Here is a 228,626-nt window from a genome sequence, read left to right on the forward strand (position 1 = left end):
TGCCGGGCCGCGACACATCGCGCCCGGCACGCATCGGACCTCAACACCACGGAGACACAGATGATGCAAAGACGCTCCCTCATTCAAGCCGCAGGCGCCGCGGCCGCCACGCTGGGCGTTCCCCGGCTCTTCGCGCAGGAGTGGCCTTCGGGGCCGGTGCGCATCGTGGTGGGCTTTCCGCCGGGCGGCGGCACCGATGCGCTCGCGCGCGTGGTCGCGCAGAAGCTCACGATCATGTGGGGCCAGCAGGTCATCGTCGACAACAAGGGCGGCGTGGCCGGGGTGCTCGCAGCCGACTACGTGGCGCAGCAGCCCAGCGACGGCAGCGTGCTGCTGATGGCCCACATCAACAGCCACGCGCTCGCGCCCAGCCTGCAGCCCAAGCTGCGCTACAACGTGGAGCGCGACTTCGTGCCGATCGTGCTGGTGGGCGTCACGCCCAACCTGCTGATCGCCAACCCCGGCCAGAAAGCGCTCAGCGTGAAGGACATCGTGGCCGCCTGCAAGGCCGCGCCGGGCACGGTGAGCTTCGGCTCGGCGGGCGCCGGCTCGGCGCAGCACCTGGCGCTGGAGATGTTCAAGCTGCAGGGCGGCGTCGACGCGCTGCATGTGCCGTACAAGGGCAGCGGCCCGTTGCTGGCCGACCTGATGGGCGGGCAGATCCAGTACAGCTTCGAGACCATGACGGCCGCCACGCCGCATGTGAAGAACGGCCGCGTGATCGCCGTCGCCCAGACCCGCACCAAGCGCGCCAAGGGGCACCCCAACGTGCCGACGATGCAGGAGCAAGGCTTTCAGGGCTTCGAGGCGACCACGTGGTACGGGCTTGCCGGGCCGGGCAAACTGCCGGCGTCCATTGCGCAGAAGGTGAACCGCGACGTGAACACGGTGCTCGCCATGCCCGATGTGCAGGAGCGGATGGACACCTACGGCGCGGAAGACGGTGGCGGCTCGCAGGACAAGTTCAAGCAGTTCATCAGCACCGAGATCGCCAAATGGGCGAAGGTCGTGAAAGACGGCAACGTTCACGTCGAAAGCTGAGAAGATCCTGCGGATGAACCCTTCCCAGACCGCCCTCACAGACGCCCTCGTCGCCGCGCGCCGCGGCAACCGAACCCTCGATGCCTCGCCCTGGACCGACGCGCTCGCCACCGCCGAGCAAGCGTACGAAGTGCAGGACGCCGTGGCCGCCGCGCTCGGCTGGTTCGACGCACAGCCCGTGCCCGGCACCTGGAAATCCGGCGGCGGCTCGCGCAGCGCGACCCTCACGCATGCCCCGCTGCCGCCCGCCGGCGTGCGGCCCGACTCGGCCAACTTCAGCGACCTCGTGCTCCACTCGCCGGGCATCGAAGCCGAGATTGCCCTGCGCCTGGGCCAGGACGTCACGCCCGCGCAGGCCGCAACGCTCGACCACCAGAACGCCGCATCGCTGATCGACGCCATGGCCGTGTCGGTCGAAATCGTCGATGCGCGCTGGCAAGACCTGGCCGCCACGCCCGCCCTGCTTCGCCTGGCCGATTCGCAGGTGCATGGCGCGCTGGTGCTCGGCGAATGGATTCCCTGTGCCGCCGTCGACTGGGCCGCGCAGCGCTGCGAAACCAAGGTCGGCAATGCCGAGACCGTGGTGCGCGAAGGCACGCATCCGCTGGCCGACCCCGCCTGGCTGCTGCCGATCTGGCTGCGCCACATCACGCGCCACGGCCAGACCGCGCCCAAGGGCACCGTCGTCACCACCGGCTCCTGGGTAGGTGTGCTGCCGTGCCGCCGCGGCGATCAGGTGAGCGCGGCATTCCCCGGCATCGGCAGCGTTCGCTTGAGCGTGTAGCGCCCGCCGCCCACGCCCGAGCAGGCCACCAGAAAGTCCAGCACCGCCCGCACCCGCGCGGGCAGCGTGCCGGCCTTGCCGATGTACACCGCGTGAATGGGTTCCACGTCGCACGGGTTGAACTCCTCGAGCAACGGCACCAGCCGGCCCGCATCGATGTCGTGCTGGATGTGGTACAGCGACAGCCGCGCCACGCCCGCCCCTGCAATCGCCAGCTGGCGCAGCGTTTCGCCGTCGCCCGCGCGCACCGGGCCGGCCACCGGCAACCACACCATGCGCCCGTCCACACGCAGCGGCCAGTCGGGCGAACTGCGCCGGTACGTCCAGCCCAGCCGGTTGTGCGCCTCCAGTTCCTGCGGCGTGCGCGGCGTGCCGTACTTGCCCAGGTATGAAGGCGCGGCCACGATCGCCTGGCTGGTCTCGCCGAGGCGGCGCGCCACCAGGTCGGACGACGGCAGCTCGCCCCAGCGGATCGCGATGTCGGCGCGCTCGTCCATCAGGTCGACGATGCGGTCGGTCAGCGCAATGTCCAGCGTGATCTGCGGATGCTGCTCGAGCAGGCGCGGCACCAGCGGCACCAGCTTGTGGTGGCCGAAGGACACGCTGGCGTTGATGCTCACGCGCCCACGCGGCGCGGCACCGGCTGCGGCACAGCGCTCGGCCTCGTCCAGGTCGGCCAGCACGCGCGTGCTGCGCTCGTAGAACGCGGTGCCTTCGGGCGTGAGCTGCAGCTTGCGCGTGGAGCGGTGCACCAGCTGCACGCCCAGGCGCAGCTCCAGCCGCGCCACCAGCTTGCTCACCGCCGACGGGGTCATGCCCAGCAGGCGCGCCGCCGAAGAGAAGCCGCCGGCCTCGATCACCTGCACGAAGGCTTCCATTTCGCCGGAGCGGTTGACGTCGAGGCGCGGCATGGCTTTCTCTCCTGCTTTCTGGCTTGTGATTTCAATTCACAAGTCCCTGTACCGGCGGCATTCTAGTCATCGATGGCCGATGTCTTCACAGTACAGGGCATCATGCCAATCGCTCTACTTGCCCTCACCGCCGGCGCCTTCGGAATAGGCACCACCGAGTTCGTCATCATGGGCCTGCTGATGCAGGTCTCGACGGATCTTCAAGTCTCCATCACGGCCGCCGGCCTGCTGATCTCGGGCTATGCGCTCGGGGTCGCGGTCGGCGCGCCCGTGCTCACCATCGCCACACGCAAGCTGCCGCGCAAGACCGTGCTGCTCGCGCTGATGGCGATCTTCACGCTTGGCAACCTGGCCTGTGCGCTGGCGCCCAACTACGAGATGCTGATGGCCGCGCGCGTCGTCACCTCGCTGGCGCACGGCACCTTCTTCGGCGTCGGCTCGGTGGTGGCCACCGGCCTGGTGGCGCCGGAGCGGCGTGCCTCGGCCATCGCCATCATGTTCACCGGGCTCACGGCCGCCACCCTGCTGGGCGTGCCGTTCGGCGCTTGGCTGGGCCTGCATTTCGGCTGGCGCTCGGCCTTCTGGGCGGTGACGCTCATCGGCCTGCTGGCGCTCGCGGTGCTGGCTGCATTCGTGCCCCGCGTGAAAGGCGAGGCCGCGCCCGCCCCTTTGCGCGAGGAACTGGCCGTGCTGGCGCGCCCGCAGGTGCTGCTGGGCCTGGCGATGACGGTGCTGGGCTTTGCCGGCGTGTTCGTGGTGTTCACCTACATCCAGCCGCTGCTCACGCAGCTCACGGGCCTGTCGGAGTCGGCCGTGTCGCCCATCCTGCTGGTGTTCGGTGGCGGCCTGGCGGTGGGCAACATCCTCGGCGGCAAGCTGGCCGACCGCGCGCCGATGGCCGCCGTCCTGGGCACGCTGGTGGTGCTGGCGGTGGTGCTGGGTGCGATGCAGTTCGCCATCGGCACACCGTTCACCGCGGTGGTGTTCGTGGGCCTGCTCGGCGTGGCCTCTTTCGCCACCGTGGCGCCGATGCAGTTGCGGGTGCTCGAGAAGGCCTCGGGCGCGGGCCAGAACCTGGCGTCGAGCCTGAACATCGCGGCCTTCAACCTGGGCAACGCGCTCGGCGCATGGGTCGGCGGCGTGGTGATCGACCATGGCCCCGGGTTGCGCGCACTGGGCTGGGTGGCGGCTTTGCTCACGCTGGTGGGGCTGGCGATTGCGCTCTGGAGCCGATCGCTGGACCGGCGCGCGCCGCGCGGCCCGCTGGGGGAGTGCGCCTCGGCACAGGCCTGATTTCATCCAGGCATTTCAGGCATCACGGCGGCCTCCGGCCGGGTCAGCCCCGCCCGGAGTTCGTCCTCGGCGAAGACCGTCAAGAAAACAACGTGCTCGGCCGCCCCTGAGTGGAACGGCGGACAATCGGTGCTCTTCCGGACAGGACCGCCCCCGGCGCCTTCGATGTCTTCCAAAAGCCCAGACCGCCCCTCTCATCCCGACGCCCCCGAGACACCCTCTTCCGCCCGCTCCAGAGGCTGGATGCGCAACCTGCTGCGCAGTTTCCGCACCCAGGTCGCGCTGGGCTTCGGCGGCCTGGCGGCGGTGCTGGTGGTCACGCTGTCGCTGGCGCTGGGCTCGATGTTCGCGCAGAAGAGCGAGGCCGACGAATCCGCCGCGTTGCGCACCATCGCGCAGAACGCCGCCAAGGCGCTGTCCGGCGGCCTCACCTCGCGCACCCGCGAAATCGAACTGCTCGCCGCCACGCCCTGGGTCTGGCAGGAAGGGCTGGACGGCGAACGCGTGGCGCAGAGCATTGCGCGCACCCAGGCTCTGACGCCGTACAGCGCATGGATCGGCGTGGTCTCGCCCGAAGGCGTGGTGCAGACGTCCACCGGCAAGCTGCTGATCGGCGCCAACGTGGCCGAGCGCCCCTGGTTCCAGGAAGGCCTGCGCGGCACGCACGTGGGCGACGTGCACCCCGCCAAGCTGCTGGCCTCGCTGCTGCCCAAGGGCAGCGACGGCGGGCCGCAGCGCTTCGTCGATTTCGCCTCGCCCATCCGGCGCGACGGCCAGCTGGTGGGCGTGCTGGGCATGCACGGCAGCTGGGAATGGACGCGCAGCGTCGTCGAGTCGCTGTTCCCCGACGACGCCGTGTCGCGCCGCCTGGAGGTGCTGGTGCTGGACGCGAACGACCGCGTGATCTATGCGTCGGACGCCAACCTCGACCAGGCGGCCACCCTGAGCATGTCGGGGGTGAACCCGAACGGGGCGGTGAAGTTCGCGCGCGAGGCTTCGGGCGGAGAGTTCCTGGTGGCCACCGCATCGGTGGGCCCCACGCAGGCCGCGGACCGCGCGATCGACCTGGGCTGGACGGTGGTGGCCCGCGAGCCCGCCGAGGTGGCGCGCGCCGCCGCGCGCGAAGGCGTGCGCAAGGCGCTGACGCTGGGCATGCTCGCCGCGGCCCTCGCCTTCTTTCTGGGCTGGGTGCTGGCGGAGCGACTCACGCGGCCGCTTCGCCAGATTGCATCGGTGGCCAAGGCCATCGGCACCGGGCGGCTCGACAGCGGCATTCCGATCACCGCGGGCAGCTCCGAGGTGAAGCAGCTGTCGCTCGCGCTCGCGGGCATGACGGCCCGGCTGGTCGGTGCCAACGCCGAGCTCGAGGAACGCGTGAAGGAACGCACCTTGGCGCTGGAAACCGCGAACGCCGAACTCGACCGGCAGGCGCACGTCGACGCGCTCACCGGCCTGCTGAACCGTCACGGCATGGAAGAACGCCTGCTGCAGACGCTGCCCGTGACGCACCCCGACGCCATGCCGCTGGGCATCGTGATGATCGACATCGACCACTTCAAGAAAATCAACGACCGCTTCGGCCACGCCACGGGCGACAGCGCCTTGCGTGCGGTGGCCGGGGTGCTGAAGTCGCACCTGCGCAAGTCGGACATCGCGGCACGCCTGGGCGGGGAAGAATTCGTGCTCATGCTGCCCGGGGCCAGCGCCATCGAGGCGCTGCGCATGGCCACGGCGCTGGTCGAGCTGGTGGCGCACACCGCGTTCGACACCGTCGGGCAGATCACCGTGAGCTGCGGCGTGGCGCAGATGACGCGCGCCGACGACACAGTGGACACCGCCTTGCGCCGCGCCGACAAGGCGCTGTACGAGGCCAAGGCCCAAGGGCGCAACCGCGCTCAGCTTGCGGCGGCCGACTGACGGCCCGCAGGGGCTACGCCAGGTCTTCGGGCGCCCGATCGGGCACCGCGCCGCCCAGCTTCAGCGGGTCTCTGGGCACGCCCGCCGACAGGAAGAACTCGAACCGGTTGCGCCCCGCCGCCTTGGCGTTGTAGAGCGCGGCATCGGCGCGTGCCAGCAGTTCCTCGGCCGTGGCCGAGGAGTCGGCGGCCCAGTGGAATGCGATGCCGATGCTGGTGGTGACCGAGATGGTCTGGCCTTCCACCACGAAGGGCTGCTGGCCGATGCGCTGCACGATCTTCTCGGCCACGGTGGCCGCGGCCTGCGGCCCGCTCAGGTTCTCGATCACCAGCACGAACTCGTCCCCTGCCAGCCGGGCCACCTTGTCGGTGCCCCGCACGCTGGCCAGCAGCCGGCGCGCGTACTCCACCAGCACCGCGTCGCCCACCGCGTGGCCGAAGGTGTCGTTGATGGTCTTGAAGTGGTCGATGTCCAGGAACATCAGCGCCATGGCGTTGCCCGTGAGCCGCACGCGCAGCACCGCGTCGGGCAGGTGCTCGTTGAAGGCCAGCCGGTTGGGCACGCCGGTGAGCGTGTCCAGCCGCGCCAGCTCGATGAGCTGGTGCTCCACCAGCTTCAGCGCGGTGATGTCCAGCGCCAGCGAGAAGATGCCGTGCGTGAGCCCGTCGTCACGGATGTCGGGCACGTAGATGACCTGCGTGATGCGCTCGAACCCCGTGCGCTGGGTGCGCGCCTCGAACTCGACCCGCTCGCCGGCCAGCGCGCGCGACAGCATGGGCCGGCGCGACAGGTACACCTCTCGGCCGGCCACGTCCTGCAGGTGGCGCCCCACCACCTGCATCGGGTCGAGCCCGAGCCATTGGCGGCTGGTGGCGTTGGCGAAGGTGATCTTCTCGTCGCGGTCGATGTAGGTGATGAGCACCGGCAGGTTGTCGGTGATGGTGCGCAGGCGCAGTTCGCTCTCGGCCTGGCGCAGCTCGGCCTCTTTCAGCGCCGTGATGTTGAAGCTCATCAGGTAGAAGCCGACCACCTCGCCACGCGCGTTGGTGTCGGGGATCAGGTTGACCTGGAAGTAGCCCTGCTTGCCGTGCAGCGGCGCGCGAACCGGAAAGCGCACCTTCTTGCCCGAGAGCATCACCGGCAGGTAAGGCTTGTGCTGCTCGTAGATGGCGTCGCCGAGCACGGTCTGCAGCGTGGCGCCCTCGATCGGCTTGTCGCCCAGGCCCGCCATCTGCCGCGCCCGGATGTTGCCGAACAGGCAGACCTGGTTGCGGTCGAAGTAACCGACCAGCGCCGGAATGCTGTCGGTCACGTCGCGCAGCCGCTTCTCCTGCTCGGCCACGGCTTTGCGGATATTGACTTCGTCCGTGATATCGAAGGTCATCGCGAACACGCCGCGCACCGCCCCGTCGGCGTCGAGGTCGGGGATGTAGTGGGCCTGGAAGGTGCGGTGGCCGATGCCCAGCGCCGGGTCGCCGGGCTTCTCGAGAATGACGGTCTCGCCCGCGAGTGCGCGCAGGAAATAGGGCTCCACGACGGCGAAGTCGGCGCCCCGCACTTCGGGCATCAGGCGCCCGACCAGCGGCGCATGGTTGTGCAGCGCGCGGATGCGCTCGTTGACGAAGGTGTAGCGCAGCGAGGCGTCCACGTGCGAGACCATCGCCGGAATGTTGTCGGCAATGGTGCGCACCGTCGCCTCGCTGCGCGCCAGGCTGAGCTCGCTGGCACGCCGCTGGGCCATCAGGTCGTCGAAGGTGCGCGACAGGTCGCCGATCTCGTCGCGGGTGTAGCTGCTCGCCGGGCGCCGGGCCTGTGCCTCGGCGGGCGTTTCGCGCGTCGACTGCAGCATGTGGCTGTGCAGCGCGTCCAGCGGCTTCAGGCGCCGGCGCACCACCACCAGGGCCAGCACGCCCGCGGACAGCGAGAGCGCCAGCGCGCCCAGCCATGCGTTGTGCTCGATGGCGTCGATGCGGGCAAAGGCCTCGGCGCGCGGGTACATGGCCCCGACGATCCAGGGGGTCTGTTCGGTGCGGTCGAAGGCGTAGAGGCTGGGCACGCCGGCTTCGTCGACCCCCTCGCCCGTGCCCTCGAAGCCGGCCATGGCGCGCAGGATGTCCACATTGCCGCCGTTCGGCTGGACCACGCTCAGGATGCGTGCGGTGTCAGGGGAATCGACCATCACGCCGTCCGGCGTGACGATGAACAGATAGCCGTTCTTGCCGAACTTGACGTCGCCCAGGGCGCCCAGGATGTTGCGGTCCTTCAGGTTGATGGCGCCTGAAATCACGTACCTGACCTGCCCCGCGCTGTCGAGCACCGGCTGCGTGATGGCCACCTGCGGCAACCCGTTCAGCCGGTTGCGGTACGGCTGCGACACCAGGCCGGTCTTGGTGGCCACTGTCTTCTGGAAGTAGTCGCGGTCGCGGATGTTCACGCTGCCGTTTTTCTGCGCGCCGTTCAGGTTGGCCACCAGGGTGCCGTCGGTGCCCATGAACGCGACGTTGTCGAAAGCCTCGCGCAGCGACGCGTGCTTTTCCAGGAAGGCCTGCAGCGGTTCGGCGCTGTCGAAGGCCTGCGACTCCACGCTCTGGGCAAAGGTCTTCAGCAGGATGCGGCGGCTGCCGAGTTTCTGGTCGATGGCGTCGGAGATGCCGCTCACGCGGGCCATCTGCTCGGCCGCGATCGACGCCTGCATGCTGCTCTTGACCAGGTGGAGTGCGTAGGTGGCAATGGCGAAGGTTGCCGCCAGAACCAGTGCGGCCACGCCCAGGCTGAGGCGCGTGTGCATGCCGAAGCGGAATTTCGAGGAGCCGGTTGCGTTCATTGATCTGGGTGAGACCGGTACGTTGCCGGCGAAAGTTGCCGGCTGAGTATCGGTGTGTTCTACGCAGTGGGAAAGTGCCTGGATGCGCGCGCTCGCCCGGCGTCGATTGCGTAACCGCTGTTGTCGGCAATGAGAGCGCCACCACCCGGCCCCTACATCCTGTTGCCAATGTAAGCATAAATTGTTAACTTTTGGCATGTCTATTGCTGCGTTGCAGCAATAGCAGATGGCGCGCCCCAATGACGTGCCGCGACAGCGGAGACGACGGTTTCTTACATAGGTCACCACGTCATCGATTGCGAGGCGCACATGAACGCAAGCACTGTCCGGGAATCCGCCGAGATCGCGGATGCCGAAGCCGCCGGCTGGTTCCGCCGCCTCAGGCGCAAGGGCAGCGGCGGGCCGCCATCGAGTTCGGAATCGATCGTGCCGCGGCTTGCGGGCTACGCCCTGCTGGCGTTCGTGCTGTGGCTCGTCGTGACCACGCTGATCCAGCCGCTGGTCTCGCGCCAGGCCACGCGCACGGTGCTGCAGGCGCCGGTGCTGCTGGTCACCTCGCCCATCAGCGGCGTGGTCACGCAGATGACGGTTCGCGCGCTCGACAAGGTCGACGCGGGCACGGTGGTGGCCACGGTGCAGAACCCGACCATCAACCGCGACATCCTCACCACGCTCACCACCCAACGCCTGGCGCTGCAAAGCCAGGTGGCGCAGCTGGCCAACCAGCTCAACGCGTCGAGCGAGGAGCTGCAGTTCGTCGAGCAACAGGGCAAGCTGTACCGCTCGGCCTCGATGGCGCAGACGCGCGATGCCTGGCAGATCGCGCAGCGCCAGCGCGAGGTGGCCCTGAGCAACGTGGCCGAGCAGGAACTGAAGGTGCGCCATACCTCCGCCATGCTGGACGAAGGCGCCGTGAGCCAGCAGGCGATGGACGCCGCGCAGGCGCAGCTGAGCATCTCGCGCGCCAGCGCGGCGGTGGCCGAGCAGGCCTCTGCCGGCCTGGGCCAGAGCGTGGCCAGCGCGAGCCGGGGCGTGTTCGTGGGCGGCAGCGGCGCCACCGTCTACCAGACCATGGCGAACCGGCGCGAAACGCTCGCCGGCGACATCGAGCGCGCGCGGCACGACAGCGAAGCCCTGCAGCAGCAACTGCGCGAGGTGAGCGCGCTGGAAACCGACGAGCGCCGCCGCATCGAGAAGATGGCGGCATTCGAGATCCGTGCGCTGCAGGCCGGACAGGTGCACACGGTGCTCATGCCGCAAGGCAGCTACGTGCCGCAGGGCGCCACGCTGGTGCGCATGATCGACTGCAGCCGCGTCGAGGTGGTGGCGGTGTTTCCGCCGCGTGTGGCCAAGCGGCTCAACATGGGCTCGACCATCGCGGTGAAAACGGACGACGTGCGCCCCGAAGTCTCGGCGCGCGTCACGCAGATACTGCCCGTGGCGCCCGAAGACTTCCAGAGCCGCTACGCCGTGCCCTTCCCTTTCGCGGAACAGGGCTCGGTGTACGCGGTTGCACATGTGGAATCGAGCTCTCCGGAATGGCTGGCGCAGCGCGGGCTGTGCGCGCCCGGCAAGGTGGTATCGGCGCGGCTGGCGTCATAGCGTGGCCTGCTCTCCACCAAGCCGATTGAGGCCCACGATGGATCACGCCTCGCTCCTCTTTCGCAGGTGCGCATTGCTGGCGGCTGCCGTGCTCGGTCTCGTCACGCAGGCCGCGATGGCTGCCGGCGACGTCCGGCCGGCGCTGGCACGGCAAAGCTGCGACGGCCTGCGCCGCGCGGTTGTCACCGATGCGCGCGGCGATGCGGCGTCGCCGCTGCTCCTGTCGAGCTACCGCACCGACCAGCCCATTGCCGGTGTGCCCGAGCTCGCGCCCAGCCTGGCGAACGTGGCCTTCGTGTACGACAACGCGCTGGCGGGCATCGCGCTGCTCGCGTGCGGCGACACGGCCTCCGCCAGGCGCATCGCCGACGCCGTGGTGCTCGCGATGGAGCGCGATGCGCTGTACCCCGACGGCCGCGTGCGCAACGCCTACCGCGCCGGCCCGCTGGCCGACGGCAAGCCGGTGCTGTCCGGCTACTGGGACGCGGGCAGGAACCAGTGGATCGCCGATGCGTACCAGGTCAGCACCGCGACGGGCAACGTGGCGTGGGCCGCATTGCTGCTGCTGAACGTCGACCGCGTGGCGCCTTCGCCGCGCTACACCGACGCCGCGGCAAGGCTGCTCGCATGGGCCGAGCAACGCACGCGCGCCACCACGGACCCAGACGGCTACCAGGGCGGGTGGTACGGATGGGACAGCGCCCAGAAGGCCCAGACCTGGAAATCGACGGAGCACAACATCGACATCGCGATGACGGCCGCCTGGGCCGCGCGCGGCAGTGCCCGCCCCGAACAGGCGCGCCAGGCGGGCGTTGCCCTGGCCTTCGTCTCGCGCATGTGGAGCGCCACCGAGCAGCGCTTCTACATCGGCACGAAGGAAGACGGCGCCACCATCGCCACCACCGGCTCGGGCCTGGACGCGCAGCTGTGGCCGCTGCTCGCGGCGCCGCCCGGCCAGTGCGCCTGGCGGGCCGGCCTGGCCTGGGTCGAGCGCAACCACCGCTTCGGCGACGGCTACGGTTTTTCGCAGCAGCCCGACGGCATCTGGACCGAAGGGAGCGCGCAGGCCGCGGCCACGCTGGTGGCAGTCAAGGGCTCCGCGCCCGAAGCACTGTGGCAGCTGCTGGCCTCGCAACGCGCCGCCAACGGCCTTTACTACGCCACGCCGAGCCCGCGCATTTCCACCGGCCTGGCCATCGGCCCCGACTCGGTGGGCGCCGACTTCTTCTACTACCGCTGGCCCCACCTGGGCGCCACCGCCTGGATCGCGCTCGCGGCCACGGGCTGGAACCCCTTCACCGGCAACCTCGTCACTGCTTTCCCAGGAGAAAAGCCATGTCCGAACTGATCGATACGCCCGAGTTCAGGGTCAATCTGATGGTCGCGGCGCTTGCCCTGATCATGATCTTCCACGCCCGCGCGGACCGCGGCTCGCACCGCGTGCTGTTCGGCTTTCTCACCGCGCTGGTGCTGGTGCGCTACGTGGCGTGGCGGCTGGCCGAGACGCTGCCGCCGGCCGACCTGGGCTTCGGCACGCTGGTGTCGTGGGTGTTCCTGGTGTTCGAGATGATCGCCATCGTCTACACGCTGCTGTCGATCCAGATGCTCACGCGCCGGCGCGACAACCACGCGCAGGCCGACATCGGCGAAGCCGGGCTGCGCGCGCGCGGCGGCAACGTGCCGGCGGTCGATGTCTTCATCTGCACCTACAACGAAGAGCTGGGCGTGCTCGAGAAAACCATCTTGGCCGCGCAGGCCATCGACTATCCGCATGTGAACGTGTGGGTGCTCGACGACACGCGGCGCGACTGGCTGCGCGACTATTGCGAACGCAAGGGCGTGCACTACGCGCGGCGGCCCGACAACGCGCACGCCAAGGCCGGCAACCTGAACAACGGCCTGCGCCAGTCGGCCGCGGCCACCAACGCGCCGTACATCCTGGTGCTGGACGCCGACTTCACGCCGCACCGCAACATCGTCTACCGCACGCTGGGCCTGTTCGACGAACCGAAAGTGGGCTTGGTGCAGACGCCGCAGTTCTATTACAACGCCGACCCCATCCAGCACAACCTGCGCGCCACCGACAGCTGGGTGGACGAGCAGCGCGTGTTCTTCGACGTGCTGCAGCCCGCCAAGGACGCGGCCGACGTGGCCTTCTGCGTGGGCACCTCGTTCGTGATCCGGCGCGACGCCATCACCGAGGCGGGCGGCTTCCCCACCGGCAGCGTGTGCGAGGACATCTACACCACCTACACGCTGATGCGCTTCGGCTGGGTCACGCGCTGGCTGAACGAGCGGCTGTCGAACGGGCTCTCGGCGGACAGCATCGTCGACTACATCAACCAGCGCAGCCGCTGGTGCCTGGGCACCATCCAGGTGGCGCTGCTGCGGGACGGCCCGCTGCGCGGCCGCGGCTACAGCTTTGCGGCGCGCGTGCACTACGTCCACGGCCTGCTGCACTGGCTGACCAAGCCCTTCATCCTGATGATGCTGGCGGCCCCTGCGCTGTACTGGTACACGGGCGTGTCGGCCTTCCACGCCACGCCGCGCGCCTTCGCCCTGTACGGCCTGCCGCCGCTGGTCATGTTCTGGGGCTACACCTACTGGATCAGCCAGCGCCGCTGCCTGCCGGTGTTCACCGAGGTCACGCAGATCGTGGCCGCCATGGCCGTCACGCGCACCATCGTCACTTCGCTGGTGCGGCCGTTCGGGCGCCCCTTCAAGGTCACGGCCAAGGGGCAGGACCGCTCGAAGACGGTGGTGCACTGGAACCTGGTGCTGGTCTTCGGCGGGCTCATCGCGGCCATGGAGGCGGCGGCCATCGGCGCCATCGGCAATGCCATGACCACCGGCGACATGCTCAACGTGCTGTGGACCATCGTCACCACGCTCTACTGCCTGGCCGCGCTCATCGCCTGCATCGACCGCCCGCGGCCCGAGCACGACGAACGCTTTCCGTATCTGGCCGACACCACGCTGCGCAGCGCCGCCGGCGTGGGCGCGACGCGTTTCGTGGAGATCGCGGTCGACGGCGCCGTGCTGCGCGAAAGCGCCCTGCTGCGGCGTATGCCGGTCGGCGAACCGCTGGACGTGCACGTCGACCACGTGGGCTGGGTGTCGGCGGTGGTGACGGGGCGCTCGGCCGCGGGCGTGGCGCTGTCCTTCGTGCACGACGAGGTGCTCCACGACCACCTGATCCGCCATGTGTTCAGCCTGCCGCCCAGCCATGTCGCGGTGCAGGTGAACCCGGGGCGCGCGGCGCTCGCGTTCATGGGCAGCGCCGGCTGGCACTGGCCGCGCTTTCCGGCGGCCTTTGCGCGCGCCATGGCCGCACCGCTGCCGATGGTCATGGTGCTGGTGCTCGGCGTGCTGGTGCTGTCGGGCTGCAACCTCACGCCCCCGCTCAAGGAAGCCGACGTCGTGGTGCCCGCCCAGTGGGCCGAGGGCACGGGCAACGCCGCCGCCGCGCCGATGGCCTGGCACGCGTTCGTGCGCGACGACGAGCTGCGCGGCCTCATCGCCACCGCCCTGTTGCAGAACCGCGACCTGCGCGTGTATGCCGCCAAGGCCCGCGAGGCGCGCGCCGTGTACGGCGGCACGCGCGCCGGCCTCTTCCCCGAAATCGGCCTGGCCGGCTCGGTCGGGCGCGGCAACGTGACCACCTCGCTCGGCCCCGACGGCATCGTCACCAACAACCAGGCGGTGGGCCGGGTGGCCACCACCTACGCCGTGCAGGCCGGCGTCACGGCGTACGAGCTCGACTTCTTCGGCCATGTCGACGCCGGCGTGAAGCAGGCCGGCTCTCAGGCCCTGGCCAGCGAGCGCGACCTGGCGGCCGCGCGCATGAACCTGGTGGGCGAAGTGTCGAACGCCTACCTCACGCTGCGCGCCGACCGCGCCCTGCTGGCGCTCGCCGAGGGTGACCTCGGCAGCCAGAGCGACAGCACCCGCGTGATGCAGCGCGCCCGCACCGTGGGCGGCACGTCGGACCTGAACGTGCTGCGCTCGCAGTCGCTGGTGGAGCGCGCCAACGTGCAGCGCGAGGAGTTCCGCATGCGCGTGGGGCAGGACCTGCAGTGGCTGGCGGTGCTGGTCGGCCAGCCGGTGCCGCCGACCATCGGCATGCAGCGCCCGTGGCCCGAGCGTTCGGTGGCCGACGTGCCCGTGGGCCTGCCCGCCAGCCTGCTGCAGCGCCGACCCGACCTGCTGGCCGCCTATGCCCGCGTCGAGGCTGCGAACTCGGGCGTGGGCGCGGCCAAGGCGGCGTTCTATCCGAGCTTTTCATTGACGGCCGTGGCGGGTGGGCTGAGCACCGAGTTCTCCAGCCTGCTGGGCGCGGGCAACCGCAGCTGGGCCACCGTGCTCGGCGTGTCGCTGCCCATCTTCGACTGGGGCCGCCGCTCGGCCAACCTGAGCGCCAACGAAGAGCGGCTGGCCGCCGCCATGGCCAGCTACGAGTACGCGGTGCAGCAGGCGCTGCGCGAAACGGCCAACGCGCTCATTGCCGACAGCCACCTGCGACCGCAGATCGCGGCGCAGCAGGCGCGCGTGCAGGCGCTGGACAAGGTGGCGTCCATTTCGCGCACGCGCTTTCGCAACGGGCTGGAGGACTACTTCGCCGGCGCCGATTCGCAGCGCGAGCTGTACATCGAGCAGCGCCAGGCCATCGAACTGCAGCTCAAGCAGGCGGTGAACACCGTGAACCTCTACAAGGCGCTCGGCGGCGGATGGGACGATGCGCCGGCGGGGGCGGTGGCGTCGAACACGCCGCGTTGACGCGGGCCGCCTGATCCGCTTGGGTGCGCATCCGCTGGCGGCGCACTGCCCGTGGCGGCCTGGCTGCGCGTGATCGAGCGCAGCAGGAAGTCGGCCAGATCGTCCACGCGCGACTCGGTGCGCCGCAGCGACTGCGCCAACTGCTCGCCGCCGAACTCGTCGAACTCCACCGCCGCCTCGAACACCTCGGTGATGCCGATGTAGCCCAGCGCCGCGCGCACGCTGCTCTCGGTGTGGTTGAGGTGGGCCACGCGTCCGCCCCCACCCTCGCCGTCGCCGTAGCCGTGGTCCCCGCGCGCGCCCAGCAGCACCACGCGCTTGCCCGCATCCGCCAGCAGCGGCCAGTAAGGCACCGCGCCGCGCGCGCGGTCGAAGCCGAAGGTGCGGCCCACGCGCACGATGTTGTCGATCCAGGCCTTGAACTGCGCGGGCACGCTGAAGTTGTACATGGGCAGGCCGATGACGACGAGGTCTGCGGCGATGAGCTGGTCGACCAGGCGGTCGCTCTCCGCCAGCGTCTCGGACATCCAGGGTTCGCGTGCGGCCGGTGGCGTGAAAGCCGCGTGGATCCATCGGCCGTCGACGTGCGCGGGCGGGTGCTGGCCCACGTCGAGGTGGTCGATGCGGTCGCCGGGCCGCGCCTGGCGCCATCGCTCGACGAAGCGCGCGGACAGGCGGCGCGTGTGCGAGCCGTGCGGGTCGATGCCGGAGCGGCCCGCGCGGGCGCTGGCGTCGATGTGAAGAAGTTTCACGGTCTGGGTCTGGGTCTTCATGGGTGAGCTGGGTTGGTCTGCCTTGCGCTGCCACAATGGCTTTGCAGGCCTCGAATCTAGGCATGCAGGCCCGTCCCCACAAACGATCATTTCTCTGCCTATGGACGAGATTGGCTCATCTGTTCGCCCTCCCCGCCGGCTGCCGCCGCTGCTGTCCCTGCGCGCCTTCGAGGCCGCCGCTGCCCACCTGAGCTTTCAGCGCGCGGCGCTCGAACTCTCGGTGACGCCGTCGGCCATCAGCCACCAGGTGCGCGCGCTCGAAGACACGCTGGGCCAGCCGTTGTTTCGCAGGCTCACGCGGCAGCTCGCGCTGACGCCTGCGGGCCGCCGGCTCTTCGAAGACCTGCGCACGGGCTTCGACGTGCTGCAAGCCGGTGTCGACAAGCTGCGCCGGCCCGCCGCATCGCAGGCCGTGACGCTGACGACCAACACCGCCTTCGCCGCGCGCTGGGTGCTGCCGCGCATGGAGGCGTTCCGCAAGTCATGCCCCCACGTCGAACTGCGCTTGCACACGAGCGACACGCTGGTCGACCTTGCACGCGGCGACGCCGACATCGCGGTGCGCTCCGGCAGCGGCAACTGGCCGGAGCTGGTGTCGCGCGAACTCATGCCCGAGCGCTATGCGCCGCTGTGCAGCCCGATGCTGGGGTTGAAGCGCGTGGCCGACCTGCCGAAGCACCAGCTCATTCATTGCGACTGGCAGCCGCAGGCCCTTGCGCCGGCCGTGTGGCCGCGCTGGTTTCGTGAAGCCGGCATCGCGCCACCGAGGGGGCGTGGGATCAAAGCCGCGGGCCTGTCGTTTTCCGACGAGACGCACGCCACGCTGGCGGCGCTCGCGGGGCATGGCGTGGCGCTGCTGAGCCTCACGCTGTCCGCGGAAGAACTCCGCAGCGGGGCGCTGGTGCAGCCCTTCGGGCCCGCGCTGGCTACCGGCAGCTACTTTCTTGCGGCGGCCCACGGGCGGCAGAACGAACCGGCGATTCGCGCGGTGTGGGACTGGGTCGCGGCGCAGGCCGTTGCCGGTTGACGATGCTGCACGCGCGCGCAAGCGCGTGCAGCCCGGTGAAGCCGTTCAGCCTGGGCTCAAGCCAAGCCGTTCAGGTGCTCGTAAAGAATGAAGAACCCGATCCCGATCAGCACCACGCCGCCCAGGATCTCTGCGCGCTTGCCGATCACCGCGCCCAGCACGCGCCCCACCATCACGCCGAGGGTCACCATCGTCATCGTCGCCAGCCCGATGGCCAGCGCGGTCCACGCGATGTTGACGTTGATGAAGGCCAGCCCCACACCCACCGCCATGGCGTCGATGCTCGTGGCGAAGCCGGTGATCGCGAGCGTCCAGAAGGAGTTGCGGCTCGGCTTGTCATCGACGGCGTCGGGTGCGCCGAAGCCCGCCCAGATCATGCGCAGGCCCAGCACGCTGAGCAGCGTGACCGCGATCCAGTGGTCCCATTTCGCGACGTAGCTCGCGGCGGCCAGGCCCGCCGCCCAGCCGATGACCGGCGTGATCGCCTCGATGACGCCGAAGATGAGTCCGGTTCGCAGGGCCTCGCGCCAGGAAGGTTTGCGCAGGGCTGCGCCTTTGCCGACAGCAGCGGCGAAAGCATCCGTCGACATGGCGAATGCGAGGAGGATCGTGGAGGCAAGGTTCATTTTGGGAGTAGCAGGCAAGGCCGGTTCAAGACGCCGCGGCACACGAACCCGCCGGCCAAGGCCGCGTTCGTGCACCGCTGGTCTCGCCAACCTTTCGGCTGCTCACGCCACGGTCGCAGGGTGCGAACCGAGTATGTTGACGTGAGCGCTTCCGAAGTCCGGAAGCCGGCTACTCCCCAAGGGAGCGGCGATTCTAGTGGGCCGGTTGCACGGCCCGTGTGACAGCGGCTGCTTTGGCGGCAGGGTCTTGCCCGTGCCCGCAAAAAAGCCTCCCGAAGGAGGCTCTCGAAGCGAAGGAACCGGGCCCGTCAGTCCTTCTTTGTCAGCAGCGTCTTCACGACGTACCCGTCGCGGTACACACCTTCGATGGTTCCGCCGTCCACACGGTCGGTGGCATGCGCTGCCACGAACTTTTCCTCGCCCATGCGGTAGACCACGATGGTGCATGACGAGCGCTTGCTGAGGGTGCGGGCAACGCCTGTGGCCTGGCGCAGGGTCGGGTATGTCTCCATGAGGATCCTTGTCTGTTTTATGCCTTGAATAGTAGTCTTTAGGTAGTTAAAACTCTTACAAAATTGTTTCAAGGCACCAACGGCTTCAAACACCAATCCTTCATTTTTGTGACTTTGTTGTTGGCTTGGGCTGAATGGTTGGGCTTGTTGCCCTGGCGCAACTTGACAGCCGTCTTCGCAAAAAAAGGCGCCGTCCTCCCTTCTCCATGTCAGATCGGACTCGGCTGCTGTCCGTTAGCGCCATCCTCCACTTGCCAGCCCAGCGCCCTCAACGCATCACGAAGACGATCGGCCTGCACCCAGTCTTTGTCGGCACGCGCCACCTGGCGTTCGGCAAGCAACGCGGCAACCTCCGCGGGCATACGGTGCGGCGGGGGCGTCCACTGACCCACGCGCAACCCGAGCACGGTATCGAAATGGTCGACCGTGGCGCGTCGGACCTCCGGCGGCAAATTGCCCCTGACCAGCTCCCACAGGACGGCCAACGCGCGCGGCAGGTTCAAGTCCTGGTTCACCTCGGCGTCGAAACGGGCCACGAAGTCACCATCGGCCGCTCCGCCCCGAGGCCAGCTCGCGTAGGCCCTGCGCAGCCTGTCCAGTGCCGACTGCGCCGCGTTCATCGCCTCTTCCGTGAAACGCAAGGTGCTTCGGTAGTGCGCGGTCAGGCACAGGTAGCGATAGGCCATCGGGTCGATGCCCTGGTCGATCAATGTCTGAAGGCGCAGGAAGCCGCCGTCCGCCTTGGCCATCTTCCTGTCGTCCAGCGTGAGAAAGTGCCCGTGCATCCAGAAATTGGCAAGCCGGGTGCCGTGGCAGGCCTGCGTCTGCGCAATCTCATTGCTGTGGTGCACCGCGACGTGGTCTTCGCCACCGCAATGAATGTCGAACCACGGCCCCAGCAGCGCGGCCGACATGGCCGAGCATTCGATGTGCCAGCCGGGAAAGCCGCGCCCCCAGGGGCTGTCCCATTCCATTTGCCGATGGGCGCCCGCCGGACTGAACTTCCAGAGCGCGAAGTCCGAGATGCTGCGCTTCTCACCCATCGCAACGCGTGTTCCGGCCCGCAGGCCTTCGCGGTCCAGCCGGGCCAGGTGGCCATAGTCGTCCTGTCGCGTGGTGTCGAAGTAGAGGCCGTCGGCGGTCTGGTAGGTGTAGCCCTTGCGCTCCAGCTCGCCGATGAACGCCATCTGCTCGGGAATGTAGTCCGTGGCACGCGGCCAGGCCGTGGGCTCCAGCAGATTCAGCGCCCGCCAGTCGGCCTGGAAGGCAGCGGTATAGCGCTGCGCGATGGCCCATGCGGACTCTCCGGCGCGCCGGCTTCCCTTCTCCATCTTGTCTTCGCCCTCGTCGGCGTCGGACACGAGGTGGCCCACGTCCGTGATGTTCACCACATGCCGCACGGCGTACCCGTTCAGCTCGAGCACACGGCGCAACACGTCCTCGAACACGTAGGTTCGCAGGTTGCCGATGTGCGCGTGGTCGTACACCGTCGGTCCGCAGCAATACAGCCCCACGTGGCTGGGCTGCAAGGGAGCGAATGGCCGCACGGCGCGCGACCAGGTGTCGTACAGGGCAAGGGACATGCGAGCTTTCGTGATGCCGGAAGAAACGCAGGCAACAAAAAGGCCACCGGTCTTGCAACGGGTGGCCATCGAGGATGCGGACGTGAACAGATTCGCTAGCCGCAAGCGCTCCATGGCACGCTGAAACAGCATGCGCGCACGAGGCGAGAGGACAAGGATGCGGGGGTGAACACGGAGGCGATGCTAGCGCTCGATGGTGGGCTGGTCAAACGCTGCGCTCCCATATTCCACTGAAATCGCCAGGCCCTGGAAGCGAGCGTGCAGCGCGTCGGTCAGGATTCGGTTTTTCCGGAATGGGACTTCGCTCATGGAGACTTGTTGCCCTTATTGAAATTGGACGCACCCCGAGCATCCCGGACTGAAGCGATCGCATCCAGCGGCGCCAGCCCCTTCACCCACTCGAACACCGCCGCCACGGCGGGCTCCGAACGCCGCGCCTGCGGACACACGAGGAAGAATGGCAGCCCCGGCAACTGCGGCCCGAACGGCTGCACGAGGTTGCCCGCGCGCAGTTCATCGGCGATCAGCGCAAGGCTCATCAGCGCCACGCCCTGCCCCTGCAGCGCGGCCGACACGGTGTGCGTCTCGTCGGAGAACACCGGCCCCGCGGACACGTCGAGGCCCGGCACCTGCGCCTCCTGCTGCCACTCGCGCCAGGTGCCGGGCTGGTTCCTGCTGCGGGGCAGCGAAAAGTGCAGCAGCGCATGCCGCGCCAGGTCGCCGCGCCGGCGCAGCTTCAGCGCGGGGCTGCAGGCCGGTGCAAAGACGTTGTCGAACAGCTTCTCCGCGACCATGCCGGGCCATTGCCCCTTGCCATATCGGATGGCGATGTCGGCGGTGACGCCGTCGAGCGCAACCGCCTCGTGCGACGCATGGATGCGCAGGTCCAGCCGTGGATGCTTTTCGCGCAGGCTGCTCACGCGCGGCAACAGCCAACGCGCAGCCACGGCCGGTGTGGCCGACAGCGTGATCGCCTGGCGGCGGGGCGGTGCGCGCAACCGCACCACCGCATTCGCCATGGCATCGAACGATTCGCCCAGCACCGCCTGCAGTTCGCGGCCCTGCGGCGTAAGCACCAGTTGCCTCGGCTGGCGGATGAAGAGCGCCACGCCGAGCGATTCTTCGAGCTGCCGCACCTGGTGGCTGATGGCCGTGGGTGTCACCGAAAGCTCGCTCGCCGCGAGCTTGGCGCTGCAGTGCCGCGCGGCGGCCTCGAAAGCGCGCAGCGACGCCAGCGGCGGGAGTTGACGGGGGTTGTCCATGAATGAATTCAATTTTCAGCAGCGCAAAAAAATCGTCGTTTGTCACGCTCTAGATGCTTGGATAGATTGAGAACCATGTCAAGCAGACAGCTGAATCCACTTCATCCATCGACTCCGTCAACGAGGACCGCACCATGACCACCCTGCTCCACATCGACGCCAGCGCCCGCCCCGGCCGTTCGGGCACGCACGTGCACGGCTCGCATTCGCGCCGGCTGAGCCACCATTTCGTGTCGACCTGGCGCGCCGCGCGGCCCGACGATGAAGTGATCTACCGCGACATAGGCGCCACGCCGCCGGGCCACATCACCGGTGAATGGATCGCAGCGGGCTACACGCCGGCCGCCGGGCGCGAACCGTGGATGCATGCGGTGCTTGAAGAAAGCGATGCGCTGATCGCGGAACTCCGCCGTGCGGACGTGTTGGTGATCGGGGTGCCGATGTACAACTTCGGCATGCCGGCGCCGCTGAAGGCATGGATCGACAACATCGTGCGCATCGGCGCGACCTTCGACTTCGACCGCAGCCGCGAGAACCCCTATGTGCCGCTGCTGGCCGAACGCCATCGCCTCACGGTGCTGCTCGCGTCATGCGGCAGCAGCGGCTACGGGCCGGGCGGCCTCCAGGCCAGCATGGACCTGCTGACGCCCGGCATCGCGAGCCCGCTGGCGCTGCTCGGGCTCACGGAAATGCACAGCGTGACTGTCGAGCATGCCGAGGACCCCGGCGACCTGTTCCAACAGTCGATGGCCGCCGCGCTCACCCGCGTCCAGACGCTGGTGGACGGGTTGTAGGGCTCCTGAAAAAGCAGCGGTTCAGGCCGAGCGCAATTGCTCGCGCAGCTTCTGCCCGATCTCGGGCCGCTCCATGAACGGGTCGGCCGGGTTGCTGCCCGACACGATGTTCTCCATGCGGCTGCGCACGTTGCCCAGCGCCTTCGGGTGGCTGTACACGTAGAACTGGTTGGCGGTGATGGCGTCGAACACCTTGGCCGCCACTTCGGCCGCCGTGATCTTGCCGCTGCTCACCGCCTTGTTGCTCATGGCCTGGCCGATGAGCTGGCTCTTGGTGAGCTCGCTGTCCTTGGGCGCATTGGGCCGGTTGCGCTCGCTGCTGGTGATGCCGGTGGGCACGAAGTACGGGCACAGCAGGCTCGCGCCGATCTGGTCGGTGACGAGGTTCAGGTCCTGGTACATCGTCTCGGTGAGGCTCACCACGGCCGCCTTGGCCGCGTTGTAGATGCCCATGTTCGGCGGCGTGAGCAGCCCGGCCATGCTGGCGGTGTTGGTGATGTGGCCGCGGTAGGCCGGGTCTTTCGCGGCGGCCTCGAGCATCATCGGCGTGAACAGGCGCACGCCGTGGATCACGCCCCACAGGTCCACGCCCAGCACCCACTCCCAGTCGGCCACGGTGTTTTCCCACACCAGGCCGCCGGCGCCCACGCCCGCGTTGTTGAACACGAAGTGCGGCGCGCCGAAGCGTTCCTTCACGGCGGCGGCCAGTGCTTCCATCTGCGCGGCGTCGGACACGTCGACCTTGCGCGCCAGCACCTGCGCACCGGCGGCTTCCATCTCGGCCTGGGCCTTGTCGAGTGCGTCCTGCTGCACATCGACCAGCACGAGGTTCATGCCGCGTGCCGCGCCGATGCGTGCGCATTCGAGGCCGAAGCCCGAGCCCGCGCCGGTGAGTACGGCCGTCTTGCCCTTGAAGTCCTGAATCATTTGCCGGTGTCCTTCTGTTGAATGTCTCTGACGTTGGAGCTGCCATTGAAATACGGAACGCGCGCGAGCGCAGTCACGAAGGTGCCCCGGCCGGGCGATCGCGATGTCAGGCGTCCGCTTTCTTCAGCACGTAGCCGATGCGCGGGAAGTGCACGTGCACCGTGCCCACGCGCTCGTCGCTGCGCTCCAGCGTGTAGTGGGTGCGCGTGGCCGCGACCAGCGTGCCTGGCGTTTCCTCGAGGCCGAAGCTTTCGGCGCGAACGGTGACGGCCGTACCGAGCGGAATGCCGTGGTCGTCCTGGAAGGTGCTGTCGGTCAGCAGCGAGTGCGGCGTGGCGGCCTTGGCCACGGCGATGGCCTCGTCGCTGGTGAACTTCTCGGGCACGCCGTGGCCGATGGCGGCCATGCGGTCCATCCAGTCGACCACCGCGGGCGTGAGGTCGAGGATGGTGCGCACCGACTCGATGCGGCGCGTGTACCAGAGCGGGTGGTAGGCCGAGAAGTCGGCGATGCTGGGCACCTCGCCCAGCAGGAAGGGCTTGTCGTCGAGCATGTCCGACAGGCGGCGCAGGTACGACTTGTAGGCGCTGGTGGCATCGGCCGGGCGCAGCCGGGTCATGTTGCCCGCGCTCATCTTGCCGCGGTCTTCGCCGAAGGCCTTCAGCGCCTCGGGCGGGGCCTTGGCGAACACTTCGGCCGCCCCCTTGGGCTGCAGGTTCCAGGCCATGGCGGCCCAGAACAGCGTGGTGTCGGCCCACTGCGCGAGGATGCGCGACATGCCCTTCTCGGGCTCCGGGTAGAGCGTGGGTTCGGGCGCCAGGTGCTCCAGCACGTCGGCGATGAGCGCGCTGTCGCAGTACATGTCGGCGCCGATCTGCAGGAACGGCGTCTTGCGGTAGCCGCCGGTGAGCACTTCCACGTCGGGCTTGGGCATGATCGGCGGGATGAAGACCGACTTCCACGGCAGCTTCTTGGCACCGAGGATGAGCCGCACCTTCTCCGAGAACGGCGATGTCAGGTAGTGGTGAAGGATGAGGTCTGCCATGGTCGTTCCGGTGAGGTGGTTTTGAAAGAATCGGCTCAGATCAGCTTGACCAGTTGCTTGCCGAAGTTCTTGCCCTTCAGCAGCCCCAGGAAGGCCTCGGGTGCCGCCTCGATGCCCTGCGCAACCGACTCGCGCGGCTTGAGCTTGCCGCTGCCCACCAGCGCACCGAGCTCGGCCAGCGCCTCCGGCCACACCTCCATGTGCTCGCTGACGATGAAGCCTTCGATCTTCAGGCGGTTGATGAGGATCAGCGCCGGGTTCGCGAGCGGCAGCGGCGCGCCGTCGTAGCCGGCGATCATTCCGCACAGCGCCACGCGAGCGAACGCATTGCAGCGCAGCAGCACGGCGTCGAAGATGTAGCCGCCCACGTTCTCGAAGTAGCCGTCGATGCCGTTCGGGCAGGCTTCCTTCAAGGCGGCGCTCATGCTCTTGACGTCGGGGTGCTGCTTGTAGTCGATGCATGCGTCGAAGCCGAGTTCGTCGGTCACGTACTTGCACTTGTCGGGGCCGCCCGCGATGCCGACCACACGCAGGCCGCGTGCCTTGGCCAGCGCGCCGAAGGCGCTGCCGACCGCGCCGCTGGCCGCCGTGATGACCACGGTCTCGCCGGCCTTGGGCGCAATGATCTTCACCAGGCCGTACCAGGCGGTGACGCCGGGCATGCCGACCGCGCCGAGGTAGTGCGACAGCGGCACGTGCGTGGTGTCGACCTTCTTCAGCGCGCCGGGCTGCGAGGCATCGACCACGCTGTATTCCTGCCAGCCGCCGAAGCCGACCACCTTGTCGCCCACGGCGTACTTGGGGTGCTTGCTCTCGACCACTTCGCCGACGGTGCCGCCCTGGAAGACCTGGCCCACGGGCTGGTTGGCCGTGTAGCTCTTCGAGTCGTTCATGCGCCCGCGCATGTACGGGTCGAGGCTCATGTAGTGGTGGCGCACCAGCACCTGGTTGTCATTGAGCGCGGGCGTCTCGCTCGTGACGAGCTTGAAGTTGGAGGCCGTGGCCTCGCCTTCGGGGCGGTTGTCGAGATGGATCTGCTTGTTGGTGGGCATGAATGGCTCCTGCTGGGAAATGCAATTAATCGGTGGAAGGCGGGCGCATCTCGTTGACGCTCGTCGGGCTCGTGGGGAGGCGCCGCTTCACGTACTTGAAGGTGCCGGTGGCATGGGCGCACACGCGCTCGTGCGCGTCGTAGATCTTGGCTTCGGTGAAGGCCAGCGTGGCGGTGCGGTGAATGAGCGTGCCGCGCGCGTGCAGCGGGCCGACGGAGGGCTGCATGAAGCTGGTCTTCATCTCGATGGTGACCACGCCGGACTCGGGCGACACGCTGCGCGCGGCGGCGGCCATGGTGATGTCCAGCAGCGTCATGCAGGCACCGCCGTGTGTCACGTCGAAGGTGTTCAGGTGTTCGGGCTTGGCGGTGTACAGGATCTCGGACTCGCCGCCCTCGAACTTCGTCAACTCGAAGCCGAGATGGCGGGCGAACGGAATCTGGCTCGTGTAGGAGCGGATGTTGATGTCGCTGGAATCGGAAGCAGACATCTCAGGCCCCGAGCACCACGCTGACGCCGCCATCCACCGCCATCCACTGGCCGGTGATGTGCTTGCCGGCATCGCTCGCGTACAGCAGCGTGATGCCCTTCAGGTCTTCCTCGTCGCCGAGGCGCCCGAGCGGTGCGGCGGCAGCCATGTTGTCCTCGCCGAGCGACTTGATCAGCCCCGCGGCCATCTTCGTCATGAAGAAGCCCGGGCAGATGGCGTTCACGTTGATGCCGTACCGGCCCCACTCGGCGGCCAGCGTCTTGGTGAAACCGATGACCGCTGTCTTCGAGGTGTTGTAGGCCAGCGTCTGCATGCCCGGGCCGTTGCCGTTGAGGCCGGCGATCGAGGCGATGTTGATGATGCGCCCCGTCTTCTTCGGAATCATGTAGCCGTTGGCGATCTGCTGCGACAGGATGAAGTAGCCGCGCACGTTGAGGTTCATCACCTTGTCCCAGGCCTCGACCGGGTGGCTTTCGGCCGGCGCGCCCCAGCTGGCGCCGGCGTTGTTGATGAGGATGTCGACGGCGCCCATGCGCTCCAGCGTCTCGTCGGCCAGGCGGCGGGTGTCTTCTTCCTTCGAGCAGTCGGCGGCGATCCAGCGCGCGTCGATGCCGGCGGCCTGCAGCTCGGCGGCGGCTTGTTCCAGGTCGTCGGCCTTGCGCGAACTCAGCATGATCCTGGCGCCGGCTTCGCCCAGCGCGTGGGCCATCTGCAGGCCCAGGCCGCGCGAGCCGCCGGTGATGAGTGCGGTCTTGCCGGTGAGGTCGAACAGCTGTTTGATGTTGCGGGGCGTCATGGGGTGTCTCCGTTGCTTGTGGAAGGGTCGGGTTCAGGTCTCGTAGTCCATGCACTGGCGGGCTTCGCGAACCGCGCCGATGAAAGGCTTGAGCGCCACGTGCTGCGGATGGTCCGCATAGGCCGCGAGCGCGGCGGCGTCGGTGAATTCGGCGTACAGCACCAGGTCGTAAGTGGCTTCCAGCCCGGGCTGGGCAATGGCCACCTCGAAGCAATGCGTGCCGGGCGACAGCTTGGCGCAGGCGTCGAGCAACGCCTTGGCTTTCAGAAGGTTGGTCGCCTTGTCGGCGCCCTCGGCGTGTTCCTTGAACTTCCACATCACGATGTGCTTGAGCATGGCGGGGCCTCGTCGTTCTCTTCTTACTTTTTGGTGCCGGGGGTCACGTTGTCGGGCAGGCGCGAACGCACGTAGATCAGCACGAAGCCGACGGCGGCCACGATGGCACCGGGCACGGCGATGGTCCAGCCCAGCGCCGCATCGGTGCGGCCGGTGGCAATGCCGAGGATCATGACGAACAGGCCGCCGTAGATCAGGATCCAGATCCACTTTTCGAGCCGCGCATGCGGCTTCGGCGGCTTGGCGGCGGGGGGCGAGGTGTTCGGGGTGGGGTTGGCGTTCGGCGAATTGTTGATGGCCATCAAAAGGCGTCCTCGGGCAAAGCGGTACAGGTCGGGTCGCGGGTTTCGACCACCTGGAGCCAGGCACCGATTTTGGGCAGCTCGTAGTGGAAGAAATAGTCCGTGGCGCCAATCTTGCCAGCTGTTACCGCCCTCGCCTTTTCACCGTCGATGTCCAGGGCCCTTTGCGCCACGTCGAGCCAGATCCAGGCCAGCACCGTGTGGCCGAAGGCCTGCATGTAGGGCACCGCATTGGCCAGTGCATCCGCCGGGTCGCCGGTGGACCAGGCGGCCTCGGTCGCGCTGCCGATGCGCTGCAGCGCGGCGCCCAGCGCCTTGGCGTGGGCCGCCAGCGACGGCACCTTGGCCGCGCGGCCGATGGTGCCGGTCATGCGCCCGGCCAGCAGTTGCAGGCCACGGCCCTTTTCCATCAGCACCTTGCGGCCCAGCAGGTCGGCCGCCTGGATGCCGTGCGTGCCCTCGTGGATCATGTTCAGCCGGTTGTCGCGCCAGTACTGCTCCACCGGAAAATCGCGCGTGTAGCCGTAGCCGCCGTGCACCTGGATGGCCAGCGAATTCGCCTCCAGGCACCACTCGCTGGGCCAGCTCTTGGCAATGGGCGTGAGCACCTCCAGCAGCAGGCGGGCGTCGTCGGCGGCTTGCGCGTCGCCGGTCTTCTGCTCGTCGACCAGGCGTGCGCAGTACAGCTCCAGCGCCAGCGCGCCCTCGCAATACGACTTCTGCGCCAGCAGCATGCGCCGCACGTCGGCGTGCTCGATGATGCGCACCTGCGGCGCGGCCGAGTCCTTGGCGACGGCGGTGCCGGCGGTCTCGGGCTTCTTCACCAGCCGTCCCTGCGGACGGCTCTTCGCGTATTCGAGCGAGGCGTGGTACCCCGCCATGCCCAGCATGGTGGCGGCCGTGCCGACGCCGATGCGCGCCTCGTTCATCATGTGGAACATGCAGTGCAGGCCCTTGCCTGGCTCGCCGACCAGGTAGCCCACCGCCCCCGCCTTGCCGTCGACCGGGTACTTGCCTTCGCCGAAGTTCAGCAGCGTGTTGGTGGTGCCGCGCCAGCCCAGCTTGTGGTTCAGGCCCGCCAGCGCCACGTCGTTGCGCTCGCCGGTCAGCGCGCCCTGCGTGTCGACCATGCGCTTGGGCACGATGAACAGCGAAATGCCGCGCGTGCCCGGCACCAGCTTGCCGTTCTCGTCGGGAATCTTGGCCAGCACGATGTGCACGATGTTCTCCGTCAGCTCGTGGTCGCCCGACGAGATCCACATCTTGTTGCCTGTGAGGCGATAGCGCGGGCCCAGCGGGTCGGCCTGGAAGTCGGCGCCGTCGGGGACCGCGCGCGTGGCCACGTCGCTCAGCGACGAGCCGGCCTGCGGCTCCGACAGGCACATGGTGCCGGCCCAGCGGCCCGAGAACTCGTTCTTGGCGAACACCTCTTTCTGCATCTCGGTGCCGTGCACCATCAGCAGGTTGGCGTTGCCGCTGGTGAGCATGTTGGAGCCGATGCTCACCGAGGCCATCGCGAAGAAGCTGTTGGCCGCGGCCGACAGCGTGTAGGGCAGCTGCATGCCGCCGATGTCGTAGTCCTGCGCGGCGCTCATCATTCCCGACTCGACGAAGGCCTTGTGCGCGTCGTGCGTGGCCTTCGGAAGAACGACCTTCTCGCCGTCGAAGTGCGGCTCCTGCGTGTCCACGGTGCGGTTGAACGGCGCGTATTTCTCGCGCGCGATGCGCTCGCAGGTGTCGAGCACCGCGTCGAAGGTTTCGCGCGAGTGATCGGCAAAGCGTTCGCGCTGGTTGAGCGACTCGGCGTCGAGCCAGTCGTAGAGCAGGAAGTCGAGGGTGGAACGCAGGCTCATGGTGTGTCTCTTCGGTCGTCTTGCTTCTTCGGGGAATCGGGCAACTTCGCGATGGTGCCCTGCGCCAGCGCGCAGAGCTTCTCCACGCCGTCGGCCAGCACAAAGATCTCGCAGGTGCAGACCGCCTGCGAACTGCCGGTGTGCACGGCCCTGGCACGCGCGACCAGCCGCTCGCCGAGGGCGGGCCGCACGTAGTTGATCTTGAATTCGGAGGTCACCACCGGCACGCGCAGCGCCGTGCCGCCGGCAAAGGTCAGCGCGTTGTCGGCCATGTAGCTCACGATGCCGCCGTGGGCGAAGCCGTTCTGCTGCTTGAGCTGCGCGCCGAGCGGCAGCTGGATTTCGGCATGGCCGGGCGCGAGCGCGTGCAGCTGCGCGCCGATCAGCACGCTGAACGGCTGCGATGCGAGCACGCCGCGCCCGTAGGCCAGAACGGCTTCGGGCGAGACCTGCTGGTCGTGGCCCAAGCCGGACATGCTTACAGGACCTCGAACACGCCCGCGGCGCCCATGCCGCCGCCGATGCACATCGTGACCACGACCTTCTTCGCGCCGCGGCGCTTGCCCTCGATGAGCGCGTGGCCCGTCAGGCGCTGGCCGCTCACGCCGTAGGGGTGGCCTACCGCGATGGCGCCGCCGTCCACGTTCAGGCGGTCGGCCGGAATGCCCAGCTTGTCGCGGCAGTAGATGACCTGCACGGCGAAGGCTTCGTTCAGCTCCCACAGGTCGATGTCGTTGACCGTGAGGCCCAGGCGCTTGAGCACCTTCGGAATGGCGAAGACCGGGCCGATGCCCATTTCGTCGGGCTCGCAGCCGGCCACGGCGAAGCCGAGGAAGCGGCCCAGGGGCTTCAGGCCCTTCTGCTCGGCGTACTTTTCGTCGACCACCACGCAGGCGCCGCCGCCATCGGAGAACTGGCTGGCATTGCCGGCCGAGATCAGGCCGCCGGGCATGGCCGGGCGGATGCCGCTGATGCCTTCCTTGGTGGTGCCCGCGCGAATGCCTTCGTCGTTCTCGACGGTGACTTCCTTGGTGCGCAGGCCCAGCACGGGGTCGGCCACGCCGGCCAGCACGGTGATGGGGGCGATTTCTTCCTTGAAGCGGCCGGCTTCCAGCGCGGCCGTGGCCTTCTGCTGGCTGGCGGCGCCGTACTCGTCCATGGCGTCGCGGCCGATGTTGTAGCGCTTGGCGACCTGCTCGGCCGTCTGCAGCATGTTCCAGTAGATCTCGGGCTTGTGCTTCACGAGCCAGGGGTCGGCCAGCATGTGCTTGTTGGCTTCGTTCTGCACGCACGAGATGCTCTCGACGCCGCCGGCCACGTACACCTCGCCTTCGCCCGCAATGATGCGTTGCGCGGCGGTGGCGATGGTCTGCAGGCCCGAGGAGCAGAAGCGGTTGATGGTCATGCCCGAGGTGGTGATGGGCAGGCCGGCCCGCAGCGCGATCTGGCGCGCGATGTTGGAGCCGGTCGCGCCTTCGGGTGTGGCGCAGCCCATGATCACGTCGTCCACCGAGGCGGGGTCGATGCCGGCGCGCTGCACCGCATGCTGTACCGCATGGCCGCCGAGCGTAGCGCCGTGCGTCATGTTGAAGGCACCCTTCCAGCTCTTCGCGAGCGGCGTGCGGGCGGTGGAAACGATGACGGCGCTGGTCATGGTGAGGTCCTTTGAAGATGGAAGGGAAAAGAGGGGGTCGTCATGGCGCCGGAGCAGCGAGGGTGTTGCTCAGGAGCTGGTGATAGAAGCCGATCATCTCGCCGTAGTTCGAGATGGCCAGGCGTTCGTTGTTGCCGTGAAAGCGTGCCAGGTCCTCGCCCTTCACCCGGAACGGCGAGAAGCGGAAGACGGCGTCGCTCACGAGGCTGAAGTGGCGCGAGTCGGTCGCGGCGGTCATGAGGCCGGGGGCCACCACCGCGTCGGGAAAGCTCTGGCGCACCGCCTGCTGGATCGCGCGGTAGCCGGTGCTGTCGGTCGACGACACGGGCGACGGCTCGGCGTTGCCGGGATACTGCTTGATCTTGATGTCGTCGTTGGCCAGGGTCTTGCGCAGGTGCGCCTCGACGCTGGCCAGCGAGTCGCCCGGCAGGATGCGGAAATTGACGGCGGCCTCGGCGCGCCCGGGCAGCACGTTGTCCTTGTTGCCGGCGCGCACGATGGTCAGCGCGGTGGTCGTGCGCAGCATGGCGTTGCTGCTCGGGCTTTTCTCGAGCTGGCCACGCACCAGCGGCTCGGTGAGCCACAGGTTGGACAGCATCACGCGGTTGACGCCGCTCATCTCGGGGGCCAGCGCGCCGAACATCTGGCCGGCCACGCCCTGGATGTTGCCGGGCATCGGGTGGGCTTCGAGCCGTGCGAGCGCCGCGCTCATGCTGCCGATGGCGCTGTGCTGCGGCGGCATCGACGAATGGCCGGGGGCCGTATCGAGCGACAGGAAGAAGGTGCCGTAGCCCTTTTCCGCCAGGCCGATGAGTGCCGCGGGCTTGCTCAGGCCCGGCAGCACGCCGTCGAGCACCAGCAGGCCTTCGTCGAGCACCCAGTCCAGGCGCACGTTGCGCGACTTGAGCAGCTCGGCAATGGGCAGCGCGCCGCGCAGGCCGCTGACCTCTTCGTCGTCACCCATCACGAGGTAGACGGTTTGCTTCGGCTTGAAGCCTGCGCCGATGAGCAGCTCGATGGCTTCCATCTGCGCGAAAAGATTGCTCTTGTTGTCGAGCGTGCCGCGGCCCCAGATGAAGCCGTCCTTGATCTCGCCCGCGAAGGGGTCGACCGTCCAGGCCTTCTCGGTGCCCGGAGCGATGGGCACCATGTCCTGGTGCGCCATCAGCGCGATGGGCTTGGCTTGCGGATCGGTGCCGGTCCATGTGTAGAGCAGCGCCTTGTTGCCCACGACTTCCTTCTTCAGGGTGGCGTGGACCTTGGGGAATTGCTGCTCGAGGTAGGCGTGCAGCTTGTCGAACTCGGCCAGGTTGGCGGCCGAGTCGTCAAGGCTGGAAACGGTGCGGAACGTGATCGCTGTAGACAGCCGCTTGGCGGCCGCCTGCAGGTCGATGTTCAGCTTGGCTGCCGGCGCCACCGCCAGCTGCTGCGTCGGCGTGGTCCAGGTCTTCACCGCCACGGCGGCCACCAGCAACACGATGGCCAGCAGCAGCCCGAGAAAGATGCGTTTCAACATTGGCGGTTTGGCCCTGGGCGCGGTTCAGTCTCAGCCGAAGGACTTGCCTTCGGCCACCAGCTTCTGGATCAGCGGCGCGGGCTGCCAGAACTCGGCGTCGTCGAGCGGGTTCTTCGCAAAGCGCTTCATCGTCTCGGCCACGTTGTACAGGCCGACCTGCGATGCGTAGTGCATCGGGCCGCCGCGCCAGATCGGAAAGCCGTAGCCCGTGAGGTACACCATGTCGATGTCGCCGGACTTCGAGGCGATGCCGTCTTCGAGGATGTGCGCGCCTTCGTTGACCAGCGCGTACACCAGGCGCTGCACGATTTCTTCATCGGAAATCTTGCGCGGCGTGATGCCCAGTTCCTTGCGGTGGTCCTCGATCATCTTGTTGACGAGCTCCGAAGGAATCGCGTCGCGCTTGCCGGCCTGGTAGTCGTACCACCCTGCGCCGGTCTTCTGGCCGAAGCGGCCCAGCTCGCAGAGCTTGTCGGCCGTACGGCTGTACTTCATGTCGGCGCGCTCGGTGGCGCGGCGCTTGCGAATGGCCCAGCCGATGTCGTTGCCGGCCAGGTCGCCCATGCGGAACGGGCCCATGGCAAAGCCGAACTTCTCGATGGCCTTGTCGACCTGCTGCGGCAGCGCGCCTTCGTCCAGCAGGAAACCGGCCTGGCGCGAGTACTGCTCGATCATGCGGTTGCCGATGAAGCCGTCGCACACGCCGGAGACCACCGCGGTCTTCTTGATCTTCTTGCCAATGGCCATGACCGTGGCCAGCACGTCCTTGCCCGTGGCCTTGCCGCGCACCACTTCGAGCAGCTTCATCACGTTGGCGGGGCTGAAGAAGTGCATGCCGACCACGTCCTGCGGACGGTCGGTGAAGGCGGCGATCTTGTCGACGTCGAGCGTGGAGGTGTTCGAGGCCAGGATCGCGCCCTTCTTGGCGACGCGGTCGAGTTCCTTGAACACCTTTTCCTTGACGCCCAACTCTTCGAACACGGCCTCGATGATCAGGTCGGCGTCCTTCAGGTCGTCGTAGCTCAGCGTGGTGCTCAGGAGCGCCATGCGCTGCTCGTACTTGTCCTGCTTGAGCTTGCCCTTCTTGACCTGGGCTTCGTAGTTCTTCTTGATGGTGGCGACGCCACGGTCGAGCGCCTCTTGCTTCATTTCGAGGATCTTGACGGGGATGCCCGCGTTCAGGAAGTTCATCGAGATGCCGCCACCCATGGTGCCGGCGCCGATGACGCCCACGGCCTTGATGTCGCGCTTGGGCGTGTCTTCGGCCACGTCGGGAATCTTGCTCGCGGCGCGCTCGGCCATGAACAGGTGGCGCAGTGCCAGCGATTCGGGCGTGAACATCAGCGAGGTGAAGATGCGGCGCTCTTCCGCCATGCCGGCGTCGAACTTCAGCTTGGTGGCGGCCTGCACGGCGTCCACGCATTGCAGCGGCGCGGGGTAGTTCTTCGACATGCCGCCGACCATGTTCTTGGCGAACTGGAAGTAGGCGTCGCCTTGCGGATGCTTGCACGGCAGGTTGCGCACCAGCGGATGCGCTTCACCGGTCTTGCCGCCCACGCTCTTGGCGAAGGCCACGGCCTCTTCGAACACCGATTCGGTCGATGCAGCCAGCCGGTCGAACAGCTTCTGCCCAGGCAGGCTCGCGAGCAGTTCGCTCTTCACGGGCTCGCCGCTGACGATCATGTTCAACGCGGTCTCGACACCGATCACGCGCGGCAGGCGCTGCGTGCCGCCGGCGCCGGGAATGAGGCCCAGCTTGACTTCGGGCAGTGCGACGCTGGTGCCGGGCGCGGCCACGCGGTAGTGGCAACCCAGCGCCAGCTCGAGGCCGCCGCCCATGCACACCGAGTGGATGGCCGCGACGATGGGCTTGGGAGACGCTTCGAGCGCGAGGATCACGCTCAGCAGGTTGGGCTCTTGCAGCGCCTTGGGCGTGCCGAATTCCTTGATGTCCGCACCGCCCGAGAACGCCTTGCCGGCGCCGGTGATGACGATGGCCTTGACGGCGTCGTCGGCATTGGCCTTGGCGAGGCCGTCGGTGATGCCGATGCGCGTCGAGAAGCCGAGACCGTTGACCGGCGGGTTGGTCATGGTGATCACGGCGACGTCGCCGAGCACTTTGTATTCAGCCGTCATGCTGCGTTCCTTGGTGTGTGAAGAAAAAGAAGAAAAAGCACGAGTGTTCTTTTTCGGGGGATTCTAGGCTTTTGTCGCGACGCAACAATGGCATGCAGTCGCTGCCGGGACAAGGGGAATCCGGGGCGTGGCCCGGATTCCGGGGGTGTCAAACCTCCAGCCATTCCTTGCGCGTGGTGGCATCCGCGCGCAGGCTGTCGGGCGTGCCGTCGAACACGATGCTGCCGTGGCCCATGACGAGCGCGCGGTCCGAGATCTGCATGGCAATGGTGAGCTTCTGCTCGATCAGCAGCACCGAGATGCCCTTGTCCTTCAGCGTGCGCAGATACTGCCCCACCAGCTCGACGATCTTGGGCGCAAGGCCTTCGGTCGGCTCGTCGATGATGATCAGGTCGGGGTCGCCCATGAGCGTGCGGCACAGCGTGAGCATCTGCTGCTCGCCGCCCGACAGCACGCCGGCTTCGGTGTGCTGGCGCTCCTTCAGGCGCGGGAACATGCCGTACATGTCGTCGAACTGCCAGCGGCTGCCCTTGCCGGTGCCCTTCTGTCCCAGCAGCAGGTTCTGGTGCACCGTGAGCTTGGGAAAGATGTCGCGGTTCTCGGGCACGTAGCCGATGCCGAAATGTGCAATTTCGTAGGCCTTGCGGCGCAGGATGTCCTGCCCCTTCCAGTGCAGTCCGCCCTCGGCATGCACCAGGCCCATGATGGCCTTGGCGGTGGTCGAGCGGCCCGAGCCGTTGCGGCCCAGCAGTGCGACGATCTCGCCGGGGTTCACGTCGAAGGAAACGCCATGCAGCACATGGCTCTTGCCGTAGTAGGCGTGGATGTCTTGAAGCTTCAGCATGTTGTCAGTGTCCCGCCCCTTGCGCATCGGCAACCGACGAGCCCAGGTATGCCTCCTGCACGCGCGCATTGGCACGCACGGCAGCCGGCGAATCGAAGGCGATGATCTCGCCATACACCACCACCGCGATCTTGTCGGCCAGCCCGAACACCACACCCATGTCGTGCTCCACCGTCAGCAGCGTCTTGCCGACCGTGACGTGCTTGATCAGCGAGATGAAGTGCGAGGTTTCCGTCTTGCTCATGCCCGCCGTGGGCTCGTCCAGCAGGATGACGTTCGCACCGCCCGCGATGGTCACGCCGATTTCCAGCGCGCGCTGCTCGGCGTACGTGAGGTTCACCGCGTGCACGTCGCGCTTCTTCTCCAGCCCGATCTGCTTGATGAGTTCCTCGGTGCGCTCGTTGGCGTCGTCCAGGTTCGACAGAAAGCGCAGAAAGGTGTACTTGTAGCCCAGGCTCCACAGCACACCGCAGCGCAGGTTCTCGAACACGCTCAGCTTCGGAAAGATGTTGGTGATCTGGAAACTGCGCGACAGCCCCATGCGGTTGATTTCGTAGGGCTGCTTGCCGTCGATGCGCTGGCCGTTCAGCAGCACCTCGCCGCTGGTGGGCGCCAGGCGCCCGCTGATCAGGTTGAACAGCGTGGACTTGCCCGCGCCGTTCGGCCCGATGATCGCGATGCGCTCGCCCGCGTTCACCGCCAGGTCGACCCCGCGGATGATGTCGGTCTTGCCGAAGCTCTTGCGCAGGCCCTTGAGTTCGAGTGAGTAAGTCATGCCTGTGCAACCTCCCGGCGCTTGATCTCGGCTTCGATTTCTTCCTGCGCCTGGCCCCATGCCTTCGCGAAGCGCCTGCGCACCACCTCGAAGATGCCCAGGCCCACTGCCAGCAAGGCCGCAGCGACGACCCAACTGGTGGCCGACGACGTGTCGAGCTGCAGACCCGCGAACGGCACCATGGGCCCGAGCGCTGCGTTGAGCTGCATGTGATAGATCATCTCGACGATGGCCGCGGCACCCGCCAGCATGATGGCCGCGCCGATGAACAGGCCCACGTACAGCAGGTAGAAGCGCTTGATCTTGCCGAACAGCGCCACGCGCATGTTCATCATGATCAGGCTGGCCACGCCGCCGGGCGCGAACATCACCATCAGCAGGAACACCAGGCCCACGTACAGCAGCCAGGCCTTGCTCAGCTCCGACAGCAGCACCAGCGCGAACACCAGCAGCGCCGCGCCGATGATCGGCCCGAAGAAGAAGGTCGCACCGCCCAGGAAGGTGAACAGCAGGTAGCTGCCCGAGCGCAGCCCGTTCAGGCTGTCGGCCGCGTTCACGATCTCGAAGTTGATGGCCGCCAGCCCGCCGCCGATGCCCGCGAAGAAGCCCGCGATGATGAAGGCGAAGTAGCGCACGCGCTGCGTGTTGTAGCCGATGAACTCCACGCGCTCCGGGTTGTCGCGCACCGCGTTCAGCATGCGTCCGAGCGGCGTGCCGGTGAAGGCGAACATCAGCGCGGTGCAGATGAAGCAGTACACCGCGATCAGGTAGTACACCTGGTTCTGCGGCCCGAAGGTGATGCCGAAGAACGACGTGCCGTACACGCGGTTGGTGGTGATGCCGCCTTCGCCGCCGAAGAAGCTGGGGAACATCAGCGCCATGGCCGCCACCAGCTCGCCGAGGCCGAGCGTGATCATCGCGAAGGTGGTGCCCGACTTCTTGGTCGACACATAGCCGAACACCATGGCGAAGAACATGCCGCCCAGCCCACCCACGAGCGGAATGAGCACCAGCGGAATCGGCAGCTTGCCGGCGCTGGCCAGGTTCATGGTGTGGATGGCGATGAACGAGCCCAGGCCCACGTACACCGCATGCCCGAAGCTGAGCATGCCGCCCTGCCCCAGCAGGATGTTGTAGCTCAGGCAGATGATGATCAGGTAGCCGATCTGCGACAGCATGGTGAGCGCCAGGCTGCTCTTGAAGAGCATCGGCGCCACGATCAGCAGCAGCGCGAACAGCGACCAGATCAGGATGCGGCCGATGTTCAGCGGCTTGAAGCGGTAGTACTTCTTCGGCGGGGTGCCGGTGCCGGTGGTCGCGGGGGTGGTTGTGGTTGCGGTGATCATGGCGTCAGTCCTCCCGGGTGCCAAGGAGGCCCTTGGGGCGGAAGATGAGGATCAGCACCAGGAACAGGTACGGCAGGATGGGCGCGACCTGCGAGATCGTGAGCTTGAGCAGCTCGTAGCCGAAGGTCTGGTCGGTCACGGCCATGCCGAACCACTGCAGCGCGCCCGCGAGCGACTGGTCCATGGCCACGGCGAAGGTCTGCACCACGCCGATGATCAGCGAGGCCAGGAAGGCGCCGGCCAGCGACCCCATGCCGCCGACCACCACCACCACGAAGATGATGGAGCCGACCGAGCCCGCCATGGCCGGCTCGGTGACGTAGGTGTTGCCGCCGACCACCCCGGCCAGCCCCGCCAGTGCGGCGCCGCCGCCGAACACCATCATGAACACGCGCGGCACGTTGTGGCCCAGCGCCTCGACCATGTCGGGGTGCTTGAGCGCCGCCTGGATCACCAGGCCGATGCGCGTGCGCGTGAGCAACAGCCACACCGAGACCAGCATCAGCACGGCCACCAGCATGATGAACGAGCGCGACTTGGGGAACTGCGTGCCGTAGAGCGTGAACAGTGGGCCCTGCAGCGCCTGCGGCAGCCCGTAGGGCACCGTGGAACGGCCCCACACCAGCTGCACCAGTTCGAGAATGAGGTACGAAAGGCCAAAGGTCACCAGCAGCTCGGGCACGTGGCCGAACTTGTGAACGCGGCGCAGGCAGTAGCGCTCGAAGGCCGCGCCCAGCGCGAACACCAGCAGCGGTGCGATGAACAGCGCCGGCCAGAAGCCCAGCACGCCCGAGATCGTGTAGGCGAAGTAGGCGCCCAGCATGTAGAAGCTGGCGTGTGCGAAGTTGAGCACACCCATCATGCTGAAGATCAGCGTGAGGCCGGAGCTCAGCATGAACAACAGCAAGCCGTAGCTCACGCCGTTGAGCAGCGAGATGACGAAGAATTCGACGTTCATCGGTCTTTCGTGTCAGGTGAAAAAAGAAAAAGGCCCGAGTGTTGAAGTCGGGCCTCGACCGCGTTGGCGTTTTCCGGAGCTCAGTGAGCCAGGACTCGGGAGGTCAGGAAGGACGCTTCATCTGGCACGACGTGGGCGTGCTCGCCACGTAGGCGTCGTAGTACTTCACCGGTGCCAGCGTGTAGCCGGTGTTCTCCGGGCTGTACGGGTACTTGGTGCTGGCCTTCTCCCACTTGGTGATGTACAGGCCTTGCTGCAGCTGGTGGTCGGTCTTGCGCAGCTCGACGTCGCCGTTGAAGCTCTTGAACTTCAGCCCTTCCATGGCGGCGGCCACCTTGACGGGGTCGGTCGACTTGGTCTTCACGAAGGCTTCGGTCAGTGCCTGGAACACGGTGAACACGTCGGTGGTGTAGAGGTCGTCGTTGAACTTCTTCTTGAAGTCGTCGGCGTACTTCTGCATGTCGCCGCCCATGTTGTAGTGCGCGTAGCCGACCTGGTACACCTTGCCGTCGGACGCCGCGCCCATGGCGGTGGGCGTGCCGGTGGTCACGGCGTAGTAGGTCAGGAACTTGACGTTCAGGCCCGAGTCGTTGGCCGCCTTGATGAGCAGTGCCAGGTCGGAGCCCCAGTTGCCGGTGATGACGGTGTCGGCGCCCGAAGCCTTGATCTTGGCGATGTAGGGCGAGAAGTCGCGCACCTGCGCGAGCGGGTGCAGGTCGTCGCCCACGATCTGGATGTCGGGGCGCTTGACCTTCAGGTCTTCCTTGGCGAACTTGGAGACCTGCTGGCCGTGCGAGTAGTTCTGGCCGATGACGTAGACCTTCTTGATCTCCGGCTGGTCCTTCATCCAGGTGGTCAGCGCTTCCATCTTCATCGACGTGTCGGCGTCGAAGCGGAACTGCCAGTAGCTGCACTTGGCATTGGTCAGCTCGGGGTCGACCGCGGCGTAGTTCAGGTACAGCGCTTCCTTGCCGGGGTTGCGCGCGTTGTTCTTCTCGAGCGCATCGATGATGGCCAGCGCGGGGCCGGAGCCGTTGCCCTGCACGATGTAGCGCGCGCCCTGGTCGAGCGCCGAGCGCAGCGCGCTGGTGGTCTCCTGCGGGCTGAGCTTGTTGTCGATGCCGATGATCTCGAACTTCACGCCCGCCGCGTTCTTCTTGTTGAACTCTTCGGCGAAGAACTGGAAGGTCTTGAGCTGGTTCGTGCCCACCGCGGCCATCAGGCCGGACAGGGGGTCGAGCCATGCGATCTTGACGGTTTCACCCTTCTGGGCGAGGGCACCGGTGGCGGTGGCCGCAATGACGGCAGCGGCAGCGATTTTCAGAGCGAACTTCAATCTATATCTCCTGGTCAAACCGAATCAGAACCGAATCAAAACGCAACACGAGCGTACAAGCGTTCCCAGCCCCTCCCCTCAGGGAATGCCCGTAAGAGGGTGGCCTTGAAGGCCCGTTTCTATCGCGCAGGCGACACCGCGTTCACCCAATTTGCTACCCGTTGGTAGCTCCTTGCTACCAGCGGGTAGGAATTGCCGACGAGCGTGGACAACGGCGCTCAGGGGCGCTTCATCTGGCACGTGGTGGGCGTGCTGGCCACGTACGACTCGTAGTACTTCACCGGCACATTGGTGTAGCCGGTGTTCTCCGCGTCGTACGGGTACTTGGCGCTGGCCTTTTCCCAACGCGAGATGTACAGGCCCTGCTGCAGCTGGTGGTCGGTCTTGCGCATCTCGACCTCGCCGTTGAAGCTCTTGATCTTCATGCCTTCGAGCGCCGCGGCCACCTTCACGGGGTCGGTCGACTTGGTCTTGGCAAAGGCGGCGTCGAGCAGCGCGAACACGTGGTAGATCGAGGCCTGCGTCAGGTCGTCGTTCATGCGCTTCTTGTAGCCGGCGAGCAGCTGCTGGATCTCGCCGCCCATGTTGTAGTGGGCGTAGGCCACGGTGTAGACCTTGCCGTCGGACGTGGCGCCCATGGCCGTGGGCGTGCCCGCGCCCGGCGCGTAGTAGGTCAGGAACTTGACGTTCAGGCCCGAGTCGTTGGCGGCCTTGATGAGCAGCGACAGGTCGGAGCCCCAGTTGCCGGTGATGACCGTGTCGGCACCCGAGGCCTTGATCTTGGCGATGTAGGGCGAGAAGTCGCGCACCTGCGCAAGCGGGTGCAGGTCTTCGCCCACGATCTGGATGTCGGGGCGCTTGACCTTCAGGTCTTCCTTGGCGTACTTGGCCACCTGCACGCCGTGGGCATAGTTCTGCCCGAGCAGGTAGACCTTCTTGATGTCGGGCTGGTCCTTCATCCAGGCGGTGAGCGCCTCCATCTTCATGGAGGTGTCGGCGTCCACGCGAAAGTGCCAGTAGCTGCACTTGCTGTTGGTCAGGTCGGGGTCGACCGCCGCGTAGTTCATGAACAGCAACTCCTTGCCGGGGTTGCGCGAGTTGTTCTTCTCGATGGCGTCGATGATGGCCAGCGCCGGACCGGAGCCGTTGCCCTGCATGATGTAGCGCGCGCCCTGGTCCTGCGCGGAGCGCAGCGCCGCGGTGGTCTCCTGCGGGCTGAGCTTGTTGTCGATGCCGATGACCTCGAACTTCACGCCCGACTGGTTCTTCTTGTTGAACTCTTCAGCAAGGAATTGCGTGGTCTTGAGCTGGTTGGTGCCCACCGCGGCCATGAGGCCCGAGAGCGGGTCGAGCCAGGCGATCTTGACGGTCTCGCCCTTTTGAGCGAATGTGGCGGTAACGCACACCAGCATTGCGCAGGCAGCTACTGACTTGATAGCAAATTGCATGAAGAGTCTCCAGTTTTGTTAGGCGGATGCCAGCGTACAAGCGCCCTTTTTTTCACCGCACAGGGATTGCCCGGAAGAAAAGCCGCGGGGGCGGCTTTCCTATCGCGTGCGCGACAGTGCGGCAGGGCTTGGCCTGCGGGTTCAGAGGGTCGGAAGCTTGTAGTCCTTCAGCAGCTCGCGCAGCCGCGTCTTCAGAATCTTCCCGGTAGCGCCGATCGGAATGGCTTCGACGAACACCACGTCGTCGGGAATCTGCCACTTGGCGGTCTTGCCTTCGTAGAACTTCAGCAGTTCGTCGCGGGTGACCTCGGCGCCTGGCTTCTTCGCCACGGCGATGACCGGCCGCTCGTCCCACTTGGGGTGGAACACGCCGATGCACGCAGCCATGGCCACGGCCGGGTGCGCCACGGCGATGTTCTCGATGTCGATGGAGCTGATCCACTCGCCGCCGGACTTGATCACGTCCTTGCTGCGGTCGGTGATCTGCAGGTAGCCCTCGGCGTCGATGGTGGCCACGTCGCCGGTGGGGAACCAGCCGCGGCCCTGCGCATCGGGCACGAGCGGGTCGCCGCCCTCGCCCTTGAAGTATTCCTTCACGATCCACGGGCCCTTGACCAGCAGGTCGCCGGGCGTCTTGCCGTCCCACGGCAGCTCGGCGCCATCGCTGTCGACGATCTTCATGTCCACGCCGAAGATGGCACGCCCCTGCTTCATGCGGATCTGCAGCTGCGCGTCGGGCGGCAGCGACAGGTGCTTGTTCTTCAGCGTGCACAGCGTGCCCAGCGGGCTCATCTCGGTCATGCCCCAGGCGTGCAGCACCTCGACGTTGAAGAGCTCCTGGAACGCCGTGATCATGGCCGGCGGGCAGGCCGAGCCGCCGATGACGGTGCGGTTGAGCTTGCTGAACTTCAGGCCGTGCGCCTGCATGTGGCCCAGCAGCATCTGCCACACGGTGGGCACGCCGGCGGCGAAGGTCACGCCTTCGGCCTCGATCAGCTCGTACACCGACTTGCCGTCCAGCGCCGGGCCGGGGAACACGAGCTTGCAGCCGACCAGCGCGGCCGAGTACGGAATGCCCCACGCGTTGACATGGAACATGGGCACCACCGGCAGCACCGAGTCCTGTGCCGACAGGCGCATGACGTCGGGCAGCGCGGCCGCGTACGCATGCAGCATCGTGGAGCGGTGGCTGTAGAGCGCGGCCTTGGGGTTGCCCGTGGTGCCGCTCGTGTAGCACATGCTCGAGGCCGAGTTCTCGTCGAAGGTGGGCCATTCGTAGTCGGTGGGCTGCGCGCCCATCCAGCTTTCGTAGCTCACGAGGTTGGGCACGCCGCTGTCTGTCGGCAGCTTGTCGGCGTCGCACAGCGCCACCCATTTGCGGATGGCCGGGCACTTGGCGTGCACGGCCTGCACCAGCGGCAGGAAGCTCAGGTCGAAGCACAGGATCTGGTCTTCGGCGTGGTTGGCGATCCACGCGATCTGGTCGGGGTGCAGGCGCGGGTTGATGGTGTGCAGCACGCGGCCGCTGCCGCTCACGCCGTAGTACAGCTCCAGGTGGCGGTAGCCGTTCCAGGCCAGCGTGGCGATGCGGTCGCTGAACAGCAGCTGCTCGCCGTCCAGCGCGTTGGCCACCTGCCTGGCACGCGATGCGATGTCGCTCCATGTGCAGCGGTGAATGTCGCCCTCGACACGGCGCGAGACGATCTCGCCGTCGCCGTTGTGGCGCTCGACGAACTCGATCAGCGACGAGATCAAAAGCGGTTGGTCTTGCATCAAACCCAGCATCTACGGACTCCTGAAAGAAATGACTTCATGAAAACTTGGCGATCAATGGATTCACGCAAGCTTCGGCCACTTCCACAATGACACAAACCCGCACTGCACGATTGAACGAAGCGGCTCACTCCACGCCGTTCTGCAGCGCGGTGGGCGTGGCGTCGAACAGCAGCTTCGACGGCCAGGGCGCCCAGGTTGCACCAAGTTCGGGCGTATTCGGGTCGCCCTTGCGCATGAAGGCGCCGATGCTGGCCATCACGGCGCCCGACAGCGCCAGGCGCCCCTTCTCGTTGGCCTTGCCGCCGATGGTGTTCGAGAGCACCGACAGCCCGAAATTGCCGAACACGAACGGCAGGTCGAACGCATGCGCCGCGCCGTACACCTCGTTCCAGGGGTAGGCCTCCTGCGCCCAGTCGAGCCGGTAGCTCCACAGGTTGGACTGGCGCGTCTTCATGGTGTCGAGCAGGTTGTCGCGGTTGGCCTCGAACAGCAGGCTGGTGACGAGCCGAGTCTTCGCGTTGTAGCCCGTCACGGCGGTACCTACCGGCAGGTAGGACGCATCGATGATGTCGCCCGAGGTGAGCGTCTGCGCGGCCGCATCGGGGTTGAAGTTCATCATCAGCGTGAGGCGCGCGGCGTCGTCGATCTTCCAGCCCGGGTTGCCGCCGAACAGCGGCAGCAAGGATGCGAACAGCTTGCCTTCCTCGCGCGTGTTGCCCGCGATGGTCGGCACCTTCACGTACTGGTCGGCGGCAATGGCGTCGATCGGGTTCAGGGGTATCACCGTGCCGTCGGGAATGGGCGCCACTGCGCTCAACCCGGCGTTCAGCACCGTGGTCAGCAGCGCCCCGCCCTCCTTCGCGCGCAGGTAGGCGGCAATCTGGGCCGGTGTGCGCGAGGCGATGTAGGTGGCGGCGGCCCCGGCATTGGCCGCGGTGCCATCGGCCACGAGCAGGCTCTTCAGAATGCCGTCGCCCTGCGCGAGCGACACCGAAGCCGGGTTCAGCGCCGGCGACGCGCCGGGCTTGCCCACGAGGTTGCTCGCCATGGAAATGCCGCCGCTCATTTCGATGACCTTGTGGAACAGGCCCTTGGCCATCGGCGAGGTCATGATGGCCAGCAGGTTGGTGGCGCCTGCCGATTCGCCCGACAGCGTGACGTTGCCCGGGTCGCCGCCGAAGGCGGCCACGTTGTTCTGGATGAAGCGCAGCGCGGCCATGTTGTCGAGCAACGCGAAGTTGCCCGAGTCGTCGCCCGCGGTGCCGCCGGGGCGCAGCTGCGGCACGTTCAAAAAGCCCAGCACGCCGAGCCGGTAGCTGGCGGTGATGACCACCGCGTTGGCGGCCTTGGCCAGCTTCGCGCCGTCGTACAGCGGGTCGGCCGTGTAGCCAGAGATATTGCTGCCGCCGTGCACGAACAGCAGCACCGGCAGCTTCTTGTCGGTAGTGGCCGGGCGCCACACGTTGACGAACAGGCAGTCTTCGCTGCCGAGCGGCTTGCCCAGCGTGGAAACGATGGTGGCGTCGTAGGTGTTGTTGGCGCCGGGGCCGAAGATGCGGCCGATCTGCAGGCAGGCCGCGCCGAAGGTCTTCGCCGCGCGAATGCCGCTCCAGGCTTCGGGCTCGACCGGGGCGCGCCAGCGCAGCTCGCCGGACGGCGCCTTGGCGAAGGGCACGCCCTTCCAGAACCAGGTGCCCGAAGCGGCGCTGTCGTCCACGCCTTCGATCTTGCCGGCCGTGATCTGGCGGACCATGGGGCCGTCGGCCACGGGCTCGGGTGGGGGCGCAGGGGCCGGCGCGGGCGCACTCGGCAGGAAGGCGAAGCCGGGCGAGCCCGACGATCCGCCGCCGCAGGCCGCGAGGGCCGCCGTTGCCGCCACGATGGCGATGGCCCTGGCCACCGCCGCCTTTCCTGCCGCGCCCTGGTCCTGTGCTGCTGCCGCTGTCTTCATGTTTTGTCTCCACACCGGGTTAATCGGAATTCCTGGCTCGGTGCGCGGCGGCCATACTGGAATTCGACCGGGCCGCCGCGCACCAAAAAATTCTAGAAACGGGCGCCGTTTTCACCGCTATCGCAAGCGAGCCAAATCAATGACTTCAGAAGCCTCCACGTCGCGCCCCGTGCGCCGGCCGTCGCGCCGCCCCGGCTGCACGCAGCCGGAGCTGCGCACCAGCTCGGCGGCGTGGCTCGAAGGCGTGCTGTCGATGTTCGAGGCCGAGGGGCTGGACGTGCCCCAGCTGCTGCGCGACGCCGGCTTCGACCCCGATTCGCTGCACCGGCAGAACGCCCGCATCCCGGTCGACGAGATCACCGTGCTGTGGCAACTCGCCGTGGCGCGCGCCGGCAAGGCCACGCTGGGGCTGCACCGCGACTTCGCCTCCACGCACAGCAAGCTGGGCACGGTCGGCCATGCCATGGCCTGCAGCCCCGACCTGGGCGCGGCGCTCGCGCGGCTGGCCCGCTACATGGCCGTGATCTCGGACGCGACGGCGTTCTCGCTCCAGGCCGACGCGCGCGGCTGCTGGCTGGTCATGGAACACACCGGCGGCAGCCTGCCCATTCCGCGGCAGCGCGTGGAGTTCGCCTTGCTCACCACGCTCGTGCAGTGCCGCTGGCTGACGCGGCGCGACGTGCAGCCGCTGGCCATGGAGTTCGTCTACCCCGCGCCCGCCAGCGACCGGCTGCACCGCGAGGCCTTCGGCTGCGACGTGCGCTTCAACGCCGCGGCCAACCGCCTGCTGGTTTCCGCCGCCGACATGGCCATGCCGCTGCCCACCGCGCATCCGGTGCTCGGCGAGATGCAGGAGCACCTGCTCGACGACCAGCTCACCCTGCTGGGCCAGACCACCACCAGCAGCCTGGTGTGCGCCGAGATCGCGCGCCGGCTGCAGCACGGCGAGCCGCGCCGCCAGGACGTGGCCTCGGGCCTGGGACTGGCTGAGCGCACCCTGCAGCGCCGATTGCAGGAAGAGTCGGAGTCGTTCCAGTCGCTGCTCGACCGCACCCGCCGCGAACTGGCGCAGCAGTACCTGGCGGAAGACCGTCACACGCTGACCGACGTGGCCGACATGCTGGGCTTCGTGGACAGCAGCAACTTCTTTCGCGCCTGCAAGCGCTGGTTCGGCGTGCCGCCGGCGCAGTACCGGGCGCGCATCTGGCACGGCCCGGCGGCGCTGGCCGCCTGAGCGATCGAACCGGGCGCGGGCCCCGATGGCCCGTTCGGCCAGGGGTTTCGTGCTCTGCCGGACAATCCGGGCATGAGCTTGCTTGCTGAAGACACCGAGGTCGCGGACCTGGGACTGCGCTGGAAACCCGGCTTTTCGACCCTGGGCCCCGCGTTTTTCACCGAACTGCGGCCCACGCCCCTGCCCGATCCGTACTGGGTGTGCCGCAGCGACGCCGTGGCGCGCGATCTGGGTCTGCCGGCCGACTGGCACTCATCGGCCAGCACCCTGTCGGCCCTGACCGGCAGCCTGCCCATCGCCGGCACCCGCCCTTTCTCCACCGTCTACAGCGGCCACCAGTTCGGCGTGTGGGCCGGCCAGCTGGGCGACGGCCGCGCCATCATGATCGGCGAGACCGAAGCCGGCCTCGAACTGCAGCTCAAGGGCGCGGGCCGCACGCCCTACTCGCGCGGCGGCGACGGCCGCGCCGTGCTGCGCTCCAGCATCCGCGAATTCCTCTGCAGCGAGGCCATGCACGGCCTCGGCATTCCGACCACGCGCGCGCTGTGCGTGACCGGGTCGGACGCGCGCGTGCGGCGCGAAGAGCTCGAAAGCGCGGCGGTCGTCGCGCGCGTGGCGCCCAGCTTCATCCGCTTCGGCCACTTCGAGCACTTTGCGGCCAACCAGCGGGAAGACGAGTTGCGCGCGCTGGCCGACTATGTCATCGACCGCTACTACCCCGCCTGCCGCACCACCGAACGCTTCGGCGGCAACGCCTACGCCGCGTTCCTGGAAGCCGTGAGCGAACGCACCGCCGCACTGCTCGCGCAATGGCAGGCCGTGGGCTTCTGCCACGGGGTGATGAACACCGACAACATGAGCATCCTCGGGCTCACCATCGACTACGGCCCGTTCCAGTTCCTCGACGGCTTCGACCCGCGCCACATCTGCAACCACAGCGACACCAGCGGGCGCTACGCCTTCAACCAGCAGCCCAACGTGGCGTACTGGAACCTGTTCTGCTTGGCGCAGGCGCTGCTGCCGCTGATCGGCGAGCAGGAAGTGGCCGTGGCCGCGCTGGAGTCGTACAAGACGGTGTTTCCCACCGAGTTCGAAGGCCGCATGCGCGCCAAGCTGGGCCTGGCCGATGCGGCCGAAGGCGACCGCGCGCTCATCGAGGGCGTGCTCAAGCTGCTGGCCGCGGGCAAGGTCGACTACACGATCTTCTGGCGCCGGCTGTCCGACCACATGGCCGGCGGCAACGTCGAGCCGGTGCGCGACCTGTTCCTGGACCGCGAGGGCTTCGACGCCTGGCTGCTATCGTTTTCAGAGCGACACACGACCACTGGGCGCGCGCAGGCGGCCGATTTGATGCGCAGGTCGAACCCCAAGTTCGTGCTGCGGAACCACCTGGGTCAGCAAGCCATCGAAGCAAGTCAGCAAAAGGACCACTCGGGTGTGGCAACCTTGCTGGCCCTGCTGGAAACCCCCTTTGAAGAACATGCCGGCGCCGACGCCTATGCCGGCTTCCCGCCCGACTGGGCCTCCACGATTGAAATCAGCTGCTCCTCATGACCGCTCCCGTTGAAAAGACCGATGCCGAATGGAAAGCCCTGCTCGCTGAAAAAGGGGCCGAGCCGGCCGCCTTCGAGGTGACGCGCCACGCCGCAACCGAGCGCCCCTTCACTGGCAAATACGAAGCGCACTGGGACGACGGCACCTACCACTGCGTGTGCTGCGGTGCCAAGCTGTTCGAGTCGGGCACCAAGTTCGACGCGGGCTGCGGCTGGCCCAGCTTCTCCGAAGAAGCCGTGCCCGGCGCCATCCGGAACATCGTCGACCGCTCGCACGGCATGGTGCGCACCGAGAACGTCTGCGCCAACTGCGGCGCCCACCTGGGCCACGTGTTCCCCGACGGACCCACGGAAACCGGCCTGCGCTACTGCATGAACTCGGCTTCGCTCGAGTTCCAGAAAAAATGAAACTGCTCCTCGACTTCTTCCCGATCCTGCTGTTCTTCGTCGCCTACAAGCTGGGCGACATCTACACCGCCACCGGCGTGCTGATGGCCGCCACCGTGGTGCAGATGGCCATCATCTATGCCATGGAGCGCAAGCTGCAGGCCATGCAGAAGGCCACGCTGGTGCTGATCCTGCTGTTCGGCACGCTCACGCTGGTGCTGCACGACGACCGCTTCATCAAGTGGAAGCCGACGGTGCTGTACGGCGCGATGGCCGTTGCGCTGGCGGTGGCGCTCTGGGCGCTGAAGAAGAACTTCCTGAAGATGCTGCTGGGCCAGCAGCTGGAGCTGCCCGAGCGCGTCTGGGGCCGGCTCAACGTGGCGTGGATCGGCTACTGCCTGTTCATGGCGCTCATCAACGGCTACGTGGCGGCGTACTTCACGACCGAGGCCTGGGTCAACTTCAAGCTCTGGGGCTATGCGTTTCCCATCGTCTTCCTGGTGGCGCAGGGCCTGTACATCGCGCCCCACCTGAAAGAAGACAAGCCCACCGCATGACGACCAGCATGACCATCCCCCTGCCGACGGTGGCAGCCCTCGAAGCCGCGCTGCGCGACGCACTGGCGCCGACGCAGCTCGAGGTGATCGACGAAAGCGCCGCGCACGCGGGCCATTCGGGTGCCAATGCGGAGGGCTTCGGCACGCATTTCCGGGTGCGCATCGCCTCCCCGGCGTTCGACGGAAAGCCCCGCGTGGCGCGGCATCGGCTTGTGTATGATGCCCTCCAGGTTTTTATCGCACAGGGTCTGCACGCCATCGCCATCGAGGTGCTCTGAGTCTTTCCACGGAAACGCACGCCGAATGTGCCGTGATTCCGGGCTCCCCTTCTTTGCCGCTCTTCCGTCCCTCTCCGCTTTCTTTCACGCGCGTTTTCCTACACGCGCATTTCCTTCCCAGCTCGATATTCATTCCATGAAAAAACAAATCTTGCAGGCCGTCGCGGCCGCAGTGCTGCTCGGTGCCACGTCCATGTCGGCTCTGGCGCAGAACGCAGCCATCGTGAACGGCAAGCCGGTGCCCAAGGCCCGCATGGACGTTCTGGCGCAGCAACTGGCAGCCGCAGGCCGCCCGGTGACGCCTGAAATGCAGAGCCAGCTGCGCGAGGAAATCGTGGCGCGCGAAGTGTTCATGCAGGAAGCGCAGAAGCAGGGCCTTGACGCCAACGAGGACTACAAGAACCAGCTCGAACTTGCACGCCAGGCCATCCTGATCCGCGCGCTGTTCGAGAACTACCGCAAGACCAACCCCGTGTCGGACGCAGACGTGAAAGCCGAGTACGACAAGTTCGTGGCGGCCAACGGCGGCAAGGAATACAAGGCGCGCCACATCCTGGTGGAAACCGAGGACCAGGCCAAGAAGATCATGGCCGACCTGAAGAAGGGCGCCAAGTTCGAAGACATCGCCAAGAAGCAGAGCAAGGACCCGGGTTCGGGCGCCAACGGCGGCGACCTCGACTGGGCCAACCCCGCCAGCTTCGTGCCCGAGTTCTCGGAAGCCATGATCAAGCTCAAGAAGGGCGAGACCACCCCGGCGCCCATCAAGACCCAGTTCGGCTATCACATCATCCGCGTGGACGACATCCGCCAGGCACAACTGCCGAAGCTGGAAGAAGTGAAGCCGCAGATCACGCAGCAGCTGCAACAGCAGCGCCTGCAGAAGTACCAGGAAGACCTGCGCGCGAAGGCGAAGGTCGAATAAGCCTCGGCTTTCTTCTTTCCCATGAAAAAACGGCCCGCGGGCCGTTTTTTCATGGGGGCTGCCGCAGCAGCCTTCGGATGGTCAGCCCACCCACTTGCGCGCATTGCGCCAGATCTGCATCCACGGGCTCAGCTCGCTGCGGTCGCCCGGCGTCCAGCTCATCTGGATGTTGCGGAACACGCGCTCCGGGTGCGGCATCACGGCGGTGAAACGGCCGTCCGGCGTGGTCACCGAGGTGAGGCCACCCGCGCTACCGTTCGGGTTGAACGGGTACTGCTCGGTCGGCTGGCCATGGTTGTCGACGAAGCGCATCGCCGCGATGGCCTGGGCCGCATCGCCGCGGTGCTTGAAGTTGGCGTAGCCCTCGCCGTGCGCCACCGCGATCGGCAGGCGGCTGCCGGCCATGCCTGCGAAGAAGATGCTGGGCGACTCGAGCACCTCGACCATCGACAGGCGGGCCTCGAAGCGCTCGCTCTGGTTGGTGGTGAAGCGCGGCCAGGCTTGCGCGCCCGGAATGATGTCGGCCAGCTCGGCGAACATCTGGCAGCCGTTGCACACGCCCAGGCCGAAGGTGTCTTCGCGGCCGAAGAAGGTCTTGAACTGCTCGGCCAGCTTGGGGTTGAAGGTGATGCTGCGGGCCCAGCCGATGCCGGCGCCCAGCGTGTCGCCGTAGCTGAAGCCGCCGCAGGCGACCACGCCCTTGAAGTCGGCCAGGTCCGCCCTGCCCGTCTGCAGGTCGGTCATGTGGACGTCGAAAGCCTCGAAGCCGGCCTCGGTGAAGGCGTAGGCCATCTCGACGTGCGAGTTGACACCCTGCTCGCGCAGGATGGCGACCTTGGGGCGCGACAGGAGGATGGCGGGGGCAGCAGGTGGCACCGGCGCGTTCGGCAGGAAGACGTGCATGCCCGGGTCGTTCGGCACGCCGGCAGCGGCGTGCTCGGCGTCGGCGCAAGCCGGGTTGTCGCGCTCGCGGGCGATCTTCCAGCTGACCGAGTCCCACACCTGGTGCAGGTCGTGCAGGCTGGCGCTGAACACCGACTTGGCGTCGCGCCAGACTTCGAGCTTGCCCTTGCCGGCGTCCATGGTGGAGCTGACCGGGCGGGTCTTGCCGACGAAGTGGCTGTGGGCGCTGAGCCCGTGGGCGCGCAGCAGCTGCATCACGTCGTTGCGCTCGGCGGTGCGCACCTGCAGCACCATGCCCAGCTCTTCGTTGAACAGCGCCTTGAGCGTGAGCTCCTCGCGCCGCGCGCTGACCTGCTGCGCCCAGTTCTTGGCGTCGCCGGTTTCCATGCGGCTGTCGGAAATGCCGTCGCCTTCGGTGACCAGCATGTCGACGTTCAGCGCCACGCCGACGTGGCCGGCAAAGGCCATTTCGCAAGCGGTGGCGAACAGGCCGCCGTCGCTGCGGTCGTGCATGGCGAGGATCTTGCCGTCGGCGCGAAGCGCGTTCACGGCATTCACCAGCGCGACGAGCTTCGCCGGCTCGTCCAGGTCGGGCACGGTGTCGCCGCTCTGGTTGAGCGTTTGCGCCAGGATGCTGCCCGCCATGCGGTGCTTGCCCTGGCCGAGGTCGATCAGCACGAGCGTGGTGTCGGCCTCTTCGGCGTCGAGCTGCGGCGTGAGCGTGCCACGCACGTCGGCCAGCGCGGCGAAGGCGGTGACGATCAGGCTCACGGGGGACGTGACCTTCCTGGCTTCGTCGCCCTCTTTCCACTGCGTGCGCATCGACAGCGAATCCTTGCCGACCGGAATCGACACGCCCAGCGCCGGGCACAGTTCCAGGCCCACGGCCTTGACGGTTTCGTACAGCGCGGCGTCTTCGCCGGGCTCGCCGCAGGCCGCCATCCAGTTGGCCGATAGCTTGACGCGCGAGAGTTCGATGGGCGCGGCCAGCAGGTTGGTGATGGCCTCGGCCACGGCCATGCGGCCCGAGGCCGGCGCGTCGAGCGCGGCCAGCGGCGTGCGCTCGCCCATGCTCATGGCTTCGCCGGCAAAACCCTTGTAGTCGGCCAGCGTCACGGCGCAGTCGGCCACGGGCACCTGCCATGGGCCGACCATCTGGTCGCGGTGGCTCATGCCGCCCACGGTGCGGTCGCCGATGGTGATGAGGAAGCGCTTGGAGGCGACGGTCGGGTGCGCGAGCACGTCGATGGCGGCCTTCTGCAGGTCGACGCCGGTGAGGTCCAGCGGCTTGAAGCTGCGGGTCACGGCCTTGACGTCGCGGTGCATCTTGGGCGGCTTGCCGAGCAGCACGTCCATGGGCATGTCGACAGGCTGCACATTGGCGCCTTCGTCGGCTACCAGCAGCTGGCGCTCTTCGGTTGCCACGCCGACCACCGAGAACGGGCAGCGCTCGCGCTCGCAGAAGGCCTTGAACTGTTCGAGCGATTCCGGCGCGATGGCCAGCACATAGCGCTCCTGGCTCTCGTTGCACCAGATTTCCTTCGGTGCCATGCCCGACTCCTCGAGCGGCACGGCACGAAGGTCGAAGCGCGCGCCGCGGCCGGCGTCGTTGGTCAGCTCGGGGAAGGCATTGCTCAGGCCGCCCGCGCCCACGTCGTGGATCGCCAGGATGGGGTTGGCGGCGCCCTGCTGCCAGCAGTGGTTGATGACTTCCTGCGCGCGGCGTTCGATCTCGGGGTTGCCGCGCTGCACCGAGTCGAAGTCGAGCTCGGCCGCGTTGGCGCCGGTGGCCATCGAGCTGGCGGCGCTGCCGCCCATGCCGATGCGCATGCCGGGGCCGCCGAGCTGGATCAGCAGAGAGCCGGCCGGGAACAGGATCTTCTTGGTCTGGGTGGCGTCGATGCTGCCGAGGCCGCCCGCGATCATGATGGGCTTGTGATAGCCGCGCTGCACGGTGTCGAGGTCGCTCGCCACCGTCTGCTCGTATTCGCGGAAGTAGCCCAGCAGGTTGGGACGGCCGAACTCGTTGTTGAACGCGGCGCCGCCCAGCGGGCCCTCGGTCATGATCTGCAGCGGGCTGGCGATGTGCTCGGGCTTGCCGTAGTGGCCATCTTCGGGCCAGAGCTTGGACACGGTGAAGCCGGTCAGCCCCGCCTTGGGCCTGGAGCCGCGGCCGGTGGCGCCTTCGTCGCGAATTTCGCCGCCCGCGCCGGTCGAGGCGCCGGGAAACGGGGAAATGGCGGTCGGGTGGTTGTGCGTCTCGACCTTCATGAGCACATGGGTCAGCGCGCTTTCCTTGCCGTAGCTCTGCGATCCCGAGGCCGGAACGAAGCGCTCGATGGTGCCGCCTTCCATCACCGAGGCGTTGTCGGCGTAGGCAATGACCGTGTGCTGCGGGTTCTGCTTCTCGGTGTGGCGGATCATCGAGAACAGGCTTTGCGGCTGCGCCTTGCCATCGATGGTGAACTGGGCGTTGAAGATCTTGTGGCGGCAGTGCTCGCTGTTGGCCTGTGCGAACATCATGAGCTCGACGTCGCTGGGGTTGCGGCCCAGGCGGGTGAAGGCGTCGACCAGGTAGTCGATTTCGTCGTCCGCCAGCGCCAGGCCGAAGCCGGTGTTGGCCGCGACCAGCGCCGTGCGCCCGCCGGCGAGCACGTCGACCTGCGCCATCGGCTGGGCCGGCAACTCGCTGAACAGGCTGGCCGCCTGCTCCACGGTGGCCAGCACCGATTCGGTCATGCGGTCGTGCAGCGGAACGGAGGCGGCCGCCAGGGCGTCGCCTTCGAGCACGGGGGCCTTGCCGATCAACGGCGACTTGAGCTTCAGGTGGTATTGGGTGACGCGCTCGACCCGGCGCAGCGCCAGGCCGCAGTTGTGGGCGATGTCGGTGGCCTTCGAAGCCCAGGGCGACACGGTGCCCAGGCGGGGCGTGACCACCACCGAAGTGCCCGCCTTGGCCGGCGTCTCGAAGGGTTCGCCATAGGTCAGCAGCGCGGCGAAGCGCTCGCGGCCGGCCGCATCCAGCGCGGCGTCGGTGACCACCAGGTGCACGAAACGGGCCGAAATGCCCTCGATGCGCGGCTCGATGGCCTGGAGCTTCGGCAGCAGTTGCCGCGCGCGGAAGTCGCTGAGCGCGCTGCCGCCCTCGAACATGGTTACGACAGGAAGGGCTTGAGGTGCGGGCTGCGTCACGGTCGATGGGGCCTCGGGGGCCGCGTTGGGAATCAAGGAATCGAGGCGGGTGGCCGCTGACTGGGGCCATCCGCGTTAACCCGGGATTTTAGGCCATCGCCGGCCGTCCCAAGGGGGCCGCGCCCCCCGGGGGGCAACGGGGACACGAAGTGCCCCGCGTCGGGGGCAGGTTCATCGGTCGATGGGATAATTCGGGGATGAGCATTAACTACAAAGACGCTGCGGGCATCGAAGCCATGCGGGTCGCATGCCGCCTGGCCTCCGAGGTACTGGACTACCTCACACCCCTGATCAAGCCCGGCATCACGACCAACGATGTCGACCGGCTGGCCGCCGAATACATGGTCAAGCAGGGCACCACCTCGGCCACGGTGGGCTACATGGGCGCCAGCAGCGTGCCCTTTCCGAAGTCGCTCTGCACCTCGGTCAACCACGTGGTCTGCCACGGCATTCCCAATGACAAGCCCCTGAAAAAGGGCGACATCATGAACGTCGACGTGACCGTCATCAAGGACGGCTGGTTCGGCGACAACAGCCGCATGTACGTGATCGGCGACGCCTCGATCGCGGCCAAGCGCCTGTGTTCCGTCACTTTCGAGGCCATGTGGCACGGCATCCTGCAGGTGCGCCCCGGCGCGCACCTGGGCGACGTGGGCCACGCGATCCAGAAGTTCGCCGAAGGCCAGGGCTTCTCGATCGTGCGCGAGTTCTGCGGCCACGGCGTGGGCCAGCGCTTCCACGAAGAACCCCAGGTGCTGCACTACGGCCGCCCGGGCACCATGGAAGAGCTCAAGCCCGGCATGATCTTCACCATCGAGCCGATGATCAACGCCGGCAAGCGCGACGTGAAGGAAGACTTCAAGGGCGGCCAGTACGACGGCTGGACCATCGTCACGCGCGACCATTCGCTGTCGGCCCAGTGGGAGCACACGGTGCTGGTCACCGAGACCGGCTACGAGGTGCTCACGCTGTCGGCAGGGAGCCCGCCGCTGCCCTCCTTCGTCACCTCGACCAAGACCTGACGCGCAAGCGCACGGCCCGCTCGTGATCGAAGCAGCCAAGATCGACGTGGCGACGCTGCGCGAAGCCTATCGCGCGAAGAAGCTCGCCCTCTTCGACACCCTGCGCTTTGCGCGCGCGCCCACGCGCAGCGTGCACACGGTGCTGCGCCAGCTCTCGGCGCTGGCCGACCAGACGCTGTGCTCCCTGTGGCGGGACGCCGATTTCGGTGAATCGCTGACGCTGGTTGCCGTGGGCGGCTTCGGACGCGGCGAGCTGTTCCCGTACTCCGATGTCGACGTGCTGCTGCTGCTGCCGCCCGAAGGCCATGTCAGCGAGATCGACCCCGCCCGCATCGAGGCCTTCATCGGCCACTGCTGGGACGCCGGGCTCGAGATCGGCTCCAGCGTGCGCACCGTCGAAGAGTGCCTGTCGGAGGCCGAGAAGGACGTCACCGTCCAGACCTCGCTGCTCGAGGCCCGCCTGATCGCAGGCGACAAGAAGCTGTTCACTGCGTTCCGCCGCCGCTTCACCCGCGCCATCGATCCGCAGGCCTTCTTCGTGGCCAAGTCGCAGGAAATGCGGCACCGCCACCAGAAGTTCGACAACACGCCCTACGCGCTGGAGCCCAACTGCAAGGAATCGCCGGGCGGCCTGCGCGACCTGCAGACCATTCTCTGGATGACCAAGGCCGCCGGCTTCGGCAGCCGCTGGGACGACCTGGCCAAGAATGGCCTGGCCACCTCGTTCGAGGCGCAGCAGATCAAGCGCAACGAGGCCCTGCTCTCGCTCATTCGCGCGCGCCTTCACGTGATTGCCAACCGCCGCGAAGACCGCCTGGTGTTCGACCTGCAGACCGCCGTGGCGGCCAGCTTCGGCTACGAAGGCGAGTCGCAGCGCAAGTCGAGCGAGGCGCTGATGCGCCGCTACTACTGGGCGGCCAAGGCGGTGTCGCAGCTCAACCAGATCCTGCTGCTCAACATTTCCGAGCGCCTGCAGCCCAGCGCCGAGCAGCACACGCCGATCAACGAGCGGTTCTACGAGCGCGCCGGCCTGATCGAGATTGCCAGCGACGACCTCTACGAGCGCGAGCCGCACGCGGTGCTCGAGACCTTCCTGCTCTACCAGAAGACCATCGGCGTGCAGGGCCTGTCGGCGCGCACGCTGCGCGCGCTGTACAACGCGCGCCACGTCATGGACAGCAAGTTCCGCAACGACCCGGTCAACCACGCGACCTTCATGCGGATCCTGACGCAGCCCTACGGCATCACGCATGCGTTCCGGCTGATGAACCAGACCTCGGTGCTGGGGCGCTACCTGCGGGTGTTCCGCAGCATCGTGGGGCAGATGCAGCACGACCTGTTCCACGTGTACACGGTGGACCAGCACATCCTGATGGTGCTGCGCAACGTGCGCCGCTTCTTCATTGCCGAGCATGCGCACGAGTACCCGTTCTGCTCGCAGCTGGCGGCCGGTTGGGACAAGCCCTGGATCCTGTACGTGGCCGCCCTCTTCCACGACATCGCCAAGGGCCGCGGCGGCGACCATTCCACCCTGGGCGCGCGCGACGTGCAGCGCTTCTGCAAGCAGCACGGCATCGCCCGCGAGGACGCCAGGCTCATCGAGTTCCTGGTGGCCGAGCACCTGGTGATGAGCCAGGTCGCGCAGAAACAGGACCTGAGCGACCCCGAGGTCATCGGCACCTTCGCCAGGCGCGTGGGCAACGAGCGCTACCTGACCGCGCTGTACCTGCTGACCATCGCAGACATCCGGGGCACCTCGCCGCGCGTGTGGAATGCCTGGAAAGGCAAGCTGCTCGAAGACCTGTACCGCTACACGCTGCGCGCGCTGGGCGGGCGCATGCCCGATCCGGACGCCGAGGTCGAGTCGCGCAAGCGCGAGGCGCTGGTGCTGCTCGCCCTGCACGCCCAGCGCTTCGAGGCGCACAAGGCGCTGTGGGACACGCTGGACGTGGGCTACTTCATGCGCCACGACGCCACCGAGATCGCGTGGCACGCCAAGCAGCTCTCGCGCTTCGTGCCGCCGCGCAACGTGCCGATCGACCCGAAGGCGCCGCCCATCGTGCGCGCGCACCTGTCGCCGGTGGGCGAAGGCCTGCAGGTGGTGGTCTACACGCCCGACCAGCCCGACCTGTTCGCGCGCATCTGCGGCTACTTCGACCAGTCGTCCTTCAGCATCCTGGACGCCAAGGTGCACACCACCAGCAACGGCTACGCGCTCGACACCTTCCAGGTGGTCACCACCTTCCTGCCCGACCACTACCGCGACCTGATCAGCATGGTCGAGTCGGGCCTGGGGCACACGCTCACCGAAGCCGGCGCCCTGCCTGCGCCCAGCATGGGGCGCGTGTCGCGCCGGGTGCGCAGCTTTCCGATCAAGCCGCGCATCAGCCTGTTGCCGGACGACAAGGCGCAGCGCTGGCTGCTCAACATCTCGGCCAGCGACCGGGCCGGCCTGCTGTACTCGGTGGCCCGGGTGCTGGCGCGCCACCACCTGAACCTGCAGCTGGCCAAGGTCACGACCCTGGGCGAGCGGGTGGAAGACACCTTCCTCATCAGCGGCCCGGAGCTCCAGGGCCAGAAAACGCAGCTCGCGATCGAGACCGAATTGATGGAAGCGTTGGCGTCCTGAGCCCCCCCGAATCCGGTCGGCGCAACGGTCGCCGGGGTTTTAGTGCAATCAAAGGTTAACCATTGCGCTATCACCGTCAAAATACAGGGCATGGAATCTCTGATTGAACGGCTTTCCGACTCGGTCTCTTCGGCCAAGACGCTCGAAGACCTGGCGCGCCCGATGCTCGAAATGCTCGAAGCGGTCACGGGCCTGGAGTCGACCTACCTCACGACCATCGACCTGGACAAGGGCCTGCAGCGCGTTCTCTTCGCCCGCAATGCCGGGGCCATGACGATCCCCGAGGGCCTGTCCGTGCCCTGGTCCGACACGCTGTGCCGGCGCGCCCTGGAAGAAGGCCGCCCCTACACCGACGACGTCGCCACCCGCTGGGGCGACTCCGATGCGGCACGCGAACTGGGCATCCGGACCTATGTGAGCACCCCGGTCCGGACCGACGGCAGCGACCTTTACGGCACCCTGTGCGCCGCCAGCGGGGCAACGCGGGCGCTGGCGCCCCATGCGGAGGCCGTGCTCCGGCTTTTTGCCAAGCTGATCGCCCAGCAGGTCGAGCGCGAAATGCTCGTCCTCGAGCTCAGGCAGGCCAACGCCGAGCTGGCCGCCCACGCCTCGACCGACGCGCTCACGGGGCTGCCCAACCGCCGCAGCCTGCTCGACACGCTGCGCCGCCTGCTCGCCCACGGCGAGCGCGAGGGCCGCAGCGTGCTGGTCGGCTTCATCGACATGGACGACTTCAAGAAGATCAACGACACGCACGGCCACGACATCGGGGACGAATTCCTGTCCGCCATGGCCGGGCGGCTGTCGGCCTCGCTGCGGGCGAGCGACGTGCTCGCGCGCTTCGGCGGCGACGAGTTCGTGGTGGTCGGCACCGGCCCTGCCCACGACGAATCGCCGCGCACCGCCGCGCGGGCGCTCGCCGACCGCCTGGGCGAAGGCTCGATCGGCGAGCTGCGGCTGAACCAGACCATGCTCGACTACGGAGGTGCCAGCGTGGGCGTGGTGGCCGTCGACCCGCGCACCACGTCCGCCGAAGAGGCCTTGCGGCTGGCCGACGACGCCATGTACGCCGTCAAGCGCAGCCGCCGTGCCGCGACCGGCGCAAGGGAAGCGTCGTCCGCCTGAATGAACACCCGCCTGGTACGTCTCGAAAACGCCCTGGGTTCGCTCAAGGCGCGCATCACGATGGGCGGGATCATGGCCCTGGTGCTGGGCATCGGCGTGATCACCACCGTGCTGGTGCAGCGTACCGAGCACGACCTGCTGGAGGCGCAGCGCCAGCGCGAGATCGGCGAGGCGGTGCGCACTGCGGCGCTGCTGGGCCACAAGGTGATCCAGCTGCAGCGCGGGCTGCAGTCGGTGGGGCAGGTGCTCGACGAGACCCTGCTCGACGACCCGGCTGCGCTGAACGCCTTCATGCGCGACAAGCCGATGCTGCAGAACTTCTTCGCCACCATCTACGTTGCCGGCGAGGACGGCCAGGTGCGCGTGATGGTCGACGAAAAGGGGGTCTACCGGCCCGAGCTGAACGTGCGCGACGGCGTCAACTTCCGCCGCGCGATGGCCGAAGGACGCCCGGTCGTCGGCGAGCCGATGGTGGGCCCGATCACCGGTGAGCCGATCGTCGTGTTCACCCAGCCGTTGCGCAACCGCAAGGGTGTCTTCGGCGTGCTCGCCGGCACGCTGCGGCTTTCCAGCCGCGACCTGCTCGCCGGCGTGACCGAGGCACAGGAAAGCGACAGCGGCGCGCTGATGGTCGTCACCGATGCGCAAGGCAAGATGCTGACGCACCCCGACTGGCGGCGGCTGATGCGGCCGATCACCGACGAACCCCGGCTCGCGCAGGCTTTCAAGGAATGGCAGGCCATGGGCAGCCCGGTCGAGTCGCAAGGGCTCTTGCTGGCCCAGCCGCAACAGATCGCCAGCGTGGCCGGTGTGCCCGGCCCCGACTGGATGGTGTGGCGCGCGCGCGCCGAAACCGAGGTGCTCGCCCCGGTCAAGGCGGCCCGCCAGCAGGCCATGGCATGGGCGGCCAGCCTGGTCGCCCTGGTGTCCGCCGGCATGTTCCTGACCCTGTGGTGGCTGCTGCAGCCGCTGATGCTGCTGGAGCGGCGCGCACAGCACATGTTCGACGGCGCCATGCGCCCGGAAGACGGCTGGCCCAAGGCCGACGGCGAGATCGGCCATCTCGGCAAGGTGCTGCGCGACGTCGGCGTGCAGCGCGCCGAGCTGGAGCGCCTGAACGGCGAAATGATCAGCAAGCTGCGCTCGGTGATGCGCTCGGCGCCCATCGGCATCGCGTTCATCCGCGACCGGCGCTTCGAGCTGGTGAGCGACGAGTTGTGCCGCCTGCTCGCCTACGACGACCAGGACCTGCTGGGCCAGCCGGTCGACCTGATCGTGGTGCCGCCGGAAGACGACCAGCCCGCGCTGGCGGCGCTCGAGAAAGAGGCGTTTGCCAGCAGCAATTCGTACGTGGGCGAATGCCGCATGCAGCGCGGCGACGGCACCCGGTTCTGGGCCCGGCTGCGCAGCCGGCCGGTGGATTCGGAGCACACCGACTTCGGCTCGATCTGGACCGTGCTCAACGTCGACGAGCAGCGCAGCGCCCGCAAGGCGCTCGAATGGTCGGCCGCCCATGACGGGCTGACCGGGCTGGCCAACCGCCAGCGCTTCGACCAGCATGCCCAGCGCCTGATCGATGCGCGGCCGCTGTCGCTGCCGGCCGCCATGGTGTTCATCGACCTGGACCACTTCAAGCAGGTGAACGACACCGGCGGCCACCTCTCGGGCGACGCCATGCTGCGCGCGGCGGCCGCGGCCATCATGTCGCGGGTGCGCTCCAACGACCTGGCCGCACGCATCGGCGGCGACGAGTTCGCGCTGCTGCTGGAGCAATGCACGCACGAGGCGGCGGTGCGCGTGGCCGAGGACATCGTGGCCTCGATCTCCGCCATTGCACTGCCGTGGATGTCAGGCAGCCTGCACGTCGGCGCCAGCATCGGGGTGGCCAGTCTGGCGGCCGAGATCGATTCGGTGGAAGACTGGATCTCGGCGGCCGATGCCGCCTGCTATGCCGCCAAGGCGGCGGGCCGCGGCGTGGTGCGCGCAGGCCTGGCGCCGCGCCCACACGTCGCAGCGAAGCGCGTCGAGGACGGCGCCGAAAAGACCGCCGAAAAAAGCGCCCAAAAGAGCACCGACGACTGAATGCGAATCCGCAAGGGGTGTCACGCCGTATGGGAGGCGTAGGATTTGTGCATTCGTTGGCAAAAAGCGGGGACAGCATTCCCAGCCGTCCCGCAATTCATACAGTCCGCCGCTCAAAATGCGACGAAAAGTTCGCATTTGTTGCCAACCGTTATTCGATCTCAGAGAATGCACCGACATGGACACTGGCGCGACGTTTATTCAGTATTACGAGAGGAACTCCTGCAGTGCGCAATGGCTGGAATTCAACCGCGGTCTGGCTGCAGAGCTGAGCGCCGGTTTGCCGCCCGAGGACCTGAAGCAACTCTTCTTCCGTATCGGCCAGCGTCTGGCGCATGCCCTGCCGGTGCCTCATTGCGCCACGCTCGATGAGCTGCAGGACCACTTCAATGCGCGCTGGGACGGCATCGACTGGGGCTTCACCGTGCTGAGCGAAGACGCGGACGGCGTGGCCATCACCCACGCCTGCAGCCCCATCGCCGTGGCGTTCGGGCCCGACGCCACCGACTGGAGCACCGGCTTCTTCGAAGGCGTGTACCAGGCATGGTTCGATTCGCAGCACATGCCTCCCGAGCTGAGGGTGCAGGCGCTGCCCCCCGATGTGCAAGCCGGCCCCCGCATCGACCTGCGACTGTCCAAGGCGGTCGCATGAGCAACGCCGACGAACCGACCCCCGAAGACATTGCCGGGCTGTTCCGCAAGTTCGGCGGCGACGCCCATGGCTACAGGGAATTCGCGCCGCCCGAGGCCGAGGGTGAAGCGCCCCGCGCCTGGGCCTTGCTATCGGGCGAGAAGATCTCGCACCCCCCGGTGCAAGCTGCCTTGCCGGCGGCGCCTGTGCCTGCCCCCGCGCCTGCTCCCGTGGCACCCGCACCTGTCGCGCCCCCGGCCTGGGCGCCAGCGCCTCTGCCGGCACCGGTCGCGGCGCCGGCGCCCCTGTTCGCCGCGCCGCCGGCCCGCATCGAACCCGTGCTGGCGCCGTTGCACGCACCGCAACCGCTGAGCGCGCCGCCGGCCCGACCCGCCGCCGCACCCACCGCTGCATTGGCCGCCGCGCCCGGCGCCGCAAGCACTCCGCTCCAACAGCTGTTCGAGCGCCTGGTCTCCCCGCAGCCCCCAGCCGCGCCGCCCGGCCCCATGTCCCGCTGGCGAAGGCCGACGTGACATGGTCGTCATCCCTGTCATTTCATCCAAGGGCGGCGTAGGCAAGACCACGGTCACGGCCAACCTGTGCACCGAGCTCGCGCAGCGCGGCCGCCAGGTGCTCGCGATCGACCTCGATCCGCAGAACGCCCTGCGCTTTCACATTGCCAGCGAGCCGCAGGCCTGCGACACCGGACTGGTCGAGGCCGCCACCGGCCTGATGCCCTGGGCCCGCGCCATCCGCCCGGCGCATGGCGGCGTCATGCTGCTGCCCTTCGGCGACGTCGACGACGAGCGGCAGATCGCGTTCGAACAGCAACTGGCCCGCAGCCCCGGCTGGCTGGCCGAGACGCTGGCACGTTTCGGCCTGCCCCCCGACATGCTGGTGGTGCTCGACACCCCGCCCGGCCCGTCGGTCTACCTGCAGCAGGCCCTGCGCGCGGCCCATTTCAGCGTGGTGGCGGTGCTGGCCGATGCCGGTTCGTTCGCCACCCTGCCGATCATCGAACGCATGCTCGACAAGTACGCCCGCCCGCGCGCCGACTACTTCGGCACCGGCTACGTGGTGAACCAGGTCGACCCCGGCAAGCGCCTGAACCACGACGTCTTCGAAATGCTGCGCCAGAAACTGCGCCCCGACCTGCTCGGCGTGCTGCACCTGGACCAGGCCGTGCCGGAGGCGCTGGCCTCGGCGGTGCCGGTGCAGCGCTACGCGCCCATGAGCCAGGCCACGCAGGACATTGCCTCGTGCACCGAGCGGCTGCTCGAGCGCGTCGATGCCGGGCGGCACCGGCAACGGCTGGCGCACGAACAAGAACAAGCCCAAAACCCGTTTTCTCCGCGGAACATGGAACAGACCCGATGAAAAGCGCCTCGCCCGGCCCGCAGGAGCAACCCGCCCCGCGCCCTGCCCCCGCCTTGCTGCGCCTGCTGCCGGTGCGCATCGCCGGCTGGCTCGTGGCGCTCGTGCTGCTGCCCGCGCTGATCATCGCGCCCATGACCTTCGAGCAGCAGATCGTGCTGTCGGTGGGCATCTTCGCGGCGGCGCTCATCACCAACCGGATTCGCGGTCGTTTCGCCGGCCTGGTGCTGATCTTCCTGTCGGTGGTCGTGTCCTCGCGCTACACCTACTGGCGCGTGACCGAGACCATGTTCATGGACAACCCGGTCGACCTGATGCTCGGCCTGGGCCTGCTGATGGCCGAGGTGTACGCGTTCGTGGTGCTGCTGCTGGGGTACATCCAGACCGCCTGGCCGCTGGAGCGCAAGCCGGTGCCGCTGCCGGAAGACCCGGCCGAGTGGCCCACTATCGACCTGTTCATTCCCACCTACAACGAGGCGCTGTCGGTGGTGCGCTCGACCGTGCTGGCGGCGCAGTCGATCGACTGGCCGCGCGACAAGATCAAGATCTTCGTGCTGGACGACGGCCGGCGCGACGAGTTCCGCGTGTTTTGCGAAGACGTGGGCGTGACCCATGTCACGCGCGACAACAACCGCCACGCCAAGGCCGGCAACATCAATGCCGCGCTGAAGAACACCACGGGCGAGTTCGTCGCGATCTTCGACTGCGACCACATCCCCACGCGCTCGTTCATGCAGATCGCCATGGGCTGGTTCGGGCGCGACCCCAAGCTGGGCATGGTCCAGCTGCCCCACTATTTCTTCTCGGCCGACCCATTCGAGCGCAACCTCGACACCTTCGGCACGGTCCCCAACGAAGGCGAGCTGTTCTACGGCCTGATCCAGGACGGCAACGACCTGTGGAACGCCACCTTCTTCTGCGGCTCCTGCGCGGTGCTGCGCCGGACCATCGTGGAAGAAGTGGGCGGCATCGCGGTGGAAACCGTGACCGAGGACGCCCACACCGCGCTGAAGATGCACCGCCGCGGCTACAGCACGGCCTACCTGGCGCTGCCGCAGGCCGCCGGCCTGGCCACCGAAAGCCTGTCGGGCCACGTGGGCCAGCGGATTCGCTGGGCGCGCGGCATGGCGCAGATCTTCCGCATCGACAACCCGCTGTTCGGGCGCGGCCTGCACTGGGCGCAGCGCCTGTGCTACGTGAACGCGATGCTTCACTTCCTGTACGGCCTGCCGCGGCTCATCTACCTGACCGCGCCTCTGGCCTACCTGTACTTCGGCGCGAGCGTGATCCATGCCTCGGCGTCGATGATCTTCGCCTTCGCGCTGCCGCACATCCTGCACGCCAACCTGACCAACAGCCGCATCCAGGGGCGCTTCAGATACCTGCTGTGGAACGAGGTGTACGAGGCGGTGCTGGCCTGGTACATCTTCCGCCCCACGCTGGTGGCGCTGATCAACCCCAAGCTCGGCAGCTTCAACGTGACGGCCAAGGGCGGCCTGATCCAGAAAGAGTATTTCGACAGCACCATCGCCAAGGCGAGCCTGGTGCTGCTGGCGCTGAACTTCGTGGGCGTGTGCCTGGGCGTGTGGCGCCTGACCTGGGTCGACCCGCAGAACATCGCCACCGTGTGGCTGAACCTGGCCTGGACGATCTACAACCTGATGATCCTGGGCGCCTGCGTGGCCGCGGCCAACGAGTCGCGCCAGCTGCGCGGCGCGCACCGCGTGGACCTGGTGCTGCCGGCCACGCTGTACTTCGCCGACGGCCGCTCGCTGCGCTGCAACACCTTCGACTTCTCCAGCGGCGGCCTGGGCGTGGAGCTGCCCGAAGACCTGAAGCTCGACCTGGAAACCCCGGTGCAGGTGGCGCTGTACCGCAACGACCAGGAGTCGCGCTTCGCCTCCACCGTGCGTTTCAGCGCCGGCAAGCGCCTGGGCCTGCGCTTCGCACCGATGAGCTTCGCGCAGGAGCGCGCGCTGGTGCAGTGCACCACCGCGCGCGCCGACATCTGGGCGGCCCGCTGGGGCAACCATCCGCGCGTGCCCATCCACCGGGTGCTCGGTCACATCATCAGCATCAGCGGCACAGGTTTTCGCGACATGTTCAGCCATTACTACCGTGCGGCCGCCTCGCGGCTGCGTCCCGTCAAAGCCAAGGAATCCACGTGACGACCACCCAGCGCGCGCACCGTCGCGCCGTGACCCCTGCTCGCGTGGCTTCCCGCTCGCTTTCGCAATCGCCCGCCGGCGCCACGCTGCTGACGGTGGCTCTTCTGGGTGCTTTCGCTGCTTTCGCGGGCAGTGCCCGCGCCCAGCCGCGCCCGCTGGCGCCGCCGCCCTCGACCAGTGCGCAGGCCCCGGCCGTTGCGGCGGCCGCGCCGGCAGCGCAGACCGCGCCGACCGCGGCCGCATCGCGCGCATCGGCTGTGCCGCCGGCTCCCGCCACCGTGGCCGCCGGTGCGCCTGCCGCCAGCCCGGCCGCCGGCGCTGTGCGCGAATTCAACCTCACGCAGCTGGGCATCGACTACGCGGTGCAGCTGCGCGGCATCAGCGGCACGGTGGGCATTCCGTTCAACGTGCGCGCCGACGAGTTGGTCACGGCCGCCTCGTTCAAGCTGAACTACGCCTACTCGCCCTCGCTGATTCCCGAGCTGTCGCACCTGAAGGTCACGGTGAACGACGTGCTGGTGGCCACGCTGGCCGTGAACCGCGCCGACGCGGGCAAGCCGCAGACGGCCGACATTCCGATCGACCGGCGCCTGATCACCGAGTTCAACCGCATCAACGTCGAGTTGATCGGCCACTACACGCGCGAGTGCGAGGACCCGGCCCACACCAGCCTGTGGGCACGCATCGACGCCACCAGCACGCTGAAGCTGACCGTGGCGCCGCTGAAGCTCACGAACGACCTGGCCACGCTGCCGCAGCCCTTCTTCGACCGCCGCGACGTGCGGCGCGCGCGCATTCCCTTCGTCTTCGGCGCGCCCGCGGCGGGCCCGGTGCTCGAAGCGGCCGGCGTGCTGTCGTCGTGGTTCGGCTCGCTGGCCGACTACCGCGGCGCGACCTTTCCGGTGTCCAGCGGCGAACTGCCGAACGGCCATGCCGTGGTGTTCGTCACGCCCGAGTCGAACATTCCCGGCCTCACGCTGCCTGCCATCCAGGGCCCGGCGCTGGCCGTGGTCGACAACCCGCAGGACGTCTCGGGCAAGCTGCTGCTGGTGATGGGGCGCAACCCGGCCGAACTGCGCACGGCCGCCGCCGCGCTGGCGCTCAACAGCAAGGCCTTTGCCGGCGCGCAGGCCGCGGTCACCGCGTTCCAGGAGCCGCCGGCGCGCAAGCCCTATGACGCGCCGCGCTGGATCCCGAGTGACCGCGCGTTGCAGCTCGGCGAGCTGACCACCGCCGCCGACCTGTCGGTGACCGGCTACAACCCCGACGTGGTGCGCGTCAACCTGCAGTTGCCGCCCGACCTGTTCACCTGGCGCAGCCGCGGCATTCCGCTCGACCTGCAATACCGCTACACGCCGCGCGTGCGGCCCGACCAGTCGACGCTGAACGTCAACGTCAACGACAACTTCATCGGCGGACTGCCGCTGCGCTCGGCCAACCCGGCCGGCGACCGCTGGTGGAACCCGCTGGCCGTGAAGCTGATGCCCGACGGCACGCTGGCAGAGAACAAGGAAATCATCCTGCCGCCGCTGGCCATGGGCGCGCGCAGCCAGCTGCGCCTGCACTACTACTTCGAACCGGTGGGCGGGCGCTGCGTGCCGCAGCTTGACAACGTGCGCGGCTCGATCGACCCGACTTCGAAGATCGACGTGTCGGGCTTCCCGCACTTCATCGCAATGCCCGAGCTGGCGGCCTATGCCAACGGCGGCTTCCCGTTCTCGCGCATGGCCGACCTGTCGGACACCGCCGTGATCCTGCCGGACCAGCCCGACAGCAACGACACCGAGACCTACCTGGGCCTGCTCGGCCAGATCGGCCGCTCCACGGGCTACCCCGCGCTGCGCGTGAAGGTGGGCCGCTCGGGCGAGGCGGCGCAATGGGCCGACAAGGACCTGCTGGTCATCGGCAACCTGCAGAGCCAGCCGCTGTTCACGCAGTGGGCGGACAAGATGCCGCTCAAGCGCAACGGCAATGCGCCGGAGCTCAAGCTCAACAGCTGGATCGACAACGCCGTCGACTTCGTGATCGGCGCGCGCACCCGCGAGGACTTGCCCGGCGCGATGCAGATCGCGGTGAGCGACGACGGCCGCGACGCGGTGCTGGCCGGCTTCGAGTCGCCGCTGCGCAGCGGGCGCAGCGTGATCGCCGCCATCACCACCGCGGGCTCGAAGGAAGCGCTGCTCAACGCGCTCATGACGCCCGACCTGCTCAAGAGCGTGCAGGGCAGCATGACCATCGTGCGCGATACGCAGGTCAACAGCGTGCTGGGCGGCGACACCTACTACGTCGGCCGCCTGCCTCCCATCGCCTGGGTGCAATGGAACCTGTCGCGCAGCCCGCTGCTGCTGGGCGCGCTGGTGATCGTGCTGGCCCTGCTGGGCGCGGCCGTGTCCTATGCGGGCCTGCAACTGCGGGCGCGCCGTCGCCTGTCGGTCAACAAGGCCAAATAATCTCTTCATGCGACGTTTGCAGATCATCACGCCCTCCCCCCCACCGCTCGCGGGCCGACGCGCCCTGCTGGCGGCGGCCGGCCTTGCGCTGACGCTTCCCAAGCTGGCGGCCGCCGCGCCGGGCACCGCGCCTGCTGCCGCCCCTGCGGCGGCGCCAGCTTCCGCAGCCGCACGGGCCAACGCGCCCTCGCCTTCTTCGTCCGCGGCTGCGCCGGCTCCCGCTCCGGTCGCCGCGGCCTGCCATCCGGCCACCGACTGGGCCGCCTTCTCGGGGCGCCACATCCAGCCCGACGGCCGGGTGATCGACTTCAGCACGGCGCAGCAGCAGTCGACCTCCGAAGGCCAGTCGTACGGCCTGTTCTTCGCGCTGGTCCACAACGACCGCGCCACCTTCGCGCGCGTGCTGTCCTGGACCGAGGCCAACCTCGCGGGCGGCAGCCTGGCCAAGCAGTTGCCGGCCTGGCAGTGGGGCCGCAAGCCCGAAGGCGGCTGGGGCGTGCTCGATGCCAACTCGGCATCCGACTCGGACCTGTGGATCGCCTACGCGCTGATGGAAGGCGGCCGGCTCTGGAACGAGGCCAACTACCGCACCCTCGGGCGCGCCGTACTGGCCATGGTGGTGCGCGACGAAGTGATCTCGCTGCCCGGGCTCGGCCGCATGCTGCTGCCCTGGCCCAAGTCGGTGGCCAGCGGGCCGCTGTGGCGCCTCAACCCGAGCTACATGCCGCTGCAGTTGCTGCGCTACTTCCAGCAGGCCGACCCGGCAGGCCCGTGGAGCGAGGTCACGGACAACACGCTGCGCATGTTCGGCGGCGTCACGCCCAAGGGTTTCGCGCCCGACTGGTGCGCCTGGTCGCAGAGCGATCGCGCCTTCGTGCCCGACCCGCTGAAGGGTGCCACCGGCAGCTACGACGCCATTCGCACGTACCTCTGGGCGGGCATGCTGTCCGACAAGGACCCGGCCCGCAAGATGCTGCTGCTGAGCCTGCGCGGCCCGCACCAGGAGCTGGCCAATGGCCATCCGGTGCCCGAATACGTCGACACCGTGACGGGTGCCGTGCGCGGCATGGCGCCGCTGGGTTTCTCGGGCGCGATGCTGCCCTACCTGAAGGCGCTGAACGACAACGACGCCCTGGCCGTGCAGGTCGCGCGCGTGCCGGGCGGCCGCGTGCCCCCTCGTGCGCCGAACGACACCACCCCGCCGGTGGCGCCTTTGCCTTACTACGAACAGTGCCTGTTGCTTTTCGGGCAGGCCTGGCTCGACGGCCGCTATGAATTCGGCCGAAACGGCCAGCTGCAAACCTCATGGAGAACGCTATGCCGTCCCAATCGACCGGCTTGAAGCCGCAGCGTCCCTCTCGCGTCGCCCCACTTGCGTCGCCGCGCACGCCGGGGCGCCTGTCGTCCCAGTCGCAGCAATGGATGGCCTGCCTCGGCATGCTCGCGGCGCTGTGCACCGCCAACCCTGCCCACGCGCAGGCCGACGCCGCCGCGGCGCTCGTCGAGCAAGGCAACTACTGGCAGGCCCAGGGCCGTGCCGACCTGGCCGAGGAGAGCTGGAAGAAGCTGCTGACCGTCAACCCGCGCTCGGCCGACGCGATGTACGGCATGGCGCAGGTCGAGCTGTCGCGCAACAACGCGGAGCCCGCACGCAGCTGGATCGCCCGGCTGCGCGCCGCCGCCCCGAACGACCCGCGCCTTGCACGCCTGCAGCAGCAGGCCCAGCAGCCCGGCCAGGCCGGCAGCACGCTGCAGCGCGCCCGCGCCGCCGCGCGCAGCGGCCGCGCCGCCGAGGCCGTGGAGCTGTACCGCAGCCAGTTCGACAACAAGGCGCCGCCCGAGGCGCTGGCGCTGGAGTACTACCAGGTGCTCGCCAGCACGCCGCAAGGTGCCGACGAGGGCCGCAAGGGCCTCGAGCAGCTGGTGAAGGACCACCCCGACAACGCCAACTACCGGCTCGCGCTGGCGCAGCAGAAGACCTACAGCGAACCGACGCGCCGCGCCGGCATCCGCGAACTGGTCGAGCTGAGCAAGCAGCCCGCCGTGGCCGGCGCCGCGCGCGCGGCCTGGCGCCAGGCGCTGATCTGGCTCGACGCGCGCCAGCCCGACGTGCCGCTTTACCAGGACTACCTGAGCAGCAACCAGACCGATGCGGCCGTGGCTGCCCGGCTGGAAACGCTCACCACCGCCAAGGCCGCCGCGGCCAGCACGCCCGACGTGCCCGTGGGCGAAGGCTTCAAGGCGCTGGACCGCGGCGACGCGGCCACCGCCGAGCAGCGCTTCCAGCTGGCGCTGCGCGCCAAGGCCGACGACACCGAGGCCCTGGGCGGCCTGGGCCTGGTGCGGCTGCGCCAGGAGCGCTTCAGCGAAGCGCAGGAACTGCTGGAGCGCGCTGTGCGCGGCGGCGGCAGCAAATGGAATTCGGCGCTGCAAAGCGCCACCTACTGGACGCTGGTCGGGCAGGCCCGCGCCGCGCAAGGCAAGAACGACCTGCGCGGTGCGCAGTCGCTGTATGAACGCGCCGTGCGCATCGACGCGCGCGAACCCGTGGGCCAGAACGCGCTGGCCGACCTGCGCGCCGCCGCCGGCGACTTCGCGCAGGCCGAACAGGGCTACAAGCGCGTGCTCGAAAGCAAGCCGCAGAACACGCAGGCGCTGCGCGGGCTGATCTCGGTGTACGGCCAGACCGGCCGCCCCGACGAGGCCCTGGCGCTCGCGCGCCGCCTCACGCCCGAGCAGGCCACGCAGCTCGGCGGCCTGCGCGACATCCAGGTCGAGCAGGCACGCACCCGTGCCCGCCAGCAGGCCGATGCCGGCGACGCGGCCGGCGCGCAGCGCACGCTCGAAGACGCGATGCTCGCGGCGCCCGACAGCCCGTGGGTGCGCCTGGACCTGGCGAACATCTACCGCAAGCAAGGCATGGTGTCCGAGGCGCGCGGCGTGATGGAAGGGCTGCTGATGTCGCAGCCCGACATGCCCGACGCGCTGTACGCCAGCGCCCTGCTCGCCTCCGAAACGGGCGACTCGGCCGCCGGCATCCAGTACCTCGAACGCATTCCCGCCGCATCGCGCACGCGCGACATGGCCGGGCTGCAGCGCCGCCTGTGGGCGCAGTCGCAGGCCGCGCGCGCACTCGCATTGGCACGCCAGGGCCAGGTCGACGCGGCCCGCGGCGTGCTCGCCCAGGCCGAGTCGGCGCTGAGCACCGACATGCCGGCCGAACTGTGGGGCCAGCTGGCAGGCGCCTACGCGGAGATCGGCGACGCGCCGCGCGCACTCGCCATGAGCCGCCAGCTGCTCGCGCGCTCGCCCACCCCGAGCACCGGCGACCGCCTGCTGTATGCGTCGGTGCTGCTCAAGACCAAGCAGGACATCGAGCTGTCCGCCGTGCTGCGCCAGCTTGCCGGCGTGAACATGACGGCCGGCCAGCGCAACGACTTCGACAGCCTGCGCGTGGCCTTCGCGCTGCGACAGGCCGACGCGCTGCGCGAAGCCGGCAACCTGGAAGCCGCGTACAACGCGATGGCGCCGGTGCTTGCCGAGCGCCCGAACGACCCGCAGGCCATGGGCGCGCTGGCGCGCATGTACTCGGCGGCCCGCGACGAGAGCCAGGCCCTGGCCCTGTACCAGCGCATTCTTCAGCGCAACCCGACCGACCTGGACACCCTGCTGGCCGCCGCCGCCAGCGCCAGTGCGCAACGCGAACACGGCGAGGCCGAGAACTACGTCATGGCCGCGCTGAAGCAGGCGCCCGACCAGTCGCGCGTGCTGGCTGCCGCCGGCCGCGTGTACCGCAATGCGGGCGAAAGCCGCAAGGCCGAGCAGTACCTGCGCGCGGCGGTGGACGCCGAACGGCAGGTCGCCTCGGGCGGTGCGCCGGGCGGCGTGCCGTCGCAGATGGGAGGCGGCAACCCGTTCGCCGGCATGACCGGCAGCGGCGCGCCGGGCGCGGCCGTGCCCACGGGCTATCCGCCGGCCAACGGCAACCCGTTCGCGCAGCAGGCGCGCATGCAGCCGGTGTCCTATCCGGGTGCGGCGGCCGCGGCACCGGTCTACGCGCAGGCCTACCCTGCGGCGGGTTACCCCGTGAACCCGCAGCAGCAGGCCTACCCTGCCTACCCGGGCGGGGCAACGCCGAACGCCTACCCACCGGGTGCCCTGCCCTGGGGTACCGCCGCACCGGCGTCCACGGCCAAGGGCCGCGCGTCCACGGCCAAGGGCGCGACGCGCACCGCGCGCAACAACGCGAACAACGGCAACGTGCCGCAAGCCTCGGCCTATGTGGCACCGTCGATGCAGCCGATGCAGCAGTACCCGGTGCCCGGCACGCAGCAGGTGGCGCCGGTCTACATTCCGCAGGCGCAACCGGGCGGCTATCCGGTGTATCCGCAAGCCAATGCGGCCTATGCGCAGGCCAACGCCCCGCGCAGCGAACCCAGCTGGAATGCGCCGCTGCGCCCCGCGCCGGCGACCACGCTGACCTCCGAGTTGCAGGACCTCGAGGCGCAGCGTGCCGTCAGCCTCACCGCCGGCACCGTCTTTCGCAACCGTGCGGGCGAAGCGGGCCTGAGCCGGCTGTCGGACTTCCAGCTGCCGGTGCAGGCACGCTTTCCGGTCGGCGAAGGCAAGATCGTCGTGGGCGTGACGCCCACGGTGCTCGACGCCGGCACGCCCGCCAGCGACTACCCCACCGGCAGCCGCTTCGGCGGCGGCCCGGCGGCGGCGCTCAATGCGCTGCGCAGCGGCACGACGACCAACCAGCAGAACGCCAGCGGCGTCGGCCTGAACGTGGGCTACGAAGGCAAGAACCTCGAGGCCGGCATCGGCACCACGCCATTGGGTTTCCCGACCACGAACGTGGTGGGCAACGTCACCTTCAAGGGTGGCTTCGGCGACTCGTGGACCTACAAGGCCGACCTCTCGCGCCGCGCGGTGACGGACAGCGTGCTGTCGTTCGCCGGCGCGAAGGACGAGCGCACCAACGAGCGCTGGGGCGGCGTGGTCGCCACCGGCGCGCGCGGCGACATCGGCTACGACGACGGCACCTACGGTGTGTACGGCTACCTCGCGGCGCACGGCATCACGGGCAAGAACGTGGCCAGCAACTCGCGCTTCGAAACGGGCGGCGGCGCCTACCTGCACCTGCTGAACAGCGCCAGCTCCAAGCTCACGCTGGGCATGAACATCGGGCTGATGGGCTACGACAAGAACCTCAGCTACTACACCTTCGGGCAAGGCGGCTACTTCAGCCCGCAGAGCTTCGTGAGCGTGGCGTTCCCGGTCGACTGGACCGGCCGCGCCGACCGGCTCTCATGGCGTGTGAACGCCTCGCTGGGCGTGCAGTCGTTCACCCAGAAGTCGTCGCCCTACTTCCCGACGGACCCGACGCGCAACGCCGGCGCATCGAGCGCGGCCAGCGAAGCGCTGGCGCTGGGCCTGAGCAGTGCGGTCTACAACAACACGTACGCCAGCACGTCGAAGACCGGCCTGGCCTACAACCTGGCCGCGGTGCTCGAGTACCAGCTGGCGCCGAAGATGTTCCTGGGGGGTGCGCTCGGCTTCAACAACGCGCAGAACTACCGCCAGTTCACCGGCAGCGTGTACCTGCGCTACATGTTCGGCGGCTCGAGCACGCTGGGTGCGCCGGGCTACGGCAGCGGGAGCGGCACCACGCTGAACCCGATGACCTCGCCCTACACGCCGCTGCTCTGACGCGCAAGCCGGGGCGCCGGGCCCCGGTTCGGCGCCCTGTCAGCTGGGGGCCACAGCGGGCAGCACGATCGTGCCGGTCGGCGCGTCGGTGCCCCACAGGGGCGCCTGCTCGTACTGCGCCACCCATTGCACGATGTCCTTGGCGGCCATTGGCCTGGCAATGCCGTAGCCCTGGGCCAGCGTGCAGCCCATGGCGAGCAGCACTTCGCCCAGCTTCGCGGTTTCCACGCCCTCGGCCACCGCCGTGAGGCCGAGCGCATTCAGCAGCGCCAGGATGCCCTGCACGATGGCGCGGTCCTGTTCGTTCTCGGCCATGCCGCGCACGAAGGACTGGTCGATCTTCACGGCAGACACCGGCAACTGGCGCAGGTAGGTCAGCGACGAATAGCCGGTGCCGAAGTCGTCGATGGTGACGCCCACGCCCAGCGCCTTGCAGGCCTCCACGAACAGGGCGACGTTCGCGAACTGGCTGATGGCCGTGGTCTCGAGGATTTCCAGCTCGAGCATGCCGGCGCCCAGCTTCGGAAACTGCGCCAGGTGGCGCGCCAGCCGGTCGACGAAGTCCCAGCGCATCATGTGGCGCGGCGCGACGTTCACGCTCACCGAAATCTGCAGGCCCGCCAGGCGCCACTGGTGCGCCTGCCAGAGCGCGGTGGCAATGGCCCAGTCGCCCACCTGCTCGACCAGCGCATCGTCCTCGATGAGCGGCACGAACTGCACGGGTGGCAGCAGGCCGCGCTCGGGGTGCTGCCAGCGGATCAGTGCCTCCACGCCGACCACCACGCCGCGCTGCATGTCGACCTTGGGCTGGTAGACCAGGAAGAACTCGCCCTGCAGCAGCCCTTCCTGGATGCGCTGGCGTTCGCGCACGATCTGCTCGTCGGCGCGCGCCTGCGGGGCGTCGAAATAGTGCACCTTGCCGTCGGCCGCGCGCTTGGCGAAGAAGGCCGCGTGCTGCGCCTGGCGCAGGGCGGTTTCGGGCGGCGGGCCGTTGCTGTCGAGCATCATGGCGCCGATGCTGGCGTCGATGCTGGCGGGCTGGTCGCGCCAGACCCAGGGCTCGGCCAGCGCGGTCTGGATGCGTTCGAGCACCTGCGCGCATTGCGAGGTGCCCAGGCCGGCGAACACGGCCGCGAACTCGTCGCCGCCCACCCGGGCCATCACGCTCTCGCGGGGCAACTGCGCCTGCACGCGGCGGGCCACCTCTTCGAGCGCGGCATTGCCCGCGACCATGCCCAGGCGGTCGTTCAGCTCGGCAAAGCGGTCGACGTCGATGTAGCAGACAGCCGCCAGGCGCTTGCCTGCCCGGGCCCAATCGGCCATCAGCGGGCGCAGCACCTCATCCGGCGGAAGGCGTGCCGAACCGTCGTAGTACGAAGGCAATGAGACGGGAGGTTGGGTGTTCGACAAAAGACTGTGGCTCCGGAAAGTCGCGGACTATTGTTCTCCCAATTCGGGGCATTCTGCGGTCAGGCACCCAGAAATGTTACACGCGCAGTGTGCGCACAACACTCGTGCATGCATCCCGCGGCCGCCGCCAGCCGGGCTAGCCACAGAACGCACCCACCACCCGGCCGGTGGACTCGATCTGCACGCTGAGCCGCGTGATGTCCGGCGCCGGATAGTCGGTGTCCGCGGCCAGCACGACGCGCGCCAGCGTGGCGCCCGCGCGCTGGCGCATTTCTTCCAGCAGCTGCGGGGTCGCACGCAGGCCCAGCCCGAAACGCGCGGCAGCGGCCCGGCAGGCCTCGGGCGGCGCGGCGAAGCTCGGCGGCTCGGGCACCTCGGAGGTAAGCGGCCGGTCCTTCGGGGGTGCCTGGCAGCCTGCGAGCAGCAAGCCCGTACCCATCGCCAGGGCCACGGCCCTCAGTGCAAACCGGACCCGGCCTGGACCATTCATCGTCATGCGCATGTGTTCTTGCTCCTTGAAACTGGGCGAGAGCTTAGGGGACCCGGCGACGGCCCCGCGGCACAGGTTACGCCCGCGCCCGGGCAAAGCATCAACTAATTCACGCTGCCGCAGGCCGGTCTCGCGTTCGAGGCGTATGCTGAAACCGACGCCCGCACCCAGGCCCACCGGCCGCCCCTTCCATGACACAGCAGCAGCCTGCCCCCACTGTTTTCCTGATCGACGTCGACAACACCCTGCTCGACAACGACCGGGTCATTGCCGACCTTCGCAAGCACCTCGAGGACGCCTTCGGCGCCGACAGCGCCAACCGCTACTGGACAGCGTTCGAGCAGTTGCGCGGCGAACTGGGCTACGTCGACTACCTGGGCGCCCTGCAGCGCTACCGCGCCGAGGAAAGCCGCCACGGCATGAGCGACTCCCGGCTGCTGCTGATGTCGAGCTTTCTCATCGACTACCCCTTCGCCGAGCGGCTCTACCCCGGCGCGCTGGAGGCCCTGAAGCACCTGCGCCGCCATGGGCCCACGGTGATCCTGTCCGACGGCGACGTGGTGTTCCAGCCGCGCAAGGTGCAGCGCTCGGGCCTGTGGGACGCCACCGAGGGCCGCGTGCTGATCTACGTGCACAAGGAGCAGATGCTCGACGCCATCGAGCAGTGCCACCCGGCGAAGCACTACGTCATGATCGACGACAAGCTGCGCATCCTGTCGGCCATGAAGGCCATCTGGGGGCCGCGTCTGACGACGGTCTTCGTGCGGCAAGGGCACTATGCGCTGGACACGCAGGCCATTGCCGCCTACGCCCCCGCCGACATCACCATCGAACGCATCGGCGACCTGATCAACTTCGACTTTCCATCGACATGAGCCAAGCCACCAACCCACTCGCGGGCCAGCCCGCCCCGCTCGACCTGCTGGTCAACGTGCCGCGACTGATCTCGGCCTACTACACCGGGCGGCCCGACCCGTCCGTGGCCAGCCAGCGCGTGGCCTTCGGCACCTCGGGGCACCGCGGCTCTTCGTTCGACGACGCCTTCAACGAATGGCACGTGCTGGCCATCAGCCAGGCCATCTGCGACTACCGCAAGCACAAAGGCATCGACGGCCCGCTGTTCCTGGGCATCGACACGCATGCGCTGTCCACGCCGGCCTTCAACAGCGCGGTGGAGGTGCTCGCGGCCAACGGGGTCGAGCTGATGATCTCGAAGGACGACGAATACACGCCCACGCCGGCCGTGTCGCACGCGATCCTGGTCTACAACCGAGGCCGAACCACAGGCCTGGCCGACGGCATCGTCATCACGCCTTCGCACAACCCCCCCGAGAGCGGCGGCTTCAAGTACAACCCGCCCAACGGCGGCCCGGCGGGCACCGACATCACCTCGGCCGTCGAAGCGGCGGCCAACAGGATGCTGGCCAACAACCTCGAGGGCGTGAAGCGCATGCCGCTCGCGCAGGCCCTGCGCGCCTCGACCACGCACCGGCACGACTACCTCAACACCTACGTCGAGGACCTGGCGCAGGTGCTGGACATGGACGCGATCCGCGGCGTGGACATCGACCTGGGCGTCGACCCGCTGGGCGGTGCCGGCGTGCACTACTGGCCGGCGATCGCGGCGCGCTACAAGCTGTCGCGGCTCAGCGTGCTGAGCCAGGAGGTCGACCCGACCTTCCGCTTCATGTCGCTCGACTGGGACGGCCGCATCCGCATGGACCCCTCGTCGCCCGACGCCATGCACAAGCTGATTGCCCTGAAAGACCGCTTCGGCATCGCCTTCGCCTGCGACACCGACCACGACCGCCACGGCATCGTGGCGGGCAGCACGGGGCTGATGCAGCCCAACAGCTACCTCGCCGTGATGATCGACTACCTCTACACGCACCGCCCGCAATGGCCCGCGCAGGCGGCGGTCGGCAAGACGGTGGTGAGCAGCCAGATGATCGACCGCGTCACCGCGCGGCTGGCGCGCAGGCTGTACGAGGTGCCGGTGGGCTTCAAGTGGTTCGTCGACGGGCTGGTCGATGCCTCGCTGGCCTTCGGTGGCGAAGAGAGCGCAGGCGCGACCTTCCTGCGCCACGACGGCACGGTGTGGACCACCGACAAGGACGGCATGGTGCCCGCCCTGCTCTCGGCCGAGATCGCCGCGCGCACCGGGCGCGACCCGGGCGAGCGCTACGCGGAGCTGACGCAGGCGCTGGGCCAGCCGGTGTCCGACCGCGTGGACGCGGCGGCCACCGTCGAGCAGAAGAAGCGGCTGTCGAGCCTGTCGCCGGAACAGATCCGCTCCACCGAACTGGCGGGCGACAAGATCGTGAACGTGCTGAGCCATGCGCCGGGCAACGGCGCGCCCATCGGCGGCGTGAAGGTGGTCACCGAGAACGGCTGGTTCGCGGCGCGGCCTTCGGGCACGGAGAACATCTACAAGATCTACGGCGAGAGCTTCAAGGGCACGGAGCACCTGGCACGCATCCTCGAAGAGGCGCAGCAGGTGGTGGACGGGGCGCTCTCGGGGTCTTGATGCCATGCACACGCTGGTGCTGCGGCTGAACCCGGGTGACGACCTGCGGACGTCGCTCGATGCGGCCTTGAAGCAAGCCGGTGCACAGGCCGCGTTCGTCGTCTCGGGCATCGGCAGCCTGCGCGGGGCCAGCGTGCGCTTCGCGGGTGCCGAGACGCCGGCACGCATCGAGGGCGACCTGGAAATCCTCACGCTGGCGGGCAGCCTGTCGCCCGACGGTTCGCACATTCACATGAGCGTGTCGGACAGCGAGGGCCGGGTCTTCGGCGGGCATGCGGCGCCCGGGTGCGTGGTACGCACCACAGCCGAAATCCTTGTCGCCGTGCTGCCCGACTGGCAGTTCGCGCGCACGCACGACCCGCTTACCGGCTACGCCGAATTCAGTGCGGCTTGTCGTTCAGGTCGTACTTCATGATGCGGCCATGGCGGCCTTCGAGGTCGCGCTCGACGGCGTAGACATCGCCACTCGGCGCGCTGCGCTGCGAGAGCACCGCATCGAGCGACGCGAGATCGGCCGCATCCAGCTGAAGGTCGAGCACCTTCAGGTGATCCGCCAAGTGGTCGCCGCGCCGCACACCGACGATCACGGCCGCCACGGCCTCTTGCTGCAGCACCCAGCGCATCGCCACCGTCGAGATCGACACGCCATGCCGCAGCGCGATCTGCTTCAGTTGCCCCAGCAACTGCTGGAACAGGTCCCAGCCGCCGAAGTCGTCGATGATGAGCTTGTACTTGACCAACGAGCGGTTCTCGAACGACTGGCCCGGATCGCCGACGCCCAGCCAGCGCTCCGACAGGAAGCCGCCGGCCACGCTGCCGTAGCACAGCAGCTTCATTCCTGACTGCATTCCGTACGGCGCCATCAGCGGCGCGGGCCGCTGGTCGAGCAGCGAATACTGCACCTGCATGCTGAACAGCGGCACGCCCGCATCGGCCATCTCGCGCGCGTGCGCGGTGTCGAAGTTGGTGCCCCCCAGGCGGTCGATCTTGCCGGCGCGCTGCAGTTCCACCAGCCAGTGCGCCACCTCGAGATAGCGCGGCACGGCGTAGTTCCACCAGTGGAACTGCACGAGGTCGAGCCGCTCCATCCGCAGGCGCTTCAGCGAGCGGTCGATGATCTGCTCGACCTGGCGCTTGTCGATGCTCGGCAGGAGGGCCAGGTCGGGCACGAACTTGGTATGCACGCGCAGCTGCGAGAGGCTGTCACGGCCATGGCGCTGGACGTGGTCGGCGCGAAACTCGCCGATCATTTCTTCCACGCCGGTGTAGATGTCGGCGCAATCGAAGGTGGTGATGCCGGCGTCGTAGTACGCCGCCATGTCGGCGATGGCACGCGTGCGGTCCACGTCGCCGTGGCCGCCGGCCAACTGCCAGCCGCCCTTCAGCAGGCGTGAAATTTCATAGCCGGGCGCAAGTTCGATGCGGTGTTGCGAATTCTTCGAAGGCTGCGAGGGGTTCATGGGGACTCGTTCGATGGATGGACAACCGCCGTGGTGTCGGCGTGGCGAAAGGTGCGCAGCCCGATGCGCGTGATGAGAAAACGCGAGGGACAGTTCGGGTCGGGACAGGCCACCTCGGCGTCGGTGCTCATCCAGTCGTTCGCGTCGGTGGGCCGCTGCTTGGCGGCCAGCAGCGGCAGCAAGGCGCCCAGCGAATAGATCGAGAAGCCCTGCCCCTCGGGCAGGTGCAGCATCTCACCGCGCAATTCGAAATGGTCGCCGACCTTGGCGCCGCAGTAGATGCGGGCGCCTTCCGGCGCGACGACTTCGACGCGCAGGTCGTGGAGCGTGAAACTGGGGTCGGGGGTCATCGTGGGCCTCGCATGTTCAGGTGTGCAGGTGATCAGGTGTTCAAGGGTTGGGCGGCGTCACCGACAGAATGATTTCGGTCGGCGCCTTCGACTGGTTCAGGTAGCGGTGCGGCAGGCGCGAGTCGAACGAGATGCTCTCGCCCGCCAGCACCGGGTAGTCGACGCCCGCGATCTGCGCCACCAGCGCGCCCGCGACCACGTACACGCACTCGGTCGATGCGTGGCCGCGCGGTTCGTCGGCCGATACCTGGCCGGGTTGCAGCACCGCGCGCAACACTTCGAGCTGGCCATTGCCGGCCGTGAGGCGCTCGTAGCCGACCTGCCCCTTGGGCGCGGTGAGCAGCGAGCGTTCGCCGGGGCGGCTGATCCACACCGACGCCGGGGCGGTTTCGGAGAACAGCGAGGAGACCGACTCGCCGAACACGCCGGCCAGGCGCCGCATGGTCTCGAGGCTGGGGTCGGTGATGGCGCGCTCGATCTGGCTGAGCAGCGTGGCCGACACACCGGCCTGGGTCGCGAGCTCGCGCAAGGACAGGCCGCGTGCGGTCCGAAGCTCCTTCAGTCGCTCACCGATCATTCGGGCGCTCCATGAGTTGTGCAGTGTGGCTTCATTGATTGGCGATGGTATGTGCTGTGCGACTGCACGTCAACGGTGCATTCGATCAAAGGTGGTGCATAGCTATTACCTGGAAATAGCTGAAACCCTGCTTGCGTTTTTTGACAACCTGATTGCACACTCCAGCCAGTTTTGTGCAGTATCACTTTACAGGAGCAGAGAGATGGTCGACACCCCTCCCGCGCGCAGCAGCCAGCCACCCCGCCTGGGCCACCGATGGCTGCTGGTCTTCCCCTTTGTCTGGCAGGCCTGCCTCGCACCGGCGGTGAACGACATCGCAGTCCGGCCCTTCGGCATGCCCTTTCCGATGTTCTGGCAGATGGCGGGCATCGTGCTCACGAGCGTGGTGATTGCGCTCGTCTTCCGGCTCGACGCGCGGGCAGGCGTCGAAGCCGAAGAGGCCGACTTTCTGGAAAAGAGCCTGAAGGCCGAAGATGCTGGCAAGGACGGTGCGCCATGAAGCTCGTGATCGTCCTTGCCATCCTGCTGGCCACCGTGGCGGGCGCCGTGGCCTACGGCCGCCGCACGGGTCACGGCAAGAGCTTCGCCGACTGGGCCGTCGGGGGCCGCAGCCTCGGCACGCTGGTGTTCTGGTTCATGAACGCCGGCGAGGTCTACACCACCTTCGCGGTACTCGGCATCTCGGGGTATGCATGGGCGCTGGGCGCGCCAGCCTACCTGGCGTTCTGCTCGGTCTCGATGAGCTATGCGGTCGGCTACTGGCTGATGCCGAAGATCTGGCGCGCAGGACGGCTGCGCGGGTTGCTCACGCAGTCGGACTTCTTTGCCGCGCGCTACGACGCGCCCTGGCTCGGCGTGCTGACGGGCATGGTCGGCATCGCGTCGCTGGTGGTGTACGTGCAGATCCAGCTGGTGAGCCTCGGGCTGATCGTGCAGCTCACGCTGGGCAACAGCATCTCCAGCGAAGCCGCGACCATCGGCGCCGGCGTGCTGATGATCGCCTTCGTGTTCACGGCCGGTGTGCGCTCCGCCGCCTTCGCGGCCGGCGTGAAGGACATCCTGATGGTGGTCGTCGTGGTGCTGCTGAGCGTGACGGTGGCCAGCAAGGTCGGCGCGGCCTCGCTGATGGACCTGTTCTCGATGGCGGAAAGCAAGCACCCGGGCATCGGCAAGTTTCCGGGGCTGGACGCCACCTCGCCCACCACGGCGATCTGGCTCATGACCTCGGCCATCAACATCGCGCTGGGCAACTGGGTCTTTCCACACCTGTTCCAGATGTCGTACACGGCGCACAGCGCTACCGCCATCCGTCGCAACGCGATCTGGCAGCCGCTGTATTCGCTGGCCTATTTCTTCATCATCCTGCTGGGTTTCGCGGCACTGCTGGCCAACACCCAGCCGCCGGGCGGCAACCTGAACGCTGCCCTGCTGCAGTTCGTGTCGGACCGTTACCCGGCCTGGACGGTCGGGCTGCTTGCGGGCACGGGCTTTCTGCTGGCGCTGGCGCCAGGCTCGCTGCTGCTGCTGACGGCGGGCTCGATCTTCACGCGCAACGTGGTGCAGCCGTTCCGGCCCGGACTGGGCGAGCGCGGGTCACTGGCGCTTTCGCGCGGCTCGCTGGTTGTGTTCGCGGCAATCGCGGTGTGGCTGTCGATCAGCCAGAAGGGTTCGCTGGTGAAGATCCTGCTCGACGCCTATTCGGCCATCGGCATGCTGGCGCCCGGCGTGTTCCTCGGATTCCTGTGGAAACGCACCAGCGCCATCGGCGTGCTCGCCGGGTTGGTGGCGGGCTTCGTCGCCTTGCTGGCGCCGTTCGCGGCGAAGTTCTGGGCGACGGCGGCGCCGCAGTGGGAGGCCGGCCTGATCGCGATGGCGATCAACGCCGCCGTGGTCGTGGTGGTGAGCCTGGCCACCCGTGCGCCGCAGCGCGATGCGGTCGCGCTGGGGCTGCAGCCTCGGGCGGCCTGAAGCGGGCTCAGCCTTCCAGCGCCTCCACGCGCAGCGTCACCACCGGGCCGGCCACTTCGGTCCGTGCCTGCAGCGCATGCACCGCCAGGTCGAGCGTGCCCTGCGCCACGGGGCCGGTCAGCACCAGCACCTGCGGGCCCACGCCCGGTTTCTCGGCGGCCACTGCGACCTGCCGCACCGGCACGCGCTGTTCCGCGAGGCAGGCCGTCACCGCCTGGATCTGGCCGACAGCCGTGACCGGCACGCGCAGGTAGTGCGCGGTGTGCACAGCGGCGCGGGGAAGCACCGCCAGCGCGTTCGTCGCGTGGGCATGCACGCCGAGGTGCGGCACGTGCTGCGTGGCGTGAACGCCGTCGAGCCGCGCCACGTCGACCAGGTCGGCGATCACGGCGGACGCGGTCTGCTCCGAGCCTGCGCCCGCGCCGTAGTACATCGTGAGGCCTGCCGCATCGCTCTTGACCATGACGGCGTTCATCGAGCCGTTCACATGCGCCATCAGGTGCTCGGCCGGCACCAGTGCAGGCTGCACGCGCAGCTCCACGCCATTCGCCTGCCGGCGCGCCACGCCCAGCAGCTTGATGCGGTAGCCGAGTTGCTCGGCGCAAGCCACGTCCGCGCCCTGCAGGGACGTGATGCCTTCCACCTGTGCGTCATCGAAGCGCAGCGGCATGCCGAAGGCATTGGCGGCGAGCAGGGTCAGCTTGTGGGCGGCGTCGATGCCTTCGATGTCGAAGCTGGGGTCGGCTTCGGCGTAGCCCAGCGCCTGTGCCTGGGAGAGCGCGGCGGCGAAGTCCAGGCCTTCGTCGCGCATCTTGCTGAGAATGAAGTTGGTGGTGCCGTTGATGATGCCGGCCACCCACTCGATGCGGTTGGCGGCCAAGCCTTCGCGCAGCGCCTTGATGATGGGGATGCTCACCGCCACGGCGCCTTCGTAGGCCACGACCACGCCGTGCACCCGCGCCGCCGCGAATATTTCCGTGCCGTGGACAGCCAGCAGCGCCTTGTTGGCCGTGACCACGTGCTTGCCTTGCGCAATGGCGGCCAGCACCCAGTCGCGTGCGGCACCGGTGCCGCCGGCCACTTCCACGACGACGTCGACATCGGGGTGCGTGGCGACCTGCATAGGGTCGGCCGTCAGCGCCACGCGGTCGCCCACGATGCCCGTTGCCCGCGCCAGGTCGCGCGCCGCGACGATCACCAGCTCGATCGGCCGGCCGGCGCGGGCCGCGATGTCGGCCCGGTTGCGCGCCAGCACGCGAAACGTGCCCGAGCCCACGGTGCCGATGCCGATCATCCCCACGCGCAGGGCACGGATGGCCGCCCGATCGGTTTTCAGGCTGCCGGGCAGAGGCTCGAGGGATTCAACAGGATCGCGGTACATGGACATCTCCAGACGAAAAAACAAAACCCAGCTGCCAGAGCTGGGTTCATTCGTTCGGGGGGAGAGCGATACACCAGGTGGCTGCCGGAACGGCCACCTGCGCGTGTCAGGTGACCGCGGAGGTAATGGTGGTAATCATTCGAGCAACAACCATCGCCTGCACGGAGGCAGGCGGCATCATGCGAGCCATGGAGGCTGCGGCGGATGCGGGGTTGGAGTTGTGGCTCGTCATGAAGGCCCGGAGTGTACAACAGGCTTTTTGGGCCGCCCGGCTCAGGGCGCGGCCGACAGCCGCCTTTCGAGCCACACGCTGTAGCGCGAGAGGCCGAAGCACAGCACCCAGTACACCGCCGCGACGAAGAGGTAGCCCTCGAGGTAGAACGGCCGCCATGTGGGGTCGCCGCCCAGCGCCAGGCCCAGCGCGCCGGTCAGCTCGAACAAGCCGACCACGGTCACGAGCGAGGTGTCCTTCAGCGTGCCGACCACGCTGTTGGTCAGTGCGGGTACCACGAGGCGCAGCGCCTGCGGCAGCACGATGTCGCGCTGCACCGGCCAGCGCCCGAAGCCCAGCGCCATCGCCACGTCGGTCTGCCCGCGCGGCACGGCCTGCAGCCCGCCACGGATGATCTCGGCGAGGTAGGCTGCCACGAACAGCGTGAGTCCGGCCAGCACGCGCACCAGCACATCGGGCTGCCAGCCGGCGGGCCACAGCAGCGGGAGCAGGAACGACGCCATGAACAGCACCGAGATCAGCGGCACGCCGCGCACCAGCTCGATGTAGCTCGCGCTCAAGGTGCGCACCACCGGCCAGCCCGAACGGCGCCCCAGCGCCAGCAGCAAAGCCAGCGGAAAGGCCAGCGCCAGCCCGACCACCGCCAGCCCGATGGTCAGCGGCAGGCCGCCCCAGCGACTGGTGGGCACAGGGGCCAGGCCGAGCACGCCGCCACGCATCAGCCCCACGAACAGCAGCAGCGCGACGACCCACAGCGGCAGCAGCCACCAGCGCCAGCTGCGGGGCCAGGCGCTCAGCACCGTCACGGCCGACAGCACGACCACCGCGATGGCCGGACGCCATTGCTCTTCGTAGGGAAAGCGTCCGAACAGCATCGGGCGCCATTTCTCCGCCACCACGCCCCAGCAGGCCCCGTGCTTCACCGCGCGGCAGGCTTCGGCGTCGGGCCGGAACACGGCGTGCACCACACCCCATTCAACGACATGAAAGCCGACCCACGCCAGCACCGCCAGAAGCAGCACCGTGGCCAGCGCACGCAGCGGCGAACCCCACAGTTCGCTGCGCCACGCGATGGGCCCCTGCGCGACGTTCCTCATTGCCAGCCTCGCAAGGCGACGCGCGCGTTGTATCGGTTCATGCCGAAGGAAATCAGCAGCGACAGCATCAGGTAGACCGCCATGATGATGGCGATGCACTCGAAGGCACGGCCGTTGGAGCCGATGGTGGTGTTGGCCACCGACACCAGCTCCGGATAGCCCACGGCCACCGCCAGCGACGAATTCTTGGTCAGGCTGAGCAACTGGTTGGTGAGCGACGGCACGATCACCCGCAGCGCCTGCGGCAGCACGACGATGCGCAACTGCTGCCCCGACGACAGCCCAAGCGCCTGCCCCGCCAGCACCTGCCCCTGCGACACCGACAGGATGCCCGCGCGCACGATCTCCGCCACGAACGCGGCCGAATAGAAGCTCAGGCCGGCAACGATGGTCACGTACTCCGGGCTCAGCGCCGCGCCGCCGCTCACGCCGAAGTCGCCGCGCTCGGGCCATTCGAAATGCGTGGGCCACCAGCCGCCCTCGCCCGCCACCGGCCAGGGCACGGCGAGGCCGCCCTTGCTGAGCCACACGCCCGGCAACAGCCGAACGGGCTCGGTCGGGTCGGGCAGCAGGTTGGCCATGGCGAAGGCCAGCATCAGCAGCTGCACCAGCAGCGGCACGTTGCGCAGCAGCTCGACATACGCGGTGCAGATGCCGCGCAGGAGCACATGAGGCGCCAGCCGGCCGATGCCGATCAGCGTGCCGAGCACCACCGAGAAAATGGCTGCGGGCACCGCCGCGCGCACGGTGTTGATCAGGCCCGCCAGGAAGGCGCGCCAGGACGGCTGGCCCGCATCGAAGTCGAGCCAGCCCTCGCTGATGGAAAAGCCCGCGGGCTCGGTCAGAAAGTCGAAGCCGGAGCGAACGCCACGCGCGCGAAGCACCTCGAGCGCATGGTGGACCACCCAGACCGCGCCGGCCACGACGGCCAGCACCAGCAGCGCCTGGACGACCCAGGCCAGCCAGGCGCCGCGGCGCGAGGCCTCAGGACTCATCGAACCGGGGGTGCGTAGATGAGGCCGCCCTTGCTCCACAGGTTGTTGGAGCCGCGCGGCAGCTTCAGCACCGACTTCGGTCCGACGTTGCGCTCGAACATTTCGCCGTAGTTGCCCACGGCCTTGATGGCGCGGAACGACCAGTCCTTGTCCAGGCCCAGCAGCTTGCCCAGGTCTTCACCGGTGCCGACCAAGCGCTGCTGCGCGGGGTCCTTGCTGTTGGCCTTGAGCTCGTCGGCGTTGGCCTGCGTGACGCCGAATTCCTCGGCTTCGATCAATGCGTTGGGCACCCACTTGGCAATGGCGAACCACTCGTCGTCGCCGCGGCGCACCAGCGGTGCGAGCGGCTCCTTGGAGATCAGCTCGGGCAGGATGAGGTAGTCGTCGGGGTTGGGCGCTTCCTTGTTGCGCAGGCCGGCCAGCGCCGAGGCGTCGGTCGTGAAGGCCTGGCAGCGGCCCGAGAAGAAGGCCTTGAACGAGGCCTCGAAGCTCTCGAACACGACGGTCTTGACCGGGATGTTCAGGCCGCGAAAGTAGTCGGAAACGTTCTTCTCGTTGGTGGTGCCCGATTGCGTGCAGATGGTCGCGTTCTTCAGCTGCTTGGCACTCGTCACCTTGAGCTTCTTCGGCACCAGGAAGCCCTGGCCGTCGTAGTAGGTGATGGTGGTGAAGTTGAAGCCCAGCGACGCGTCGCGCGTGAGCGTCCAGGTGGTGTTGCGCGCGAGGATGTCGATTTCGCCGGCCTGCAGGGCTGAGAAGCGCTGCTGCGAATTGAGCGGCACGAAGTCGACCTTCTTCGCATCGCCGAGCACGGCCGCCGCGATGGCGCGGCAGGTGTCGACGTCGAGGCCCGACCAGTTGCCCTGCGTGTCCGGTGCGGAGAAGCCCGCCACGCCGTTGGTCACGCCGCACTTGACGGTGCCGCGCTGCTTGACGGCGTCGAGCGTCTTGCCTGCGAAGGCCGGTGCGGCAGCGGCCAGCGCGAGGACGCAGGCGGCGGCGAGCAATGCCGGGCGGAATCGATTGTTCATTGGTGTGTTCTCCTCATCAGTAAGCGAAAGGCAGTGTACGGGCCGGCACCGGACTCTGCCAAAGAACTCGGGGTTGGATGCATATGCACGGCAAGAGGCTGACTGGAAGTGCCGGATGTTCACTACCATACGGCCCTCTCAACACTCTCACTGGAACCTACTCAAATGGTCAAATCCGACGACACCGGCAAGTTCATCCTGCGTGTTTCGCTAGGCGTGCTGATCCTGCTGCATGGCATCGCCAAGCTGCAGGGCGGCGTCGGCTTCATCTCCGGCATGCTGGCACAGCATGGGCTGCCGGGCGCGCTGGCCTACCTGGTCTACATCGGCGAGATCGTGGCGCCCGTGCTGCTGATCATCGGTCTCTACACGCGGCCGGCCGCCTGGATCGTGGCCATCAACATGCTGGTGGCGTTCGCGCTGGTCCACATGAAGGACCTGACCGCACTCGGCAAGCAAGGCGGCTGGGCGCTGGAACTGCAAGGCATGTTCCTGTTCGCGGCGCTGGCCCTGGCGTTCATGGGCGGCGGCCGCTTCGCCCTCAGCAGCAAGTACAACTGAGCAGCGTCAATCGTCGTCGGCCGCATCGAGGCCTGGAAACAGGACCTCGGTGTAGCCGAAGCGCGAGAAATCGCGCACCCGCATCGGGTACAGCTTGCCCAGCAGGTGGTCGACTTCATGCTGCACCACGCGCGCATGGAAGCCCGTGGCAATGCGCTCGATCGGGTCGCCGTACGGATCGAGCCCGGTGTAGCGGATGTTGGCGAAGCGCGGCACCACGCCGCGCAGGCCCGGCACCGAAAGACACCCTTCCCAGCCCTCTTCCTCCGTGTCGTCCAGCGCGGTGATGACGGGGTTCAGCAGCACGGTGCGGGGCACCGGCGGCGCATCGGGATAGCGGGGGTTGACGATGTCGGTGCCGAAGATCACGAGTTGCAGGTCGACGCCGATCTGCGGCGCCGCAAGGCCGGCGCCGTTGACCGCATGCATGGTCTCGAACATGTCGCGCACCAGCAGATGCAGTTCGTCGGTATCGAAGGCGGTGACCGGCTGTGCAATGCGCAGCAACCGGGGATCGCCCATTTTCAGGATGTCGTGAATGGCCATGGCGGAATTATCGCCACCGGCCCTCACCCAATGACGACTCAGGGTTTGTCGGCGAGCGACGGGCCCTCACGGGCCGGCACGCCCGGTGGCGGGCGCATCACGCTGCCTGCGAGCGGCGCCTGGCGCTGCTGCGGGAATGCCACGGCGGGGGGCCGACCTCCGCCGCCAGCACCGGGTTGCGGGTAGTTGCCAGGCCGCGCGCCCTGGTAGTTCGGACGTCCGCCTTGCGGATAGCCGGGTCGCGCTGCCGGATAGCCGGGCCGGCCGTAGTACTGGCGCCCACCGTCGTAATAAGGACGGCGATCACGCTCGTAGTAGCCGCCTCCATTGATGTAGACCGGCGCGGGTGCAACCACCACGGGCGCAGGCTCGCTGTAGTAGGGACCCGACGAGTAACCGCCGCCATAGCCCGCGTTGTAGCCGCCACCGTAGTACGGATCGCCGGGAACCCCCACGCAACCGCTCAGCAGCGCAACGCCGCCAAGTGCAACGCTGGCACCAAGAACTCGGATTTTTTTCATGAGGAACTCTCCTTGTGGCCTTCAGTTATCTTTCAACGTCAGGTTGTAGACCCTGTTGACTGCGCTGCGATGAAGCGGCGTAACGGCCGGTAAAGAGGGCCTGCCGCCGCCTCATCCTTCGGGCGCTGCCGCTGGCAATCCGTTGGCAAGAATCTCCAGCATACGCGCCTCGTCGATGACCTCGACCCCGTTGTCCCGGGCCTTGTCCAGCTTGCTCCCGGCGTCTTCGCCGGCCACGAGGTAATGGGTTTTCTTGCTGACGGAGCCGGACACCTTTGCACCGGCCGCTTCCAACTTATCCTTCGCCTCGTCGCGGCTCAGCGTAGGAAGGGTACCGGTGATGACGAAGGTCAGGCCCGCCAAGGGCTTGGGCGCGCGGACCGCAGGCTCGCCCTCTTCCCAGGTCAGGCCGCAGGCGCGCAACTGCTCGACCACCTCGCGGTTGTGCGGCTGGTCGAAGAAGGTGCGCAGGCTCTGCGCCACCACCGGCCCCACGTCGTTCACTTCGAGCAACTGCGCTTCGGTGGCGTCCATGATCGCGTCCAGCTTGCCGAAGTGCTTGGCCAGATCCTTCGCGGTCGTCTCGCCCACGTGGCGGATGCCCAAGCCGAACAGAAAGCGCGGCAACGTGGTCTTCTTCGACGCTTCGAGGGCGTCGACCAGGTTCTTCGCCGACTTGTCCGCCATGCGCTCCAGCCCGGCCAGCGTGGTGAAGCCCAGCTTGTACAGGTCGGGCAAGGTGCGGATCAGGTTGGCATCGACCAGCTGCTCGACGAGCTTGTCGCCGAGCCCGTCGACATCGACCGCGCGCCGCGCCGCGAAATGCAGGATCGCTTCCTTGCGCTGCGCCGCGCAGAACAGTCCACCTGTGCAGCGGTAGTCGACCTCGCCCTCCTCGCGCACGGCCTCCGAATCGCATACGGGGCACCGGTGCGGCATGGTGAACTGCGCGCCGCGCTCGCCGTCGGGTTTGGCCAGGCTCTCGGGCACGACGCCGACCACTTCGGGAATCACGTCGCCGGCCCGCCGCACGATGACGGTGTCGCCCACGCGCACGTCCTTGCGGCGTGCCTCGTCCTCGTTGTGCAGCGTGGCATTGGTCACGGTCACGCCGCCGACGAACACCGGCGCGAGCTTGGCCACCGGCGTGAGCTTGCCGGTGCGCCCGACCTGGATCTCGATGCCCAGCACCTCGGTCAGCTGCTCTTGCGCGGGGTACTTGTGGGCCACGGCCCAACGCGGCTCGCGCGAAACAAAGCCCAGTTGCCGCTGCAGCTCGATGCTGTCGACCTTGTAGACCACGCCGTCGATGTCGTAGGGCAAGGCATCGCGCTGGCGCCCGATGTTTTCGTGGAATGCTATCAATTCAATAGCTCCAGTCGCACGTGCGGTCTGCGTGGCGACGGGAAAGCCCCATGCACCGAACTGCTTGAGCCAGTCGAACTGCGTCGGATGGTCGGGCCCGCCCTCGGCCGCGGGGGTGACCTCGCCGAGGCCGTAGGCGAAGAAGCTCAAGGGCCTTTCCGCGGCGATGGCCGGGTCGAGCTGGCGAACAGCGCCCGCCGCCGCATTGCGCGGATTGACGAACACCTTCTCGTTCTTCTGCCCGGCCGCGATCTTCTCGCGCTGGCGTTCGTTGAGCGCGTCGAAATCGGCGCGCTTCATGTAGACCTCGCCGCGCACCTCGACCACGGGCGGCGCCTTGCCGTTCAGGCGCAGCGGGATCTCGCGCACGGTGCGGATGTTCTGCGTGACCTCTTCGCCCACTTCGCCGTCACCGCGCGTGGCGGCCTGCACCAGCACGCCGTTCTCGTAGCGCAGGTTCATGGCCAGCCCGTCGAACTTCAGCTCGCACACGTACGACACCTGCGGCCCGTCCTCGGCCAGGCCCAGCTCCTTGCGCACACGCGCATCGAAGGCGCTCGCGCCGCCGGGCGTGATGTCGGTCTCCGTGCGGATCGACAGCATCGGCACCCGGTGGCGCACCTTGGTGAAGCCGTCGAGCACCTTGCCGCCCACGCGCTGCGTCGGCGAATCGGGCGTGCGCAGGTCGGGGAATTCGGTTTCGAGGGCCTGCAGCCGCTGGAACAGCTTGTCGTACGCGGCGTCCGGCAGCTCGGGCGCGTCCAGCACGTAGTAGAGATGGCCGTGCCGGTGAAGCTGTTCGCTCAGTGCGGCGGCTTCGCGTGCCGCTTCGTCGCGCGTCGTCATGGGGTGTCTCCCGAAAGTCGGAGTTAGCTGAAGAGTCGGCGCGCCAGCGGCGAGCCCGCCGCCAGGTCGCGCGCGTCGAGCGTGTCGTAGAGCTGCTCGAGGTCGTTGCCGATCACGTCCATGGTCTCGTCCCGCAGCAGCTGGCCGTCGCTGTCGGTCACGACGCCGTCCATCTCGCGCGCGAGCGTGGCGGCGGCTTCGCGCATGCGGCGAAACGGCTCCTCGCCGCGGTCGACCTGCGGCACGTCCAGGCTCAGGCTGAGTTCGCGGATGGCCGACTGGGCCGGGTCGTCGGCCAGCGCGGCCTGCGTGTCGAACGCCAGGCCGAGCACGGGCGGCAGCCCGGCCTCGCCGGTCGGCAGCACCATGCGCCCCGGAATGATGCCGGCCACAAAGCCCAGGCGCGCCGCGTTCTGCTGCACATAGCCGGGGCTCCAGGCCGCATGCAGCGCACGCAGCACGAAACCCAGCTGCGCGTCGTGCGCGCTGGCGAACTGGTCGAGCTCGCGGGCCCGCGCCACTTCGTCGAGCATCTCGGGAAATTCGGGCGCGCCGTTGACGGCGTCGGCAAAGGCCTGCGCCTTGACCACGAACTCTGAGTACTCGATCTCGTTGAGCCCGCCGGTGCGGTTGGCCAGTTGCACGCCGACCTGGAAGGCGCTGTAGCGCTGCCCGGCCACGGGCGGCTCCCACTGGCCGTTGTGTTCGTTCAGGCCTTCGATGGCCACCGGCTTGCTGCCCGCGCGGCGGGTCGGCGGCATGGCGGCGATGGCGGCGTCGCCCGAGGCCAGGCCTTCGAGCGACACCGGCGCGATCACGTCGATCAGCGGGTCCAGCCCGCCGCGGCGCTCGCCGGTGGGCACGGGCACGCCGCTGGGCGCGGGCAGGTCGGGGTCGAACAAGGGCTCGTGGCGGTCGCTCCCCGCCACCTGGCTGGGGTCGGCGTGCAGCATCGGCTCGATGCCGCCGGCCGAGGCAGACGCGGCCCGCTCGGCCTCGTCCAGCGCGATGTCGACCGCATCGGGCTGGCGCGGCGCGTTGCGGCGCGACATCAGGGTGTTGTAGGCCACGACGGCCGCGAGAACGAGACCGCCGAGGATGGCCAGGGCGAGAGTGAGATTGCTCATGGTTGCCGCTCTGCTCAGGCGGCGTCGACCATCGAGACCGCCGACTCCATGTCGACCGCCACGATGCGTGACACGCCCTGCTCCTGCATCGTGACCCCGATCAGTTGTTCGGCCATTTCCATGGCGATCTTGTTGTGGCTGATGAAGAGGAACTGGGTTTCGCGGCTCATGGCTGTCACGAGTTTGGCATAGCGCTCGGTGTTCGCGTCGTCCAGCGGCGCGTCCACTTCGTCGAGCAGGCAGAAAGGCGCCGGGTTGAGCTGGAAGATCGCGAACACCAGCGCAATGGCCGTGAGCGCCTTCTCGCCGCCCGAGAGCAGGTGGATGGTCTGGTTCTTCTTGCCGGGCGGCTGCGCGAGCACCTGCACGCCGGCATCGAGGATTTCGTCGCCCGTCATCACGAGGCGCGCATTGCCGCCGCCGAACAGCTCGGGGAACATCCGGCTGAAGTGCTCGTTGACGATCTTGAAGGTGCCGCCGAGCAGGTCGCGCGTTTCGGCGTCGATCTTGCGGATGGCGTCTTCGAGCGTGCCGATGGCTTCGTTCAGGTCGGCCGACTGCGCGTCCAGGAAAGTCTTGCGCTCGCTGGCAATGGCCAGTTCGTCGAGCGCGGCCAGGTTCACCGCGCCGAGCGCGACCACTTCGCGGTTGAGGCGGTCGATTTCGCCTTGCAGGCCGGTCAGGCGGACCTTGTCGGTTTCGATGGAAAGCGCGACGGCCTCGAGGTCGGCGCCGGCATCGTCCAGCAGTTGCTGGTACTGCTCGACACCCAGGCGCGCGGCCTGTTCCTTGAGCTGGAACTCGGTGATGCGCTGGCGCAGCGGGTCGAGTTCGCGTTCGAGCTGCAGGCGGCGCTCGTCGCTGGCGCGCAGCTTGAGCGTGAGGTCGTCGTATTGGCTGCGCGCGGCACCCAGCGCGGCTTCTCGCTCGAGCTTGAGCGACAGCGCGTCCTGCAGCCCGGCTTGCGCGGCGGCGTCGGACAGTCGGCCCAGCTCGGCGCGGGCGCGCTCGTCTTCGTCGGTGAGCGACACCACCTGCTGCGCCGCGGTTTCGATGGAGCGGTTGAGCTCCCCGCGGCGGGCTTCGAGCGTGCGCTGCGAGAAAGTTGCTTCCTGCGCCTGGCGTTCCAGGCTGCGGTGCTGCTCGCGGCTGGCGTTCAGCGCGCGGCCGGCCTCGATGACGCGCTCGTCCAGCTCGGCATGGCGCTCCTGGCTGTCGGCCAGCTGCATGTCGAGTTCTTCGAAACGGCCTTCGGCGGCGATGCGCCGTTCCTGCAGTTCCTCGAGCTGCGCGTCGACCTCGCCGAGGTCGTTGGCCAGCTGTGCGCTGCGCGCGCGGGTCTGCTCGGCAAGCTGCGTCATGCGCAGCGTCTCGACCTGCAGCTCGTGCGCGCGCGACTGGGTTTCGGCGGCTTCGCGCCGCGCGGTCACCAGGCGCGAGGCGGCGTCGCCGTAGGCGGCCTCGGCGCGGACCAGCGCAGTGCGCGCCTCTTCGTTGATGAGCGTCTGGGCGCGCAGCTGGCGCTCCAGGTTTTCCATTTCCTGCTGGCGGGCCAGCAGGCCGGCCTGCTCCGAATCGGGCGCGTAGAAGTTGACGCTGTGCGCGGACACGGCATGGCCGCTCTGCACATAGATGACTTCGCCGGGCTGCAGCGTGGCGCGCTGGGCCAGCGCTTCCTCGAAGCTCGCGGCCGTGAAGCAGCCGTGCAGCCAGTCGGTCAGCAGCGCCTGCTGGCCCGCGTCGTTCAGCCGCAGCAGGCTCGACAGCCGCGGCAGCGTGGCCGGGCCCTGCGGTGCACCGGCAGCCGGCGGGCTGTAGAACGCGAGCTTGGCGGGCGGCGCATCGTTGCCGAAGGCGCGCACCATCTCCAGGCGGCTGACTTCGAGCGCGCCCAGGCGCTCGCGCAGCGCGGATTCAAGCGCGTTCTCCCAGCCCTGCTCGATGTGGATGCGGCTCCACAGGCCCTGCAGGCCTTCGAGGCCGTGCTTGGCGAGCCAGGGCGCCAGCTTGCCGTCGGTCTTGACCTTTTCCTGCAGTGCGCGCAGCGCTTCCAGGCGGGCCGAGAACTCGGCATGGCGGGCGCCTTCGGTGTTGACGGCCTGCTGCTTCGTGCGGCGGTCGTCGTCGAGCTGCGGTACGGTTTCCTGCAGCTCCTGCAGGCGTCCGTCGGCTTCGCTGGCGGCCTCCTGCGCGGCGGCGTGCTGCTCCTGCATGTCGAGCAGGCGGGCCTCGTCGGGCGCGGCCAGTGCGTTCTGGTCGGCGCGCAGGCGTTCGCTGCGCTGCGTGAGCTGGCGGCTTTGTTCCTCGATGTTGCGCTGGTCGGCGGCCAGCACCTGGATCTGCTGCTGCACCTGCGACACGGTCGTGCGCTGGGCGTTGGCCTGGTCCTGGGCACGCTGCACGGCCTCTTCGAGCTCGGGCAGGCGGGCGTCGTGCTCTTCGAGCTGTGCGGCCAGCAGGATGGCCTGCTCTTCGGCGTCCACGCCGGCACCGGCGAGTGTCTCGATCTCGGCTTCGGCCTCGTCGCGGCGGCGGCCCCATTGGCCCATCTGCTCGCGCAGTTGCACCAGGCGCTGCTCGACGCGCTGGCGGCCTTCGACCACGAAGCGGATCTCGCCCTCGAGCCGGCCGACTTCGGCGCTGGCCTCGTAGAGCCTGCCCTGCGCCTGGTTGACGCTGTCGCCCGCGCCGTAGTGGGCCTGGCGCACGGTTTCGAGTTCGGCCTCGATGCGGCGCAGATCGGCCGTGCGCGACTCGAGGTCGTTGATGGCCTTCTCTGAATCGGTCTTGATCTTGGCCTGGTCGGCGTCGCTTTCGCTGCGCTTCAGGAACCACAGCTGGTGCTGCTTCTTCGTGGCATCGCCCTGCAGCGTGTTGTAGCGCGCGGCCACCTCGGCCTGCTTCTCGAGCTTCTCGAGGTTCGCGTTCAGTTCGCGAAGAATGTCTTCGACCCGCACGAGGTTCTCGCGCGTGTCGCCCAGGCGGTTCTCGGTTTCGCGGCGGCGCTCCTTGTACTTGGAGACGCCCGCGGCTTCCTCCAGGAACAGGCGCAACTCTTCGGGCTTGGACTCGATGATCCGGCTGATCGTGCCCTGGCCGATGATGGCGTAGGCACGCGGCCCGAGGCCGGTGCCCAGGAACACGTCCTGCACGTCGCGCCGGCGCACCGGCTGGTTGTTGATGTAGTAGCTGCTCGTGCCGTCGCGCGTGAGCACGCGGCGCACCGCGATTTCGCTGAACTGGTTCCACTGGCCGCCGGCGCGGTGGTCGGCGTTGTCGAACACCAGCTCCACGCTCGAACGGCTGGCCTGCTTGCGGGTGGTCGTGCCGTTGAAGATCACGTCCTGCATCGACTCGCCGCGCAGTTCCGACGCGCGCGACTCGCCGAGCACCCAGCGCACCGCATCCATGATGTTCGACTTGCCGCAACCGTTGGGCCCGACCACGCCGACCAGTTGGCCCGGTAGCAGGAAGTTGGTGGGTTCGGCGAACGACTTGAAGCCCGAGAGCTTGATGGAATTAAGACGCACGACTTGTCGGCCTGGCTTGGCTGTAGCGCCAAGGTATTGATTTGTAAGGAAAATTGCACGGGCCTGCAGCTTGCAGCAGGCCGCCGCCCCAGCCGTGGATGATAACGTCAGGGCATGAGCGATTCCCTTGTTTCCCCCCTGCCCGCAAGACGAAGCTGCCGTCCCGCAATCCTCGCAGGCATGGTGGCCGGCGCGGCCGCCCTGCTCGGTCTTGCAGGCTGTTCGTCGATGCGCGACACCCAGCGTGCCGAGCCCTACGCCAACCAGGAATGGTTGCAATCCGGCGCCAACCGCATTGCCAACCTGTCGTTGCGCGACAACCTGCAGTCAGTGCGGCGCGTGCAGGGCACGCTGTACAAGCGCAACCCCCGCGAATGGCGCAAGTCTGCGCCCAGCATGGAAGAAGCCGCCCAGCGCGCGTGGGACGCCGTGCTCAAGGGCCCGCCCCTGCCCGAACTGAAGGGCGCCAGCGGCATCGACGCGATCCGCCTGGCCTTCGAAACCGGACCACAGGGCTACCAGGGCGACCGGGTCGCAGCGCTGGTGTACGGGTGGGCCAGCATGCTCAAGCAGGCCAACGGCGACACCTGGGACCAGACCATGATTGACGGTGTGAACGCCGAGAACAGCTTCCGGGCCGCGCGCAATTTCGAGATTTCCCTGTGGCTCATTTCCTCCAAGACCGGCCCCGACGGCCAGCCGCTGCTGCTGGCGACCGAAATCAGCGAGCGCGGCCGCAACCTCGTGGCCGACCGCGAGCTGTCGAAGGTGGTGGCGCGGCTCGACCTGCTGGCTGCGCAGGCCGACGAGAAGTACCGCCGCGCCGCGCTCGACTTCGGGCAGAACTGGGTGATGGGCGTGGTCATGCCCTTCTTCACGCTGCTGCCGAAGTGAGCCGGATGCGCCTCTGAAACGAAGCAGCCCTCCACACCTGCATCCATGCGGGTTTCAGGCCGACCTGGGGTCGCCCATCCAGCGCCAGGCTGGGCACGCCGAACTCCTGGCCGAGGTGAACGTTGATGCCCCATTCGAAAGCGTTGGCCGACGCGCATGGCCGAATTCTAGAGGCCGGAATACAACGTTGGTTCACGACAAGGCGCCGTCGGCCAGATGCCTCACACATAATCGCCCCCATGCCCGCCCTGCGCCACGCCCGCCATCTCGTCCGCTTCGTGCTGGCGTGGTTCGTGTTGTCGCTGGGGGTGGCAATTGCATCGCCGGTGGTCCAACCGCAGTCGATGCAGCTCGTGTGTTCGGCGGCCGGCGCCATCAAGGTGGTCGTGCAGACCGACGACGGCGCACGCGAACTCGGCGCCAGTCATCTGGACTGCCCGATGTGCATGTTGACCGGTGCACCGCCGCCGGCGGCGCAACCCGTCGATCTCCCGAACGTCCTGCCGCTCGGCCATGCCGTCCAGCCGATTCCGGCCGCGCGCATCGCTGCGGCCACCGCCGCGCCATTGCCTGCGCGCGGACCTCCCTCGCTCTCCTGACTCGTTTTCGGTTTCGTCGCAGCTGACGTCGCTCATGGCAATGGGCATCCGTCGCACGCTGCCGCGCACTTCCCTGCAATGAGTCGGCGCCGCTGTGGGCGCCGAAGAGAGCTTTCACATGAACAAGACCCTCCTGTCGCTCGCGCTCGGCGCGGCATTCCCCTGGCTGGCCGTGCCCGCCTTCGCGCAGGGCACCGTGCCCGCAGCCAACGCACCGGCCGACGCGGCCTCCAGTGCAACGCCCGAGAGCGCCCCCGAGCGGACCAAGTCGCTCGGCGTCGTCACCGTCACCGGCGGCCAGCCGACCTCGCTGCCCACGCAGATTCCGACCACCATCGAGGGCGTGACGCGCGAGGAAATCGAGACGCGCATCAACGCCACCGACAGCGAAGACGCGCTCAAGTACCTGCCCAGCCTGCTGGTGCGCAAGCGCTACATCGGCGACTACAACCACGCCATCCTGTCGACCCGTGCCTCGGGCACCGGCAACAGCGCGCGCTCGGCGGTGTACGCCGACGGCATCCTGCTGTCGAACTACCTGGGCAACGGCATTGCCAACGGCACCAACTTCGCACCACGCTGGGGCCTGGTCACGCCCGAGGAGATCGAGCGCGTCGACGTGATGTACGGGCCCTTCTCTGCCGCCTACCCCGGCAACTCCGCCGGCGCGGTGGTCGACTACGTCACGCGCATGCCGACGCAACTGGAGGCGCATGTGAAGGTCGGCTACTCGTCGCAGCCCAACGACCTCTACAGCACCCGCCAGACCTTCAACAGCTGGCAGACCAGCGCATCGCTGGGCAGCAAGAGCGGCGACTGGTCGTGGTGGATCGACATCAACCGCACGGACAGCGAAGGCCAGCCGCTGACCTTCACCACCGCCACCCTGGCCTCGGGCGTGGCCGGCCGCGCGGGCACGCCGGTGTATGGCGCGCTGGGCGGGCTCAACACCACGAACACGCCCTGGTACATCCTGGGCACGGGCACGCAGTACCACACGCTGCAGGACCATGCCAAGCTCAAGCTCGCCTACGACATCTCGCCGACGGTGCGCGCGACCTACACGCTGGGCTGGTGGCAGAACACCTCAAGCGGCCAGTCCGCCAGCTATCTCACCAATGCGCAGGGGCAGCCGGTGTACAGCGGCCTCGTCAACATCGCCGGGCGCAGCTTCAACCTGTCGCCCACCGCCTTCCCGCTCACCGAGGACAGGGCCACGCACTACATGCACGGCCTCTCGGTGAAGAGCAACACGCAGGGCGTGTTCGACTGGGAGCTGGCGGCCAGCCTGTACGACTATTCGAAGGACACGCAGCGCGCGCCCACCATCGCGCTGCCGCTGGCGGCCTACGGTGGCGCGGGCACGCTGCAGGACCAGGGCGGCACCGGCTGGAACACGCTCGCGGCCAAGGGCACGTGGCGCCCGCAGGGCGTGGGCGGCGCGCACATCGTCGACTTCGGCGTGGGGCGCGATGCCTACAAGCTCGGCATCGCGAAGACCAACGTGCTGGGCAACTGGCAGGACGGCGCCTCGTTCACCCCGGTGAGCAACGTCGGCGGGCGCACCGAGACCTACAGCGCGTGGGTGCAGGACGCCTGGTCGTTCGCGCCGAAATGGAAGGCCGTGCTCGGGCTTCGCTACGAGCACTGGCAGGCCAACGACGGTTTCACGGCCACAGCCGCCAGCTCGCAGGGGTACGCCTCGCGCAGCGAATCCGACCTGTCGCCCAAGGCCGCGCTGGCCTACCAGCTCACGAGCGACACCGTGCTGAAGGCATCCGTCGGCCGGGCCGTGCGCTACCCCACGGTCGGCGAGCTGTACGGCGCGACTTCGGGAGGCGCGCTCTCTTTCATCAACGACCCCACGCTGAAGCCCGAGAAGTCGTGGACCGGCGAACTCTCGGCCGAGAAGGACCTGGGCAACGGGCTGCTGCGCGCCACGCTGTTCCACGAGACCACCAGGAACGCGCTGTACAACCAGCTCATTCCCAACGCCACCGTCTCGCGCGTGCAGAACATCGACAAGGTGCGCACCACCGGCCTGGAGGTCGCCTACACCGGGCAGAACGTGTTCATCAAGGGCCTCGACCTGGGCGGCAGCCTGACCTATGCCGACTCGAAGACCGTCGCCGACGCCGCCTTTCCCGCCGCCGTGGGCAAGTGGCAGCCGCGCGTGCCGCGTTGGCGTTCGACCGTCTACGCAACGTACAAGCCCGACGCTCGCTGGGCCTTCACGGTCGCCGCGCGCTACAGCGGCAAGCAGTACTCGAACCTGGACAACAGCGACGTCAACGCTTTCGCCTACTTCGGCGCCAGCAAGTACTTCACGGTCGACTTCCGCGTGCGCTACCAGATCGACAAACAGTGGTCGGCCGCCTTCGGCATCGACAACGCCAACAACTACCAGTACTGGAACTTCCACCCGTACCCGCAGCGCACCTACACGGCCGAGCTGCGGTTCGATCTGTGAGGTCCGCCGATGTATGCCAGCCAGCCGAGCAGCTCGGCGTTCGCCACGGTCCGACGCGCTGCGGTGCGTAACCGGGTGGGCAGCGGCATGCGACGAAACCGCCAAAGATACAATCGATCCCGGTTATCGATGTCGCAGCAAAAAGCAAAACTTTCCGCTCTTTTCCACACTTTTACGGACAACCCATGAGTTCCATCAACTTTATCGGCGGCGAAAAAGGCGGAGTCGGCAAGTCGGTCACGGCGCGCGTGCTGGCGCAGTACTTCATCGACCACAGCCGGCCGTTCGTGGGCTTCGATACCGACCGCTCGCACAGCTCGTTCACCCGCTTCTACGAAGGCTTCGCCTCCCCCGTGGTGGTCGACAGCTTCGAAGGACTCGACACCGTGGTGAACGGCTTCGAGAGCAATCCGCAGCAGAGCGTGATCGTCGACCTGGCCGCGCAAACGCTGGCGCCGCTGTCGCGCTGGATCAAGGAGTCGGACCTGTTCGACGTGTTCGCCGACATCGGCGTCACGGTCAACTTCTGGCATGTGCTGGACGACGGCAAGGACTCCACCGACCTGCTCGGCTCGCTGATCGACACCTTCGGCAACCGGCCCAACTACATCGTGGTGCAGAACTACGGACGCGGCAGCGACTTCGGGATGCTGCTGGCGTCGCAATCGCTTTCCAAGGCGACAGCGAACGGCGCGCGGGTGATTGCGCTGCCCCGGCTGCACGACGCGAGCATGCGCAAGATCGATGCGCAGAACACGAGCTTCTGGAAGGCTGTGAACGACCGCGAAGGCGTGCATGCGCTGGGCCTGCTGGAGCGTCAGCGCGTGAAGTCCTGGCTGGCGACGGCCTACGCGGCCTTCGATACCTTGCCGCTGTAGGTTCTCGAGGCCGACGCATCGCCGTCGGCCCTCACCCCAACCCTCTCCCCAAGGGGAGAGGGAGCAACTCAGATCATTCCGCCGTTGATGGAAATGACTTGCCCCGTGATGTAGGCCGCCTCGTCACTGGCCAGGAAAGCAGCCAGCGCCGCCACTTCCTGCGGTGTGCCTGCCCGCTTCACCGGCACCATCTGGTTGATGACCGCCGGATCGAACACGGCATCGGCCATCGGCGACGCGATGATCCCGGGCGCAATCGCATTCACCGTCACACCGCGCGAGGCCACTTCGAGCGACAGCGCCTTGGTCGCGCTGTTCAACGCCCCCTTGGCGGCCGCATAGTTCACCTGCCCCCGGTTGCCTGCAATCGCGGCCACCGAAGATATGTTCAAAATGCGCCCCCACCGCGTGCGCATCATCGGCAGCAGCAAGGGTTGCGTGACACGGAAGAAGCCGTTGAGCGACACGTCGATCACCTTGTGCCATTGCTCGGCGCGCATGCCCGGCAGCACCGCGTCGTCGTGCACGCCCGCGTTGTTGACGAGCACCTGCACCGGCCCGCCTTCGAGGATGCGCGCACACGCGGCCGCGCAGGCCTCGTCGCTGCGCAGGTCGAACACATGGCATTCCGCCTTGCCGCCCGCCGCGATGATCGACGCGGCGAGTTGCTCGACCGACTCCGGCCGCGAATTGGCGTGCAGCAGCACCGTGGCGCCGTCGCGCGCCAGGCGTTCGGCCATGGCGGCACCGAGCGCACCGCTCGCGCCGGTGATCAGCGCGCGTTTTCCTTCGAGACTCATGGCGTGGGGGTGCTTTCTGTGGCCAGCGGCGTGTTGAGAACGACCACGGTGCGGCCTTCGGCCAGCATGCGGCCGTCGTCAGCCGTCACCGTGAACGCATAAAGAATCTGGCGGTCGTCGCCCGACAGGCGCTGCGCGCGCACCTGCATCGCGCCAGGCACATCGTCGAGCCGCGCCACCGCGAGCCTGACGTTGCGCGCGCTCGCCAGGAAGCCGGCCGACGGCGCGCTGCCCTCGGCAGCCAGCAGCCCGCCGTGCAGCGCCATGGCCTGCGCCGCGTACTCGATGGCGTTGGGCGCGAGCAAGCCGCTCTCGGTGCGCAACGGGTTGCCGGCCTGCGCATGCGTCGTGGTGCTGCAGTGGATCGCCTCGGCGTCCCAGCTTTCGAGCCGCTCCAGCAGGCACATGCTGCCGCTGTGCGGAATGCGCTGCGCGATGCCCGCGCGGTCGAGCGTCTGCGGTGCGGTCATGCGGCAGGCGCCAGATCGGCCACCAGCAGAACATTGGCAAACGGCGTGCCTGCGCTCATCGGGATGCTCTGCACATGAAAGCCCAGGCGCTGCAGCAGCGTGGTCCATTGGGCCAGCGGACGGCCCCACGTCGGCGAGACCTTGTGCCCGCGGATGCGCGTGACCGTGCGATCGACCCACTGGCTGACGGTGAAGCCGCGCCGGCTCGACGCATCGCCCACGCGCAGCAGCAAGCGAGCCTGCGCGTTGCCGCCGCGCTGCAGCGCATCGCGCACGCGCAGAAGCACGCCTTCCTGAGCCTCGAGGTCGACGTAGTGCAGCACATCGAGAATGACGACCAGGTCGCACGCCGGCAACGCAGCGGAGCACATGTCGGCGCAGAGCAGCTGCGGCGGAGGCTGCAGATGGCCGATGGACGCTTCGGCGCGCGCCACGTCCTTGGGCATCAGCTCGATGCCCGTGTAGTCGGCGGCAGCGGGCGTCCTGGGCCAGGACGACGGCCAGCGGCCCTGCTTCTGCATCGCGCTCATCGAGGCCAGCAGGCTGGCGAACAGGCCCTGGCCGCAGCCGATGTCGACCACGCGCCGGTGCTGCGCACCGATCAGCCCGCGTTCGAGCAGGCCGCGAAACACCGGGTCACGCCCCAGCTTGCCGCGCGCGAAGTGCCAGGCGAAGCTGCCACCCTTCTTGTAGGGAATGGTCGCGGCTTCATGCAGCTCACGCCAGGCGCTGTCGGTGGACGACGGCATCACGGCACTCATGACTTCATTCCCTCTGTCAGGGTCACGGCGCGCAGTCCATCGGCGCGCAGGCGTTCGAGCAACAAGGGCAGTACCTCCAGCAAAACGGGTTGTCCTTCGGCCGTGCGGGCGGCATTGCCGTCGTGCAGCAACAGGATGTCGCGGGCCTGCAGATTGCGGGCGAGGCGCGCCATCACCTTGTCGGCGTCGCCTTCGCGCGTGTCGAAACCACGGCGCGTCCAGCTCACGAGCGACAGGCCCAGGCGGTGCAGCACCGGCTCGAGAAACGGATTGCGCAGGCCGGCCGGCGCGCGGAAACAGGTCGGGCGCTGGCCGGTGACGTCGCTCAGGATGTCCTGTGCGCGCGCGATCTCGGCGGCGAAACCGCGCGGCCCGAGAAACGAAAAGTTGTGCCGGTGCCGCGCCGTGTGGTTCTGGATGCTGTGGCCGCGCGCCACGATCTCGCGCGCCAGTCCGGGCTGCGCCAGCACACGCTCGGCAATGCAGAAGAAGGTGGCCCGCTGGCCGTGCGCGTCCAGCAGGTCGAGCACGCGCGGCGTGACCTCGGGCTCCGGGCCGTCGTCGATGGTGATCGCCACCTCGCGCCGCGCCCCGGCCGCTTCGGGCAACCGAGTGACGTTGGGGCCCAGCAGGCTGCTGCGCGGCGTCAGGCCGGCGCCGGTGATCAGCGCATGGTTCAGCACGATGGCGCCGACCGCCCACGGCAACGCGCCCGGCACCAGCACGCCCGCACCGATGGCCGCCACGTGCCACGCCGCGCTGGCACGGATGGCGGGCGGCCATGGCCAGGAATCGGTGGTCGGGGCGGAGGCGGGATGCATGGGCACGGATTTTCCCATCAGCCACGCACGTCGGGCGACTTCGCAGACGGCGCGACGCTGCGCGCGAACGCGGCCGACAGCAGCAGCGCCAGCAGCGCCCCCGGCGCCACCACGCGGCCGATGGACGAGAGCGCCGGAATGTCGGAAATGGCGATCAGCCCGAACGACACCACGGTCGTCAGGTTGGCCAGCATCAGCGACGCCAGCGTGTCCTCGTCGGCCCGCCCGGTGGTGCGCAGCTGGTCGAAGAACAGCGCGTAGTTGGAGCCGACCGCCACGATCAGCAGCAGCCCCACCAGGTGCAGGATGCCGAGCGCCGCCTGCAGCACGGCCATGCCGCCGAGCACCAGCACCACCGCGAACAGCAGCGGCTGGCACACGGCCAGCAGGCGGCGCCACGAACGCAGGTAGATGCCCAGCAGCACCACCACGGCCAGCGCGCCCAGCAGCACCTGCACGAAAGCCTCGTGCAGATAGCGCTGGTACAGCCCCGCCAGTTCGCGGCCGACGTCGACCACCTGCACCTCGGGCAGCCCGGTCAGCGCAGCCTCCAGCCGGCCCTGGTCGAAGGTCTTGCCGGGGTGCAGCACCACCAGCGTGCCCCAGCCGCCACCCGGGCGCTCGTACATCAGCGTGTTCACGACCGAAGCCAGCGGCCCGCTGGACAGGTCGGCGCGCTGCACCGGCAGCAGCTTGCGCGCCGCCTCGATGTCGTCCACGAACGGCCCGAGGCGCGATGCCAGCAGCGGCATGCCTTTCGTCGCTTCGGCCAGGTTGGCGCGCAGGATCTCGCTGCTCGGCAGGCTCGCGATGCGCGCCGTTTGTGTTTCCACGCTCGGCAGCACGCGCGTGACGGTTTCGTAGCCGATGAGTTCGCCCTTGTCGACCAGCGCATCGAGCCGCGCGGCGGCCGCTTCGGTGTGGCGCAGCGCGGACTGCTCGTCGTCGCCGTAGGCCACCACCAGCACGCCGCCGTCGCTCGCGCCGATGTCGTTGCGCAGCGTTTCGTCGAGCTGCTGGGCGGCCTTGGGCACCGGGCTCATGGCGCCCAGGTCGGCGCGCCACAAATGACCGCCCTGCCACAGCACCAGCCCCATCGCGGCCACGCCCAGCGCGGCCAGCGGCCAGCGCAGGCGCGGCAGGCCGCGCACCAGCGCGCCGGCCATCTGCGCCATGTACTTGCGCATGCCCATGCCGGTGGCACCGTCGGGCGCCAGCACCGGCAGCACATAGCGGGTGGCCAGCGCGGCGGACACCAGGCCGGCAATGGAGAACACCCCCAGCTGCGCCAGCCCCGGAAAGCCCGAGAACACCAGCGCCGCGAAGCCGCACACCGAGGTCAGCAGGCCGAGCCGCACGGTCGGCCAGTTCAGGTCGCGCCAGCGCTGCCAGCCGGTGCCGGCCACTGCGCCCGCCCCGACCTGACGGGCCTGGATGAGGTAGTAGATGGCGTAGTCCACCGTTTCGCCGATCAGCGTGCTGCCGAAGCCCAGCGTGAGCCCGTGCACCGAACCGAACACCAGGCTCACGCTGGCAGTGCCGATCACCACGCCCGTGGCCACCGGCAGGAAGGCGATGACCAATGCGCGCGGCGAGGCGAACGCCAGCAGCAGCAGCCCGCCCATCACGATGCCGCCCACCACCGCGAGGTGGATGGCTTCGGTCTTGATCTTGTCGCGGCTCATCACCGAGAACACGGGTGGCCCGCTCAGCAGTAGCTTGGGCGCCGATGCGCCCATCTCGCGCGTGGCGGCCTGGTACGCCGACTGCACGCGCGCGATGGCCACGGCCTGGGCGTCGAGGTCGCTGCCGGCCGCGCGGGTGGTGGAAATCATGAGCGCGCGTGGCGCGGTGCGCGACATCCACACCCCGTCTTCGCTGCGCGGCGCGCTGGCGGGCACCAGTTCCATGGCAATGCGCTGGGTCTCGCCGGTCGGATCGCGGTCGAGCAAGGGCTTGATCGCGTTGCCGGCCGGCGTTCCGAGCATCGACAGGGTCTCGTTGATCGCGTCGCGCAGCCCTTCGGCGGTGAACTGGCCGGGCGTGACGCCGGGCGACAACTGGTAGCGGTGCTGCAGGACCCAGGCGCCCGCCTCGCTCCAGTCGCTCACGTCGCCGTTCTGCACCAGGTCGAACAGCTTGCTCTCGCGCATGTCCTTGCCCACCGCGCGCGACACGGCGGCGCGCTGCTCGGCGGTGCCGCCTTCGATGCCCAGCATCAGCGTGCGCGAGGCCACGCCGCTTTGCAGCTGCTCGATGAGCACGCGCTGGCGCACGTCGGGGCTCTTGGGCAGGAAGGCCGACAGGTCGGCACCGATGTGCGTGCGGGAGATGACCACCGCGCCGCACAGCAGCACCAGCAGCCATGCCAGCAGCACGACAGCCCGGCGCGACCAGCTCGGCGGGCCGTCGGTGCGCAGCGGTGTCACGGCGTGGTGCGTCCGGGCGCGCCGGACGGGGCTGCGGCGGCCGGTGCAGCGCCCGGCGTGATGTTCATCGACGAGCGGTCGCCGCCGACGAATTCCATGTCCAGCCCGAGCACGTCGCTGGCGCGGCCGCTGATGCGGATGCTGCGCACCTGCGCGGCCAGCCGGCTGTCCATCGGCACGAGGTCGAGCGTCCACTTGGCAGGCGACCCCGTCACCGTGTTCTTGAAGTAGCGCTGCAGCGTGGCGCCGTCACCGGTGAGCGTGCCGCGCATGGCTTCGACCAGGCCGAGCAGCTCGGGCATGCTGTCGAGCGCCAGCGTGCGGTTGCGCCCGCCGCGCGACAGCGTCAGCGTGTTGCCCTCGACGGCCATGGTCTCGATGCGCGGGGACAGCGTGCGGCGCACCAGCTTGTCGGGCGCGTCGAAGCTCAGCGTGCCGCTGGCGTCCAGCGGGCCTTCCAGGCCGTGCACGAAGCGTTGCTCGGTGAAGCGGGCCTCCCCGCTCTTCTGCTTGGCCAGCAGGCCCATCAGTTCGGGCAGGTCGAAGGCCGCCCAGGCCGGCGCGGCGCACAGCGCCAAGGCCAGCCCCAGCACGCATGCCTTGCAAAGCCGCTCAAGCCGCATCTTCAAGCCAGAAATCATGAAAGTTGAACCAGTTGTAGGGATAGGCGCGGCAGATAGCTTCCAGGCGCGCGACATAGGCTTCGACAGCGGCACGGATGCGGCGTTCCCGCTCCGCGGCGTCCGGCACCCGCTCCGTGAAGTCGGCCAGCAGGTCGAACCGAATATCGTAGCGCGCGCCACCCCGGTAGAGGCCGGCCATGAAGAACACCTTGCGGCGCAGCAGGGCCGCGAGCCGGAACGGCCCGTCGTTGAAGCTGGCGGGCTGCCCGAGGAACGGCAGCACGATGCTGTTGCCGCGCTGCGAGGCGGGCTGGTCTTCGCTGCCCGGCAGCGTGCGGTCGGCCAGCATGCCGCCCAGGCCACCGCCGTCGAGCCAGTCGCGCAGCGCGAGCATCGAGTGCGGCCGGCCCAGCGCGATGACGTGCGGGCGCAGCTCCGGCAGCGCAATCGCGTTGAGGATGGCGGTGATGCGCTGCGCGTTGTCCGGAAACATCAGCATCGCCAAGCGCAGGTGGTGCTGCTGTGTCTGCTGCTTGCACGCCCCGAGCACCTCGAAGCTGCCCACGTGCGCACCGAGCATGAAGGCGCCCCGCCCCGCCACGGCTTCGGCCTCGAGCGGCACGTTGCCTTCGACCGTCAGGTCGAACAGGTCCATGCGTCCGCGCAGGAAGTACACGCGGTCGAGCACGGTCGAGGCGAAGGCATGGAGCAGGCGGAAGCCGTCCATCCAGCCGGCGTGCGGGCCGATGGCCCGGAACAGATAGCGCTTGATGTGCCGGCGCTGCGTGGGTGCGAACAGCAGGAAATAGAGCGAAATCGGGGGCAGCAGCAGGCGCGTGACGCGGCGCCCGCACACCAGCGCCATGAACACGATGAAGCGCAGCGCGAGCATGTTGCTGCGTTCGGGCGCGTGTGCCCAGTCGCCGGTGTCCGGCTTGTCGTTCTTGTGTGCGCCCTGCCCCGTGCGGGCCGCCTCGTCCACAGCGCGCGACTCCACGTCGGTGTGCTTCATCACGCAGAGCCTTGCACAGCCGTCCATCGGCCGGTGACAGCCACCACGCCGTCGCAACGCACGTCGAAGCGCACCCCGCGACTGGCCCCGGCTTCCGGATGCAGCTCGATGGACAGCGTGCTGCCGGGTCGCACCGGCGCAAGGAACTTGGCCGCGGCCAGCGTGGGGCTGGTGCCCAGTCGCGCCGTCAGGGCCGGTACGCGCCGCACGGCTTCCATCACCTCGGCCAGGATCAGCGCGCCCGGCAGCAGCGGCTGCCCCGGGAAATGCCCGGCGAAGACGGGGTGGTCGGCCGGCACCGCGAGGGCCATCTGCACGGGCGTGTCGTCTTCTGCGAGCTGGGCCAGCGCGAACTCGCGCAGTGCCCGCACCGTGAGCTTGCCCGTGCCTTCGCGCGGGAACGACTTGACCTGCACCACCCGGCGGGGCACGAACACGGCCTCCAGGCGCTGGCGCAGCGCGGCGATGATTTCACCGGCCGACAGCGTCGGCGCGACCACGAAAGCCACCGGCCGCACCACGCCGTCGGCCACCTCGTCGGGCAGCCAGAAGGCACCGTCGTCCACCCCGGGAATGCTGTTGAGGTGAAAGTTCAGGTGCGCCAGCGAGCTGCGCCGGCCGGCCACATGGATCAGATCGTTGGCCCGTCCGAAGAGCCGGAAGCGGCGGTCGTCCAGCAGTTCGAGCACGTCCGCCATCGGCGTGGGCTCGGGCATGAAATCGCCGGAGAAGACGAAGCGCTCGGGCCCGCCGTCCGCGGAGGGCTCCGCATGCACCTTGATCTCGCCGAAGGTTTCCCAGATTTCGCTGTCGGTCGTGCGACGCGTGGCCACCTGGCCCGACTCGGTGCTGCCGTAGATTTCGAGCAGCACGCCGCCCATGGCCTGCTCGGCCTGCAGCGCGAGCTGCGGCGACAGCGGCGCGGTGGCCGACAGGATCAGGTCGACCGGCGGCAGCTCGATGCCCGACAGCAGCAGCGTCTTCAGGTGGAACGGCGTGGTCACCAGCGCGCGCGGGCGCGGCACCGAAGCCAATGTCTGCGCCACGTCGGCGGGAAAGAACGGCCGGGCGCTTTCGAAGGCGGCGCCGCCGAGCAGGGCCAACAGCGCGGACGATTCCAGCCCGTAGCTGTGTTGCACCGGCACCGTGGCCACCAGCGTCACGCCTTCCAGCGTGGGCCGCTCGAGCACGCGGCACAGGCGCCGGACGGCCACGGCGACGTCGCCCACCAGCGTGCGCCAGGTCTTGGCATGCGGCTGCGGCACGCCGGTGGAGCCGGAGGTGAGCAGGCTGACCGCATGCATCGCGCCGTCGATGGACGGAACTGCATCACCTGCACCACCTTCGGGGCTGGAGCGGTCTTCGATCAGCACGCGGTGCATGCCGGGTGTTTGCAGCGTCGCGTCGTCGGCCAGCGCAAAGAGCCGAGGGCCGCCTGATTCGCGCAGCCGCGCCAGCGTGTCGGGCCGTGCGTCGGGCGGCAGCAGGCTGGCATGGCCGCGCACGAGCGCGGCGCACAGGCTCACGGCGAAAGCGTAGCGGTCGCCGCACACATTGACGGCCGGCCCCTCGTCGGGGAGGGTGGGAGCGAAACGGGCCACGTCGGCCAGGAACTGCCGCCCGCTCACGGGCACGCCGGCGCGCCAGGCCAGGGGGGCGTCGAGGTCGCGGGGCGCGAGCAGCGGCAGGAAGCCGGGTTCGGCGGTATCTGGGTTGTCGGGGTTGTCGGTCGTCACGCGGGCCACGCCTGTGTCATTGGCCGCCGGCGCTGGAGTCCACCGACGATCTGCCGTAGAACGCGCGCACGGCATCGACCAGGCGCGTGCGTTCGAATTCGGGATGAAGCCGGTAGCGCACCAGATGCTCGCCCACGAACAGCAGGCCCACCATCAAGGGGCACAACACGTTCGAGAACAGCGACCAGTCGGAAAACGGCCGGGTGAGATAAAGCACGACGGACACAGCCACCACCAGCGCGAAGAAGGCGGTCCAGATGCGCGTGAGCTGCGTCGTGTAGGCCAGCATGTGCCCCTTGAGCGGGTGCACGCGCTGTGCGAACTGGGTGATCAGGGGCAGGCCCCGGCCTCGCAACGTGGAGCCGAACCAGCCGCACAGCACGCTGTTGATGGCCACGTGCTGCAGCACGTACAGGCGGTTGGGGTCACCGGCCTCACCCAGGAAAACGAGCGTGAAGCCGCCCACGCCCAGCGCGGCCGCGGCGACGAAGCCCCAGCGGCCGAACCAGCTGGCGGCGAACCCCATGGCGGCCAGCCAGAGCGGGCCGAGCAACACCACCACCGCCCACGGTGCCGTGGGGTGGAACAGCGTCATCCAGTGAGAGAGGCCGGCATAAGCCACCCCTGCGACCAGCAGGAGCGCTATTCGCCATCGCGACATGGGGTTCAGGAGGCGACGCGGTGCTCGGCGACGTGGGTCGCGAGCGTGCGCAGCGACTGAAAGATCTGCTGGTTGCGTTCGTCGTCCGAACGCAGCTGGAAGCCGTAGCGGCGAGAGACTTCGAGCGCCACTTCGAGGATGTCGATCGAGTCGAGTCCCAGCCCTTCGCCGTACAGCGGGTCGGTCGGCACGATGGCCTCGGGCGCAACCTCGAGGTTCAGCGCGTTCACGAGCAACACGGCCAGCTCTTTTTCAATGGGCGACTGTTCGGAGGCGTCGCCGGTGGCGGGAATGGGGGGCTGTGCAGTCGATGACAAAAAAACCTCCTGAAAACTTTTTCCTGAACTACCGTGCGGCGTGGATTATAGGAGTGCGGCTTGATTAGACTGCCCGTTTCGATACGACCCGGAGCGCCCCATGGCCGACCCTCTTCTGATCGCACGGCACGACAGCATCGAGTGTGCACTTCTTCCCGCGCTGGCCAACCGCCACGGCCTCATCACGGGCGCCACCGGCACGGGCAAGACCGTCACCCTGCAGACCATGGCCGAAAAGCTCTCCGGCATCGGCGTTCCGGTGTTCATGGCCGACGTCAAGGGCGACCTCACCGGCATCAGCCAGAAGGGGGCCATCGGCGCCAAGCTGGCCGCCACGCTGAAGGAACGCGGCATCGAACTGCCCGAGCCTTCGGCCTGCCCCGTCACGCTGTGGGACGTGTTCGGCGAGCAGGGCCATCCGGTGCGGGCCACGGTTTCCGACATGGGCCCGCTGCTGCTGGGCCGCATGCTGGACGTGAACGAAACGCAGGCCGGCGTGCTGAACCTGGTGTTCAAGATCGCCGACGACAACGGCCTGCTGCTGCTGGACCTGAAAGACCTGCGCGCCATGCTGCAGTACGTGGGCGAAAACGCGAGCCAGTTCACCACGCAGTACGGCAACATCAGCGCGGCCAGCGTGGGCGCCATCCAGCGCGGCCTGCTGCAGATCGAAACCCAGGGCGGCGACAAGTTCTTCGGCGAGCCGATGCTCAACATCGCCGACTTCATGCAGACCGTGGGCGGCAAGGGGGTCATCAACATCCTCGCGGCCGACAAGCTCATGAACTCGCCGCGCCTGTATGCCACCTTCCTGCTGTGGATGCTGTCGGAGCTGTTCGAGCAGCTGCCTGAAATCGGCGACCCCGAGCAGCCCAAGCTGGCGTTCTTTTTCGATGAGGCGCACCTGCTGTTCAACGAGGCGCCCAAGGCGCTGGTGGAACGCATCGAGCTCGTGGTGCGGCTGGTGCGCTCCAAGGGCGTGGGCGTCTATTTCGTCACGCAGAACCCGCTGGACATTCCCGACTCGGTGCTGGCCCAGCTGGGCAACCGCGTGCAGCACGCGCTGCGCGCCTTCACCCCGCGCGACCAGAAGGCCGTGAAGGCGGCGGCCAGCACCATGCGGCAGAAGCCGGGCCTGGACATCGAGACGGCCATCACCGAACTCGCGGTGGGCGAGGCGCTGGTGAGCTTCCTGGACGACAAGGGCCGCCCGAGCGTGACCGAACGGGTGTTCGTGGTGCCGCCAGCGAGCCAGCTCGGCCCCATCACGCCCGACCAGCGCAACGCGCTGGTGGCCGGTTCGCTGGTCGCGGGCGTTTACGAAAAGACGGTCGACCGCGAATCGGCCTACGAAAAGCTCAAGGGCCGCGCCGACAGCGCGCCCGACGCACCGCCAGCCGCCCTCCCCGGCGGCAAGCCCGCGGCGGAACCGTCGGGCTCCGGCATGGGCGGCATGCTCAACGACATGCTGTTCGGCACCACCGGGCCGCGCGGCGCCAAGCACGACGGCCTGGTGCAGACCATGGCCAAGTCGGCGGTGCGCACCATGGGCACATCGGTGGGCAAAGAAATCCTGCGCGGCGTGCTGGGCGGGATCTTCGGCAGCAAGAAGCGCTGAAGGAAGAACCGGCGGACCGCTACCAGCGCAACAACCGCGGTCCCAGCAAGGCCCCCGCCAGCACCGGCACGGCAATCCCGCTCACGTACCAGACCGCGAGGAACGGCGCGGTGAGCTCCATGCAGTGCAGCGCGTACACGGAGGCCCCCATGCCACCGGCCAACGCCCCCGCCGCGGCCCCCGCCAGCGCGGGCCGCGTGGGCGCCAGCCCCTTGAGCGCCACCATCGTGGCGGCGAACACCGGCAGCGCCATCAGTCCGATGCTCAGCGCGCAGATGCGCCATGACTGCCCCATCAGCGAGGGCACACGCTCTTCCATCGGCACGGTGAACCACGCGATCACCGCCAGTGCCCACACACCCAGCACCGGCAGCGCGGCCCCCAGCCATGCCCGGCGGGCCTCGACGCCCGGCCGCGCGAGCCGCTGCACCGCCACGAAGCCGGCGGCGGCAATGCACAGCGGGAACAGCACCTTGACCCAGAACATCGGCCAGAACATGGCCTGGACGATGTCCCGCCGCATTCCGTATTCGGCAAACAGGATGAACAAAGAGACCGGCAACCCCGCCAGCACGGCCCAGCCGATGCGCCAGCTTGCGCTGCGGCGCGGCACCGCCACTTCGCCGGTGGCGAGCATCGCCACGAGGTCGTCGGTCTTCATGTGGCGCTTCCCCAGCTGTGGCCAAAGCGCGCGGCCAAGGCCTTCAGGCCCCGGTGGATGCCCACCTTCACCGCCGACTCGGACATGCCCGTCAGGCTCGCGGTCTCGGCCACCGACAGCCCCTGGATCTTCACGTGCACGATCGGCAGGCGCTGGCGCTCGGGCAGGGTGTCGAGCAGTCCGCTCAGGTCGCGCTTCGCGTCGCTGGCGTCCTCGGCCGACGCGGCGAACACCGCGAGATCGTCGTCCAGCGGGTCATGCAGGTCGTCGCGAACAGACTTGGCGCGCAGCAGGTCGATCATCTTGTAGCGCGCAATCGCGTGCACCCAGGCCGTCAGCGGCTGGTCGCTCTGGTAGGTGTGGCGCTGGTTGTGCATGGCGAGCAAACATTCCTGGACGAGGTCTTCCACTTCATCGGGCCAGCCAAAGAGGCGCTTGCCCAGAAAGGCGCGCAGGTGCGCGGCGAGTTGCTGCAGGAAGTCGCGGTAGGCCTTGGCGTCGCCGTCGAGGCCGCGAAGGAACAGGCTGCGCAGCGCCGCTTCCACGTCGCTCAAGTTCGTCCTGCTGCCTACGGTGTTTCGTGCCATCCGGTCGGCCGGTTACAGCCTCGTCGAAAAAAGATTTCGGGCCATTGTGCCGAAGCCGTCCGCTTGCAAGCACCACACACCATCGGTACATTGTGTTTTTTGAGGGCCCCCAATGTCTGCAGACAGCACAACGATCCCTTCGGCGACGCCGTCGGTGCCGCTCACGCCACCGGCCGGTGCCACCTCCCTCCCCTCGGCCCCTCCCCTGCATGCCTCGTCCTCGACCGGGCACATCCGGCTGACCTCGCACGCCGGCGGCTTCGGCGCGCTGCCCATCCGCTGGGGCGCGGCCACGCCCACCGAGCGCGGACCGGTGGTCGGCACCACCACCAAGCGGGCGCACCGCAACGTGATCGGCACGCACAGCGGCTCCTACAGCGTGTACCGCGCGCTGGCCGTGGCGGCCGGGGCGCTCAAGCGCGAGCACAAGGCCGACCTCACCAACACCGCGCCCACCGACGTGATCGGCCCGTACCCGCAATGGAGCGAGCCCGGACGCATCGTGTCGCTCGACCCCTGGGGCGCGCTGGTGGCCGACGTGTTCTCCACCGAGCTGGCGGCCGGCTACGACATCCGCCCGACCATCGCGATCACCAAGGCCCACGTGATCCTGCCCGAGGTGATCGAGGCGCTGCAGAGCGGGCGCCTGAAGTCCGACGGCCACTTCCTCACCGCCGGCGGCGCCGCGATGGTGACCAAGGCCGCCATCGAACCCGTGTGGTACCTGCCCGAGGTGGCGCGCCGCTTCGGCTGCTCCGAGAACGACCTGCGCCGCACGCTGTTCGAGGAAACCGGCGGCATGTACCCCGAACTGGTCACGCGCTCCGACCTGGAGGTGTTCCTGCCCCCCATCGGCGGGCAGACGCTCTACATCTTCGGCAACCCGCGCGACCTGGCCAACCCGCAGGTGGAGCTCACCGCGCGCATTCACGACGAATGCAACGGCTCCGACGTGTTCGGCTCCGACATCTGCACCTGCCGGCCCTACCTCACGCATGCCATCGAGGAGTGCATCCAGGGCGCGCAGCGCGGCGGCGTGGGCCTCATTGCCTACTCGCGCAAGGAAGGCCGGGCGCTGGGCGAAGTGACCAAGTTCCTGGTCTACAACGCACGCAAGCGGCAGGTCGGCGGCGACACGGCCGACCAGTATTTCGCGCGCACTGAGTGCGTGGCCGGCGTGCAGGACATGCGCTTCCAGGAGCTGATGCCCGACGTCTTCCACTGGCTGGGCATCAAGAAGATCCATCGGCTCGTGTCGATGAGCAACATGAAGTTCGACGCAATCACCGGCTCGGGCATCGAGATCGGCGAGCGCGTGAACATTCCCGACGCGCTGATTCCGGCGGACGCCCGCGTCGAGATGGACGCCAAGATGGCCGCCGGCTATTTCACCCCCGGCCCGGTGCCGGACGCAGAAGAACTGAAAAAGGCCAAGGGCCGCGGACTCACTGAATGACCACCAGCCACAACACCGCCCCCCACATGCCCGTCGACGGTTCCGGCAGCCTGCCGCCCGGCGGCGCGGGCAAGGTCGACCCCGCCACCGAATTCACCGCCGACACCAGCCACCCGGCCGGTGCGGCGAGCCTGCTGCGCACCACGGCGGCCATCCGCCAGCGTGCGGGCGCCCTGCTGGCACGCGCGCGCAACGGCGAATCGCAGTGGTTTCGCATCGGCGGCAGCGACACGCTCGAAGACACGGCGCGCACCGTCGCCGAGGTCACGCGCGAGCGCTATCCGTGGGACACCATCCCGTACCACAGCCGCTGGCGCCACTTCGAGGCCGGCAGCATCAACCGCATCGAAGAACTCGACACGCTGATGGGCGAATCCGATGCGCGCACGCGCGCTCGCGCCCACATCGACCTCGTGCTGGTCAGCGTGCTGCTCGACGCCGGCGCCGGTCCCGACTGGCACTACACCGAATCGGCCACGGGCGAACGCTTCACCCGTTCCGAAGGCCTGGGCGTGGCCAGCTACCACGCGTTCATGAGCGGCCTGTTCTCCTCGAACCCCGAGCGTCCCTACCAGGTGGACGCAGCCGGCCTGCGCGGCCTCGTGGCCGACCGGCTGGGCGACGCCTTCCAGGTCAGCGAGGCCAATCCGCTGGTCGGTCTGGCGGGCCGCGCCATGCTGTTGCGCCGGCTGGGCGAAGCCATGCGGGAGCAGCCCGAAACCTTTGGCGACGACGGCCGCCCCGGCAAGCTGTTCGACGCGCTGGTGGGCCCCTACGGCCCGGCCGCGCCGCCCACGGCCGAGGTCACGGCGCACCAGATCCTGTCGCTGCTGCTGGAAACCCTCTCGCGCATCTGGCCCTCGGCCAATGCGGTGGACAGCATCGCGGCCGACGGCAGCGACAGCGCGGCGGGCATCGGCTCGGGCGACCCCGCGCTGGCGCTGGGCGACTGCTGGCGCCACAGCGCGGTGCGCGGCCCCGGCCTGACCAACGGCTGGATGCCGTTCCACAAGCTGTCGCAATGGCTCACGTATTCGCTGCTCGAACCCTTCGAATGGGCGGGCGTGAAGGTGCGCCACCTCGATGCGCTCACCGCCCTGCCCGAATACCGCAACGGCGGCCTGCTGATCGACAGCGGCGTGATCGTGCCGAAGGACCCGGCCTTCCTCACCCGCACCTGGAGGGCCAGCGACGAATTCATCGTCGAATGGCGCGCGCTGACGGTGGCGCTGCTCGACGAGGTGGCGCCGCGCGTGCGCAAGGTGCTCGACCGCACGGAAGAAGAGCTGCCGCTGGCCTGCGTGCTCGAAGGCGGCACCTGGGCCGCGGGCCGCGCACTGGCACAACGTTTGCGTGATGGTGCTCCGCCTCTGCTGATCGAGAGCGACGGCACCGTCTTTTAGACTCTCTGGTTCTCTCATCAGCAACGCCACACACAATTCCAATGAGCAACGTCCACCTCGTCAACCATCCCCTCGTCCAGCACAAGCTCACGCTGATGCGCCGCAAGGACGCGTCGACCAACAGTTTTCGCCGGCTCCTGAACGAAATCAGCATGTTGATGGCCTACGAGGTCACGCGCGACATGCCGATGCAGGACATCGAGGTCGAGACCCCGCTCGAAACGATGCAGGCCAAGGTCATCGACGGCAAGAAGCTGGTGCTGGTGTCCATTCTTCGCGCCGGCACGGGCATCCTGGACGGCATGCTCACCGTGGTGCCCGGTGCGCGCGTCGGCCACATCGGCCTGTACCGCGACCCCAAGACGCTGACGGCCGTGGAGTACTACTTCAAGATGCCCGGCGAAATGGACAGCCGCGACGTGATCGTGGTCGACCCGATGCTGGCCACCGGCAACTCGGCCGTCGCCGCGGTCGAGCGCCTGAAGGAGCTCAACCCCAAGTCGATCAAGTTCGTCTGCCTGCTGACCTGCCCCGAGGGCGTGGCGACGATGCAGAAGGCGCACCCCGACGTGCCGATCTACACCGCCGCGATCGACCGCGAGCTGGACAGCCACGGCTACATCCTGCCGGGCCTGGGCGACGCCGGCGACCGGATCTTCGGCACGAAGTAAGGCTCGCCCCCAGGCTGCGCGGCACTTCGTGTCCGCTTCTCCTTCCCCCTGCCGGGGGCGACACCTGAGGCCCGGCGAAGCCGGTTCCTCGGTGTCTCTGGAAGGGGGCCGGGCGCGCAGCGCCCGAGCCCGGGGAGTCGGAGCCACGGGAATTTCAGGCGGGCATGGGGATTGCTGCGCTGGATGTTTTTAAACCGAGGAGAAGAACAGTGAACGCACGTCGTCAATTGATCATTCGTTCCGTCGCCGTTGCCGCAGCACTCGCGGCCGGCGCGCCCGGGCTGGCGCTTGCGCAGGCCAAATTGAAGGTGGCGGCGGTGTACACCGTGCCCTTCGAGCAGCAATGGGTGGGCCGCATCCACAAGGCGCTGAAGGCGGCCGAGGCGCGCGGCGAGATCGAATACAAGGCCACGGAGAACGTCAGCAACGCCGACTACGAGCGCGTGATGCGCGAGTACGCCACCGGCGGCAACCAGTTGATCCTGGGCGAGGTGTTCGGTGTGGAAGCGGCGGCGCGCAAGGTCGCAAAAGACTTTCCCAAGGTCGCCTTCCTGATGGGCTCGTCGCTCAAGCCGCAGGCACCCAACTTCAGCGTGTTCGACAACTACATCCAGGAGCCGGCCTACCTGAGCGGCATGGTGGCGGGCGGCATGACCAAGAGCAACCGCATCGGCATGGTCGGCGGCTTCCCGATTCCCGAGGTCAACCGCCTGATGAACGCGTTCATGGCCGGCGCCAAGGAAACCAACCCGAAGGTCGAGTTCAGCGTGAGCTTCATCAACAGCTGGTTCGACCCGCCCAAGGCCAAGGAAGCAGCCTTCGCCATGATCGACAAGGGCGCCGACGTGATGTACGCCGAGCGTTTCGGTGTGTCCGACGCCGCCAAGGAAAAGGGCAAGCTCGCCATCGGCAACGTGATCGACACGCAGGCCCAGTACCCCGACACGGTGGTCGCCTCGGCCCTGTGGAACTTCGAGCCGGCGGCCGACCGCGCGATCAAGCTCGTGAAGGAAGGCAAGTTCGCGGCCGAAGACTACGGCGTGTATGCGCAGATGAAGAACAAGGGCTCCGAGCTGGCGCCGCTGGGCACCTTCGAGAAGAAGGTGCCGGCCGACATCGTTGCCAAGGTGAAGGCCAAACAGGCCGACATCCTCGCCGGCAAGTTCACCGTGAAGGTGGACGATAGCCAACCCAAGTCCACCGCCAGGTAAGCATCGCCGTGCCCATGAAACGTTCGCGATGGCAGATCGCAGGCCATGCCGTGGCTGTCGCGGCGTTGACGATCGGGCTGGCCGCGTGTGAGCGCGAGCCGGCGGGCACGGCCGCCCCGGTGGCGGCTGCCGCACCGCCTGCGCCGGCAGCTTCGGCCCCTGCACCCGCTGCACCGGCTGCGGCAGCTGCACCGGTCGGCATTCCGGCCGCCCTGCAGGAGCGCGCCGACGCCTTGCTGGCCGCGCACCGCCAGATGGTCGTACTGATGACCGGCGAGCGTGCGCTCGGCGCGGCCGACAAGCGCGCGGTGAGCGCGGTCGGGCAGATGCTGTTCCACGACATGCAGGAGCGCCAGCGCGCACTGATCGCCCAGGCCGGCGAAATGACCGACCCCGCCACGGTGCCGGCACTGAATGCGTTGCTGGACCGCATCGAGAGCGAGCCGAGCTGGTTCGACGCGGACCGCCTGGCGTTCAAGGAGTTTCTGGGCGAGCTGAGCACGCGCTACGGCCAGGCGCAATCGCTGCCCGGCCTCAAGCTCGGCCGCCGCGCCAGCGAAGACCTGGCCGTGCTCGCCGAGATCGAGCAGGCCTACGACCGCGAACTCAAGGACGTGTTCGGCCGCTTCGCGCAACGCGGCATCGAGCCCCAGCGCGAAAAATGGGCCGACTACGTGGCCAAGCTGCAGGGCCTGTATTCGCGCGACCAGATCCTCAAGGACTTCGGCACCATCGTGCCCTACACACTGCCCACAGGCGGCGCCAAGGAAAGGGAAGGCGGCGACACCCGCGAGATCTTCGGCACCTCGCTGCCGCCCAAGACCGTGGTGCTGACCTTCGACGACGGCCCGCATGCGAAGCACACCGACGAGATCCTCGAGATCCTGAAGCGCTACGACGCGCCGGCCATCTTCTTCGAGCTGGGCCAGAACCTCGGCAAGCTCGACGCGCAAGGCAAGGCGCAGCTGGGCGCCAACGGCGCGGTCGCCAGGCGCGTGCTGGCCGCGGGCCACACGCTGGCCAACCACAGCTTCAGCCACGGCATGATGGCCAAGATGAGCGATGACGCGGTGCGCACCGAGGCCACGGAAACCGAGGCGCTGCTCGACGCCACCGGCCGGCCGCAGTCCACGCTGTTCCGCTTTCCCTACGGCGCGCGCAACGAAGACAAGCTCAGCACGGTCGAGGCGCTCAAGCTGCGCTCGATGCTCTGGACCGTCGACTCGATGGACTGGGCAGACCCGGTGCCCAAGTCGATCGCCGACCGCGTGCTCGCCGAGGTCGACAAGGCCAAGCGCGGCGTGATCCTGTTCCACGACATCCAGGGCCGCACCGTGCAGGCGCTGCCCACGGTGCTCGACCAGCTGGTGGCCGACGGCTACCGCTTCGCCACCTGGCGCGACGGCAAGTTCGTCGTCAACGCGCCCAAGCGCCCGGCGCCCGACGACGGCGTGGCCGCCGCGGGCGACACGCTCTACCGCGAGAGCCATGCGCTGGTGATCGGCATCGACAAGTACGCCAAGTGGCCCGGCCTGCACCATGCGGTGCCCGACGCCAAGTCGATGGAGCAGCTGCTGGTCACGCGCTTCGGCTTTAAGCCCGAGAACGTCACGGCGCTGTACGACGGCGACGCCACGCGCGCCAATATCCTGCGCGCGCTGAACGACAAGCTCACCGACGGCAAGCGCGTGAAGCGCGACGACCGCGTGCTGGTGTTCTTTGCCGGCCACGGCAGCACCCGCAAGCTCGCCAGCGGGCGCGACGTGGGCTACATCGTGCCGGTCGACGCGCAGCTGGACGACCTTGCCTCCGACGCCATCTCGATGCCGCAACTGCAGGAAGTGGCCGAGGCGCTGTCGGCCAAGCACGTGCTGTTCCTGGTGGACGCCTGCTACTCGGGGCTGGGCCTCACACGCGGGGGGGCGCCTCAGGGCAGCAAGAACTTCCTGAGCGACAACGCGCGGCGCATCGGCCGCCAGATGCTCACCGCGGGCGGCGCCGACCAGCAGGTGGCCGACGATGGCCCCGGCGGGCATTCGGTCTTCACCTGGACCATGCTGCAGGCGCTGTCGGGCAAGGCCGATCTGAACGGCGACGGCGTCATCACCGGCACCGAGCTCGCGGCCTACGTGGCGCCGGCGGTGTCCGCCATCGCCCGGCAGACGCCGGCCTTCGGCAGCCTGCCGGGCTCCGAGGGCGGCGAGTTCGTGTTCGAGCTGCCTGCGGAGCGCGAAGGCCTGAGCGGCGACAGCCTGCAGCTCGACGCTGCCGCCAGCAAGGTCAACAAGCGCATCGATGAAGCCAACGAGCAGGCCGTGCATGCCGTGCAGGCCGCCAAGGCGCCGAAGCCTGGTGCAGCCGGTACAGCCGCCCCGGCCGCCATCGAGGTGGTGGTGAAGAACCTGGAAGGCGCCGACGCCAAGCTCACCATGCCCGCCGCCGCGCCGGTGTCGCCCCGCGTGGCCGCCCAGCGCGCCAACGACCGCGGCCTTCAGCTGTACCGCGAGCGCCGCTACGACGAGGCCGAAGCCGCGTTCACCGAGGCGCTGAAGCTGCAGCCGAAGTTCGCGTTGGCCGCCAACAACCTCGGCTTCGTGTACTTCAAGCGCGGCAAGCCGGTGGAAGCCGCGCGCTGGTTCGAGCAGGCCATCGACATGGACGGCAGCCGCGCGCTGGCCTACCTGAACCTGGGCGACGCCTACCTGCAGGCCGGCAACGACGCCAAGGCGCTGGCCGCGTACACCACCTTCGTCGGCCTGGCGCCCAAGCATCCGCGCATCGCGGCGCTGCAGGCCTGGATAGCCACGCCCGATGCCGCGCATCGCCCTCAACTTCCGCCCACGAACTCATGACGAACACTTCCTTGCTCCAGCGCCTTCGCGGTCCGTTGTCCGCCGCGTTCATCGCCGCCATGCTCACGGGCTGCGCCGGCGTCTACCGGTCCGACGTCGTCAGCATCAACAGCAGCACGCGGCTCGACGACACGCCGCGCATCGCGGTGCTCTCGGCTTTCGAGCCCGAACTCAAGCTGCTGCTCACGCGCCTGCAGGGCCCGGTGAAGCACAGCGTGAACGGCGTGGCGTTCACCACCGGCACGCTCGAAGGCAAGCCGGTGGTGCTGTTCCTCTCGGGCATCAGCATGACGAACGCGACCATGAACACGCAGCTGGTGCTCAACCGCTTTCGCGTGACGAACATCGTGTTCAGCGGCATCGCCGGCGGCGTGAACCCGCAGCTGCATGTGGGCGACGTCACGGTGCCGGCCCAATGGGGCCAGTACCTCGAGGTGCTGATGGCGCGCGAGACCGCGCCGGGCAAGTTCAGCGCCCCGCCCTTCATCACCGACGCCACGCTGCCCAATTTCGGAATGATGTTCCCGCGCCCGGTCGAAGTGCGCTCGGCGGCCAAGCCGGAGATCGTTCGCAAGTTCTGGTTCGAAGCCGACCCGAAGATGCTCGAGGTGGCGCGCAGCATCCGCAGCGTCGAGCTGGCCAACTGCGGCGCAGGCAAGTGCCTGCCGCGCAAGCCCCAGCTGGTGGTGGGCGGCAACGGCGTGTCGGGCCAGGCCTTCATGGACAACAAGGCCTACCGCGAATACACCTACAAGACCTTCCAGGCCAACGTGCTCGACATGGAAACCGCGGCGGTGGGCATGGTCGCCTACAGCAACGGCGTGCCCTACATCGCCTTCCGCTCGCTCAGCGACCTTGCGGGCGGCGGCGACGGCGAAAACGAGATGGGCACCTTCATGAGCATCGCGGCGGACAACTCCGCCAAGGTCATGCTGGCCTTCCTCGCCGCCTGGAAGTGACGGCGGCGCCCCCTCGCGCCATGCGACCCGTTCGACTCGTCCTGCTTCCGGGCATGGACGGCACGGGCGATCTGTTCGAGCCGCTGAAGGCGGCCATGGGGCCGGACGCGCACATCGACGTGCTGCGCTATTCGGGCACCCAGCCGCAGGGCTATGCCGAACTGGAACCGCTCGTGCGCGCGCAGTTGCCCGAAGGGCAGCCCTTCGTGCTGCTCGGCGAATCGTTCTCGGGCCCGCTGGCCATCTCGATCGCGGCCGCGCCGCCGCCGGGCCTGCGCGGCCTCGTCCTGTGCTGCAGCTTCGCCCGCAGCCCCTCGCCCGGGCTGGCGCTGCTGCGCGGCGGCCTGCTCGAACTGACGATGAAGCTGCTGCACCTGAGCGCCATGCGCGCACCCATGCGCCACCTGCTGCTGGGCCGCTTCGCCGACCCGCATCTCGCCGGGCTGCTGCAAGGCTCGCTGCAGAAGGTGTCGGGCGCCGTCATGGCGCACCGCATGAAGGAGGTGCAGCGGGTGAACGTGGTCGCCAAGCTGGCGAGGGTGCGCGTACCCTCGATGTACCTGCAGGCCATGCAGGACCGCATCGTTCCCGCCCAGGCGGCCCGCGTGATCCAGCGTGCACTGCCGGGTCTGCGCCTCGAGCGCTTCGAAGGTCCGCACGGCCTGCTGCAAGCCGCGCCGCTCGCCACGGCGCGGGCCATCGACAACTTTTGCCGCGAGCTCGGAGATCCCGTGCCCTCCCCTCCATGAACACCACCCTGCTCCGGCTCGCAGGCATCACCAAGCGCTTCGGCAGCCTGGTCGCCAACGACGCCATTTCCCTCGACCTGCAGGCCGGCGAGGTGCTTGCGCTGCTCGGCGAGAACGGCGCGGGCAAGTCGACGCTGATGTCGATCCTGTTCGGCCACTACGTCGCCGATGAAGGCGGCATCGAGGTCTTCGGCGCGCCCCTGCCCCCGGGCAATCCCAAGGCCGCGCTCGCCGCCGGCGTGGGCATGGTGCACCAGCACTTCACGCTGGCCGACAACCTGAGCGTGCTCGACAACGTGATGATGGGCACCGAGCCGCTGTGGCGCCCGGTGTCGCGCCGCGCGGCCGCGCGAGAGCGGCTGCTCGACGTGGCGCGGCGCTTCGGCCTGCCGGTGCAGCCAGACGCGAAGATCGGCAGCCTCTCGGTGGGCGAGCGCCAGCGGGTGGAAATACTGAAGGCGCTGTACCGCGGCGCGCGCATCCTGATCCTGGACGAACCGACCGCCGTCCTCACGCCGCAGGAGAGCGAGGCGCTGTTCGCCACGCTCGCGCAGATGGTGGCGCAGGGCCTGTCGGTCATCTTCATCAGCCACAAGCTCGGCGAGGTGCTGCGCGTGTCGCACCGCGTGGCCGTGCTGCGCGGCGGCAAGCTGGTCGCCGAGGCGCGCACGGCAGACACCACGCAGGCACAGCTGGCGCTGTGGATGGTCGGGCATGCGGTCGAGGCGCCGCAGCGGCGGCCGGCCCAGCGCGTGGGCGATGCGGTCTGCGTGCTCGACCACGTGAGCACCGCGTCGGCCAAGGATGGCGGACAAGACCGGCTTCGCGAGGTGTCGCTGACGCTGCGCGCCGGCGAAATCACCGCCATCGCGGGCGTCTCCGGCAACGGGCAGGTGGCGCTGGCCGAGCTGCTGTGCGGCACGCGCCGCGCCGTGTCGGGCACCGCGCAACTGATGGGCCGTGCCCTGCCGCCCTCGCCAGCCCGGCTGGTGCAGCGCGGCGTGGCGCGCATTCCCGAAGACCGCCATGCGGTCGGCGTGGTCGGCGACTTGCCGGTGTGGGAGAACGCGGTGTCCGAGCGACTGCGCAGCCCGGTGTTCTCGCGCTGGTCGTGGATCGTGAAGCGCGCCGTCGCCCGCCTGCATGCCCGGCGCATCGAAAAGGCGTTCGACGTGCGCGGTGCCGGCCTGATGGCGCCGGCCCGTTCGCTCTCCGGCGGGAACATGCAGAAGCTGATTCTGGGGCGCGCCCTGCTGGCGCCCGAGCAGCCCGAAGCAGCCAACGGCGGCGACAACAAGAAGTACCCCAACCGCGCCCCGCGCCTGATCGTTGCGCACCAGCCGACCTGGGGCCTGGACATCGGCGCGGTCGCCTACGTGCAGCAGCAGCTGATTGCCGCGCGCGACGCCGGCGCGGCGGTGCTGGTGATTTCCGACGACCTCGACGAAGTGCTCGCGCTCGGCGACCGCGTGGCGGTGATGCACGGCGGGCACCTGGGCGATGCACGGCCGGCCGCGGCCTGGACGCGCGAAGCCATCGGCCTGGCGATGGCCGGCGCAACGGCAACTCAAGCCAAGGGAGCCGCACCATGATGCGGCTCGAACGACGCCACGAAACCTCACGCGCCGCGCTGCTGCTGGCACCCATCGGCGCGGTCGTCTTCACCATGGCGGTCAGCGCGCTGCTGGTGCTGTGGGCCGGTGCGCCGGTCGGCCGCACCTATGCGCTGCTGCTGCAGGGCGGCTTCGGCTCGGTGTTCGCGTGGAGCGAGACGCTGACACGCGCGATTCCGCTGATCCTCACGGGGCTGGCGGCCACGGTCGCCTTCAAGGCGCGGCTCTTCAACATCGGTGCCGAAGGCCAGCTCTACGCGGGCGCGCTGGCCGCGGTCGCCGTGGGCGGAATGCACGGCGGCACGGGCTTCGAGCTGTCGCCATGGCTGCTGTTCCCGCTCATGATGCTGGCGGCAGCCGTGGCGGGCGCGCTCATGCTGCTGGGCCCGGCGCTGATGAAGAACAAGCTGGGCGTCGACGAGGTGGTGACCACGCTGCTGATCAACTTCATCGTGCTGCTGGGCGTGTCGGCGCTGCTCGACGGGCCGATGAAGGACCCGAGCGCCATGGGCTGGCCACAGAGCGTGTCGCTGCAGCCAGACCTGGAACTGGGCAAGCTCATTGCGCAGACGCGCGTGCACACCGGGCTGCTGTGGGCCGTGTCGCTCGCGGTGATGGTGTGGGCCGTCTTCAAGTACACGGTGCTGGGTTTCGACATTCGCGCCGTGGGCGCCAACGCACGCGCCGCGGCGTTCGCGGGCGTGCCGGTGACGCGCACCGTGGTGATGGTGGCGCTGCTCTCGGGCGCGCTGGCCGGGCTGGCGGGCGCCATCGAGGTGGCCGGCCGCACGAGCTACGTCACGCTCGACATGTCGCCGGGCTACGGCTACACCGGCATCGTCATCGCGATGCTGGCGGGCCTGCATCCGCTGGGCGTGATCGCGGCCGGCGTGTTCGTGGCGGGCGTGCTGGTCGGCGCCGACACCATGAGCCGCGCGGTCGGCGTGCCGACGTACATCGCGGACGTGATCGTGGCGGCCTCGCTGATCGCGGTGCTGGTGGCGACGCTGCTCACGCAGTACCGGGTGAGGATGAAGCAATGAGCGCAGCCTTCGCATCTTCGGCCTTGCCCCTTCCCCTTCCGGGGGAAGGCTGGGATGGGGGCATCGGCCTCCACCACGAGCGCCGAGTGCCCCCACCCCAACCCTCCCCCAGAGGGGGAGGGAGAAGCACCATGACCGAAATGCCCAGAGCCTTCGCATCGTCTGTCTTGCCCCTTCCCCTCCCGGGGGAAGTTTGGGATGGGGGCATCGGCCTCCACCACGAGCGCCGCTTGCCCCTACCCCAACCCTCTCCCAAAGGGGGAGGGAGAAACGCGCCATGACCGACCTTCTCGACATCCTCTCCAACCCCGCCTTCTGGGTCGCGGTGCTGCGCATCGCCACGCCGCTCGTCCTCGGCACGCTGGGCGTCTTGCTGTGCGAACGCGCGGGCGTGCTCAACCTCGGCATCGAAGGGATCATGGTCGCGGGGGCCTTCACCGGCTGGCTCGCCGTGTACGCGGGCGCGCCCCTGTGGATGGGCGTGGGCGTGGCAGCGCTCACGGGCATGGTGTTCGGCCTGCTGCACGCCTTTCTCACGGTCGGGCTCGCGCTGTCGCAGCACGTGTCGGGCCTGGGCATCACGCTGCTGGCGACCTCGCTGAGCTACTTCGGCTACCGCGTGAGCTTTCCGAAGGTGAACACGCCGCCCACCATCACGCCCTTTGCGCCGATGGACTGGCTGCCGATTCCGATCCTCAACGCGCAGACCGCGCTCACGCTCTTCGCGCTGCTGCTGGTGCCGGTCGTCGGCTGGGTGCTGTACCGCACGCCGCTCGGCCTGGCGCTTCGAATGGCCGGCGAGAACCCGCAGGCGGCCGAGAGCCAGGGCGTGTCGGTGGCAGCCACGCGCACCGGCGCCATCGTGGCGGGCTCTGCGCTGATGGGCATGGCCGGCTCGTTCCTCACGCTGTCGGCCTTCAACGCCTTCTTCTTCAACATGGTGAACGGCCGCGGGTGGATCTGCGTCGCGCTGGTGGTGTTCGCCTCGTGGCGGCCTGGCAAGGCCCTGCTGGGCGCGCTGCTGTTCGCCTTCTTCGATGCGCTGCAACTGCGGCTGCAACAATCGGGCGACGCCGTGCTGCCCTACCAGCTCTACCTGATGCTGCCGTACCTGCTGTCGATCCTGGCGCTGGTGCTGGTGGCGCGCAAGGCCAGCTATCCGCAGGCGCTGATGAAGCCTTACCGCAAGGGGGAACGTTGATGATGAAGACAACCGCCACCACGCTGCTCGCCGCGCTGCTGACGCTGTGCGGCACCGGCGCCCATGCGCTGGGCAGCGACTACGGCTACGACACCTTCAAGACGCCCGACTCGGTCAGCTGGGTGCAGCTGTGCGGCACCTGGGGAAAGGACCGCCAGGGCACCTTCCGCGTGGTGCATGCCGACCAGTACGCGCAGTCGTTCATGTACGTGCAATGGATGACTCGCGACGCCAACGGCGGCCTGCATGCCGAGCACACCGTCGCCATCGCCGAGCTCGACAACGACCATGCGGAAGTCGCGCTGTCGGGGCTGACCTGCCGCGCCACGCCGCGCGGCATCGTCGTGACCGCCAAGGCCGACTCGGGGCACGACGACAAGCTGCGGCGCGTGACGATCGAAGTCGGGCCGGCGCCGGGGCAGTACCGGTACCGGGCGCAGAAGACGCGTTGACGCGCGCTGCGCGCATGAACTGCCCGTAAGCCAAGCGCCGATCGCGGCGGAAAATACCGATCACCCCGTCCTCCAGAGACCCCCACGATGCTCGACCTCCTCATCACCAACGCTACCCTCCCCGACGGCCGCACCGGCATGTCGATTGCCGTGCAGGACGGGCGCATCGCCGAAGTGACCGAGGGCCTGGCCGCCCCGGCGCACGAGACCATCGACGCGCAGGGCCTGCTGGTCTCGCCGCATTTTGTCGACCCGCATTTCCACATGGACGCCACGCTCAGCTACGGCCTGCCGCGCGTGAACCAGAGCGGCACGCTGCTCGAAGGCATCGCGCTGTGGGGCGAGCTGAAGCCGCTGCTGACGCCCGACGCGCTCATCGAGCGTGCCCTGGCGTACTGCGACTGGGCGGTGGCCAAGGGCCTGCTGGCCGTGCGAACGCACGTGGACACCAGCGACCCGAGCCTGCTGGCGGTCGATGCGCTGCTGGAGGTCAAGCGCCAGGTGGCGCCCTACCTCGACCTGCAGCTGGTCGCGTTCCCGCAGGACGGCGTGCTGCGTTCTGCCGGTGGCGTCGAGAACATCGAGCGCGCGCTCGACCGGGGCGTGGACGTGGTCGGCGGCATTCCGCACTTCGAACGCACCATGGCCGACGGCGCCGCCAGCGTGAAGCTGCTGTGCGAAATGGCGGCCGCGCGCGGCAAGCTGGTCGACATGCACTGCGACGAATCGGACGACCCGCTCTCGCGCCACATCGAGACGCTGGCCTTCGAGGCGCAGCGCCTGGGCCTGCAGGGCCGCGTGACGGGCTCGCACTGCACCTCGATGCACTCGATGGACAACTACTACGTGAGCAAGCTGCTGCCGCTCATCGCACAAAGCGGCGTCGCGGTCATTGCCAACCCGCTCATCAACATCACGCTGCAGGGCCGCCACGACACCTACCCCAAGCGCCGCGGCATGACGCGCGTGCCCGAACTGATGGCCGCCGGCGTGAACGTCGCCTTCGGCCACGACTGCGTGATGGACCCCTGGTACGGCATGGGCTCGGGCGACATGCTCGAGGTGGCGCACATGGGCCTGCACGTGGCGCAGATGACGAGCCAGGCCGGCATTCGCCAGTGCTTCGAGGCCGTGACCACGAACGCGGCGCGCGTGATGCACCTGGAGGGCTACGGCATCGCGGCGGGCTGCGAGGCCAGCTTCGTGCTGCTGCAGGCGCGCGATCCGGTCGAGGCGATTCGCCTGCGCGCCACGCGGCTCAAGGTGTTCCGCAAGGGGCGGCTGCTGGCCGAAACGCCCGCGGCCACGGCGAGCCTGCACCTGGCGGGGCGCGGCGGCGCGACGAGCTGGATGACGCCGCAGCGCCAGAGCTGAGAGCCAGGGCTGAAGGTCCGGGCAGACGGTCCGGGCTGAAAGTCAGGCCTCGTCGGCGGCCACCGAAGCGGCCGTGCCGAGCAGCGCCGATTCGATCTTTCGCACCTCGCGGCGCAGTTCGCGGGCCATGTCCTCGCGCCGGTCCGCCTCGAGACGCCCCGAGATGGCCGCGATGCTGATCGCGCCCACGGGGTTCTCCGCAGGAAACGCGATGCCGATCGCACCGGTGCCCGGCGTCACCGCGCTGTCGAGAAACGCATAGCCCTGTGCCCTGCCCTGCGCCACCGCCTCGCGCAGAAAGTCGGCCGTGAAGGAGGCGAACTTCTCGTAGCGGTGCCCGTTGGCCCGGATGATGGCTTCGGCCTCCGCCTCGGGCATGGCGCACAGCATCGACAACCCACCCGCGCCCACGCCCAGCGGGCGGCGGATGCCGATGTCCAGCGGCATCGCCTTGATCGGGAAGTCGCCCAGCGCCCGGTTGGTGCACACCGCCTCCATGCCGCTGCGCTCGCTGAGGTAGAGCGTGTCCTGCGTCAGGTCGGCCAGGCGGTGCAGCGCACCGTCGCACAGGTCGCTGAGCCGGTAGCGCGGGCGCGCGAGCAGCCCGAGTTCATGCAGCAGCGGCCCCAGGAAGTACTTGCGCGTGGCGACGTCGCGTGCAACCAGGCCTTCGATTTCCAGCCGCGCCAGCATGCGCGCGCAGGTCGACTGCGGCAGCCCGCTGGTGGCCGCTATTTCGCCAATCCGCATGCCCCGCCGCCCGCGCGACGCCACCACGCGGAGCATGCCGACCACGCGCTCGATGCTTTGCGTGCCGGTGCGTGCGTTCTCACCTTGTGGCGATTCTTTGTCTGCCATGTATGCCCTCCTTCTTTTGTCACTTGGGTGTCGCTTTATATTGCATCCACATTGTGGATATTTAAGGGTCAACCCTATCCGGAGCCCAGGGCTTGCCCGTCTGTAATTCATGGGAGACGACAACACATGTCGCCACATTGTGGATACCCAAGGAGTGCAGATGCCCCAGACGATGACCGAGAAGATCCTGGCCCGCGTGGCCGGACGTTCCAGCGTTCGCCCCGGCGACGAAGTGCTGGCCCGCCCCGATTTCGTGATTGCCTACGACTTCCCCGGCTACACCGACGTGTTCTTCAAGGAAGCCCGTGAGGAGTTCGGCGTGGACAAGGTGCCCAGCCCCGAGCGCTTCGTGCTCTTCATCGACCACATGGTGCCGGCCACCGCGCCCAAGGAAGAAGAGCTGCACAAGGTCACGCGCGCCTGGGGCAAGGAACAGGGCGTGCCGGTGCACGAGCGCGAAGGCATCGGCCACCAGGTGTCGGCCGAGCTGGGCTACGCCACGCCGGGCGCCTTTGCGGTGCACTTCGACGGCCACGTGAGCCAGCTCGGCGCCTTCGGCACGCTGGCGATGGGCGCGCGCAAGAGCGTGCTGGAAACCTTCGTGAGCGAGACCATGGCCCTCACCGTGCCAGGCACGGTGAAGATCGAGCTCACCGGCACGCTGCAGCCCGGCGTGATGGCGCGCGACGTGTTCCACCACATGGTGCGCGTGCTGGGGCCGTCGTCGTGCCGCTTCAAGGTGGTGGAGCTGTGCGGCCCGGTGATCGAAGAAATGAGCATCGAAGGCCGCCAGACCATCTGCGGCCAGGCCATGTTCCTGGGTGCGACCACCATGCTGATCGCGCCGGACGCGAAGACGCTGGCTTACGCCGCCGGCCGCTCGAAGATCGCGCTGGACCCCGTCTACCCCGACGCCGACGCCGTGTACGACCGCGAAGTGACCATCGACGTGAGCGAGCTCACCCCCATCGTCGTGGCGCCGCCGAGCCCCGCGAACACGCGCGACCTGAGCGAGTACGCGGGCCTCGAAGTGCACACGGGCTACCTCGGCTCCTGCGCCAGCGGCCGGCTCGAAGACCTGCGCGCCGCAGCCGACGTGCTGCGCGGGCGCCGCATCAAGCCGGGCTTCCAGCTGCATGTGGTGCCGACCTCGCAGGCGATCATGTCGCAGGCCGCGAAAGAAGGGCTGATTTCCACGCTGGTGGACGCGGGCGCCTTCATCAGCTCGTCGAGCTGCGACTACTGCTACGGCCGCATCGCGACCATGACCGACGGCCAGCGCGCCGTGTCCACCGGCACGCTCAACACGCCGGGCCGCATGGGCAGCGCTGATTCGGAAATCTTCATCTGCAACGCGGCTGTGGTGGCGGCCTCCGCGCTCGAAGGCTGCATTGCCGACCCCAGGCCCTATCTGGCGCAGGCGGCCGAAGCCCGCGCCCTCGAAGCCGCTGGGAGCGCCGCATGAGCATGCCCAACCTGCAAGGCCGCGCGGCCTGGATCTTCAAGGAAGACGACTTCGACATCGACCTGATCGTCGGCATCAAGAACATCAAGATCACCGACATCCACGAGCTGGCCGCCGTCACCATGACGAGCTACGACCCCGGATTCGCCGCCTCGGTGAAAAAGGGCGACCTGCTGGTGGGCGGCCACAACTTCGGCTACGGCCACCCGCACTACCCCGCGATGCGCGCCATGCGCCACCTGGGCGTGGCGGGCGTGATTGCCGAGTCGTTCTCGCCGGGGTTCTTTCGCGGCGAGATCAGCATGGGCTTTCCGCTCATCACCTGCCCCGGCATCCGCGAGATCACCACGCGCTGGGACGAACTGAAGGTCGACTGGGACGCCAGCACCGTGACCCACGTGGGCAGCGGCAGGCAACTGCCTTTCGAGCGCCTGTCGTCGGTGGAGCGCGGCACGCTGGAGGCGGGCGGCTTCATCCCGTACCTGAAAGCGCGGCTGGCGAAGCAGGGCGAAACGTCGCCTCTGCCCGCCTGAGCCCGGAGCGAACCGCATGCTCCAGATGATCGTGAGCGGCGTCGCCCTGGGCGCCATCTACGGGCTGATCGCCCTGGGCATCGTGATGGTGTTCAAGGCCACCGGCATCCTCAATTTCGCGCATGGCGAGGCGGCCATGCTGTCGGCCTTCGTCGCGTACACGCTGGTGCGCCTGGGCCTGCCGATGTGGGCCGTGGTGCCGCTGGTGCTGCTGTTCGGCGCGGCGCTGGGCATGCTGATCGAGCGCTTCATCATCCGGCGCTTCATCGGCAAGGCGCTGCTGTCGTCGGCCATCTGCACGCTGGGCCTGTTCCTGATCTTCGGCGACCTCGCCATCTGGCTCTGGGGCAAGGACACGCAGGAGCTGCCCAGTGTGTTCCCCGCCGCGCCCATCGACGTGGGCGGCGTGATCGTCTCGGGCATCGACCTGGGCATCGTGGGCGTGTGCGCGGCGCTGGCGGGGGCGCTGTTCGCGTTCTTCCGCTTCACGCGGCTGGGCATCGCGATGCAGGCCACCATGGAAAACCCCACGGCCGCGCGGCTCATGGGCATTCCCATCAAGCGCATCTACGCGCTGGCCTGGGCGCTGTCGCACGTCATCGCGGCGGCCGCGGGCCTGCTGATTGCGCCGCTGACCTTCGTGCATTTCTCGATGATGCAGAGCGCCCTGCACTTCGCCTTCGCGGCGGCGGTGCTCGGCGGCATCGGCAGCATGCCGGGCGCGCTGCTGGGCGGCGTGATCATCGGCGTGACGTCCAACCTCACCGGCGCCTACCTGTCCTCCGAATGGAAGGACGCGGTGCCCTTCATCGTGATGCTGGCCATCCTGATCCTGCGCCCGCACGGGCTGCTGGCACGGCGCCAGGTCAAGAAAGTCTGAGGAAGCAACCCATGACACGCATCTTCGATTCGCGGCCCTGGCTGGCGCCGCTGGTGTTCATTGCGCTCTTCGTGCTCGCGCCGCTCGTTCCGGGCGGCTACGTGCTCTACATCTTCACGCTGGTGCTGATCTACACGCTCGCGTCCTTCGGCACCAACATCCTCACGGGCTACACCAACCTGATTTCGATGGCCGGCGCTGTGTTCTTCGGCATCGGCGCCTACGGCAGCGCCATTCTCACCACGCACTTCGGCGTGCCGCTGGTGCTGTCGATGCTCATCGCGGCGGCCGTGGCCACGGTGGTGGGCGTGCTGCTGGCGCTGCCGGTGCTGCGCCTGGAAGAGGTGTTCCTGGCCATCGCCACGCTGGGCTTCGTGATGATCTCGGTGGAAGTCGCCAAATCGGGCGGCGAGCTCACGGGCGGCGAGAACGGCATGGGCGCACCCGGGCCCACGCTGTTCGGCTTTGCGCTCGACGAGCGGGCCTACCACCTGTTCGTGGCCGTGGTGCTGGGCGCCGCACTGTGGATTGCGCGCAACCTCTCGCAGAGCCACTTCGGGCGCGGCTTCCTCGCGCTCAAGGGCAGCGAGACGGCCTCGCGCGCGCTGGGGCTCAACGCCACCAAACTCAAGCTCATCGCCTTCGGCGTGTGCGCTTTCTATACGGGCCTGTCGGGCGCGCTGTACGCGCCGGTGGTGCGCTTCATCGATCCGTCGCTGTTCAACATCATGGTGTCGATCAGCTTCGTGTCGATGGTGATCGTGGGCGGGCTGGGCTCGATCATGGGGTCGGTGCTGGGCGCGGTGTTCGTCATCGGCGCGCCGCAGCTTCTCACCTATTTCGGCTTCGACCAGTTCCAGCGCGCGCTGTACGGCGTGGCGATGATCCTGGCGCTGATGTTCCTGCCCGACGGGCTGGCCAGCCTGCTCAAGCGCAAGAAGCTGCCGGGCGCCGACACGGCCGCCGGCCCGGAGGTGCCGCGATGAGGGCGCTGATCGACGGCGCGCCCGTCACGAGCCGGCCGCAAGCCGCCCCCGGCACGGCGCCCGTGCTGTCGCTCTCCGACGTTCGCATGAGCTTCGGCGGCATCGTCGCCGTGCAGGACGTCGGCTTCGACGTGATGCCGGGCACGGTGCACGCGCTGATCGGCCCGAACGGCGCCGGCAAGACCACGATGCTGAACTGCATCAGCCGCTTCTACACGCCGCAGAAAGGTTCGATGCGCCTGCGCACGGCAACCGGCGAGCACGACCTGCTCAAGTGCAAGGCCCACCAGATCTCGCGCCTGGGCATTGCGCGCACCTTCCAGAACCTGGAGCTGTTCTCCGAGCTCACGGTGTTCGACAACGTGCTGATCGCACGCTCGGGCGCCATGCGCTGCACGCTGGCCGAGGCGCTGCTGCGGCTGCCGCGCCAGCGTCGCGAGGAGCGCGAGCAACGCGAACGCACGCAGCAGATCATCGACAGCCTCAAGCTCGGCGCGCACGCCCACACGCTGGTGCGCGACCTGCCCTACGGCACGCAGAAGCTGGTGGAACTGGCGCGCGCCATGGCGCTGGAGCCGGTGCTGATGCTGCTCGACGAACCCGCCGCCGGCATGAACAACCGCGAGATCGACGCGCTGGGCGACACGCTGCGCCGGCTGCAGCAGGCCACGGGCGCGACGCTGCTGCTCATCGAGCACAGCATGCCGCTGGTGATGTCGATCTCGGACACCATCACCGTGATGCACAACGGCGCCTTCCTGGCGCAGGGCTCGCCGCGCGAGATCGAACAGAACCCGGCCGTGGTCGAGGCCTATCTCGGAGGAGGCAAGAGTGGCAAACGCCGTTGAACCGATGAAGCGCGGCGAACCGCTGCTGCGCGTGGACAACCTGAGCGCCGCCTACGGCAAGATCCGCGCGCTGCACGGCGTGTCGATCGAGGTGCCGGCCGCGGGCATCGTGTGCGTGCTGGGCGCCAACGGCGCGGGCAAGACCACGTTGATGCGGGCGCTCTCCGGCTTGCTGCCGGTGGCGGGCGGCACCGCGGTGTTCGACGGGCGCAGCATCGCCAACGTGCCTGCCGAGCAGCTGGTGCGCCGCGGCGTGGTGCATGTGCCGCAGGGCCGCATGGTGTTCGCGCAGCTCTCGGTGAAGGAGAACCTGGTGCTCGGCGGCTACACCCGCCCTGCGGGCGAGGTGCGTGAGGACATCGAGCGCGTGCTGGGCTACTTTCCGCGGCTGAAGGAGCGCATCACCTCGCGCGCCGGAACGCTGTCGGGCGGCGAGCAGCAGATGCTGGCCATTGCGCGCGGCCTGCTCGCCAAGCCGCGCCTGCTGATGCTGGACGAGCCCTCGATGGGCGTGGCGCCCATCATGAAGGACGCCATTTTCTCCACGCTGCGCGACATCCGCGACCGCGAGCGGCTGACGCTGCTGATCGTGGAGCAGGACGCCGACATCGCACTCGACATTTCCGACGAAGGCTACGTCATCGAGACCGGCCGCGTCGTCATGCACGGACCGGCGGCCGAACTGGCCGGCAACGAGGACATTCGCCGCGCCTACCTGGGCGGCTGAAGCGCACGCAGATTTCCCCACATCAACGACAGGAGACATTCCCATGACCCATTCCGCCCCGCGCCGAACCGCCCTCGCCACCGGCGCCGCGCTGCTCTTCGCAGCCGCGCTGCCGCCCCTGGCCTTCGCCTTCGAGAACAAGGCCGAAGGCGTGCTCGACAAGGAGATCGTGCTCGGCTCGTCGCAGCCGATGTCGGGCACGCTGGCCTACATGGGCAAGGCGGTCGATGAAGGCATTCGCACCTACTTCGACATGGTCAACGAACAGGGCGGCGTGAACGGCCGCAAGATCAAGCTCATCACCTACGACGACGAACTCAAGCCCGCGAAGTCGGTGGCCAACGCCAAGCTGCTGATCGAGCGCGACAACGTGTTCGCGATGGTGGGCAACATCGGCCACGCCACCAACATCAGCGCCTACGAATACAGCTCGACGAAGAAGGTGCCGACCATCGGTGCGCTGAGCATCTCCGACCTGACGAGCACGCCGCCGCGCGAACTGCTCTACGTGCTGCCCTCGCCGCAGTCGACCGAGACCGCCGCCTACATCGACTACGCGGTGGAGAAGCTGAAGGCGAAGAAGATCGCCATGCTCTACCAGAACGACGGCTGGGGCAAGCCGGCCTACGACATCGCGGGCAAGCAGCTGGAAAAGCACGGGCTGAAACTGGTCGAGGCGCAAAGCTTCGAGCGCTTTGCCACCGACATCACCTCGCAGGTGTTCAAGCTCAAGCAGGCCGAGCCCGACGTGGTGATCGTCTACGCGCTGGGCCAGGAGGCGGTGCTGTTCTTTCGCGGCGCGGAAAAGCTCGGCTGGAAGCCGACGGTGTTCGGCGCGGGCGGCCTGAACGATCCCAAGTTCGTCGAGTTGCTGGGCAAGAGCCCGGCCAAGCTGTACGTGGCCTCGTACTACGACGCGGTGGAGGGCGACAACCCGGCCATCAAGGACTTCTTCGCGCGCTACACCAGGCTGTATCCGAAGTCGGCGCCCTCGTCCACGGCGCTGATGGGCTACTCGGCGGCGGCCGTGGCGGTCGAGGCGCTCAAGCGCGCGGGCAACGAGCCCAGCCGCGCCAAGGTGGTGGCCGCGCTCGACGCGATGAACAGCTTCGACCAGAAGATCGGCCCGAAGATTTCCTTCCAGCCGCTGGGCGCGGGCGGCTATGCGCGGCGCGGCCAGACTGGCGTGGCGCTGATGGAACTCAAGGACCAGAAGTTCGTTTCGCTCGGCGGCTACATCGACCCCGTCAAGCGCTGATCTCACCCCCTTTTCAAGGAGACTTTCCATGACTTCCACAACGTCCGTCCGCAAGACCATGCGCGCGCGCATCACCTCCGGCCCCACCTTCTGGATGGCCGGCGCGCAGGACGCGCTGTCGGCGCTGCTCGTCGACCAGTCGGGCTTCGACGGCATCTTCACCACCGGCTTCGGCATTTCGGCCTCGCTGCTGGGGCAGCCCGACGTGGAGCTGTACACGCTGACGGAAAACGTCGGCGTGGTGAACCGCATCGCCAACATCGTCAAGAAGCCGATCTTTGCCGACGCCGACACGGGCTACGGCAACGTGATCAACGTGGCGCGCACCGTGCGCGAGTTCGAGAAGACCGGCGTGGCCGCCATATCGCTCGAGGACCAGTTCAGCCCCAAGCGCTGCCCCGCCGCCGCCAGCACCATGCCGCTGGTGCCGGTGCGCGACGCGGTGGCGAAGATCCGGGCGGCGGTGGACGCGCGCCAGGACCCCGACTTTCTGATCGTGGCGCGCACCGACGCCATCGACCCGTCGGACGCCATCGACCGCGCCTGCCAGTACGCCGAGGCCGGCGCCGACCTGATCCAGCCGATCTCGCGCACTTTCAAGGGCTACGACGACCTGGTGAAGCTGAAGGAAGCTACCGGCCGTCGCCTGTCGCTGCAGCTGATGCAGGGCCTGTGGATGGCCAAGCTGAGCCGTGCGCAGATCGAATCGGTGGCGGCCTTTGCCACCTACCCGATCGTCACGCTGATGAGCACCGTGCATGCGCTGCAGGCCAACCTGCAGGTGCTGTCGGAGCGCCGCACGGGCGACGTCGACGGCCTGCCGAGCGGACAGACGACCATGCCGGCATTCAAGGAAATCATCGGCTGGAACGCTGTCGAGGAACGCCAGGCGTACTACGAGGCCGATGCGGCGCCGCTGAAGCGCGCGGCCTGAACGCGACCTGAAGCCGCTGTCGCACGCCCTCAGTTCACGCTGTCGGGCTGCGCCTTGGGCACCCATTGCCGCGCGAGCGCCGAAAGCGCCTCGCCCACCGGCTGCTCCACCTTCAGCGTGAGCAAATCGTCGGCCCGCGTGCGCCCCAGGTTCACCGCCGCCACAGGCTTGCCCGCCGCGGCCGCAGCCTGCACGAAGCGAAAGCCCGAATACACCATCAGCGACGAGCCGGCCACCAGCACCGCATCGGCTGCTTCGAGCGCCGCGAAGGCGGCCGTGACGCGCTCCTTGGGCACGCTCTCGCCGAAGAACACCACGTCGGGCTTGAGCAGGCCGCCGCAGTGGACGCAGGCGGGCACGTCGAAAGCGGAGAAGTCGTGGCCTTCAAGGTCGGCATCGCCATCCGGCGCGGCGCGGGCCTCGAGTGCGGCCCAGTGCGGGTTGCGCTCGCGCAGTGCCAGCTGCAGGTCGGCGCGCGTGGTGCGCCGCTCGCAGCCCATGCAACGCACGGTGTCGATGCGCCCGTGCAGGTCGATGGCGCCCCGGCTCCCGGCGGCCTCGTGGAGGCCGTCGACGTTCTGCGTGAGCAGCAGGCCCACGCGCCCGGCCGCTTCGAGCTGCGCCAGCGCGCGGTGCGCCGCACCGGGGCGGGCACCGGCCATCGTCGGCCAGCCGATCAGGCTGCGCGCCCAGTAGCGGCGGCGGGTGGACTCCTCGCCCATGAAAGCCTGGTAGGTGACGGGCGACGGGCGCTTCCATTCGCCCTTCACGTCGCGGTAGTCGGGAATGCCCGACTCGGTGCTGCATCCCGCGCCGGTGAGCACGAAGAGCTTGGGGTGTCGGGTGGCGAAGTCGGCGAGCGCGGCGGCTGGAGCGGTCATGCGGGCAGCATAAGTCGGCGGCCTGATTCCTGCTAAGAGCCCTGTTCTTACCCGTCCGCGGAGAACGCCATGCCCCCCTTTCATCCCACGCGCCGCAGTGCGCTGCAACTTCTGGCCGCAGGCGTCGCGTCTGCCGCACTGCCGGCCTTCGCCCAATGGCCCGACCGGGCAATCAAGGTCGTCGTGACCTTTCCGCCGGGCGGCTCCAGCGACGTGCTGGCGCGCGTGATGGCCGAGCAACTGACCAAGAAGCTCGGGCAGCCCGTGGTCGTGGACAACAAGCCCGGCGCGGGCGGCACGATCGGCGGCGCACAGGTTGCGGCGGCGCCGCCCGATGGCTACACGCTGATGCTGTCGAACACCACGCCGATCGCGCTCGGCCCCTTCACGCTCGACAAGCAGCCCTATGACCCGGTCGCGGGTTTCAGCCACGTCGCCTACCTGGGCGCCGCGCCGCTGGTGGTCATGGCGAGCAAGCCGTCCGGCCTGAAGACCTATGCGGACTTCGAGGCCATGGCGCGCAAGGAAGGCCGCATGGACTTCGGCTCGGGCGGCCCGGGCTCGATCGGACACATCCACGGCGAGCTGCTCAAGAAGACCACCGGGCTCAACATGGTGCACGTGCCCTACCGAGGCGGCGCACCCATGACCACCGACCTGATCGCCAACACCATTCCCGTCGGCATCGACGTCATCACGTCCTACGTGCCGTTCTTCAAGAGCGGCCAGCTGGTGCCGCTGGCGGTAACGGGCACGCAGCGCTCCCCGCTGATGCCGGAGGTTCCCACCATGGTCGAGCTCCACCAGCCGAAGCTGGTGCTGGAGAACTTCTTCGGCCTGTCCGGCCCTGCCCGGCTTGCGCCGGACGTGGTGGCGCGGCTCAACGCCGCGTGCAACGAAGTGCTGGTGATGCCCGAGATCCAGAAGAAGCTGACCGAACTGGGCATCGTGGCCCAGCCGGAGACGGTGGCCATGTTCAACCGCTTCGTGAAGGAGCAGGTGGACGTGCTGGGGCCGACGGTGAAGGGCGCGGGGATCAAGCTGTAGATCCGTCGCACGGCAAACGATGGGTCAGGCCTCCGGCGCGATGGCCTCGGCGTACTCGTAGAGTGCGCCCAGGATTTCCTCGCCGCGCTCGTCGGCGGTCTCCGAAAGTGCATCGACCTCGCTGAACAGCATCTCGATGGTGCGCGCCCCGCCCTCGCCCTTGAAGAGCCTGGCCACGCGCAGGGCTTCCCAACGCTCGGTTTCCTCTTCGCTGAGCAGCTCGGGCCAGTTGCGCGCGCGGTAGCGAAACAGGATCTCGTCGAGCCGGCCGTCGTCGAAACCGGTGCGGTCCTTGGCCAGCTCTTCGGGCGACAGAGAGCGCAGCTGGTTCAGGCGGCGGCGGTCGGCGTTGCCGACGAAGCCGCCGTAGAGGTCTTCGTCCACATCGGGCGCGGCCTCCTTCGGCCGCGCGTACACCTGCGACCAGATGGCGCTCATGTCGGGCAGGTCGCGCGCGATGGCGGCGTTGCGCATGGCCGCGTCGAGGTCGATGTTCCAGCGCTCGGCCATGGCCGGCGCGAGCGTGCGCAGGTTGCCCACCACCATCGGCGACTTGTTCAGGTGAATGCCCTTCACCGGCAGGCGGACCATGCCTTCGGGCAGGTCGGCGGTGCGGGTGAACAGTCGCAGGCGCAGCGTGTCGGCGTCCAGGTCGCGCAACTCGCTGGGGTCGTGCGCCAGGTCCCAGGCCAGCAGCTCGTTCTTGTTGGTCGGGTGGCTGGCCAGCGGCCACATCACGGCGATGCAGCCGCGCTCGACCGGGAACATGCCCGACACGTGCAGGAAGGGCTTGGCCGTTTCACACATCGCGGGCAGGCCGAGCTCGGTGGCCACGCGGTCCTTCTTGTGCAGGCCGAAGGCAAAGTCGAACAGCTTGGGCTGCTTGTCGCGAATCAGCCGGGCCAGCGCGATGGTGGCGCGCACGTCCGACAGCGCATCGTGCGCCGACTCGTGCAGCAGGCCGTTGGCGCGCGCCAGGTCTTCGAGCTTGAAGCTGGGCTTGCCGTCTTCCTTCTTCGGCCACTCGATGCCGTCGGGGCGCAGCGCGTAGGTGAGGCGCACCACGTCGAGCAGGTCCCACCGGCCGCAGTCGTTCTGCCATTCGCGCGCATACGGGTCGATCAGGTTGCGCCAAAACAGGAAGCGCGTGACCTCGTCGTCGAAACGTATGGTGTTGTAGCCCACGCCGATGGTGCCGGGCTGCGAGAAGGCCTGCTCGATCTGCGCGGCGAACTCGTGCTCGGGAATGCCGCGCTCCAGGCACACCTGGGGCGTGATGCCGGTGATCAGGCAGGCCTCGGGGCTGGGCAGGTAGTCCGGCGCAGGCTTGCAATAGACCATGAGCGGCTCGCCGACCTCGTTCAGCTCGGCGTCGGTGCGGATGGCGGCGAACTGCGAGGGGCGGTCACGGCGCGGCACGGCGCCGAAGGTTTCGTAGTCGTGCCAGAGAAAGGTGTGGTTCATTCAGAGCAGGGGTGAAAACAAGCGCGCAACGGCATCGCCGAGGCGACGCCAGAATTTCTGTGGCCGGTGGGCGCGCACCGCGCCGGAACTGTGCAGGTCGGTCTCGAACTGCGCCGCCAGCGGGCGGGCGAGTTCCGGACCATAGACCACGGCGCAGACCTCGAAGTTGAGGCGGAAGCTGCGGTTGTCGAAATTGGCGGTGCCGATCATTGCGCAATGGTCGTCGACCACCAGGGTCTTGGAGTGCAGCATGCGCGCCTTGTACTCCCACACCTTCACGCCAGCGGCGATCAGCTCGTCGAAGTACGAGCGCGCCGCGGCGCTCACGATGGCCGAGTCGCTGCGACGCGGTACCAGCAGGCGCACATCCACCCCGCGCAGCGCGGCGCTGGTGAGCGCCATCAACGCGGGCTCGCCCGGCACGAAGTACGGCGTGGTGAGCCACGCACGGTGCGTGGCCGAATGGATGGCCTCCACGTGCACGCGGTGGATGGCCTCGAGCGTGTTGTCGGGGCCGCTGGTGACGATCTGCACCGGAATGTCGCCCGCCTCCAGCTGCGGCAGCATCGCAGCCATGGTGTCGTCCATGCCGCGCGGGTCTTCGCCGGTGGCGTAGGTCCAGTCTTCGAGAAAGGTGGTCTGCAGCCAGCGCACCGCGCTGCCCTCGATGCGCAGGTGCACGTCGTGGTACGCGTCGGGGTTGGTGCGCTTGTCTTCCTCGTCGGTGATGTTCACGCCGCCCGTGAAGCCTACGCGGCCGTCGCAGACCACGATCTTGCGGTGGGTGCGGTAGTTGGTCACCGGGCGCAGGCGGCGGCCGATCTTGGTGTCGTGGAACAGCGCCACCTTGACGCCCGCCTCGTGCATCGGCGCCATGAACTTGCGGCCGATGCGCTTGGAGCCCAGCGCATCGATCAGCAGGCGCACCGTCACGCCCTGCTTCGCACGCTCGACCAGCAGGTCGCGCAGCGCGGTGCCGATCTTGTCGGGCTCGAAGATGTAGTACTCGAGGTGGATGTGGTTCTGCGCGGCGCGCACCGCCTCGAAGATGGCGTCGAAGGTGCGCGCGCCGCCCGACAGCAGCGCCACGTCGACGGCGCTGGACACCGGCAGCCCGCAGGTCGCGGTGCCCAGCCGTGCCATCTGCTGCAGGGCCGGTGGCGCGCTCTGCGCCACGTCGCGCAGGAGCGCGACATCGGCCTGGGCATAGGCGCTGGCACGGCTGCGCAGCCGCTTGATGCGCTGCTTGCGCAGGCGCTGCGGCCCGAGGAAGTAGTAGATGACGAAGCCTGCGAACGGCAGCAGCGCCAGCGACAGGATCCAGCTCATGGTCGACACCGGCGCGCGCTTTTGCATCACGATCCAGATCGACAGCACGGCGATGTAGCCGCTCCAGGCCAGGGAGAGGCCGGTTTTCCATTCGGGGCTGAGGACGGGGAGGATCAAGACAAAAGCGAGTTGAAGCGGCGGTGCGGATGCACCGGCCAAAGAAAAAGGCCGGCAGCGTGATGCTACCGGCCTTTGGAGGCGGCTCCGTGGCCTCATTGGCCACGGATTGCACGGTTCGTTCAGCCCGTTGCAGCTTCTTCCGCTTCGGGCTTCGACTTGCCTTCCTTCTTCGGCAGCGGCTGGATGTCGAGCAGCACTTCGTCCTTGTCGTCGAGGTCGACTTCGAGGCGGCCGCCGTCGGTCAGGCGGCCGAACAGCAGTTCGTCGGCCAGTGCACGACGGATCGTGTCCTGGATCAGGCGCTGCATCGGACGCGCGCCCATCAACGGGTCGAAGCCCTTCTTGGCCAGGTGCTTGCGCAGCTTGTCGCTGAACGTGACTTCCACCTTCTTCTCGCTGAGCTGGGTTTCCAGCTGCAGCAGGAACTTGTCGACCACGCGCAGGATGACGTTTTCGTCGAGCGGCTTGAAGTTGACGATGGCGTCCAGCCGGTTGCGGAATTCAGGCGAGAACAGGCGCTTGATGTCGCCCATTTCGTCGCCTGCCTGGCGCGGGTTGGTGAAGCCAATGGTCGCCTTGTTCATGGTCTCGGCGCCCGCGTTCGTCGTCATGATGATGATGACGTTGCGGAAGTCGGCCTTGCGCCCGTTGTTGTCCGTCAGCGTGCCGTGGTCCATGACCTGCAGCAGCACGTTGAAGATGTCCGGGTGCGCCTTCTCGATCTCGTCGAGCAGCAGCACGGAGTGCGGCTTCTTCGTGACGGCTTCGGTCAGCAGACCACCCTGGTCGAAACCGACGTAGCCCGGAGGCGCGCCGATCAGGCGGCTCACCGCATGACGCTCCATGTACTCCGACATGTCGAAGCGGATCAACTCGATGCCCATGATGTAGGCGAGCTGCTTCGCGGCTTCGGTCTTGCCGACGCCCGTGGGGCCGGAGAACAGGAACGAGCCGATCGGCTTGTCGCCCTTGCCCAGGCCCGAACGCGCCATCTTGACCGCCGAGGCGAGCACTTCGAGCGCCTTGTCCTGGCCGAACACCACGCTCTTCAGGTCGCGCTCGATGGTCTGCAGCTTGCCGCGGTCGTCGTTGCTGACGTTCGCCGGGGGAATGCGCGCGATCTTCGCCACGATTTCCTCGACTTCCGCCTTGCTGATGGTCTTCTTGCGCTTGCTCGGCGGCAGGATGCGCTGGGCCGCACCGGCCTCGTCGATGACGTCGATGGCCTTGTCGGGCAAATGACGGTCATTGATGTACTTGGCGCTGAGCTCTGCGGCAGCCTGGAGGGCCGCCACCGCGTACTTCACGCCATGGTGTTCCTCGAAGCGCGACTTCAGGCCCTTCAGGATGTCGACGGTTTCCTGCACCGTCGGCTCGACCACGTCGACCTTCTGGAAGCGACGCGACAGGGCCGCGTCCTTCTCGAAGATGCCGCGGTACTCGGTGAAGGTGGTCGCACCAATGCACTTGAGCTGGCCGCTAGAGAGCGCCGGCTTCAGCAGGTTCGACGCGTCGAGCGTGCCGCCCGAGGCTGCCCCCGCACCGATCAGGGTGTGGATTTCGTCGATGAACAGGATGGCGTTCGGCTTGTCCTTGAGCGACTTGAGCACGCCCTTCAGGCGTTGCTCGAAGTCACCGCGGTACTTGGTGCCTGCCAGCAATGCGCCCATGTCGAGCGAGTAGACCTGCGCTTCGGCAAGGATCTCGGGCACGTCGCCCTGCGTGATGCGCCAGGCGAGGCCCTCGGCAATCGCGGTCTTGCCGACGCCGGCTTCACCCACCAGCAGCGGGTTGTTCTTGCGCCGGCGGCACAGGATCTGGATGACGCGCTCGACCTCGTATTCGCGGCCGATCAGCGGATCGATCTTGCCGTCCTTGGCGAGCTGGTTGAGGTTTTGCGTGAACTGCTCGAGCGGCGATGCCTTCTCGTTGCGTTCGCCGCCGCCCTCTTCGCCTTCGCCCTGGGGAGCTTCGCCGCTACCCTTGACGGCTTCCGGCGGGTCGCTCTTCTTGATGCCGTGGGCAATGAAGTTGACCACGTCGAGGCGGGTCACGCCCTGCTGGTGGAGGTAGTAGACGGCGTGCGAGTCCTTCTCACCGAAGATCGCGACCAGCACGTTGGCGCCGGTGACTTCCTTCTTGCCGTTGCCGGTGGACTGCACATGCATGATGGCGCGCTGGATCACGCGCTGGAAACCCAGCGTAGGCTGGGTGTCTACATCGTCGGTACCCGCCACTTGCGGCGTGTTGTCCTTGATGAAGTTGGTGAGCGACGCCCGAAGGTCGTCGACGTTGGCCGAGCAGGCGCGCAGAACTTCCGCGGCGCTCGGGTTGTCCAGCAAAGCGAGCAGCAGATGCTCCACGGTGATGAACTCGTGGCGCTGCTGCCGGGCCTCGACGAAGGCCATGTGCAAGCTGACTTCCAGTTCCTGGGCAATCATGTGATTTCCTTTTGCCTTGCTGTAAATAAGTTCTCAGATGGGTTGTAGCTTGCGCAATTCAACTGGTTCATGCAACCGGTTCGCTGACGCATTGCAGCGGATGCCCGGCTTGCTGCGCCGCTTCCATCACCTGGTTGACCTTGGTGGCTGCCATGTCGCGGGAATAGACCCCACAGACGCCGCGGCCATCGAGGTGGATCTTGAGCATGATCTGGGTCGCACTTTCGCGATCCTTGCTGAAATATTCCTGCAAAACGACGATCACGAACTCCATGGGGGTGTAGTCGTCGTTCAGCATGACCACCTGGTACATCTGGGGCGGCGCAGTTTTCTGCGGCCGGCGCTCCAGGACGACCGAATCTCCGTCGTCCCCAGCGGGTTTCTGCGCCGGTGGGGTGTTGGGAGTCTTGGGAATTCTCGTTGCCATGAAAAAGATTCTATAGAGCGTGCAAGCACCGTGCCGACGCAGAGAGACTTGGTGGCGCGTATTCGACAAATCAAGGCCCTTGCGGCGTGTGCGACAACAGAAATCGCTCATAAAAAAACCGGCGGGCCGCCGGTCTTTCATAAATTGCGCAGGACGGGCCTCTTGGGTGCCTGCAATTTTCTGCCGCGCACCCGCGTGGGCATTGGCAAATCGGGCGGCAAGGCGTCGATTTCCTCGTCGGTCAGCTCCTGCTCAGGTTCAGCCGCGGGACGTGGCAGGGGATCTTTGATTTTTTGCGGCTCGGGTGACTTGGCAAGCGAGGTCAAAGGCACCGCCTGACCAGATGGCGCCCGGGCGGCATACACCGGACCCGGCACCATCGGAGGGCGCCGGGCCGGCGAGCCCGTCAGCAGGGCCTGCCATTCGGCCTCGCGCAGGCCGTCCTGCACGGCCTGCCAACGGTGCTGGTCGCTCACCAACTCCTTCCATCGCTCGGTTTGCTGTCTGCTCAGGAACTCGAGCTCCACACGAACCGTTTGCTGCATCCACTGAGGCACGCACAGCAAGGCCTGGTGCAGGTCCCGCTCCGCCTTTTCGCGAGCCAGCTCGAACGCATGCCGCTGGGTCTCCAACTGCGCACGGGAACTGCGCGCACAAAGCCAGGCAGCCAGCAACGCCCCCAGCATCCCGACGACGAAGCAGACGAGGGGCAGTCCAAGCAGGAGGACAGTCATCGAGCCCCCTCCCCCGCGGCGTCCCATTTGCGCACGAGATCGAGCGGAATTTCGTCGGCCACCTCCGAGAAGCGTCGCCCGACCATTCGCTCGGCCTGCCCGAGCAGGACGGCGACCGGGCTGCTGGGCTCGTGGACCTCGAACCATTCGCGGGCGTCACGGATGCTGTCGCGGACATCGTCGCGCGAAAGCGCGGATGGGCTGCGCGGCCTCTGGATGAGCCTGTCGGCCTCAGCGCCTTCGGTCGGTGCGGCCTCACCCTGCGGTTCAGGCAGTTCGAACGGCGCCAGCAGGCCGCACAACGCCTTCAGCGGTGGCGCGTCCGGCCCCAGGTTGCTCGCTGACCACGCGGCGATCTCGCGTGCGGCCTTGGACGCCGCCGCAAGCAGACTGACGGGGGCTTCGGCATCGTCGGCGGCGGACCGACGCAAGCCATCCAGTTGCTGCGCCATCCACTCGGGGCTGGGAGAGCCGACCTGCCGAGGCACGGCGAAGGCGCGCTCGACCTCCCGCACGGTCAGGTGACGCGCGGCGTTCGCCGCCACAACGATCTCGCGCACGTCACCCAGCAGGCCCTCAGGGTCGGCCAACGCCGCCAGGGCGTTGGCACGCACGGCCGGATCGCGCTCGCCCTCCACGACCAGTTGCGGGTGAATCGCGTCCGGCCAGGCCTGCAAGGCTTCAGCCAAGGCGGCCAGGGCGGGGGCGAGTCCTGCCGCCTGGGCGAGCCGCGTGCGGGCCCTGCAGACCCAGACGAACAGGTTGATATCCCGGGTCCTCGACAGCAAGCGCCGGCAGTCCCGCTCGATGTCGGCCCAGTTCGGCGCGTCCGGCACGCCCACGAACTCGCCATATTGCGCATCCCCGCGCGGCGACAGGCGCGAAAGCAGGACCGCGTACTCCGAGTCGTACTCCAGGCTGGGACCGCACGGAGCGGTCGGGCTGAGCGGCAAGGTGACGGAAGAATTTTCGGAGGGGGTGACGAGGATCATGGATTGGCAGGAGAAAAGACGCCAAACGCAGCGCGCGCGGCATCGTGAGAAGAACGGGAACCGATGTACTGCTCGGGCTCGAACACCATGCCGACCGTGTTGTCGCCGGGCCCCATCGCGCCTTCGGCCCCTCCCAGCCACGTCGACCAGCCGAGCTTTTCCTTGTCCTCGAGCCGTGCGGGCGGCGTGCTCTCGTTGTGCACGCGCAGTTCGACCTCCCACACGAATTCATAGCCGACGAAGCCCCGAACCCACTCCACGAGCAAGGGCAGATCGCGCCCCTGCGGCGTGAAGCGCAGGTACTGGTCGAGGCTCAGCGGCCCGAGCACGAGCCGGAACTTGTTCTGCCGGTCGGCCACGACCTCGCCCGCCATTGCGCCCACGCCCATGACACTGGAGGCGCGTGCCTGCCCCAGATGGCTCCGGTCTTCGTCGTCGATGCGAATCCAGTGCAACACGAACTCCTGCAATTGCACAGGCACCGCGAAGAAGCGCGCCAGCGCGGCGGCCAGTCCGTCGGGATTGCGGGACTCCCGCGCCAAGTGCGTCGATGCCGCGAGCCGAGCGTGCGCGGGCAGCACCGAGTCCCAGATCTCCAGCGGATCGTGGCCCGTCAAGCGTGCCACGTAGCGGCTGAAGACCTCGTCGCCGGCACGATCGAGGCCCGCCGCGGCCTGGCTCTGGGCCCATGCGCGATACATGTGCGTCAGGTAGCGGTGGTGAAACAGATCGAGAAAATCGGCGAGCGTCGTGTCGTTGTGGTTCTCGCTGCGATCGCGAACGATCTCGGTGTAATGGAGCGGCAACGGCCCGTTCGGCCCCAGCATGCCAAGGCCGTACACGCGCACCATCGGAAGCAGCGGGTTGTTCCCAGAGCGGGGCGGCGCAGCGCCAGGCACGCGAGCCTGCGCCTCCCCGGGCAGCACGGCTTGAGCGATCTCGCGGGGCGCGAAGATCAATGCAGCCGTCTGGCCCAGGCGAAACGGCTCCTGCTGAGGCCGGTTCGCCAGCCCGATCGGAGGTTGCTGCACATGGGATGCCCCCAACCGGCGAAGCAAGGAGAAAAACCCGAACTTCCACGGCGCTTGGCGCAGTCGTTCGAGCATGGGCTGCAGGGCCAGTCCGGCGTCCGGCTTCACGCGGCGCCTCCCTTGTCGCTGTCGTTGCCGTGGCCGTTCGCGATGGCACGGGCCGTGCCGATGCGGACATGGCTGTCAGGCGACAGTTGGTGGTGCTCGCTGCGCGTCAGGCTGGGCAACGCGGTCTGCGCATCGCGCGCCAGTTCGGGAGCGAACAGGCTCAGCACGTCTTCCGTGTTCGGCGCGTCGAGCAACGTGGATCGGTCGAGCGGTTCGAAGCCATCGATGATTCGGTCGATGCCCTCTCGCGGCAGCACGATGTCGCGCAGCAAGGGATAGGGTTCGGCCTGCTTGCTGAGTTCGTCCAGCGTGGGCGCGGGCTCGCCGTCGATGGCGAAGATGCCCTCCCAGTCGGTACGACCGGCAAGCTGATCAGGATCGCTGACGACGCGCACGAATTCATCGTTCAGGTCGTCGAGCAAGGACTTGGGGCCGCCAGGAGCGGTCAGCGATATTTCAGCGCGGACCGCGGGCATTGCGCGCCGCTCGGGCGGCGGCGACTCGCCCAGCAAGGCTGTCAGCACGTCTGCCGTGGAGCGAGACTGCGCACCTGCAATCCCGAGCACGGCGAAGGGATCGATGTGCGCACCATCCTGGGAACCGATGACGCCACTGTCCTGCGGGCAACCGGCCAGATCGTGCCAATCGAAACTTGGCGCGGTGTGTTCATCGGGTGTCGCGGCCCTGTCCACCTGGTCTGCGACGATGGCAGGCTCGTGCGCGATGGACGGGTCGTTCCAAGGTTCCACCACGAAGCGCAACAGGCCCAGCTCCAGCACATCGCCTGCGGCGACGGGCACGGGGCACGCGGGCGGCACGCGCTGCCCATTGCGCACGCACAGCAGCGTGTGGCTGTTGTTCAACAGTTGCCAGCGGCCGTGACCGTTGTCCCATTGAATGCGGCACAGGTTGGCCAGGCGCCATTGGGCATCGCTGTGACGCTCACCGCTCAACGTCAGCGCGTCGCTCATTCCCGAGCCGCCCACGGGGATGCACAGCACGCCGCAGCGCGCCTCGCCGCCGCTGTGCGCCAGTCGAAGGCGCAGGGGCGCGGGCTGCTCGCTCTCTTTCGGGGAAGCATCCGCAGGACGTTCGGTGTTCATGGCACGCCGCCCCACAGTTTTTGCAGCCGGTTGGCCGCGCCCACGAAACGCCCATGAACGTCCTGCTGCCAGAACGCACTCTCGACGCATGCACCCGACAGGCGCTGTGGCCAGTCGGCCCACGGCAGGAAGCGAACGCCATGCAGTTGGCCACCCAGTTCGTCCTGGGGCGCAGCGCCTGCCCACTGGTCGAGCAGCCCTTGTGTGCGGCGGACGCGCACCGCGGCCTCGAATTCGTTGCAGGCCGGAATACCCGCCGCTGTCGGCGCGTGCCTCTGATCGCGCCACAACGCCTTCACCGTGCGCTCGATCGCGGCCAGATCGGCTGGCCCTTCCGCACGCGTGTGACGCGCCACCGCGCGGGCCAGCCAGAACTGCCAGTCGCGTGGCTGCCGCAGTTGGACCTCGAAGTGTTTCAGCACCCAGCGCGGATGGGCTTGCTGGTAGACCACCAACGGATGGTGGCGCCCTACCCTGTCGATCGACGGCGCAATCACACCCAGCACGAACCGGCGCTGCGCAAATGCCAGGGTGCCGGGCGGCAAGACAAAGGCAGCAGGCAGGGCAACGGCCTTGGCCGACGCGTCGGCACCCGCATTCGGGGCCTGGCCGTCCAGCCAGGACGCCCATGCTTCCAGCTCACCGTGACGCATGCCACTTCGCACGAAATCCGCGTGATTCGGCAATTTCCCCCAGATGGCCGGCGGCGTGATGCCCCAGACATCGAGCAGTCGCGCCCACACGATCAGGCCGCCCTGCCGGGGCAACGAAAGCCCTTCAGCACATCGCTGCCCAGCGGATTGGGCTGGCTTGCGGCGTTGATGTCGATCAGCGCCTTGCGTCCGTCGAAGGTGTACTCCACGCTCAATCGGCCCGGCGTCGCGGTGTTCACGATGCGCCCTTTCTCGAGCAGCCGGAAGAGTGCCCACGGACCGTTGACCAGCACGGTCGAGGTCGGTCCGGAAACGCGAGGGTTGGCGGTGATCTCCGCCATGGCGCCGCCGCGGGGTCCGGGCCAACTCACGGGAAGGGCCTGGACCGGACCATGCACGTAGCGTTGGCCCTGTCCGTCGATGTCGATGACCAGGTCGGTGATGCCCGGTTCGAGCTCGAGCACGCGCAGATCCATCTTCCAGGCGAATTTCTTTCCGCCGGCGTCGCGAAAGAACAGGTCGCGGATCTGCTGCGCCCGATAGAACGCATCGAGGTTCGGCCCGCTCTGGGCCAGCAGCTTGAGCAGCTCGCCCAGCAAGGTCGGGCCGGTGGTGGCGGGCGCGGGGGCCACGCCCTGGGCAGCGCCTTCCGCGCCGACCATGGCGTTGGCCGTGTTCGGGTCCTTGTAGCGCCACGGACGCACGCTGGTGTCTACATACGACGCCAGGTACTTGTTGAAGAACTCGTCGGCGGCACCGCCAGCGGAAAACACCAGGGTGAAGTCTTCGATCGAAGCGTCCTGCGCCACCGCGGCGAGCGGATAGCGGCCTTCCACGCCTCGCTTGCAGGGTTCGCTGACCTGCATGGCCATCAGGCCCATGATGCGGTCGAGCTGCAACTGGGCCTGGCTGCGCAGGATGCCTGCGGTGCCCAGCACGACCTTGTCGCCGCCGCTGGTGGCCAGTGCGGTCAGTACCTCACGGAAAGGCGCCGGGAGTTTCCCGGCCTCCAGCTTCAGGCGCGCGCCGACTTCACTGCCGCCGGGCGGCAAGCTGCCGGCCGCAAGCGCCGTGTCCGCGACAACCAGCAAGGTGTAGAACTCGTTGACAAGACCGGAGATGGTTTCCAGCCCGGGCTTGGCACCGGCTGCACCGACACTGCCTGCGCCGATGTCGGGTTGTCCCGTGACCACTTCCCGAAGCGCGGCGAAGCGGCTGTCGACGATCTGCTTTTCGAGCCGCTCTTCCGCGCGAATACCGAGGTTTCTGCCCAATGCGCCCGTCTGCTTGTTGAGCTCGTCGGTGGCCTTGTCGAGAAAGCCTTTCTCCTCCTGCGCGCGAACGACCAGCGGGCGCGACAGTGTCGTCTCCCTGGCTGCCGCGCGCGCCAACCGCGCCAACGGCGAATCGGGCGCGGCGAACTGGCGCAGCACGTTCAGATCGAAGCCCAGGCTGGTGCCGGTGGCATCGCTGGCGCTGACCGTGCGCACCGAATCAAGGAAGGTCTCCCAGTGCCGGGCGTACTCGTTCAGGTACTGACGACGGATGTCTTCGAGCAGGGGATCGTTCTGCAGCTTGCGCGCCGTGTCGTCCAGCAGCGCTACAGCCTTCTTGCCGACGCCTCCCGCAACTGCTGGGGATGCAGCCCCGCGCCCCATCACCCAGGCATCGTCGTCGAGCGCCCGGCCGACGAACTCGGACAGGCGCTTGTCGAAGACGTCGTGATAGCCGTCGTAGGTAAAAAGACCCGGAATGCCTTTTTCGAGCGGCAGTCCGCCGGCGCGCGAGAACACGGTACCTGCCTGCGGCCCGACCGCTCGGATCAACGTGAATTCCTGCGGTGCGTCTGGCAGCATGGCGGCCTTGGCGCGTTCGTAGACGCGCCGGGTCGAGGTGTTGCTGTCGAGAAAATCCTGTACGGCGCGTACCAGTCCCTCGTTGGGCAATGACGCCGACTGCACCGGGCGCTCACCTGAAAAAAGGGCTGTCACGTGGCCGACCATCGAAGCACGCCCACCGAAGGCCGCGGCGCTGTCGGCCGTCTCCCAGTCCTTGAGCACCCAGTTGCGAACGTCCCGCGCCCCACCCTTCATGTACCGCTCCCGGTCGTGCAGCAGCTTGTAGACCCGAAGCGTTTCATAGACGGTCTTGGCATCACCGTCTTTCACACCCTGCGCCAGGACGGCTTCCATGCGCTTCAGGATCGTCGGAACCAACATGTGGTCCTGCAGCTGTGCGTAGGCCTCGCTTGTTGCACCCACCACCGGAGGCACGGTGTAAAGGCCGTACTGGAAACTGCCCGGCGGGCTGTCGATGTCGAGCCCCGGGTGGGCCGGCAGTTCGCTGGCACTGTTGAGCACGTCGGGAACGCCTGCCGGCTTGAAACTGGCGTACAACGCGCGAACCTGGCCAGACAGCACGTCCGCGCGCTGACCCACGCTGTTCAGATACCGATGGTTGTTACCGAAGCTCAGCGCCAGCGCCCCGGACAGCCAGAGAAAGATCACGACGCACAGCGCGTGCCCCGACAGGCGCAGCAGCCTGAAGCGAAACTCCCAGCGCAGGTTCGGCCGCACCAAGTGCGCTTCGGGAATGATGACCTTGGTCAGCACGTCCTGGAGAAAGAAGCCCTGCTGCCCGAAGCTGGGCGTCGAGTCGGCCGCCTTGCGCTGCGGCACGCCCAGGCTGCGCTGAAGCCGCTGGAACAAGGTGTCCGGAACGGCGGGAAGGTCCAGGTCGGTTTGTGCGCCGCTCGTGAAATAGACGCCGCGCAGCGTGTCGTGCAACTGCGTCCGGTCGAAGCGAGAAGCCAGGAAAATCTCGTCGAGCATCGGGACCAGTGGCTCGGCCAGGCCCGCCAGTTCCTGCGGCAAGGCGAACAGGCGCTTGCGGCGGTCAATATCGAACTCTTCGTTCAGACGGGAGCGCAATCCGGCGGCAACCCGGTCATGAAGCAGCGCCAGTTCCACCTCGATCTGTGTGCGCAAGGCCGCGCGCCCCTGCGCACCCGCCCGGGTGCTCTTGATGCCCGTGAAAGGCAAGGTGAAGCCCCAGGCCTGGGTACGCCCCTCGCTGGTGAGCGATTGGAAGTACTCGCCGAATCCGCGCAACAGGTCTACCTTCGTGACGACGACATACACCGGAAAACGGATGCCCAATTCCTCGCGCAGGTCGGCGAGCCGGTCGCGCACCCGGCCGGCTTGCTCGGCACGTTCCAAGACGGTCATGGTCAGGAGTTCTGACACATCGAGCGCAACGATCACGCCGTTGAGCGGGGCGCGCGGGCGGTGTTTGCGCAACAGGCCAAGAAAGCCGCGCCATTCGACCGGATCGGTGACGGGATTGCTTTCCTGGGTGGTGTAACGGCCGGCGGTGTCGATCAGCACCGCCTCGTTCGTGAACCACCAATCCGTGTGCAATGTGCCGCCGCGGGAAGTGAGCACCATGCGCTTCGACGCAGGGCCAGTCTGACCGGCCAATGGAAACTGCAGTCCGGCATTGAGCAACGCCGTGGTTTTGCCGGCGCCGGGGCTGCCGACGATCATGTACCAGGGCAGCTCGTACAGATGCCGCTTGCCCTCGAGCCAGCGGAACAGGCCGCCGCGTGCGCGCAGGCCTCTCAACTGCGCGAGAGCCCTGTTGACGGCGGCAGTGAGCGTCTTGATTTCTTCCTTCGCCGTCTCGTCCTTGCCCGAATCCCGGCCAAAGCTGAGGAACTTGGCGAGGAGATCCTGGTTGTCGCGCAAGGCTTGCCACAGGCGATAGAGCCAGTAGAGCGCGCACGACAAAAGGACCACACAAATGATTGCCGCGCGCACCCACACCGGTGCCAGCGGCTTGGCCGCTCCGACGGCCAGCAGAGGCCCTGCGTGCCATACCAGCAGGCAGAGCGCGGCGATTCCCACGAGGCTGTAGGGGCCCGAAACCAGCCAGAGGATGCCGAGCACCAGAAGCAGCACGATGAGGGTGACGCGCACCCCCACCGTCGCCAATGGACGCAATCCGTCGACGGCAAGCAAGGGCCCGATGAACCAGACCGCCAGTGCCAGCAGCACCATGGCCACGAACGCGAGCATCTGGCGCGAAAAAAGAAAAGTCGCGAACTGTTTGAGGTATTGCATGAGAGCTTTCTGACCTGCCTCTAGCGACGGGTTGCGCGCGTGACGGCAGTGGCGGCCTTTGGCACAAACGACCCGGCAGTGCTGCCGTCGCCTTGCGTGACGACGATGTCGACCCGGCGATTCCTGGCTCGGCCGGTGGCGGTGGCGTTGTCGGAGATCGGCATCGTGTCGCCGCGCCCTTCGATCTGGAGTCGGGATGCCACCACGCCGGCGCCCTGCAGAGCAGCCGCCACGGCTGCCGCGCGCTTTTCGCTCAACACCTGGTTGTTGGGAAACTCGCGGGTGCGGATGGGCTGGTTGTCCGAATGCCCTGTGACCTTCACCGAACCCGAGACCTGGTTGATTTCGTCGGCGACCTTGGCCAGCACCGGGAGGATCTTCGCGCTCACGCGTGCCTGCCCCGGCACGAACATGTCGTCGCCCTTGAAGGTGACAGCACTGCGCCGCTCGTCTTCGTCGACGCTGACCGTGCCGCGTGCGATTTCGGGTGCAAGAAGCTCCTTCAAGCGCAATGGCTTGACCGGGGGGGAAGGCGGCGGCCGCATGCGGCCAATGGCCGCAATACGCTCTTCCACGTTCGCACCAAGTTGCAGAAGCTGGTACTTGTACCAAGCAAAAAGGCCGAACAGGATCAGCGTCAGCAGCGACGCCGTCACCCACACCGGCACGCTGCGCAAGAGCCGAAACTTGCCTGCGCCCACGCCCTTCCAGTGCGGGGACAGGTCCTGCGGAACGTCCCCCCGCGCCGTACCCAGCAGGCCGAACAGCCGGTGCCGAACTGTCTCCAGTTGCCTGCGCCCGTCGGTTGCAGTGCTGAAGCGCCCCTCGAAGCCGAGGCCGAGGATCTGGTACATCAGCTCGAGCAGATCGATGTGCTCCTGCGGACTGGCTGCCAGGCGGCCGACCAGCAGAAAGAACTTGTCGCCACCCTTGGTATCACCGTGAAACTTGGCAGCCAACTGCTGGTTGGCCCAGATGCCCGCCTCCGTGCCCGTGCCGCCGCCCCAATCGGTGCTGTTGGCGGCTTCGTCGAGCGCAGTGCACAAGGAATAGCTCGCCGCCACCACATGCTCGTGCTTGACGAGCGCACTGCTGCAGATGGACTGAAAGCGCGCAACTTCGCGCTCCAGCAGGCGGTGCAAGACGGTCACGCCTTCGTCGCTCAGCTGCGCGGGCATGTCGGCAAGTGCGCGCAGCAAGGGCTGTGCTGCTTCGAGCAGCGGGTTCTGGGCAGCTGCGACAGCGGCCAACCGCTCTTGCGACGAGGATTCCGGAACAAGCCTCGGGCCGTCGGCTCGACCGTCAGGCACGGGTGCCCCGTCCAGAGGGTCGCCATGGGGCTCGCGCCTGTCGCCGCCTCCGTGGGTATCGTCGCGTTCTTCGTTGTGGAGCATGGGTGCGTTCAAGAATGAAGGGGCCGGGCGGAACGGAAAGATGAGCCAGGCCAGGCCTTGCACTTGGCGAACTCGTTCACGGATGCCGCACGCCCGTCGGGCACTTGGACGTGTTTCTTCTGCGGGCTTGTGGTCATGAGCAACTCCGGTAGGTCACTTCTCGCGCACGCCCCAGAGTTCCATTCGCAGGCCTGGAAACTCGCCAGCCACATGCAACGCGAGGCCGCCGTGCTTGACCATGTGTTCCCACAGCGGGCCACGCGGGTCGATCTGGAAATAGACGAAGCCCGCGTTGAATGGAATCTGGCGCGGCGGCACCGGCAGGGTTTGCAGCGGGATGCCCGGCAGGTGCGACCGGATGAGTTCGGCCAGCCGGTCGCTGGGCCCGACCTTGCAACGTGCAGGAAATTGGCTCGCCAGCTGATCGGGCGGAATGTGTGCAGCGATAGCAAACACCAGGCTGGAAAAGCCCTGGAGCTCCGACGGTTCGACGCTGGCAACACGCACGCCGTTGGCGCGGTTGGCCAGTGGAATGCTCTGCGCACTGCGCACCAACACGTCGTTCAGCAAGGCCTGCGCATCGCCTATCAGTTCCTTGAAGGAAAGGTACGGGTCGATATGCTGGTAAGGCGGGTGGGCCTGGGGCCGCCGCGTGCTCGCGCGCACGAAGGTGGAGAGTTCTCCGCTGAATGTGCGCAGCGCTGTGTAGACCCCCTCAGGAGAAGTTTCCCGCACACGCAACCAGTGCTCGAACAAGGGCTCGTAGCGGTTGAGGATCTGCAGCAGCAGAAAGTCGGACACCTCGGCGGATTCGCTCGACTTGCCGTCGTTGCCGCTGAGACGGCCTGCCAGCGACTGGGCGCGCAGCCTGCACAGACCGTGCAAATTGGTGATCCAGTCGGTCAGCAACGGACTTGCGCCATAGCCGGAGACGGGCGGGATCAGATGGGGGTCGATCGCGATGCTGCCATCGGACCGCAGGACCGTGACCTTTGCGATTGGAAGTCCGATCCAGGCATCGGTGAGTTCGCGCTGCGGCAGCAGCCGCAGGCGCAGCCTGGACAGCTGGACCGTCTTGGGCCCTTGCCCGACGGAGTTGGCGTCGCGCAGTTCGGTGTCGAACACCGAAAAACGTGCGAGCGAAGCGCTGGATGCCGCGACATCGTCGAAGGTGGTTTCCTCGCCATTGGGCGTACGAATGGGCACGGCGAGGTAGATGACCTGCTCCAGATGCTCCGGCAGGATGGTGAGCGGCGCAGGCGGCAGCGTCTGACCCGGGGCATCGAAAGGCGTGCCATCGGAAAAAATACCCGCGGCGCTGCCGAGCACGAGCTTGCCCAGCGACAGGGACTCGGCGTCGATGCCGTAGTGCGTGAAGCCCCAGTAGAAGGGGCCGAGCGAGCCCGCCCGCTTGTGCGCGAGATGTTCGAGGTAACGCTCCTGCTGCTGAAACAGCTGTGGACGCAGGAAAAGACCTTCGCTCCAGGCGACTTTGTTGTACCAGCTCATGAATGGTCCGTTGTGCTTGAGAGCCCTGGGGCTCACTTGAGGGTGATGAGCTGGATGCCCTTGGGCTGCAGATCGATCTGCAGCTTGATCTTGTTGGCCGGCATGACCGATCGGTACCATGCGACTTCGGGCGCTGGATCGATCTTCAGGACCGCGCGCCAGTCGGCTTGCGCAAGCTCCCGGTAGCCCGCAATGACGCCAATGGCGCCCAGGTCGGGATGCGATTTGCGACGCAGGGTCTTAACGTCTCCCGGGCGGAGGACGAATTCGTCGCGGACCAACAGGTCGCTGCCGATGACGCTCTTGTCGTTGGCGTTGAGCGAGAAGTAGTCGGCCGACTCGAAGGTGCCCTCGGACTTCAGCTCGTAGATACGCACCAGGATCGGGGCCGCCCGCCCCTTGTCGTCGGGGTTGAGCCCCGCGTCCGCCGTGATCGTGATGTCGAGTTTGGTCTGCTCCCTGGGGTATGAAAACTGGGCGCGGGAAGGCAGCGCCACAGCCAGCGTGAGCGCCATGACCGAGAACGCATGCACAGCGGAAAGCCACCGGAGATCGGGCACGTTGAAGACCATATCAAGCAGAGTGGAGAGCGAAGTCGGGTCGTCGAAAAGGCCGCACCGGTTGCGGGCCGCGCAGCAACGTGCACGACCCGCCCCCGAACCGGGAACGTCTGGAGGGGCTCCAAAACCCCGGCGAAGAAGACTCAGGACTCCTTGTTGCCCTTGATGTCGTAGCCGGCAGTCACCGCGCCGCCACTGCCGCCTTGGGCGTTCTGCACCGCGTATTCCTGCTTGATCTTCGAGAATGACAGGCGCACGCGCTCCTTGACGCGCATCTCGTCGGCATTCGAGCCGAAAGGCTGGATGGCCGTGATGATCACGTCGGAGAACGTGAACTTCAGGTACTCCAGTGGATTGCCGCCGGCTTTGCGGACGGTGAGCTTCGCCTCCTGGACGTGCTTGCCCGTGAGGCAGTACTTCATGAGGTTGGGGCTCGAGCGGTCCACGTAGTGATCGAATTCGAGGTCTTCGACGGTGGCCTTGCCGGCGCCGCCTCCCGAACCCGCATGCATGGTGGATTCCTGGAAGGCTTTCCAGTTGAAGGCCAGCACCTCGATTTCGTTCTTGTGGTCGGTGTCCTGCGACTCACCTTCGATGCCGTTGATCTTCAGAAAAATGTCTTGTGCCATGAAAACTCCCTGAACTTGTTTTGTGATGTGACAGATGCTCAAGCGCCGTTGACAGCGCTTTTGAACGAATTGGCCGGTGGCATCTGCGTGCCACTTCCTCGATTGATGTGCAGCGCCTGGAATCAGGCGGCTTCCTTGAGCGACGGCAGCTTGGCCACGAGCCGAAGTGAAACGGTGAGGCCTTCGAGCTGGAAGTGCGGCCGCAGGAAAAACTTGGCGCTGTAGTAGCCCGGATTGCCCTCGATGTCTTCCACCACCACTTCGGCAGCGGCGAGCGGCCTGCGCGCCTTGGTCTCCTGCGAAGAGTTGGCGGGGTCGGCATCGACGTAATGCATGATCCATTCGTTGAGCCAGCGCTGCATGTCCTCGCGCTCCTTGAACGAGCCGATCTTGTCGCGCACGATGCACTTCAGGTAGTGCGCGAAACGGGTGCTGGCAAACAGATAGGGCAGCCGGGCCGACAGGTTGGCGTTGGCCGTTGCGTCGGGGTCCATGTATTCCTGCGGCTTCTGCATCGATTGCGCGCCGATGAAGGCCGCATGGTCCGTGTTCTTGCGGTGTACCAGAGGAATCAGGCCGGCCTTGGCGAGTTCGGCCTCGCGGCGATCGGAGATGGCGATCTCGGTCGGGCACTTCATGTCGAATCCACCGTCGTCGGTGGGGAAGGTGTGGCACGGCAGGTTCTCTACCGTGCCGCCGGATTCCACGCCGCGGATCATGGTGCACCAGCCGTAGAGCTTGAAGCTGCGGTTGATGTTGACGGCCATGGCATAAGCCGCGTTGCTCCACACATAGTTGCGGTGATCGGCGCCTTCGGTTTGTTCCTCGAAGTCGAATTCGTCGACCGGATTGGTCTTGGCGCCATACGGCAGGCGCGAGAGAAAGCGCGGCATGGCGAGCCCGACGTAGCGCGAGTCTTCGGTGCTGCGCAACGAATTCCAGGGCGCATGCTCGAGGTTCGACGTGATCTTGGCCAGGTCGCGGGGATTCGCAAGCTCCTGCCACGACTCCATGCCCAGCAGCGACGGCGCGGAGCCCGCAATGAACGGCGCGTGCGAGGCCGCCGAGATTCGCGCGATGGCGCCGAGCAATTCGACGTCGGGGGGCGTATGGTCGAAGTAGTAGTCGGCCACAAGGCAACCGTAGGGTTCGCCGCCGAGTTGGCCGTACTCCTCCTCGTAGACGCGCTTGAAGATGGGGCTTTGATCCCATGCGATGCCCTTGTGGCGGCGCATGGTGCGGCGCATTTCGTCCTTCGACAGATCCATGAAGCGGATCTTCAGCTTCTCGTCCGTCTCGGTGTTGTAGACCAGGTGATGCATGCCGCGCCAGGCAGACTCGACCTTCTGGAAATCGTCCTTGTGCAGCACGAGGTTGATCTGCTCGGAGAGCTTGCGGTCGATCTCGGCAATGATGGCTTCGATGCTGCTGTAGGCATCGTCCGTCATGGTCGCCGCGTTGACGAGCGCCTGTTCGGCCAGCGTGCGCACGGCCGCTTCGACGGCGTCTCGGGCCTCTTCGGTCTTGGGCTTGAACTCCATGTCCAGCAGGGACGCGAAGTCGGAGGGGTGGTCGTAGCGCGCCGCCGGGTTCGCGTGGAGCACTTGATCGCTGTTGGTGGTCATTTTTTAAGTTCGGTGCGAAGGGGTCAGGACGCCGATTCGGCGGTGGATTCGTCGGTGCTGGCACGCGCTTCGCCAACAGGACCGCGAGGCTTGGGCGCCTGGGCCAGCGACTTCATGAGCGCCGGGTCTTGCAGGAGCTTGTTGACCAGACCTTCCGCTCCAGCCTTGCCGTCCATGTAGGTCTGAAGGTTGGCGAGCTGGGTGCGCGCTTCGAGCAGTCGGCTGAGGGGTTCGACCTTGCGCGCCACAGCTGCCGGCGAAAAGTCTTCGATGCTTTCGAACGTGATGTCGACCATGAGCTGGCCTTCGCCCGTCAGCGTGTTGGGCACGGCGAACGCGACCCGCGGCTGGATCGCCTTCATGCGCTCGTCGAAGTTGTCGATGTCGATGTCGAGGAACTTGCGTTCGGCGACCGGCGGCAGGGCCTCGACTGGCTTGCCTGAAAGGTCGGCGAGCACGCCCATGACAAAGGGCAGCTCGATCTTTTTTTCCGATCCATAGATCTCGACGTCGTACTCGATCTGCACGCGTGGCGCCCGATTGCGGGCGATGAACTTCTGACTGCTGTTGTTGTTGGCCATGAAAACTCCCTGCTGAAAAAAGACGAAACGGAAATCGGACGCGAGCGCTGCGTGAAGCGCGCCGGCCCGGGAAAATCAGGCGTACTCGGCGTGACAGACGATGGCGCCACCTCCTTGCGAATCCTGGCTGGCGGGCGCGTCGCCCCTGACGTCGACCGACACTCGTGTGATCGTTCGCCTTTCGCGCAAGGCGTCGAGCCATTGCCGCGACAACATGGGCAGCAGCTTCTGCTCGATGAAGCCGATCAGGCGGCGCGCGCCGGCTTCATGGGTGTCGCATCGCTCGATGACCTCGGCCACGAGGGCGGACGTGTAGGTCAGCTCGATGCCGTGCTGCTCTTTCATGCGATCGACCACCCTGGCCAGATGCAGTGCAACGATCTCGGCCAGGGCACTGACGCCCAGAGGCAGGTAGGGCACGACGGACAGGCGGCCCAGGAATGCGGCCGGAAAGACGGTGCGCAGAACTGGTTGCATCAGCTCCCGCAAGGCATCGACGTCGGGGACGACTGCTACCCCGTCGCAAAGAGCGGAAATGAGCTCCGACCCCGTGTTGCTCGTCAGCAGGATCGTGGTGTTCCTGAAATCGATGTGCCGGCCCTCGCCGTCTTCCATCCAGCCTTTGTCGAACACCTGGTAGAAGATTTCGTGGACGTCGGGGTGGGCTTTCTCGATCTCGTCCAGAAGGATCACGCTGTAAGGCTTGCGCCGCACGGCCTCTGTCAAGACGCCGCCCTCGCCATAACCCACGTACCCCGGGGGCGAACCCTTCAGGGTGGACACGGTATGCGGCTCCTGAAACTCGCCCATGTTGATGGTGATGAGGTTCTGCTCGCCACCGTACATGGCCTGCGCCAATGCCAATGCCGTTTCGGTCTTGCCGACACCCGATGGCCCGACGAGCAAAAACACACCCACCGGCTTGTGCGGATCCGCAAGGCGCGCGCGCGCAATCTGCACACGCTCTGCGATCGCGGCAAGCGCATGGTCCTGCCCGATGACCCGCGCTTCCAGGTTGGGCTGCAGGCTGAAGATGGCCGCGACGTCGTCCTTCACCATGCGTCCGACAGGAATACCGGTCCAGTCAGCCACGACGGATGCGACCACGGATTCATCGACTTGGGAAAATATCAGCGGCATGTTTTGCTGCCGCGAGACAAGGTCCTGCTCCAGGGCGATGAGCTGCACCGGAAGCGGCATGCCCCCGGCGCAGCCCGCCTCTTCTCTGCGCTCTTCTTCGCGCTCTCCCTCACTCTTCCTCAATGCGTGAATCTGCTGGACGGCGGCCAACTCGTCTTGCCATCTCGCCTCTTGGGATGCCAGCTCATTGGTTGCAAGCACCAGTCTTGATCTCGCTGCATCGACGGCCTTCAGCCGGGCCTCGCTGCCCTGCACGACAGCACGCTCCTGCGCCAGCAGATGGAGTTCGATATGCAGCGCCGAAATTTGCGCACGGAGTCGATCGACCACCGGCGGCGGGGTGTGCAGCGACATGGCCACGCGCGCACATGCGGTGTCGAGAAGGCTGATCGCCTTGTCGGGCAGTTGTCGCGCAGGGATGTAGCGGTGAGAGAGCATGACCGCAGCCCTCACCGCCTCGTCGAGCACTGTCACGCCATGATGCGCGGCAAACGTGGCAACCAGCCCGCGCACCATCTCGATGGCGGCAGCTTCCTGAGGCTCCGCGACCTGCAAGGTCTGGAAGCGACGGGTCAGTGCCGGGTCCTTCTCGATATGGCGCTTGTACTCGCTCCATGTCGTAGCCCCGACGGTGCGCAGCGTGCCGCGCGCGAGTGCGGGCTTGAGCAGATTCGCCGCATCGCCGGTGCCGGCCGACCCGCCCGCGCCGATCAAGGTGTGGACTTCGTCGATGAAGAGAATGACCGGCTGAGCCGAGCTGCCCGCTTCGTGGAGCAACGATTTCAGGCGCGATTCGAACTCGCCCCGCATGCTGGCACCGGCCAGCAGGGCCCCGACATCGAGGCTCAGCAGGCGTGCATCGCGCAGCGTTGGCGGCACCTCGCCGCCGGCAATGGCCAAGGCCAGCCCTTCGACCACCGCCGTCTTGCCCACGCCGGCCTCCCCTGTCAGCAATGGATTGTTCTGTCGGCGGCGCAGCAGGATGTCGACCATCGTGCGAATTTCGTGCGCGCGACCGATCACCGGATCAATCTGACCGCTGCGCGCGCGTTCGGTCAGATCGGTGCAGTACTTTTCCAAGGCGGGCGAGCCGGCGGAGGAAGCAGCCATGGCGCCACTGGCTTCCCCAGGCATCGCAGGCGTCAGGCCAGAGCCGTCATGCGGGCCTTCGTGTTCTTCGGGGGAGCCGGCGATGAGGGCCCCGAGCGAGGCGGCCAACTGACTCTCGGGAATGCGCTGGAATGCAGGCGAAATGTTGAGCAGCGCGCGACGCAGCTCGGGCGTTTGCAACAGCGCGCACAGCAGCCATGCGCCCCGGATGCTGCGATCGCCGAACTCGAGGCTGGACAGCACCCACGCACGCTCGATGACCGTCTCGATGTGATGGGAGAAGTCACACAGCGCGGTAGCACCCGATGGCAATGCCGACAACGCGGCTGCGAGGTCTTTCTCGACGGCTTGCGAATCGACCTTGTAGTGGTGGCAAACGCGATGCAGATCGCTGTCGCTGAGTTGCCAGAGCTGATGAATCCAATGCGTCAGCTCGACGCAGGGATTGCCTCTCAACCTGGCGAAAGCCGTAGCGGACTCGATGCCGCGAAACAGGGTGAGGTTGAGCTTGCCGAACAGCGCTCGGCGCGCGATCGTCATGGGGTGCTTCCAGACTGGGCATGCGGCGCAACAGCCCCGCCCGACATGCCCGCCGAACCCAACACCCTCACCTTTGTTTTCGCGCTCTTTTTGACCACTCCGCACTCCCTATGCTTTCTGGAATGAGCGCGATTCTGGGTGCCTTCCGCGGGTGCCGGAGACGCACAGTTTCTACCAATAGTTAACTCAGAAAAGGAGCAGATCAATCCGTGAAGTTTGTCCAGTGCCGCCGTTTTTACCTATTACTAAAGTATCGATCGCAGGACGAGGCGACGCCTGGTGAACAAATAAAAAGGCTCTTGAATTCCGCCTCGGAAGTTCAAGAGCCTTGCAGTCGATGTCGCAAGACATCGGCAAATGGAAAACAGCTACATGCTGTCGATCATGACTTGCCCGAAGCCTGAGCAGCTCACCTGCGTGGCGCCATCCATCAGCCGCGCGAAGTCATAAGTGACCTTCTTGCTGGCAATCGACTTCTCCATCGCACTGATGATCAGGTCGGCGGCTTCCTTCCAACCCATGTGCCGCAGCATCATCTCGGCGGAGAGGATTTCGGAGCCGGGGTTCACATAGTCCTTGCCGGCGTACTTGGGGGCCGTGCCGTGGGTGGCCTCGAACATGGCCACGGTGTCGCTCATGTTCGCGCCAGGGGCGATGCCGATGCCACCGACCTGCGCAGCCAATGCGTCAGACACGTAGTCGCCGTTGAGGTTGAGCGTGGCGATCACGCTGTACTCGGCGGGACGCAGCAAGATTTGTTGCAGGAAGGCGTCGGCGATGCTGTCCTTGACGGTGATGTCCTTGCCCGTCTTCGGGCTCTTGAACTTCATCCACGGGCCGCCGTCGATCAGCTCGGCGCCGAACTCCTTGGCGGCCAGGTCATAGCCCCAGTCGCGAAAGCCACCTTCGGTGAACTTCATGATGTTGCCCTTGTGCACCAGGGTGACGCTGGGCTTGTCGTTGTCGATGGCGTACTGCAGCGCCTTTCGCACGAGGCGCTCGGTGCCCTCGATCGACACGGGCTTGACGCCGATGCCCGAGGTGTTGGGGAAGCGGATCTTCTTGACGCCCATTTCGTCCTGCAGGAACTTGATGAGCTTCTTGGCCTTGTCGCTTTCGGCTTCGAATTCGATGCCGGCATAGATGTCTTCGGAGTTCTCGCGAAAGATCACCATGTTGGTCTTGTGCGGCTCGCGCACCGGGCTGGGCACGCCGTTGAAGTACCTGATGGGGCGAAGGCACACGTAAAGATCGAGTTCCTGGCGCAACGCGACGTTCAGCGAGCGGATGCCGCCGCCGACGGGCGTGGTGAGCGGGCCCTTGATGGAGATGACGTAGTCCCGAACGGCGTGCAGCGTTTCTTCGGGCAGCCACACGTCGGGGCCGTAGACCTTGGTCGCCTTTTCGCCGCCGTAGACCTCCATCCAGTGAATCTTTTTCTTGCCGCCGTAGGCCTTGGCCACTGCGGCGTCCACCACCTTCAGCATGACGGGGGTGATGTCCAGACCGGTGCCATCGCCTTCGATGAAGGGAATGACCGGTTCGTCAGGCACATTGAGCGAGTTGTCTGCGTTGACCGTGATCTTCTGACCTTCGGTCGGGACCTTGATGTGCTGATAACTGGACATGAGGGGGGGATGACTCCGGGATTGACTTAATTTTGACGACTGTCAGCGAATTCAGACACGGCGTGGATTCGCTGTACAGCCCGCGAACAAATCGCTGTACATTTTAGACGCAACCCATCAGCAAGCGTTTGTCAACCGTAAGGCCATCGGCCTCGTTAGTGGCTGACCTTCTGCTCGCCGGGAGGCGTTTCCAACCAATTCTCGATAGAGGAATCATCAATGAGCAAAATTCTCGCAGTCATGATCGCCGGCCTGTTTGCCGCTGGCGCCTATGCCCAAAACCCGGCTGGTACGACGCCCGAACAAGGTAACGCCACCAACAGCAAGTCGCAGCAACGTGCCGAAGCCAAGAAGGCTTCCAAGCCTGCTGGCAAGGTTGCCGCTCCCGCTGGCGACGAAGCCAAGACCCCCGAAGGCGGCGCCATCGGTGCCGACAAGGCTGCAGCCTCCGGCGAGAAGCGTGCTGAAACCCGCGACCAGCGTCGTCGCAACAAGGACGGCAGCATCAAGCGCAAGTCGACCCAAGGCGCTACCCCCAAGTAATTGGCGGGCCGCACAAAAAAGCGCTCTTCGGAGCGCTTTTTTTTCGTCTTGGGTACAGAAACAACTGTCAACCAGCCGAAGCAGCTTCCGTTGAATGTGTACCTTCCGCAGGAAGGGCAATCCAGATCAACGTATTTCAAAGGATTTCTTCATGAACAAGCTGCTCGCAGCCCTGGTCGCCGGCCTCTTCGCTGCCGGTGCTTTCGCCCAACAAGCTGCGCCGACGACCGCCGCTCCTGCCGCTCCTGCCGCCCCCAAGGTTGCCAAGCACGTGTCTGCCAAGAAGCACGTCGCGGTCAAGAAGCAGAAGGTTCGCCACGTCGCCAAGGCCCACACGGCCACCGCCAAGAAGGTGTAAGCTTTCTCGCTCACCGGCAATGCCCGCACCAGCGGGCATTTTTATTGGGTTGTTTTGATGAAGGCCGGGCTTTGATCCCGCCCTGAAAGAGTTGTCCGATGTTCCAGCGTTTCGCCGCCCTGCTCCTCGTGTCTGCGTCCTTCATGATGTCGGCGCACGCCCAGCAGCAACCCCAGACCGACCTGCCACGCACGCAGTTGTCAGTTGGCCTGTACAAGATCGATGCGCAGATCGCGCAAACGCCGCAGCAGCGTGAAATCGGCTTGATGTTCCGCAAGGAAATGCCGCAGGCCGAAGGCATGATCTTCGTGTTCGAGCAGCCTGCAACGCAGTGCTTCTGGATGCGCAACACGATCCTGCCGCTCACTGCCGCCTTCGTCGCCGATGATGGTCGCATCGTCAACCTGGTCGACATGCAGCCCATGACCGAGAACTCGCATTGCTCATTGGAGCCGGTGCGTTACGTGCTCGAGATGAACCAGGGCTGGTTCGTCAAGAAGAACATCAAGAAGGGTGCCAAACTCGGCGGCGAGTTGTTCACAGCCACCAAACGCTGAGCATCCACTGCCTGCAGCCCGCAAAAAAGCCGACCCTCGGGTCGGCTTTTTCATTGGCGACAACCAGGATCAGCCGAAGTTCTTCGCCGCGAAGTCCCAGTTGGCCAGCTTGGCCAGGAAGGTCTCGACGAACTTCGGACGCAGGTTGCGGTAGTCGATGTAGTAGGCGTGCTCCCAGACGTCCACGGTCAGCAGCGCGGTGTCTGCGGTGGTCAGCGGCGTGCCGGCGGCGCCGGTGTTCACGATGTCCACCGAACCGTCGGCCTTCTTCACCAGCCACGTCCAGCCCGAACCGAAGTTGCCCACGGCCGATTTCACGAAGGCTTCCTTGAACGCGTCGTAGCTGCCCCACTTGGCATCGATGGCCTTGGCCAGCGCGCCCGTCGGTGCACCGCCGCCCTGCGGCTTCATGCAGTTCCAGAAGAAGGTGTGGTTCCAGATCTGCGCGGCGTTGTTGTAGATGCCGCCGCTGGCCTTCTTGACGATTTCTTCCAGCGTCAGGGCTTCGAACTCGGTGCCCTTTTGCAGGTTGTTGAGGTTCACCACGTAAGCGTTGTGGTGCTTGCCGTAGTGGTACTCGAGGGTTTCCTTCGAATACTCGGGTGCCAGTGCGTCGAGCGCATACGGCAGGGGTGGGAGCACATGTTCCATGGTTTTTCTCGTGGTTTGGTTGTGGGGAAACAGGGATTCTAGGAATTAATCATCGAGACCGCGTCGGACGCTTTCCCGTTGCGTCGCCCGGCTTGACGGTCAGACCGACCTCGCCGTCGGCAAGACGAGCAGTGACAGCGTCACCCGGCGCCAGCTGCCCCGCGCTGACGATCGCTCGACCGTCCGTATCTGTGAGCCAAGCGTAGCCGCGCTGCAGGACCAATGCAGGATCGAGCAGGCGCAGGCGCGAAGCCACGCGCTCGAGGCGCTCGCGACGCTGCGTCAGTGCGCGTTCGAACTTCAAGGGAAAGTCGGCAGCGATCGAACGCGGCACTTGCGCCAAGCGTTCGCGCCTCGACAGCAGGGCGTACTGAAGACGCTGCGCATGGTGTGCCAGGCGAAGCTGCTGGCGCGCCACAAGGCTCGAGGGGCGGCCAAGACGCGTCGCCGCCTGGTCGAGGCGCTGCCCCAGCGCATCGAGGCGGCCGCCCAGCGCATCGCCCAGCCGCTCGTCGAGCAGATCGAGCGCGCCGAGCCACAAGTCACGCGGTGCGCTGACAAGTTCCGCCGCGGCCGTGGGCGTGGGCGCACGCAGGTCGGCACAGAAATCGGCGATCGTGAAGTCAGTCTCGTGCCCGACGCCGCTGATGACAGGCACCGGGCTTTGCACGATGGTGCGCGCCAGGGTCTCGTCGTTGAAAGCCCACAGGTCCTCGATCGAGCCGCCGCCGCGCACCAGCAGGATGACGTCGACGGCGGGCTCCAGGTCATAGAGCGACTGCAACGCACGCACCAGCTCCGCCGGTGCATTGGCGCCCTGCACTGCCGCCGGCGCAACCACGACCGGAATGTGCGGAACCCGCCGCCGCAGCGCCGTTACCACGTCGTGCAGGGCCGCGGCGCCCAGCGAGGTGACGACCCCGACCGCACGCGGCATCGTCGGCAATGCTCGCTTGCGCGCCGGGTCGAACAGCCCTTCGGCCTCGAGCCGTGCCTTGCGCTGCATGAACTGTTCGAACAGGGCGCCCTGTCCGGCACGCCGCAGGCTCTCAACCACCAGTTGCAAGTCGCCGCGCGGCTCGTAGATCGCGAGGCGCCCCCGCACCTCGACCTGGTCGCCGTCACGCGGCGAAAAGTCGAGGAGGCCGGCCGCGCGGCGGAACATCGCGCAGCGCAACTGCCCGGACTCGTCCTTGAGCGAGAAATAACAGTGTCCGCTGGAGGCGCGAGAAAAGCCGGAAATCTCGCCGCGAACCGAGACGGGATTGAAGCGTGCGTCGAGCGCATCAGCGACGGCGCGGCACAGGGCGCCGACGGCCCACATGCGCGGTCCGGGCGCGGAATTCACGTCACGCAAGCTCACGCGCGGCACGCAGGGCCTGAAGCCACTCTTCCACAACACGCTGCGGAGCCGTTGCATGCGGCCCACACAGCGGAACAGGCGCACGGGTTCTCGTGCAAGCCATTGATTTCATTGAAAAAAGTGCTGCTCAAAATTCAGTCGTTTCAGCGAAAAGGCCGCCCCATGCGGGTTTGGACGCGTTACGCAGCAGGTTAGTCACAAAGTTATCCACAGAATCTGTGCGTCTCTGCCGACACCCAAACAAGGCACATGCCGATGGTGGGCTCAGTGGATAATCGCCGCGCATTTGCAGTCTACGGACCGGAGGATTTTTCTTGTTTTCCATCATAGTTGCCGCGGGTTGGCCCATCTGGCCATTGCTCGCCTGTTCAGTCATTGCGCTCGCGCTGGTTATAGAACGTTTCACGAGTCTGAAGACCGTGAGGGTGTTTCCGCCCAAGCTGCTGGACGAAACCATCACCGTGTCGCACACCGCCATTCCGGGACCTGAGGTGGTGACCAAGCTGGAACGCAACTCGATGCTCGGCCAGGTCCTGGCCGCCGGACTGCGCGCGCTCAACGCCAACCCGCGTTGCTCCGAAGACGACCTGCGCGCCGCCATGGAAGCCGCGGGCCGCACCGTGGCGCACAAGCTGGAACGCTACCTCCCTGCCCTGGCCACCATCGCCTCGGCAGCGCCGCTGCTGGGCCTGCTGGGCACGGTGATCGGCATGATCGAGATCTTCGGCTCGCAATCGCCGGGCAGTGGCGCCGTCGGCGCGGGCAACCCAGCGCAACTGGCGCACGGCATCTCGATTGCGCTGTACAACACGGCCTTCGGCCTGATGGTGGCCATTCCGACGTTGATCTTCTGGCGCTACTTCCGCAGCCGCGTCGACGGTTACCTGCTGAACCTCGAGCTTTCCGGCGAGCGCTTCGCACGGCATCTGAACGCCCTGCGCAAATGACGACCTCGACGCTTGCCACTGCGTGTGCTGGGCGCTCCCCCGCGGGGGCAGCCGCCTCCTCGGGGCAACACGCCGGAGGCTTGTCATGACCCGTGGCCGCATGCAGTTCCGCCACGGCGCGCGCGACGAGCCGGAGATCAACCTGATCCCGTTCATCGACGTGCTGCTGGTGATTCTGATCTTTCTGATGCTGTCGACCACCTACAGCAAGTTCACCGAGATGCAACTGCGGCTGCCGACGGCGGACGTCGACGCGCAGCGCGACTACCCCAAGGAAGTGATCGTGGCGGTGTCGGCCGACGGCCGTTACTCGATCAACAAGACCGCCTTGCCCGACCGCAGCGTGGAGACGGTGGCCGCAGCGCTCGCGGCCGCGGCCACCGGCGGCAAGGACAGTGTGGTGATCATCAGCGCCGACGCCACAAGCCCGCACCAAGCCGTGGTCACCGTCATGGAGGCCGCGCGTCGCGCCGGCCTGATGCAGATCACCTTCGCCGCCCAGTCGACGGCGCAAGCCGGGCGCTGAGTGCATCCTTCCGAAGGCAGCAGCGGCGCAGCGCCAGCCTCGCGGCTGCAAAGTGCGTGGCTGCGGCGCGGGCCCTTGGCATGCCTGCTGTGGCCGCTGTCGCAGCTGTATGCAGCGCTCTTCGCCGTTCGAGGCTGGATGTATCGCTTCGGTTGGCTGCCGACCGAGCGCGTGCCGGTCCCGGTGATCGTGGTCGGCAACGTGATCGCCGGCGGCGCCGGCAAGACGCCGGTGGTGATGGCCGTGGTGCGGCACCTGCGCGCGCGCGGGCTGCAGGTGGGCGTGGTGTCGCGCGGCTATGGCCGGCACACGGACGACTGCCGGGAGGTGTTCGATGACAGCGACCCGCTGAACGTCGGCGACGAACCCGCACTGATTCATCACGCGACCCAGGCGCCTGTGTTCGTGGCACGCAGGCGTGTCGAGGCAGCACGCGCACTGCTCGCCCGGCACCCCGCCACGCAGGTCATCGTCAGCGACGACGGCCTGCAGCATCTGGCGCTGGCTCGCGACATCGAAATCTGCGTGTTCGACGACCGGGGCATCGGAAACGGCTGGCGCTTGCCCGCCGGCCCCTTGCGCGAAGCCTGGCCGCGCGCCTGCGACCTCGTGTTGCACAGCGGCGCACACCCTGCCTTCGCCGGGGGCTACACCGCCACGCGCCGCCTCGCGCAAGACGCCCTGACCCATGACGGCAAGCGCGTACCATTGGGCACGCTCGCCGGCTTGCCATTGATTGCCACGGCGGCGATTGCACGGCCGGAGTCCTTTTTCGACATGCTGCGCGCGCGCGGCCTCACGCTTGCCAAGACCGTGCCGCTGCCGGATCACTACGACTTCGAAAATTGGCAACGGCCGGCCACAGCCGAACGAACGCTGGTCTGCACGGAAAAGGACGCCGTCAAACTGTGGCGCAAGGCCCCCGATGCCCTGGCGGTGCCGCTGGAGTTCACACCCTCCGCAGAATTCTTCACCGCACTCGACGCAAAGCTATCATCGCTCGATGGATACCAAGCTGCTTGAACTGCTCGTCTGCCCCGTCACCAAAGGTCCGCTGACCTGGAACCCCGAGAAGCAGGAACTCTGCTCGCGCAGCGCACGCCTCGCCTACCCGGTGCGCGACGGCATTCCGGTGCTGCTGGAGAACGAAGCCCGCACGCTGTCTGACGAAGAGCTCGGGCTGTGAGCTTCACCGTCCTGGTGCCGGCGCGCCTGGCGTCCACGCGGCTTCCCAACAAACCCCTGGCCGACATCGCCGGCGTGCCGATGGTGGTGCGCGTGGCCCGGCGCGCCAGCGAATCCGGCGCCTCGCGCGTGGTGGTCGCCGGCGACGACCCCTCCATCGTTTCGGCATGCAAGGCGCATGGCGTCGAGGCTATCCTGACCCGCCAGGACCATCCCAGCGGCACCGACCGGCTGGCCGAAGCCTGCGAGCAACTGGGACTGGACGGCGACGATATCGTGGTGAACGTCCAGGGCGACGAACCGCTGATCGACCCTGCGCTGATCGATGCCGTGGCGTCCACGCTGGCCAGCCACGCCGAAGCCGACATGAGCACCGCGGCCCACGCGATCGATTCGATCTCCGATTTCATGAACCCGAACGTGGTGAAGGCCGTGCTCGACGCGCAAGGCAACGCCATGTACTTCAGCCGCGCGCCCGTTCCATGGTGGCGCGACGGCTCCGCCAGCGGCGCAGCGCCGAGCGTGGTGCCCACGCCGGCGCCATTGCGGCACATCGGCATCTACGGCTACCGCGCGGCCTTCGTGCGCAAGTTTCCGTTGCTTGCGCCCGCGCCCGTCGAGGCGACCGAGGCGCTGGAACAACTGCGCGCGCTGTGGCACGGTCACCGCATTGCAGTGCATGTGAGCGATGTCGCGCCCGGTCCGGGCATCGACACGCCCGAAGACCTGGCGCGGGTCCGCGCCGTGTTTGCCGCAGGCCCCACCGCCTGAGAAAACCGCCGCCCCGGTGGGAAACGCGGGGATTTCTCGAGGGGCACGCATGCTATCCTCGAAGCAATTCCGCCTTGCCAAGCCCTCGGGCCGACGCTTGGTGCGACACAAAATCTAAGAACCGTCCGAGGACACCATGAGACTAATTTTGCTGGGCGCGCCCGGGGCGGGCAAAGGCACGCAGGCGGCCTTCATTTGCCAGAAATACAGCATTCCCCAAATCTCGACCGGCGACATGCTGCGCGCTGCCGTCAAGGCAGGCACGCCGCTGGGGCAACAGGCCAAGGCCATCATGGATGCGGGCGCACTGGTCAGCGACGACCTGATCATCAATCTGGTGAAGGAACGCATTGCCCAAGCCGACTGCGCCAGCGGATTCCTGTTCGACGGCTTCCCGCGCACCATTCCTCAGGCCGACGCCATGAAGGCAGCCGGCGTCAAGCTTGACTACGTGCTTGAGATCGACGTGCCCTTCAGCGACATCATCGAACGCATGAGCGGCCGTCGCTCGCACCCGGCATCGGGGCGCACCTACCACGTCAAGTTCAACCCGCCCAAGGTGGAAGGCAAGGACGACGTGACGGGAGAAGACCTGATCCAGCGCGAAGACGACAAGGAAGAAACCGTGGGCAAGCGACTGGACGTGTACAGCCAGCAGACGCGCCCGCTGGTGGATTACTACTCGGCCTGGGCCAAGGCCGACCCCGCCGCCGCGCCGAAGTATCGCGCCATCAAGGGCGTGGGCACGGTCGATGAAATCACCCAGCGTGCGCTGGCCGCACTGAGCAGCTGATTTCGCAGCCGCCCTCGGCCATTTGCACGGGGCGGCTTTTTCTCTTACCCGAGCAGTTCCAGCATCAGCGCGATGCGCGCCTTCACCGGCGTCAACGCGCCTGCGTCGCGCAACTGATCGCCTGCCTTCGGCAGGATGCGTCCATTAACGCATCGCGTGGCACGAATCACCGCCACACCTTCGGCCTGAGCCTTCAGCGCGGCTTCTTCGAGCGAATGGTGCAGCGTGCCGTTGCCGGTTGCCGCGAGCACCAGTCCTCGCGGCGGCTCAGCACCGTTGGACTGGACGAGCGCATCGATCAGCGCGCCACTGGCACCCGCGTAGCTCATGACGATCTCGACGCGAGGCCACCGCAAGCCGCTGGCGTCGAAGATCTTCGCCCTGCGAGACACAGCCGCTTCGGGCCATGCCCGGACCAGGCGCACTTCCCCTTCCTCCACATAGCCCACCGGCCCGGCATCGCCTGACGCAAAGGCTTCCAGCCGGTAGGTGTGGGTCTTCTGGATGTCCAGACCGCTGTGGATGGTTCCAGCGCACACCGCCGTCACACCCCGCGCGCCTGCAGTGACAGCAACGCCGATTGCGTCCCGGACGTTCTGGGGACCATCGGGCGCCAGCGCGGTCGCGGGTCGCATCGCGCAGGTCAGCACGACCGGCTTGGTCGCCGCCAGCACACTGTGCAGGAAGAAGGCTGTTTCCTCGAGCGTGTCCGTGCCGTGCGTGATCACAATGCCCGCGACGTCCGGTTGCGCGAGCCAATGCGCGCAGCGCTGAGCCAGCTTCTGCCAGACCTCGAAGGACATGTCCTTGCTGTCGAGCTGCGCCACCTGCTCAGCGACCAGCGTCACTCCGGCGGGCGGCTCGATGCCGCCCAACAGGTCGGCCACGCCCACCTGCCCTGCGGTGTAGCCGATGTTGTCGCCGCTGCTGGCAGCCTTGCCAGCGATGGTGCCGCCGGTACCCAGCACCACCACGCGGCGCACGTCAGGCAAAGGGGAATTGACCATGACTTGTCAACTTTTAAAAACTGGTTAAAAATACAGCTACTGGATATCTACCCAGTGCCGCAAGGAACCACACATGCAGTTCGCCGTGAAGCTTACAGCCCGCCAGCAGCAGATCCTGGACTTGATCCAGAGTGCCATCGCACGCACCGGTGCGCCACCCACGCGCGCCGAAATCGCCAATGAGCTGGGGTTCAAGTCGGCCAACGCCGCCGAAGAGCACCTGCAGGCGCTGGCCCGCAAGGGCGTGATCGAACTCGTCAGCGGCACCTCGCGCGGCATTCGCCTCAAGGGCGACGCCCTGCGCTCGCTCAACGAAACGCGCCACCGCGAAGGCGGCCAGTTCTCGCTCTCGCTGCCTGGCATGGCCCAGCTGGCGCTGCCGCTCATCGGCCGTGTCGCAGCCGGCTCGCCCATCCTGGCGCAAGAGCATGTGGACCAGACCTACTACGTCGAGAACACGCTGTTCCAGCGCCAGCCTGACTACCTGCTGAAGGTGCGCGGCATGTCGATGCGCGACGCCGGCATCATGGACGGCGACCTGCTCGCCGTGCAGGCCACCAAGGAAGCGCGCAACGGGCAAATCGTGGTTGCGCGGCTGGGCGAAGAAGTGACCGTCAAGCGCCTCAAGCGCAACAAGCAGGTCATCGAGCTGCACGCCGAAAACCCCGACTACCCGACCATCATCGTGCAGCCGGGCGAGCCCTTCGAAATCGAAGGCCTCGCGGTCGGGCTCATCCGCAACACCATGCTCATGTAGGCCCATGGCCTGCTGGCAACAGCACCTCATCCGGCCGCGACAGGTGGCGGGCGTATGGCGCGAAGTCGCCATCACCCTGTCGCGGCCGATTCAAGAAATCCTGCCTGTGTTCAACCTCATACTTTTTTGGAGTTCACATGGGAATCGCCCTCCTCGCCATCGCTGATTTCTGGATGCCGCTGCAATCGCTGGCCAACCGCCTGATTCCGGCGCGCCGACCCCACGCCAGGGATCGGCTCGACGCCAACGACACGTCCGCCGGATTGCGTTACGTGGCCGTGCGCCCCGCTTGCACCACCCGCGTCGGCAGCAACGCCACGGCGCCCGAGGTCGCCACGGCCCCTGCACGCCCCCTGCGCGTGGTTCGCGTGGTCGACGGCAAAGGCCAGCAGCGCAACAACCGCGTCGTGATCTCCGGGCGCATGGCCGACGTGTGCGACGAGCTCGACCGGCTGGCCGCCCTCGAAGCCGCAGAAACCCTGGCCACGCTCCACCGCTCGACGCGGCTGCACTGACGCAAAACGCCCCTGCCGAGGGGCCCGGAAGCCGCCGCGGGCCGGGTATCCAAACGTTCACTGGTGCGACATGCCAATGCTGCGAGGCACAATGGCACGCCATGAACATTGTGATCCTCGACGACTACCAGGACGCGGTGCGCAAATTGCGCTGCGCCGCCAAGCTGGACGCGTACGCGGCCAAGGTCTACACCAACACGGTGAAAGGCATCGGGCAACTGTCGGTTCGCCTCAAGGACGCCGATGTGATCGTGCTGATTCGCGAGCGCTCCCAGATTTCTCGCCAGCTCATCGAAAAGCTGCCCAAGCTCAAGCTCATTTCGCAGACCGGGCGCGTCGCCGGCCACATCGACGTCGCGGCATGTACCGAGCGCGGCGTGGCAGTGGCCGAGGGTTCCGGCTCTCCGCAGGCGCCCGCCGAACTCACCTGGGCGCTCATCATGGCCGCCATGCGCCGGCTGCCGCAGTACATCAGCAACCTCAAGCACGGCGCGTGGCAGCAATCCGGACTCAAGTCGGCGTCGATGCCGCCCAATTTCGGACTCGGCTCCGTGCTCAAGGGCAAGACCCTGTGCATCTGGGGCTATGGCCGCATCGGCCAACTCGTGGCGCGCTACGGTCAGGCGTTCGGCATGCAGGTCGTGATCTGGGGGCGTGAAGCCAGCTGCGCCAAGGCCCGATCCGACGGCTTCCAGGTCGCGCAGAATCGCCATGAATTCTTCGCCGCCGCCGACGTGCTGTCGGTGCATCTGCGGCTCAACGAAGAGACCAACGGCCTCATCACGCTGGAAGATCTCTCCCGCATGAAGCCGACGGCGCTGTTCGTCAACACCTCGCGCGCCGAACTGGTCGAAGCCGATGCCCTGCTCGCCGCGCTCAACCGCGGCCGCCCGGGGCTGGCCGCCATCGACGTGTTCGAGAGCGAGCCGCCGCTGCAGGGCCACGCGCTGCTTCGGCTGGAAAACTGCATCTGCACGCCGCACATCGGCTACGTGGAGCAGGAAAGCTACGAGAGCTACTTCGGCCAGGCGTTCGACAACGTCGTGAGCTACATCAACGGCAATCCCACCAACATCGTGAACCCGGGCGCGCTGCAGGTCCGCCGGTGAGCCCGGTCGCGCCGCAGCGCACGTCGCAACGTGCGCTCTGGGCGCTGCTCGCCGGCAACTTCGTGATCGGCACCGGCGTGATGGTGGTGCCGGGCACGCTCAATGAAATCAGCGTGTCGCTGTCGGTTGGCGTCGCCACCGCCGGGCAGCTGATCACGGCCGCCGCGGTGGTGATGTGCATCGGTGCGCCGCTGCTGGCCGCCGCGGTCGCGGGCTGGGACCGGCGCCAGCTGCTGGCCCTCACCATGCTCTGGTACGCCGCCGGGCACCTGCTCGCGGCCTGGATGCCGACCTTCGGCGCCCTCCTGCCGGTACGCATGCTCACGGTCATTGCGCCGGCCATCTTCACCCCGCAGGCCGCGGCGTGCGTCGGCATGCTGGTGCCGGCGGAGCAGCGCGGGCGCGCCGTCACCTTCGTCTTTCTGGGCTGGTCCATGGCCTCGGTGCTGGGCCTGCCCATCGGCGCGTTGATCGGCGGCCATCTGGGCTGGCGCATGGCATTCATGGCCATCGCCGCCCTCAGTGTCTCGAGCGCCGCATCGATCTGGCTGACCTTGCCGAACGGCATTCGTCCCGCCGTGCTGACGGCGGCGGCCTGGTCGCGTGTGCTGCGCAGCCCGGTGCTGATGGGCATCGTCTCGGTCACGGCGCTGCAGGGCGCGGGCCAGTTCGTGCTGTCCAGCTATTTCGGCCCGATCCTCAAGCAGAGCTACGGCGCCGACGCGACCGCGCTCAGCGTGATATGGGCACTGTTCGGCATCTTCGGCCTGATCGGCAACATGGTGGTCAGCCGCTACATCGACCGTGTCGGCGCCGGGCGCATGGTGCTCATCACCAGCGCATTGATCGCCGTGAGCCTGCTGCTGTGGCCGCTGGCTTCCACGCTCGCCTGGCTGGCCGTGGTGCTGGTGCCCTGGGGGTTGGGCTGCTTCGCGACCAATTCGGCCCAGCAGGCGCGCCTGGTGGGCCTTGCACCTGCCCTCGCGCCGGGCTCGGTGGCGCTGAACAGCTCGGGCATCTACACGGGCCAGGCGGTGGGCGCCGCGCTCGGCGGCTGGCTGCTGGCCAACGACGCAGGTGCCTGGATGAGCTGGCTCGGCCTCGCCGTGCTGTTGCTGGCCATGGCGCTGAGCGTGGCCATCGACCGAAGCGGCCGGTCGGCCTGACTGTTCGAAGGCCTGCCCGCAGAAAAAGGCCTCCGCGTAAAACCCGTCACGTCCCTTGCGCGCGGCGCTGCAAAATCGGAGCCTTCGACAGCACGCCCGCGGCAACTGCCCCATCGCCTGCGCGGCGGGCCCGGAACCCATCCAACCAATGAAGACTTCCAGCAAATGACAGTGAACTACACCCGAATCGGCGTCGTCGGCGCCGGGGCCATGGGTCGCGGCATCGCGCAGATTGCCGCCCAGGCAGGCAGCGACGTGCTGCTGCTCGACAGCTTCGCCGGCGCCGCCGAGCGAGGGCGCGAAGCCCTGGTCGCCCAGTGGAACAAGCTGCACGAGAAAGACAAGATCGACGCCGCCACGCGCGATGCGTACATCGCCCGTGTGAAGGCCGTCGATGCGGTGCAGGCACTGGCCGACTGCGACCTGGTGGTCGAGGCGGTGATCGAAGACCTCGAGGTCAAGCGCAAGCTTTTCCGCGAGCTCGAGGGCATCGTGGGCGACACCGCCACGCTGGTCACCAACACTTCTTCGCTCTCCGTGACGGCCATTGCCGCCGGCCTGAAGCACCCCGAGCGCTTCGCGGGCTTCCACTTCTTCAACCCCGTGCCGCTGATGAAGGTGGTCGAGGTGGTGGCCGGCTTCAAGACCGCGGCCGGGGTGTGCACGCAACTGGCCGGGTATGCCAGGCAGATGGGCCACAGCGCAGTGCAGGCGCAGGACACGCCCGGCTTCATCGTGAACCACGCCGGCCGCGGCTACGGCACCGAGGCGCTGCGCATCGTGGGCGAAGGTGTGGCCGACTTCGCGACGATCGACCGCATCCTGAAGGACCAGGCCGGCTTTCGCCTCGGCCCGTTCGAGCTGCTGGACCTGACCGCGCTCGACGTGTCGCACCCGGTGATGGAGTCGATCTACCACCAGTACTTCGAGGAACCGCGCTTCCGCCCGAGCGTGATCACCGCACAGCGCCTGGCTGCGGGCGTGCTCGGCCGCAAGACCGGCGAGGGTTTCTACCGCTACACCGACGGCGTGATGCAGCAGACGCCCGAGGCCGCCCCCCCGGTGGCCGAAGGCACGCCCTCGGTGTGGGTGTCGCCGCGCGCCGCGCGGCGCGCCGAGCTGCTGCGCCTGGTGAACACGCTGGGCGCGCAGATCGACAGCGGCGCCGCGCCTGCCGCGCATTCGCTGATCCTGGTGGCGCCGCTGGGCTTCGACGTGACCACGGTGGCCGCGGTCGAGCGCCTGGACGCCACGCGCACCGTCGGCATCGACATGTTGATCGACGACGCCGCCACCAAGCGCCGCGTGCTCGCCACCAACCCGGCCACGCGCCGCGACATGCGCGACACCGCGCACGCCCTGTTCGCGCGAGACGGCAAGGCCGTGAGCGTGATCCGCGACAGCGGCGGCTTCGTCACGCAGCGCGTGGTCGGCGCCATCGTCAACATCGCGGCCGACATGTGCCAGCAGCGCGTGTGCACGCCGGCCGACCTCGAAACCGCCGTGCAGCTGGGCCTGGGCTACCCGCGCGGCCCGCTCGCCATGGGCAACCTCTACGGCCCGACCAACATGCTCGAGGTGCTGTTCAACCTGCAGACCGTGTACGGCGACCCGCGCTATCGCCCGAGCCCGTGGCTGCGCCGCCGCGGCGCGCTGGGCCTGAGCCTGCTGCACGAAGAAGAATAAAAGCCGGAGACACGCAATGACCGCCGAACTCAAGAGCACGAGCGAAGGCAGCACCATGGTGCTGACGATCGCCAACCCCGCCCAGCGCAACGCCCTGGGCCCCGAGATCTACGCCGCGGGCATCGAGGCGCTCAACGGCGCCGAGGGCAGCGCGGAGATCCGCAGCGTGGTCATCGTGGGCGAAGGCGCCTGGTTCTGCGCCGGCGGCTCGCTGCAGCGGCTGCTGACCAACCGACAGCTCGACCGCTCGGTGCAGGCAGAGAGCATCGAGGGCCTGCACAACTGGATCGATTCGATCCGCACCTTCCCCAAGCCGATCATCGCGGCGGTCGAAGGGGCGGCCGCCGGCGCGGGCTTCTCGCTCGCGCTGGCCTGCGACTTCGTGGTGGCGGCACGCGACGCGGTGTTCGCGGCCTCGTACAGCAACGTGGCGCTGTCGCCCGACGGCGGCCTGAGCTGGCATCTGGGGCGGCAGTTGCCACGGCAACTGGCGAGCGAATGGCTCATGAACGGCGAGCGCATCGACGCGGCGCGCCTGCATGCGCACGGCCTCGTCAACGAACTCACGGAAAGCGGACAGGCGCTCGCAGGCGCACTGGCCCTGGCCACCAGGCTCAATGCACGCGCGCCGAACTCGCTGGCCAGCATCAAGGAGCTGCTGAGCGATGCGCGCGGCGCCACGCTCGCGTCGCAGCTCTCGCAGGAGCGCGACCACTTCGTGCGCAACCTCCACCATGCGAACGCGGGCATCGGCATTGCCGCGTTCCTCGACAAGAAACCGCCCCGGTACGAGTGACGCAGCGCTGCGTCGCTCCCGTGACACCCCCCGCCTTTTCAGTCGCCGAGAGGACAGACCAATGGACGACCCCATTCTTACTATCGAAGAACGTGAAGCGATCAACAGTGGTCGCTGGTTTTCTTCCTTATCTCCATCGCTACGGCACGACATCCTCCGATGTGCTTTCGTCAAACGCTACAAGGACGGCGACCTGATCGCCGCCCGCGGCGACCCGCCCGAACACTGGATCGCCTGCGCCAAGGGCGCGGTGCGCGTGAGTTCGACGGCCGTCTCCGGCAAGCAGGTGACGCTGACCTACGTGGAGCCGGGCATCTGGTTCGGCGACGTGGCGATGTTCGACGGGGACCGGCGCACGCACGACGCCTATGCGCATGGGGACAGCACCATCCTGTGCGTGGCGCGGGCCGACTTCCAGAAGATCCTGACCGCGCACGTGGAGCTGTACGAAGCGCTGATGCGGCTGCAGGCGCGCCGCATCCGCACGCTGTTCGGGCTGGTGGAAGACTTGAACACCCTGCCCCTGCGCGCCCGGCTGGCCAAGCAGCTGGTTCACCTGGTGCGCAGCTACGGCGTACCGAACCTGGAAGACGGCAGCCAGATGCGCATCGGCCTGCAACTGGCGCAGGAAGAGCTGGCGCAGCTGCTGGGCGCCTCGCGCCAGCGGGTCAACCAGGAGCTCAAGACCATGGAGCGCGAGGGCACCATCCGCATCGAGACCAGCGGCCTCGTGATCCTGGACCGCGCGGCATTGATGCGCGTCTCGGAAGCCGAAAACTAGAACGCAAGACACAACCGACATGAGCCAGGACTTCTCCAACTTCATCGGCACCCGTGCCGTCTCGCAACAGCATGCCTTCGACGTCGATGCGCTTGCGGCCTGGCTCGAGAAAAACCTCGAGGGGTTCAAGGGTCCGCTCACGGTCGAGATGTTCAAGGGCGGCCAGTCGAACCCGACCTACAAGCTCCTCACGCCGTCGCAAAGCTACGTGATGCGCGCCAAGCCGGGCCCGGTCGCCAAGCTGCTCCCCTCGGCCCATGCGGTGGAGCGCGAATTCAAGGTCATGCGCGGCCTCGCGGGCACCGACGTGCCGGTGCCGCGCATGCACTGCCTGTGCGAAGACGAAGCCATCATCGGCCGCGCCTTCTACGTCATGGAGTTCATGCAGGGCCGCGTGCTCTGGGACCAGTCTCTGCCGGGCTTCAGCAACGCCGAGCGGGCCGCCTACTACGACGAGATGAACCGCGTGATCGCCGCGCTGCACACGGTCGATTTCGCCGCCCGCGGCCTGGCCGACTACGGCAAGCCCGGCAATTACTTCGAACGCCAGATCGGCCGCTGGAGCAAGCAGTACAAGGCTTCGGCGGACGGCGCGGGCGAGCTCTCGCAGCCGATCGAGGCCATGGAGCGGCTGATCGACTGGCTGCCCGCCCACATGCCGGCAAGCGCACGCGACGAGAGCAAGGTGTCGATCGTCCATGGCGACTACCGCCTGGACAACGTCATGTTCCACCCCACCGAGCCGCGCATCATCGCGGTGCTCGACTGGGAGCTTTCCACGTTGGGCCATCCGCTGGCCGACTTCAGCTACCACTGCATGTCGTGGCACATGCCCCCCACCACGGGACGCGGCATCGGCGGCGTGGACCTTGTCTCGCTGGGCATTCCGACCGAGAGCGAATACATCCGCCGGTACTGCGAACGTACCCGCATCAGCACGCCCGAGGCGCTGGCGCCCGACTGGAACTTCTACCAGGCCTACAACCTGTTCCGCATGGCCGCGATCCTGCAAGGCATTGCCAAGCGGGTCGAGGCCGGCACGGCATCGAGTGAACAAGCCGTGGCTTCGGCCCGCGGCGCGCGCCCCATGGCCGAAATGGCCTGGCAGTTTGCCCAAAAGGCGTAACCCGCCCCTACACCCACCAGGAGACGAAGATGGATTTCGAATATTCGGCCAAGACCAAGGATCTGCAGAAGCGCGTCAAGGCGTTCATGGACGAGAACATCTACCCGGCCGAAGCCGAGTACAGCGCCGAGCTTGCCGCCAACACGGTCGCCGGCAAGCGCTGGAGCGCGCTGAAGACCGTCGAGAAGGTCAAGGACAAGGCCAAGGCCCAGGGCCTGTGGAACCTGTTCCTGCCGGTCGACAGCGCCTCTGCCTCCGGCTACGCGGGCGCCGGCCTGACCAACCAGGAATACGCACCCCTGGCCGAGATCATGGGCGCGGTGCCGTGGGCGAGCGAGGCGTTCAACTGCTCGGCGCCCGACACCGGCAACATGGAAACCATTGCGCGCTACGGTTCGGAAGAAATCAAGGCCCGCTGGCTCAAGCCGCTGCTCGAAGGCGAAATTCGCTCGGCCTTCGCCATGACCGAGCCCGACGTGGCCTCCAGCGACGCCACGAACATCGCGACGCGCATCGAACGCCAGGGCGACGAGTACGTGATCAACGGACACAAGTGGTGGATTTCCGGCGCGGCCGATCCGCGCTGCGCGGTGTTCATCACCATGGGCAAGACCGACCCCGACGCACCCCGCCATTCGCAGCAGAGCATGGTCATCGTGCCGGCGGACGCCAAGGGCATCCGCATCGTGCGCCCGCTCAACGTGATGGGCTACGACGATGCGCCGCACGGCCACGTCGAGATGTACTTCGAGAACGTCCGCGTGCCGGTGGGCAACATCCTGCTCGGCGAAGGCCGCGGCTTCGAGATCGCCCAAGGCCGCCTCGGCCCGGGACGCATCCACCACTGCATGCGCCTGATCGGCCTGGCCGAGCGTGCGCTCGAGCTGATGTGCAAGCGCGCCTCGTCGCGCGTGGCCTTCGGCAAGACCGTGGCGTCGCAGACCGTGACGCAGGAACGCATCGCCGAAGCGCGCTGCAAGATCGACATGGCGCGCCTGCTCACGCTCAAGGCCGCCTGGCTGATGGACGTGGCCGGCAACAAGGTCGCCAAGAACGAGATCGCCATGATCAAGGTGGTCGCGCCCACCATGGCCTGCCAGGTGATCGACTGGGCCATGCAGGTGCACGGCGGCGGCGGCATGTGCGACGACTTCCCGCTCGCCAACGCCTATGCGCATGCGCGCACGCTGCGCTTCGCGGACGGCCCGGACGAAGTGCACCGCAACGCGATCGCCAAGTGGGAACTGGGCAAGTACGCGCCGAACAAGGCCGACGCCGACATGCCGGTGACGCGCTTCTGATGTGACTCGCGCCCTCTCTCCTTGGGGAGAGGGCCGGGGCAAGGGCCGGGGCGACGAATTCGCCTCGGCCCTTTTTCTTTTTCAGAGTTTCTTGTGCAGGAAGATGGCGTGGCCGAAGGCCGGGTCGAGCTGATAGCCCTCGAACCCTTCGCGCTCGTACGCGCGCAGGGCCGGCGCATTGCCCGACAGCACTTCGAGCGTGAGCTTGCAGGCGCCGCGCCGGCGCGCCTCCTGCTCCACCAGCGCGAACATCTTCTGTGCCACGCGCTGGCCGCGATGGCTGGCCAGCACCGCCATGTCGTGCACATTGACCAGCGGCTTGCAGGCGAAAGTCGAAAAGCCCTCCATGCAATTGACCAGGCCCACAGGCTGGGCGCCGTCGTACGCCAGCACGCTGAAGGCCTGGGGACGCGCAGCCAGCGCCGCGGGCAGGCCCTTGCGCACCGCCGCGTCGAGCGGCGTGCCACCGCCCGCCGGGTCGCTGGCATAGGTGTCGAGCAGGTCGACCAACGCCGCGGCCTGCACCGCGTCGCGGTAGTCGACCATGCGGACTTCGATCCGCGTCGTCATTGGCCGGGCTCCAGCGTGGCCGCGAGGCGTTTCGCGCACGACTCTGCCTGCGCCGCATCGCGCGCCTCGACCATCACGCGCACCAGCGGCTCGGTGCCGCTTGCACGGATCAGCACGCGGCCTGCATCGCCAAGCTCGGCCTCGATGCGCTCGGTTTCGCTGGCCAGCGCCTGGTTGTCCTTCCAGTTCTGGTCAGGCGAGATGCGCACGTTGATGAGCGTCTGCGGGAACAGCACGACGCCTTCCAGCAATTGCGCCACGGTCTTGCCGCTGCGCACGCAGGCCTGCAGCACCTGCAACGCACTCACGATGCCGTCACCGGTGGTGTGGCGGTCGAGTGCCAGCAGGTGGCCGGAGCCCTCGCCGCCCAGGATCCAGCCGCGCTTGTCGAGCTCCTCGAGCACGTAGCGGTCGCCGACCTTCGCGCGCACGAACTCGATGCCCTGCTTGCGCAGCGCCACTTCCACGGCCTTGTTGGTCATGAGCGTGCCGACCACGCCCACCGGCTTCTCGCCGCGCTCGATGCGCTCGGCCACCATCAGGTAGAGCAGCTCGTCGCCGTTGAACAGCCGCCCGCTGGCATCGACCAGCTGCAACCGGTCGGCGTCGCCGTCGAGGGCGATGCCGTAGTCGGCCTTCTGCGCCGTCACTGCGGCGACCAGCGCCTGGGGATGCGTGGCACCGACGTCCTTGTTGATGTTCAGGCCGTCCGGCGACACACCGATGCTGGTCACTTCCGCGCCAAGTTCATGGAACACGTTGGGCGCCACCTGGTAGGCCGCGCCATGCGCAGCGTCGACCACCAGCTTCATGTTGCGCAACGTCAGGTCGTTGGCAAAGGTGCTCTTGCAGAACTCGATGTAGCGCCCGGGCGCATCGTTGAGCCGGCGTGCCTTGCCGAGGTTGACCGAATCGACCCACACCGGGGCTTCTTCGAGCGCGGCTTCCACCGCCAGTTCCCACGCGTCGTCGAGCTTGGTGCCCTGGGCGCTGAAGAACTTGATGCCGTTGTCCGGATAGGCGTTGTGGCTGGCGCTGATCACCACACCGAGGCTGGCGCGCTGCGCGCGCGTGAGGTACGCCACGCCGGGCGTGGGCAGCGGGCCGAGCAGCACCACGTCGACACCGGCCGAATTGAAGCCTGATTCCAGCGCCGACTCGAGCATGTAGCCCGAAATGCGGGTGTCCTTGCCGATCAGCACCGTGGGGCGGGCCTGGGTCTTCTTCAGCACGCGGCCCACGGCATGTGCGAGGCGCAGCACGAAGTCAGGGGTGATGGGGGCCTGGCCGACGGTGCCGCGGATGCCGTCGGTACCGAAATATTTGCGGGTCATGGTTGTTGCTTCTGTTCTTGTGTTTGTGATGTGGGGTCGAGTTCCTGTTCGCGCATGGCGCGCCATACCGCGAGCGCCGCCACGGTGTCACGCACGTCGTGCACGCGCACCACGGCAGCACCGCGGTCGACCGCCAGCACCGCCGCAGCAACACTGGGCACGATGCGTTCGCCGGCCGCCTCGATGCCCGTGACCGCCCCGATCGACGACTTGCGCGACCAGCCCAGCAGCAGCGGGAGCCCGCCTGCGAGGAGTTCGTGCTGGCGCGCCAGCAGGGCGAAATTTTGCGCCACGGTCTTGCCGAAACCGACGCCGGGGTCGAGCGTGATCCGGGAAAAATCCACGCCCAGCGCCTGCAGAAGCTGCAGCTGCGCCGCCAGGAAGGACAGCACGTCGGGAATCACGTCGCCCGACATCGGCACGGCCTGCATGGTCTGAGGATCGCGATGCATGTGCATCAGGCAGACGCCGCACGTGGGGTGCGCCGCCACGGCGTCGCGCGCACCGGGTCGGCGCAGCGCCCAGATGTCGTTGACGATGTCCGCACCCAGCCCGAGCACCGCGCGCATCACCTCGGGCTTGTAGGTGTCGACAGAGATCGGCACGCCGAGCTTTACCGCTTCGCGCACCACGGGCAGCACGCGTGCCAACTCGTCCTCGAGCGGCACCGCAGGGCTGCCGGGGCGGGTCGATTCGCCGCCGATGTCGAGGATGTCAGCGCCCTCTTTCAGCAATTGCTCGCAGTGCTTCAGTGCCATGCTGGCTGACGCATGCGCACCGCCATCGGAAAAAGAGTCTGGCGTGACATTGACGATGCCCATCACGCGCGGCTGCGAGAGATCGATCCTGAAGCGCGAGGTCTGCCACACCGTGCTGGGCACGGCGCCATGAAAAACGGGGCCAGAGGCCCCGTTGTTGCTTGATTGCAAGCCCACCTCAAGCGGCGGTCGGCGCCGGGTCGGTATTCACGGCCGGCGTGCCGCCACTGCCACCGCTGCCCGAGGGAGGGGTGCGCGGCGTCCAGTCCTTGGGCGGACGCGGAGCGCGGCCGGCCATGATGTCGTCGAGCTGCTCGGAGTCGATGGTTTCCCATTCGAGCAGCGCCTTCGCCATGGCGTGCATCTTGTCGCTATTCGCCTCGATCAGGCCACGCGCCAGGGCGTATTGCTCGTCGATGATGCGGCGCACCTCGCCGTCGACCTTTTCCATGGTCTGCTCGCTCATGTTGGTCGTCTTGGTGACCGAGCGGCCCAGAAATACTTCGCCTTCGTTCTCGGCGTAGACCATCGGGCCCAGCGCATCGGTCATGCCGTAGCGAGTGACCATGTCGCGGGCGATGGAGGTCGCGCGCTCGAAGTCGTTGCTGGCACCGGTGGTCATCTGGTGCATGAACACTTCTTCGGCGATACGGCCACCGAACAACATGCTGATCTGGTTCAGCATGTATTCGCGGTCATAGCTGTAACGGTCTTGCGCCGGCAGGCTCATGGTCACGCCCAGGGCGCGGCCACGCGGAATGATCGTGACCTTGTGGACCGGGTCGCACTTGGGCAGCAGCTTGCCGATGAGGGCGTGGCCGGACTCGTGGTACGCCGTGTTGCGGCGCTCTTCCTCGGGCATGACCATGCTCTTGCGCTCGGGGCCCATGAAGATCTTGTCCTTGGCCTTCTCGAAGTCCTGCATCTCTACCACGCGCGCATTGCGGCGGGCAGCCATCAGGGCGGCTTCGTTGCACAGGTTGGCCAGGTCGGCGCCGGACATGCCGGGTGTGCCGCGGGCGATCACGCTCGGGTTCACGTCCTGGCCCAGCGGGACCTTGCGCATGTGCACACCGAGAATTTGTTCGCGGCCGCGGATGTCCGGCAGCGTGACGTACACCTGGCGGTCGAAACGACCCGGGCGCAGCAAGGCGGCGTCAAGGATGTCAGGGCGGTTGGTGGCAGCCACCACGATCACGCCGAGGTTGGTTTCGAAACCGTCCATCTCGACCAGCATCTGGTTCAAGGTCTGTTCGCGTTCGTCGTTGCCGCCACCGAGACCGGCGCCGCGCTGACGACCCACGGCATCGATTTCGTCGATGAAGATGATGCAGGGTGCGTTCTTCTTGGCGTTCTCGAACATGTCGCGCACACGGGCCGCACCCACGCCGACGAACATTTCAACGAAATCGGAACCCGAAATCGAAAAGAAAGGGACCTTGGCTTCGCCAGCGATCGACTTGGCCAGAAGGGTCTTGCCGGTGCCGGGAGGGCCGACCAGCAACAGGCCGCGCGGAATACGGCCGCCGAGCTTCTGGAAGCGCTGCGGGTCTTTCAGGAAGTCGACGACTTCACGGACTTCTTCCTTGGCCTCGTCGCAGCCCGCGACGTCGGCGAAGGTGACCGTGTTGTTGTTCTCGTCCATCATGCGGGCCTTGCTCTTGCCGAAGCTGAACGCCCCGCCCTTGCCGCCGCCCTGCATCTGGCGCATGAAGTAGATCCAGACACCGATCAGCAACAGCATCGGGCCCCAGCTGACCAGCAGCGTCATGAGGAGGGACCCCTCTTCGCGCGGCTTGACGTCGAACTTGACGTTGTGGTCGATCAGGTCGCCCACGAGGCCGCGGTCGAGGACCGTGGCAGTCGTGCGGATCTTGCGATCGTCGTTGGTGACGGCGATGATCTCGCCCCCGCCGGCACCTTCGGGGATGACGGCACTCTTGACCTGGTTATTCCGGACCTGGTCCAGAAACTCGGAGTAGCTGACTGCTCCCGAGCCGACGCCACCGCGGGTGTCGAACTGCTTGAACACAGTGAACAACACCATGGCAATGACGAGCCATACGGCAACTTTGGAAAACCACTGATTGTTCAAACGAAGCTCCAGTCGAAAGCGCGTGACGAGGATATGAAAAAACGCGCTATGGGTACGCAATTGCGCCCCATTTTAGGCTTTTCAAGCTGCGAAAAGCGGGCATTTCCCTAATGCAGCCATAGGCTGACAGGGGTTTGCGCCTTGAACGCACCCTTTGCCGACGTTCTTCGGCAAGGTATCAAGGCGTATCCAGGGCCTTCAGGCCCATGCCGACAAGGAAAGTCTCGGACGATTTGTCGCGCGAGGCCTTGGGCTTGAAGGGCTTCACGGTGCGGAAATTCGCCTTGAAGAGCTTGACCAGTTCGTCGTAACCGCTGCCGTGGAACACCTTGGCCACCAGCGCCCCCTCGGGTTTGAGGTGGTGTTGCGAAAAATCGATGGCCAGTTCGATCAGGTGCGCCACACGGGCGGCATCCGCCGAATGGATGCCCGACAGGTTGGGTGCCATGTCCGACACCACCAGGTCGGCCTTGCGCCCGGCCAGCACCCCCAGCAACTGTTGCAGAAGCGCGTCTTCGCGGAAATCCCCCTGCAGGAAGGTCACGCCTTCGATGGGATCCATGGCCAGCATGTCGAGCGCGACGATGGTGCCGTTCAGCGAGCCGGCCGCAGCGCCGTCGGGGGACATGCGCCGGCGCAGGTATTGGCTCCAGGCACCGGGCGTGGAGCCCAGGTCCACCACCAGTTGGCCTGGTTTGACAAGCCCGAACGACTCGTCGATTTCCTTGAGTTTGTAGGCGGCGCGCGCCCGGTAACCCTCCCGCGTGGCGAGTTTCACGTAGGGGTCGTTGATATGGTCGTGAAGCCACGCTTTATTGACTTTTTTGCTTTTGGCTTTGGTGCTCATGAGGGTCTTCGTGTACGCGTCGATAATACGGGGATGCCCGCCATTCAACTTACCCCTGCCGAGCGCAAGGTGCACCGCGCCGAAGCTCACCACTTGGATCCGATCGTCATGGTCGGTGGAGACGGGCTCACCCCTGCCGTAAAAAAAGAGGCCGACGCGGCGCTCAAGGCCCATGGCCTGATCAAGGTCCGCGTTTTCTCCGACGACCGCCTCGCCCGCGACGCCATGCTGCGAGAACTGTCCGACGAACTGAACGCCGCCCCGATCCAGCACATCGGCAAGCTGCTGGTGCTCTGGCGCCCGATCCCCGAAAAGGAACGCACGGTCGATGAAGACCGCATGCCCGGCCCGCGCGACGTGAAGATCGTCAAGTACAGCAAGCGCGGCGGCCAGCGCCCCGAAATCAAGACCCTGCGCGTCCTGGGCAACCAGCGCCTGACCCCCGGCGGCAACATCAAGCGCGCCAAGGCGAAGCGGCCACTGTCGGCCAAGAAGCGCAACCAGGCGGATTGAGCTTGGCGCCAGCGCAAGGCGCCCAGCGCCATATCCTCTGCATGAAGTGGGGCACGAAATATGGCCCCGAATACGTCAACCGGCTCTACGCGATGGTGCGCCGCAACCTCAGCGGCGACTTCAAGTTCGTCTGCCTGACGGACGACGGCAACGGCATCCGCCCCGAAGTGACGTGCCTGCCGATCCCTCCGCTCAACCTGCAGCTGGCCCCCGGCCAGCGCGACGGCGCCTGGAAGAAGCTCACGACCTTCGAGCAGGACCTGCACGGCCTGCGCGGCACCGCCCTCTTCCTCGACCTCGATGTCGTGGTGGTGGGCCCGCTGGACGCCTTCTTCGAGCAACCGGGCGAGTTCCTGATCATTCACGACTACGCCCGCCCCTGGCGGCGCGAGCGCATCACCGGGAATTCATCGGTCTACCGTTTCGAGCTGGGCGCCCATGCCGACGTGCTGGCGTACTTTCGCGCCAACATGGACAAGGTGCAGGCGGAGTACCGCAACGAGCAGGCCTACCTGTCGGACGTGCTCCACCAGCAGGGCAAGCTGGCGTACTGGCCCGAGGCCTGGTGCCCGAGCTTCAAGTACCACGGCATTCCGACCTGGCCGGCCAACTACTGGGAAGAGCCCTTCGTGCCCGAGGGCACACGCATCATGGTGTTCCATGGCGAGTGCAACCCACCGGACGCACTGGCGGGCCGCCGCAACCGCGCATTCCGGTACATCCGTCCGGCGCGCTGGGTCGCGAAATACTGGAAAGAGTAAGGGCTCTAGGCGGCCGTTGCCGCCCCTGCCGTTCAGCCCGGCTTGCGGGCGCCCATGCGCCACAGCAGCACGCCGGCGCAAATCCACTGCACGAGATACATGCCGCTTCCCACGGCATGCCACAACTTGAGGTTTTCTCGCGCCAGGATGTGCGGCGCCACGGCGTACTGCTGCAGCAACGCCAGCAGCAGCGCGGCCAGGATCAGGAACATGGACGTCATGACCGGCCCATCCATGCGCTCGTCCGCCTTGGTCCTGAAATGGACCAGCAGGATCAGCCCGCAGACGATCGCAATCCAGCTCTGCGCCTCGAACAGCTGACCGGCAAAGTTGCCCGCCACCGCCGGATTGCCGAGCCTGGCGAACAGCATCGGCACCACCAGAAAGCCGATCGTGGTGAGGCTGCCCCACCAGAAGGCAGCCAGCATCAGCGCCACGCGGTCTTTCATCGAACGGACGATCAGATGTAGCGGACGGCGACGATCTCGTAGCGCTTCAGGCCGCCCGGAGCCTGCACTTCGGCGGTGTCGCCCTCTTCCTTGCCGATCAACGCGCGCGCGATGGGGCTGGAGATGTTGATCAAGCCGAGCTTCAGGTCGGCTTCGTCTTCGCCGACGATCTGGTACTTCACGGCCTCGCCCGACTCTTCTTCCTCGAGATCGACGGTCGAGCCGAACACCACCTTGCCGCCGGCATCGAGCTCGCTAGGGTCGATGATCTGGGCAGCCGACAGCTTGCCTTCGACTTCCTGGATGCGGCCTTCGATGAAGCCCTGGCGGTCCTTGGCGACCTCGTACTCGGCGTTCTCGCTCAGGTCGCCCTGGGCACGCGCTTCGGAAATCGCATTGATGACCCAGGGACGGTCCACCGTCTTGAGTTGATGCAGTTCGGCGCGCAGTTTTTCAGCGCCGCGCTTGGTGACTGGTACGGTTGCCATGTTGTGGGTTCTCCATAAAGCGAAACCGCCGAACGCTGCCGTTCGGCGGTCGAGTGAGGACAGGATCAGACGAGTGTGCGTCCGGTCAGCCGGCTCAGGATGGCGAGCGGGCTCGAACCGGGATTGTATTGCTTCGATGCGGCCAGATGAAGCGTCTGCTCGAGCATGTACTGGCCGGCCATCACGGCGTGCGAGGTCTGGTCGGAGAAGCACACCCACACCGAACCCGGCGGGAACTTGGCGGTTTCCTGCGGCGAGCTTTCCTGGTACGCCATGTCCGACTTCATGCCGTCGTGCAGCTGCAGCATCAGGTGGTCGTACTCGCTGCGGAACGACTTGGTCACGTGCAGCGCCTGCAGCAGCCTGGCCTGCCAGCGCGCATAGGGCTTCGCACGTGGCAGGAAGCGTTTGGCGATGTCCTCGAAAGGCTCGCCCACACGCCACACGCGCGGCGCGCCTTCGGGGTTGACGTTGGTGAACACGCGCAGGATGCGCTCGCCGTAGTTGGGCCGCGACGGGAACGCATCGACGTGCAGGCGCCGGTCGTCCGCACGCCATGACTGCACGCGCGTCTCGACCTGGGCCGGCCGGTAGCTGGTGGGCGCCAGCCGCAGGGCCGGCGTGTAGTGCGGCAGCAGCCCGTGAATGAGCTGCTGTGCCTGCGCGCGAAAGCGCCCCACCATCGCGGCCGCCGTGCGTTGCACCGCCTCGTCGCCGACGACGCCCTTGAGCTTGCCGTTGGCGTCGAGGCTGATGTTGCGCACGTCGGGCGACAGCAGGCTGGGCGTCAGCAGGCTGCGTTCTTCAGGCAGCAGTTCGAAGCCCAGGCGCGGAAAGTACAACACCTTGCCCGCTTCGAGCGCCGCGATCCACGCCTCGTTGGGCGTGGCCGCGTTCCAGTCCGCCAGGCCGAGTTCGACGAGCTGCGTATCCATGGCGCTCAGGCTCAGGCCAACGCCGTCAGTTGCGCGTGCATTTCCTGCACCGAGATCACGCCCAGCTCGTCCATGAAGCCCATGCCCTCGACAGCGGCTTCGGCGCCGAAGATCGTGGTGAACGTGGTCACGCGCGCCAGCAGCGCCGAGGTGCGGATCTGCCGCGAATCGGTGATCGCGTTGCGACGCTCTTCCACCGTGTTGATGACCAGCGCAATCTCGTTGTTCTTGATCATGTCCACGATGTGCGGACGGCCTTCGGTCACCTTGTTCACCGTGGCGCATTCGATGCCCGCAGCGCTGATGGCGGCGGCCGTGCCCTTGGTGGCGGTCAGCACGAAGCCGAGCTTCACCAGCCCGCGCGCCACTTCCACCGCACGCGCCTTGTCGTTGTTCTTCACCGAGATGAAGACCTTGCCCGACTTCGGCAGCAGCGTGCCAGCGCCCAGCTGCGACTTCACGAAGGCTTCGCCGAAGGTCTTGCCCACGCCCATCACTTCGCCGGTCGACTTCATCTCGGGGCCGAGGATGGTGTCCACGCCCGGGAACTTGACGAACGGGAACACGGCCTCCTTCACGCTGAAATACGGCGGCGTGACTTCCTTGGTCACGCCCTGCGACGCCAGCGACTGGCCGGCCATGCAGCGTGCCGCCACCTTGGCGAGCTGGATGCCGGTGGCCTTGCTCACGTAAGGCACGGTGCGCGATGCACGCGGGTTCACTTCGAGCACGTAGATGACGTCCTTGCCGTCCTTCTGCTGGATGGCGAACTGCACGTTCATCAGGCCGACCACGTTCAGGGCCTTCGCCATCGCGGCGCTCTGCCGCTTCAGTTCGGCGATGGTGTCGGCGTTCAGGCTGTAGGGCGGCAGCGAGCAGGCGGAGTCGCCCGAGTGCACGCCGGCCTGTTCGATGTGCTCCATCACGCCGCCGATCAGCGTGCCGCCTTCGGCGTCGCGGATGCAGTCGACGTCGCACTCGACGGCGTCGTTCAGGAAGCGGTCGAGCAGCACGGGCGAGTCGTTGCTCACCTTGACCGCTTCGCGCATGTAGCGCTCGAGGTCGCGCTGCTCATGCACGATTTCCATCGCGCGGCCGCCGAGCACGTAGCTCGGGCGCACCACCAGCGGATAGCCGAGGGCCGCGGCCTTTTCAAGCGCTTCGGGTTCGGTGCGCGCGGTGGCGTTCGGCGGCTGGCGCAGGCCCAGTTCGTGCAGCAGCTTCTGGAAGCGCTCGCGGTCTTCGGCCGCGTCGATCATGTCGGGCGAGGTGCCGATGATCGGCACGCCGTTCGCTTCGAGATCGAGCGCAAGCTTGAGCGGCGTCTGGCCGCCGTACTGCACGATCACGCCGAGGGGTTTTTCCTTGTCGACGATTTCCAGCACGTCTTCGAGCGTCAGCGGCTCGAAGTACAGGCGGTCCGAAGTGTCGTAGTCGGTCGACACGGTCTCGGGATTGCAGTTGACCATGATGGTCTCGTAGCCGTCCTCGCGCATGGCGAGCGCGGCGTGCACGCAGCAGTAGTCGAACTCGATGCCCTGGCCGATGCGGTTGGGACCGCCGCCGAGCACCATGATCTTCTTCTTGTCCGTCGGGTCGGCTTCGCACTCGTCTTCATACGTCGAGTACATGTAGGCCGTGTTGGTCGCGAACTCGGCCGCGCAGGTGTCCACCCGCTTGTAGACCGGGCGCACGCCCAGGGCGCGGCGCTTCTCGCGGATCGCGGTGTCGGTGGTCTTGAGCTGCTTGGCGAGGCGACGGTCGGAGAAGCCTTTTTTCTTGAGCGCGAGCAGCGTGTCCTTGTCGATCTCGTCCAGCGACTTGGTTTCCAGCTCGAGCTCGATCTTCACGATCTCCTCGATCTGCACCAGGAACCACGGATCGATCTTGGTCAGCGCGAATACTTCTTCCACGCTCAGGCCCATGGCGAAGGCATCGCCCACGTACCAGATGCGCTCGGGGCCCGGCTCGCCCAGTTCCTTCTCGAGCACTTCGCGGTCCTGCGTCTTCTCGTTCAGGCCGTCGACGCCCACTTCGAGGCCGCGCAGCGCCTTCTGGAACGATTCCTGGAATGTGCGGCCCATGGCCATCACCTCGCCCACCGACTTCATCTGCGTGGTCAGGCGCGAGTCGGCCTGCGGGAATTTCTCGAAGGCGAAACGCGGGATCTTGGTGACCACGTAGTCGATCGACGGTTCGAACGACGCGGGCGTGGCACCGCCGGTGATTTCGTTGCGCAGTTCGTCGAGCGTGTAGCCCACGGCCAGCTTGGCCGCGACCTTGGCGATCGGGAAGCCCGTGGCCTTGGAGGCCAGCGCCGAGGAGCGCGACACGCGCGGGTTCATCTCGATGACGACCATGCGGCCGTCCTTCGGATTGATGGAGAACTGCACGTTCGAGCCGCCGGTGTCCACGCCGATCTCGCGCAGCACGGCCAGCGAGGCGTTGCGCAGGATCTGGTATTCCTTGTCGGAGAGCGTTTGCGCCGGTGCCACGGTGATCGAGTCGCCGGTGTGCACGCCCATGGGGTCGAGGTTTTCGATCGAGCAGACGATGATGCAGTTGTCGGCCTTGTCGCGCACGACCTCCATCTCGTACTCTTTCCAGCCGAGCAGCGATTCTTCGATCAGCAGCTCGTTGGTGGGCGAGGCTTCGATGCCGCGCTTGCAGATGGTCTCGAACTCGTCGGGGTTGTAGGCAATGCCGCCGCCGGTGCCGCCCAGCGTGAAGCTGGGGCGAATCACGGTGGGGAAGCCGAGCGTCTTCTGCACGGCCCAGGCTTCGTCCATCGTGTGCGCGATGCCCGAGCGGGCCGAACCGAGACCGATCTTGGTCATCGCGTCCTTGAACTTCAGGCGGTCCTCGGCCTTGTCGATCGCTTCGGGCGTGGCGCCGATGAGCTCAACCGGCTTGTTGGTGGACGCGCCCGTGTACTTGTCGAGCACGCCGTTGCGCCAGAGGTCGAGCGCGCAGTTCAGCGCGGTCTGGCCACCCATGGTGGGAAGGATCGCGTCGGGGCGTTCCTTGGCGATGATCTTTTCGACCGTCTGCCAGGTGATGGGCTCGATGTAGGTGACGTCGGCCGTGGCCGGGTCGGTCATGATCGTCGCGGGGTTGCTGTTGATCAGGATGACCTTGTAGCCCTCTTCGCGCAGCGCCTTGCAGGCCTGCACGCCGGAGTAGTCGAACTCGCAGGCCTGGCCGATGATGATCGGGCCGGCGCCGATGATGAGGATCGATTTGAGGTCTGTGCGCTTAGGCATTCTTGCTCTCCGTCTTTTCCGTCTTGTGCTTTTCCATGAGTGCCGTGAAGCGATCGAACAGGTAGCCGATGTCGTGCGGGCCGGGCGAGGCTTCAGGGTGGCCCTGGAAGCAGAACGCGGGCTTGTCGGTGCGCGCCAGGCCCTGCAGCGTGTTGTCGAACAGGCTGATGTGGGTGGGACGCAGGTTGGCCGGCAGCGACTTCTCGTCGACCGCGAAGCCGTGGTTCTGGCTGGTGATGCTCACGCGGCCGTTGTCCAGGTCCTTCACCGGATGGTTCGCGCCGTGGTGGCCGAACTTCATCTTGAAGGTCTTCGCACCCGAGGCCAGCGCCATGATCTGGTGGCCCAGGCAGATGCCGAAAGTGGGAATGCCGGTCTCGATCAGTTCCTTGACGGCGCTGATGGCGTAGTCGCAAGGCTCCGGGTCGCCGGGGCCGTTGGCCAGGAAGATGCCGTCGGGCTTGAGCTTGAGCACATCGGCCGCGGGCGTTTGCGCCGGCACCACGGTGATGCGCGCGCCGCGCTGGGCGATCATGCGCAGGATGTTCTTCTTCACGCCGTAGTCGAACGCGACGACATGGAACCGGGGCGTGATCTGCACGCCGTAGCCCGGTTTGCCGTTCAGGTTGACGAGCTTCCACTCGGTCTCGGTCCACTCGTAGGTCTGCGTGACCGACACCACTTTGGCGAGATCGAGCCCGGCCATGCTGGGCGCGGCCTTGGCGGCGGCGATGGCCTTGTCGATCAGCGCCTGCGTCACGGCTTCGCCCGCAGCCAGGCCCAGGATGCAGCCGTTCTGCGCGCCGTGGGTGCGCAGGTGACGCGTGAGCTTGCGAGTGTCGATGTTGGCGATGGCCACCGTCTTGCCGGCCACGAGGTATTCGCTCAGCGTGGCGGTCTGGCGGAAGTTGGAGGCGACGAGGGGCAGGTCCTTGATGATCAGGCCCGCGGCATGGATCTTGTCGGCTTCGATGTCTTCCCCGTTGACGCCGTAGTTGCCGATGTGCGGATACGTGAGCGTCACGATCTGCTGGCAGTAGCTCGGGTCGGTGAGGATTTCCTGGTAACCGGTCATGGCGGTGTTGAACACCACCTCACCGGTCGTGGAGCCGGCGGCTCCGATCGAGTTGCCTTGAAAGACCGTGCCGTCTGCGAGCGCCAGGATGGCGGGCGGGAAATTTCCCTTGAGAGACAAAAGCACTGGGTTCTCCGAATGGTTACGGTCGCCCGGAGCCCCAGGCGCGTTGCCTGCGGACTGCTGCTTAAGGGGATTTTGGCGTTGTAGGCGGCCGGGCGACGCTATTGCGAGTAAGCCCCCGATTGTAGCTCGGACTGGGTGTGCTATTGAGCCTGAAGGGCCGCCCCGCTGGCGTGCAGGCAAATTGCGGCGGCAGCCGCCACGTTGAGCGACTCTTCGCCGCCGGGCTGCGCAATGCGGATGTGGTGCGTGGCCCTCGCCTCCAGCGCGGGCGACACGCCCTGCCCTTCATGCCCCATCAACCACGCGCAGGGATGCGGCAGTTCGGCCTTGTGCAACCAGTCGCCGTGGTGCGAGCTCGTGGCGACCAGCGGCACCCGCAGGCTGTCGAGCGCGTCGGCGTCCACGCCTTCGATCAGCCGCAGGCCGAAATGGGCCCCCATGCCGGCGCGCAGCACCTTCGGCGCCCACAGTGCAGCCGTGCCCTTCAGCGCGATCACCTGGGTGAAGCCGAAGGCGGCGGCGCTGCGCAGGATGGAGCCCGCGTTGCCCGCGTCCTGCAGGCGGTCGAGCACGACGCTGGGGGCGTCGGGAATCAGTTCGGGGCGGGACGGCAGGTCGAGCACGAAACCCATGGGCGCCGGCGATTCGAGCCCGCTGACACCGCGCAGCAGGTCATCGGCGACGACCACGGTTTTGATAGCGCCATTCGTCCATTCGACGGGCGCATTGGGCCAAAAAGACTCTGAAAAAACAGCGATGGCCGGCTTCACGCCGCGCGCCAGTGCCGCACGGCACAGGTGGTCGCCCTCGAGCCAGATCCGGCCCAGCTTGCGGTAGGCGCCCGGGTCTTGCGCGAGCTTGCGCAGGTCCTTGAGCAGCGGGTTGTCGCGCGAGCTGATGTGGCTGGCGCCGGTGTCGGAGGTCATGAGGGAGGGTTCAGGGCGCGGGGCGCAGGTCCAGGCGCACGGTCTCGGCAACACCGATGACCATCGCGGGCTGCATGGCGTCCACGGGCAGCACCACGTTCGTGACACCGCCGGCGCGGGCCAGCGCAGCAGCCACCGGGCTGAACGACCTGCGGTGGTGCACGCAGGCGCCGTGGCGCTGCAAGGCTTCGAGGTGCTCCGGCGTGCCATAGCCCTTGTGGCCGGCAAAGCCGTAGTGCGGGAATTCGGCGTGCAACTGCTCGCAGAGCCGATCTCTGTGCACCTTCGCCAGGATCGACGCGGCGGAAATCGCCTTGACCCGGGAATCGCCCTTGACGATGGCCTCGGCCAGCACGTCGAGCGTCGGCAGGCGGTTGCCGTCGACCAGCACCTTCACGGGCTTCAGGCGCAGCCCTTCGACCGCGCGCCGCATCGCGATCATGGTGGCCTGCAGGATGTTGTGGGTGTCGATCTCTTCCACCGTGGCCTGCGCGATCGAGCAGCACAGCGCCTGTGCCAGGATCTGGTCATGCAGGCGCTCCCTTTGCAGGGCCGTGAGCGTCTTGGAGTCCGCGAGGCCGCGGATCGGGCGCAGGTCGTCCAGGATCACCGCGGCCGCGACCACGGGGCCGGCCAGCGGCCCGCGGCCCGCCTCGTCGACGCCCGCCATCAGGCCCGGTGCGTCCCACACCAGCGGCGCCTGCTCAGCCTTCAAGAACTTTCTGGATCGCATCGGCGCAAAGTGTCGGCGTATCGCGCTGCAATTGCACATGCAGCTCTGAAAATTTGTGTTGCAGGGCCTGCGTTTTCTCCGGCGCATCGAGCCATTCCAGCGTGGCCCGGGCCAGCGCCTCGGGCGTGGCGGCCTCCTGCAGCAACTCGGGCACCACGAAATCGCGGCACAGGATGTTGGGCAGGCCCACCCAGGGCTGCAACTGCTTGCGCTGCATGAGGCGCCACGACAGCGCATTCATGTTGTAGGCGATGACCATCGGGCGCTTGAACAGCGCCGCCTCGAGCGTGGCAGTGCCGCTGGCGATCAGCGTGGCGTCGCAGGCGGCGAGCGCGGCGTGCGACTGCCCATCGAGCAGCTTCACGCGGCCGGTCATGCCGCTTGCCTGCAGCAGGCCCTCGACCTCGGCGCGCAGGCCGGGCAGGATCGGGGCCACGAACTGGATGCCGGGCCGCTGCTTGTGCATCAGCGCGGCGGCGGCAAAGAAGCGGGCGGCCAGGTAGCGCACTTCCGATCGGCGGCTGCCGGGCAGCAAGGCGACGACCTGTGCGTCGGGCGCCAGGCCCAGCGCGGCGCGGGCGCCGGCGCGATCGGGTGTCATCGGGATCACATTGGCCAGCGGGTGGCCCACGTAGCTGCCCGAGACGCCATGCTCCGCCAGCAACGCCGGCTCGAACGGGAAGATGCACAGCACGTGGTCGGCCGCGGCCCTGACCTTCTCGATGCGCTCCGGCCGCCAGGCCCAGATCGACGGGCAGATGAAATGCACCGTCTTCATGCCGCGGCTGCGCAGGCCGGCTTCGAGATCGAGATTGAAATCGGGCGCGTCGACGCCAATGAACAACTCCGCCCATTCCCGCAGCAGCCTAGCCTTGAGCTGGCGGCGAATGCCGGCGATTTCCGCGTAGTGCCGCAGCACCTCGACATAGCCGCGCACCGCGAGTTTTTCCTGCGGCCACCAGCTCTGCAGGCCATGGGCCAGCATGCGCGGACCGCCGATGCCGACGGTCTCGAGGCCCGGCCAGCGGGCCTGCAGCCCGTCGAGCAGCAGGCCGGCGAGCAGGTCGCCGGAAGCTTCGCCCGCGACCAGCGCGAAACGCCGCTGCCCGTCCTTCTGCATTGCTGTCACGTCAGCGCGCGATGCCGCGCGTCGAACTGGAGAGGAAGGCTTCCATCAGCGCGACGTCGTCGGCCGCTTCCGGCATTTCCGCGGCAAGCGCGGCGATGCCGGCGCGCGCCTCGTCGAGTGTCTTGCCCTGGCGGTACAGCAGCCGGTGCATCTGCTTCACGGCTGCGATCCGCTGTGCGGAAAAGTCGCGCCGACGCAAGCCGACGACGTTGAAACCGCGCACTGCCAGTGGATTGCCGTCGACCAGCATGAAAGGCGGCACGTCCTGCGTCACAGCGCTGGCGAAACCGAGCATGGCGTGGGCACCGACCGACACGAACTGGTGGATGCCGGTCAGCCCGCCCACCGTGACCCAATCGGCCAGGTGCACATGCCCGGCCAGCGTGGTGTTGTTCGACAGCGTGGTGTGGTTGTCGACACGGCAGTCGTGCGCGATGTGCGTGTACGCCATGATCCAGTTGTCGCTGCCTACGCGCGTCACGCCCCCTGCCCCCGGCACGCCGAGGTTGAAGGTGCAGAACTCGCGAATCACGTTGCGGTCGCCGATGACGAGTTCGGTCGGCTCGCCGGCGTACTTCTTGTCCTGCGGCACCGCGCCGAGGGACGAGAACTGGAAGATCCTGTTGTCGCACCCGATGGTCGTACGCCCTTCGATCACGCAATGCGCGCCGATGGTCGTGCCCGCGCCCACCCGCACATGCGGGCCGATCACGGCATAGGGACCGACCGACACCGAGGCGTCGAGTTGTGCCTGGGGGTCGACGAGCGCTGTCGAATGAACCTGGGTCATGCCTTGTAGTGAGTGCGGCCGGATCAGTTGATCTGGCGCATCGCGCACATTAAAGTCGCTTCGCACGCGAGTTCACTGCCAACCAGGGCTCGGCCCTTGAACTTCGAGATGCCCGCCTTCATGCGTTCGATTTCCACTTCGAGCGTCAGTTGGTCGCCGGGTTCCACCGGCCGCTTGAAACGTGCGCCGTCGATGGCGGCAAAGTAGTAGACCGTGTTGTCGTCCGGCACGATGTCCAGCGAGTGGAACGACAGCAGCGCCGCGGCCTGTGCCATCGCTTCGAGCATCAGCACACCCGGCATCACCGGCCGGTGGGGGAAGTGACCGTTGAAGAACGGCTCGTTCATCGTCACATTCTTCAGCGCCGTGATGCGCTTGCCCTTTTCCATGTCGAGCACGCGGTCCACCAGCAGGAACGGGTAGCGATGGGGCAGCAGCTTGAGGATTTGGTGGATATCGAGCGCTATCGCTGGCTTTGTCATGATGTTCTGTTCCTGCATCGTCGTCATTTTTTCGAGGGGGCCTTCTCCAGCGCCTTCAGTCGTTCGCGCAGGCTGTGCAACTGCTTGAGCGTTGCCGCATTCTTTTCCCAGCTCCCATTGTCATCGATGGGAAACATGCCGGTGTACTGGCCGGCCTTGTGGATCGAACGGGTAACCGTCGTGGCGGCGGACACGTGCACGCCGTCGGCCACAGTCAGGTGTCCCAGCACGATGGCGCCGCCACCGAAGGTGCAGTTGGCACCTATCACGGCGCTGCCGGCCACGCCGACGCACCCCGCCATCGCGGTGTTCTTGCCAACGCGCACGTTGTGGCCGATCTGGATCAGGTTGTCGAGCTTCACGCCGTCCTCGATCACGGTGTCGTCGAGCGCGCCACGGTCGATGCAGGTGTTGGCGCCGATCTCGACATCGTTGCCGATGCGCACCGCCCCCAGTTGCTCGATCTTGACCCACTGCCCCGCGTGCAGCGCCAGGCCGAAGCCGTCCGCACCGATGACCACGCCGGGATGCAGCAGGCAACGCTCGCCGACGGTGCAGTCCTCGCTCACAGTCACGCGCGACTTCAGCACGGTGCCCGCGCCGATGCGTGCACCCCTTTCGACCACGCACAGCGCACCGATGCGTGCAGTGGCATCGACATGGGCTTCGGCGTGGATCACCGCGCTCGGGTGCACCAAATCGGCTTCCGGACGCGCGTGATGCGCCTTCCAGAGCTGCGTCAACCGGGCAAAGTAGAAATAAGGATCGGGCGTCACGATGCACGCCCCGCGCGCCTCGGCAGCCTCGCGCATGGCAGGCGACACGATCACACAGGCCGCCCTCGAGGCCGCCAATTCCTGCTGGTATTTGGGATGGCTCAGGAAACTGAGCGCATCGGGCTGTGCATTCTGCAGCGGCGCGAGCCGCTCGATGGACAGCGTTGCATCGCCATGAAGCTCGCCCCCCAGGGCGTCAACGATGGCTCCAAGCTGCAATGACACGCCGGCTCCCGGCGTTACTTGCCGGCCGCAGGCGCAGAAGAGCTGACCGACGCGTTCAGTGCCTTGATCACCTTGTCGGTGATGTCGTGCTTCGGATTGATGTAGATCGCTTCCTGCAGGATGGCGTCGTACTTTTCAGATTCGGCCACTTGCTTCACCACGCGGTTGGCGCGCTCGTAGACCTGCTGCAGCTCTTCGTTCTTGCGTGCGTTCAGGTCTTCCTGGAACTCACGGCGCTTGCGCTGGAAGTCGCGGTCCTGGTCAACCAACCCACGCTGGCGGGAGACTCGCTGGCTTTCCGACAGGGTCGGCGCTTCGCGCTCGAACTTCTCGGAAGCCGCTTTCAGTGCATCGCCCTGGACGGTCAGGTCTTTCTCGCGCTTCAGGAACTCGGCCTCGAGCTTCGCCTGCGCAGCCTTGGCCGGTTGCGCCTCTCGCAGCACACGGTCAGGGTTCACGAAACCGATGCGAAATGTTTCCTGTGCTTGCGCCGGCGCAGCGGCGAACACAAGAGCGGGAATCAACAACGCGCCGGCTGCGGCACGAATCAAATGCTTCATTTAGAAAGACGTTCCGATCTGGAATTGGAGGCGCTGAATTCTATCCTTCGGGATCGTGATGAATCCGGTCTTGGGATCCGTCACTTCCTTCTGGGACATGACGGGGAATGCATAAGCCAGGCGCAGCGGGCCCAGCGGCGAGATCCAGCTGACACCCAGGCCCACCGAGGCGCGCAGCTTCTTCTCGGCCTTCCACTGTTCGTCTGTCAGGCCCGCGGAGCGCGAACCGAACACATTGCCGATGTCGAAGAAGCCGTACAGACGCAGCGTGCGGTCATTGCCGGCACCCGGAAACGGCGTGCTCAGCTCTGCATTGAAGATCGCCTTCTTGGTGCCGCCGAGGGCTGCGCCTTCGGTCTGGCCGAACAGCGGCACGTCGCGCGGGCCCAGCGAGTTCTGCTCGAAACCACGGATCGAGCCCAGGCCGCCCGCGTAGAAGTTCTTGAAGATCGGATAGACCTTTCCGCCCAGCGCCTTGGCATAGCCGACTTCGCCGTTGATCGAGAAGGTGTACTGCTTGTTGATCGCGAAGAACTGCTGGTACTGGTAGTTCGTCTTGACGTACTTCATATCGCCGGCCGCGCCCACTTCGAGGTTGGCGCGTTGCAGGCGGCCGGTGGTCGGGATCAGCGCGCTATCGCGGTTGTCACGGCCCCAGCCAACGCTCAGCGGAACACCCCAGACGCTCTTCTGGTCGCAGCCGATCACGAGGATCCCGGTGGGATCCTTCTTGCACTGGAAGTAGTTCAGGTAGGACGGCGGCGTGGTCAAGCCGGAGAACGCCGTCGAGCTGTTCGCGTCGAAGGCATAACGCTCCAGACCGATGCCGAAGAACACCGTGTCGATTTCGCTGAACGGCACGCCGAAACGAATGGACGCACCCTGGTTCACCAGCTTGTAGTCACCGTCGATCGACGACGAATACGGACGCGTGGTGGTGTGATACAGGCTGATCGAGCGCGAGATGCCGTCCTGCGTGAAGTACGGATCGGTCGTAGTCACCGACAGCGTGCGGTTGTACTTGCTGGTATTGACCTGCACGCCCAGGAAGTTGCCCGAGCCGAACACGTTTTCCTGCGAGATGCCGAAAGTCAGCGCGACCTTCTCGGCACTCGAGTAGCCGGCGCCGAGTTGCAGGCTGCCGGTCGGTTTTTCGGTCACGTTGACGGTCAGGTCCACCTGGTCGGGCGAACCGGCCACTTCCTGCGTATCGACGGTCACTTCGGTGAAGAAGCCCAGGCGGTCGACGCGGTCTCGCGAGAGCTTGATCTTGTCGCCGTCGTACCAGGAGGCTTCGAACTGGCGGAACTCGCGGCGGATGACTTCGTCGCGGGTCTTGTTGTTGCCGCCGACGGAAACCTTGCGCACATAGACGCGGCGCGCGGGTTCGGCCTGCAGCGTGAGCGCCACGCGGTTGTTGACGCGGTCGATGTCAGGGCGCGCCTGCACGCGCGCAAACGCATAGCCGAAGGTGCCGAAATAGTCGTTGAAAGCCTTGGTGGTCTCGGTGACCTGCTCGCCGTTGTAGGGCTCGCCCGGCTTGATCGTGATGAGCGACTTGAACTCGTCGTCGCGGCCGAGGTAGTTGCCGTCGAGCTTGACGCTCGACACCACGAACTTCTCGCCTTCGGTGATGTTGACGGTGACCGTCAGGTCCTTGCGGTCCGGCGAAATGGCGACCTGGGTCGAATCGATGCGGAACTCGAGATAGCCGCGCGTGATGTAGTACGAGCGAAGGGTTTCGAGGTCGGCATTGAGCTTGGCGCGCGAGTACTGGTTCGACTTCGTGTACCAGCTCATGAAGCCGCCGCTGTCCTGGTCGAACAGGCTCAGCAACGTCGACTCGCTGAATGCCTTGTTGCCGACCACATGCACTTCGCGGATGCGCGCCGATTCGCCTTCGGTGACGGTGAAGGTCAGGTTGACGCGGTTGCGCTCGATGGGCGTGACGGTGGTCACGACCTGCGCGTTGTAGAGGCTGCGGCTCACATACTGGCGCTTGAGCTCCTGCTCGGCGCGATCGGCCAGCGCCTTGTCGTAGGGCCGGCCGTCGGTCAGGCCGACTTCGCGCAACGCCTTCTGCAGCGCGGCCTTGTCGAATTCCTTGGTGCCGACGAAGTCGACGTCCGCGATGGTGGGCCGCTCTTCGACGATCACCACCAGAACATTGCCGTTCACATCGATGCGAACATCCTTGAACAATCCCAGGTCGAACAGTGCACGGATCGCAGCGGAGCCGCGATCGTCGCTGTAGGTGTCACCCACGCGCAAGGGCAGCGAGGCGAAGATCGTGCCGGCTTCGACGCGTTGCAGTCCTTCGACGCGGATATCGCGCACCGTGAAAGGCTCGACGGCCCAGGCTGCCGTGGCCGCGAGCGCGCTGGCAACCACCGCGGCAACGCTACGCAGGCGAAAGCGACTGAAGTTTTTGTTCATCTGTGAATTGAGCCGGCTCGGAAAAGGCCGGCAGAAAGTTAACCAAAGAGCCGCGTGACGTCGTTGAAGAGTGCGACCGACATCATGACCAGCAGCAGGGCGACACCCCCGCGCTGAAGCCGTTCCATCCAGGCGTCAGAGACGCTCTTGCCGGTCAGGCCCTCCCAAAGATAATACATCAGGTGCCCCCCATCGAGGACCGGGAGCGGCATGAGATTGAGCACGCCCAGGCTCACGCTGATGAGCGCCAGGAAGACCAGGTACTGCGTGAAACCGAGGCTCGCGGACTTGCCCGCGTAGTCCGCGATCGTGAGCGGACCGCTCAGGTTCTTGAGCGATGCCTCGCCGATGACCATCTTGCCCATCATGCGAACGGTCATTGCGGACACCTCCCAGGTGCGCACCACGCCGCGCCAGATGCCGTCGACCATTCCCTGGCGCACCATCACCATCTCAGGCGCCGTGCCGACGTAGGCGCCAATGCGCCCGACCTTCACGCCGCCCTCCTCCCGCACTTCGGGCTTCACGTCGATGGTGAGCGGCTGGCCCGCGCGCTCGAGCTGCCAGGCCTGGGTGCGCGGCTGGTCGCCGTCGACCGACGCGCGGATCACCTCGCGCAGCTGCTGTCCGTCGACGATGGCGGTGGCGCCGATGGTGCGAACCACGTCGCCGCTGCGCAGGCCGGAACGTTCGGCGGCGCTGCCGGCCATCACTTCTCCGATTTCGGGCCGGGTCAGTGGCGCCAGCACGCCGATCTTGCGGAACATCTGCGGATCGGCGTCCTTGGTCTCCATGCGGCTCAGCGGGAGCACCAACTGGCGGGCGGGTTGGCCGGCCGCGCCTGCGATTTCGAGCGTCAGGTCGTGGCCGTCGAGCGCGCCGCGCGTCATGCGCCAGCGCAGGTCCTCGAAGGACTGCACGGGCGACAGGTCGCCGTCGAAGCCCGCTTGCGTGATGTGCTCGCCGCCGCGAAGGCCCGCGGCCTCGGCCAGCGAGGCCGCCACCGGCCGCGCGAGCTTGGCCACCGGCTCCTGCACGCCGATCCAGTTGACCGCGGTGTAGAGCGCAACAGCCAGCAGCAGGTTGGCGATCGGGCCCGCGGCGACGATGGCCGCGCGCGAACGCAGGGGCTGGGTGTTGAAGGCGCGATGACGCTCTTCGGGCGCCACCGGTCCTTCACGCTCGTCGAGCATCTTCACGTACCCGCCGAGCGGGAAGGCACCGATGACGAATTCGGTCGATTGACCCGGATGCTGGCGCTTCGGCCGCCAGCGCAAAAGCGCCTTGCCGAATCCGACCGAGAAACGCTCCACCTTGACGCCGCAAGCCACGGCCACGCGGTAGTGGCCATATTCGTGCACCGCGATCAGGACGCCAAGTGCGACCACAAAGGCCATGACAGTGAGCAGCATCGGAGTCCTTGATTTCTGGGAGCGTCAGGCCGCGAAACGCCGCGCCGCCACATTGGCCGCCGCGCGCGCACTGGCATCGAGCGCCAGCAGGTCGGCGAGCGATGCCGGCTTGGAGGGCGAGACCGCCTCCAAAGTTTCCACGTTGACCGCATGAATGCGGTCGAAACTCAGGCGGCGGTCCAGGAAAGCTTCCACTGCGACCTCGTTCGCCGCATTGAGCACGGCCGTGGTGCCCGACGCTGCGCGCATTGCATGCCAGGCCAGGCCCAGGCCAGGGAACAGCGCGGCATCGGGCGCGTCGAAGCTCAGCGCCGACATCTGGCGGAAATCGAGCCGCGCCGCACCACTTTCGATGCGCTCCGGCCAAGCCAACCCGACCGCGATCGGCACCCGCATGTCGGGCGTGCCGAGCTGGGCGATGACCGAGGCGTCAGTGAACTGAACCATCGAGTGCACCACGCTCTGCGGATGAATGACCACCTCGATCTGCTCCGGCAACACGCCGAACAGATGGCGCGCCTCGATCACCTCGAGCGCCTTGTTCATCATGGTGGCCGAGTCGACCGAGATCTTGCGGCCCATCACCCAGTTCGGATGGGCACACGCCTGCTCGGGCGTGACGGCACCCAGCCTGTCGGGCGCCCAGGTGCGAAACGGGCCGCCCGAAGCGGTCAGGATGATCTTGTCGATGCGCCGCGCCCACGAGGACGGATCTTCGGGCAGCGACTGGAAGATGGCCGAGTGCTCGCTGTCGATCGGCAACAGCGTTGCACCGCCCTCGCGCACCGTGCGCATGAACAGCTCGCCGCCGACGACCAGCGCCTCCTTGTTGGCCAGCAACAGCCGCTTGCCGGCCCGCGCGGCAGCCAGGCAGGGACCGAGGCCCGCGGCGCCGACGATGGCCGCCATGACGGCGTCGACATCCTCGTGCGACGCTATCGTTTCAAGAGCATCAGGCCCAGTCAGTACGACCGTGTCCAGGCTGTTTTGCTTGATCTTTTCGGCCAGCAACGCGGCATGCGGAGCGCTGGCCATGACGGCGAAACGCGGCGAGAACCGCGCGCATTGCGCCAGCAATTCATCGACCTTGGTGGCCGCGGAGAGCGCGAACACCTCGAAGCGCCCGGGGTGCCGTGCGATGACGTCGAGCGTACTCACGCCGACCGAACCGGTCGAGCCAAGCACCGTGACGCGTTGCGGGGGAGTTTTCACAGGAAGGCCAGCATCATGGCAATGGGAAGCGCCGGCAAGAGCGCATCCACGCGATCGAGGATGCCGCCGTGCCCGGGCAGCAGCCGGCTGCTGTCCTTGGCGCCGGCACTGCGCTTGATGAGGGATTCGACGAGGTCGCCCACGACGCTCATCGCTGCGAGGAACAGCGCACCAAGCAGCAGGAGCCACCAGCCGCGCTCACTGAGACGGGTGTAGAGGCTGGCGACCGTCGCGCCGGTTGCCTTGTCGGCCCAAACCCAGGCAAAGGCCAGCACCACCACGCCGATCATCCCGCCCCATACGCCTTCCCAGCTCTTGCCGGGACTGATCGCGGGCGCGAGCTTGTTGCGGGTGAACTTGAGACCGAAGGCGCGGCCGGCGAAATAGGCGAACACGTCCGCCACCCACACCAGCACCAGAATAGACAACAGGAAGTTGATGCCGATCATTCGCGCCTGCACCGCGGCCAACCAGGCCACCCAAAGTGCCAGCAAGCCGCCCACCAGCCGCAGACCGCGCGGAATGCGCGGCCAGCCCGGCACCGCCACCCGCAGCAGCGCAGCGCCGCCCATCACCCAAGCCGCGCTGGCCAGGGTCCACATCAAGACGAGCGGCTGCTCCAGCAGGCCCAGCCACCACGACAGCGCGCACAGCACCACCGTCTCGATGCCGAGGAACACCGAAAGCCGCTGGCCGTATCCGTTCAAACGCCCCCATTCCCAGGCGCCCGCGCCGATCAGCACCAGCATGACGCAGGCGAAGGGAATGTGGTTTCGGTAGAACAGCGCTGGCAGCAGGATCGCGAGCAGCACGATCGCTGTGAGGATGCGTTGTTTGAGCATGCGGGGGATTGTCAGGCCGTCAGGCCATGGGGTGCCGAGACCTGCGCCGAGGTCTGACCGAAGCGACGCTCGCGCCCCTGGAACGCAGCGATGGCCTCGTCCAGCGCGGCCTCGTCGAATTCGGGCCACAGCCTGTCGCTGAAGAAAAGCTCTGCGTAGGCACTCTGCCAAAGCAGGAAATTGGACAACCGCTGCTCGCCGCCGGTGCGGATGAACAGGTCGGGGTCGGGCACGTGGGCCAGCGCCATGGCGCGGTCGAGGCTGATCTCGGTGATGGCCTCGCCCTGCGCCGCCAACCTGGCCGCGGCCTTCGCGATGTCCCAGCGCCCCCCGTAGTTGAAGCACACGTTGAGTTGCATGCGGGTGTTGTGGGCGGTGGCCGCTTCGGCGTCCATCAGCCCCTTCACCATCTTCGGCGACAGACCCGCTCGCTCACCGACGAAGTGCAGCCGCACGCCGTCCGCGCTGAGCCGGGGCACTTCGCGGGCGAGTGCGCCGACCATCAGCTCCATGAGTCCGGAGACTTCCTCGACAGGACGGCTCCAGTTCTCCGAGGAGAACGCGAACACCGTGAGCACGCCCACGCCGCGGTCTGCGCATGCCTTGACGCAGCGGCGCAGCGACTCCACGCCCTGCTTGTGCCCCGCGACGCGTGGCAAAAACCGCCGCGTCGCCCAACGGCCGTTGCCGTCCATGACGATGGCAACGTGGTGAGGAATGCGCGGCGATGTAGGAGCCATGGCAGGCCTCAAACGGCCATGATCTCCGCTTCCTTGGCCGTCACGAGGCGGTCGATTTCCGCGATATGGCGGTCGGTGACCTTCTGGATGTCGGCTTCGGCGCGCTTCTGGTCATCTTCCGACGCCAGCTTGTCCTTCACCAGCTTCTTGACCGACTCGTTCGCGTCGCGGCGCAGGTTGCGCGTGGCGATCTTGGCGCTTTCGCCCTCGTTGCGAACCAGCTTGGTCATTTCCTTGCGGCGCTCTTCGCTCATGGCCGGCAGCGGCACGCGGATCAGGTCGCCCATCGACGCCGGGTTCAGGCCCAGGTCGCTTTCGCGGATGGCCTTTTCGATCTTGGCGCCCATGCCCTTTTCCCAGGGCTGGACGCTGATGGTGCGCGAGTCGAGCACCGACACGTTGGCCACCTGGCTCAGCGGAACCTGCGAACCGTAGTAGTCCACGTGGATCGAGTCGAGCAGGGCCGAGTTGGCACGGCCGGTACGGATCTTGGTGAGGTTGTTCTGGAAGGCGGCGAGCGACTGATTCATCTTCAGGTCGGTCGCACTGCGGATGTCTGCAATGGTCATCTCAAATACTCCTAGGCATGCACCAGCGTGCCCTCGTCCTCGCCCATCACGACGCGCTTGAACGCACCGTTCTTGAGGATCGAGAACACCTTGATCGGCAGCTTCTGGTCGCGGCACAGCGCGAAGGCCGTGGCGTCCATGATGCCGAGATTCTGCGCAATCGCCTCGTCGAAAGTGAGCGAGGTGTAGCGCGTTGCATTGGGGTTGGTCTTGGGGTCGGCGGTGTACACGCCGTCGACCTTGGTCGCCTTGAGCACCAGCTCGGCGCCGATTTCGGCACCGCGCAGCGCTGCCGCGGTGTCGGTCGTGAAGAACGGGTTGCCCGTGCCGGCCGCGAACACCACGACCTTGCCCTCTTCGAGGTACTGCAGGGCCTTGGGGCGCACATAGGGCTCGACCACCTGCTCGATGGCGATGGCGGACATCACACGGGCCACCAGTCCCTGCTTGTCCATGGCGTCGGCCAGGGCCAGCGAATTCATGACGGTGGCCAACATGCCCATGTAGTCGGCGGTGGCGCGGTCCATGCCGACCGAGCCGCCAGCGACGCCGCGGAAAATATTGCCGCCGCCGATCACGACCGCCACCTGGACGCCCATGTTCACGACCTCCGCCACCTCCTGGACCATCCGCACGATGGTGGCGCGGTTGATGCCGAAGGCGTCATCGCCCATCAGAGCCTCTCCCGACAGCTTCAACAAGATTCGCTTGTGGGCTGGGCGGGGATCAGACATGGGCAATTTCCTTGAGTTGGCGGGGGCGAGTGTAAAACGTGGCGGTGAAAAAGCGGCGGCACGCGTTCGCGCACCGCCGCTTCAGTGGATGCGAGATCAGGCGGCAGCCTTGGCGGCGGCGACTTGTGCGGCCACTTCGGCGGCAAAGTCGTCGACCTTCTTCTCGATGCCTTCACCAACCACGTACAGGGTGAAACCCTTGATCGAGGTGTCGGCAGCCTTGAGCATCTGCTCGACGGTCTGCTTGTCGTTCTTCACGAACGGCTGGTTGTGCAGCGAAACTTCCTTGAGGAACTTCTGCACGCCGCCTTCGATGCGCTTGGCGACGATGTCGGCCGGCTGGGGCTTCTTGCCTTCGGCTTCGGCCGTCTTGCGGTCTTCTTCCGCCTTGCCGGCCGCCACTGCGCGCTCTTTTTCGATCAGCTCGGCAGGCACGTCCGACGCCTGGATCGCCACCGGCTTCATGGCTGCGATGTGCATGGCCACGTCCTTGGCCGACGTGTCGTCGCCTTCGAACTCGACCATCACGCCGATGCGCGTGCCGTGCAGGTACGAAGCCAGCTTGCCGTTGCCGTTGAAGTGCTTGAAGCGGCGGAAGCTCATGTTTTCGCCGATCTTGCCGATCAAGCCCTTGCGCACGTCTTCGAGCGTGGGGCCGAAACCGTCCTGGGCATAAGCCAGCGCGCCCAACGCGGCGATGTCCGCGGGGTTGTGCTTCGCGACCAGCATGGCGGCGGCATTGGCCAGGGCCAGGAAGCTGTCGTTCTTGGTGACGAAGTCGGTTTCGCAGTTGATTTCGATCATGCCGCCGGCAGCGCCGTCGACAAAAGCCGTCACCACGCCTTCAGCAGTGATGCGACCCGACGCCTTGCCAGCCTTGTTGCCGAGCTTGATGCGCAGCAACTCTTCGGCCTTTTCCATGTTGCCCTCGGCCTCGGTCAGGGCCTTCTTGCATTCCATCATGGGCGCGTCGGTCTTAGCGCGCAGTTCGCCGACCATGCTTGCGGTGATTGCAGCCATTTGTGTATCTCCGTAAATCCAAAAATCAGGTTAAAAAAAAGGGGCACCAAAGCCCCTTCTTCAGGCTCGCGAGCGTGCCAATCAGGCCGAAGCGCCTTCTTCGACTTCGACGAATTCGTCGCTGCCTTCGGCAACGGCCTTGACCACGTCGCCGGCGGCGTTGTTGCGGCCTTCGATGATGGCGTCGGCGATGCCACGGGCGTACAGCGCGACGGCCTTCGACGAGTCGTCGTTACCAGGAATCACGTAGTCGATGCCTTCGGGCGAGTGGTTGGAGTCCACCACACCGATCAGGGGAATGCCGAGCTTCTTGGCTTCGGCCACGGCGATCTTGTGGAAGCCCACGTCGATCACGAAGATGGCATCGGGCAGCGCGGTCATGTCCTGGATGCCGCCGATGTCCTTTTCGAGCTTCTCGATTTCGCGCGAGAAGGTCAGTTGCTCCTTCTTGCTCAGCGAGTCGAGGCCGGCTTCCTGCTGAGCCTTCATGTCCTTCAGACGCTTGATCGAGGTCTTGACGGTCTTGAAGTTGGTCAGCATGCCGCCGAGCCAGCGGGTGTCGACGAAAGGCACGCCAGCGCGGCGAGCTTCCGAAGCGACGATTTCACGAGCCTGGCGCTTCGTGCCGACCATCAGGATCGTGCCGCGGTTGGCCGTGAGTTGCTTGGCGTACTTCATCGCGTCCTGGAACATCGGGAGCGACTTTTCCAGGTTGATGATGTGAATCTTGTTGCGGTGACCGAAGATGAACGGAGCCATCTTGGGGTTCCAGAAGCGGGTTTGGTGACCGAAGTGGACACCGGCTTCCAGCATTTCGCGCATGGTGGTAGACATTAGAAATTACTCCAAAGGTTGGGTCTAAAATCCAGCCCGTTTTGCGCTCTTTTGAACAGAGTCACAACACCTTGAATGGGCCGGTTTGCGGATGTGTTTGACTGGGCGCAACGGGAGCCGTTGCCTGACAGCGAAACCCAAAGAGTATAGCACGGCCGCAGCCCCCTCCTTCCCGAATCCGAGCCGACACGGCACCCGCAACCCCACCCATGAACGACCTCCACGCCACCCGTCTCCTCCTTCTGGCAGGTGGCTCCGACGCACGCACCGAAATGGAGCGCGCCATCGGCATCGCCCAGTCCCCGGCCTGCGCCCACGTCTTCACCCGCACGCTGTTCAACGAGGCCCGCCATGGCGCCGCCGCGTCAACCCCGGAAAGCCGACTGTCGGGACTGGCCTTCACCGCCAAGGACCTGTTCGACATCGAAGGCCAGCCGACGCCCGCCGGCTCCGTGGTCCTGGCGCATGCCCCGGCAGCCCGGGCCGACGCCTTGGCCGTCGCCCGGCTGCGCGCAGCGGGCGGGGTGTTGACCGGGCGCACCAACATGACCGAGTTCGCTTTCTCGGGCGTCGGCGTCAACCCGCACCACGGCACGCCGGCCAATGCGAGCGATGCCGTCACGCCGCGCATTCCCGGCGGCTCCTCGTCCGGCGCCGCGGTCTCGGTGGCCAGCGGCGCGGCCTTCATCGGCCTGGGCTCGGACACCGGCGGCTCGATCCGCATTCCGGCCGCGCTGAACGGCATCGTCGGCTTCAAGAACACCGCTCGCCTCACCCCCGCCCAGGGGGCGCTGCCGCTGTCGACCACGCTCGACACGGTCTGCGCCATGACGCGCTCCGTGCGCGACGCCATCACCGCGCACGAAATCCTCTCGGCGCGCCGCGTGACCGCCGGCAACGCCCCGCTCGCCGCCTACAGCCTGGCCGTGGTGAAGAACGTGTTTTTCGACGGCATCGAACCCGCCGTGGCCACGGCCTTCGAGCGCTCGCTTCAGACGCTGCGCGCCTCCGGGGCCCGCATCCGGGAAATCGGGCTGCCCGAGCTCGCCGAGCTGGCCACGATCAACGCCACCGGCGGCTTCTCGGCCGCCGAGGCTCATGCCTGGCACCGCCAGCTGCTGGAGCGCAGCGGCGCCGGCTACGACCCCCGCGTGGCCCAGCGCATCCTGCGCGGCGCCACCATGAAGGCCCACGAATACATCGACCTCGTCAATGCCCGCAGCGACTGGATCGCCCGCTTGGAGTCCGCGTTGGCGCCCTTCGACGCCGTGCTGTCCCCAACCGTGCCGATCACCGCACCGACCATCGCCAGCGTGGCACCGGGCGCCGAGCGCGACGACGAGTTCTTCCGCGTCAACGCGCTGCTGCTGCGCAATCCGTCGATCGTCAACATGCTCGACGGCTGCGCCATCTCGCTGCCCTGCCACACTGCCGGCGAACTGCCGGTCGGCCTGATGCTCTGGCATGCTGCGCTGCACGACGACGCCGTGCTCGCGGTGGCGCTTCAAGCCGAGCAAGCGCTACAGAAACAATAGCTACACACGCCCGATCGACGGACGTAGCCGCCTCTTTTATCTAGAACATTCAATGAAAATCGCGATCGTGGGCGCCGGCATCATCGGCGTCACCACCGCCTGGGAACTGGTTTCCGACGGCCATGAAGTGACCGTGTTCGAGCGCCGCGGCGCCGCCGCAGAAGAAGCCAGCTTCGCCAACGCGGGCGTGGTCGCACCGGGGTACGTCACGCCCTGGGCGGCGCCCGGCATGCGCGGCAAGGTGCTGCGCTCGCTGCTGTCCTCGCACGGCGCCATCAAGCTGCGCTGGCCGCTCAGTTCGCGAGACATCGGCTGGATGTCGCGCTGGCAGAAGGCCTGCAAGCTCGAGACCTACCTGGCCAACCGTGCCCGCATGCAGCGACTGGCTTTCTACAGCCGCACCCGGCTGCATGAGGTGACCGAGGCGCGCGAGCTCAGCTACGAGCGCAGTGACGGCTACCTGGTGCTGCTTCGCTCCAAGCACGATAAAAAGATGGTTCAGCCCGGACTCGACGTGCTGCGCTCGGCCGGCAGCGTGTTCCGCGAGGTCGACGCCGACGAGGCACGCCTGCTGGAGCCGGCGCTCAACCCCGACACACCGCTCGCAGGCGCCATTTACCTGCCCGAAGACGAGGTGGCCAATTGCCGCCAGTTCGCGCTGCTGCTCAAGTGGGAAGCCGAGGCGTTCGGCGCGCAGTTTCATTTCAACTGCGACATCGCCCCCCTGAGCCGCGCGGCGCCCACCTCGCTCTCGCTGGCCAGCGGTTCCGACCCGGTTCGCTACGACGCGGTCGTGGTGTGCGCCGGCCTGGCTTCGGCCTCGCTGCTGCGCCCGCTCGGCCTGCGCATCCCGATGACACCCGTCTATGGCCACTCGGTCAGCGCGCCGATCCGCGAGCCGCTCAACGCCCCGCGCAGCGCGGTGATGGACGAACGCTACAAGGTCGCCATCTCGCGCCTGGGCCAGCGCGTGCGCGTGGCGGGCAGCGCCGAGATCGGTGGCTCGCTGGACACCATGAGTCCGGCAGCCATCCAGACGCTCTACAAGGTGCTGCACGACTGGTTCCCGGGCGCGGCCACGCTGCAATCGGGCGTTCAGCAATGGAAAGGCGCGCGGCCGATGCTGCCGGACGGGCCGCCGGTGCTGGGCGCCAGTGGCATTCCCGGCGTGTGGCTCAACCTGGGGCACGGCTCGAGCGGCTGGGCGCTGTCGTGCGGCAGCGCGCGCGTGCTGGGCGACCTGATCGGCGGACAGGACCCGGGTGTCGATCTCGAAGGCCTGGGCGTCGAGCGGCTCAGTCTCTAGGACCCCACCGGCGCAGGCGCTCCGGGCTGGGCGGCGTTTCCACCGGCAGCTCGGGCTCGGGCGGTGGCATCCACTTGCCGGCGATCCATGCCAGCAAGGCCGGCGCGATCAGCACGAAGAACACGAGGCACAGCAGGTCGGCGCCGAGCACCAGCCAGCGCATTGCGCCCGAGCCGGCCTCGGCAGGCACGTCGAGCCAGCGAATCACCCCGAAGCCATAGCCGACGCCCGCGGCCCACGCGATATCGCGCAACGGCACGCGGCGCCAAGTCACGGCCAGCAGGAACAGGCCCCACACGACGGCCAGCAAACCCAGCGCCCAACCCGCGCCGCCGATCAGCGCCATGGCCATCGCGGCGAAGCCGGCGAACCACGCCAGCAGAAGGACCAGCAGCCAGCCAAGGGTCTTGAGCGTCATCGCTCGATGATAGGAGGCACGGCGTCACAATGGCCCGATGCACCGCATCACGTCCGCCACAGCCGCCGATCTGTTCGACATCGCCGCCACGCGCCGCATCGAGCAGGCCGCCGCCGCCCTGCCCGGCCACGCGCTGTTGCAGCGCGCAGGCCTTGCGGTGGCGCGGCTGGCGATGGCGCTGGCGCCACATGCTCGCACCGTCTGGGTGGCTTGCGGCCCGGGCAACAACGGGGGCGACGGCTTCGAGGCCGCGGCGCAGTTGCGGCATCGGGGCTTCTTTCCTGTGGTCACCTTTGTCGGCGATGAACACCGCTTGCCGCCGGACGCCAAGACGTCGCTGCAGCGTGCCCGCGATGCGGGCGTCACTTTTGCATCGACGCCGCCGTCGACCTATGACCTCGCCATCGACGCGTTGCTCGGCATCGGATCGACGCGGCCGCCCGAAGGCACGATGGCCGAATGGCTGGCGACGATGCATGCCGGCCCGCAGCCGGTGCTCAGCGTGGACGTGCCCTCGGGCCTGAACGCGGACACCGGCACGCTGCCTCCCGGCACCGGCCACACGTCCACGTCGCCCCGCACCTGCCTCACATTCCTCACGCTGAAGCCCGGCCTGTTCACCGCGCAAGGCCGCGACGCGGCAGGCACCGTGTGGTTCGACGACCTGGGCTGCAGCGCATTCAAGGACACCCCATCAGCCCGTCTCGCCGGCACGCCGCAAGCGCAGCAGCGCACCCATGCCTCGCACAAGGGCAGCTACGGCGACGTCGCGGTGGTGGGCGGTGCGTCCGGCATGGCCGGCGCGGCGCTGCTGGCCGGCTCCGCTGCGCTGCACGCCGGCGCGGGGCGCGTGTTCGTCGGGCTCCTCGACGTGAGCGCCGCGCCGGTCGACACCGCGCAACCCGAACTGATGCTGCGCGACGCGCGTGCACTGGACCTGTCGGCCATGACGGCCGTGTGCGGTTGCGGTGGTGGAGAGGCCGTGCGCGAACTGCTGCCGCGCGTGCTGTCGACGGCAGCGGCACTGGTGATCGATGCCGATGCGCTCAATGCCATCGCTTCCGATGACGCGCTGCAAGCGCAGTTGGTGTCACGAGGACGAAGCGGATCGCCCACCGTGATCACGCCGCATCCGCTGGAAGCCGCACGGCTGTTGGGTTGCAGCGCGGCCGAAATTCAGGCCGACCGGCTGGCAGCCGCACGCCGGCTCGCGGCGCGCTTCGGCGTCGTGGCAGTGCTCAAGGGGTCGGGAACCGTGATTGCCGCCGCGGGCACTGTGCCGCCAGTCATCAACATGACCGGCAATGCCCGCCTTGCGACAGCGGGCACCGGGGACGTGCTGGCCGGCATGATCGGCGCGGCGCTGGCCATGCGCAGGCCGGCGTTCGACGCGGCCTGCGATGCCGTCTGGCAGCACGGCCACATCGCCGACACATGGCCGGCCGATGCAGCCCCGCTCGCGGCCGGCACGCTGGCCCGCCGCGCGCCTGTCTGACAGCGCCTAGCCGCGACCGACGAAGGGCATCTTCGTCGCCATGATGGTGTGGAACAGCACGTTGGCTTCCAGCGGCAAGTTGGCCATGTAGAGCACCGACTGGCCCACGATCTTGACGTCGATCAGCGGCTCGATCGCGAGCTCGCCGTTGGCCTGCGGCACGCCCTTGGCCATGCGCGAGGCCAGTTCGGTCATGGCATTGCCCACGTCCACCTGCCCCACTGCGATGTCGTACTTGCGCCCGTCGAGCGACGCGGTCTTGGTCAGGCCTTCGACCGCATGCTTGGTCGACGTGTAGGCCGCCGAGTTGGGCCGCGGCGCGGTGGCCGAGATGGAGCCGTTGTTGATGATGCGCCCGCCCTGCGGTGTCTGCGCCTTCATCGTGCGGAACGCCTGCTGGATGCAGAAGAACATGCCCGTGAGGTTGATGTCGACCACGCCTTGCCACTGTTCCGGCGTCCAGTCCTCGAACGGACCCGGCGGGTTGCCCACGCCGGCGTTGTTGAACAGCAGGTCGACGCGGCCGAAGCGTTCGACCGTGGCGGCGAAAAGCGCCTGAACCGACTCGGCCTTGGCCACGTCGGTGGGCACCGCAAAGGCGCGCGCGCCGGCGCCCGATTCTTCCGCCACCTGCTCCAGCGGCTCCAGCCGGCGCCCGGCCAGCACCACGCGCCAGCCGTCGCCCAGCAACGCCAGCGCGGCGGCGCGGCCAATGCCCGAGCCCGCTCCCGTGACGATGGCGATGCGGCCCTTGTTGTCTTCAGCGCTCATGCTCTGTGTCTCTTTCTTTGTCTTCGGTAGGTCGATGGTTCATGCGGTACGGCATCAGCGGCGCGGCTTGCGCCCCTTCATCTTGTTGGCGGCCTTCTTGACCGCCGACTTGAAGGCCTGCATCGCCGACTGCGGGCCGACCGCGGCCGAACCGCCATGGTCCACGCGCTCGACGCGTTCCGCCCGCTCACCGCGCGGCTCGGCGCCGCCGGCCTCGCCCTTGTGGCGCGAACCGCGCTTGGCCGACGCCTTGACCGGCGCGCCCGACGATGCGGCACCCTTGTCCTTCATGGCGCGTGACGTGAGGTCTTCGCCTTCGCGCACGAGGCGGAAGTCGATCTTGCGGCCGTCCAGGTCGACGCGGCTCACCTGCACCCGCACGCGCGTGCCGATGGCATAGCGGATGCCGGTGCGCTCGCCGCGCAGCTCCTGGCGCATTTCGTCGAACTTGAAGTACTCGCCGCCGAGTTCGGTGATGTGCACCAGCCCTTCGACGTACATCGCGTCGAGCGTGACGAAGATGCCGAAGGTGGTGGCCGCCGAGACCACGCCGCCGTATTCCTCGCCCAGGTGCTCGCGCATGTACTTGCACTTGAGCCAGGCCTCGACGTCGCGGCTGGCTTCGTCGGCGCGGCGCTCGTTGGCGCTGCAATGCAGGCCCGCGGCTTCCCAGGCCAGCACTTCCTTGGTGGGCGCGATGGTGGCCTTTTGCGGCTTGGTCGTGGGCGCCTTCACGCGCGACGCCAGGCGCTTGGCCAGCTTGGCATGCGCCTCGCCCGGCGTGGGCAGCATCGGCAGCTGATAGCGCGTCTTGGTCAAGAGCGCCTTGATCACGCGATGCACCAGCAAGTCCGGATAGCGCCGGATCGGGCTCGTGAAGTGCGTGTAGGCCTCGTACGCCAGGCCGAAGTGGCCGCTGTTGAACGGCGTGTAGATCGCCTGCTGCATGGAGCGCAACAGCATGGTGTGGATCTGCTGCGCGTCGGGGCGGTCCTTGGTGGCCGCGGCGATCGCCTGGAACTCGCCCGGCTTGGGGTCGTCGGTGATGCTCAGGCCGACACCCATGGCCTTCAGGTAGCCGCGCAGGATTTCCTTCTTCTCGGCGGTCGGTCCTTCGTGCACGCGGAACAGGCCCGGATGCTTGCCTTCGGCGATGAAGTCGGCGCTGCAGACGTTGGCTGCGAGCATCGCTTCTTCGATGACACGGTGCGCTTCGTTGCGCGTTCGCGGCACGATCTTCTCGATGCGGCCCGCGTCGTCGCAGATGATCTGCGTCTCGGTGGTCTCGAAGTCGACCGCGCCGCGCTTGCCGCGCTGCTTGAGCAGCGCCTTGTAGACGTCGGCGAGATTGAGCAGGTCCTTCACGCGGTCCTTGCGCTTGGCCGCTTCAGGCCCGCGCGTGTTACCGAGGATGGCCGCCACTTCGGTGTACGTGAAGCGCGCGTGGCTGAACATCACGGCGGGGTAGAACTGGTAGGCGTAGATCTCGCCATCGGCTGCCACCAGCATGTCGCACACCATGCACAGGCGTTCGACCTCGGGGTTCAGCGAGCACAGCCCGTTGGACAGCTTCTCCGGCAGCATCGGAATGACGCGGCGCGGAAAGTAGACGCTGGTGGCGCGGTCGTACGCATCGATGTCGATGCCCGAACCGGTCTGCACATAGGCGCTGACGTCGGCAATGGCCACCAGCAGGCGCCAGCCCTTGCCACGGCCGACCTTCGCGGGCTCGCAGTACACGGCGTCGTCGAAGTCGCGCGCATCTTCGCCGTCGATGGTGACGAGCGGGATGTCGGTGAGGTCGACGCGTCCCTTCTTGTCGGCGGGACGGACCTTCTCGGGCAGAGCCTTGGCCTCGGCCAGGCACTCCGCGGAAAACTCATGCGGCACGCCGTACTTGCGCACGGCGATTTCGATTTCCATGCCGGGGTCGTCGATCTCGCCCAGCACCTCTTTCACGCGGCCCACGGGCTGGCCGAACAACGCCGGCGGCTCGGTGAGCTGCACCACGACAACCTGTCCCACCTTGGCGGGGCCGGTCGCGCCCTTCGGAATCAGAACGTCTTGTCCGTACCGCTTGTCCTCGGGAGCAACGAGCCAGATCCCGCCTTCGTGCAGCAGGCGGCCGATGATCGGTTGCTCCGGACGATCGACGATTTCGACCACGCGTCCCTCGGGGCGACCACGGCGGTCCTGTCGCACGACACGCGCCTTGACGCGGTCCTTGTGAAGCACGGCACGCATCTCGTTCGGGGGCAGATAGATGTCTGCCTCACCGTCGTCGCGCTGCACGAAACCGTGGCCGTCGCGATGACCTTGAACGGTTCCTTCGAATTCATCCAGCACGCCGCTGGAAGTGACATTATTTTTGATATGATCTCCTTCTTTCCTGAAATTCAAAACATAACTGCTTCGGCAGTTCTGTGGGCCCAGATGGCGGAATTGGTAGACGCACTAGTTTCAGGTACTAGCGAGTAACATCGTGGAGGTTCGAGTCCTCTTCTGGGCACCAAGTTTAAACAGACCTTTACCAGGTCATTCGATTCAAGCCACCGGTCTCCGGTGGCTTTTTTCATGGCCGTTTGAATCAGCATCAAACGGGCAACGCGGCCGAGCTTCGACACGCAAGGCGCAATGATGCACAAACGACCGAACTCGACAGCCAAAAGGCCGCAAAAAGTTTGGTATGATCGCAGTCTTTGCTGAGAAGCAAAAAAACATGACTGCTTCGGCAGGCATGAAGCCCAGATGGCGGAATTGGTAGACGCACTAGTTTCAGGTACTAGCGAGTAACATCGTGGAGGTTCGAGTCCTCTTCTGGGCACCAAATTCAAGCTGACCCCCGCAAGGTCATTCGAAACAAGCCACCGGTCTCCGGTGGCTTTTTTCTTGTCCATTCGAATCTGCATCAAATGGGCAATGCGATCAGGTCGTGCCCCTCGGCGCCCACGATCCGCGCGCGAGTGAACTCACCGACCTTCAGCGTCTTGCTGATCTTCTCGGGCGGCAGCAGGCGGACCGTGCCGTCGATTTCCGGTGCATCGGCGTAGGTACGCCCCATACCGCCCTTGCGGCCCATGCCTGGCGCCGAATCGACCAGCACCTGCATCGTCGCGCCAATTCTTTTTTGCAGCTTCGCGATCGACACGGCTTCGGCCACTTCCATGAAACGCGCGCGACGCGCTTCGCGTTCGGCCCCGGGCAGCATGCCCGGAATGTCGTTGGCAGTTGCGCCTTCGACCGGGCTGTAGGCAAAGCAACCGGCACGGTCGATTTCAGCCTCACGAATGAAGTCGAGCAGATGCTCGAATTCCTGCTCCGTCTCGCCCGGGAAGCCGGCAATGAAGGTGCTGCGGATCACGAGTTCCGGGCACACCTCGCGCCAACGCGCCAGCCGCTCCAGGTTCTTTTCGCCGCTGGCGGGGCGCTTCATGCGCTTGAGCACATCGGGGTGGCTGTGCTGCAGCGGCACATCGAGGTACGGCAAGACCGAACCACTGGCCATCAACGGAATGATCTCGTCGACGCTGGGATACGGATACACGTAGTGCAGGCGAACCCACGCGCCATAAGGCTCGGCGATTTTGCCCAACGTACGCACCAGTTCGAGCATGCGCGTCTTGACCGGCTTGCCGTCCCAGAACCCGGTGCGGTACTTCACGTCGACGCCGTAGGCCGAAGTGTCCTGGCTGATCACCAACAGTTCTTTCACGCCGCCTTCGAACAGGGCCTTGGCCTCGCTCAACACGTCGCCAACCGGGCGCGACACAAGGTCGCCGCGCATCGAGGGAATGATGCAGAAGGTGCAGCGGTGATTGCAGCCTTCGCTGATCTTCAGATAGGCGTAGTGGCGCGGCGTCAGCTTCAGGCCTGCCACGCCAAATGCGTTCGGAACCAGATCGATGAACGGATCGTGCGGCTTGGGCAGGTTCGCGTGCACCGCATCCATCACCTCTTGCGTGGCGTGCGGACCGGTAACGGCCAGAACGCTCGGGTGCATCTGGCGCACGAGGTTGCCGCCCTGGTCGCCGGTCTTGGCGCCAAGGCAGCCGGTGACAATCACGCGACCGTTCTCGGCCAGCGCTTCACCGATGGTGTCCAGGCTTTCCCGCACGGCATCGTCGATGAAGCCGCAGGTGTTGACGATCACAAGATCGGCACCTTCGAAAGTCTTGGAGGTTTGATAGCCCTCGGCACTCAGCCGGGTCAAGATCAATTCGGAATCGGTCAGGGCCTTGGGGCAGCCAAGGCTCACAAAGCCGACCTTGGGGGTGGTCGACTTGGTCGTACGTTCGGGGGAGGCAACTTCGCTCATATGCCTCTATTGTCCCAGCTATCGGCAACAACGGGGACACGATTGGACAACCTCCGCCCTTGCCAGCGGGGTAAGCGCTTTTGGTCAGCCGAACGGCGCTCAGGGACGCTTGATGCCAAAGGCCCCCAATACCTGCTCTGCGTTCTTCTGCATCTGCTCCTGCATTTGCACAAAAACCGTCTTCGACTGCTCGACATAGTTACCCATGAGCCCCTGAAGCATGGGCGACTGCATGCTCATGAAGCGCGACCACATCTCGGGCGTCAGACCCTCCGCCTTGTCGGCCAGCTGGGCCTGCACCTCGGTCATGGCCTGGATGTTCTTCTCCAGGTAAGGCCCCATGTAGCCCTGCATCGCCTGCCCATAGAAGCGGATGATGTGCGAGAGCACCTGCTCGGTGAACATCGGCGCGCCGCCCGCTTCTTCTTCCAGGATGATCTGCAAAAGAATGCTGCGCGTGAGGTCGTCGCCGGTCTTGGCATCACGCACCACGAACTGGGCACTCTGAATGACCAGCTGCTTCACCTCGGCGAGCGTGATGTACGTGGATGTCTCGGTGTCGTAGAGCCTTCGGTTCGGGTACTTCTTGATCACACGCTGTACCGGTTTGACCCCGGACTTCTTGCTCTGCACTGCGGACTCCTTCACATGGACGCCCATGTCATCGGATGATTCTAGGGAGCGGTTTTGCTGCGCCGCGACAAGGTTTACCCTGACCGCGCGCTGCTCTTTCAGTCCTGCGATGCCGCGTACTCCGCACCGCACGAGTGGCAGGACGCGGTCTCGGCCCGCTCTTGCGTGGCTTCGCGAAAATGAAGCGGGGTTTTCTGCCCATAGACCACCCAGCAACGCGGGCAGTGCTCTTGACCTACCGTCGGCAAGTAGGCGCGGGCACGCTGTTCGGCGCGCTCCTCCGTCAGCGGCACCCCCAGACGTTGGGCGCGCGCCACTTCCCGCGCAGCCATGGTTTCGGTGCGGCCGGCTGCATCGTCGTTGATGCCGTAGACGGCACGCGCAAACTCAAGGGGAGCCTGCCTCAACAATGCAGCAAGGCGCTTGTCGGCATGAGCCCGATCAACCAGCGTTGATCGCGTATTCATCGGATCGCTTATCAAGAAATTTGGAAATGGTTTGCAGTGTGATCAAGGTAGCACAACAAGATGTACCAAGGTCTTTTCTGCATCACCACTGAGGACGATAAAGACACCGGGGAACCCGTGTCTGCTCTGTTCGATGGATCCGGTGGTTGGCCGGGATTGAACAGAAATTGGTAGGCGCGATTGGACTCGAACCAACGACCCCCACCATGTCAAGGTGGTGCTCTAACCAGCTGAGCTACGCGCCTAAGGATGTGTCCGAGAAGCGTCTATTGTAGCAGGAGAAATCACGCTTTTCAGCGGCGACGCGCAGATCGCACACCAATCACTGCAGTCACCACGCCAAGAACCTGCGCAAGCCTCGCGGCATCGGCGATTTCAACCGTGAACGTCATCCATGCCGTCCCCTTGATCGACTGCGTCTGCACGCCGATCACGTTCATCTTCTCTCGTGCGAACACGTCGGAGATATCGCGCAGCAGCCCCTGGCGGTCGGCCGCTTCCACAGCCACGTCGACCGCATAGACCGGTACTTCCGTTCCCTTCTTGGGCATGCCCCATTCCACGTCGATCACGCGCTCGCCGTCCTTCACTGCCATCGTGCGGAAGTTGCTGCAGTCGCTGCGGTGGACGCTGACGCCATGCCCTCGCGTGACGAAGCCGCGAATGGCATCGGGCGGCGCGGGCTTGCAGCATTTGGCGAGTTGCGTCATCAATGACGACACGCCCACGACCAACACGCCGCCCTTGCCCGACTTCTCGCTGCCGCGCGCCTTCTTGATGAGCACGCCATCGTCCGGACCCGGCACAGGCTCTGGCGGGCGCAGCAGCGTCTCGATGTTGCGCAGCGAGAACTCGTCCTTGCCCACCACTTCGAACAGGTGGTCCGCCGACTTGAAGCCCAACTGCGAAGCCAGGTCTTCCAGGCGCATGGCCGTCTTGCCTTCGCGCTGCAGCAGCTTTTCCACCGCCTCGCGTCCGCGCGCCACCGTCTCGTGCGTGATTTGCGCGTTGAACCATGCACGCACCTTGGCACGGGCGCGGTGGCTGGCCAGATACCCCAGCTCCGCATTGAGCCAGTCGCGCGAAGGTCCGCCTTCCTTGGCGGCAATGATCTCGACCGTCTGCCCGTTCGACAACGGCGTGTTCAGCGGCACCATCGCGCCATCGACCCGCGCACCGCGGCAGCGGTGGCCCAACGTCGTGTGCACGGTGTAGGCAAAGTCGACCGGTGTGGCGCCCTGGGGCAGCTCGACGATGGCGGCGTCCGGCGTCAGCACATAGATGCGGTCGTCGAACAGCCCCTGTCCCTGCAGCCCGCCCGACAGATCGCGCTCCCACGCCAGCAGTTGCCGCAGCACCGCGATCTTCGCGTCGTACTCGCCGCTGGCCCACACGCCGGCATAGCCTTTGTGGCCTGCCTCCTTGTAGGCCCAGTGCGCAGCCACGCCATGCTCGGCGTGGTCGTGCATTTCTTCGGTGCGGATCTGGATCTCGATCGGCTTGCCCGCCTTGCCCTCGACGAGCTCGCGCACCACCGTGTGCAGCGACTGGTAGCCATTGGGCTTGGGCCGCGCGATGTAGTCGTCGAATTCTTCGTCGATCGGCTGGAAATGCGAATGCACCCACGCCAGGGCTGCATAGCAATCCTTGACGTCGTGCACCACCACGCGCAGCGCAAGGATGTCGAAGACCTGCGCGAAGTCGAGCGACTTGCCGCGCATCTTCTTCACGATGCTGTAGATGTTCTTCGGGCGCCCCTGCACGGTGGCCTTCACGCCCTCCTCCTGCAGTTCGCGCTCCAGTTGCGAACGCAGTTGCTCGATGTGCCCTTCGCGCTCGATGCGCTTCTCGTCGAGCAGCCGCGCAATCAGCTTGTAGGTTTCGGGCTCGAGGAAGCGGAACGAAAGATCTTCGATTTCCCACTTCACCTGCCAGATGCCAAGCCGGTTGGCCAGCGGCGCGAAAACCTGCAGCGACTCGCGCGCCACGCTCTCGGGCGCGGGCTGCTTGCTCGCGGCGGCGTGCCGCAAGGTCTGCAGGCGCGACGCCAGCCGCAGCATCACCACGCGCAGGTCGCGCGAGAACGCCAGCAGCATCTTGCGCACGTTTTCTGTCTGCGCGTTCGCGCCTTCGATCTGGTGCGCCTGCGCGGCCGAGCGTGCCTGCTCCTGCACACGCACCAGCTTGGTGGTCTCGACCGCCAGCGCCGCGAAGTTGTCGCCGAACACCTTGGCGATCACTTCCTGCGGGCGGTTCAGGTGCTGGCAGGCGTACACCAGGTAGCTCGCGGCCTGCATGGCCTCGGAGCCCCCCATCTTGGCGACGATGGCGGCCACGGCATCGGCATGTGCGAGCGTGTTCTCGCCCGTGTCGAGCTTTTCGTCGGCAATCAGCGGCTCGGCGAACGCACGCGCACGGGCCAGCATGTTCTCCATCACCGGCGTGCGGTCGGCCGTGGCCGCGGACAACGGATAGTCGACCATTGCCGCGTCGGACAACGGCGCCGTCTGGAGGCTCGAGGAATCGCGCTTCACGTCGCTCAATCGAACAGGAAGCCAGTGACTGCGGCAATCTGCGCGGGGTCGACGAAGGTGGGCGCGTGGCCCACCCCTTCGAACTCGACCAGCGCCGCATGCGGACCGCGCTGTGTCATGGCCAGGGCCGTTTCGCGCGACAGCAGATCGGACACCGCACCGCGCGTGACGAGCGTGCGAGCCTCGATGGCGTCATACAGGCTCCACATGATCGCGCCGCCCTGGGCCGCCGCCTCGGGCGTGATGGCGCGAAGCGCCACGCCGATGGCGGGGTCGTAATGCAGCAGCCACGCGCCCGCGGCGTCGTCGGCACCGGCAGCCGCATCGACCTTGGCCGAGCCCTCGGCATTGCGCTGCGACGCAGGCACCACCATGTGCTGCGACAGCGCCAGCCACTGGGCAGGCGTGTGAGGACCAAAGGTGGTCGACAGTGCCCACATGGCATCGGCCGCGGCCTGCACGCTCGCATACGAGCCGCTCTTGCCCACATAGGCACCGATGCGCTGGACCGCGGCGGGCTCGATGGTCGGGCCGACGTCGTTGGCGACAAACCGGCGAATGGGCCGCGCGAGCGGCAGCTCCTTGTGGCCTGCCAGCACGAAGCCGATCAGCCCGCCCATGCTGGTGCCGATGTAGTCGAGCATGTCGATCGCCTGTTCACGGTGCAGTTGCGCAACCAGCGCTACCATGTCGGCCGCGTACACAGGCACCTGGTAGAAGTTCGCATCGCGCAGCCAGTCGCTGCGCCCGCGCCCCACCACGTCGGGGCAGACCACGCGCACCTTGCCGCCGGCGCGCGCCACGATGGCCTGCGCCAGCGCATCGAAATCGCGCCCTTGCCGGGTCAGGCCGTGCACGCAGACCACGACATGCGCGCTGCGTGCGTCGCCCCATTGCCAATAGGCCATGCGATGGCCGCCCTGGGCGTCGTCGCACGCCACGTGATGAAGCGTCGGTTCGGTCATGAAAACGAGGTCGTTCTGGTGCGGATAATGGTCTCGTCGCATCCTAATTCATCCGGAGATTGATCTACATGCTCAAAGGCAAAACCGCGCTTGTCACGGGGTCCACCAGCGGCATTGGCCTCGCCATTGCCAAGGCACTCGCCCAACAGGGCGCGAACATCGTGCTCAACGGCTTCGGCGACGCCGAAGCCCCCAAGTCGCAGGTCGAGGCGCTCGGCGTGCGCACCGAGTACCACGACGCCGACATGAGCAAGCCCGAGCAGATCGAGGACATGATGAAGTTCGCCGCGTCGAAGTTCGGCCGCGTCGACATCCTGGTGAACAACGCCGGTATCCAGCACGTCGCCAAGATCGAAGACTTTCCCACCGAACGCTGGGACGCCATCATCGCCATCAACCTCACCAGCGCCTTCCACACCACGCGCCTGGCGATTCCCGCGATGCGCGAAGCCAACTGGGGCCGCGTGCTCAACGTCGCGTCGGCCCACGGCCTGGTGGCCTCGGCGCAGAAGTCGGCCTATGTGGCGGCCAAGCACGGCATCGTCGGCCTGACCAAGTCGGTCGCGCTCGAAACCGCGACCACGGGTGTCACCGCCAACGCCATCTGCCCGGGCTGGGTGCTGACGGCGCTGGTGCAAAAGCAGATCGACGACCGCGCGGCGCGCGAAGGCATCACCGCCGCGCAGGCCCAGATCGAACTGCTGGGCGAAAAGCAGCCTTCGCTGCAGTTCACCACGGTCGAGCAACTGGGCGGCATGGCCGTCTTCCTGTGCTCGCCGGCGGCCGACCAGGTCCGCGGCGTGGCATGGGCCATGGACGGCGGCTGGACTGCCCAGTAGGGGTTAGCCCAACGGTAAGCGGCGGCGGCGCAGCTGCATCTCTTTGCGCTTACTTGAGCTGCACCGCGCCCGACACGCTCACCACCACGCTGGTCTTGCCGGCCTCGACCGGCACCGCCGCGTCGGCCGAGAACGACTTGGCCTGCATCGCCATCATGCGCGGGCGGATCGGGCCGCTGTCGCTGGCGTTCACCGACACCTCGCGCAGCGTGTAGCCGCCGAAACCGAAGCCCTTGGCCAGTTCGCCTGCCTTCTGCTTGAAGTTTTCGATGGCGGTGGTTTGCGCCTCGGTCTCGGTCCTGGCGCGCTGCTCGCGGCTCAGGCCGAAGCCCACATTGGCCACGGTGAGCGTGGTGATGCGGCCCGCTGCCTGGGTGATGCGCGGAAAGTCGCGCCCTTCGAGCACCAGTTCGCTCGAACCCTGCCAGCCGTTGATCTTGCCGTCCTTGGTGTAGCGCGGCGACAGGCTGAAATTGCCGGTGCGAACGTCGAGCTGACCGGGTTGGGCGCTCTTCTTCGCTTCGGTCAGCGCGGCATCGAGCGCGGCCTTCAACTGCGACTGCACGGTGGCCGCGTCGGTCGCTTCGCGGGTGGTCGACAGCGTCATGCTCAGCAGGTCCTGCTGGACCTCGACGGTGCCGGAGGCCGTCAGTTGCAGCACGTTCTGCGGCGCCGGCGCGACGACGTTCTGAGCCAGCGCGGTGCCGGCCACGGCCAGGGCGGCGCAGGCCGCAAGCAATTTGATTTTTTTCAAGACGAATATCTCCCCAGGGATTGGTATGAAGGACAGGCCTGCGACAGCGGGCTCGGCGTGCCTCGATGGTGCTTCGAAAGCGCCTCAGCGCCGCTGGCTGCGCGGCGCGGTCAGTGAACTCGAGGTCGTCGACGGTGAAGGCTGCACGAGGGGCACAGCCGGCACGATGCGCTCGGCCGGCTGCGATTCTGCCGAAACGGCCAGAGCCCCCGCAGCGGGCGGGGTCCATTGGCCGCGCACCTGCTGGCGCAGCTCGAACAGTTCGGCCGCGGTGAGCCGCCGGCCGGCGGCAGCCTCTTCACGCTGCACCTCCTCGCGCTGCGCTGCCCGGTGGGCCGCCACGGCATCACGCACTTCGCTGCGGCGCACCTCCCCTACCCTGAGGAAATCGCCGGACACCGCCTGCGAGGGACCGCAGACGAAAACAAGGGCAAGTGGCAGAACGAAAAAAGTGGGTCTCATTGATCAGAAGTCATATGGCAAGAGGAACTTTGCCACCTCTGTGCGCACGCCGGATGACTAGACCGCGAGCGTCCGCAAGTTTTGTAACTTAGTGTCAAACCATAAGTAAATCCGCCGCTCCGAGCGCACAACGCCTTCAGAATCGGCGCTGTTACAAATTCATCGTTGTAGAAATGACTCAAGTTCCCGCTCGCACCGACAAGATCGTGATCGTCGACGACGACGCCCGCATCCGCGACCTCCTGCGCCGCTACCTGACGCAGGAAGGATTCGAAGTGATCGTGGCCGAGGACGGCAAGGCGCTCAACCGCATCCTGTTGCGCGACACGGTCGACCTGATCGTGCTCGACCTGATGATGCCCGGCGAAGACGGCCTCTCGGTCTGCCGCCGCCTGCGTGCCGCCAACGACCGCACCCCGATCATCATGCTCACCGCCAAGGGCGAGGACGTCGACCGCATCGTCGGCCTCGAAGTCGGCGCCGACGACTACCTGGGCAAGCCCTTCAACCCGCGCGAACTGCTGGCCCGTGTGCACGCAGTGCTGCGCCGCCGTCCGCCGCTCGAAGCCCCGGGCGCGCCTTCCACGGAGAACGAGACCGTCACCTTCGGTCCGTTCGCCTTCGATCTCGGCTCGCGCACCCTGAAGAAGGATGGCGAAGAACTCTCGCTGACCACCGGCGAGTTTGCGATGCTGAAGGCGCTGGTGCGCCATCCGCGTCAACCGCTGTCGCGCGAAAAGCTGGCCCAGCTGGCGCGCGGGCGCGAGTTCGAGCCCTTTGACCGCAGCCTGGACGTGCAGATCTCGCGCCTGCGCAAGCTGGTCGAGTCCGACGCCGCGGCGCCACGCTACATCCAGACGGTCTGGGGCGTGGGCTACGTGTTCGTGCCGGACGGCGCGGCCTGACGCGTCGCTGAGAGGTGGCCATCGGCCAATCCGCCAGACCGGGCCACTCGCAGGAGGACGGCGCACAGGTCACGATGCCGAGCCCGCTGGAGGCGAGCGCGGCGCGCGACCGTCGCCCCGGCCTCAAGCTGGGCTTCAGCCTTTTCTGGCGCACCTTCTTCCTGCTGGCGCTGCTGCTGATCGGCTGCACGGTCGCCTGGCTGCAGACCTTCCGCTCGCTCGAGTACGAGCCGCGCGCCATTCAAACCGCCCACCAGATCGCCTCGCTCGTGAACCTCACGCGCGCGGCGCTGGTGTATTCGGACGCCATCACGCGGGTGTCGCTGATCAAGACACTGGCCGACCAGGAGGGCGTGCGCATCCTGCCGCGCGAGCCCAACGACCGCTTCCAGCCCTACACCAGCGGCGCGCTCGACCTTCGCGTGACCGAGGAGCTGATCGATCAGCTCGGAGAAGGCACCACGGTGGCCAGCCGCGTGAACGACGAGGCGGGCCTGTGGATCGGCTTCACCATCGAGAGCGACACCTACTGGCTGCTGCTCGACCCCACGCGCTTCAGCCGCGTGGGCGGGCGCACCTGGCTGGTGTGGCTCAGCACGGCCATGGCGCTGTCGCTGGCCGGTGCGGCGCTGATCACGCGGCTCATCAACCTGCCGCTCAAGCAGCTGTCGCGCGCCACCATGCAGGTGCGCGAAGGCGAGTACGAGGCGCACCGGCTCGACGAGCGCGCGCGCACCAACGAAATTCGCGCGGTCAACATCGGCTTCAACCGCATGGCCGACCAGCTCGCCAAGATCGAGCAGGACCGCGCCATCATGCTGGCCGGCATCTCGCACGACCTGCGCACGCCGCTCGCCCGGCTGCGGCTGGAAACCGAGATGAGCGTGGCCGACGAAGATGCGCGCGACCACATGGCGGCCGACATCGCCCAGCTCGACGCCATCATCGACAAGTTTCTCGACTACGCGCGGCCCGACCATGTCGATCCGCGGCCGGTGCTGCTGCGCGACGTGGTCGACGCCTGCACCTACGCCGTGCAGGACTACGAGGAGATGAACATCAAGGTCGAGGTCCCGCCCGATCTGCGGGTGATGGGCGACGAGGTCGAACTCACGCGCGTCATTTCGAACCTGGTGGAGAACGCGAGGCGCTACGGCAAGACACCGTCCACCGGCGTGGCCGACGTCACGATCCAGGCGCAGGCCAACAACGACGCCGTGCTGATCAAGGTGCGCGACCACGGGGCGGGCGTGGAGCCCGGCCTGCTCTCGCAGCTGACCAAGCCCTTCTTCCGCGGCGACGCGGCGCGCACCTCGGCGGCCGGTGCGGGGCTGGGCCTGTCGATCGTGGCGAAGAACATCGAGCGCATGGGCGGCACCTTCGCGCTCACCAGCACCCCGGGCCGCGGCCTGGCGGCGCACATCCGGATGCCGCGCGCCATGCCCACGCCCAAGCCGGGCGAGCCGCAGGGCGGCAAGAAGGCGACCCTGGGTTGATCCGCTGAGCCGCTGATCCCACCTCAGCGGCACCTCAGCGGTGCAGCAACACGGCCGCGCGCGCTTCCATTGCGCGGCCCTCGCCCACCGGGCCGAGCTTCTCGGCCGTCTTGGCCTTCACATTCACCTGCTCCAACGCCACGCCCAGGGTGTCGGCGATGCGCCGGCACATGAGCGGAATGTGCGGCGCCAGCTTGGGCGCCTGCGCGATCACGGTGCTGTCGACGTTGCCGATGTCCCAGCCCGCCGCACGCACCCGGCGCGCCGCCTCGGCCAGCAGCACCGACGAATCGGCACCGCGAAACTGCGGGTCGGTGTCGGGGAAATGTCGGCCGATGTCGCCCAGCCCCGCCCCGCCCAACAGCGCGTCGGTGATGGCGTGCAGCAGCACGTCGGCGTCCGAATGCCCCAGCAGGCCGGTGGTGTGCGGCACCTCGATGCCGCCCAGGATGAGCTTTCGCCCGGCCACCAGCTGGTGAACGTCCCAGCCCTCGCCCACGCGGATGTTGAAAGGCGCCGTCATGCCATGTCCTTCTTGCGGGCCAGCAACAACGCCTCGGCCAGTGCAAAGTCTTCGGGGAACGTCACCTTGAAGTTCTGCGCGCTGCCCGGCACCAGCAGCGGCGACAGCCCGATGGCCTCGATGGCGCCGGCCTCGTCGGTCACGGCGTCGCCGGTGCGCT

Annotated in this window: 200 protein-coding genes, 3 tRNA genes and 1 riboswitch (1 of these 204 running past the window's edge); of the genes, 86 read left to right on the forward strand and 117 right to left on the reverse strand. The window is 67.3% G+C overall.

Going from position 1 to position 228,626, the window contains the following annotated elements; genetic code table 11:
• Positions 1-63 precede the first annotated feature (63 nt).
• Both AC0IYU_RS01560 and AC0IYU_RS01565 read left to right on the forward strand, forming a co-directional pair.
• A complete protein-coding gene (locus AC0IYU_RS01560) occupies positions 64-1,041 on the forward strand; it encodes a Bug family tripartite tricarboxylate transporter substrate binding protein (protein WP_472112230.1) in 978 nt (325 codons plus the stop codon).
• Between the two features lie 13 nt (positions 1,042-1,054).
• Entirely contained in the window at positions 1,055-1,825 is a 771-nt protein-coding gene (locus AC0IYU_RS01565) for a fumarylacetoacetate hydrolase family protein (protein ID WP_472112232.1), read from the forward strand.
• On the opposite strand, the gene AC0IYU_RS01570 is transcribed toward AC0IYU_RS01565, so the two are convergent.
• On the reverse strand, positions 1,774-2,736 hold the full coding sequence (locus tag AC0IYU_RS01570) for a LysR family transcriptional regulator (protein ID WP_472112235.1): 963 nt from the start codon (positions 2,734-2,736) through the stop codon (positions 1,774-1,776). The genes AC0IYU_RS01565 and AC0IYU_RS01570 overlap by 52 nt on opposite strands.
• Positions 2,737-2,838: 102 nt before the next feature.
• On the opposite strand from AC0IYU_RS01570, the gene AC0IYU_RS01575 reads away from it, so the two are divergent.
• Positions 2,839-4,029: an MFS transporter gene (locus AC0IYU_RS01575; protein ID WP_472112238.1), complete on the forward strand. Its 1,191-nt coding sequence runs from the start codon at positions 2,839-2,841 to the stop codon at positions 4,027-4,029.
• A 243-nt stretch (positions 4,030-4,272) separates the two neighbouring features.
• A complete protein-coding gene (locus AC0IYU_RS01580; RefSeq protein ID WP_472112241.1) occupies positions 4,273-5,946 on the forward strand; it encodes a sensor domain-containing diguanylate cyclase in 1,674 nt (557 codons plus the stop codon).
• 13 nt (positions 5,947-5,959) lie between these two features.
• Here the strand turns inward: AC0IYU_RS01580 and AC0IYU_RS01585 are convergent, their stop codons facing one another.
• Positions 5,960-8,770, reverse strand: coding sequence for a sensor domain-containing diguanylate cyclase (locus AC0IYU_RS01585; protein WP_472112244.1), 2,811 nt, complete (start codon positions 8,768-8,770; stop codon positions 5,960-5,962).
• Between the two features lie 309 nt (positions 8,771-9,079).
• Here AC0IYU_RS01585 and AC0IYU_RS01590 point away from each other — a divergent pair, with 309 nt between their 5' ends.
• From AC0IYU_RS01590 to AC0IYU_RS01600, 3 genes are read left to right on the forward strand one after another with little or no spacing between them, the layout of a single operon-like run.
• A complete protein-coding gene (locus AC0IYU_RS01590; protein ID WP_472112247.1) occupies positions 9,080-10,372 on the forward strand; it encodes an HlyD family secretion protein in 1,293 nt (430 codons plus the stop codon).
• A gap of 37 nt (positions 10,373-10,409) precedes the next feature.
• On the forward strand, positions 10,410-11,720 hold the full coding sequence (locus AC0IYU_RS01595) for a hypothetical protein (protein ID WP_472112250.1): 1,311 nt from the start codon (positions 10,410-10,412) through the stop codon (positions 11,718-11,720).
• Positions 11,708-15,148, forward strand: coding sequence for an efflux transporter outer membrane subunit (locus AC0IYU_RS01600; RefSeq protein ID WP_472112253.1), 3,441 nt, complete (start codon positions 11,708-11,710; stop codon positions 15,146-15,148). The genes AC0IYU_RS01595 and AC0IYU_RS01600 overlap by 13 nt, the downstream gene beginning before the upstream one ends.
• Here AC0IYU_RS01600 and AC0IYU_RS01605 read toward each other — a convergent pair.
• Positions 15,079-15,921 carry an FMN-dependent NADH-azoreductase gene (locus AC0IYU_RS01605; RefSeq protein ID WP_472112256.1) on the reverse strand — a complete coding sequence of 281 codons (843 nt, stop codon included), beginning with the start codon at positions 15,919-15,921 and terminating at the stop codon, positions 15,079-15,081. The genes AC0IYU_RS01600 and AC0IYU_RS01605 overlap by 70 nt on opposite strands.
• Positions 15,922-16,021: 100 nt before the next feature.
• Here AC0IYU_RS01605 and AC0IYU_RS01610 point away from each other — a divergent pair, with 100 nt between their 5' ends.
• Positions 16,022-16,948 (forward strand): LysR substrate-binding domain-containing protein, encoded by a 927-nt coding sequence (locus AC0IYU_RS01610; protein ID WP_472112259.1) that lies wholly within the window; start codon positions 16,022-16,024, stop codon positions 16,946-16,948.
• A gap of 56 nt (positions 16,949-17,004) precedes the next feature.
• Here AC0IYU_RS01610 and mntP read toward each other — a convergent pair whose 3' ends face one another.
• The 5 genes from mntP to AC0IYU_RS01635 all read right to left on the reverse strand — a co-directional run bounded on the left by mntP (position 17,005) and on the right by AC0IYU_RS01635 (position 20,931).
• Entirely contained in the window at positions 17,005-17,574 is a 570-nt protein-coding gene (gene mntP, locus AC0IYU_RS01615; RefSeq protein ID WP_472112261.1) for a manganese efflux pump MntP, read from the reverse strand.
• Between the two features lie 14 nt (positions 17,575-17,588).
• Positions 17,589-17,759: riboswitch (yybP-ykoY riboswitch) on the reverse strand.
• Between the two features lie 123 nt (positions 17,760-17,882).
• Positions 17,883-18,086, reverse strand: a complete 204-nt coding sequence (locus AC0IYU_RS01620; RefSeq protein ID WP_472112264.1) for a hypothetical protein — start codon at positions 18,084-18,086, stop codon at positions 17,883-17,885.
• A 209-nt stretch (positions 18,087-18,295) separates the two neighbouring features.
• Positions 18,296-19,669, reverse strand: coding sequence for a cysteine--tRNA ligase (cysS, locus tag AC0IYU_RS01625; RefSeq protein WP_472112724.1), 1,374 nt, complete (start codon positions 19,667-19,669; stop codon positions 18,296-18,298).
• Between the two features lie 183 nt (positions 19,670-19,852).
• Complete coding sequence (locus tag AC0IYU_RS01630; protein WP_472112266.1) at positions 19,853-19,978, reverse strand: hypothetical protein; 126 nt, start codon at positions 19,976-19,978, stop codon at positions 19,853-19,855.
• Complete coding sequence (locus tag AC0IYU_RS01635; RefSeq protein ID WP_472112268.1) at positions 19,975-20,931, reverse strand: LysR substrate-binding domain-containing protein; 957 nt, start codon at positions 20,929-20,931, stop codon at positions 19,975-19,977. Before AC0IYU_RS01635 ends, AC0IYU_RS01630 begins: the two co-directional genes overlap by 4 nt.
• Positions 20,932-21,065: 134 nt before the next feature.
• Here AC0IYU_RS01635 and AC0IYU_RS01640 point away from each other — a divergent pair, with 134 nt between their 5' ends.
• Positions 21,066-21,725 carry an FMN-dependent NADH-azoreductase gene (locus tag AC0IYU_RS01640; protein WP_472112269.1) on the forward strand — a complete coding sequence of 220 codons (660 nt, stop codon included), beginning with the start codon at positions 21,066-21,068 and terminating at the stop codon, positions 21,723-21,725.
• A gap of 21 nt (positions 21,726-21,746) precedes the next feature.
• Here AC0IYU_RS01640 and AC0IYU_RS01645 read toward each other — a convergent pair whose 3' ends face one another.
• The 20 genes from AC0IYU_RS01645 to AC0IYU_RS01740 form a co-directional block, all read right to left on the reverse strand.
• On the reverse strand, positions 21,747-22,652 hold the full coding sequence (locus AC0IYU_RS01645) for an SDR family oxidoreductase (RefSeq protein ID WP_472112272.1): 906 nt from the start codon (positions 22,650-22,652) through the stop codon (positions 21,747-21,749).
• Positions 22,653-22,758: 106 nt separating this feature from the next.
• Positions 22,759-23,697: a glutathione S-transferase family protein gene (locus AC0IYU_RS01650; RefSeq protein ID WP_472112274.1), complete on the reverse strand. Its 939-nt coding sequence runs from the start codon at positions 23,695-23,697 to the stop codon at positions 22,759-22,761.
• A 35-nt stretch (positions 23,698-23,732) separates the two neighbouring features.
• Complete coding sequence (locus AC0IYU_RS01655; RefSeq protein ID WP_472112277.1) at positions 23,733-24,749, reverse strand: NADP-dependent oxidoreductase; 1,017 nt, start codon at positions 24,747-24,749, stop codon at positions 23,733-23,735.
• Positions 24,750-24,774: 25 nt separating this feature from the next.
• Positions 24,775-25,239, reverse strand: coding sequence for a PaaI family thioesterase (locus AC0IYU_RS01660; RefSeq protein WP_472112280.1), 465 nt, complete (start codon positions 25,237-25,239; stop codon positions 24,775-24,777).
• Between the two features lies 1 nt (position 25,240).
• Positions 25,241-26,035 carry an SDR family oxidoreductase gene (locus AC0IYU_RS01665; protein ID WP_435440295.1) on the reverse strand — a complete coding sequence of 265 codons (795 nt, stop codon included), beginning with the start codon at positions 26,033-26,035 and terminating at the stop codon, positions 25,241-25,243.
• A 33-nt stretch (positions 26,036-26,068) separates the two neighbouring features.
• A complete protein-coding gene (locus tag AC0IYU_RS01670; protein ID WP_472112283.1) occupies positions 26,069-26,371 on the reverse strand; it encodes a Dabb family protein in 303 nt (100 codons plus the stop codon).
• A 23-nt stretch (positions 26,372-26,394) separates the two neighbouring features.
• Positions 26,395-26,673, reverse strand: a complete 279-nt coding sequence (locus AC0IYU_RS01675) for a hypothetical protein (protein ID WP_472112285.1) — start codon at positions 26,671-26,673, stop codon at positions 26,395-26,397.
• On the reverse strand, positions 26,673-28,526 hold the full coding sequence (locus tag AC0IYU_RS01680) for an acyl-CoA dehydrogenase (RefSeq protein ID WP_472112287.1): 1,854 nt from the start codon (positions 28,524-28,526) through the stop codon (positions 26,673-26,675). Before AC0IYU_RS01680 ends, AC0IYU_RS01675 begins: the two co-directional genes overlap by 1 nt.
• The gene (locus AC0IYU_RS01685; RefSeq protein ID WP_472112290.1) at positions 28,523-29,002 is read right to left on the reverse strand and encodes a PaaI family thioesterase; all 480 of its coding nucleotides are present in this window, start codon (positions 29,000-29,002) and stop codon (positions 28,523-28,525) included. Before AC0IYU_RS01685 ends, AC0IYU_RS01680 begins: the two co-directional genes overlap by 4 nt.
• A 2-nt stretch (positions 29,003-29,004) precedes the next feature.
• On the reverse strand, positions 29,005-30,180 hold the full coding sequence (locus AC0IYU_RS01690; RefSeq protein WP_472112292.1) for an acetyl-CoA C-acyltransferase: 1,176 nt from the start codon (positions 30,178-30,180) through the stop codon (positions 29,005-29,007).
• A 40-nt stretch (positions 30,181-30,220) separates the two neighbouring features.
• Entirely contained in the window at positions 30,221-31,696 is a 1,476-nt protein-coding gene (locus AC0IYU_RS01695; RefSeq protein ID WP_472112295.1) for a M20 family peptidase, read from the reverse strand.
• A 30-nt stretch (positions 31,697-31,726) separates the two neighbouring features.
• Positions 31,727-33,832 carry a 3-hydroxyacyl-CoA dehydrogenase NAD-binding domain-containing protein gene (locus AC0IYU_RS01700; RefSeq protein ID WP_472112298.1) on the reverse strand — a complete coding sequence of 702 codons (2,106 nt, stop codon included), beginning with the start codon at positions 33,830-33,832 and terminating at the stop codon, positions 31,727-31,729.
• A 148-nt stretch (positions 33,833-33,980) separates the two neighbouring features.
• Positions 33,981-34,676, reverse strand: coding sequence for an ABC transporter ATP-binding protein (locus AC0IYU_RS01705; RefSeq protein WP_116909044.1), 696 nt, complete (start codon positions 34,674-34,676; stop codon positions 33,981-33,983).
• Positions 34,677-34,680: 4 nt separating this feature from the next.
• Entirely contained in the window at positions 34,681-35,451 is a 771-nt protein-coding gene (locus AC0IYU_RS01710) for an ABC transporter ATP-binding protein (RefSeq protein ID WP_435440303.1), read from the reverse strand.
• Complete coding sequence (locus AC0IYU_RS01715; RefSeq protein WP_472112300.1) at positions 35,448-36,797, reverse strand: branched-chain amino acid ABC transporter permease; 1,350 nt, start codon at positions 36,795-36,797, stop codon at positions 35,448-35,450. Before AC0IYU_RS01715 ends, AC0IYU_RS01710 begins: the two co-directional genes overlap by 4 nt.
• A gap of 4 nt (positions 36,798-36,801) precedes the next feature.
• Positions 36,802-37,755, reverse strand: coding sequence for a branched-chain amino acid ABC transporter permease (locus AC0IYU_RS01720; RefSeq protein WP_435487018.1), 954 nt, complete (start codon positions 37,753-37,755; stop codon positions 36,802-36,804).
• A 103-nt stretch (positions 37,756-37,858) separates the two neighbouring features.
• Complete coding sequence (locus tag AC0IYU_RS01725) at positions 37,859-39,091, reverse strand: branched-chain amino acid ABC transporter substrate-binding protein (protein WP_472112302.1); 1,233 nt, start codon at positions 39,089-39,091, stop codon at positions 37,859-37,861.
• Between the two features lie 218 nt (positions 39,092-39,309).
• The gene (locus AC0IYU_RS01730; RefSeq protein WP_472112305.1) at positions 39,310-40,539 is read right to left on the reverse strand and encodes a branched-chain amino acid ABC transporter substrate-binding protein; all 1,230 of its coding nucleotides are present in this window, start codon (positions 40,537-40,539) and stop codon (positions 39,310-39,312) included.
• A gap of 141 nt (positions 40,540-40,680) precedes the next feature.
• Positions 40,681-42,324 carry a 3-(methylthio)propionyl-CoA ligase gene (locus AC0IYU_RS01735; protein WP_472112308.1) on the reverse strand — a complete coding sequence of 548 codons (1,644 nt, stop codon included), beginning with the start codon at positions 42,322-42,324 and terminating at the stop codon, positions 40,681-40,683.
• A gap of 115 nt (positions 42,325-42,439) precedes the next feature.
• Positions 42,440-44,266 (reverse strand): carboxylesterase/lipase family protein, encoded by a 1,827-nt coding sequence (locus tag AC0IYU_RS01740; RefSeq protein WP_472112310.1) that lies wholly within the window; start codon positions 44,264-44,266, stop codon positions 42,440-42,442.
• A gap of 139 nt (positions 44,267-44,405) precedes the next feature.
• On the opposite strand from AC0IYU_RS01740, the gene AC0IYU_RS01745 reads away from it, so the two are divergent.
• From AC0IYU_RS01745 to AC0IYU_RS01770, 6 genes are all read left to right on the forward strand, one after another.
• A complete protein-coding gene (locus AC0IYU_RS01745) occupies positions 44,406-45,500 on the forward strand; it encodes an AraC family transcriptional regulator (RefSeq protein WP_472112313.1) in 1,095 nt (364 codons plus the stop codon).
• A gap of 72 nt (positions 45,501-45,572) precedes the next feature.
• The gene (locus AC0IYU_RS01750; protein WP_472112316.1) at positions 45,573-47,054 is read left to right on the forward strand and encodes a protein adenylyltransferase SelO; all 1,482 of its coding nucleotides are present in this window, start codon (positions 45,573-45,575) and stop codon (positions 47,052-47,054) included.
• Positions 47,051-47,461, forward strand: coding sequence for a peptide-methionine (R)-S-oxide reductase MsrB (msrB, locus tag AC0IYU_RS01755; RefSeq protein ID WP_472112319.1), 411 nt, complete (start codon positions 47,051-47,053; stop codon positions 47,459-47,461). Before AC0IYU_RS01750 ends, msrB begins: the two co-directional genes overlap by 4 nt.
• Positions 47,458-47,997, forward strand: coding sequence for a septation protein A (locus AC0IYU_RS01760; protein WP_472112321.1), 540 nt, complete (start codon positions 47,458-47,460; stop codon positions 47,995-47,997). Before msrB ends, AC0IYU_RS01760 begins: the two co-directional genes overlap by 4 nt.
• On the forward strand, positions 47,994-48,275 hold the full coding sequence (locus AC0IYU_RS01765) for a BolA family protein (protein ID WP_435487024.1): 282 nt from the start codon (positions 47,994-47,996) through the stop codon (positions 48,273-48,275). The genes AC0IYU_RS01760 and AC0IYU_RS01765 overlap by 4 nt, the downstream gene beginning before the upstream one ends.
• A gap of 136 nt (positions 48,276-48,411) precedes the next feature.
• A complete protein-coding gene (locus AC0IYU_RS01770) occupies positions 48,412-49,197 on the forward strand; it encodes a peptidylprolyl isomerase (RefSeq protein WP_435440315.1) in 786 nt (261 codons plus the stop codon).
• Between the two features lie 81 nt (positions 49,198-49,278).
• Here AC0IYU_RS01770 and purL read toward each other — a convergent pair whose 3' ends face one another.
• Complete coding sequence (gene purL, locus AC0IYU_RS01775; RefSeq protein WP_472112324.1) at positions 49,279-53,253, reverse strand: phosphoribosylformylglycinamidine synthase; 3,975 nt, start codon at positions 53,251-53,253, stop codon at positions 49,279-49,281.
• A 236-nt stretch (positions 53,254-53,489) separates the two neighbouring features.
• Here purL and map point away from each other — a divergent pair, with 236 nt between their 5' ends.
• The 11 genes from map to AC0IYU_RS01830 all read left to right on the forward strand — a co-directional run bounded on the left by map (position 53,490) and on the right by AC0IYU_RS01830 (position 72,485).
• Entirely contained in the window at positions 53,490-54,314 is an 825-nt protein-coding gene (gene map, locus AC0IYU_RS01780) for a type I methionyl aminopeptidase (protein ID WP_472112327.1), read from the forward strand.
• Between the two features lie 22 nt (positions 54,315-54,336).
• Positions 54,337-56,943 carry a [protein-PII] uridylyltransferase gene (locus tag AC0IYU_RS01785; RefSeq protein ID WP_472112329.1) on the forward strand — a complete coding sequence of 869 codons (2,607 nt, stop codon included), beginning with the start codon at positions 54,337-54,339 and terminating at the stop codon, positions 56,941-56,943.
• A 90-nt stretch (positions 56,944-57,033) separates the two neighbouring features.
• Complete coding sequence (locus AC0IYU_RS01790) at positions 57,034-58,068, forward strand: sensor domain-containing diguanylate cyclase (protein WP_472112332.1); 1,035 nt, start codon at positions 57,034-57,036, stop codon at positions 58,066-58,068.
• Positions 58,069-60,150 (forward strand): sensor domain-containing diguanylate cyclase, encoded by a 2,082-nt coding sequence (locus AC0IYU_RS01795; RefSeq protein WP_472112335.1) that lies wholly within the window; start codon positions 58,069-58,071, stop codon positions 60,148-60,150.
• A gap of 178 nt (positions 60,151-60,328) precedes the next feature.
• Complete coding sequence (gene bcsD / locus AC0IYU_RS01800) at positions 60,329-60,802, forward strand: cellulose biosynthesis protein BcsD (protein WP_472112338.1); 474 nt, start codon at positions 60,329-60,331, stop codon at positions 60,800-60,802.
• The gene (locus tag AC0IYU_RS01805; RefSeq protein WP_472112341.1) at positions 60,799-61,314 is read left to right on the forward strand and encodes a hypothetical protein; all 516 of its coding nucleotides are present in this window, start codon (positions 60,799-60,801) and stop codon (positions 61,312-61,314) included. Before bcsD ends, AC0IYU_RS01805 begins: the two co-directional genes overlap by 4 nt.
• A 1-nt stretch (position 61,315) precedes the next feature.
• Positions 61,316-62,158: a cellulose biosynthesis protein BcsQ gene (gene bcsQ / locus AC0IYU_RS01810; protein ID WP_472112343.1), complete on the forward strand. Its 843-nt coding sequence runs from the start codon at positions 61,316-61,318 to the stop codon at positions 62,156-62,158.
• Positions 62,155-64,323, forward strand: coding sequence for a UDP-forming cellulose synthase catalytic subunit (bcsA, locus tag AC0IYU_RS01815; RefSeq protein ID WP_472112346.1), 2,169 nt, complete (start codon positions 62,155-62,157; stop codon positions 64,321-64,323). The genes bcsQ and bcsA overlap by 4 nt, the downstream gene beginning before the upstream one ends.
• Positions 64,320-66,773 (forward strand): cellulose biosynthesis cyclic di-GMP-binding regulatory protein BcsB, encoded by a 2,454-nt coding sequence (bcsB, locus tag AC0IYU_RS01820; RefSeq protein WP_472112348.1) that lies wholly within the window; start codon positions 64,320-64,322, stop codon positions 66,771-66,773. Before bcsA ends, bcsB begins: the two co-directional genes overlap by 4 nt.
• A gap of 7 nt (positions 66,774-66,780) precedes the next feature.
• A complete protein-coding gene (gene bcsZ / locus AC0IYU_RS01825; RefSeq protein WP_472112350.1) occupies positions 66,781-68,115 on the forward strand; it encodes a cellulose synthase complex periplasmic endoglucanase BcsZ in 1,335 nt (444 codons plus the stop codon).
• On the forward strand, positions 68,091-72,485 hold the full coding sequence (locus tag AC0IYU_RS01830; RefSeq protein ID WP_472112352.1) for a cellulose biosynthesis protein BcsC: 4,395 nt from the start codon (positions 68,091-68,093) through the stop codon (positions 72,483-72,485). The genes bcsZ and AC0IYU_RS01830 overlap by 25 nt, the downstream gene beginning before the upstream one ends.
• Positions 72,486-72,524: 39 nt before the next feature.
• Here the strand turns inward: AC0IYU_RS01830 and AC0IYU_RS01835 are convergent, their stop codons facing one another.
• On the reverse strand, positions 72,525-73,895 hold the full coding sequence (locus AC0IYU_RS01835) for a putative bifunctional diguanylate cyclase/phosphodiesterase (RefSeq protein ID WP_472112355.1): 1,371 nt from the start codon (positions 73,893-73,895) through the stop codon (positions 72,525-72,527).
• Positions 73,896-74,031: 136 nt separating this feature from the next.
• Positions 74,032-74,391, reverse strand: coding sequence for a hypothetical protein (locus AC0IYU_RS01840; RefSeq protein WP_472112358.1), 360 nt, complete (start codon positions 74,389-74,391; stop codon positions 74,032-74,034).
• A 185-nt stretch (positions 74,392-74,576) separates the two neighbouring features.
• Here AC0IYU_RS01840 and AC0IYU_RS01845 point away from each other — a divergent pair, with 185 nt between their 5' ends.
• The 3 genes from AC0IYU_RS01845 to AC0IYU_RS01855 are packed head-to-tail and all read left to right on the forward strand — an operon-like array spanning position 74,577 to position 77,327.
• A complete protein-coding gene (locus AC0IYU_RS01845; RefSeq protein WP_472112360.1) occupies positions 74,577-75,260 on the forward strand; it encodes an HAD family hydrolase in 684 nt (227 codons plus the stop codon).
• Complete coding sequence (gene pgm / locus AC0IYU_RS01850; RefSeq protein WP_472112363.1) at positions 75,257-76,912, forward strand: phosphoglucomutase (alpha-D-glucose-1,6-bisphosphate-dependent); 1,656 nt, start codon at positions 75,257-75,259, stop codon at positions 76,910-76,912. The genes AC0IYU_RS01845 and pgm overlap by 4 nt, the downstream gene beginning before the upstream one ends.
• A gap of 4 nt (positions 76,913-76,916) precedes the next feature.
• The gene (locus AC0IYU_RS01855; protein WP_472112366.1) at positions 76,917-77,327 is read left to right on the forward strand and encodes a PPC domain-containing DNA-binding protein; all 411 of its coding nucleotides are present in this window, start codon (positions 76,917-76,919) and stop codon (positions 77,325-77,327) included.
• Here AC0IYU_RS01855 and AC0IYU_RS01860 read toward each other — a convergent pair.
• Genes AC0IYU_RS01860 through AC0IYU_RS01870 form a run of 3 tightly spaced genes read right to left on the reverse strand, consistent with a single transcriptional unit; the run spans position 77,293 to position 79,299 of the window.
• Positions 77,293-78,372: an aldo/keto reductase gene (locus AC0IYU_RS01860; protein ID WP_472112368.1), complete on the reverse strand. Its 1,080-nt coding sequence runs from the start codon at positions 78,370-78,372 to the stop codon at positions 77,293-77,295. The genes AC0IYU_RS01855 and AC0IYU_RS01860 overlap by 35 nt on opposite strands.
• Positions 78,369-78,722 (reverse strand): TIGR04076 family protein, encoded by a 354-nt coding sequence (locus AC0IYU_RS01865; protein ID WP_472112370.1) that lies wholly within the window; start codon positions 78,720-78,722, stop codon positions 78,369-78,371. The genes AC0IYU_RS01860 and AC0IYU_RS01865 overlap by 4 nt, the downstream gene beginning before the upstream one ends.
• Before the next feature lie 40 nt (positions 78,723-78,762).
• Positions 78,763-79,299, reverse strand: a complete 537-nt coding sequence (locus tag AC0IYU_RS01870; protein ID WP_472112372.1) for a helix-turn-helix domain-containing protein — start codon at positions 79,297-79,299, stop codon at positions 78,763-78,765.
• Positions 79,300-79,501: 202 nt separating this feature from the next.
• Here AC0IYU_RS01870 and AC0IYU_RS01875 point away from each other — a divergent pair, with 202 nt between their 5' ends.
• Positions 79,502-79,798 (forward strand): DUF3311 domain-containing protein, encoded by a 297-nt coding sequence (locus tag AC0IYU_RS01875; protein WP_472112375.1) that lies wholly within the window; start codon positions 79,502-79,504, stop codon positions 79,796-79,798.
• Positions 79,795-81,267, forward strand: coding sequence for a sodium:solute symporter family protein (locus tag AC0IYU_RS01880; RefSeq protein WP_472112377.1), 1,473 nt, complete (start codon positions 79,795-79,797; stop codon positions 81,265-81,267). The genes AC0IYU_RS01875 and AC0IYU_RS01880 overlap by 4 nt, the downstream gene beginning before the upstream one ends.
• A 7-nt stretch (positions 81,268-81,274) precedes the next feature.
• On the opposite strand, the gene AC0IYU_RS01885 is transcribed toward AC0IYU_RS01880, so the two are convergent.
• The 4 genes from AC0IYU_RS01885 to AC0IYU_RS01900 all read right to left on the reverse strand — a co-directional run bounded on the left by AC0IYU_RS01885 (position 81,275) and on the right by AC0IYU_RS01900 (position 86,003).
• A complete protein-coding gene (locus AC0IYU_RS01885) occupies positions 81,275-82,648 on the reverse strand; it encodes a homoserine dehydrogenase (protein WP_472112379.1) in 1,374 nt (457 codons plus the stop codon).
• Positions 82,649-82,921: 273 nt separating this feature from the next.
• Complete coding sequence (locus AC0IYU_RS01890) at positions 82,922-83,977, reverse strand: amino acid ABC transporter permease (RefSeq protein WP_472112382.1); 1,056 nt, start codon at positions 83,975-83,977, stop codon at positions 82,922-82,924.
• Positions 83,974-84,972, reverse strand: coding sequence for an amino acid ABC transporter permease (locus AC0IYU_RS01895; RefSeq protein WP_435440334.1), 999 nt, complete (start codon positions 84,970-84,972; stop codon positions 83,974-83,976). Before AC0IYU_RS01895 ends, AC0IYU_RS01890 begins: the two co-directional genes overlap by 4 nt.
• Complete coding sequence (locus tag AC0IYU_RS01900; protein WP_435440335.1) at positions 84,969-86,003, reverse strand: amino acid ABC transporter substrate-binding protein; 1,035 nt, start codon at positions 86,001-86,003, stop codon at positions 84,969-84,971. The genes AC0IYU_RS01895 and AC0IYU_RS01900 overlap by 4 nt, the downstream gene beginning before the upstream one ends.
• A gap of 165 nt (positions 86,004-86,168) precedes the next feature.
• Here AC0IYU_RS01900 and AC0IYU_RS01905 point away from each other — a divergent pair, with 165 nt between their 5' ends.
• Positions 86,169-86,564 (forward strand): DoxX family protein, encoded by a 396-nt coding sequence (locus tag AC0IYU_RS01905; RefSeq protein WP_472112384.1) that lies wholly within the window; start codon positions 86,169-86,171, stop codon positions 86,562-86,564.
• A 6-nt stretch (positions 86,565-86,570) separates the two neighbouring features.
• On the opposite strand, the gene def is transcribed toward AC0IYU_RS01905, so the two are convergent.
• From def to smc, 5 genes are all read right to left on the reverse strand, one after another.
• Positions 86,571-87,110: a peptide deformylase gene (gene def, locus AC0IYU_RS01910; protein ID WP_472112387.1), complete on the reverse strand. Its 540-nt coding sequence runs from the start codon at positions 87,108-87,110 to the stop codon at positions 86,571-86,573.
• A 38-nt stretch (positions 87,111-87,148) separates the two neighbouring features.
• Entirely contained in the window at positions 87,149-87,631 is a 483-nt protein-coding gene (locus AC0IYU_RS01915; protein ID WP_472112390.1) for a hypothetical protein, read from the reverse strand.
• 111 nt (positions 87,632-87,742) lie between these two features.
• Entirely contained in the window at positions 87,743-89,842 is a 2,100-nt protein-coding gene (gene ligA, locus AC0IYU_RS01920) for an NAD-dependent DNA ligase LigA (RefSeq protein WP_472112393.1), read from the reverse strand.
• Between the two features lie 23 nt (positions 89,843-89,865).
• Positions 89,866-90,969, reverse strand: a complete 1,104-nt coding sequence (locus tag AC0IYU_RS01925; protein WP_472112395.1) for a cell division protein ZipA C-terminal FtsZ-binding domain-containing protein — start codon at positions 90,967-90,969, stop codon at positions 89,866-89,868.
• Between the two features lie 14 nt (positions 90,970-90,983).
• Entirely contained in the window at positions 90,984-94,499 is a 3,516-nt protein-coding gene (gene smc, locus AC0IYU_RS01930) for a chromosome segregation protein SMC (protein WP_472112398.1), read from the reverse strand.
• A gap of 114 nt (positions 94,500-94,613) precedes the next feature.
• Between smc and AC0IYU_RS01935 the strand changes: the two genes are divergently transcribed.
• The 4 genes from AC0IYU_RS01935 (at position 94,614) to AC0IYU_RS01950 (ending at position 99,340) form a co-directional block, all read left to right on the forward strand.
• Complete coding sequence (locus AC0IYU_RS01935; protein ID WP_472112401.1) at positions 94,614-95,393, forward strand: hypothetical protein; 780 nt, start codon at positions 94,614-94,616, stop codon at positions 95,391-95,393.
• A gap of 239 nt (positions 95,394-95,632) precedes the next feature.
• A complete protein-coding gene (locus tag AC0IYU_RS01940; RefSeq protein WP_435487051.1) occupies positions 95,633-95,992 on the forward strand; it encodes a hypothetical protein in 360 nt (119 codons plus the stop codon).
• A gap of 118 nt (positions 95,993-96,110) precedes the next feature.
• Positions 96,111-98,462: a TonB-dependent receptor gene (locus AC0IYU_RS01945; protein WP_472112404.1), complete on the forward strand. Its 2,352-nt coding sequence runs from the start codon at positions 96,111-96,113 to the stop codon at positions 98,460-98,462.
• Positions 98,463-98,647: 185 nt separating this feature from the next.
• The gene (locus tag AC0IYU_RS01950; protein WP_435440348.1) at positions 98,648-99,340 is read left to right on the forward strand and encodes a P-loop NTPase family protein; all 693 of its coding nucleotides are present in this window, start codon (positions 98,648-98,650) and stop codon (positions 99,338-99,340) included.
• A 68-nt stretch (positions 99,341-99,408) separates the two neighbouring features.
• Here the strand turns inward: AC0IYU_RS01950 and fabG are convergent, their stop codons facing one another.
• The 10 genes from fabG to AC0IYU_RS02000 are packed head-to-tail and all read right to left on the reverse strand — an operon-like array spanning position 99,409 to position 108,970.
• On the reverse strand, positions 99,409-100,140 hold the full coding sequence (gene fabG, locus AC0IYU_RS01955) for a 3-oxoacyl-ACP reductase FabG (RefSeq protein ID WP_435487053.1): 732 nt from the start codon (positions 100,138-100,140) through the stop codon (positions 99,409-99,411).
• Positions 100,137-100,610 carry an ApeP family dehydratase gene (locus AC0IYU_RS01960; protein WP_435487054.1) on the reverse strand — a complete coding sequence of 158 codons (474 nt, stop codon included), beginning with the start codon at positions 100,608-100,610 and terminating at the stop codon, positions 100,137-100,139. Before AC0IYU_RS01960 ends, fabG begins: the two co-directional genes overlap by 4 nt.
• A complete protein-coding gene (locus AC0IYU_RS01965) occupies positions 100,607-101,371 on the reverse strand; it encodes a class I SAM-dependent methyltransferase (protein WP_472112407.1) in 765 nt (254 codons plus the stop codon). Before AC0IYU_RS01965 ends, AC0IYU_RS01960 begins: the two co-directional genes overlap by 4 nt.
• Positions 101,368-102,210, reverse strand: a complete 843-nt coding sequence (locus AC0IYU_RS01970; protein ID WP_472112409.1) for a polysaccharide deacetylase family protein — start codon at positions 102,208-102,210, stop codon at positions 101,368-101,370. The genes AC0IYU_RS01965 and AC0IYU_RS01970 overlap by 4 nt, the downstream gene beginning before the upstream one ends.
• The gene (locus tag AC0IYU_RS01975) at positions 102,210-104,621 is read right to left on the reverse strand and encodes an MMPL family transporter (RefSeq protein WP_472112412.1); all 2,412 of its coding nucleotides are present in this window, start codon (positions 104,619-104,621) and stop codon (positions 102,210-102,212) included. The genes AC0IYU_RS01970 and AC0IYU_RS01975 overlap by 1 nt, the downstream gene beginning before the upstream one ends.
• Positions 104,618-105,262, reverse strand: coding sequence for a LolA-related protein (locus AC0IYU_RS01980; protein ID WP_472112415.1), 645 nt, complete (start codon positions 105,260-105,262; stop codon positions 104,618-104,620). Before AC0IYU_RS01980 ends, AC0IYU_RS01975 begins: the two co-directional genes overlap by 4 nt.
• A complete protein-coding gene (locus AC0IYU_RS01985; protein ID WP_472112418.1) occupies positions 105,234-106,256 on the reverse strand; it encodes an acyl-CoA synthetase in 1,023 nt (340 codons plus the stop codon). Before AC0IYU_RS01985 ends, AC0IYU_RS01980 begins: the two co-directional genes overlap by 29 nt.
• Positions 106,256-107,992 (reverse strand): ApeI family dehydratase, encoded by a 1,737-nt coding sequence (locus AC0IYU_RS01990; RefSeq protein ID WP_472112421.1) that lies wholly within the window; start codon positions 107,990-107,992, stop codon positions 106,256-106,258. The genes AC0IYU_RS01985 and AC0IYU_RS01990 overlap by 1 nt, the downstream gene beginning before the upstream one ends.
• A 16-nt stretch (positions 107,993-108,008) precedes the next feature.
• Positions 108,009-108,653 (reverse strand): COG4648 family protein, encoded by a 645-nt coding sequence (locus AC0IYU_RS01995; protein WP_472112424.1) that lies wholly within the window; start codon positions 108,651-108,653, stop codon positions 108,009-108,011.
• A 5-nt stretch (positions 108,654-108,658) separates the two neighbouring features.
• Positions 108,659-108,970, reverse strand: coding sequence for a phosphopantetheine-binding protein (locus AC0IYU_RS02000; protein WP_435440357.1), 312 nt, complete (start codon positions 108,968-108,970; stop codon positions 108,659-108,661).
• Positions 108,971-109,070: 100 nt separating this feature from the next.
• Between AC0IYU_RS02000 and AC0IYU_RS02005 the strand changes: the two genes are divergently transcribed.
• Positions 109,071-110,588, forward strand: a complete 1,518-nt coding sequence (locus tag AC0IYU_RS02005; protein WP_472112426.1) for a helicase HerA-like domain-containing protein — start codon at positions 109,071-109,073, stop codon at positions 110,586-110,588.
• A gap of 19 nt (positions 110,589-110,607) precedes the next feature.
• Here the strand turns inward: AC0IYU_RS02005 and AC0IYU_RS02010 are convergent, their stop codons facing one another.
• Entirely contained in the window at positions 110,608-111,249 is a 642-nt protein-coding gene (locus tag AC0IYU_RS02010; protein ID WP_472112429.1) for a DUF1109 domain-containing protein, read from the reverse strand.
• Positions 111,246-111,836, reverse strand: a complete 591-nt coding sequence (locus AC0IYU_RS02015) for a sigma-70 family RNA polymerase sigma factor (protein ID WP_472112432.1) — start codon at positions 111,834-111,836, stop codon at positions 111,246-111,248. The genes AC0IYU_RS02010 and AC0IYU_RS02015 overlap by 4 nt, the downstream gene beginning before the upstream one ends.
• A 112-nt stretch (positions 111,837-111,948) precedes the next feature.
• Between AC0IYU_RS02015 and AC0IYU_RS02020 the strand changes: the two genes are divergently transcribed.
• The 12 genes from AC0IYU_RS02020 to AC0IYU_RS02075 all read left to right on the forward strand — a co-directional run bounded on the left by AC0IYU_RS02020 (position 111,949) and on the right by AC0IYU_RS02075 (position 126,820).
• A complete protein-coding gene (locus AC0IYU_RS02020) occupies positions 111,949-113,292 on the forward strand; it encodes a GTP cyclohydrolase II (protein ID WP_472112434.1) in 1,344 nt (447 codons plus the stop codon).
• Positions 113,289-114,695 carry a URC4/urg3 family protein gene (locus AC0IYU_RS02025; protein WP_472112437.1) on the forward strand — a complete coding sequence of 469 codons (1,407 nt, stop codon included), beginning with the start codon at positions 113,289-113,291 and terminating at the stop codon, positions 114,693-114,695. The genes AC0IYU_RS02020 and AC0IYU_RS02025 overlap by 4 nt, the downstream gene beginning before the upstream one ends.
• 41 nt (positions 114,696-114,736) lie before the next feature.
• The gene (gene upp / locus AC0IYU_RS02030) at positions 114,737-115,366 is read left to right on the forward strand and encodes a uracil phosphoribosyltransferase (protein WP_187110530.1); all 630 of its coding nucleotides are present in this window, start codon (positions 114,737-114,739) and stop codon (positions 115,364-115,366) included.
• A gap of 209 nt (positions 115,367-115,575) precedes the next feature.
• Positions 115,576-116,577 (forward strand): BMP family protein, encoded by a 1,002-nt coding sequence (locus tag AC0IYU_RS02035; protein WP_472112440.1) that lies wholly within the window; start codon positions 115,576-115,578, stop codon positions 116,575-116,577.
• Positions 116,578-116,591: 14 nt separating this feature from the next.
• Positions 116,592-119,429 carry a polysaccharide deacetylase family protein gene (locus tag AC0IYU_RS02040; protein ID WP_472112443.1) on the forward strand — a complete coding sequence of 946 codons (2,838 nt, stop codon included), beginning with the start codon at positions 116,592-116,594 and terminating at the stop codon, positions 119,427-119,429.
• A complete protein-coding gene (locus tag AC0IYU_RS02045) occupies positions 119,426-120,388 on the forward strand; it encodes a 5'-methylthioadenosine/S-adenosylhomocysteine nucleosidase (RefSeq protein WP_472112445.1) in 963 nt (320 codons plus the stop codon). The genes AC0IYU_RS02040 and AC0IYU_RS02045 overlap by 4 nt, the downstream gene beginning before the upstream one ends.
• 20 nt (positions 120,389-120,408) lie before the next feature.
• Positions 120,409-121,137, forward strand: coding sequence for an alpha/beta fold hydrolase (locus AC0IYU_RS02050; RefSeq protein WP_472112448.1), 729 nt, complete (start codon positions 120,409-120,411; stop codon positions 121,135-121,137).
• The gene (locus AC0IYU_RS02055; RefSeq protein ID WP_472112451.1) at positions 121,134-122,729 is read left to right on the forward strand and encodes an ABC transporter ATP-binding protein; all 1,596 of its coding nucleotides are present in this window, start codon (positions 121,134-121,136) and stop codon (positions 122,727-122,729) included. Before AC0IYU_RS02050 ends, AC0IYU_RS02055 begins: the two co-directional genes overlap by 4 nt.
• Positions 122,729-123,793, forward strand: coding sequence for an ABC transporter permease (locus tag AC0IYU_RS02060; RefSeq protein WP_472112727.1), 1,065 nt, complete (start codon positions 122,729-122,731; stop codon positions 123,791-123,793). The genes AC0IYU_RS02055 and AC0IYU_RS02060 overlap by 1 nt, the downstream gene beginning before the upstream one ends.
• Before the next feature lie 277 nt (positions 123,794-124,070).
• Positions 124,071-124,994 carry an ABC transporter permease gene (locus AC0IYU_RS02065; protein WP_472112453.1) on the forward strand — a complete coding sequence of 308 codons (924 nt, stop codon included), beginning with the start codon at positions 124,071-124,073 and terminating at the stop codon, positions 124,992-124,994.
• Entirely contained in the window at positions 124,994-125,446 is a 453-nt protein-coding gene (locus tag AC0IYU_RS02070; RefSeq protein ID WP_472112456.1) for a hypothetical protein, read from the forward strand. The genes AC0IYU_RS02065 and AC0IYU_RS02070 overlap by 1 nt, the downstream gene beginning before the upstream one ends.
• Before the next feature lie 87 nt (positions 125,447-125,533).
• Positions 125,534-126,820 (forward strand): amidohydrolase family protein, encoded by a 1,287-nt coding sequence (locus AC0IYU_RS02075; protein ID WP_472112459.1) that lies wholly within the window; start codon positions 125,534-125,536, stop codon positions 126,818-126,820.
• A 42-nt stretch (positions 126,821-126,862) separates the two neighbouring features.
• Here AC0IYU_RS02075 and AC0IYU_RS02080 read toward each other — a convergent pair whose 3' ends face one another.
• Positions 126,863-127,678 (reverse strand): IclR family transcriptional regulator, encoded by an 816-nt coding sequence (locus tag AC0IYU_RS02080; protein WP_472112462.1) that lies wholly within the window; start codon positions 127,676-127,678, stop codon positions 126,863-126,865.
• A 160-nt stretch (positions 127,679-127,838) separates the two neighbouring features.
• Between AC0IYU_RS02080 and AC0IYU_RS02085 the strand changes: the two genes are divergently transcribed.
• From AC0IYU_RS02085 to AC0IYU_RS02120, 8 genes are read left to right on the forward strand one after another with little or no spacing between them, the layout of a single operon-like run.
• A complete protein-coding gene (locus AC0IYU_RS02085) occupies positions 127,839-129,143 on the forward strand; it encodes a 3-isopropylmalate dehydratase large subunit (protein ID WP_472112465.1) in 1,305 nt (434 codons plus the stop codon).
• Complete coding sequence (locus AC0IYU_RS02090; protein ID WP_472112468.1) at positions 129,140-129,676, forward strand: 3-isopropylmalate dehydratase small subunit; 537 nt, start codon at positions 129,140-129,142, stop codon at positions 129,674-129,676. The genes AC0IYU_RS02085 and AC0IYU_RS02090 overlap by 4 nt, the downstream gene beginning before the upstream one ends.
• Positions 129,677-129,692: 16 nt before the next feature.
• A complete protein-coding gene (locus AC0IYU_RS02095; RefSeq protein ID WP_472112471.1) occupies positions 129,693-130,556 on the forward strand; it encodes a branched-chain amino acid ABC transporter permease in 864 nt (287 codons plus the stop codon).
• A gap of 11 nt (positions 130,557-130,567) precedes the next feature.
• Complete coding sequence (locus AC0IYU_RS02100; RefSeq protein WP_472112474.1) at positions 130,568-131,542, forward strand: branched-chain amino acid ABC transporter permease; 975 nt, start codon at positions 130,568-130,570, stop codon at positions 131,540-131,542.
• Entirely contained in the window at positions 131,539-132,390 is an 852-nt protein-coding gene (locus AC0IYU_RS02105; RefSeq protein ID WP_472112477.1) for an ABC transporter ATP-binding protein, read from the forward strand. The genes AC0IYU_RS02100 and AC0IYU_RS02105 overlap by 4 nt, the downstream gene beginning before the upstream one ends.
• Positions 132,374-133,117: an ABC transporter ATP-binding protein gene (locus AC0IYU_RS02110; RefSeq protein ID WP_472112480.1), complete on the forward strand. Its 744-nt coding sequence runs from the start codon at positions 132,374-132,376 to the stop codon at positions 133,115-133,117. The genes AC0IYU_RS02105 and AC0IYU_RS02110 overlap by 17 nt, the downstream gene beginning before the upstream one ends.
• Positions 133,118-133,160: 43 nt before the next feature.
• Complete coding sequence (locus AC0IYU_RS02115) at positions 133,161-134,375, forward strand: ABC transporter substrate-binding protein (protein WP_472112483.1); 1,215 nt, start codon at positions 133,161-133,163, stop codon at positions 134,373-134,375.
• A 28-nt stretch (positions 134,376-134,403) separates the two neighbouring features.
• Positions 134,404-135,309 carry an isocitrate lyase/PEP mutase family protein gene (locus AC0IYU_RS02120; RefSeq protein ID WP_472112486.1) on the forward strand — a complete coding sequence of 302 codons (906 nt, stop codon included), beginning with the start codon at positions 134,404-134,406 and terminating at the stop codon, positions 135,307-135,309.
• A gap of 29 nt (positions 135,310-135,338) precedes the next feature.
• Here the strand turns inward: AC0IYU_RS02120 and AC0IYU_RS02125 are convergent, their stop codons facing one another.
• A complete protein-coding gene (locus tag AC0IYU_RS02125) occupies positions 135,339-136,190 on the reverse strand; it encodes an NAD-dependent protein deacetylase (RefSeq protein ID WP_472112489.1) in 852 nt (283 codons plus the stop codon).
• A 69-nt stretch (positions 136,191-136,259) separates the two neighbouring features.
• Here AC0IYU_RS02125 and AC0IYU_RS02130 point away from each other — a divergent pair, with 69 nt between their 5' ends.
• A complete protein-coding gene (locus AC0IYU_RS02130) occupies positions 136,260-137,237 on the forward strand; it encodes a Bug family tripartite tricarboxylate transporter substrate binding protein (RefSeq protein ID WP_472112492.1) in 978 nt (325 codons plus the stop codon).
• A gap of 24 nt (positions 137,238-137,261) precedes the next feature.
• Here the strand turns inward: AC0IYU_RS02130 and sbcB are convergent, their stop codons facing one another.
• The 18 genes from sbcB to icd form a co-directional block, all read right to left on the reverse strand.
• Entirely contained in the window at positions 137,262-138,701 is a 1,440-nt protein-coding gene (gene sbcB / locus AC0IYU_RS02135) for an exodeoxyribonuclease I (RefSeq protein ID WP_472112495.1), read from the reverse strand.
• Positions 138,702-140,147: a cardiolipin synthase gene (cls, locus tag AC0IYU_RS02140; protein ID WP_472112498.1), complete on the reverse strand. Its 1,446-nt coding sequence runs from the start codon at positions 140,145-140,147 to the stop codon at positions 138,702-138,704.
• Between the two features lie 122 nt (positions 140,148-140,269).
• Positions 140,270-142,591, reverse strand: coding sequence for an ATP-dependent Clp protease ATP-binding subunit ClpA (clpA, locus tag AC0IYU_RS02145; RefSeq protein WP_472112501.1), 2,322 nt, complete (start codon positions 142,589-142,591; stop codon positions 140,270-140,272).
• Positions 142,592-142,658: 67 nt separating this feature from the next.
• A complete protein-coding gene (gene clpS / locus AC0IYU_RS02150; RefSeq protein WP_435447940.1) occupies positions 142,659-143,018 on the reverse strand; it encodes an ATP-dependent Clp protease adapter ClpS in 360 nt (119 codons plus the stop codon).
• Between the two features lie 137 nt (positions 143,019-143,155).
• Positions 143,156-143,752 carry a hypothetical protein gene (locus AC0IYU_RS02155; protein ID WP_472112505.1) on the reverse strand — a complete coding sequence of 199 codons (597 nt, stop codon included), beginning with the start codon at positions 143,750-143,752 and terminating at the stop codon, positions 143,156-143,158.
• Entirely contained in the window at positions 143,749-144,744 is a 996-nt protein-coding gene (locus AC0IYU_RS02160) for a type VI secretion system protein TssA (RefSeq protein ID WP_472112508.1), read from the reverse strand. Before AC0IYU_RS02160 ends, AC0IYU_RS02155 begins: the two co-directional genes overlap by 4 nt.
• Positions 144,741-145,850 (reverse strand): type VI secretion system baseplate subunit TssG, encoded by a 1,110-nt coding sequence (tssG, locus tag AC0IYU_RS02165; RefSeq protein ID WP_472112730.1) that lies wholly within the window; start codon positions 145,848-145,850, stop codon positions 144,741-144,743. The genes AC0IYU_RS02160 and tssG overlap by 4 nt, the downstream gene beginning before the upstream one ends.
• 29 nt (positions 145,851-145,879) lie before the next feature.
• Complete coding sequence (locus AC0IYU_RS02170; protein ID WP_472112511.1) at positions 145,880-146,986, reverse strand: TagK domain-containing protein; 1,107 nt, start codon at positions 146,984-146,986, stop codon at positions 145,880-145,882.
• Complete coding sequence (tagF, locus tag AC0IYU_RS02175; RefSeq protein WP_472112513.1) at positions 146,983-147,753, reverse strand: type VI secretion system-associated protein TagF; 771 nt, start codon at positions 147,751-147,753, stop codon at positions 146,983-146,985. The genes AC0IYU_RS02170 and tagF overlap by 4 nt, the downstream gene beginning before the upstream one ends.
• A complete protein-coding gene (gene tssM / locus AC0IYU_RS02180) occupies positions 147,732-151,760 on the reverse strand; it encodes a type VI secretion system membrane subunit TssM (protein ID WP_472112516.1) in 4,029 nt (1,342 codons plus the stop codon). The genes tagF and tssM overlap by 22 nt, the downstream gene beginning before the upstream one ends.
• 20 nt (positions 151,761-151,780) lie before the next feature.
• Positions 151,781-153,154 carry a type VI secretion system protein TssL, long form gene (gene tssL / locus AC0IYU_RS02185; RefSeq protein ID WP_472112519.1) on the reverse strand — a complete coding sequence of 458 codons (1,374 nt, stop codon included), beginning with the start codon at positions 153,152-153,154 and terminating at the stop codon, positions 151,781-151,783.
• A 153-nt stretch (positions 153,155-153,307) separates the two neighbouring features.
• Positions 153,308-154,663, reverse strand: coding sequence for a type VI secretion system baseplate subunit TssK (tssK, locus tag AC0IYU_RS02190; protein WP_472112521.1), 1,356 nt, complete (start codon positions 154,661-154,663; stop codon positions 153,308-153,310).
• A 32-nt stretch (positions 154,664-154,695) separates the two neighbouring features.
• Positions 154,696-155,235, reverse strand: coding sequence for a type VI secretion system lipoprotein TssJ (tssJ, locus tag AC0IYU_RS02195; RefSeq protein WP_472112524.1), 540 nt, complete (start codon positions 155,233-155,235; stop codon positions 154,696-154,698).
• Between the two features lie 131 nt (positions 155,236-155,366).
• Positions 155,367-155,852 carry an Hcp family type VI secretion system effector gene (locus tag AC0IYU_RS02200; protein WP_472112527.1) on the reverse strand — a complete coding sequence of 162 codons (486 nt, stop codon included), beginning with the start codon at positions 155,850-155,852 and terminating at the stop codon, positions 155,367-155,369.
• 122 nt (positions 155,853-155,974) lie between these two features.
• Positions 155,975-157,477 (reverse strand): type VI secretion system contractile sheath large subunit, encoded by a 1,503-nt coding sequence (gene tssC / locus AC0IYU_RS02205; RefSeq protein ID WP_472112530.1) that lies wholly within the window; start codon positions 157,475-157,477, stop codon positions 155,975-155,977.
• 23 nt (positions 157,478-157,500) lie between these two features.
• On the reverse strand, positions 157,501-158,058 hold the full coding sequence (tssB, locus tag AC0IYU_RS02210; RefSeq protein WP_472112532.1) for a type VI secretion system contractile sheath small subunit: 558 nt from the start codon (positions 158,056-158,058) through the stop codon (positions 157,501-157,503).
• A gap of 75 nt (positions 158,059-158,133) precedes the next feature.
• Positions 158,134-160,848: a type VI secretion system ATPase TssH gene (gene tssH / locus AC0IYU_RS02215; RefSeq protein WP_472112535.1), complete on the reverse strand. Its 2,715-nt coding sequence runs from the start codon at positions 160,846-160,848 to the stop codon at positions 158,134-158,136.
• A gap of 368 nt (positions 160,849-161,216) precedes the next feature.
• Positions 161,217-162,476, reverse strand: a complete 1,260-nt coding sequence (gene icd / locus AC0IYU_RS02220) for an NADP-dependent isocitrate dehydrogenase (protein ID WP_472112538.1) — start codon at positions 162,474-162,476, stop codon at positions 161,217-161,219.
• 219 nt (positions 162,477-162,695) lie between these two features.
• Here icd and AC0IYU_RS02225 point away from each other — a divergent pair, with 219 nt between their 5' ends.
• The 3 genes from AC0IYU_RS02225 (at position 162,696) to AC0IYU_RS02235 (ending at position 163,934) form a co-directional block, all read left to right on the forward strand.
• Positions 162,696-163,019 (forward strand): cell envelope biogenesis protein TolA, encoded by a 324-nt coding sequence (locus AC0IYU_RS02225; RefSeq protein ID WP_435487091.1) that lies wholly within the window; start codon positions 162,696-162,698, stop codon positions 163,017-163,019.
• 151 nt (positions 163,020-163,170) lie between these two features.
• Positions 163,171-163,377, forward strand: coding sequence for a hypothetical protein (locus AC0IYU_RS02230; RefSeq protein WP_472112541.1), 207 nt, complete (start codon positions 163,171-163,173; stop codon positions 163,375-163,377).
• A 98-nt stretch (positions 163,378-163,475) separates the two neighbouring features.
• Positions 163,476-163,934 carry a DUF192 domain-containing protein gene (locus AC0IYU_RS02235; RefSeq protein WP_472112544.1) on the forward strand — a complete coding sequence of 153 codons (459 nt, stop codon included), beginning with the start codon at positions 163,476-163,478 and terminating at the stop codon, positions 163,932-163,934.
• Between the two features lie 69 nt (positions 163,935-164,003).
• On the opposite strand, the gene AC0IYU_RS02240 is transcribed toward AC0IYU_RS02235, so the two are convergent.
• Entirely contained in the window at positions 164,004-164,585 is a 582-nt protein-coding gene (locus AC0IYU_RS02240; RefSeq protein ID WP_472112547.1) for a superoxide dismutase, read from the reverse strand.
• A gap of 49 nt (positions 164,586-164,634) precedes the next feature.
• On the reverse strand, positions 164,635-165,948 hold the full coding sequence (gene xseA / locus AC0IYU_RS02245; protein WP_472112733.1) for an exodeoxyribonuclease VII large subunit: 1,314 nt from the start codon (positions 165,946-165,948) through the stop codon (positions 164,635-164,637).
• A 314-nt stretch (positions 165,949-166,262) separates the two neighbouring features.
• Between xseA and AC0IYU_RS02250 the strand changes: the two genes are divergently transcribed.
• From AC0IYU_RS02250 to adk, 6 genes are all read left to right on the forward strand, one after another.
• A complete protein-coding gene (locus AC0IYU_RS02250; protein WP_472112549.1) occupies positions 166,263-166,895 on the forward strand; it encodes a MotA/TolQ/ExbB proton channel family protein in 633 nt (210 codons plus the stop codon).
• 100 nt (positions 166,896-166,995) lie between these two features.
• Entirely contained in the window at positions 166,996-167,421 is a 426-nt protein-coding gene (locus tag AC0IYU_RS02255; protein ID WP_435483738.1) for an ExbD/TolR family protein, read from the forward strand.
• The gene (gene lpxK, locus AC0IYU_RS02260) at positions 167,422-168,444 is read left to right on the forward strand and encodes a tetraacyldisaccharide 4'-kinase (protein ID WP_472112552.1); all 1,023 of its coding nucleotides are present in this window, start codon (positions 167,422-167,424) and stop codon (positions 168,442-168,444) included.
• Entirely contained in the window at positions 168,425-168,607 is a 183-nt protein-coding gene (locus AC0IYU_RS02265; protein ID WP_007836935.1) for a Trm112 family protein, read from the forward strand. The genes lpxK and AC0IYU_RS02265 overlap by 20 nt, the downstream gene beginning before the upstream one ends.
• On the forward strand, positions 168,604-169,377 hold the full coding sequence (kdsB, locus tag AC0IYU_RS02270) for a 3-deoxy-manno-octulosonate cytidylyltransferase (protein WP_472112556.1): 774 nt from the start codon (positions 168,604-168,606) through the stop codon (positions 169,375-169,377). Before AC0IYU_RS02265 ends, kdsB begins: the two co-directional genes overlap by 4 nt.
• 136 nt (positions 169,378-169,513) lie before the next feature.
• Positions 169,514-170,170 carry an adenylate kinase gene (gene adk, locus AC0IYU_RS02275; RefSeq protein ID WP_472112559.1) on the forward strand — a complete coding sequence of 219 codons (657 nt, stop codon included), beginning with the start codon at positions 169,514-169,516 and terminating at the stop codon, positions 170,168-170,170.
• A gap of 44 nt (positions 170,171-170,214) precedes the next feature.
• Here the strand turns inward: adk and AC0IYU_RS02280 are convergent, their stop codons facing one another.
• Positions 170,215-171,177, reverse strand: a complete 963-nt coding sequence (locus AC0IYU_RS02280; protein WP_472112562.1) for an asparaginase — start codon at positions 171,175-171,177, stop codon at positions 170,215-170,217.
• Positions 171,178-171,250: 73 nt separating this feature from the next.
• Here AC0IYU_RS02280 and lexA point away from each other — a divergent pair, with 73 nt between their 5' ends.
• The 9 genes from lexA to AC0IYU_RS02325 all read left to right on the forward strand — a co-directional run bounded on the left by lexA (position 171,251) and on the right by AC0IYU_RS02325 (position 180,414).
• Positions 171,251-171,934 carry a transcriptional repressor LexA gene (gene lexA, locus AC0IYU_RS02285; RefSeq protein ID WP_435436004.1) on the forward strand — a complete coding sequence of 228 codons (684 nt, stop codon included), beginning with the start codon at positions 171,251-171,253 and terminating at the stop codon, positions 171,932-171,934.
• 137 nt (positions 171,935-172,071) lie between these two features.
• Positions 172,072-172,449 (forward strand): hypothetical protein, encoded by a 378-nt coding sequence (locus AC0IYU_RS02290; protein WP_472112565.1) that lies wholly within the window; start codon positions 172,072-172,074, stop codon positions 172,447-172,449.
• A gap of 101 nt (positions 172,450-172,550) precedes the next feature.
• Entirely contained in the window at positions 172,551-173,558 is a 1,008-nt protein-coding gene (locus AC0IYU_RS02295; protein ID WP_435444051.1) for a D-2-hydroxyacid dehydrogenase family protein, read from the forward strand.
• Complete coding sequence (locus tag AC0IYU_RS02300; protein WP_472112568.1) at positions 173,555-174,724, forward strand: MFS transporter; 1,170 nt, start codon at positions 173,555-173,557, stop codon at positions 174,722-174,724. The genes AC0IYU_RS02295 and AC0IYU_RS02300 overlap by 4 nt, the downstream gene beginning before the upstream one ends.
• A gap of 165 nt (positions 174,725-174,889) precedes the next feature.
• Complete coding sequence (locus AC0IYU_RS02305; protein ID WP_472112570.1) at positions 174,890-176,410, forward strand: 3-hydroxyacyl-CoA dehydrogenase; 1,521 nt, start codon at positions 174,890-174,892, stop codon at positions 176,408-176,410.
• Between the two features lie 16 nt (positions 176,411-176,426).
• Positions 176,427-177,206 carry an oxepin-CoA hydrolase, alternative type gene (locus AC0IYU_RS02310; RefSeq protein ID WP_435483692.1) on the forward strand — a complete coding sequence of 260 codons (780 nt, stop codon included), beginning with the start codon at positions 176,427-176,429 and terminating at the stop codon, positions 177,204-177,206.
• Between the two features lie 61 nt (positions 177,207-177,267).
• On the forward strand, positions 177,268-177,987 hold the full coding sequence (locus AC0IYU_RS02315) for a Crp/Fnr family transcriptional regulator (protein ID WP_435435998.1): 720 nt from the start codon (positions 177,268-177,270) through the stop codon (positions 177,985-177,987).
• Between the two features lie 19 nt (positions 177,988-178,006).
• Entirely contained in the window at positions 178,007-179,113 is a 1,107-nt protein-coding gene (locus AC0IYU_RS02320; RefSeq protein WP_435483691.1) for a phosphotransferase, read from the forward strand.
• A gap of 29 nt (positions 179,114-179,142) precedes the next feature.
• Positions 179,143-180,414, forward strand: a complete 1,272-nt coding sequence (locus AC0IYU_RS02325) for an acyl-CoA dehydrogenase family protein (protein WP_472112572.1) — start codon at positions 179,143-179,145, stop codon at positions 180,412-180,414.
• An 81-nt stretch (positions 180,415-180,495) separates the two neighbouring features.
• Here the strand turns inward: AC0IYU_RS02325 and AC0IYU_RS02330 are convergent, their stop codons facing one another.
• The 5 genes from AC0IYU_RS02330 to AC0IYU_RS02350 form a co-directional block, all read right to left on the reverse strand.
• Positions 180,496-180,984: a GNAT family N-acetyltransferase gene (locus AC0IYU_RS02330; protein ID WP_472112574.1), complete on the reverse strand. Its 489-nt coding sequence runs from the start codon at positions 180,982-180,984 to the stop codon at positions 180,496-180,498.
• Complete coding sequence (glmM, locus tag AC0IYU_RS02335) at positions 180,981-182,318, reverse strand: phosphoglucosamine mutase (protein WP_472112577.1); 1,338 nt, start codon at positions 182,316-182,318, stop codon at positions 180,981-180,983. Before glmM ends, AC0IYU_RS02330 begins: the two co-directional genes overlap by 4 nt.
• Positions 182,315-183,139, reverse strand: coding sequence for a dihydropteroate synthase (gene folP, locus AC0IYU_RS02340; RefSeq protein WP_472112736.1), 825 nt, complete (start codon positions 183,137-183,139; stop codon positions 182,315-182,317). The genes glmM and folP overlap by 4 nt, the downstream gene beginning before the upstream one ends.
• Positions 183,140-183,254: 115 nt before the next feature.
• Positions 183,255-185,171 (reverse strand): ATP-dependent zinc metalloprotease FtsH, encoded by a 1,917-nt coding sequence (gene ftsH, locus AC0IYU_RS02345; protein WP_435483687.1) that lies wholly within the window; start codon positions 185,169-185,171, stop codon positions 183,255-183,257.
• 178 nt (positions 185,172-185,349) lie between these two features.
• Positions 185,350-186,018, reverse strand: a complete 669-nt coding sequence (locus AC0IYU_RS02350) for an RlmE family RNA methyltransferase (protein ID WP_435483686.1) — start codon at positions 186,016-186,018, stop codon at positions 185,350-185,352.
• A gap of 33 nt (positions 186,019-186,051) precedes the next feature.
• Here AC0IYU_RS02350 and AC0IYU_RS02355 point away from each other — a divergent pair, with 33 nt between their 5' ends.
• Together AC0IYU_RS02355 and AC0IYU_RS02360 are read left to right on the forward strand one after the other, a co-directional pair.
• The gene (locus AC0IYU_RS02355; protein ID WP_435436043.1) at positions 186,052-186,531 is read left to right on the forward strand and encodes a YhbY family RNA-binding protein; all 480 of its coding nucleotides are present in this window, start codon (positions 186,052-186,054) and stop codon (positions 186,529-186,531) included.
• Positions 186,532-186,533: 2 nt separating this feature from the next.
• The gene (locus AC0IYU_RS02360; RefSeq protein ID WP_472112738.1) at positions 186,534-187,292 is read left to right on the forward strand and encodes a glycosyltransferase; all 759 of its coding nucleotides are present in this window, start codon (positions 186,534-186,536) and stop codon (positions 187,290-187,292) included.
• 32 nt (positions 187,293-187,324) lie between these two features.
• Here AC0IYU_RS02360 and AC0IYU_RS02365 read toward each other — a convergent pair whose 3' ends face one another.
• From AC0IYU_RS02365 to rpsB, 21 genes are all read right to left on the reverse strand, one after another.
• Entirely contained in the window at positions 187,325-187,741 is a 417-nt protein-coding gene (locus AC0IYU_RS02365; RefSeq protein ID WP_472112580.1) for a DUF4149 domain-containing protein, read from the reverse strand.
• An 11-nt stretch (positions 187,742-187,752) separates the two neighbouring features.
• Positions 187,753-188,229 carry a transcription elongation factor GreA gene (gene greA, locus AC0IYU_RS02370; RefSeq protein ID WP_435444038.1) on the reverse strand — a complete coding sequence of 159 codons (477 nt, stop codon included), beginning with the start codon at positions 188,227-188,229 and terminating at the stop codon, positions 187,753-187,755.
• A 65-nt stretch (positions 188,230-188,294) separates the two neighbouring features.
• Positions 188,295-189,164: a Kdo hydroxylase family protein gene (locus AC0IYU_RS02375; RefSeq protein WP_472112583.1), complete on the reverse strand. Its 870-nt coding sequence runs from the start codon at positions 189,162-189,164 to the stop codon at positions 188,295-188,297.
• An 11-nt stretch (positions 189,165-189,175) separates the two neighbouring features.
• Positions 189,176-192,427 carry a carbamoyl-phosphate synthase large subunit gene (carB, locus tag AC0IYU_RS02380; protein ID WP_472112586.1) on the reverse strand — a complete coding sequence of 1,084 codons (3,252 nt, stop codon included), beginning with the start codon at positions 192,425-192,427 and terminating at the stop codon, positions 189,176-189,178.
• A complete protein-coding gene (gene carA / locus AC0IYU_RS02385; protein ID WP_435435986.1) occupies positions 192,420-193,628 on the reverse strand; it encodes a glutamine-hydrolyzing carbamoyl-phosphate synthase small subunit in 1,209 nt (402 codons plus the stop codon). Before carA ends, carB begins: the two co-directional genes overlap by 8 nt.
• Before the next feature lie 140 nt (positions 193,629-193,768).
• On the reverse strand, positions 193,769-194,554 hold the full coding sequence (locus AC0IYU_RS02390; RefSeq protein ID WP_472112589.1) for a TrmH family RNA methyltransferase: 786 nt from the start codon (positions 194,552-194,554) through the stop codon (positions 193,769-193,771).
• A 10-nt stretch (positions 194,555-194,564) separates the two neighbouring features.
• Entirely contained in the window at positions 194,565-195,287 is a 723-nt protein-coding gene (gene rnhB / locus AC0IYU_RS02395; RefSeq protein ID WP_472112592.1) for a ribonuclease HII, read from the reverse strand.
• Entirely contained in the window at positions 195,259-196,407 is a 1,149-nt protein-coding gene (lpxB, locus tag AC0IYU_RS02400; protein WP_435483736.1) for a lipid-A-disaccharide synthase, read from the reverse strand. The genes rnhB and lpxB overlap by 29 nt, the downstream gene beginning before the upstream one ends.
• 10 nt (positions 196,408-196,417) lie before the next feature.
• Positions 196,418-197,206 (reverse strand): acyl-ACP--UDP-N-acetylglucosamine O-acyltransferase, encoded by a 789-nt coding sequence (gene lpxA / locus AC0IYU_RS02405; protein ID WP_472112595.1) that lies wholly within the window; start codon positions 197,204-197,206, stop codon positions 196,418-196,420.
• Between the two features lie 23 nt (positions 197,207-197,229).
• Positions 197,230-197,715, reverse strand: a complete 486-nt coding sequence (gene fabZ, locus AC0IYU_RS02410; RefSeq protein WP_177206549.1) for a 3-hydroxyacyl-ACP dehydratase FabZ — start codon at positions 197,713-197,715, stop codon at positions 197,230-197,232.
• Positions 197,712-198,689 (reverse strand): UDP-3-O-(3-hydroxymyristoyl)glucosamine N-acyltransferase, encoded by a 978-nt coding sequence (gene lpxD / locus AC0IYU_RS02415; RefSeq protein ID WP_472112597.1) that lies wholly within the window; start codon positions 198,687-198,689, stop codon positions 197,712-197,714. The genes fabZ and lpxD overlap by 4 nt, the downstream gene beginning before the upstream one ends.
• A gap of 14 nt (positions 198,690-198,703) precedes the next feature.
• The gene (locus tag AC0IYU_RS02420; RefSeq protein WP_472112600.1) at positions 198,704-199,249 is read right to left on the reverse strand and encodes an OmpH/Skp family outer membrane protein; all 546 of its coding nucleotides are present in this window, start codon (positions 199,247-199,249) and stop codon (positions 198,704-198,706) included.
• Complete coding sequence (bamA, locus tag AC0IYU_RS02425; RefSeq protein WP_472112603.1) at positions 199,250-201,685, reverse strand: outer membrane protein assembly factor BamA; 2,436 nt, start codon at positions 201,683-201,685, stop codon at positions 199,250-199,252.
• Positions 201,686-201,723: 38 nt separating this feature from the next.
• Positions 201,724-203,097 (reverse strand): RIP metalloprotease RseP, encoded by a 1,374-nt coding sequence (rseP, locus tag AC0IYU_RS02430; protein WP_472112606.1) that lies wholly within the window; start codon positions 203,095-203,097, stop codon positions 201,724-201,726.
• Positions 203,098-203,121: 24 nt separating this feature from the next.
• The gene (gene ispC / locus AC0IYU_RS02435; RefSeq protein WP_472112609.1) at positions 203,122-204,309 is read right to left on the reverse strand and encodes a 1-deoxy-D-xylulose-5-phosphate reductoisomerase; all 1,188 of its coding nucleotides are present in this window, start codon (positions 204,307-204,309) and stop codon (positions 203,122-203,124) included.
• Positions 204,306-205,151, reverse strand: coding sequence for a phosphatidate cytidylyltransferase (locus tag AC0IYU_RS02440; RefSeq protein ID WP_472112612.1), 846 nt, complete (start codon positions 205,149-205,151; stop codon positions 204,306-204,308). Before AC0IYU_RS02440 ends, ispC begins: the two co-directional genes overlap by 4 nt.
• 11 nt (positions 205,152-205,162) lie before the next feature.
• Complete coding sequence (uppS, locus tag AC0IYU_RS02445; RefSeq protein WP_472112615.1) at positions 205,163-205,891, reverse strand: polyprenyl diphosphate synthase; 729 nt, start codon at positions 205,889-205,891, stop codon at positions 205,163-205,165.
• 8 nt (positions 205,892-205,899) lie between these two features.
• Positions 205,900-206,460 (reverse strand): ribosome recycling factor, encoded by a 561-nt coding sequence (gene frr, locus AC0IYU_RS02450; RefSeq protein ID WP_435435974.1) that lies wholly within the window; start codon positions 206,458-206,460, stop codon positions 205,900-205,902.
• An 11-nt stretch (positions 206,461-206,471) separates the two neighbouring features.
• Positions 206,472-207,194 (reverse strand): UMP kinase, encoded by a 723-nt coding sequence (pyrH, locus tag AC0IYU_RS02455; RefSeq protein WP_435435973.1) that lies wholly within the window; start codon positions 207,192-207,194, stop codon positions 206,472-206,474.
• Positions 207,195-207,290: 96 nt separating this feature from the next.
• Positions 207,291-208,214 (reverse strand): translation elongation factor Ts, encoded by a 924-nt coding sequence (gene tsf, locus AC0IYU_RS02460; RefSeq protein ID WP_472112618.1) that lies wholly within the window; start codon positions 208,212-208,214, stop codon positions 207,291-207,293.
• A gap of 81 nt (positions 208,215-208,295) precedes the next feature.
• Positions 208,296-209,048 carry a 30S ribosomal protein S2 gene (rpsB, locus tag AC0IYU_RS02465; protein ID WP_435435971.1) on the reverse strand — a complete coding sequence of 251 codons (753 nt, stop codon included), beginning with the start codon at positions 209,046-209,048 and terminating at the stop codon, positions 208,296-208,298.
• A gap of 209 nt (positions 209,049-209,257) precedes the next feature.
• Between rpsB and AC0IYU_RS02470 the strand changes: the two genes are divergently transcribed.
• Together AC0IYU_RS02470 and AC0IYU_RS02475 are read left to right on the forward strand one after the other, a co-directional pair.
• A complete protein-coding gene (locus tag AC0IYU_RS02470; protein WP_472112621.1) occupies positions 209,258-210,583 on the forward strand; it encodes an amidase in 1,326 nt (441 codons plus the stop codon).
• 52 nt (positions 210,584-210,635) lie between these two features.
• Entirely contained in the window at positions 210,636-211,889 is a 1,254-nt protein-coding gene (locus AC0IYU_RS02475; protein WP_472112624.1) for a D-amino acid dehydrogenase, read from the forward strand.
• On the opposite strand, the gene AC0IYU_RS02480 is transcribed toward AC0IYU_RS02475, so the two are convergent.
• Complete coding sequence (locus tag AC0IYU_RS02480; protein WP_472112626.1) at positions 211,879-212,307, reverse strand: hypothetical protein; 429 nt, start codon at positions 212,305-212,307, stop codon at positions 211,879-211,881. The genes AC0IYU_RS02475 and AC0IYU_RS02480 overlap by 11 nt on opposite strands.
• Positions 212,308-212,344: 37 nt before the next feature.
• Here AC0IYU_RS02480 and AC0IYU_RS02485 point away from each other — a divergent pair, with 37 nt between their 5' ends.
• Positions 212,345-213,802 (forward strand): NAD(P)H-hydrate dehydratase, encoded by a 1,458-nt coding sequence (locus tag AC0IYU_RS02485; RefSeq protein WP_472112629.1) that lies wholly within the window; start codon positions 212,345-212,347, stop codon positions 213,800-213,802.
• Between the two features lie 6 nt (positions 213,803-213,808).
• On the opposite strand, the gene AC0IYU_RS02490 is transcribed toward AC0IYU_RS02485, so the two are convergent.
• Both AC0IYU_RS02490 and rnr read right to left on the reverse strand, forming a co-directional pair.
• On the reverse strand, positions 213,809-214,573 hold the full coding sequence (locus tag AC0IYU_RS02490; protein ID WP_435435966.1) for an SDR family oxidoreductase: 765 nt from the start codon (positions 214,571-214,573) through the stop codon (positions 213,809-213,811).
• Positions 214,574-214,627: 54 nt separating this feature from the next.
• A complete protein-coding gene (gene rnr / locus AC0IYU_RS02495) occupies positions 214,628-216,919 on the reverse strand; it encodes a ribonuclease R (RefSeq protein WP_472112631.1) in 2,292 nt (763 codons plus the stop codon).
• Positions 216,920-217,000: 81 nt separating this feature from the next.
• Here rnr and AC0IYU_RS02500 point away from each other — a divergent pair.
• Together AC0IYU_RS02500 and AC0IYU_RS02505 are read left to right on the forward strand one after the other, a co-directional pair.
• Positions 217,001-217,085, forward strand: a tRNA-Leu gene (locus AC0IYU_RS02500).
• 230 nt (positions 217,086-217,315) lie between these two features.
• Positions 217,316-217,400, forward strand: a tRNA-Leu gene (locus AC0IYU_RS02505).
• 81 nt (positions 217,401-217,481) lie between these two features.
• On the opposite strand, the gene rimO is transcribed toward AC0IYU_RS02505, so the two are convergent.
• The 6 genes from rimO to AC0IYU_RS02535 all read right to left on the reverse strand — a co-directional run bounded on the left by rimO (position 217,482) and on the right by AC0IYU_RS02535 (position 223,529).
• Positions 217,482-218,888, reverse strand: a complete 1,407-nt coding sequence (gene rimO / locus AC0IYU_RS02510) for a 30S ribosomal protein S12 methylthiotransferase RimO (protein WP_472112634.1) — start codon at positions 218,886-218,888, stop codon at positions 217,482-217,484.
• A 99-nt stretch (positions 218,889-218,987) separates the two neighbouring features.
• Complete coding sequence (phaR, locus tag AC0IYU_RS02515; RefSeq protein ID WP_435435963.1) at positions 218,988-219,548, reverse strand: polyhydroxyalkanoate synthesis repressor PhaR; 561 nt, start codon at positions 219,546-219,548, stop codon at positions 218,988-218,990.
• A gap of 71 nt (positions 219,549-219,619) precedes the next feature.
• Positions 219,620-219,988 carry a hypothetical protein gene (locus tag AC0IYU_RS02520; RefSeq protein WP_472112636.1) on the reverse strand — a complete coding sequence of 123 codons (369 nt, stop codon included), beginning with the start codon at positions 219,986-219,988 and terminating at the stop codon, positions 219,620-219,622.
• Positions 219,989-220,156: 168 nt separating this feature from the next.
• Positions 220,157-220,233: transfer RNA gene (locus AC0IYU_RS02525), tRNA-Val, on the reverse strand.
• A 48-nt stretch (positions 220,234-220,281) separates the two neighbouring features.
• Positions 220,282-222,471, reverse strand: a complete 2,190-nt coding sequence (locus tag AC0IYU_RS02530) for a RelA/SpoT family protein (protein WP_472112740.1) — start codon at positions 222,469-222,471, stop codon at positions 220,282-220,284.
• A gap of 56 nt (positions 222,472-222,527) precedes the next feature.
• Positions 222,528-223,529, reverse strand: a complete 1,002-nt coding sequence (locus AC0IYU_RS02535) for an alpha/beta fold hydrolase (RefSeq protein WP_472112639.1) — start codon at positions 223,527-223,529, stop codon at positions 222,528-222,530.
• A gap of 26 nt (positions 223,530-223,555) precedes the next feature.
• Here AC0IYU_RS02535 and AC0IYU_RS02540 point away from each other — a divergent pair, with 26 nt between their 5' ends.
• The gene (locus AC0IYU_RS02540; protein WP_472112642.1) at positions 223,556-224,326 is read left to right on the forward strand and encodes a 3-hydroxybutyrate dehydrogenase; all 771 of its coding nucleotides are present in this window, start codon (positions 223,556-223,558) and stop codon (positions 224,324-224,326) included.
• A 49-nt stretch (positions 224,327-224,375) separates the two neighbouring features.
• On the opposite strand, the gene AC0IYU_RS02545 is transcribed toward AC0IYU_RS02540, so the two are convergent.
• Both AC0IYU_RS02545 and AC0IYU_RS02550 read right to left on the reverse strand, forming a co-directional pair.
• Positions 224,376-225,080 carry an SIMPL domain-containing protein gene (locus AC0IYU_RS02545; protein ID WP_472112645.1) on the reverse strand — a complete coding sequence of 235 codons (705 nt, stop codon included), beginning with the start codon at positions 225,078-225,080 and terminating at the stop codon, positions 224,376-224,378.
• An 84-nt stretch (positions 225,081-225,164) separates the two neighbouring features.
• Positions 225,165-225,542: a hypothetical protein gene (locus AC0IYU_RS02550; protein ID WP_472112649.1), complete on the reverse strand. Its 378-nt coding sequence runs from the start codon at positions 225,540-225,542 to the stop codon at positions 225,165-225,167.
• A gap of 173 nt (positions 225,543-225,715) precedes the next feature.
• Between AC0IYU_RS02550 and ompR the strand changes: the two genes are divergently transcribed.
• Both ompR and AC0IYU_RS02560 read left to right on the forward strand, forming a co-directional pair.
• The gene (ompR, locus tag AC0IYU_RS02555; protein WP_257859571.1) at positions 225,716-226,447 is read left to right on the forward strand and encodes an osmolarity response regulator transcription factor OmpR; all 732 of its coding nucleotides are present in this window, start codon (positions 225,716-225,718) and stop codon (positions 226,445-226,447) included.
• 74 nt (positions 226,448-226,521) lie between these two features.
• On the forward strand, positions 226,522-227,943 hold the full coding sequence (locus tag AC0IYU_RS02560) for a sensor histidine kinase (protein ID WP_472112742.1): 1,422 nt from the start codon (positions 226,522-226,524) through the stop codon (positions 227,941-227,943).
• 34 nt (positions 227,944-227,977) lie between these two features.
• Here AC0IYU_RS02560 and ispF read toward each other — a convergent pair whose 3' ends face one another.
• Together ispF and ispD are read right to left on the reverse strand one after the other, a co-directional pair.
• On the reverse strand, positions 227,978-228,466 hold the full coding sequence (gene ispF / locus AC0IYU_RS02565; RefSeq protein ID WP_472112652.1) for a 2-C-methyl-D-erythritol 2,4-cyclodiphosphate synthase: 489 nt from the start codon (positions 228,464-228,466) through the stop codon (positions 227,978-227,980).
• Positions 228,463-228,626: the 3' end of a 2-C-methyl-D-erythritol 4-phosphate cytidylyltransferase gene (gene ispD, locus AC0IYU_RS02570; RefSeq protein WP_472112654.1), read on the reverse strand. 559 nt of this gene lie beyond the right edge of the window; only the last 164 of its 723 coding nucleotides appear in the window; the start codon falls outside the window, past its right edge; its stop codon occupies positions 228,463-228,465. The genes ispF and ispD overlap by 4 nt, the downstream gene beginning before the upstream one ends.

Source organism: Variovorax sp. AC103 (genome assembly GCF_979254005.1).

Bases quoted from the DNA above. Each gene is read 5' to 3' on its own strand.
- AC0IYU_RS01560 (WP_472112230.1), top strand. From the start codon at position 64: ATGCAAAGACGCTCCCTCATTCAAGCCGCAGGCGCCGCGGCCGCCACG.
- AC0IYU_RS01565 (WP_472112232.1), top strand. From the start codon at position 1,055: ATGAACCCTTCCCAGACCGCCCTCACAGACGCCCTCGTCGCCGCGCGC.
- AC0IYU_RS01570 (WP_472112235.1), bottom strand. From the start codon at position 2,736: ATGCCGCGCCTCGACGTCAACCGCTCCGGCGAAATGGAAGCCTTCGTG.
- AC0IYU_RS01575 (WP_472112238.1), top strand. From the start codon at position 2,839: ATGCCAATCGCTCTACTTGCCCTCACCGCCGGCGCCTTCGGAATAGGC.
- AC0IYU_RS01580 (WP_472112241.1), top strand. From the start codon at position 4,273: ATGCGCAACCTGCTGCGCAGTTTCCGCACCCAGGTCGCGCTGGGCTTC.
- AC0IYU_RS01585 (WP_472112244.1), bottom strand. From the start codon at position 8,770: ATGAACGCAACCGGCTCCTCGAAATTCCGCTTCGGCATGCACACGCGC.
- AC0IYU_RS01590 (WP_472112247.1), top strand. From the start codon at position 9,080: ATGAACGCAAGCACTGTCCGGGAATCCGCCGAGATCGCGGATGCCGAA.
- AC0IYU_RS01595 (WP_472112250.1), top strand. From the start codon at position 10,410: ATGGATCACGCCTCGCTCCTCTTTCGCAGGTGCGCATTGCTGGCGGCT.
- AC0IYU_RS01600 (WP_472112253.1), top strand. From the start codon at position 11,708: ATGTCCGAACTGATCGATACGCCCGAGTTCAGGGTCAATCTGATGGTC.
- AC0IYU_RS01605 (WP_472112256.1), bottom strand. From the start codon at position 15,921: ATGAAGACCCAGACCCAGACCGTGAAACTTCTTCACATCGACGCCAGC.
- AC0IYU_RS01610 (WP_472112259.1), top strand. From the start codon at position 16,022: ATGGACGAGATTGGCTCATCTGTTCGCCCTCCCCGCCGGCTGCCGCCG.
- mntP (WP_472112261.1), bottom strand. From the start codon at position 17,574: ATGAACCTTGCCTCCACGATCCTCCTCGCATTCGCCATGTCGACGGAT.
- AC0IYU_RS01620 (WP_472112264.1), bottom strand. From the start codon at position 18,086: ATGGAGACATACCCGACCCTGCGCCAGGCCACAGGCGTTGCCCGCACC.
- cysS (WP_472112724.1), bottom strand. From the start codon at position 19,669: ATGTCCCTTGCCCTGTACGACACCTGGTCGCGCGCCGTGCGGCCATTC.
- AC0IYU_RS01630 (WP_472112266.1), bottom strand. From the start codon at position 19,978: ATGAGCGAAGTCCCATTCCGGAAAAACCGAATCCTGACCGACGCGCTG.
- AC0IYU_RS01635 (WP_472112268.1), bottom strand. From the start codon at position 20,931: ATGGACAACCCCCGTCAACTCCCGCCGCTGGCGTCGCTGCGCGCTTTC.
- AC0IYU_RS01640 (WP_472112269.1), top strand. From the start codon at position 21,066: ATGACCACCCTGCTCCACATCGACGCCAGCGCCCGCCCCGGCCGTTCG.
- AC0IYU_RS01645 (WP_472112272.1), bottom strand. From the start codon at position 22,652: ATGATTCAGGACTTCAAGGGCAAGACGGCCGTACTCACCGGCGCGGGC.
- AC0IYU_RS01650 (WP_472112274.1), bottom strand. From the start codon at position 23,697: ATGGCAGACCTCATCCTTCACCACTACCTGACATCGCCGTTCTCGGAG.
- AC0IYU_RS01655 (WP_472112277.1), bottom strand. From the start codon at position 24,749: ATGCCCACCAACAAGCAGATCCATCTCGACAACCGCCCCGAAGGCGAG.
- AC0IYU_RS01660 (WP_472112280.1), bottom strand. From the start codon at position 25,239: ATGTCTGCTTCCGATTCCAGCGACATCAACATCCGCTCCTACACGAGC.
- AC0IYU_RS01665 (WP_435440295.1), bottom strand. From the start codon at position 26,035: ATGACGCCCCGCAACATCAAACAGCTGTTCGACCTCACCGGCAAGACC.
- AC0IYU_RS01670 (WP_472112283.1), bottom strand. From the start codon at position 26,371: ATGCTCAAGCACATCGTGATGTGGAAGTTCAAGGAACACGCCGAGGGC.
- AC0IYU_RS01675 (WP_472112285.1), bottom strand. From the start codon at position 26,673: ATGGCCATCAACAATTCGCCGAACGCCAACCCCACCCCGAACACCTCG.
- AC0IYU_RS01680 (WP_472112287.1), bottom strand. From the start codon at position 28,526: ATGAGCCTGCGTTCCACCCTCGACTTCCTGCTCTACGACTGGCTCGAC.
- AC0IYU_RS01685 (WP_472112290.1), bottom strand. From the start codon at position 29,002: ATGTCCGGCTTGGGCCACGACCAGCAGGTCTCGCCCGAAGCCGTTCTG.
- AC0IYU_RS01690 (WP_472112292.1), bottom strand. From the start codon at position 30,180: ATGACCAGCGCCGTCATCGTTTCCACCGCCCGCACGCCGCTCGCGAAG.
- AC0IYU_RS01695 (WP_472112295.1), bottom strand. From the start codon at position 31,696: ATGTTGAAACGCATCTTTCTCGGGCTGCTGCTGGCCATCGTGTTGCTG.
- AC0IYU_RS01700 (WP_472112298.1), bottom strand. From the start codon at position 33,832: ATGACGGCTGAATACAAAGTGCTCGGCGACGTCGCCGTGATCACCATG.
- AC0IYU_RS01705 (WP_116909044.1), bottom strand. From the start codon at position 34,676: ATGCTGAAGCTTCAAGACATCCACGCCTACTACGGCAAGAGCCATGTG.
- AC0IYU_RS01710 (WP_435440303.1), bottom strand. From the start codon at position 35,451: ATGACTTACTCACTCGAACTCAAGGGCCTGCGCAAGAGCTTCGGCAAG.
- AC0IYU_RS01715 (WP_472112300.1), bottom strand. From the start codon at position 36,797: ATGATCACCGCAACCACAACCACCCCCGCGACCACCGGCACCGGCACC.
- AC0IYU_RS01720 (WP_435487018.1), bottom strand. From the start codon at position 37,755: ATGAACGTCGAATTCTTCGTCATCTCGCTGCTCAACGGCGTGAGCTAC.
- AC0IYU_RS01730 (WP_472112305.1), bottom strand. From the start codon at position 40,539: ATGCAATTTGCTATCAAGTCAGTAGCTGCCTGCGCAATGCTGGTGTGC.
- AC0IYU_RS01735 (WP_472112308.1), bottom strand. From the start codon at position 42,324: ATGCTGGGTTTGATGCAAGACCAACCGCTTTTGATCTCGTCGCTGATC.
- AC0IYU_RS01740 (WP_472112310.1), bottom strand. From the start codon at position 44,266: ATGAAGACAGCGGCAGCAGCACAGGACCAGGGCGCGGCAGGAAAGGCG.
- AC0IYU_RS01745 (WP_472112313.1), top strand. From the start codon at position 44,406: ATGACTTCAGAAGCCTCCACGTCGCGCCCCGTGCGCCGGCCGTCGCGC.
- AC0IYU_RS01750 (WP_472112316.1), top strand. From the start codon at position 45,573: ATGAGCTTGCTTGCTGAAGACACCGAGGTCGCGGACCTGGGACTGCGC.
- msrB (WP_472112319.1), top strand. From the start codon at position 47,051: ATGACCGCTCCCGTTGAAAAGACCGATGCCGAATGGAAAGCCCTGCTC.
- AC0IYU_RS01760 (WP_472112321.1), top strand. From the start codon at position 47,458: ATGAAACTGCTCCTCGACTTCTTCCCGATCCTGCTGTTCTTCGTCGCC.
- AC0IYU_RS01765 (WP_435487024.1), top strand. From the start codon at position 47,994: ATGACGACCAGCATGACCATCCCCCTGCCGACGGTGGCAGCCCTCGAA.
- AC0IYU_RS01770 (WP_435440315.1), top strand. From the start codon at position 48,412: ATGAAAAAACAAATCTTGCAGGCCGTCGCGGCCGCAGTGCTGCTCGGT.
- purL (WP_472112324.1), bottom strand. From the start codon at position 53,253: ATGTTCGAGGGCGGCAGCGCGCTCAGCGACTTCCGCGCGCGGCAACTG.
- map (WP_472112327.1), top strand. From the start codon at position 53,490: ATGAGCATTAACTACAAAGACGCTGCGGGCATCGAAGCCATGCGGGTC.
- AC0IYU_RS01790 (WP_472112332.1), top strand. From the start codon at position 57,034: ATGGAATCTCTGATTGAACGGCTTTCCGACTCGGTCTCTTCGGCCAAG.
- AC0IYU_RS01795 (WP_472112335.1), top strand. From the start codon at position 58,069: ATGAACACCCGCCTGGTACGTCTCGAAAACGCCCTGGGTTCGCTCAAG.
- bcsD (WP_472112338.1), top strand. From the start codon at position 60,329: ATGGACACTGGCGCGACGTTTATTCAGTATTACGAGAGGAACTCCTGC.
- AC0IYU_RS01805 (WP_472112341.1), top strand. From the start codon at position 60,799: ATGAGCAACGCCGACGAACCGACCCCCGAAGACATTGCCGGGCTGTTC.
- bcsQ (WP_472112343.1), top strand. From the start codon at position 61,316: ATGGTCGTCATCCCTGTCATTTCATCCAAGGGCGGCGTAGGCAAGACC.
- bcsA (WP_472112346.1), top strand. From the start codon at position 62,155: ATGAAAAGCGCCTCGCCCGGCCCGCAGGAGCAACCCGCCCCGCGCCCT.
- bcsZ (WP_472112350.1), top strand. From the start codon at position 66,781: ATGCGACGTTTGCAGATCATCACGCCCTCCCCCCCACCGCTCGCGGGC.
- AC0IYU_RS01830 (WP_472112352.1), top strand. From the start codon at position 68,091: ATGCCGTCCCAATCGACCGGCTTGAAGCCGCAGCGTCCCTCTCGCGTC.
- AC0IYU_RS01840 (WP_472112358.1), bottom strand. From the start codon at position 74,391: ATGACGATGAATGGTCCAGGCCGGGTCCGGTTTGCACTGAGGGCCGTG.
- AC0IYU_RS01845 (WP_472112360.1), top strand. From the start codon at position 74,577: ATGACACAGCAGCAGCCTGCCCCCACTGTTTTCCTGATCGACGTCGAC.
- pgm (WP_472112363.1), top strand. From the start codon at position 75,257: ATGAGCCAAGCCACCAACCCACTCGCGGGCCAGCCCGCCCCGCTCGAC.
- AC0IYU_RS01855 (WP_472112366.1), top strand. From the start codon at position 76,917: ATGCACACGCTGGTGCTGCGGCTGAACCCGGGTGACGACCTGCGGACG.
- AC0IYU_RS01860 (WP_472112368.1), bottom strand. From the start codon at position 78,372: ATGAACCCCTCGCAGCCTTCGAAGAATTCGCAACACCGCATCGAACTT.
- AC0IYU_RS01865 (WP_472112370.1), bottom strand. From the start codon at position 78,722: ATGACCCCCGACCCCAGTTTCACGCTCCACGACCTGCGCGTCGAAGTC.
- AC0IYU_RS01870 (WP_472112372.1), bottom strand. From the start codon at position 79,299: ATGATCGGTGAGCGACTGAAGGAGCTTCGGACCGCACGCGGCCTGTCC.
- AC0IYU_RS01875 (WP_472112375.1), top strand. From the start codon at position 79,502: ATGGTCGACACCCCTCCCGCGCGCAGCAGCCAGCCACCCCGCCTGGGC.
- AC0IYU_RS01880 (WP_472112377.1), top strand. From the start codon at position 79,795: ATGAAGCTCGTGATCGTCCTTGCCATCCTGCTGGCCACCGTGGCGGGC.
- AC0IYU_RS01885 (WP_472112379.1), bottom strand. From the start codon at position 82,648: ATGTACCGCGATCCTGTTGAATCCCTCGAGCCTCTGCCCGGCAGCCTG.
- AC0IYU_RS01890 (WP_472112382.1), bottom strand. From the start codon at position 83,977: ATGAGGAACGTCGCGCAGGGGCCCATCGCGTGGCGCAGCGAACTGTGG.
- AC0IYU_RS01895 (WP_435440334.1), bottom strand. From the start codon at position 84,972: ATGAGTCCTGAGGCCTCGCGCCGCGGCGCCTGGCTGGCCTGGGTCGTC.
- AC0IYU_RS01900 (WP_435440335.1), bottom strand. From the start codon at position 86,003: ATGAACAATCGATTCCGCCCGGCATTGCTCGCCGCCGCCTGCGTCCTC.
- AC0IYU_RS01905 (WP_472112384.1), top strand. From the start codon at position 86,169: ATGGTCAAATCCGACGACACCGGCAAGTTCATCCTGCGTGTTTCGCTA.
- def (WP_472112387.1), bottom strand. From the start codon at position 87,110: ATGGCCATTCACGACATCCTGAAAATGGGCGATCCCCGGTTGCTGCGC.
- AC0IYU_RS01915 (WP_472112390.1), bottom strand. From the start codon at position 87,631: ATGAAAAAAATCCGAGTTCTTGGTGCCAGCGTTGCACTTGGCGGCGTT.
- ligA (WP_472112393.1), bottom strand. From the start codon at position 89,842: ATGACGACGCGCGACGAAGCGGCACGCGAAGCCGCCGCACTGAGCGAA.
- AC0IYU_RS01925 (WP_472112395.1), bottom strand. From the start codon at position 90,969: ATGAGCAATCTCACTCTCGCCCTGGCCATCCTCGGCGGTCTCGTTCTC.
- AC0IYU_RS01935 (WP_472112401.1), top strand. From the start codon at position 94,614: ATGAGCGATTCCCTTGTTTCCCCCCTGCCCGCAAGACGAAGCTGCCGT.
- AC0IYU_RS01940 (WP_435487051.1), top strand. From the start codon at position 95,633: ATGCCCGCCCTGCGCCACGCCCGCCATCTCGTCCGCTTCGTGCTGGCG.
- AC0IYU_RS01945 (WP_472112404.1), top strand. From the start codon at position 96,111: ATGAACAAGACCCTCCTGTCGCTCGCGCTCGGCGCGGCATTCCCCTGG.
- AC0IYU_RS01950 (WP_435440348.1), top strand. From the start codon at position 98,648: ATGAGTTCCATCAACTTTATCGGCGGCGAAAAAGGCGGAGTCGGCAAG.
- fabG (WP_435487053.1), bottom strand. From the start codon at position 100,140: ATGAGTCTCGAAGGAAAACGCGCGCTGATCACCGGCGCGAGCGGTGCG.
- AC0IYU_RS01960 (WP_435487054.1), bottom strand. From the start codon at position 100,610: ATGACCGCACCGCAGACGCTCGACCGCGCGGGCATCGCGCAGCGCATT.
- AC0IYU_RS01965 (WP_472112407.1), bottom strand. From the start codon at position 101,371: ATGAGTGCCGTGATGCCGTCGTCCACCGACAGCGCCTGGCGTGAGCTG.
- AC0IYU_RS01970 (WP_472112409.1), bottom strand. From the start codon at position 102,210: ATGGGAAAATCCGTGCCCATGCATCCCGCCTCCGCCCCGACCACCGAT.
- AC0IYU_RS01980 (WP_472112415.1), bottom strand. From the start codon at position 105,262: ATGATTTCTGGCTTGAAGATGCGGCTTGAGCGGCTTTGCAAGGCATGC.
- AC0IYU_RS01985 (WP_472112418.1), bottom strand. From the start codon at position 106,256: ATGAAGCACACCGACGTGGAGTCGCGCGCTGTGGACGAGGCGGCCCGC.
- AC0IYU_RS01995 (WP_472112424.1), bottom strand. From the start codon at position 108,653: ATGTCGCGATGGCGAATAGCGCTCCTGCTGGTCGCAGGGGTGGCTTAT.
- AC0IYU_RS02005 (WP_472112426.1), top strand. From the start codon at position 109,071: ATGGCCGACCCTCTTCTGATCGCACGGCACGACAGCATCGAGTGTGCA.
- AC0IYU_RS02010 (WP_472112429.1), bottom strand. From the start codon at position 111,249: ATGAAGACCGACGACCTCGTGGCGATGCTCGCCACCGGCGAAGTGGCG.
- AC0IYU_RS02015 (WP_472112432.1), bottom strand. From the start codon at position 111,836: ATGGCACGAAACACCGTAGGCAGCAGGACGAACTTGAGCGACGTGGAA.
- AC0IYU_RS02020 (WP_472112434.1), top strand. From the start codon at position 111,949: ATGTCTGCAGACAGCACAACGATCCCTTCGGCGACGCCGTCGGTGCCG.
- AC0IYU_RS02025 (WP_472112437.1), top strand. From the start codon at position 113,289: ATGACCACCAGCCACAACACCGCCCCCCACATGCCCGTCGACGGTTCC.
- upp (WP_187110530.1), top strand. From the start codon at position 114,737: ATGAGCAACGTCCACCTCGTCAACCATCCCCTCGTCCAGCACAAGCTC.
- AC0IYU_RS02040 (WP_472112443.1), top strand. From the start codon at position 116,592: ATGAAACGTTCGCGATGGCAGATCGCAGGCCATGCCGTGGCTGTCGCG.
- AC0IYU_RS02045 (WP_472112445.1), top strand. From the start codon at position 119,426: ATGACGAACACTTCCTTGCTCCAGCGCCTTCGCGGTCCGTTGTCCGCC.
- AC0IYU_RS02050 (WP_472112448.1), top strand. From the start codon at position 120,409: ATGCGACCCGTTCGACTCGTCCTGCTTCCGGGCATGGACGGCACGGGC.
- AC0IYU_RS02055 (WP_472112451.1), top strand. From the start codon at position 121,134: ATGAACACCACCCTGCTCCGGCTCGCAGGCATCACCAAGCGCTTCGGC.
- AC0IYU_RS02060 (WP_472112727.1), top strand. From the start codon at position 122,729: ATGCGGCTCGAACGACGCCACGAAACCTCACGCGCCGCGCTGCTGCTG.
- AC0IYU_RS02065 (WP_472112453.1), top strand. From the start codon at position 124,071: ATGACCGACCTTCTCGACATCCTCTCCAACCCCGCCTTCTGGGTCGCG.
- AC0IYU_RS02070 (WP_472112456.1), top strand. From the start codon at position 124,994: ATGATGAAGACAACCGCCACCACGCTGCTCGCCGCGCTGCTGACGCTG.
- AC0IYU_RS02075 (WP_472112459.1), top strand. From the start codon at position 125,534: ATGCTCGACCTCCTCATCACCAACGCTACCCTCCCCGACGGCCGCACC.
- AC0IYU_RS02080 (WP_472112462.1), bottom strand. From the start codon at position 127,678: ATGGCAGACAAAGAATCGCCACAAGGTGAGAACGCACGCACCGGCACG.
- AC0IYU_RS02085 (WP_472112465.1), top strand. From the start codon at position 127,839: ATGCCCCAGACGATGACCGAGAAGATCCTGGCCCGCGTGGCCGGACGT.
- AC0IYU_RS02090 (WP_472112468.1), top strand. From the start codon at position 129,140: ATGAGCATGCCCAACCTGCAAGGCCGCGCGGCCTGGATCTTCAAGGAA.
- AC0IYU_RS02095 (WP_472112471.1), top strand. From the start codon at position 129,693: ATGCTCCAGATGATCGTGAGCGGCGTCGCCCTGGGCGCCATCTACGGG.
- AC0IYU_RS02100 (WP_472112474.1), top strand. From the start codon at position 130,568: ATGACACGCATCTTCGATTCGCGGCCCTGGCTGGCGCCGCTGGTGTTC.
- AC0IYU_RS02105 (WP_472112477.1), top strand. From the start codon at position 131,539: ATGAGGGCGCTGATCGACGGCGCGCCCGTCACGAGCCGGCCGCAAGCC.
- AC0IYU_RS02115 (WP_472112483.1), top strand. From the start codon at position 133,161: ATGACCCATTCCGCCCCGCGCCGAACCGCCCTCGCCACCGGCGCCGCG.
- AC0IYU_RS02120 (WP_472112486.1), top strand. From the start codon at position 134,404: ATGACTTCCACAACGTCCGTCCGCAAGACCATGCGCGCGCGCATCACC.
- AC0IYU_RS02125 (WP_472112489.1), bottom strand. From the start codon at position 136,190: ATGACCGCTCCAGCCGCCGCGCTCGCCGACTTCGCCACCCGACACCCC.
- AC0IYU_RS02130 (WP_472112492.1), top strand. From the start codon at position 136,260: ATGCCCCCCTTTCATCCCACGCGCCGCAGTGCGCTGCAACTTCTGGCC.
- sbcB (WP_472112495.1), bottom strand. From the start codon at position 138,701: ATGAACCACACCTTTCTCTGGCACGACTACGAAACCTTCGGCGCCGTG.
- clpA (WP_472112501.1), bottom strand. From the start codon at position 142,591: ATGATTGCCCAGGAACTGGAAGTCAGCTTGCACATGGCCTTCGTCGAG.
- clpS (WP_435447940.1), bottom strand. From the start codon at position 143,018: ATGGCAACGAGAATTCCCAAGACTCCCAACACCCCACCGGCGCAGAAA.
- AC0IYU_RS02155 (WP_472112505.1), bottom strand. From the start codon at position 143,752: ATGACTGTCCTCCTGCTTGGACTGCCCCTCGTCTGCTTCGTCGTCGGG.
- AC0IYU_RS02160 (WP_472112508.1), bottom strand. From the start codon at position 144,744: ATGATCCTCGTCACCCCCTCCGAAAATTCTTCCGTCACCTTGCCGCTC.
- tssG (WP_472112730.1), bottom strand. From the start codon at position 145,850: ATGCTCGAACGACTGCGCCAAGCGCCGTGGAAGTTCGGGTTTTTCTCC.
- AC0IYU_RS02170 (WP_472112511.1), bottom strand. From the start codon at position 146,986: ATGAACACCGAACGTCCTGCGGATGCTTCCCCGAAAGAGAGCGAGCAG.
- tssM (WP_472112516.1), bottom strand. From the start codon at position 151,760: ATGCAATACCTCAAACAGTTCGCGACTTTTCTTTTTTCGCGCCAGATG.
- tssL (WP_472112519.1), bottom strand. From the start codon at position 153,154: ATGCTCCACAACGAAGAACGCGACGATACCCACGGAGGCGGCGACAGG.
- tssK (WP_472112521.1), bottom strand. From the start codon at position 154,663: ATGAGCTGGTACAACAAAGTCGCCTGGAGCGAAGGTCTTTTCCTGCGT.
- tssJ (WP_472112524.1), bottom strand. From the start codon at position 155,235: ATGGTCTTCAACGTGCCCGATCTCCGGTGGCTTTCCGCTGTGCATGCG.
- AC0IYU_RS02200 (WP_472112527.1), bottom strand. From the start codon at position 155,852: ATGGCACAAGACATTTTTCTGAAGATCAACGGCATCGAAGGTGAGTCG.
- tssC (WP_472112530.1), bottom strand. From the start codon at position 157,477: ATGACCACCAACAGCGATCAAGTGCTCCACGCGAACCCGGCGGCGCGC.
- tssB (WP_472112532.1), bottom strand. From the start codon at position 158,058: ATGGCCAACAACAACAGCAGTCAGAAGTTCATCGCCCGCAATCGGGCG.
- tssH (WP_472112535.1), bottom strand. From the start codon at position 160,848: ATGACGATCGCGCGCCGAGCGCTGTTCGGCAAGCTCAACCTCACCCTG.
- icd (WP_472112538.1), bottom strand. From the start codon at position 162,476: ATGTCCAGTTATCAGCACATCAAGGTCCCGACCGAAGGTCAGAAGATC.
- AC0IYU_RS02225 (WP_435487091.1), top strand. From the start codon at position 162,696: ATGAGCAAAATTCTCGCAGTCATGATCGCCGGCCTGTTTGCCGCTGGC.
- AC0IYU_RS02230 (WP_472112541.1), top strand. From the start codon at position 163,171: ATGAACAAGCTGCTCGCAGCCCTGGTCGCCGGCCTCTTCGCTGCCGGT.
- AC0IYU_RS02235 (WP_472112544.1), top strand. From the start codon at position 163,476: ATGTTCCAGCGTTTCGCCGCCCTGCTCCTCGTGTCTGCGTCCTTCATG.
- AC0IYU_RS02240 (WP_472112547.1), bottom strand. From the start codon at position 164,585: ATGGAACATGTGCTCCCACCCCTGCCGTATGCGCTCGACGCACTGGCA.
- AC0IYU_RS02255 (WP_435483738.1), top strand. From the start codon at position 166,996: ATGCAGTTCCGCCACGGCGCGCGCGACGAGCCGGAGATCAACCTGATC.
- AC0IYU_RS02265 (WP_007836935.1), top strand. From the start codon at position 168,425: ATGGATACCAAGCTGCTTGAACTGCTCGTCTGCCCCGTCACCAAAGGT.
- adk (WP_472112559.1), top strand. From the start codon at position 169,514: ATGAGACTAATTTTGCTGGGCGCGCCCGGGGCGGGCAAAGGCACGCAG.
- AC0IYU_RS02280 (WP_472112562.1), bottom strand. From the start codon at position 171,177: ATGGTCAATTCCCCTTTGCCTGACGTGCGCCGCGTGGTGGTGCTGGGT.
- lexA (WP_435436004.1), top strand. From the start codon at position 171,251: ATGCAGTTCGCCGTGAAGCTTACAGCCCGCCAGCAGCAGATCCTGGAC.
- AC0IYU_RS02290 (WP_472112565.1), top strand. From the start codon at position 172,072: ATGGGAATCGCCCTCCTCGCCATCGCTGATTTCTGGATGCCGCTGCAA.
- AC0IYU_RS02295 (WP_435444051.1), top strand. From the start codon at position 172,551: ATGAACATTGTGATCCTCGACGACTACCAGGACGCGGTGCGCAAATTG.
- AC0IYU_RS02305 (WP_472112570.1), top strand. From the start codon at position 174,890: ATGACAGTGAACTACACCCGAATCGGCGTCGTCGGCGCCGGGGCCATG.
- AC0IYU_RS02310 (WP_435483692.1), top strand. From the start codon at position 176,427: ATGACCGCCGAACTCAAGAGCACGAGCGAAGGCAGCACCATGGTGCTG.
- AC0IYU_RS02315 (WP_435435998.1), top strand. From the start codon at position 177,268: ATGGACGACCCCATTCTTACTATCGAAGAACGTGAAGCGATCAACAGT.
- AC0IYU_RS02320 (WP_435483691.1), top strand. From the start codon at position 178,007: ATGAGCCAGGACTTCTCCAACTTCATCGGCACCCGTGCCGTCTCGCAA.
- AC0IYU_RS02325 (WP_472112572.1), top strand. From the start codon at position 179,143: ATGGATTTCGAATATTCGGCCAAGACCAAGGATCTGCAGAAGCGCGTC.
- AC0IYU_RS02330 (WP_472112574.1), bottom strand. From the start codon at position 180,984: ATGACGACGCGGATCGAAGTCCGCATGGTCGACTACCGCGACGCGGTG.
- glmM (WP_472112577.1), bottom strand. From the start codon at position 182,318: ATGACCCGCAAATATTTCGGTACCGACGGCATCCGCGGCACCGTCGGC.
- folP (WP_472112736.1), bottom strand. From the start codon at position 183,139: ATGGGCATCGTCAATGTCACGCCAGACTCTTTTTCCGATGGCGGTGCG.
- AC0IYU_RS02350 (WP_435483686.1), bottom strand. From the start codon at position 186,018: ATGAGCACCAAAGCCAAAAGCAAAAAAGTCAATAAAGCGTGGCTTCAC.
- AC0IYU_RS02355 (WP_435436043.1), top strand. From the start codon at position 186,052: ATGCCCGCCATTCAACTTACCCCTGCCGAGCGCAAGGTGCACCGCGCC.
- AC0IYU_RS02365 (WP_472112580.1), bottom strand. From the start codon at position 187,741: ATGAAAGACCGCGTGGCGCTGATGCTGGCTGCCTTCTGGTGGGGCAGC.
- greA (WP_435444038.1), bottom strand. From the start codon at position 188,229: ATGGCAACCGTACCAGTCACCAAGCGCGGCGCTGAAAAACTGCGCGCC.
- AC0IYU_RS02375 (WP_472112583.1), bottom strand. From the start codon at position 189,164: ATGGATACGCAGCTCGTCGAACTCGGCCTGGCGGACTGGAACGCGGCC.
- carB (WP_472112586.1), bottom strand. From the start codon at position 192,427: ATGCCTAAGCGCACAGACCTCAAATCGATCCTCATCATCGGCGCCGGC.
- AC0IYU_RS02390 (WP_472112589.1), bottom strand. From the start codon at position 194,554: ATGACCTCCGACACCGGCGCCAGCCACATCAGCTCGCGCGACAACCCG.
- rnhB (WP_472112592.1), bottom strand. From the start codon at position 195,287: ATGCGATCCAGAAAGTTCTTGAAGGCTGAGCAGGCGCCGCTGGTGTGG.
- lpxB (WP_435483736.1), bottom strand. From the start codon at position 196,407: ATGCAGAAGGACGGGCAGCGGCGTTTCGCGCTGGTCGCGGGCGAAGCT.
- lpxA (WP_472112595.1), bottom strand. From the start codon at position 197,206: ATGACCCAGGTTCATTCGACAGCGCTCGTCGACCCCCAGGCACAACTC.
- fabZ (WP_177206549.1), bottom strand. From the start codon at position 197,715: ATGACGACGATGCAGGAACAGAACATCATGACAAAGCCAGCGATAGCG.
- AC0IYU_RS02420 (WP_472112600.1), bottom strand. From the start codon at position 199,249: ATGAAGCATTTGATTCGTGCCGCAGCCGGCGCGTTGTTGATTCCCGCT.
- bamA (WP_472112603.1), bottom strand. From the start codon at position 201,685: ATGAACAAAAACTTCAGTCGCTTTCGCCTGCGTAGCGTTGCCGCGGTG.
- rseP (WP_472112606.1), bottom strand. From the start codon at position 203,097: ATGCTGCTCACTGTCATGGCCTTTGTGGTCGCACTTGGCGTCCTGATC.
- AC0IYU_RS02440 (WP_472112612.1), bottom strand. From the start codon at position 205,151: ATGCTCAAACAACGCATCCTCACAGCGATCGTGCTGCTCGCGATCCTG.
- uppS (WP_472112615.1), bottom strand. From the start codon at position 205,891: ATGGCTCCTACATCGCCGCGCATTCCTCACCACGTTGCCATCGTCATG.
- frr (WP_435435974.1), bottom strand. From the start codon at position 206,460: ATGACCATTGCAGACATCCGCAGTGCGACCGACCTGAAGATGAATCAG.
- pyrH (WP_435435973.1), bottom strand. From the start codon at position 207,194: ATGTCTGATCCCCGCCCAGCCCACAAGCGAATCTTGTTGAAGCTGTCG.
- tsf (WP_472112618.1), bottom strand. From the start codon at position 208,214: ATGGCTGCAATCACCGCAAGCATGGTCGGCGAACTGCGCGCTAAGACC.
- rpsB (WP_435435971.1), bottom strand. From the start codon at position 209,048: ATGTCTACCACCATGCGCGAAATGCTGGAAGCCGGTGTCCACTTCGGT.
- AC0IYU_RS02470 (WP_472112621.1), top strand. From the start codon at position 209,258: ATGAACGACCTCCACGCCACCCGTCTCCTCCTTCTGGCAGGTGGCTCC.
- AC0IYU_RS02475 (WP_472112624.1), top strand. From the start codon at position 210,636: ATGAAAATCGCGATCGTGGGCGCCGGCATCATCGGCGTCACCACCGCC.
- AC0IYU_RS02480 (WP_472112626.1), bottom strand. From the start codon at position 212,307: ATGACGCTCAAGACCCTTGGCTGGCTGCTGGTCCTTCTGCTGGCGTGG.
- AC0IYU_RS02485 (WP_472112629.1), top strand. From the start codon at position 212,345: ATGCACCGCATCACGTCCGCCACAGCCGCCGATCTGTTCGACATCGCC.
- AC0IYU_RS02490 (WP_435435966.1), bottom strand. From the start codon at position 214,573: ATGAGCGCTGAAGACAACAAGGGCCGCATCGCCATCGTCACGGGAGCG.
- rimO (WP_472112634.1), bottom strand. From the start codon at position 218,888: ATGAGCGAAGTTGCCTCCCCCGAACGTACGACCAAGTCGACCACCCCC.
- phaR (WP_435435963.1), bottom strand. From the start codon at position 219,548: ATGGGCGTCCATGTGAAGGAGTCCGCAGTGCAGAGCAAGAAGTCCGGG.
- AC0IYU_RS02520 (WP_472112636.1), bottom strand. From the start codon at position 219,988: ATGAATACGCGATCAACGCTGGTTGATCGGGCTCATGCCGACAAGCGC.
- AC0IYU_RS02530 (WP_472112740.1), bottom strand. From the start codon at position 222,471: ATGGTCGACTATCCGTTGTCCGCGGCCACGGCCGACCGCACGCCGGTG.
- AC0IYU_RS02535 (WP_472112639.1), bottom strand. From the start codon at position 223,529: ATGCGACGAGACCATTATCCGCACCAGAACGACCTCGTTTTCATGACC.
- AC0IYU_RS02540 (WP_472112642.1), top strand. From the start codon at position 223,556: ATGCTCAAAGGCAAAACCGCGCTTGTCACGGGGTCCACCAGCGGCATT.
- AC0IYU_RS02550 (WP_472112649.1), bottom strand. From the start codon at position 225,542: ATGAGACCCACTTTTTTCGTTCTGCCACTTGCCCTTGTTTTCGTCTGC.
- ompR (WP_257859571.1), top strand. From the start codon at position 225,716: ATGACTCAAGTTCCCGCTCGCACCGACAAGATCGTGATCGTCGACGAC.
- AC0IYU_RS02560 (WP_472112742.1), top strand. From the start codon at position 226,522: ATGCCGAGCCCGCTGGAGGCGAGCGCGGCGCGCGACCGTCGCCCCGGC.
- ispF (WP_472112652.1), bottom strand. From the start codon at position 228,466: ATGACGGCGCCTTTCAACATCCGCGTGGGCGAGGGCTGGGACGTTCAC.